This window comes from Rhodococcus sp. OK302 (assembly GCF_002245895.1).
Lineage (GTDB): Bacteria > Actinomycetota > Actinomycetes > Mycobacteriales > Mycobacteriaceae > Rhodococcus_F.
The window spans coordinates 227,234-457,919 of record NZ_NPJZ01000001.1 but is presented as its reverse complement, the minus strand read 5'-3'; the positions used below and the strand labels follow the sequence as shown (position 1 = coordinate 457,919).

Annotated in this window: 190 protein-coding genes, 3 pseudogenes and 1 riboswitch (2 of these 194 cut by a window edge); of the genes and pseudogenes, 103 read left to right on the top strand and 90 right to left on the bottom strand. The window is 61.7% G+C overall.

Annotated elements, in window-relative coordinates; all coding sequences use genetic code 11:
* Positions 1-352, bottom strand: the 5' end (the start) of a protein-coding gene (locus tag BDB13_RS02010; protein ID WP_094274605.1) for a 3-oxoacyl-ACP reductase. It extends 587 nt beyond the left edge of the window; 352 of the gene's 939 nt are visible here — the first part of the coding sequence; it begins with the start codon at positions 350-352; its stop codon lies off the left edge, out of view.
* Positions 353-645: 293 nt separating this feature from the next.
* On the opposite strand from BDB13_RS02010, the gene BDB13_RS32030 reads away from it, so the two are divergent.
* Positions 646-786, top strand: coding sequence for a hypothetical protein (locus tag BDB13_RS32030; protein ID WP_169637185.1), 141 nt, complete (start codon positions 646-648; stop codon positions 784-786).
* A 100-nt stretch (positions 787-886) separates the two neighbouring features.
* Positions 887-2,482 carry an acyl-CoA synthetase gene (locus BDB13_RS02005; protein WP_094274604.1) on the top strand — a complete coding sequence of 532 codons (1,596 nt, stop codon included), beginning with the start codon at positions 887-889 and terminating at the stop codon, positions 2,480-2,482.
* Positions 2,483-2,553: 71 nt separating this feature from the next.
* Here the strand turns inward: BDB13_RS02005 and BDB13_RS02000 are convergent, their stop codons facing one another.
* The 3 genes from BDB13_RS02000 to BDB13_RS01990 form a co-directional block, all read right to left on the bottom strand.
* The gene (locus BDB13_RS02000; RefSeq protein WP_094270179.1) at positions 2,554-3,810 is read right to left on the bottom strand and encodes an Nramp family divalent metal transporter; all 1,257 of its coding nucleotides are present in this window, start codon (positions 3,808-3,810) and stop codon (positions 2,554-2,556) included.
* A gap of 141 nt (positions 3,811-3,951) precedes the next feature.
* Positions 3,952-4,443 carry a nuclear transport factor 2 family protein gene (locus BDB13_RS01995; protein WP_094270178.1) on the bottom strand — a complete coding sequence of 164 codons (492 nt, stop codon included), beginning with the start codon at positions 4,441-4,443 and terminating at the stop codon, positions 3,952-3,954.
* Between the two features lie 29 nt (positions 4,444-4,472).
* Positions 4,473-5,348, bottom strand: coding sequence for a TIGR03619 family F420-dependent LLM class oxidoreductase (locus tag BDB13_RS01990; RefSeq protein WP_094270177.1), 876 nt, complete (start codon positions 5,346-5,348; stop codon positions 4,473-4,475).
* Positions 5,349-5,486: 138 nt separating this feature from the next.
* Between BDB13_RS01990 and BDB13_RS01985 the strand changes: the two genes are divergently transcribed.
* The 9 genes from BDB13_RS01985 to bphC all read left to right on the top strand — a co-directional run bounded on the left by BDB13_RS01985 (position 5,487) and on the right by bphC (position 16,178).
* Complete coding sequence (locus tag BDB13_RS01985) at positions 5,487-6,395, top strand: IclR family transcriptional regulator (protein WP_094270176.1); 909 nt, start codon at positions 5,487-5,489, stop codon at positions 6,393-6,395.
* Positions 6,396-6,778: 383 nt separating this feature from the next.
* Complete coding sequence (locus BDB13_RS01980) at positions 6,779-8,395, top strand: ABC transporter substrate-binding protein (protein ID WP_094270175.1); 1,617 nt, start codon at positions 6,779-6,781, stop codon at positions 8,393-8,395.
* A gap of 151 nt (positions 8,396-8,546) precedes the next feature.
* Entirely contained in the window at positions 8,547-9,419 is an 873-nt protein-coding gene (locus BDB13_RS01975; protein ID WP_094270174.1) for an alpha/beta fold hydrolase, read from the top strand.
* Positions 9,419-11,077: an FAD-binding protein gene (locus BDB13_RS01970; RefSeq protein WP_094270173.1), complete on the top strand. Its 1,659-nt coding sequence runs from the start codon at positions 9,419-9,421 to the stop codon at positions 11,075-11,077. The genes BDB13_RS01975 and BDB13_RS01970 overlap by 1 nt, the downstream gene beginning before the upstream one ends.
* 162 nt (positions 11,078-11,239) lie before the next feature.
* The gene (locus BDB13_RS01965) at positions 11,240-12,025 is read left to right on the top strand and encodes a 2-keto-4-pentenoate hydratase (RefSeq protein ID WP_094270172.1); all 786 of its coding nucleotides are present in this window, start codon (positions 11,240-11,242) and stop codon (positions 12,023-12,025) included.
* A gap of 11 nt (positions 12,026-12,036) precedes the next feature.
* Positions 12,037-12,939 carry an acetaldehyde dehydrogenase (acetylating) gene (locus BDB13_RS01960; RefSeq protein ID WP_094270171.1) on the top strand — a complete coding sequence of 301 codons (903 nt, stop codon included), beginning with the start codon at positions 12,037-12,039 and terminating at the stop codon, positions 12,937-12,939.
* A 37-nt stretch (positions 12,940-12,976) separates the two neighbouring features.
* Entirely contained in the window at positions 12,977-14,005 is a 1,029-nt protein-coding gene (dmpG, locus tag BDB13_RS01955; RefSeq protein ID WP_094270170.1) for a 4-hydroxy-2-oxovalerate aldolase, read from the top strand.
* A 39-nt stretch (positions 14,006-14,044) separates the two neighbouring features.
* Complete coding sequence (locus tag BDB13_RS01950) at positions 14,045-15,223, top strand: acyl-CoA dehydrogenase family protein (protein WP_094270169.1); 1,179 nt, start codon at positions 14,045-14,047, stop codon at positions 15,221-15,223.
* Positions 15,224-15,257: 34 nt separating this feature from the next.
* A complete protein-coding gene (bphC, locus tag BDB13_RS01945; protein ID WP_094270168.1) occupies positions 15,258-16,178 on the top strand; it encodes a biphenyl-2,3-diol 1,2-dioxygenase in 921 nt (306 codons plus the stop codon).
* Between the two features lie 64 nt (positions 16,179-16,242).
* On the opposite strand, the gene BDB13_RS01940 is transcribed toward bphC, so the two are convergent.
* The 3 genes from BDB13_RS01940 to BDB13_RS01930 form a co-directional block, all read right to left on the bottom strand.
* Positions 16,243-17,526, bottom strand: coding sequence for a bifunctional o-acetylhomoserine/o-acetylserine sulfhydrylase (locus BDB13_RS01940; protein WP_094270167.1), 1,284 nt, complete (start codon positions 17,524-17,526; stop codon positions 16,243-16,245).
* A gap of 37 nt (positions 17,527-17,563) precedes the next feature.
* On the bottom strand, positions 17,564-17,734 hold the full coding sequence (locus tag BDB13_RS32025; protein WP_176459505.1) for a hypothetical protein: 171 nt from the start codon (positions 17,732-17,734) through the stop codon (positions 17,564-17,566).
* 243 nt (positions 17,735-17,977) lie between these two features.
* On the bottom strand, positions 17,978-18,739 hold the full coding sequence (locus BDB13_RS01930; RefSeq protein WP_176459504.1) for an enoyl-CoA hydratase-related protein: 762 nt from the start codon (positions 18,737-18,739) through the stop codon (positions 17,978-17,980).
* Positions 18,740-18,812: 73 nt separating this feature from the next.
* On the opposite strand from BDB13_RS01930, the gene BDB13_RS01925 reads away from it, so the two are divergent.
* Positions 18,813-19,418, top strand: a complete 606-nt coding sequence (locus tag BDB13_RS01925; RefSeq protein WP_094270165.1) for a TetR/AcrR family transcriptional regulator — start codon at positions 18,813-18,815, stop codon at positions 19,416-19,418.
* On the opposite strand, the gene BDB13_RS01920 is transcribed toward BDB13_RS01925, so the two are convergent.
* On the bottom strand, positions 19,402-20,076 hold the full coding sequence (locus tag BDB13_RS01920) for a TetR/AcrR family transcriptional regulator (protein WP_254922673.1): 675 nt from the start codon (positions 20,074-20,076) through the stop codon (positions 19,402-19,404). The two genes, BDB13_RS01925 and BDB13_RS01920, sit on opposite strands and share 17 nt — an antisense overlap.
* Before the next feature lie 231 nt (positions 20,077-20,307).
* On the opposite strand from BDB13_RS01920, the gene BDB13_RS01915 reads away from it, so the two are divergent.
* The 5 genes from BDB13_RS01915 (at position 20,308) to BDB13_RS01895 (ending at position 25,866) form a co-directional block, all read left to right on the top strand.
* Positions 20,308-21,111 (top strand): SDR family NAD(P)-dependent oxidoreductase, encoded by an 804-nt coding sequence (locus BDB13_RS01915; RefSeq protein WP_094270164.1) that lies wholly within the window; start codon positions 20,308-20,310, stop codon positions 21,109-21,111.
* 51 nt (positions 21,112-21,162) lie between these two features.
* Entirely contained in the window at positions 21,163-22,284 is a 1,122-nt protein-coding gene (locus tag BDB13_RS01910; RefSeq protein ID WP_094270163.1) for a DUF5938 domain-containing protein, read from the top strand.
* Positions 22,285-22,323: 39 nt separating this feature from the next.
* Entirely contained in the window at positions 22,324-23,847 is a 1,524-nt protein-coding gene (locus BDB13_RS01905; protein ID WP_094270162.1) for an AMP-binding protein, read from the top strand.
* A 59-nt stretch (positions 23,848-23,906) separates the two neighbouring features.
* Positions 23,907-24,851, top strand: coding sequence for a TauD/TfdA dioxygenase family protein (locus BDB13_RS01900; protein WP_094270161.1), 945 nt, complete (start codon positions 23,907-23,909; stop codon positions 24,849-24,851).
* A 121-nt stretch (positions 24,852-24,972) separates the two neighbouring features.
* On the top strand, positions 24,973-25,866 hold the full coding sequence (locus tag BDB13_RS01895) for a tyrosine-protein phosphatase (protein ID WP_169635949.1): 894 nt from the start codon (positions 24,973-24,975) through the stop codon (positions 25,864-25,866).
* 12 nt (positions 25,867-25,878) lie between these two features.
* On the opposite strand, the gene hutG is transcribed toward BDB13_RS01895, so the two are convergent.
* Genes hutG through hutU form a run of 3 tightly spaced genes read right to left on the bottom strand, consistent with a single transcriptional unit; the run spans position 25,879 to position 29,788 of the window.
* On the bottom strand, positions 25,879-26,862 hold the full coding sequence (gene hutG, locus BDB13_RS01890) for a formimidoylglutamase (RefSeq protein WP_094270159.1): 984 nt from the start codon (positions 26,860-26,862) through the stop codon (positions 25,879-25,881).
* A gap of 26 nt (positions 26,863-26,888) precedes the next feature.
* Entirely contained in the window at positions 26,889-28,079 is a 1,191-nt protein-coding gene (gene hutI, locus BDB13_RS01885; protein ID WP_094270158.1) for an imidazolonepropionase, read from the bottom strand.
* A gap of 32 nt (positions 28,080-28,111) precedes the next feature.
* Positions 28,112-29,788 carry a urocanate hydratase gene (gene hutU, locus BDB13_RS01880; RefSeq protein WP_094270157.1) on the bottom strand — a complete coding sequence of 559 codons (1,677 nt, stop codon included), beginning with the start codon at positions 29,786-29,788 and terminating at the stop codon, positions 28,112-28,114.
* A 436-nt stretch (positions 29,789-30,224) separates the two neighbouring features.
* Here hutU and BDB13_RS01870 point away from each other — a divergent pair, with 436 nt between their 5' ends.
* From BDB13_RS01870 to hutC, 4 genes are all read left to right on the top strand, one after another.
* Positions 30,225-34,751 (top strand): NAD-glutamate dehydrogenase, encoded by a 4,527-nt coding sequence (locus BDB13_RS01870; RefSeq protein ID WP_094270155.1) that lies wholly within the window; start codon positions 30,225-30,227, stop codon positions 34,749-34,751.
* A 154-nt stretch (positions 34,752-34,905) separates the two neighbouring features.
* Positions 34,906-36,327, top strand: a complete 1,422-nt coding sequence (locus BDB13_RS01865; protein WP_094270154.1) for an amino acid permease — start codon at positions 34,906-34,908, stop codon at positions 36,325-36,327.
* Between the two features lie 50 nt (positions 36,328-36,377).
* A complete protein-coding gene (gene hutH, locus BDB13_RS01860) occupies positions 36,378-37,958 on the top strand; it encodes a histidine ammonia-lyase (protein ID WP_094274602.1) in 1,581 nt (526 codons plus the stop codon).
* A 121-nt stretch (positions 37,959-38,079) separates the two neighbouring features.
* Positions 38,080-38,853 (top strand): histidine utilization repressor, encoded by a 774-nt coding sequence (gene hutC, locus BDB13_RS01855; RefSeq protein WP_441347172.1) that lies wholly within the window; start codon positions 38,080-38,082, stop codon positions 38,851-38,853.
* Positions 38,854-38,950: 97 nt separating this feature from the next.
* On the opposite strand, the gene BDB13_RS01850 is transcribed toward hutC, so the two are convergent.
* Positions 38,951-39,529: a GNAT family N-acetyltransferase gene (locus BDB13_RS01850; protein WP_094270152.1), complete on the bottom strand. Its 579-nt coding sequence runs from the start codon at positions 39,527-39,529 to the stop codon at positions 38,951-38,953.
* Positions 39,530-39,594: 65 nt separating this feature from the next.
* Between BDB13_RS01850 and BDB13_RS01845 the strand changes: the two genes are divergently transcribed.
* Positions 39,595-40,251: a GDSL-type esterase/lipase family protein gene (locus BDB13_RS01845; RefSeq protein ID WP_094270151.1), complete on the top strand. Its 657-nt coding sequence runs from the start codon at positions 39,595-39,597 to the stop codon at positions 40,249-40,251.
* Here the strand turns inward: BDB13_RS01845 and BDB13_RS01840 are convergent.
* The 4 genes from BDB13_RS01840 to BDB13_RS01825 all read right to left on the bottom strand — a co-directional run bounded on the left by BDB13_RS01840 (position 40,189) and on the right by BDB13_RS01825 (position 42,965).
* Positions 40,189-40,647, bottom strand: coding sequence for a nuclear transport factor 2 family protein (locus BDB13_RS01840; protein ID WP_094270150.1), 459 nt, complete (start codon positions 40,645-40,647; stop codon positions 40,189-40,191). The two genes, BDB13_RS01845 and BDB13_RS01840, sit on opposite strands and share 63 nt — an antisense overlap.
* Positions 40,648-40,708: 61 nt before the next feature.
* The gene (locus BDB13_RS01835; RefSeq protein ID WP_094270149.1) at positions 40,709-41,497 is read right to left on the bottom strand and encodes an SDR family NAD(P)-dependent oxidoreductase; all 789 of its coding nucleotides are present in this window, start codon (positions 41,495-41,497) and stop codon (positions 40,709-40,711) included.
* Between the two features lie 30 nt (positions 41,498-41,527).
* Positions 41,528-41,824 (bottom strand): hypothetical protein, encoded by a 297-nt coding sequence (locus tag BDB13_RS01830; RefSeq protein ID WP_094270148.1) that lies wholly within the window; start codon positions 41,822-41,824, stop codon positions 41,528-41,530.
* Positions 41,802-42,965: a Rieske 2Fe-2S domain-containing protein gene (locus BDB13_RS01825; RefSeq protein ID WP_094270147.1), complete on the bottom strand. Its 1,164-nt coding sequence runs from the start codon at positions 42,963-42,965 to the stop codon at positions 41,802-41,804. The genes BDB13_RS01830 and BDB13_RS01825 overlap by 23 nt, the downstream gene beginning before the upstream one ends.
* Positions 42,966-43,203: 238 nt before the next feature.
* On the opposite strand from BDB13_RS01825, the gene hsaA reads away from it, so the two are divergent.
* The 8 genes from hsaA (at position 43,204) to BDB13_RS01790 (ending at position 52,384) form a co-directional block, all read left to right on the top strand.
* A complete protein-coding gene (hsaA, locus tag BDB13_RS01820) occupies positions 43,204-44,370 on the top strand; it encodes a 3-hydroxy-9,10-secoandrosta-1,3,5(10)-triene-9,17-dione monooxygenase oxygenase subunit (RefSeq protein WP_094270146.1) in 1,167 nt (388 codons plus the stop codon).
* A 45-nt stretch (positions 44,371-44,415) separates the two neighbouring features.
* Positions 44,416-45,690, top strand: coding sequence for a glutamine synthetase family protein (locus BDB13_RS01815; RefSeq protein ID WP_094274601.1), 1,275 nt, complete (start codon positions 44,416-44,418; stop codon positions 45,688-45,690).
* Positions 45,691-45,772: 82 nt separating this feature from the next.
* The gene (locus BDB13_RS01810; protein WP_094270145.1) at positions 45,773-46,660 is read left to right on the top strand and encodes an SMP-30/gluconolactonase/LRE family protein; all 888 of its coding nucleotides are present in this window, start codon (positions 45,773-45,775) and stop codon (positions 46,658-46,660) included.
* Position 46,661: 1 nt separating this feature from the next.
* Positions 46,662-47,675, top strand: a complete 1,014-nt coding sequence (locus tag BDB13_RS01805) for a TIGR03617 family F420-dependent LLM class oxidoreductase (protein WP_094270144.1) — start codon at positions 46,662-46,664, stop codon at positions 47,673-47,675.
* Positions 47,676-48,300: 625 nt separating this feature from the next.
* Positions 48,301-49,701: a WS/DGAT/MGAT family O-acyltransferase gene (locus BDB13_RS01800; protein WP_094270143.1), complete on the top strand. Its 1,401-nt coding sequence runs from the start codon at positions 48,301-48,303 to the stop codon at positions 49,699-49,701.
* Positions 49,702-49,811: 110 nt separating this feature from the next.
* Positions 49,812-50,006 (top strand): hypothetical protein, encoded by a 195-nt coding sequence (locus BDB13_RS01795; RefSeq protein WP_094270142.1) that lies wholly within the window; start codon positions 49,812-49,814, stop codon positions 50,004-50,006.
* A 63-nt stretch (positions 50,007-50,069) separates the two neighbouring features.
* Complete coding sequence (locus BDB13_RS32020; protein ID WP_169635935.1) at positions 50,070-50,219, top strand: hypothetical protein; 150 nt, start codon at positions 50,070-50,072, stop codon at positions 50,217-50,219.
* A gap of 254 nt (positions 50,220-50,473) precedes the next feature.
* Entirely contained in the window at positions 50,474-52,384 is a 1,911-nt protein-coding gene (locus tag BDB13_RS01790) for an alkyl/aryl-sulfatase (protein ID WP_094270141.1), read from the top strand.
* Positions 52,385-52,437: 53 nt separating this feature from the next.
* On the opposite strand, the gene BDB13_RS01785 is transcribed toward BDB13_RS01790, so the two are convergent.
* On the bottom strand, positions 52,438-53,970 hold the full coding sequence (locus tag BDB13_RS01785) for an FAD-dependent oxidoreductase (protein ID WP_176459688.1): 1,533 nt from the start codon (positions 53,968-53,970) through the stop codon (positions 52,438-52,440).
* Between the two features lie 153 nt (positions 53,971-54,123).
* Between BDB13_RS01785 and BDB13_RS01780 the strand changes: the two genes are divergently transcribed.
* The 7 genes from BDB13_RS01780 to BDB13_RS01750 all read left to right on the top strand — a co-directional run bounded on the left by BDB13_RS01780 (position 54,124) and on the right by BDB13_RS01750 (position 61,916).
* Positions 54,124-54,750: a TetR family transcriptional regulator gene (locus BDB13_RS01780; RefSeq protein ID WP_094270139.1), complete on the top strand. Its 627-nt coding sequence runs from the start codon at positions 54,124-54,126 to the stop codon at positions 54,748-54,750.
* Positions 54,751-54,940: 190 nt separating this feature from the next.
* Entirely contained in the window at positions 54,941-56,104 is a 1,164-nt protein-coding gene (locus BDB13_RS01775; RefSeq protein WP_094274600.1) for a steroid 3-ketoacyl-CoA thiolase, read from the top strand.
* 34 nt (positions 56,105-56,138) lie between these two features.
* The gene (locus BDB13_RS01770) at positions 56,139-58,319 is read left to right on the top strand and encodes an acyl-CoA dehydrogenase (RefSeq protein ID WP_094270138.1); all 2,181 of its coding nucleotides are present in this window, start codon (positions 56,139-56,141) and stop codon (positions 58,317-58,319) included.
* A gap of 7 nt (positions 58,320-58,326) precedes the next feature.
* Complete coding sequence (locus BDB13_RS01765) at positions 58,327-59,529, top strand: lipid-transfer protein (protein WP_094270137.1); 1,203 nt, start codon at positions 58,327-58,329, stop codon at positions 59,527-59,529.
* The gene (locus BDB13_RS01760; RefSeq protein WP_094270136.1) at positions 59,529-60,398 is read left to right on the top strand and encodes a MaoC/PaaZ C-terminal domain-containing protein; all 870 of its coding nucleotides are present in this window, start codon (positions 59,529-59,531) and stop codon (positions 60,396-60,398) included. The genes BDB13_RS01765 and BDB13_RS01760 overlap by 1 nt, the downstream gene beginning before the upstream one ends.
* On the top strand, positions 60,398-61,048 hold the full coding sequence (locus BDB13_RS01755; RefSeq protein WP_094270135.1) for a PaaI family thioesterase: 651 nt from the start codon (positions 60,398-60,400) through the stop codon (positions 61,046-61,048). The genes BDB13_RS01760 and BDB13_RS01755 overlap by 1 nt, the downstream gene beginning before the upstream one ends.
* A 79-nt stretch (positions 61,049-61,127) precedes the next feature.
* Entirely contained in the window at positions 61,128-61,916 is a 789-nt protein-coding gene (locus BDB13_RS01750) for an SDR family NAD(P)-dependent oxidoreductase (protein ID WP_094270134.1), read from the top strand.
* Between the two features lie 82 nt (positions 61,917-61,998).
* On the opposite strand, the gene BDB13_RS01745 is transcribed toward BDB13_RS01750, so the two are convergent.
* Complete coding sequence (locus BDB13_RS01745; RefSeq protein WP_094270133.1) at positions 61,999-63,621, bottom strand: hypothetical protein; 1,623 nt, start codon at positions 63,619-63,621, stop codon at positions 61,999-62,001.
* 236 nt (positions 63,622-63,857) lie between these two features.
* Here BDB13_RS01745 and BDB13_RS01740 point away from each other — a divergent pair, with 236 nt between their 5' ends.
* Positions 63,858-64,715, top strand: coding sequence for a LysR family transcriptional regulator (locus BDB13_RS01740; protein WP_094270132.1), 858 nt, complete (start codon positions 63,858-63,860; stop codon positions 64,713-64,715).
* On the opposite strand, the gene BDB13_RS01735 is transcribed toward BDB13_RS01740, so the two are convergent.
* Positions 64,684-65,574 carry a LysR family transcriptional regulator gene (locus BDB13_RS01735; protein WP_094270131.1) on the bottom strand — a complete coding sequence of 297 codons (891 nt, stop codon included), beginning with the start codon at positions 65,572-65,574 and terminating at the stop codon, positions 64,684-64,686. The genes BDB13_RS01740 and BDB13_RS01735 overlap by 32 nt on opposite strands.
* A 102-nt stretch (positions 65,575-65,676) precedes the next feature.
* Here BDB13_RS01735 and BDB13_RS31595 point away from each other — a divergent pair, with 102 nt between their 5' ends.
* The 3 genes from BDB13_RS31595 (at position 65,677) to BDB13_RS01725 (ending at position 68,298) form a co-directional block, all read left to right on the top strand.
* A complete protein-coding gene (locus BDB13_RS31595) occupies positions 65,677-65,865 on the top strand; it encodes a hypothetical protein (protein ID WP_141210600.1) in 189 nt (62 codons plus the stop codon).
* A 269-nt stretch (positions 65,866-66,134) separates the two neighbouring features.
* The gene (locus BDB13_RS01730) at positions 66,135-67,703 is read left to right on the top strand and encodes an endoglycoceramidase I (protein ID WP_094270130.1); all 1,569 of its coding nucleotides are present in this window, start codon (positions 66,135-66,137) and stop codon (positions 67,701-67,703) included.
* Between the two features lie 202 nt (positions 67,704-67,905).
* The gene (locus BDB13_RS01725) at positions 67,906-68,298 is read left to right on the top strand and encodes a YdeI/OmpD-associated family protein (RefSeq protein WP_254922672.1); all 393 of its coding nucleotides are present in this window, start codon (positions 67,906-67,908) and stop codon (positions 68,296-68,298) included.
* A gap of 179 nt (positions 68,299-68,477) precedes the next feature.
* Here the strand turns inward: BDB13_RS01725 and BDB13_RS33485 are convergent, their stop codons facing one another.
* From BDB13_RS33485 to BDB13_RS01650, 14 genes are all read right to left on the bottom strand, one after another.
* A complete protein-coding gene (locus BDB13_RS33485; RefSeq protein WP_176459503.1) occupies positions 68,478-73,931 on the bottom strand; it encodes a beta strand repeat-containing protein in 5,454 nt (1,817 codons plus the stop codon).
* Positions 73,932-74,384: 453 nt separating this feature from the next.
* Positions 74,385-77,024, bottom strand: coding sequence for an Ig-like domain-containing protein (locus tag BDB13_RS01715; RefSeq protein ID WP_094270128.1), 2,640 nt, complete (start codon positions 77,022-77,024; stop codon positions 74,385-74,387).
* Between the two features lie 280 nt (positions 77,025-77,304).
* The gene (locus BDB13_RS01710) at positions 77,305-78,219 is read right to left on the bottom strand and encodes an Ig-like domain-containing protein (RefSeq protein WP_094270127.1); all 915 of its coding nucleotides are present in this window, start codon (positions 78,217-78,219) and stop codon (positions 77,305-77,307) included.
* Between the two features lie 280 nt (positions 78,220-78,499).
* Positions 78,500-80,254, bottom strand: coding sequence for an Ig-like domain-containing protein (locus BDB13_RS01705; RefSeq protein ID WP_094270126.1), 1,755 nt, complete (start codon positions 80,252-80,254; stop codon positions 78,500-78,502).
* Between the two features lie 234 nt (positions 80,255-80,488).
* Positions 80,489-81,676 (bottom strand): Ig-like domain-containing protein, encoded by a 1,188-nt coding sequence (locus BDB13_RS01700; protein WP_094270125.1) that lies wholly within the window; start codon positions 81,674-81,676, stop codon positions 80,489-80,491.
* 164 nt (positions 81,677-81,840) lie between these two features.
* Positions 81,841-83,547, bottom strand: a complete 1,707-nt coding sequence (locus tag BDB13_RS32725) for an Ig-like domain repeat protein (RefSeq protein WP_254922671.1) — start codon at positions 83,545-83,547, stop codon at positions 81,841-81,843.
* Between the two features lie 31 nt (positions 83,548-83,578).
* A complete protein-coding gene (locus BDB13_RS32720; RefSeq protein ID WP_254922670.1) occupies positions 83,579-85,867 on the bottom strand; it encodes an Ig-like domain repeat protein in 2,289 nt (762 codons plus the stop codon).
* 219 nt (positions 85,868-86,086) lie between these two features.
* A complete protein-coding gene (locus tag BDB13_RS01680) occupies positions 86,087-87,790 on the bottom strand; it encodes an Ig-like domain-containing protein (protein WP_254922669.1) in 1,704 nt (567 codons plus the stop codon).
* Positions 87,791-87,883: 93 nt separating this feature from the next.
* The gene (locus BDB13_RS01675) at positions 87,884-89,620 is read right to left on the bottom strand and encodes an Ig-like domain-containing protein (RefSeq protein WP_094270124.1); all 1,737 of its coding nucleotides are present in this window, start codon (positions 89,618-89,620) and stop codon (positions 87,884-87,886) included.
* Positions 89,621-89,797: 177 nt separating this feature from the next.
* A complete protein-coding gene (locus BDB13_RS01670; protein ID WP_094270123.1) occupies positions 89,798-90,313 on the bottom strand; it encodes a nuclear transport factor 2 family protein in 516 nt (171 codons plus the stop codon).
* 1 nt (position 90,314) lies between these two features.
* Entirely contained in the window at positions 90,315-91,211 is an 897-nt protein-coding gene (locus tag BDB13_RS01665; protein WP_094270122.1) for a TIGR03619 family F420-dependent LLM class oxidoreductase, read from the bottom strand.
* Positions 91,212-91,247: 36 nt separating this feature from the next.
* Positions 91,248-91,604, bottom strand: a complete 357-nt coding sequence (locus BDB13_RS01660) for an EthD domain-containing protein (RefSeq protein ID WP_094270121.1) — start codon at positions 91,602-91,604, stop codon at positions 91,248-91,250.
* A gap of 35 nt (positions 91,605-91,639) precedes the next feature.
* Positions 91,640-92,110 carry a nuclear transport factor 2 family protein gene (locus BDB13_RS01655; RefSeq protein WP_094270120.1) on the bottom strand — a complete coding sequence of 157 codons (471 nt, stop codon included), beginning with the start codon at positions 92,108-92,110 and terminating at the stop codon, positions 91,640-91,642.
* The gene (locus BDB13_RS01650) at positions 92,107-93,768 is read right to left on the bottom strand and encodes a class I adenylate-forming enzyme family protein (protein ID WP_094270119.1); all 1,662 of its coding nucleotides are present in this window, start codon (positions 93,766-93,768) and stop codon (positions 92,107-92,109) included. The genes BDB13_RS01655 and BDB13_RS01650 overlap by 4 nt, the downstream gene beginning before the upstream one ends.
* 283 nt (positions 93,769-94,051) lie before the next feature.
* Here BDB13_RS01650 and BDB13_RS01645 point away from each other — a divergent pair, with 283 nt between their 5' ends.
* Genes BDB13_RS01645 through BDB13_RS01635 form a run of 3 tightly spaced genes read left to right on the top strand, consistent with a single transcriptional unit; the run spans position 94,052 to position 97,388 of the window.
* Positions 94,052-95,683: an AMP-binding protein gene (locus BDB13_RS01645; RefSeq protein WP_441347222.1), complete on the top strand. Its 1,632-nt coding sequence runs from the start codon at positions 94,052-94,054 to the stop codon at positions 95,681-95,683.
* Positions 95,680-96,510: an SDR family NAD(P)-dependent oxidoreductase gene (locus tag BDB13_RS01640; protein WP_094270117.1), complete on the top strand. Its 831-nt coding sequence runs from the start codon at positions 95,680-95,682 to the stop codon at positions 96,508-96,510. Before BDB13_RS01645 ends, BDB13_RS01640 begins: the two co-directional genes overlap by 4 nt.
* Positions 96,507-97,388, top strand: coding sequence for an LLM class F420-dependent oxidoreductase (locus BDB13_RS01635; protein WP_094270116.1), 882 nt, complete (start codon positions 96,507-96,509; stop codon positions 97,386-97,388). The genes BDB13_RS01640 and BDB13_RS01635 overlap by 4 nt, the downstream gene beginning before the upstream one ends.
* A 60-nt stretch (positions 97,389-97,448) precedes the next feature.
* On the opposite strand, the gene BDB13_RS01630 is transcribed toward BDB13_RS01635, so the two are convergent.
* The 3 genes from BDB13_RS01630 to BDB13_RS01620 all read right to left on the bottom strand — a co-directional run bounded on the left by BDB13_RS01630 (position 97,449) and on the right by BDB13_RS01620 (position 99,760).
* Entirely contained in the window at positions 97,449-97,994 is a 546-nt protein-coding gene (locus BDB13_RS01630) for a GtrA family protein (RefSeq protein ID WP_094270115.1), read from the bottom strand.
* Between the two features lie 66 nt (positions 97,995-98,060).
* Positions 98,061-99,266 (bottom strand): enhanced intracellular survival protein Eis, encoded by a 1,206-nt coding sequence (locus tag BDB13_RS01625; RefSeq protein ID WP_094270114.1) that lies wholly within the window; start codon positions 99,264-99,266, stop codon positions 98,061-98,063.
* A 41-nt stretch (positions 99,267-99,307) separates the two neighbouring features.
* Positions 99,308-99,760, bottom strand: coding sequence for a nuclear transport factor 2 family protein (locus tag BDB13_RS01620; protein ID WP_094270113.1), 453 nt, complete (start codon positions 99,758-99,760; stop codon positions 99,308-99,310).
* Between the two features lie 134 nt (positions 99,761-99,894).
* Between BDB13_RS01620 and BDB13_RS01615 the strand changes: the two genes are divergently transcribed.
* From BDB13_RS01615 to BDB13_RS01590, 6 genes are read left to right on the top strand one after another with little or no spacing between them, the layout of a single operon-like run.
* Positions 99,895-101,061 (top strand): acyl-CoA dehydrogenase family protein, encoded by a 1,167-nt coding sequence (locus BDB13_RS01615; RefSeq protein WP_094270112.1) that lies wholly within the window; start codon positions 99,895-99,897, stop codon positions 101,059-101,061.
* Positions 101,058-102,005, top strand: coding sequence for a bifunctional MaoC family dehydratase N-terminal/OB-fold nucleic acid binding domain-containing protein (locus tag BDB13_RS01610; RefSeq protein ID WP_094270111.1), 948 nt, complete (start codon positions 101,058-101,060; stop codon positions 102,003-102,005). Before BDB13_RS01615 ends, BDB13_RS01610 begins: the two co-directional genes overlap by 4 nt.
* Positions 102,005-103,120 carry an acyl-CoA dehydrogenase family protein gene (locus BDB13_RS01605; RefSeq protein WP_094270110.1) on the top strand — a complete coding sequence of 372 codons (1,116 nt, stop codon included), beginning with the start codon at positions 102,005-102,007 and terminating at the stop codon, positions 103,118-103,120. Before BDB13_RS01610 ends, BDB13_RS01605 begins: the two co-directional genes overlap by 1 nt.
* Positions 103,117-103,545, top strand: a complete 429-nt coding sequence (locus tag BDB13_RS01600) for a MaoC family dehydratase (protein ID WP_094270109.1) — start codon at positions 103,117-103,119, stop codon at positions 103,543-103,545. Before BDB13_RS01605 ends, BDB13_RS01600 begins: the two co-directional genes overlap by 4 nt.
* The gene (locus BDB13_RS01595) at positions 103,545-104,723 is read left to right on the top strand and encodes a lipid-transfer protein (protein WP_094270108.1); all 1,179 of its coding nucleotides are present in this window, start codon (positions 103,545-103,547) and stop codon (positions 104,721-104,723) included. Before BDB13_RS01600 ends, BDB13_RS01595 begins: the two co-directional genes overlap by 1 nt.
* A 14-nt stretch (positions 104,724-104,737) precedes the next feature.
* Complete coding sequence (locus tag BDB13_RS01590) at positions 104,738-105,559, top strand: MaoC/PaaZ C-terminal domain-containing protein (RefSeq protein WP_094270107.1); 822 nt, start codon at positions 104,738-104,740, stop codon at positions 105,557-105,559.
* A gap of 109 nt (positions 105,560-105,668) precedes the next feature.
* Here the strand turns inward: BDB13_RS01590 and BDB13_RS01585 are convergent, their stop codons facing one another.
* Positions 105,669-106,439 (bottom strand): SDR family oxidoreductase, encoded by a 771-nt coding sequence (locus BDB13_RS01585; protein WP_094274595.1) that lies wholly within the window; start codon positions 106,437-106,439, stop codon positions 105,669-105,671.
* A gap of 181 nt (positions 106,440-106,620) precedes the next feature.
* Between BDB13_RS01585 and BDB13_RS01580 the strand changes: the two genes are divergently transcribed.
* The 5 genes from BDB13_RS01580 to BDB13_RS01560 all read left to right on the top strand — a co-directional run bounded on the left by BDB13_RS01580 (position 106,621) and on the right by BDB13_RS01560 (position 111,564).
* Positions 106,621-107,382, top strand: a complete 762-nt coding sequence (locus BDB13_RS01580; protein ID WP_094270106.1) for an SDR family NAD(P)-dependent oxidoreductase — start codon at positions 106,621-106,623, stop codon at positions 107,380-107,382.
* A 190-nt stretch (positions 107,383-107,572) separates the two neighbouring features.
* Positions 107,573-108,613 (top strand): hypothetical protein, encoded by a 1,041-nt coding sequence (locus tag BDB13_RS01575; protein ID WP_094270105.1) that lies wholly within the window; start codon positions 107,573-107,575, stop codon positions 108,611-108,613.
* 9 nt (positions 108,614-108,622) lie between these two features.
* A complete protein-coding gene (locus BDB13_RS01570; RefSeq protein ID WP_094270104.1) occupies positions 108,623-109,609 on the top strand; it encodes a hypothetical protein in 987 nt (328 codons plus the stop codon).
* A gap of 12 nt (positions 109,610-109,621) precedes the next feature.
* Complete coding sequence (locus tag BDB13_RS01565) at positions 109,622-110,908, top strand: adenylosuccinate synthetase (RefSeq protein ID WP_094270103.1); 1,287 nt, start codon at positions 109,622-109,624, stop codon at positions 110,906-110,908.
* Positions 110,905-111,564 carry an NUDIX hydrolase gene (locus tag BDB13_RS01560; protein WP_094270102.1) on the top strand — a complete coding sequence of 220 codons (660 nt, stop codon included), beginning with the start codon at positions 110,905-110,907 and terminating at the stop codon, positions 111,562-111,564. The genes BDB13_RS01565 and BDB13_RS01560 overlap by 4 nt, the downstream gene beginning before the upstream one ends.
* Positions 111,565-111,570: 6 nt before the next feature.
* Here the strand turns inward: BDB13_RS01560 and hppD are convergent, their stop codons facing one another.
* Complete coding sequence (gene hppD, locus BDB13_RS01555) at positions 111,571-112,761, bottom strand: 4-hydroxyphenylpyruvate dioxygenase (RefSeq protein WP_094270101.1); 1,191 nt, start codon at positions 112,759-112,761, stop codon at positions 111,571-111,573.
* 167 nt (positions 112,762-112,928) lie between these two features.
* Between hppD and BDB13_RS01550 the strand changes: the two genes are divergently transcribed.
* Positions 112,929-113,459 (top strand): Lrp/AsnC family transcriptional regulator, encoded by a 531-nt coding sequence (locus BDB13_RS01550; RefSeq protein WP_441347171.1) that lies wholly within the window; start codon positions 112,929-112,931, stop codon positions 113,457-113,459.
* A gap of 1 nt (position 113,460) precedes the next feature.
* Here the strand turns inward: BDB13_RS01550 and BDB13_RS01545 are convergent, their stop codons facing one another.
* Positions 113,461-114,975 (bottom strand): MFS transporter, encoded by a 1,515-nt coding sequence (locus tag BDB13_RS01545; RefSeq protein ID WP_094270100.1) that lies wholly within the window; start codon positions 114,973-114,975, stop codon positions 113,461-113,463.
* A gap of 86 nt (positions 114,976-115,061) precedes the next feature.
* Between BDB13_RS01545 and BDB13_RS01540 the strand changes: the two genes are divergently transcribed.
* Positions 115,062-115,694, top strand: a complete 633-nt coding sequence (locus BDB13_RS01540) for a TetR/AcrR family transcriptional regulator (protein ID WP_094270099.1) — start codon at positions 115,062-115,064, stop codon at positions 115,692-115,694.
* Between the two features lies 1 nt (position 115,695).
* Here BDB13_RS01540 and BDB13_RS01535 read toward each other — a convergent pair whose 3' ends face one another.
* Positions 115,696-116,766 carry an adenylate/guanylate cyclase domain-containing protein gene (locus BDB13_RS01535; RefSeq protein WP_441347170.1) on the bottom strand — a complete coding sequence of 357 codons (1,071 nt, stop codon included), beginning with the start codon at positions 116,764-116,766 and terminating at the stop codon, positions 115,696-115,698.
* Between the two features lie 270 nt (positions 116,767-117,036).
* Between BDB13_RS01535 and BDB13_RS01530 the strand changes: the two genes are divergently transcribed.
* The 3 genes from BDB13_RS01530 (at position 117,037) to BDB13_RS01520 (ending at position 122,395) form a co-directional block, all read left to right on the top strand.
* The gene (locus BDB13_RS01530) at positions 117,037-120,723 is read left to right on the top strand and encodes a DUF4365 domain-containing protein (protein ID WP_176459502.1); all 3,687 of its coding nucleotides are present in this window, start codon (positions 117,037-117,039) and stop codon (positions 120,721-120,723) included.
* 198 nt (positions 120,724-120,921) lie between these two features.
* The gene (locus BDB13_RS01525) at positions 120,922-121,647 is read left to right on the top strand and encodes a DUF6319 family protein (RefSeq protein WP_094270096.1); all 726 of its coding nucleotides are present in this window, start codon (positions 120,922-120,924) and stop codon (positions 121,645-121,647) included.
* Between the two features lie 91 nt (positions 121,648-121,738).
* Positions 121,739-122,395 carry a S1 family peptidase gene (locus BDB13_RS01520; protein ID WP_094274593.1) on the top strand — a complete coding sequence of 219 codons (657 nt, stop codon included), beginning with the start codon at positions 121,739-121,741 and terminating at the stop codon, positions 122,393-122,395.
* A 22-nt stretch (positions 122,396-122,417) separates the two neighbouring features.
* On the opposite strand, the gene ilvD is transcribed toward BDB13_RS01520, so the two are convergent.
* Together ilvD and BDB13_RS01510 are read right to left on the bottom strand one after the other, a co-directional pair.
* Positions 122,418-124,112 (bottom strand): dihydroxy-acid dehydratase, encoded by a 1,695-nt coding sequence (gene ilvD / locus BDB13_RS01515; protein ID WP_094270095.1) that lies wholly within the window; start codon positions 124,110-124,112, stop codon positions 122,418-122,420.
* A 45-nt stretch (positions 124,113-124,157) separates the two neighbouring features.
* Positions 124,158-125,114 (bottom strand): helix-turn-helix transcriptional regulator, encoded by a 957-nt coding sequence (locus tag BDB13_RS01510; protein ID WP_094270094.1) that lies wholly within the window; start codon positions 125,112-125,114, stop codon positions 124,158-124,160.
* 105 nt (positions 125,115-125,219) lie between these two features.
* On the opposite strand from BDB13_RS01510, the gene BDB13_RS01505 reads away from it, so the two are divergent.
* Complete coding sequence (locus BDB13_RS01505) at positions 125,220-125,804, top strand: TIGR03086 family metal-binding protein (RefSeq protein WP_094274592.1); 585 nt, start codon at positions 125,220-125,222, stop codon at positions 125,802-125,804.
* Between the two features lie 57 nt (positions 125,805-125,861).
* On the opposite strand, the gene BDB13_RS01500 is transcribed toward BDB13_RS01505, so the two are convergent.
* Both BDB13_RS01500 and BDB13_RS01495 read right to left on the bottom strand, forming a co-directional pair.
* The gene (locus tag BDB13_RS01500; protein ID WP_094274591.1) at positions 125,862-126,677 is read right to left on the bottom strand and encodes an Abi-alpha family protein; all 816 of its coding nucleotides are present in this window, start codon (positions 126,675-126,677) and stop codon (positions 125,862-125,864) included.
* Positions 126,678-126,679: 2 nt separating this feature from the next.
* A complete protein-coding gene (locus tag BDB13_RS01495) occupies positions 126,680-127,954 on the bottom strand; it encodes a DUF445 domain-containing protein (RefSeq protein ID WP_094274590.1) in 1,275 nt (424 codons plus the stop codon).
* Between the two features lie 318 nt (positions 127,955-128,272).
* On the opposite strand from BDB13_RS01495, the gene thrS reads away from it, so the two are divergent.
* Positions 128,273-129,493 (top strand): threonine--tRNA ligase, encoded by a 1,221-nt coding sequence (gene thrS / locus BDB13_RS01490; RefSeq protein ID WP_094270093.1) that lies wholly within the window; start codon positions 128,273-128,275, stop codon positions 129,491-129,493.
* Here thrS and BDB13_RS01485 read toward each other — a convergent pair.
* Positions 129,490-129,939 carry a MarR family winged helix-turn-helix transcriptional regulator gene (locus BDB13_RS01485; RefSeq protein ID WP_094270092.1) on the bottom strand — a complete coding sequence of 150 codons (450 nt, stop codon included), beginning with the start codon at positions 129,937-129,939 and terminating at the stop codon, positions 129,490-129,492. The genes thrS and BDB13_RS01485 overlap by 4 nt on opposite strands.
* Before the next feature lie 143 nt (positions 129,940-130,082).
* Between BDB13_RS01485 and BDB13_RS01480 the strand changes: the two genes are divergently transcribed.
* Positions 130,083-131,300 (top strand): MFS transporter, encoded by a 1,218-nt coding sequence (locus BDB13_RS01480; RefSeq protein ID WP_094270091.1) that lies wholly within the window; start codon positions 130,083-130,085, stop codon positions 131,298-131,300.
* A 48-nt stretch (positions 131,301-131,348) separates the two neighbouring features.
* Here the strand turns inward: BDB13_RS01480 and BDB13_RS01475 are convergent, their stop codons facing one another.
* The 4 genes from BDB13_RS01475 to BDB13_RS01460 all read right to left on the bottom strand — a co-directional run bounded on the left by BDB13_RS01475 (position 131,349) and on the right by BDB13_RS01460 (position 136,073).
* A complete protein-coding gene (locus BDB13_RS01475; RefSeq protein WP_094270090.1) occupies positions 131,349-133,376 on the bottom strand; it encodes a neutral/alkaline ceramidase in 2,028 nt (675 codons plus the stop codon).
* An 87-nt stretch (positions 133,377-133,463) separates the two neighbouring features.
* Positions 133,464-134,216, bottom strand: coding sequence for an acetoacetate decarboxylase family protein (locus BDB13_RS01470; protein WP_176459501.1), 753 nt, complete (start codon positions 134,214-134,216; stop codon positions 133,464-133,466).
* Positions 134,217-134,317: 101 nt separating this feature from the next.
* Entirely contained in the window at positions 134,318-134,752 is a 435-nt protein-coding gene (locus BDB13_RS01465; RefSeq protein ID WP_094270089.1) for a cupin, read from the bottom strand.
* 79 nt (positions 134,753-134,831) lie between these two features.
* Complete coding sequence (locus tag BDB13_RS01460) at positions 134,832-136,073, bottom strand: DUF2254 family protein (protein ID WP_254922668.1); 1,242 nt, start codon at positions 136,071-136,073, stop codon at positions 134,832-134,834.
* Between the two features lie 119 nt (positions 136,074-136,192).
* On the opposite strand from BDB13_RS01460, the gene BDB13_RS01455 reads away from it, so the two are divergent.
* The 6 genes from BDB13_RS01455 (at position 136,193) to BDB13_RS01425 (ending at position 149,677) form a co-directional block, all read left to right on the top strand.
* The gene (locus BDB13_RS01455) at positions 136,193-138,547 is read left to right on the top strand and encodes an arylsulfatase (RefSeq protein ID WP_441347221.1); all 2,355 of its coding nucleotides are present in this window, start codon (positions 136,193-136,195) and stop codon (positions 138,545-138,547) included.
* A gap of 638 nt (positions 138,548-139,185) precedes the next feature.
* Positions 139,186-142,455, top strand: coding sequence for an exodeoxyribonuclease V subunit gamma (gene recC / locus BDB13_RS01445; RefSeq protein WP_094270087.1), 3,270 nt, complete (start codon positions 139,186-139,188; stop codon positions 142,453-142,455).
* Between the two features lie 2 nt (positions 142,456-142,457).
* A complete protein-coding gene (locus BDB13_RS01440; RefSeq protein WP_094270086.1) occupies positions 142,458-145,772 on the top strand; it encodes a UvrD-helicase domain-containing protein in 3,315 nt (1,104 codons plus the stop codon).
* The gene (gene recD, locus BDB13_RS01435) at positions 145,769-147,634 is read left to right on the top strand and encodes an exodeoxyribonuclease V subunit alpha (protein WP_094270085.1); all 1,866 of its coding nucleotides are present in this window, start codon (positions 145,769-145,771) and stop codon (positions 147,632-147,634) included. Before BDB13_RS01440 ends, recD begins: the two co-directional genes overlap by 4 nt.
* 76 nt (positions 147,635-147,710) lie before the next feature.
* The gene (locus BDB13_RS01430) at positions 147,711-149,051 is read left to right on the top strand and encodes a hypothetical protein (protein WP_094270084.1); all 1,341 of its coding nucleotides are present in this window, start codon (positions 147,711-147,713) and stop codon (positions 149,049-149,051) included.
* A 32-nt stretch (positions 149,052-149,083) separates the two neighbouring features.
* Positions 149,084-149,197, top strand: a riboswitch (SAM riboswitch).
* Positions 149,198-149,230: 33 nt separating this feature from the next.
* The gene (locus BDB13_RS01425) at positions 149,231-149,677 is read left to right on the top strand and encodes a hypothetical protein (protein WP_094270083.1); all 447 of its coding nucleotides are present in this window, start codon (positions 149,231-149,233) and stop codon (positions 149,675-149,677) included.
* 49 nt (positions 149,678-149,726) lie between these two features.
* On the opposite strand, the gene BDB13_RS01420 is transcribed toward BDB13_RS01425, so the two are convergent.
* Positions 149,727-151,028 (bottom strand): TrpB-like pyridoxal phosphate-dependent enzyme, encoded by a 1,302-nt coding sequence (locus BDB13_RS01420; protein WP_094270082.1) that lies wholly within the window; start codon positions 151,026-151,028, stop codon positions 149,727-149,729.
* Positions 151,029-151,403: 375 nt separating this feature from the next.
* On the opposite strand from BDB13_RS01420, the gene BDB13_RS01415 reads away from it, so the two are divergent.
* The gene (locus BDB13_RS01415; protein ID WP_094274586.1) at positions 151,404-151,982 is read left to right on the top strand and encodes a TetR/AcrR family transcriptional regulator; all 579 of its coding nucleotides are present in this window, start codon (positions 151,404-151,406) and stop codon (positions 151,980-151,982) included.
* Here BDB13_RS01415 and BDB13_RS01410 read toward each other — a convergent pair.
* Positions 151,960-152,835 carry an aldo/keto reductase gene (locus tag BDB13_RS01410; RefSeq protein WP_094270081.1) on the bottom strand — a complete coding sequence of 292 codons (876 nt, stop codon included), beginning with the start codon at positions 152,833-152,835 and terminating at the stop codon, positions 151,960-151,962. The genes BDB13_RS01415 and BDB13_RS01410 overlap by 23 nt on opposite strands.
* 66 nt (positions 152,836-152,901) lie before the next feature.
* Here BDB13_RS01410 and BDB13_RS01405 point away from each other — a divergent pair, with 66 nt between their 5' ends.
* Positions 152,902-153,705, top strand: a complete 804-nt coding sequence (locus tag BDB13_RS01405; RefSeq protein WP_254922667.1) for an HAD family hydrolase — start codon at positions 152,902-152,904, stop codon at positions 153,703-153,705.
* Between the two features lie 2 nt (positions 153,706-153,707).
* Here the strand turns inward: BDB13_RS01405 and BDB13_RS01400 are convergent, their stop codons facing one another.
* From BDB13_RS01400 to BDB13_RS01390, 3 genes are all read right to left on the bottom strand, one after another.
* A complete protein-coding gene (locus BDB13_RS01400) occupies positions 153,708-154,589 on the bottom strand; it encodes an alpha/beta fold hydrolase (protein WP_094270079.1) in 882 nt (293 codons plus the stop codon).
* A 233-nt stretch (positions 154,590-154,822) separates the two neighbouring features.
* Positions 154,823-156,460 carry an AMP-dependent synthetase/ligase gene (locus BDB13_RS01395; protein WP_176459500.1) on the bottom strand — a complete coding sequence of 546 codons (1,638 nt, stop codon included), beginning with the start codon at positions 156,458-156,460 and terminating at the stop codon, positions 154,823-154,825.
* Complete coding sequence (locus BDB13_RS01390) at positions 156,457-158,232, bottom strand: acyl-CoA dehydrogenase family protein (RefSeq protein WP_094270077.1); 1,776 nt, start codon at positions 158,230-158,232, stop codon at positions 156,457-156,459. Before BDB13_RS01390 ends, BDB13_RS01395 begins: the two co-directional genes overlap by 4 nt.
* A 39-nt stretch (positions 158,233-158,271) precedes the next feature.
* On the opposite strand from BDB13_RS01390, the gene BDB13_RS01385 reads away from it, so the two are divergent.
* A complete protein-coding gene (locus BDB13_RS01385; RefSeq protein ID WP_169634671.1) occupies positions 158,272-159,267 on the top strand; it encodes a GlxA family transcriptional regulator in 996 nt (331 codons plus the stop codon).
* Between the two features lie 34 nt (positions 159,268-159,301).
* Here BDB13_RS01385 and BDB13_RS01380 read toward each other — a convergent pair whose 3' ends face one another.
* The 7 genes from BDB13_RS01380 to BDB13_RS01350 all read right to left on the bottom strand — a co-directional run bounded on the left by BDB13_RS01380 (position 159,302) and on the right by BDB13_RS01350 (position 166,686).
* The gene (locus BDB13_RS01380; protein WP_094270075.1) at positions 159,302-159,967 is read right to left on the bottom strand and encodes a hypothetical protein; all 666 of its coding nucleotides are present in this window, start codon (positions 159,965-159,967) and stop codon (positions 159,302-159,304) included.
* Between the two features lie 89 nt (positions 159,968-160,056).
* The gene (locus BDB13_RS01375; protein WP_094270074.1) at positions 160,057-160,821 is read right to left on the bottom strand and encodes an SDR family NAD(P)-dependent oxidoreductase; all 765 of its coding nucleotides are present in this window, start codon (positions 160,819-160,821) and stop codon (positions 160,057-160,059) included.
* Between the two features lie 280 nt (positions 160,822-161,101).
* Entirely contained in the window at positions 161,102-162,154 is a 1,053-nt protein-coding gene (locus BDB13_RS01370) for an acyl-CoA dehydrogenase family protein (RefSeq protein ID WP_094270073.1), read from the bottom strand.
* Positions 162,151-163,119 (bottom strand): acyl-CoA dehydrogenase family protein, encoded by a 969-nt coding sequence (locus BDB13_RS01365; RefSeq protein ID WP_094270072.1) that lies wholly within the window; start codon positions 163,117-163,119, stop codon positions 162,151-162,153. The genes BDB13_RS01370 and BDB13_RS01365 overlap by 4 nt, the downstream gene beginning before the upstream one ends.
* Positions 163,116-164,276 (bottom strand): acyl-CoA dehydrogenase family protein, encoded by a 1,161-nt coding sequence (locus BDB13_RS01360; RefSeq protein WP_094270071.1) that lies wholly within the window; start codon positions 164,274-164,276, stop codon positions 163,116-163,118. Before BDB13_RS01360 ends, BDB13_RS01365 begins: the two co-directional genes overlap by 4 nt.
* A complete protein-coding gene (locus BDB13_RS01355) occupies positions 164,276-165,148 on the bottom strand; it encodes an enoyl-CoA hydratase (RefSeq protein ID WP_094270070.1) in 873 nt (290 codons plus the stop codon). The genes BDB13_RS01360 and BDB13_RS01355 overlap by 1 nt, the downstream gene beginning before the upstream one ends.
* Entirely contained in the window at positions 165,145-166,686 is a 1,542-nt protein-coding gene (locus BDB13_RS01350; protein WP_094270069.1) for a FadD3 family acyl-CoA ligase, read from the bottom strand. The genes BDB13_RS01355 and BDB13_RS01350 overlap by 4 nt, the downstream gene beginning before the upstream one ends.
* A 55-nt stretch (positions 166,687-166,741) precedes the next feature.
* Between BDB13_RS01350 and BDB13_RS01345 the strand changes: the two genes are divergently transcribed.
* The 4 genes from BDB13_RS01345 to BDB13_RS01330 all read left to right on the top strand — a co-directional run bounded on the left by BDB13_RS01345 (position 166,742) and on the right by BDB13_RS01330 (position 170,668).
* Positions 166,742-167,971, top strand: a complete 1,230-nt coding sequence (locus BDB13_RS01345) for an acyl-CoA dehydrogenase family protein (RefSeq protein WP_094270068.1) — start codon at positions 166,742-166,744, stop codon at positions 167,969-167,971.
* The gene (locus BDB13_RS01340; protein ID WP_094270067.1) at positions 167,972-168,784 is read left to right on the top strand and encodes an SDR family oxidoreductase; all 813 of its coding nucleotides are present in this window, start codon (positions 167,972-167,974) and stop codon (positions 168,782-168,784) included. It begins immediately after the preceding gene.
* 76 nt (positions 168,785-168,860) lie between these two features.
* Positions 168,861-169,508 (top strand): TetR/AcrR family transcriptional regulator, encoded by a 648-nt coding sequence (locus tag BDB13_RS01335; RefSeq protein WP_094274585.1) that lies wholly within the window; start codon positions 168,861-168,863, stop codon positions 169,506-169,508.
* 11 nt (positions 169,509-169,519) lie between these two features.
* Positions 169,520-170,668, top strand: coding sequence for an acetyl-CoA C-acetyltransferase (locus BDB13_RS01330; protein ID WP_094270066.1), 1,149 nt, complete (start codon positions 169,520-169,522; stop codon positions 170,666-170,668).
* A gap of 56 nt (positions 170,669-170,724) precedes the next feature.
* Here BDB13_RS01330 and BDB13_RS01325 read toward each other — a convergent pair whose 3' ends face one another.
* Together BDB13_RS01325 and BDB13_RS01320 are read right to left on the bottom strand one after the other, a co-directional pair.
* Positions 170,725-171,048 carry a DUF4333 domain-containing protein gene (locus tag BDB13_RS01325; protein WP_094270065.1) on the bottom strand — a complete coding sequence of 108 codons (324 nt, stop codon included), beginning with the start codon at positions 171,046-171,048 and terminating at the stop codon, positions 170,725-170,727.
* A gap of 116 nt (positions 171,049-171,164) precedes the next feature.
* Positions 171,165-172,562 (bottom strand): cytochrome P450, encoded by a 1,398-nt coding sequence (locus BDB13_RS01320; RefSeq protein WP_094270064.1) that lies wholly within the window; start codon positions 172,560-172,562, stop codon positions 171,165-171,167.
* A gap of 95 nt (positions 172,563-172,657) precedes the next feature.
* Here BDB13_RS01320 and BDB13_RS01315 point away from each other — a divergent pair, with 95 nt between their 5' ends.
* The gene (locus BDB13_RS01315; protein ID WP_094270063.1) at positions 172,658-173,233 is read left to right on the top strand and encodes a TetR/AcrR family transcriptional regulator; all 576 of its coding nucleotides are present in this window, start codon (positions 172,658-172,660) and stop codon (positions 173,231-173,233) included.
* Here the strand turns inward: BDB13_RS01315 and BDB13_RS01310 are convergent.
* Positions 173,230-174,192, bottom strand: coding sequence for a bile acid:sodium symporter family protein (locus BDB13_RS01310; protein ID WP_369597442.1), 963 nt, complete (start codon positions 174,190-174,192; stop codon positions 173,230-173,232). The two genes, BDB13_RS01315 and BDB13_RS01310, sit on opposite strands and share 4 nt — an antisense overlap.
* A gap of 49 nt (positions 174,193-174,241) precedes the next feature.
* On the opposite strand from BDB13_RS01310, the gene BDB13_RS01305 reads away from it, so the two are divergent.
* Both BDB13_RS01305 and BDB13_RS01300 read left to right on the top strand, forming a co-directional pair.
* A complete protein-coding gene (locus tag BDB13_RS01305) occupies positions 174,242-174,514 on the top strand; it encodes a DUF2277 domain-containing protein (RefSeq protein ID WP_094270061.1) in 273 nt (90 codons plus the stop codon).
* Positions 174,515-174,518: 4 nt separating this feature from the next.
* Entirely contained in the window at positions 174,519-175,946 is a 1,428-nt protein-coding gene (locus BDB13_RS01300) for an alpha/beta hydrolase (RefSeq protein WP_094270060.1), read from the top strand.
* Positions 175,947-176,002: 56 nt separating this feature from the next.
* Here BDB13_RS01300 and BDB13_RS33760 read toward each other — a convergent pair.
* From BDB13_RS33760 to BDB13_RS01290, 3 genes and pseudogenes are all read right to left on the bottom strand, one after another.
* A pseudogene (locus BDB13_RS33760) lies at positions 176,003-176,359 on the bottom strand (IS6 family transposase); the annotation flags it as partial.
* Positions 176,360-176,551: 192 nt separating this feature from the next.
* Positions 176,552-177,349: pseudogene (locus BDB13_RS33755) on the bottom strand (HpcH/HpaI aldolase/citrate lyase family protein); the annotation flags it as partial.
* A gap of 536 nt (positions 177,350-177,885) precedes the next feature.
* Positions 177,886-178,857, bottom strand: coding sequence for a LysR substrate-binding domain-containing protein (locus tag BDB13_RS01290; RefSeq protein ID WP_094270058.1), 972 nt, complete (start codon positions 178,855-178,857; stop codon positions 177,886-177,888).
* A 975-nt stretch (positions 178,858-179,832) separates the two neighbouring features.
* Here BDB13_RS01290 and BDB13_RS01285 point away from each other — a divergent pair.
* The 4 genes from BDB13_RS01285 to BDB13_RS01270 all read left to right on the top strand — a co-directional run bounded on the left by BDB13_RS01285 (position 179,833) and on the right by BDB13_RS01270 (position 186,451).
* Entirely contained in the window at positions 179,833-181,575 is a 1,743-nt protein-coding gene (locus tag BDB13_RS01285; protein ID WP_094270057.1) for an Ig-like domain-containing protein, read from the top strand.
* Between the two features lie 36 nt (positions 181,576-181,611).
* Positions 181,612-183,321: an Ig-like domain-containing protein gene (locus BDB13_RS01280; RefSeq protein ID WP_254922666.1), complete on the top strand. Its 1,710-nt coding sequence runs from the start codon at positions 181,612-181,614 to the stop codon at positions 183,319-183,321.
* A 236-nt stretch (positions 183,322-183,557) separates the two neighbouring features.
* Positions 183,558-184,685, top strand: a complete 1,128-nt coding sequence (locus tag BDB13_RS01275) for an Ig-like domain-containing protein (protein WP_094270056.1) — start codon at positions 183,558-183,560, stop codon at positions 184,683-184,685.
* 29 nt (positions 184,686-184,714) lie between these two features.
* Positions 184,715-186,451: an Ig-like domain-containing protein gene (locus BDB13_RS01270; RefSeq protein WP_254922665.1), complete on the top strand. Its 1,737-nt coding sequence runs from the start codon at positions 184,715-184,717 to the stop codon at positions 186,449-186,451.
* A 77-nt stretch (positions 186,452-186,528) separates the two neighbouring features.
* Here BDB13_RS01270 and BDB13_RS01265 read toward each other — a convergent pair whose 3' ends face one another.
* Positions 186,529-187,242, bottom strand: a complete 714-nt coding sequence (locus BDB13_RS01265; protein ID WP_254922664.1) for a hypothetical protein — start codon at positions 187,240-187,242, stop codon at positions 186,529-186,531.
* A 480-nt stretch (positions 187,243-187,722) separates the two neighbouring features.
* Between BDB13_RS01265 and BDB13_RS01260 the strand changes: the two genes are divergently transcribed.
* The 8 genes and pseudogenes from BDB13_RS01260 to BDB13_RS32705 all read left to right on the top strand — a co-directional run.
* Positions 187,723-188,631: an Ig-like domain-containing protein gene (locus BDB13_RS01260; protein WP_254922663.1), complete on the top strand. Its 909-nt coding sequence runs from the start codon at positions 187,723-187,725 to the stop codon at positions 188,629-188,631.
* A 211-nt stretch (positions 188,632-188,842) separates the two neighbouring features.
* The gene (locus tag BDB13_RS01255) at positions 188,843-189,343 is read left to right on the top strand and encodes an alternate-type signal peptide domain-containing protein (RefSeq protein ID WP_094270052.1); all 501 of its coding nucleotides are present in this window, start codon (positions 188,843-188,845) and stop codon (positions 189,341-189,343) included.
* 25 nt (positions 189,344-189,368) lie between these two features.
* Positions 189,369-189,914, top strand: a complete 546-nt coding sequence (locus BDB13_RS01250) for a hypothetical protein (protein WP_094270051.1) — start codon at positions 189,369-189,371, stop codon at positions 189,912-189,914.
* 26 nt (positions 189,915-189,940) lie between these two features.
* The gene (locus BDB13_RS01245) at positions 189,941-190,663 is read left to right on the top strand and encodes a signal peptidase I (protein ID WP_254922662.1); all 723 of its coding nucleotides are present in this window, start codon (positions 189,941-189,943) and stop codon (positions 190,661-190,663) included.
* The gene (locus BDB13_RS01240) at positions 190,656-191,273 is read left to right on the top strand and encodes a SipW-dependent-type signal peptide-containing protein (protein ID WP_094270049.1); all 618 of its coding nucleotides are present in this window, start codon (positions 190,656-190,658) and stop codon (positions 191,271-191,273) included. The genes BDB13_RS01245 and BDB13_RS01240 overlap by 8 nt, the downstream gene beginning before the upstream one ends.
* The gene (locus tag BDB13_RS01235) at positions 191,270-191,869 is read left to right on the top strand and encodes a signal peptidase I (protein WP_094270048.1); all 600 of its coding nucleotides are present in this window, start codon (positions 191,270-191,272) and stop codon (positions 191,867-191,869) included. The genes BDB13_RS01240 and BDB13_RS01235 overlap by 4 nt, the downstream gene beginning before the upstream one ends.
* Positions 191,862-192,914, top strand: coding sequence for a hypothetical protein (locus tag BDB13_RS01230; RefSeq protein WP_254922661.1), 1,053 nt, complete (start codon positions 191,862-191,864; stop codon positions 192,912-192,914). Before BDB13_RS01235 ends, BDB13_RS01230 begins: the two co-directional genes overlap by 8 nt.
* A 72-nt stretch (positions 192,915-192,986) precedes the next feature.
* Positions 192,987-193,129 (top strand): annotated as a pseudogene (locus tag BDB13_RS32705) (IS6 family transposase); the annotation flags it as partial.
* Positions 193,130-193,223: 94 nt separating this feature from the next.
* On the opposite strand, the gene BDB13_RS01225 reads toward BDB13_RS32705, so the two are convergent.
* Positions 193,224-195,539, bottom strand: coding sequence for an Ig-like domain-containing protein (locus BDB13_RS01225; protein WP_094270047.1), 2,316 nt, complete (start codon positions 195,537-195,539; stop codon positions 193,224-193,226).
* Between the two features lie 662 nt (positions 195,540-196,201).
* Between BDB13_RS01225 and BDB13_RS01220 the strand changes: the two genes are divergently transcribed.
* From BDB13_RS01220 to BDB13_RS01210, 3 genes are all read left to right on the top strand, one after another.
* The gene (locus tag BDB13_RS01220; RefSeq protein ID WP_094270046.1) at positions 196,202-198,334 is read left to right on the top strand and encodes a phosphocholine-specific phospholipase C; all 2,133 of its coding nucleotides are present in this window, start codon (positions 196,202-196,204) and stop codon (positions 198,332-198,334) included.
* A gap of 110 nt (positions 198,335-198,444) precedes the next feature.
* Positions 198,445-199,875, top strand: coding sequence for a cellulase family glycosylhydrolase (locus tag BDB13_RS01215; RefSeq protein ID WP_254922660.1), 1,431 nt, complete (start codon positions 198,445-198,447; stop codon positions 199,873-199,875).
* Positions 199,876-200,084: 209 nt separating this feature from the next.
* Positions 200,085-200,399 (top strand): BldC family transcriptional regulator, encoded by a 315-nt coding sequence (locus BDB13_RS01210; RefSeq protein WP_441347169.1) that lies wholly within the window; start codon positions 200,085-200,087, stop codon positions 200,397-200,399.
* Positions 200,400-200,413: 14 nt separating this feature from the next.
* Here the strand turns inward: BDB13_RS01210 and BDB13_RS01205 are convergent, their stop codons facing one another.
* From BDB13_RS01205 to BDB13_RS01160, 10 genes are read right to left on the bottom strand one after another with little or no spacing between them, the layout of a single operon-like run.
* On the bottom strand, positions 200,414-201,319 hold the full coding sequence (locus tag BDB13_RS01205; RefSeq protein ID WP_094270043.1) for an oxygenase MpaB family protein: 906 nt from the start codon (positions 201,317-201,319) through the stop codon (positions 200,414-200,416).
* Between the two features lie 21 nt (positions 201,320-201,340).
* Complete coding sequence (locus tag BDB13_RS01200; RefSeq protein ID WP_094270042.1) at positions 201,341-201,868, bottom strand: mce associated protein mas1a; 528 nt, start codon at positions 201,866-201,868, stop codon at positions 201,341-201,343.
* Positions 201,855-203,075, bottom strand: a complete 1,221-nt coding sequence (locus BDB13_RS01195; RefSeq protein ID WP_094270041.1) for an MlaD family protein — start codon at positions 203,073-203,075, stop codon at positions 201,855-201,857. The genes BDB13_RS01200 and BDB13_RS01195 overlap by 14 nt, the downstream gene beginning before the upstream one ends.
* Entirely contained in the window at positions 203,072-204,118 is a 1,047-nt protein-coding gene (locus BDB13_RS01190) for an MCE family protein (protein ID WP_254922659.1), read from the bottom strand. Before BDB13_RS01190 ends, BDB13_RS01195 begins: the two co-directional genes overlap by 4 nt.
* Positions 204,119-204,138: 20 nt before the next feature.
* Positions 204,139-205,215, bottom strand: coding sequence for an MCE family protein (locus BDB13_RS01185; protein ID WP_094270039.1), 1,077 nt, complete (start codon positions 205,213-205,215; stop codon positions 204,139-204,141).
* A complete protein-coding gene (locus tag BDB13_RS01180; RefSeq protein ID WP_094270038.1) occupies positions 205,212-206,228 on the bottom strand; it encodes an MCE family protein in 1,017 nt (338 codons plus the stop codon). Before BDB13_RS01180 ends, BDB13_RS01185 begins: the two co-directional genes overlap by 4 nt.
* Entirely contained in the window at positions 206,225-207,244 is a 1,020-nt protein-coding gene (locus BDB13_RS01175; protein ID WP_094270037.1) for an MCE family protein, read from the bottom strand. Before BDB13_RS01175 ends, BDB13_RS01180 begins: the two co-directional genes overlap by 4 nt.
* A complete protein-coding gene (locus BDB13_RS01170) occupies positions 207,241-208,467 on the bottom strand; it encodes an MCE family protein (protein ID WP_094270036.1) in 1,227 nt (408 codons plus the stop codon). The genes BDB13_RS01175 and BDB13_RS01170 overlap by 4 nt, the downstream gene beginning before the upstream one ends.
* A gap of 4 nt (positions 208,468-208,471) precedes the next feature.
* Entirely contained in the window at positions 208,472-209,329 is an 858-nt protein-coding gene (locus tag BDB13_RS01165; protein WP_094270035.1) for an MlaE family ABC transporter permease, read from the bottom strand.
* Positions 209,329-210,138 (bottom strand): MlaE family ABC transporter permease, encoded by an 810-nt coding sequence (locus BDB13_RS01160; protein ID WP_094270034.1) that lies wholly within the window; start codon positions 210,136-210,138, stop codon positions 209,329-209,331. Before BDB13_RS01160 ends, BDB13_RS01165 begins: the two co-directional genes overlap by 1 nt.
* 297 nt (positions 210,139-210,435) lie before the next feature.
* Between BDB13_RS01160 and BDB13_RS01155 the strand changes: the two genes are divergently transcribed.
* Entirely contained in the window at positions 210,436-211,710 is a 1,275-nt protein-coding gene (locus BDB13_RS01155) for a TetR/AcrR family transcriptional regulator (RefSeq protein WP_094270033.1), read from the top strand.
* Positions 211,711-211,879: 169 nt separating this feature from the next.
* Here the strand turns inward: BDB13_RS01155 and BDB13_RS01150 are convergent, their stop codons facing one another.
* Complete coding sequence (locus BDB13_RS01150) at positions 211,880-212,086, bottom strand: heavy-metal-associated domain-containing protein (RefSeq protein ID WP_094270032.1); 207 nt, start codon at positions 212,084-212,086, stop codon at positions 211,880-211,882.
* Between the two features lie 290 nt (positions 212,087-212,376).
* On the opposite strand from BDB13_RS01150, the gene BDB13_RS01145 reads away from it, so the two are divergent.
* Complete coding sequence (locus BDB13_RS01145) at positions 212,377-213,795, top strand: MFS transporter (protein WP_094270031.1); 1,419 nt, start codon at positions 212,377-212,379, stop codon at positions 213,793-213,795.
* A gap of 80 nt (positions 213,796-213,875) precedes the next feature.
* On the opposite strand, the gene BDB13_RS01140 is transcribed toward BDB13_RS01145, so the two are convergent.
* The 4 genes from BDB13_RS01140 to echA20 are packed head-to-tail and all read right to left on the bottom strand — an operon-like array spanning position 213,876 to position 217,362.
* Complete coding sequence (locus BDB13_RS01140; RefSeq protein WP_094270030.1) at positions 213,876-214,937, bottom strand: NAD(P)H-dependent flavin oxidoreductase; 1,062 nt, start codon at positions 214,935-214,937, stop codon at positions 213,876-213,878.
* The gene (locus BDB13_RS01135) at positions 214,934-215,689 is read right to left on the bottom strand and encodes a CoA-transferase subunit beta (protein ID WP_094270029.1); all 756 of its coding nucleotides are present in this window, start codon (positions 215,687-215,689) and stop codon (positions 214,934-214,936) included. Before BDB13_RS01135 ends, BDB13_RS01140 begins: the two co-directional genes overlap by 4 nt.
* Positions 215,686-216,579 carry a cholesterol ring-cleaving hydrolase subunit IpdA gene (gene ipdA / locus BDB13_RS01130; protein ID WP_094270028.1) on the bottom strand — a complete coding sequence of 298 codons (894 nt, stop codon included), beginning with the start codon at positions 216,577-216,579 and terminating at the stop codon, positions 215,686-215,688. Before ipdA ends, BDB13_RS01135 begins: the two co-directional genes overlap by 4 nt.
* Before the next feature lie 6 nt (positions 216,580-216,585).
* Positions 216,586-217,362, bottom strand: a complete 777-nt coding sequence (gene echA20 / locus BDB13_RS01125) for a (7aS)-7a-methyl-1,5-dioxo-2,3,5,6,7,7a-hexahydro-1H-indene-carboxyl-CoA hydrolase (protein WP_094270027.1) — start codon at positions 217,360-217,362, stop codon at positions 216,586-216,588.
* Positions 217,363-217,464: 102 nt separating this feature from the next.
* Between echA20 and BDB13_RS01120 the strand changes: the two genes are divergently transcribed.
* A complete protein-coding gene (locus BDB13_RS01120; RefSeq protein ID WP_094270026.1) occupies positions 217,465-218,379 on the top strand; it encodes an SDR family oxidoreductase in 915 nt (304 codons plus the stop codon).
* Positions 218,380-218,438: 59 nt separating this feature from the next.
* Here BDB13_RS01120 and BDB13_RS01115 read toward each other — a convergent pair whose 3' ends face one another.
* From BDB13_RS01115 to BDB13_RS01090, 6 genes are all read right to left on the bottom strand, one after another.
* Entirely contained in the window at positions 218,439-220,397 is a 1,959-nt protein-coding gene (locus BDB13_RS01115) for a M13 family metallopeptidase (RefSeq protein WP_094270025.1), read from the bottom strand.
* A 38-nt stretch (positions 220,398-220,435) separates the two neighbouring features.
* Positions 220,436-221,296, bottom strand: coding sequence for a type IV toxin-antitoxin system AbiEi family antitoxin domain-containing protein (locus BDB13_RS01110; RefSeq protein WP_094274582.1), 861 nt, complete (start codon positions 221,294-221,296; stop codon positions 220,436-220,438).
* Positions 221,297-221,391: 95 nt separating this feature from the next.
* Positions 221,392-221,865 carry a hypothetical protein gene (locus tag BDB13_RS01105; RefSeq protein ID WP_254922658.1) on the bottom strand — a complete coding sequence of 158 codons (474 nt, stop codon included), beginning with the start codon at positions 221,863-221,865 and terminating at the stop codon, positions 221,392-221,394.
* A gap of 124 nt (positions 221,866-221,989) precedes the next feature.
* On the bottom strand, positions 221,990-222,922 hold the full coding sequence (locus BDB13_RS01100; RefSeq protein ID WP_094270024.1) for an intradiol ring-cleavage dioxygenase: 933 nt from the start codon (positions 222,920-222,922) through the stop codon (positions 221,990-221,992).
* 76 nt (positions 222,923-222,998) lie between these two features.
* Positions 222,999-223,910 carry a PaaI family thioesterase gene (locus BDB13_RS01095; RefSeq protein ID WP_094270023.1) on the bottom strand — a complete coding sequence of 304 codons (912 nt, stop codon included), beginning with the start codon at positions 223,908-223,910 and terminating at the stop codon, positions 222,999-223,001.
* 45 nt (positions 223,911-223,955) lie between these two features.
* Positions 223,956-224,720 carry a pirin family protein gene (locus tag BDB13_RS01090; protein ID WP_094270022.1) on the bottom strand — a complete coding sequence of 255 codons (765 nt, stop codon included), beginning with the start codon at positions 224,718-224,720 and terminating at the stop codon, positions 223,956-223,958.
* 69 nt (positions 224,721-224,789) lie between these two features.
* On the opposite strand from BDB13_RS01090, the gene BDB13_RS01085 reads away from it, so the two are divergent.
* The 6 genes from BDB13_RS01085 to BDB13_RS01060 all read left to right on the top strand — a co-directional run.
* Positions 224,790-225,677, top strand: coding sequence for a MurR/RpiR family transcriptional regulator (locus tag BDB13_RS01085; protein WP_094270021.1), 888 nt, complete (start codon positions 224,790-224,792; stop codon positions 225,675-225,677).
* Between the two features lie 126 nt (positions 225,678-225,803).
* Positions 225,804-226,943 (top strand): ABC transporter ATP-binding protein, encoded by a 1,140-nt coding sequence (locus tag BDB13_RS01080; protein ID WP_094274581.1) that lies wholly within the window; start codon positions 225,804-225,806, stop codon positions 226,941-226,943.
* Positions 226,944-226,984: 41 nt separating this feature from the next.
* Positions 226,985-228,337: an ABC transporter substrate-binding protein gene (locus BDB13_RS01075; RefSeq protein ID WP_094270020.1), complete on the top strand. Its 1,353-nt coding sequence runs from the start codon at positions 226,985-226,987 to the stop codon at positions 228,335-228,337.
* Between the two features lie 31 nt (positions 228,338-228,368).
* Positions 228,369-229,118 carry a tyrosine-protein phosphatase gene (locus tag BDB13_RS01070; protein WP_094270019.1) on the top strand — a complete coding sequence of 250 codons (750 nt, stop codon included), beginning with the start codon at positions 228,369-228,371 and terminating at the stop codon, positions 229,116-229,118.
* Between the two features lie 41 nt (positions 229,119-229,159).
* Positions 229,160-230,050, top strand: a complete 891-nt coding sequence (locus BDB13_RS01065; protein ID WP_094270018.1) for a phosphodiesterase — start codon at positions 229,160-229,162, stop codon at positions 230,048-230,050.
* Between the two features lie 23 nt (positions 230,051-230,073).
* On the top strand, positions 230,074-230,686 hold the 5' portion of the coding sequence (locus BDB13_RS01060) for a carbohydrate ABC transporter permease (protein WP_094270017.1). 353 nt of this gene lie beyond the right edge of the window; the window shows 613 of its 966 coding nt (coding positions 1-613); the start codon lies at positions 230,074-230,076; its stop codon lies off the right edge, out of view.

Genomic DNA, 230,686 nt, shown 5'->3' with positions numbered 1-230,686 from the left:
TGAGGTGCACGCGGATGACGTCGTCCCAGTCGGACTCGGTCAGGTTGAAGATCATCTTGTCGCGCAGGATGCCCGCGTTGTTGACGAGGATGTCGAAGGAGCCGAAGTTCTTGACGGCTTCTTCGATGATGCGACCGCCGAGCGACCAGTCGGAGACGTCGCCGGTGATGGCGAGCGCCTGTCCGCCGGCTGCCTTGATCTCGTCGACGACGTCGTTGGCTGCGGAGCCCATGTCATTGACGATGACGGCTGCGCCTGCGGCTGCGAGGCCGAGTGCTTCCGCGCGGCCCAGGCCTGCGCCTGCGCCGGTGACTGCGGCAACTTTGCCTTCCAAGCTCAGTGATTGCGTCATGTCGTGCTCCTTCGATCCTGTGCCAGTGACACTGATGTCCGCTGGAACGATGTCCACTGAAAATTAGTATTCATTCTAATTTGCCGACGCTGTTTTGGGCGGGGTTCCGTAAAACTACCCAAGTCAAAATCAGAATTAGTTCTAGTTTTGAACAGATGGTGCACGGGAAATGCGAAAGTCCCGGTCAGTGGGAGCGGTGATGTAGGTCACGGGTGGGTCATGCCACCTTGGGGTTACGCGCCGACTAGGCACGTACGCACCCGCGTCACCACCGATTTTGCCCCGGAGCGCCCATGTTCACCGACTCGCCTGCACACAAGCATCCACGCCCCAGTCAGTCGCTGGAGATCCTCAGCGCAGGATCTGCGCTGGCGGCTTCGGGTGGGTCGACAGGCGGATCTGCCGCGCTCCTGGCAGCAATGCTCAAGACCTAGATACGGCGGCAATGCGCCGGATCAGGCAGTAGTACCGAAACAGACAGCGCGGTCAGGGCGGCCGATTGTGCCGGACCTGAAATCACGGAAGGCACCATCAGTGTCACTGAATTTGGCAGATCTGTACGAGGGCGTAGCGGACTTGATTCCGGATCGCGAAGCACTTGTTTGCGACGGACGTCGCCGCACCTACGTCGAACTCGACGAGGGATCCAACCGCATCGCGCACCACCTGGCGAACGCTGGAGTCGGACCGGGCGATCACGTCGCGCTTCACATGCGCAACAGCGTCGAGTACGTCGAAAGTTTGTTGGGCTGCCTCAAGATTCGTGCAGTTCCGATCAACGTGAACTACCGCTACGTCGATGCCGAGCTGACGTACCTGTACAACGATTCCAAGTCGGTAGCCCTGATCGTCGACGAAGAATTTGCGGGCACAGTCGCGACGGTTCTCCCGGGAACGCCCGACGTGAAGCACGTTGTTGTCGTAGGCAACCCGGATTCACTCGTTGTCGACGGCGTCGACACCGTCGGTTACGAAGCTGCCGCGCAGGCACAGCCGTCTTCACGTGGCTTCGGAGCGCGCAGTGAAGACGATCTGTTCATCATCTACACCGGCGGAACCACGGGTATGCCCAAGGGCGTCATGTGGCGCCACGAGGACTTCTACTTTGCCGCGCTGACCGGTGGCAACCCGTTCGGACCGCCGCACCGTACCGCGCAAGAGCTGTACACCGCCGTGCCGAACGTCTTCGCGATGAACATGCTCAGCACCGCACCGCTCATGCACGGCGCTGCGTCGTACTCGCTGTTCACCGGATTCTTCATGGGCGCCAACGCTATTCTGATGGCAAAGTTCGACGCCAAGACGACGCTCGAACTCGCCGGAACGGAGAAGGCCATCTCCATCACCGTCGTCGGCGACGCGATGGCACGTCCGATCGCGGACGAATTGGCAGCCAACGGTGCGGATTACGATCTCAGCTCGGTAGCCATGGTGACATCCGGCGGGGCACTGTTCTCCCTGTCCCTGCGTGATCAGTTGAAGTCGCTCGTTCCGAACCTGAACATCCGCGACGGCTTCGGCTCCTCGGAGTCGGGTGTCGACGGCAACATCGAGATCGGCGAAGACGGCTTGATGCGTATCGCTGCTCGTGACGAGACCCGCGTGGTCGACGAGCGGATGCGTCCGCTCGAGCCCGGATCACCCGACACCGGATACATCGCCCGCTCAGGTCACGTCCCGGTCGGGTACTTCAACGACCCGGTCAAGACTGCCGCGACGTTCCCGATCGTCGACGGAGTCCGTATGTCGGTGCTCGGCGACGTCGGACGCGTCGAAGCTGACGGTTCGATCGTGTTGCTGGGACGCGGATCTCAGTGCATCAACACCGGCGGTGAGAAGGTGTACCCCGAAGAGATCGAGCAGGCCATCAAGAGTCACCCGGCCGTTCTCGACGCTCTGGTTGCCGGAGTTCCGGACGAGAAGTTCGGCGAGCGCGTCGCCGCTGTCATCACCACCCGCGAGGGTTTTGATGTTCCCGATGCTGCAGAAATCGGTGAGCATTGCGCGACGCAGGTAGCTCGGTACAAGATCCCGCGCACCGTCGTCAGCGTTCCGACGATCATGCGTTCCCCGAGCGGCAAGGCCGACTACCGCTGGGCCAAGGCAACTCTGGTGGAGCAAGCAAACTAATACGTCGAATACCTGAAGTCATCCAGCGCGTTTTGTGAGGGGCGCGCTGGGTGACTTTTGTGTTTGCGCGGTCAGCCGGTTCCGGTGACCGTCAAATACAGCAGTGCAACGTTGAGCGTGACGATCAGCCCAGCGGCGAGCCAGGCCGCGACGGTGGTCAGTGGGGCATTGCGGGCATCGCCCATGAGTTCGCGATCCGAGGTCATTCGGACGAGGGGGATGATCGCGAACGGTATGCACAAGCTCAGCACAACTTGGCTCAGCACGAGTGCCAATGTCGGGTCGACGCCCAGTCCGAGGACGATCAGGGCGGGGATGAGGGTGACGATCCGCCGAGTGATCACCGGAATGCGAATGGCGAGAAGGCCGTGCATGATTTCGGCGCCGGCGGCGCAACCGACGGATGTGGACGCCAGTCCCGATGCGAGCAGGCCGATCGCGAACACCACGGCAACTCCGGGGCCGAGGGAGTTTTCGATTGCCGCATGGGCTCCGTCGATCGTGTCCGTTCCGGGAACTCCGCGCAGCGCCGAGGCTGCCAGGAGCAGCATTCCGATGTTCACCGTGCCGGCGATGATGAGCGCGACGACGACATCCCAGCGAGTGATCTTCAGGAGTCGCTGCAAGCGGGGCCCGGGTTCGATGTGGCCGTGACGATCTCGTGCCAATGCGGAATGCAGGTAGATCGCATGGGGCATGACTGTTGCCCCGAGCATGCTTGCTGCGAGTAGCACTGTTTCGGTGCCTTCGAATCGCGGAACCAAGCCGGCGACGGCGTCGGCGCCCGATACATCCGTGAAGGCGAGGCCGGTGAGGAAGCCGATCGTGATAATCGCGAGAAGCCCGATGACAACGAACTCGAAAGTCCTTTGACCACGCCTACTTTGAATCATCAGAATGACCATCGACACGCAACCGGTGATGAGTCCGCCGACAAAGAGTGGGATGTTGAACAGCAGGTTGAGCGCGATGGCGCCGCCGATGACCTCGGCGACATCCGTTGCGATTGCCATCGTTTCGGCTTGCAGCCAGAATGCGCGACGGTTGTTCTTGCGTAGACGCTGACCGAGCATCTCCGGCAAGGATTTTCCGGAGACCAGGCCGAGCTTCGCGGAAAGGTACTGCACCAGGACGGCCATTGCATTGGCGAGAACCAGCACCCAGATCAGGAGATAGCCGTACTTGGCGCCGGCAGTGAGGTTGGCGGCAACGTTTCCGGGATCGACATACGCGATGGCAGCTACGAATGCCGGGCCGAGCAGTGCGATGGATCTGCCACTCGGTCGCCGGCGTGGGCGCTGTGCCAATTCTCGCGTACGGGTGCTCATCGGACTCCTGTTTGCGCATTCGCCAAACCGAATGATTCGACTATATGAACTATAGAGTTCGGGAGGCCGAACTTTCAAGGCGAGTCCTGTGCTGTGCGCCTTTATTACCCCCGGCGGTTAATAAAGGCGCACAGCTGGGAGCTAGCTCGTCACCCCGGCAGCGAGGAGTGCGCGAGCCTCGGGGCGTCCGTCGAGGATGCTGTTGGTGCGGAGCTTGACCTTCCACTCACCGTCGTTCTTGACCAGTTCCCAGCGGTTGGCGGTGATCCGCAGGACCTTGAAGCCCTTGGGGTTCTCGGGATCCTTGATGATCAACTGTGAATGGCAGGTCGCGACGGCCGTGTTGCCGTCGATACGAATGTGAGCCGGCGTCATCATGTGCGCGGCGCCGTTCATGATCCAGTTCTGATGTGCGTCGCTCTTCACCATTGCGCGCAGTTCGCCGCGGCCATGCATCGCTCCCGTGTCGACGTCGTAGACGCCGTCTTCGAGCCACAGGTTCGCGACCTCGTCAGCGCACCCGCTGTCGACGGCCGGGCTGTAGGCAGTCAGGAGTTCGGTGATGGCGAGCTTGTCTTCGAGAAGTTCAACGCGTGCGAGCAGGGATTCGATCAGTGCTGTGGAGTCGGTCATCGGTTGTCCTTACATGCGGAATGGATAAATCAGGAAGCGGTGAATTCGATGCCCTCGGCGAGGGCGATGCGGTGAAGTTCTTCGAGCTGATCACTGAAATGAGCGGCGCTTGTCGCGGTGATCGAGGAGCTTGCGATAGTCGCTCCGGCGTCACGAACGCGTGTCAGCGCGCGGACGGTCTGCTCGGCGTCGCCAAGTGGGTCGAGGGGAGCACCGGTGGACAGGATGACGTCGAAGCGTTCGGGGAGCGGCGCTGCGGCGAGCATGTCCTTCAATTCCGAGAGGCGCAATCCGAACGGCACCCAGCCGTCGCCGTGGGCTACTGCTCGGCGCAGGGACCGCTTTGTCCGGCCGCCGATCCACAGCGGCACCCGGGTCTGAACTGCGTGCGGTTCCACGACGAAGTCCGAGTAGTCGTAGAACTCGCCGTGGTACTCCGGGCGGGGATTCGACAGTGACACCCGCAGCGCGGCGAGGGCGTCGTCGGCGCGTGCTCCACGGTCGGCGAACGGCGCATTTATGAGATCGAATTCTTCTTTTAGCGTGCCGACTCCGAGGCCCAGAACGAGTCGGCCGTTGCTGACGCGATCCAGGGTTCCGTAGCGCTTCGCGATCTCGAGGGGGTGGTGATATCCCAGGACGAGCACCTGTGTGGCAAGGCGGATGTTGCGTGTCCGAGCGGCGAGATACCCGAGTGTTGCTAGTGGATCCCAGTAGGTTCCGCCACGTTCTTCGGCGATCTCGGCCGGCACTGCTACGTGTTCGCTGCAGGTCAAGTGGTGAAAACCGAGTCGGTCGGCCGTTTCGGCGATCTGCGCAACCTCTTCGATGTCGGCAGTGGCCTCCCATTCGGAGCGGGTGCTGGGGTGCTGGATCAGGACCGGTGTGACGATTCCCAGGTGCATCGGGCGTTTATAGCCGTGACGGCGTTCGCGAGGGGGCGACTTTCCGGTGATCGGGACTGGTTTGTGTGGCTCGACTTCCCAGATGCTGTGACCTGGGTTATAGTCACTAGAATCAATTCCAGTTTCCGGGAGGCGTCAATGACCATCGTTGATATCGACGACACAATGACCACGGTTCAGCCGACCAACACTGCGGCCAAGAAGGATCTGCCGCCGTCGATGGTCGAGCGGATGACGCTCATTCTCGATGCCTTCGACGGTCGAGCTGCCCGGCTCACGCTGGAAGAGGTTGCGTGCCGCACGCAGCTTCCGCGTTCCACTGTTCACCGCATCCTCGATCAGCTGGTCAAACTCGACTGGGTCGATCATGCATCATTCGGCTACTGCTTGGGTCGACGCGCGCTCGGATTGGGTGGCGGCGACGGCGGCCACAGCCAGATTCGTGAAGCTGCGGCGCCGCTTCTGCATGAACTGCACTTGCAGACCGGAATGGTTGTGCACCTCTCTGTCCTCGACGGCCGTGAAACGGTGTACCTCGACAAGGTCGGCGGACGTTTTGCCGCAGCACTCCCGTCGCGAGTCGGTGGCCGTGCCCTTGCGCACTCCACGGCCGGCGGCAAGGCGATGCTGGCGTGGATCGACCCGGAGCGCGTCGACGCACTTTTTGGTACCACCCTCCCGCGGTGTACCGAGAACACCATCTCGGAGATCGGCGTTCTGCATCAGGAACTCAACCGCATCCGTCAGCGTCGCGGTCTTGCGTTCGAGCGCGGCGAATCGGCTCGCGGAGTGGCCTGTGTCGCCGCTGCGATTCGTGGGCACGAAGGCCCCGTCGGCAGCATCGCGCTGTGCGGCGACATGCGGACGGCTCAGCTCGAGCGAGTCGCACCGTTGGTTGTCGACGCGGCCCGTGAGGTCTCGCGGTCGCTGTACCCCGAGCTGGGTGCCCCGCGTCGTGGACGCAAGGCGCCGCCCGTTCCCGTCAATACTTTCTCGGCCGACACGATGGACCGTCTCCTCGCCGTTTCCACTCAGCACTGGATCTGAGTTTCCGGTAGTTGAAGGTGATATCGCTGTAGCGGTATCACCTTCAGCTGTGTCATCTGAGCACGGTAGGAAATTCGTAGATTCGGATAATTGCCGCAAATTCATTCACGTTTCGGCGTGCCTGTGCCGCAACCACATTGGCAGGCTCACGAAGATCTCCTGTCGGTGATCCCGATCACCGGTAGTGACGCGACGGTGCGGCGGCGAGTGCGTTAGACAGTCAGTGGATCGTTATCGCATCACGATGTCGGCTGAGTCGACCGAGGCGCCCGGTAGAACACACATTCTTCGGCGCATAAGCCAAACCTGTGTTGTCCAACAGCTTTGTTGCGCAACACCTTGTGATTGACAGTCGAATCACATCACCTTCTGGAGGAATTCGAATGAATCGTAGTTCCCTTCGTTACCGCCGCGGGTTTACCGCGGTCACCCTGGCAGTTACTGCCGGCATGTTCCTGGCGTCCTGCGCCGACAACGGGTCGAGCGGCGGCGGTGAAACCGTCGAATCGGGTTCCGCGCTCAAGATCGGCATGGTCAACGAACAGGCTGATTCCGGCACCCCCACCAAGGGTGGCACGCTGACATTCAGCGGCTATGCGGCAGTGACGACGCTCGATCCTGCCAAGGGGCAGGTTGCCGGTTCTACCGGTGGCAGTGAACTCGGCGCGATCTACGACGTCGTGATGCGCTACGACCCCATCAAGCAGGAGTTCGTGCCGCAGCTGGCGAAGTCGCTCGAGGCGAGCAGCGACAGCAAGACGTGGACATTAAAGCTTCGTGACGGCGTGACATTCAGCGACGGAACACCTTTGGACTCCAAGGCAGTCACCGACAGCATCACCCGCTACGTCACCAACAAGGGACCGCAGTCCAGCCTCTGGGCCGCCAAGGTCGCCTCGATGGACACCCCGGACGCGACGACGGTTGTCTTCAACCTCGTCGATCCGTGGACTGGCATTCAGTCGATGCTGGCCACCGGACCGGGCATGATCGTCGCCCCGACAGCTCAGAAGGGTGACCAGTTCACCCCGATCGGTGCCGGCGCGTTCACGCTCGAGAATTTCTCCCCCAACGTGGAACTCGTCCTGGCAGCTCGTCCCGACTACTACGGCGGAGCGCCGAACGTCGACAAGCTCAAGCTGATCAGCATCGTCGGCGCTCAGCCGACTGCTGAAGCTCTCAAGACCGGCGGCATCGACGCTGCGTATATGCGTACGCTCGCGCCGATCCTCGATCTGATCGACAGCGGCAACCCGGGCTTCATCGACATCCCGTCGCTCGGTTACATCTCGAACGTGAACATGGCTCCGGGTCGCCCCGGCTCCGATGTGCGAGTCCGTCAGGCAATGGCGTTGGCCATCGACCCGGAAACGCTGAACACCCGCGTCAACAACGGCAAGGGCCTGCCCGGTCAGGTGATCTTCCAGGACACTTCACGCTGGCACAACGACGTCGCGCCGATCGGCATCGACACGGCCAAAGCGAAGGACCTGCTCTCGCAGGCCAAGGCTGACGGCTTCGACGGCAAGATCACCTTCCTCTCCATCCAGGAGCCGTCGGCGCAGGCAACTGCTCTGGGCGTGCAGGCCATGCTCAATGCAGTCGGCTTCGACGCACAGATCGAGTACGTCACCGGTGCCGGCGATCTGGTCAAGCGTATGTACGTCGACCACGATTACGACATGAGTACGGGTGCCCTCAGCCTTCCGGAAGCGGATCCGTTCGAGCGCCTCTACACGGGCATCAAGACCGGCGGCCGCAACAACGCCACCGGCTACTCGGATGCTCAGATGGACGTTCTGCTCGATCAGCTCGGCGTCGCCACCACTGACGAGGACAAGAAGGCCGTCCTCGCCAAGATTCAGGAGCGCGCCAACGAGACCGTGCCGTGGCAGGTCTGGGGCAACGTCCCGAACTTCGATGTCTGGAACAAGAACGTTCACGGACTGCAGCAGAGCATCGACAGCATCATGCTGTTCGACGAGGTTTGGAAGAACTGAATCACCTAGTCAGAGTGGGTGTCGGCGGCGTTGGAAGTCCTGCGCCGCCGATACCCGTTTGTCGCGTGGGCGCCTAGAATTTACCCCTTGCTGTCTCGCTGATCGGGACGGTTAGTACCAGCTCAGCGGCGGTGATGGCAACGTTTGCAGCATGACGACTGAACTGAGCTACGAGGACACTCTGAAAGAGCTGCAGACCGATCTCGGTGTACTTCGCTACCACGAGGCCGGCGACGGCCCGCCGTTGCTGCTGCTGCACGGATCGGGCCCCGGCGTGACCGGTTGGCGCAATTACCGCGGTGTTCTCGCGGAATTCGCCCAGCACTTCCATTGCTACGTTCTCGAGTTCCCCGGGTTCGGTGTCAGCGATCCCGGCGAAGGCCATCCGATGATGATGGCCCAGGCTTCGGTCGGACTGTTCCTCGACGGTCTCGGGCTCGGCCCCGTCCACATGATCGGCAACTCCATGGGCGGCATCGTTGCCACCAAGGTTGCGATCGACGAACCGCACCGAGTGAGCAAGCTCGTCACCATCGGCGGCATGGGCAAGAACACCTTCTCGCCCGGACCCGGTGAAGGCATCAAGCTCCTCATGGAGTTCACGGACAACCCTTCCCGTGAGTCTCTCGTTCGCTGGTTGAAGTCGATGGTCTTCGACCCCGCTGTCGTGACCGAGCAGCTCATCGAAGAGCGCTGGGCATTGGCAACCGAGCCGAAGACGCTCGAGATCGCGCGCCGCATGTACAGCAGCAAGGCCATGGCCGCCATGGGCGCCGCAGCAGCTGCATCGACCGCAGTTCCGTACTGGGCGCAGCTCAACAAGATCAAGGCTCCGACGCTTCTCACCTGGGGACGCGACGACCGCGTCAGCCCCGTCGACTTGGCGATTCTGCCGATGCGCGACATCCCCAACGGTGAAGTTCACATCTTCCCCAACTGTGGCCACTGGACGATGATCGAGGCCCGCGACGCCTGGGTCGCAACCGTTCTGGCCTTCCTCACCCGCTCCGAAGGCAACAAGTAATGACGGACAGCACAGTGAAGTTCGACCACGAGGTCGACTTCCTGGTGGTCGGCAGTGGCGGCGGCGGTATGTCTGCAGCCATCACGGCGGCTGATCGTGGGCTTGACACCCTCATCATCGACAAGGGCAAGACGTACGGCGGTTCGACGGCGATTTCCGGCGGCGGTATCTGGATTCCCAACGCTCCGACGCTGATCGAGAAGGGCGCCGGCGATTCACGTGAGTCGATCCGTCGCTACCTCGACATCATCACCGAGGGCAAGATCTCGGCGGACCGTCTCGACGCCTACGTCGACCAGGGCCCCGAGTTGATGAAGTTGCTCGACAAGAGCCCCCACATGAAGCTGTACTGGGTCAAGGGCTACTCGGATTACCACCCGGAGTACGACGGTGGACGTCCGCTCGGTCGCACCATCGAATGCAAGCCGTTCGATACGCGTGCACTGAAGGAAGACGAGAAGTATCAGCGCCCCAACTCCATGAAGGGCCCGTTGGGCCTGTGGGTCACGTCCAAGGACTACCACGATCTGGCGATGGTCAAGCGAACCTGGAAGGGCCGCAAGGCTTCTCTGGTTGCAGCGTGGCGCGTTGCGTCCAACATGGTTCTTCGTCGCCACATGTCCACGGGTGGCCGCGCTCTGGTTGCTCGTATGCGCATGGTCCTCAAGGACGCCGGAGTTCCGTTGTGGCTCAAGACATCCATGACCGAAATGATCGTCGACGACCACGGAACCGTGGTTGGTGTGTTGGCTGAGCGTGACGGCAAGACCGTTCGCATCGGTGCCCGCAAGGGCGTGCTGCTGGCTACCGGCGGCTTCGACCATAACAACGAGATGCGCGCGCAGTACCTGCCCGAGAACGGCGTCGCGAACATCAGCGCCGGTGCACGCGAGAACACCGGCGACGGTATTCGTGCGGGCCAGAAGCTCGGCGCTGCAGTCGATCTCATGGATGATGCTTGGTGGATGCCGTCTGTGTTCCACCCGATGGGCGCAGTCATCCCGTTGGTCTCGGAGCGTTGCATCCCGCCGTCCATCATCATCAACGCCAAGGGTGAGCGCTTCACCAACGAGTCGTCGCCGTACGTCAACTTCGTGCACGACCAGCTCGAAGGTGGACACGTTCCGGCGTGGTTTGTCATGGATACCAAGGCGAAGAACCGCTACCCGTTCGCTCAGGTTCTGCCGAACATGCCCTTCCCTCAGGGCTTCTACGACTCGGGTGTCATTCACAAGGCGGACTCGCTGCGTGAGCTCGCCGAGAAGATCGGTGTTCCGGCCGACAAGATGCTCGGCACCGTCGACCGGTTCAACGGCTTTGCCCGCAGTGGCAAGGACGAGGACTTCGGTCGCGGCGACAGCGCCTACGACCAGTACTACGGCGACCCGACGATGAAGAACCCGAACCTCGACGAAATCGTCAAGGGACCGTTCTACGCGATCCGCTGTGAAGCCGGCGACCTCGGCACCAAGGGTGGCCTCGTCACCGACGCCACCGCCCGTGTCATCCGCGAAGACGGCTCGATCATCGACGGTCTCTACGCAACCGGTAACACTTCTGCGTCCGTCATGGGCAACGAGTACGCCGGCGCCGGCGCGACCATCGGTCCCGCCATGGTCTTCGGTTACATCGCTGCGAACCACGTAGCAGCAAAGTAGGGGCCTGCGGCCCCTGTGTGCCTTTCTGGTAGTACCCACTACCGAAAAGGCGCACAGGGGCCGCTCCCACTCACTGGGAAGGATTTCTGCACTTCGGCGCAGTTCCTGCCACCGTTTGACCAACAGATTTTCATCACCCCCACATTTTTTCAGGAGGACGCGATGCTCAGCGATTCGCAGCGAGTTTCCGCCGCAAATCTTCTGTGGGCCGCCGAGCGTGATCGCGCCCCGATCGACCCGCTGATCAGTACTTTCCCGGATATCGACGTCGTCGATTCCTACGAGATTGCACTGCTCAACATTCGCAAGCGCATCGAATCCGGTGAGACCGTCTACGGTCACAAGGTCGGACTGTCTTCCGAGGTCATGCAGAAGATGATGGGCGTCGACGAGCCCGACTACGGTCACCTGCTGTCGAGCATGGTCTACAACGAGGGCACCCCGATCGATACGGCAGCGTTCTGCTACCCGCGCATCGAGGTCGAGATCGGCTACGTGCTCGGCAAGACGCTCCCCGGCGAGGATTGCACCGAGGAAGACGTCCTGGCGGCGACGGACTACATCGTGCCGAGTATCGAACTCATCGATTCGCGTATCAAGGACTGGAAGATCGGTCTCGCTGACACGATCGCGGACAATGCTTCCTCGGCCGGTGTCATTCTCGGCCAGGGACGTATCGCTCCTTCGCAGGTCGATATCGGTTCCATCTCCGCAGTCCTGTTCCAGGGTGACGAGGAAATCGCGCGTGGCGACGCCTCCGCCGTTCTGGGCAACCCGACCAAGGCGGTTGCTTGGTTGGCGCGCAAGGTTGCAAGTTTCGGTGTGCGCCTCGAAGCGGGACACGTGATCCTTCCCGGATCGTGCACTCGCGCGATCGATGCCCGCCCCGGCGATGTCTTCCGTGCTGACTTCAGTGAAATCGGCTCCGTAACAGTAGAATTCAAGTAAGGACTGAACCTGTGACCAAGGTTTCCGCTGCGATCATCGGCCCGGGCAACATCGGCACCGATCTCATGTACAAGCTGCTTCGCTCCGAGCTCATCGAGCCCAAGTGGATGATCGGCGTCGATCCCACCAGCGAAGGCCTGCGCCGCGCTGCCGATCACGGCATTGTCGCCAGCGGTGACGGTGTTGATTGGCTGCTCGCTCAGGACGAGCTCCCCGACATCATCTTCGAGGCAACGTCCGCGTACGTGCACCGCGCCAACGCGCCGCGCTACCAGGCTCTGGGCATCCAGGCCGTCGACCTCACCCCGGCAGCGATCGGACCTGCAGTGGTCCCGGCCGTGAACATGGGTGCGCACCTCGACGCTCACAACGTCAACCTCATCACCTGTGGCGGACAGGCGACCATCCCGATGGTCTACGCCGTCTCCCGCGTCGTCGAGGTTGCCTACGCCGAGATCGTGGCCAGCGTTGCTTCGCCGTCGGCGGGCCCCGGCACGCGCGCCAACATCGACGAGTTCACGATCACCACGAGTCGTGGAATCGAGACCATCGGTGGCGCCAAGAAGGGCAAGGCGATCATCATCCTGAACCCGGCCGAGCCGCCGATGTTCATGAAGGACACCGTCTTCTGCTCCATCCCCGCAGACGCTGATCGTGACGCGATCACCAAGTCGATCCATGAGATCGCCGCCGCAGTTCAGTCCTACGTACCGGGATACCGGTTGCGCGCAGAACCGCAGTACGACGACCCGACACCGATCAGCGGCGGCCTCGCACGCGTCGGCATCTTCCTCGAGGTCGAGGGCGCGGGCGACTTCCTGCCGCCGTACTCGGGCAACCTCGACATCATGACGGCCGCGGCGACAAAGGTCGGCGAAAGTTTCGCCACAGCCTTGCTCGCTTCCCGCGTCTGACCCGAATACTCATCTCTCTCTAAAGGAAATCAAGACGATGCCCTACAGTGCAGACCTCGATATCCGGGTCACCGATTCGTCCCTGCGCGATGGTTCCCACGCCAAGCGCCACCAGTTCACCGTTGACCACGTTCGCTCGATCGTCGGCGCCCTCGACGAGGCCGGCGTGCCGGTCATCGAGGTCACCCACGGCGACGGCCTCGGCGGCTCGTCCTTCAACTACGGGTTCAGCCACACCCCGGAGCAGGAACTGATCAAGGCTGCGGTCGCCACGGCGAAGCAAGCCAAGATCGCTTTCCTCATGCTTCCGGGTCTGGGCGTGCAGTCCGACATCCGCGAGGCTGCGGACAACGGCGCATCCATCTGCCGTATCGCCACGCACTGCACCGAAGCTGACATCTCCATCCAGCACTTCGGTCTGGCCCGCGACCTCGGTCTGGAAACCGTTGGCTTCCTGATGATGTCGCACAGCACCACACCGGAGAAGCTGGCCGCGCAGGCTCGCATCATGGCCGACGCCGGTTGCCAGTGCGTCTACGTCGTCGACTCCGCCGGCGCCTTGATCATGAACGACGTCAGTGACCGCGTCTCCGCGCTCGTCGCGGAACTCGGCAGCGACGCACAGGTCGGCTTCCACGGACACGAGAACCTGGGCCTCGGCGTCGCAAACTCCGTGCTCGCCGTTCAGGCCGGCGCACTGCAGATCGACGGCTCGACACGTCGTTTCGGTGCCGGTGCCGGTAACACCCCGGTTGAGGCGTTTGTCGCCGTCGCCGAAAAGCTCGGTATCCGTACGGGTATCGACACTCTCAAGATCATCGACGCCGCCGAAGACGTCGTTCGTCCCATCATGGACGGTGAATGCCAGCTGGATCGCCTCTCGCTGACCATGGGTTACGCGGGCGTCTACTCCAGCTTCCTCAAGCACGCCGACGCGCACGCAAAGCGCTACGGAGTTTCCGGTGCGGCCATCCTTATCGAGGCCGGTCGTCGCAAGCTTGTGGGTGGGCAGGAAGATCAGTTGATCGAAATCGCGCTTGGACTTGCCGCGAAGACTTCTGCCTAGGCATTTGCCGGGTACCGATACCAGAAAGCGAAGAAAATCATGGGACAGGTTCTAGACAATATTGTTCAGTTCGCCGACGAGATCCGCGCAGGCGGCATCGAGGGCGACAAGCTCATGCAGCTGACGGACGGCAACGCGAAGCGCCTTCGCGATTCCGGCGTCATCCGTATGTTCCAGCCCAAGGAATACGGTGGGCTCGAAGCTCACCCCCGCGAGTTTGCCGAGACGGCAATGGCTATCGGTGCGATGGATGGTGCAACCGGCTGGGTCAGCGGCATCGTCGGCGTCCACCCGTGGGAGCTTGCCTTCTTCGACAAGAAGGCACAGGAAGAGGTTTGGGGCGAAAACCCTGACACCTGGATGGCTTCCCCGTACGCACCGATGGGCGTCGCAAAGCCCGTCGACGGTGGTTACATCCTCAACGGCCGCTGGTCCTTCTCTTCGGGAACGGATCACTGTGACTGGGTCATGATCGGCGCCATGATCGGCGACGAGAACGGCCGTCCCCTCATGCCGCCGAAGCACCTGCACGTGCTTCTCCCGCGCAGCGATTACGAGATCGACCAGGAAAGCTGGAACGTCGTCGGCCTGCGTGGAACCGGCTCCAAGGACCTCATTGTCAAGGACGCTTTCCTTCCCACCTACCGCACCATCGACGCCGGCAAGGTGTACGACGGCACGGCCTGGAAGGAAGCGGGTCGCACGGAGACCCTGTACAAGTTCCCGTTCTCCTGCATCTTCCCGCTCGGTATCACCTCCTCGCTGATCGGTATCGCCGAAGGTGCACTCGCGTGCAACATGGCTGCGCAGCGTGAGCGCGTGACGGTCAGCGGTGTTCCGATCAAGGAAGATCCGTACGTACTCTTCGCCATCGGTGAGGCTGCTGCCGAGATCGCCGCTTCGCGTGCAGCGATCCTGGAAACGGTCGACCGCTTCTGGGACATGACCGAGAAGGGCCAGGAAGTCTCCTTCGAGCTCCGCGCCATCGGTCGACGCACCCAGACGGCTGCCGCGTGGCGTGCAGTGCGCGCCGTGGATGAGATCTTCGCTCGCTCCGGCGGCGGCGCATTGCAGCTCAACACCCCGATGCAGCGCTTCTGGCGTGACGCGCACGCCGGCCTGGCTCACGCCATCCACGTGCCCGGATCGATCTTCCACTCGTCGACGCTCTCGCAGCTCGGTGGCGAGCCGCAGGGCATCCACCGCTCGATGATCTGATTCACTCCCTTTTACCAACTTAGGACGGTTAGGCATGACTGAAATTCGGGGCCTGGGATATCTCAGGATCCAAACGCAGGACGTGGCTCGCTGGCGCGAGCTCGTGGTCGACGGACTCGGCCTCGCAGTAGGCAGTGGCCCGGAAGAGGACGGACTTTACCTCCGCCTCGACGAGCGTCGTAGCCGCCTGATCGTCCTGCCGGGTGAGTCGGACAAGGCACTCGCCGTTGGCTGGGAGGTGCGAGATCAGTTCGCACTCCAGCGTGTTCGCGAAGCAGTCGAGAAGGCCGGCGTCGTCGTCGACGTTCTCTCCGACGTCGACGCCAGCTACCGCGACGCCGAAGAGGTCATCGCGTTCAACGATCCCAACGGCAACCGCGTCGAGATCTTCTTCGGACCGGTTCTCGATCACAGCCCGCTGGTCACCCCGCACGGTGGACGTTTTGTCACCGGCGATCAGGGCCTCGGTCACGTGGTTCTTCCGGTTACGAAGTTCGACGAGGCCTACGCCTTCTACACCGAGGTGCTCGGCTTCCTGCCGCGTGGCTCCATCCGCCTCGGTGGCATCGATGCACCGATGCCGGCTCGCCGCGTCCGGTTCATGGGTGTCAACACTCGCCACCACAGCCTGGCTCTGTGCCCGGCGCCTCCGGTCGAAGAGCCCGGTCTGGTGCACCTGATGATGGAGGCCGAGACTCTCGACGCCGTCGGTCAGGCACTCGATCGCGTTTCCAAGCTCGGTTTCTCGATCTCCTCCACATTGGGCCGCCACACGAACGACAAGATGGTCTCGTTCTACGTGCGGGCCCCGGGTGGCTGGGACCTCGAGTTCGGTTGCGAGGGCATGGCAGTCGACGAAACGTATTACACCGCTGAGGAAATCACGGCGGACAGCTACTGGGGCCACGACTGGACCGGTACCGAACCGCTTGCGGCGTTCACGCCCAAGAGCTAGTTTTCACAGACAAAAAGCTCGGCCCTGACTTTCGAGTCGGGGCCGAGCTTTTTGTTGTAGCTGATCAGGAAGCTGCTGCAGCCAAACCGGTTTCGAGGTCGGCGAGGATGTCGTCGATACCTTCGATACCGACAGCGAGACGTACCAGGCCGGGGGTGACGCCGGCGGCGAGCTGCTCTTCGGGGGTGAGCTGCGAGTGCGTCGTCGACGCGGGGTGGATGACGAGGGAGCGGACGTCGCCGATGTTGGCGACGTGACTGTGCAGGGTGAGGGCGTTGACGAACTTCTTGCCGGCGTCGACGCCGCCGGGCAGCTCGAAGGTGACGATGGCACCGGTGCCCTTGGGGGCCAAGGTCTTTCCGCGTTCGTACCACGGTGAGGAGGGCAGTCCGGCGTAGGAGACGGACGCGACGGTGGGGTGGTTTTCGAGGAAGCCGGCGACTTGTTGGGCGTTGGCGACGTGGCGTTCGATGCGCAGGGACAGGGTTTCGATGCCTTGGGCGATGAGGAACGCGTTGAACGGGGCGACGGCGGTGCCGAGGTCGCGGAGTAGTTGGACGCGGGCTTTGAGGGCGTAGGCGGGTGCGCCGAGGTCGGCGAATGTGACGCCGTGGTAGCTGGGGTCGGGGGTGGTGAAGTTGGTGTGTCGGCCTTGGGTCCAGTCGAAGGTGCCGCTGTCGACGATGACGCCGGCGATGGCGGTGCCGTGTCCGCCGAGGTATTTGGTGGCGGAGTGGACGACGATGTCGGCGCCGTGTTCGAAGGGGCGTAGGAGGTAGGGGGTGGCGACGGTGTTGTCGACGATGAGGGGGAGGCCGTGGTTGTGGGCTACGGCGCTGATGCCGGGGATGTCGAGGATGTGGTTTTTGGGGTTGGCGATGGTTTCGCCGAAGAATGCTTTGGTGTTGGGGCGGATGGCGTCGGCCCAGTGGTCGAGGTTGTCGGGGTTTTCGACGAAGGTGGTTTCGATGCCGAGTTTGCGCAGGGTGTAGTGCAGGAGGTTGTAGGTGCCGCCGTAGAGGTAGGGGGAGGCGACGATGTGGTCGCCGGCTTCGGCGACGTTGAGGATGGCGAGGGTTTCGGCGGCTTGGCCGGAGGAGAGGAGGAGGGCGGCGACTCCGCCTTCGAGGGCGGCGATGCGTTGTTCGACGGCGTCTTGGGTGGGGTTCATGATGCGGGTGTAGATGTTGCCGGGTTCGGTGAGGCCGAAGAGGGCTGCTGCGTGGTCGGTGTTGTCGAAGACGTAGCTGGTGGTTTGGTAGATGGGCAGTGCGCGCGCGTTGGTGGCGGTGTCTGCGGTTTGGCCGGCGTGGACCTGTTTGGTTTCGAAGGACCAGTTTTCGCTCATGATTATTTGCTCCGTAGTGAAGTTGGGTTGTTGCGACTTAGGCAGTTTCGACGACTGTAGGCACGGGAACGGGATTGCGGGTCAGATCGAGTACCGGGCAATGCGCGGCCGCCTTGAATGCGACGTGAGCTTTACTCTCGTCCTTGCCGATGGCGTCGGAATTGGCAGCGACGACGGAACTCAAGTGCGAAATGGAAGCGGTGGTCATGACAGAAATGGCCCCTGATCTGGGTATACATACGAATATCTCCCGTGAGCGGCGCTTACGGAAGTAGGTCCGATCAGAAGATCGGACACCCGGATGTACAGACGTGCGCAAAATCGACATGGCGACGCCGCGTCAGCAGCGTGCCTGTCTGAAATGCGTCGATTCCCGTCACAGAAGTGACTGTAGCTGGAGCGAACCCTTTCCGACCAGACTTATAGGGAACCTGTCTCGAATCGTGGTCGACTACTGCGGGGACAATCCGCTCCAGTTGGGTGTTCGGCGATTGGCGAAGGCCTCGAGTCCTTCGGCGATATCGGGTGACTGCAGAATCGCATCCCGGGCAGTGTCGGTGACAGCCCAACCCAGAGTGTCGTCTTCGGTGTACAGAGCATTGACGGACTTCAAGCTCAGACTCACTGAGGTGGGGGAGGATTCGCAGATTTCCGACGCCATAACCAGTGCTTCGTCGAGCGCCTTGCCTGGTTCGGTGAGGGCATTGACGACGCCGAGATTCAAGGCGCGCTCGGGATCGAGTGTGCGGCCGGTGATCAGGAGTTCACGAGCAACGTTGACGGGCAGTGCCCGTGGTGCACGGAAGAGTGCGCCGGAGGTGGCAACCAATCCGCGACGAGTTTCCGGGAGGCCGAATTGTGCTGTGCGAGAGGCGACAATGAGGTCGCACGCCAAGGCGATCTCGAATCCGCCGCCGAGTGCGTACCCCTCGACAGCAGCGATCAGAGGCTTGTTGCGTTGCCGGCGGATGACGCCGTACTCGCCGCCGCGGGGCATGCGGAGGTCGGCGCGCTCGCGAATATCGGTGCCGGCGCAGAATACCGTCGGTGTGCCGGTGATGATGCCGACCCACAGTTCGGGATCATCCTCGAGGAGATCAAGCGCGGTCTCGATGCCTTCGGCGGTTTCGCGGTTGATCGCATTGCGTCGTTCTTCGCGTTCGATCCGGACGATGAGAACGCGACCCTGGCGTTCGGAGGTAACAGTCGACATAATTGGACTGTAGTTCATCTATGGCCTTCAGTACGCTGAAGACTCGGCCTGAGAACGGGGAGGGGGAGTCGACATGATTTCCAAACGTGAACAGAACAAGCGGGATACCAACGAAAGACTGCTGGCTGCTGCCCGGATGCTCTTCTCCGCAAAGGGGTTTGCGAATACCACCATCGAAGATATCGTCGTGCGCGCCGAGGTCTCGCGGGCGACATTCTTCAACTATTTTCAAGGGAAAGACGCCGTGCTCGAAGCACTGCACAGTGATCATCTGGATCAGTTTGCAGCGCTGGTGGATCGGCTGATGGAGACGCCGATGCCTACCGTCGACCGGATTGCCGCGATCTTCGAGGATTTTGCCGTCCAGGCCGTCAAGCATCCGCGCTACCAGCGAATGGTGACAACGGAATTGGAACGAGATTTTGTCGCATCCTCTGCGGGGGCATCACATGACAAGCGGTTCAACCTGGAACTGCTGCGCATCGTAACCGCGGGGCTCGGGGCCGATGAAGTTCGAACCGACTATCCGCCGTTGTTTCTGGCGCAGATGATCGGCGGCGTCTATGCCACGCTGGTGCGATTCTGGCGCCAAGACGCAGACTATGACGTGGTGGTCGAATTCGGCCGTGGCGCAAAGTACGTCGCCGAAAGTATCTCGGCCACTAAGGGTTCGGCGTAGGCACCACCAACAGCATCATCGCTTGGACGCTCTCGGACAGGTATGTCGACGCGTTGTCGTCGCCGGAAAGGTGGCGCAGCAAACTCTGCTGGAACAGGCCGTCGAAAATTCCGTACATCGCCGACGAAGTGATTGCAGGTTCGGTACCCAGTAGTTCCGCATAGCGAATCACGATGCGCCAGATCATGTTTTCGAGACTGGTGTCGATTGCGGCGACATCTGCCCGGAATGATTCCTCGAACAGGGATTGTGCGCGCAGGTCATACCAGAGTCGATGCATGGTCGGTTCGTCGATCATCGTCTCCGCGAGCAACGTGCCGAAACCGGACCTCAGTTGGTCGGGAGTTTGCGCCGTGGCGACGATGCCGTCGTAGCGGTTGACGCAGCGCGCCTTGTAGTGACGTACGCAGTGCGTGATCAGGTCGACTTTGTCGCTGAAATAATAGTGCAGGACGCCGTGTGAAAACTCGGAGTTCTGTGCGATTTCGCGCAGGCTGGTGCGTGCATACCCGAGCTCGGCAAGGGTCTGCAGCGCCGCCTCGGCCAACTGATCGCGTCGTTCCGAGAACTTGTCCACCTGCCGGCGCGAGACTTTGTCGGCATTGCTCGGGGAAGCATTTTTTGTTGTCCCGCTTGCATTTTCGATGGTCGTGGTCACGGCGGTATGTCCTGTTCCCTGCGGATACTGCAACGGTGCTTTGTGCTCTCGCCACAGTGTAACCCTTGCGTTTTGACGGCCGGGTACAAAATCTTGACAATTGTCAAGATTTTCTTGACACTCGTCCAAAGTTGAATACTCTGTGACTCACGCCACTTGGCAGTGCTGACGTAAACGGTTGCTGTGGACGGTGGTTTCGCGAGTTGGTCGAATTCATGGAGGCGGTCGAAGATGAGCGTGTTTGATCTCGAAGGACGTAAAGCGCTGGTCACCGGAGGTGCAAAAGGTCTGGGCGCCGGCATGGCGGCGGCCTTGGCCAGGGCGGGAGCGTCGGTGATGATCGGCGACGTTCTCGAAGACGAAGGGCGAGCAACCGCCGAATCTGTCGGCACCAGTGGTGTGAAGACGGGCTTCGTGAAGCTCGACGTCACCGACGACGCGAACTGGGCGGAAGCAGTTGCGGCCACGACGGAAACCCTCGGCGGCTTCGACATTCTGGTCAACAACGCAGGCATCGAAATTTCGTCGCTGGTGGTGGACCTGGATCCCGCCGATATTCGCCGCATGTGCGAAGTGAATGTTCTCGGAACAGCTCTCGGCACCAAGCACGGATTGCGCAGCATGCGCCCCGGTGGGATCGCCGGAAGCGGCGGATCGATTATCAACGTCTCGTCGGTGGCGGCCACCATCCCGTTTCCCGGAATCAGTGGGTATTCCGCAACAAAGTCCGCGGTGGACCGGTTCACGCGGGTGGCGGCCACAGAATCCGGAAAACTCGGGTATGGCGTCCGAGTCAACTGCATCTATCCCGGACTCGTCGCGACGGAGATGGGTCTCGGTCTCGCCTCCGACATGGCAAAGCTCGGCCTCTGGCCCAGCGCCGAAGCTGCGGTGGGCGACGTCATCGGACTTACCCCCCTCGGACGTCTCGGTGAAGTGAACGACATGGCCGACGCAGTGGTGTTCTTGGCCTCGGACGCAGCACGTTTCATTACCGGGATCGGTCTGCCTGTCGACGGCGGCATGGGCATGTAACTCGCACAGTCTTTTTCGGTTCGGCACTCAACTTCGAAAGGTTCCACGAACATGTCCGACAAGAAGCCAGTCATCGTCTACGGCGTTTCCGGATACACCGGACGTCTGGTGTGTGAATACCTGCGTGAGTTCAACATTCCGTTCATCGCGGCCGGCCGTGACGCGGCGCGAATCCAGGAAGTGCTCGACAAGATTCCCGGGCTCGACACAGTTGACCATGAGGTTGTCGAGGTCGAGCACACCGTTGAGGCGCTCACCGAGTTGTTTACCGGCGCACAGGTTGTCAGCAACATGGTCGGCCCGTTCATCAAGCTCGGTGCCGTTGTTGTCGAAGCTGCTCTCAATGCCGGCTGCCACTACATGGACACCACCGGCGAGCAGGATTGGGTGCTCGACGTCCAGGAGAAGTTCAGTGACAAATTCCAGGAGAAGGGCTTGCTGCTCTCTCCGGGGATAGCGCAGATGTATACCACCGGTGAGATTGCCGCCAACATCGCGTTGGAGAATCCCGGGCTCGATACTCTCGATATTCTGGTGCTGTGGAAGGGTTTTCCCACCTACGCGTCGACGCAGACAATCTTCACGATCCTCAAGGCCAATTGGTACTACCTCGAGCAGAACAAGTACGTGCAGTGGGCGCCCGGTCAGACGTTCGACGTCGTAGTGCCCGGTCAACACGAAACGGCGCTCGCGCTGCCGTGGGGCGGCACCAGTCACCCGGTGTGGTTCAAGAACGATCCCCGGGTTTCCAACGTCAAGGCTGCGGGCGGAGTATTCGATCGCGCGGTGATGGAAGGTGTTGTCGCGACCCAGAAGATGGTGGAAGAGCAGATCAAGACTCTCCCTGCCGATCAGCAGGAAGCAGCGCTGGCGGAAATCGCCGGCTCGGTGCAGGCGGGTATGCCGCCGCGTGAGAACCCCCGGATCAACACATCTTTGGACTCGGTTTACGCGTCCGGTCCGCTCGGTCGTGCACACGTCGTGATCCATGGCAACTGCAATTACAAGCAGACAGGGTTGTTGCAGGCCTATGCGGCGCACTCGCTGTTGCAGCAGGCCCCCAAGCGCACTGGGTTGGCGTCGGCGTGTCAGGCGTTCGGGCACCGTGAATTGTTGGGTGCACTACGTAGTTTCGGTTTGGCGCTCGAGCCGGAAGTGACGATCAATACCTAGCCAGTTTCTATTTCGTTCACGACCCGAGGGGCTCCCGTCATGCGTTTGACCGATTATCTCGACAAGGGAGCCTCTCTGGGTTCCGCCGCTCCCTGTTTGACGATGGGAGAGCGCACGCTCTCCTATTGCGATGTCCAGCAGTTCAGTAGCCGTTTTGCTGCGTCGCTCGCGGCCTCCGGAATTGGGCCTGGGGACAAGGTTGCCATCCTGTCCGGAAACGATCCGGTCTCCTTCTCCTGTGTCTTCGGGATCAGCCGGGCAGGCGCAGTGTGGTGTCCGATCAATCCGCGCAACGAAGCCGCGGAGAACCGGGACTTGTTGGATCTCTTCGATACTCGAGCACTGTTCTTCCAGAAGTCGTATGCGTCGTTGGTGGAACAGATCAAGGATGCGCTGCCGAAGTTGGTCACGCTTGTCTGCATTGACGGTGACACCGATTTTGCCCAGTCGCTCGAAAGCTGGATGGGCGTCGATGAACTCGACGTCGATCCGCCTGATGATGTGACCATGCTCGTCGGAACCGGCGGTACAACTGGTCGACCCAAAGGTGTCATGCTGACCGGGCACAACATCGAGACGATGACAGCGATCACCCTCATGAGCTATCCGTTCGAGGGGCGCCCGGTGTATCTGGCGCTGGCACCGTTGACTCACGCGGCGGGGGTGTTGTGCTTTCCCATCATGGCGCTGGGCGGGGAAGTGGTGATCATGCCGAAACCGGATCTGGGTGCTTTCCTGGAAAATGTGCAAACCCACAAGGTCACGCATACCTTCCTGCCGCCGACGCTCATCTACATGCTGCTCGAGCACCCCGATCTGGGAGACGCGGATCTTGGTTCACTGCAATGCTTCTGGTATGGAGCGGCGCCGATCTCACCGACCCGGCTGGGCGAGGCGATCGGCAAGATCGGGCCGGTCATGGCGCAACTGTTCGGACAAAGCGAAGCTCCGATGATGATTTCGACGATGGCACCGAAAGATCACTTCGGTCCGGACGGAGCTATTGCGACGGAGAGGCTGTCATCTGCTGGTCGGCCGTCGCCGTTGGTGACGGTGGGGATCATGGACGACAAGGGGAACCTGCTGGGGCGGGGCGCTCGAGGCGAGGTGGTTATCCGAAGTTCCCTCGTGATGGCCGGCTATTTCAAGAATCCTGAAGCCACAGCTGAAGCGTCGGCACACGGTTGGCATCACACCGGCGATATCGGGTATCTGGACGAGGACAATTTTCTGTTCATCGTCGATCGGGCCAAGGACATGATCATCACCGGAGGCTTCAACGTGTATTCGGTTGAAGTGGAACAGGCACTCATGGCGTATCCGGGAATTCAGGATTGCGGGGTGATCGGCTTGCCGGACGACAAGTGGGGTGAACGGGTTGTGGCGGTGGTTCAACCGCATTCAGGCGTCGTAATCGACGACGCCGAGGTCATGGCTTTCGTGAAGGCGCGCATCGGAAGTGTGAAGACTCCCAAGCAGGTAATCGTCTGGGAAGACTTGCCGCGATCGAAGGTAGGAAAGGTGCTCAAGAACGAGATCAAGGGGACACTGTTGACAGATTAAGGAAAGCTCCTTAACCTAATGTGATCTGGTTCACTAGGGTTGCATTTGAGGAGTGTTCGATGGCAGTTCTGTTTCCCACCACGATCCACCCGATTCCCACCGATCCGCTTGCTGCCTATGGCCCGTTGGTCGCCCGGCGAAACCCGGAATCTGTAGAGCCTGAGCCATATACAAATTTCTCCGTCAAGAAGATCGCACCAACTATCGGTGCCGAAATCTCCGGACTTCGTCTGGGCGGCGACCTGTCGGACGAGGTCATGCATGATCTGCGTCGGGCGCTTCTCGAGTGGAAGGTGTTGTTCTTTCGGGATCAGGACATCGACCGCGCTGAGCATCGGGCGTTCGCGGAACGATGGGGAGCGCTGGAACAGCATCCGTTTTTCAAGTTCTTCCAACCCGGACAGACGGACGCCGACGTCACGACCCTGGCGAAAGATGCGATGGTCGGTGGTGTCGAAAACAACTGGCACAACGACGTGACATGGCATGAGTTCCCCTCGTTTGCGGCGGTGCTTCGAGCCGTCGAGGTTCCCGAAGTCGGCGGTGACACACTCTGGGCAGACACGGCTGCGGCGTATGAGCTCCTTCCGCAAGAAATCAAGGATCGAATCGATCCTCTTGTTGCCGAGCATGATTGGATCAATTCCTTCGGCAAGTCCATGCCGGCGGAATCGGTAGAGGCGCTACGCCCGCAGTTTCCGGCCGTGCAGCACCCGGTTGTTCGAGTCATCCCGGAGAGTGGTCGACGAGTTCTGTTCGTCAACATGACATTTACGCAGCGAATCGTGGGAGTGTCGGAGGACGAATCGAATGAACTCCTCACGTTGCTCTACCGTCACATCAACCGTCCGGAATTTCAGGTGCGGTTGAAGTGGGAGCCGAACACCGTTGCCTTCTGGGATAACCGGGCGTGCCAGCACTACGCGGCCAGTGACTATTTTCCGGAGCGTCGGGTGATGGATCGGATCTCTATCGTCGGTGATCGGCCCGTGGGAATCGTGTAGCGGTGCCGGGGTCCGGAGACGTCAGTTTCCGGACACCGACCGTTGGCCAGGCAGTCACAATCGCGACACCTTCTCCGCACACGATGCAGTAGTTGCACTTGTGAACCTTTGAAGGAGAATTGTGAATTCCCGTCTTATCATTGTCGGTATTGCCGCAGCGCTAACAGTTGGGCTCTCCGGATGCGGACAGTCGGCAAGTAACGAATCGGCAGCCACCACGTCGTCGCAGTCGTCGCAGGCAACGGTCGCGGCAGTGACACCAAGGCTGGTTTCCGCCAACAACTTCCGGGACCTGGCGGGGCCCGACGGCGGATACACCACATCTGATGGACGCCGTGTTCGTGAAGGCGTTCTCTACCGCTCCAATGCTCTGATCACGAACGATGCCGACGCTGCAACGTTGGATGCCCTTGGGCTGAAGGCAGTTTACGATCTGCGAACCGAGGCGGAAATCGCCAAGGGGCCGGACCGCGTTCCAGCCGGGGCGAACTACACGAACGTGAACATCATCGGTGTCACTCCGAGCGCATCTGTCGCGTCGTCGGTGGATCTTTCCACGCCGGAAGGCGCTGGGGCGCTGCTGACCGGCATGAATCGACAGTTTGTGACCGACGCGGCGATGCGTGTGCAGTTCGGCAAGTTACTGACCGAGATTGCCGCGACCGATGGGCCGCAGCTCTTTCACTGCACGGCAGGCAAGGATCGTGCCGGCTGGACGAGCGCAATGCTCCTGAAGATCGCGGGCGTCGACGACGCGACAGTCATGAGCAATTACCTACTCACCAACGAGTATTCGAAGGATTCGATCGCGGCCACCGCAGCTCAGGTGACCGCGGCGAAGGGTGAGCAGGCTGGTGCCGCGATGAAGGTAATCGCGGGAGTTTCTCCTGAGTTCCTGCAGGCCGGACTCGACGAGATCTCCACCAATTTCGGCACGTTCGACAACTACCTGACATCCGGCCTCGGACTCTCGACGGACACAATCTCGACGTTGAAGACCAAGCTCACCGTCTAGCGGGGAGTGGAGTCAGGATTCCGTTGGCGGATTGTTCCTTCGCACGTGTTTCGTGACGATACGGTGAATCAGCCGAGCGGCGGTACGGGCTGTGCGGTTGTCGATATCGAGTGACGGATTCAGTTCGGCTACATCGAGAACCGTCAGCTTGCCACTGGCTGCGATGCGATCGCACACGTATTGAACAGTCTCCAACGGCACTCCGTAGGCGGCAGGTGCGCTGACGCCGGGTGCTACTGACGCAGCCAGAACATCCAGATCGATAGTGAGATAGACGATGTCGACGTCATCGAGGAAATCGGTGACAAAACTGTCGACTCGCTCTCGATCGCCGATCCCGCATTCGTCGTCGAGCAGATACGCCACATCCAGTTCACGAGCGGTGTCGAAGAGCGCAGTGGTGTTGCTCGGCTGGCTGATGCCGATGACGCTGTAGCGGTGTGTGGTTTCCGCAGCGAGTTCGGCGTCCGCGATTTGACGGAACGGTGTGCCGGAGCTCGGGGTCGGATCGCCACGAAGGTCAAAGTGTGCATCGAGATTCAAAATTCCGAGACGTGTGTCGGGTGTTCGCAGTACGGAATCTGCCACCCCGAGATACGTCCCGTAGGCGATCTCGTGCCCACCGCCGAGGACTACGGGAAAATGTCCGGAGTCGAGTGCTGCGCTGACAGCGGCGCCGAGGGCAGCTTGGCCGACTTCGAGTTCCTCTCCCCGCACGGCGACGGTACCGGCGTCTTGAATTCTCAGGGGCTCTGTCAGCGCCATCGACGCCAGGGCGCCGCGCAGAGCGTCCGGTCCGTCGGCAGCGCCGCGGCGGCCCTTGTTGCGTCGTACGCCTTCATCGCTGGAAAACCCGACGATCACGCAGCCGCCGGCAGGGGCTTGTTCCGAATACGGCTGCACCGCATGGTGCCAGCGAAGGTGTTCGGCGGTGGTTCCGTCAGAGCGGCCGGTCCAGGGTTTCGGTGCGATATCGACAACGATGGTGTGTGCCACGACAGCCTCCGGGGTAGGTAGGAACTTCAGTAGGTGGTGGTGAGTTGTCCGTGCTTCCACACTTGTCGGACCAGTTGTACTCCGGGGCGGTAGGCGAGGTGCAGATAGGAAGGTGCGTCGAGTGACAGCGCGTCGGCACGCATTCCGATGCTCAAACGTCCGATGTCGTTGCGCAGCAATGCCTGAGCGCCACCAGCAGTTGCCGACCACACCGCTTCTGCGGGCGTCATGTGCATTTCGCGTACGGCAAGGGCGATACAGAACGGCAGGCTGGTCGTGTAGCAGGTGCCAGGGTTGCAGTCTGCGCCCAGTGCGACAGTCACGCCGGCGTCGAGCAGTGCTCGCGCGTCGGGATAACTGTTGCGAGTGGAGAAATCAGCACCCGGCAGTAGCGTCGCGACAGTCGAACTTTGCGCCAGGGCGTCGATGTCTTCGGCGGTCACGTAGGTGACGTGGTCTACCGATGCAGCGCCCATCTCGACAGCCAACTGAACTCCGGGTCCTTCGCCGAGTTGGTTGCCGTGAACGCGGGGAATCAATCCAGCTTTGACTCCCGCGCTCAGAACGGCGTGCGCCTGTTCACGATTGAAAGCACCGCGTTCGCAGAAGACGTCGATCCACTTCGCGTGCGGAGCGCACGCCGGAATCATCTCGTCACAGGCCATGGCTACGTAATCATCTACGCGAGACGAGTATTCCGGTGGCGGAACATGCGCCGCCAACAATGTGACCTCATCCGTGAACTGGCCGGCGATCAGTGTGCTGCGAAGTTCGCTCTCGGTGTTCTGCCCGTATCCGGTTTTGCATTCGACGGTGGTGCTGCCCGAACGTAAGGCTTCGTCGAGCAACCGACGGACGTTGGCCTGTAACTGCTCGTCGGTTGCCGCGCGAGTGGCCTCGATGGTGGTGCGAATGCCACCAGCCGCGTATTCTTCTCCGGCCATTCGAGCGGCGAATTCCTCGGCGCGTTCGCCACCGAATACCAGGTGCGAGTGGCTCTCCACGAAGCCGGGTAGGACCGCCCGGCCGCCCATATCCTGACCGATATCGGCGGCCGGAGCGTCGGTAGAGTTACCGACCCACGCCACGACACCCTCCTCGAAGGCAATTGCCGCGTCGTGGCGTAGGCCGAGTTTGCCCTCACCCAGGGTCGGGTCATTGGTAACGAGGGTCCCGATATTGGTCAGTACCGTGGTTCGAGAACCGTTCGTGGTCAATGTTTTTCCTCACTCGGGGTGGTGGTACGGGTTTAGTTCTCGTTCATCGGGATGCGTACGCCGCGGGTGGCCGCGGTGTCGATGGCGTGGTCGTATCCGGCGTCGGCGTGACGAATGACGCCCATTCCGGGGTCATTGGTGAGAACGGCTTCGAGTTTTTTGGCTGCCATTTCGGTGCCGTCGGCGATGCACACCTGTCCGGCATGGATGGATCGACCCATCCCGACGCCGCCACCCTGGTGCAGCGATACCCAGGACGCGCCGGATGCGGTGTTGACCAGTGCATTGAGCAGTGGCCAGTCAGCAATAGCGTCGGATCCGTCGATCATCGATTCCGTTTCGCGGTACGGGGAGGCAACGGATCCCGAGTCGAGGTGATCGCGTCCGATGACAATTGGCGCAGACAGCTCTCCCGAGGCGACCATCTCGTTGAACTTCAGGCCGGCAAGATGGCGCTCGCCGTATCCGAGCCAGCAGATGCGTGCCGGAAGTCCTTCGAACGCAACCTTTTCGCCGGCCATCTTGATCCACCGGTGCAGGTGCTCGTTGTCGGGGAAAAGTTCGAGGATGGCTTTGTCGGTGGCCTCGATGTCCTTGGGGTCGCCGGAGAGTGCGGCCCAACGGAAGGGGCCGAGACCTTCTTCGAAGAGTGGACGGATGTAGGCGGGGACAAATCCGGGGAAGTCGAATGCACGGTCGTAGCCGGCCTTTCGGGCTTCGTCGCGGATGGAGTTGCCGTAGTCGAATACCTCGGCGCCGGCATCCATGAATCCGACCATCGCTTTGACGTGCACTGCCATCGCCTGGCGGGAGTCCTCGGTGAACTTCTGCGGATCCTTCTCGGACATCGTCTTCATATCCGCGAAGGCGATTCCGAGGGGGAGATAGGCGAGAGGGTCGTGTGCGGAGGTTTGATCGGTGACAATGTCGATCGGTGCGTTCATGGCAAGCATGGTCGGAAAGACCTCTGCCGCATTGCCTTCGAGGCCGATAGACAGTGGCTGCTTGGCGTCGCGCGCCGCGACGGCAAGTTCGAGTGCATGCTCGATGCTGTCGGCCTTGGTGTCGAGGTACTTGTGCGCGATCCGACGGTCGATTCGGGTGACATCGCAGTCGACGCAGATTGCGACACCGTCGTTCATGGTGACGGCGAGCGGTTGAGCTCCGCCCATGCCGCCGAGACCGGCTGTGAGGGTGATGGTTCCGGCGAGGGAACCGTCGTAGCGCTTCTTGGCGATCGCGCCGAAGGTTTCGTACGTTCCCTGGAGGATGCCCTGGGTTCCGATGTAGATCCACGAGCCGGCCGTCATCTGGCCGTACATGGTCAGTCCAAGATCTTCGAGGCGCCGGAATTCTTCCCAGTTGGCCCAGTCTCCGACAAGGTTGGAGTTGGCGATGAGCACACGGGGCGCCCACTCGTTGGTGCGGAAGACGCCGACGGGTTTGCCGGATTGAACGAGCATCGTCTCGTCGTTCTTCAGTGTCTTCAAGGTGGCGATCATGGCGTCGAACGCTGCCCAACTACGGGCTGCGCGGCCGGTGCCGCCGTAGACCACGAGGCTGTCGGGGTGCTCGGCAACCTCGGGATCAAGGTTGTTCATCAGCATGCGCATCGCGCCTTCTTGTTGCCATCCCAAGCAGGTCAGCTGGTTGCCTCGGGGCGCGCGGACGGGCCGGGGACCGTGTCCGGGTGTCGAGATGTTCGCCATGATGTTGTCCTTCGCTTCGTGGTGATCGCCGTGGCTGGTGTTGATAGCCGTGGTCGCGGTCCGTCCGTGTAGTCGGCGTACTTCCTTCTTACCGCAGTTGTGTGCTGGCTCACGTTCGAACTCGATTAAATGTATAGTCCTGTATAGACAACCCGCTGTCAAGACGGCGCCCGATCGGGCCGCCCAGGCATCGCAATTTGTCGGGGGGTCTATCCACAACATCTACGGAAGCGAAATCGCGTCCGATGGAAGGTGCCGATATGAAAGCTGTTCCCGCCCAGATGATCACTAAGCCCACAGTCGACCTCGGGGTGAGGAGTTCGACGACGAGACGGGATTCCCAGCCTTCAGACGCCAGTATTTCGGTGAGTTGGGTCGTCGAGTAGCGGATGCCGACGAAGTGCTCAGATGCCACTTTGCGCTCGCGAAGGAACGAATGACTGGCCAGTGTCGGATTCACGTTCTCGGCCAGGAGTCGTCGATCGGCCATGCCGTCCAGATCGTGACCGATGATATGCCGGGCATAGTGGATTCAGTGCTGCTCGCGATCTCCCGCGTCCATGCCATCGCAGCTGTCGTCCTACATCCGGTCCTGAATGTCGAACGGGACGCTGACGGCGTGTTGGCTTCGGTACCGGGAGCGGCGGAGAAGAGTGATGCGGCGACGTCGGAGTCGTGGATTCACGTCTCGCTCCGGGGGGATATCTCGCCGGAGGCCGGCCGAGAACTGCATGTCTGCATCGAAACTGCTCTCGCGCAGATGCGAGTGGTGAATCAGTCTGTCGGCCCGTTGAGTGCGGTTCGCGTCGACGTGGAAGCTGAACTGGGAGGCGAAGACTCGCCGTACGATGAGCGAGTTCGCGATGCGGTGGACTTTCTTCGATGGTGTGGCAGAGGCAATTTCACTGTCATCGGATACCAACTTCGCGACGGACTCGAACTACGACGGTCGTTGGGGCTGCTCGAAGGACATCCGTGGATCGGTGCTTTCGCTGCAACGCTTCCGGGAACCCCTGTACTTCGAGTGACGTCGATGCCCTTTGTCTCAGGGATCGAGAAGTCGGAGTACACCGCGGTCGTGACCGTCGATTGGGGTGGGCGGGAACACGCGTTCATCGGTTCGTTCACGTCGGCCGGCCGCAACGCACACGTCTTCGATATTCCGGCAATCGGTCGCCGGGTGCGTGACGTACTCACGCGTAGTGGGCATTCCGTCGATTCCTTTGCGGGGAGGGCCATGACCGAGATGGTGCAGGCATTGCCGCTCACCGAACTTTTCACAGCAGATCCGGACCTGCTGTATCGATCATTGACCGAAGTCTCGGGCGTCGACGGCCGCAACAACGTGCATGTGTACGTGCGCCCCCTGCCGTCCGGGAACAGTGTGTCAGCGCTCGTATTCGTCCCGCGGGAGCGCTACAGCACCACCATCCGCACTGCGATCGAAGGAGTGCTGAAATCCGAATTGGGTGCATATGCACTCGAATTTTCCAGTCGAATATCCGAGTTTCCGCTTGCTGTAGTGCACTTCACGATGTCGGTCGACTCCTTGGGTGGGGTGGGGGTCCCGTCCGCGGTTGCAGATCGGATTCGGGAGCGCGTGGTGGAGGCATGCCGGACGTGGGAGGACGCCTTGTCGGCTGCCGATCCCGAGCATCTTCGGTGCGACTCGTCAGCTTTGGCGCACTACTGCGCCGCGCTACCAGCCGGGTACAAGCACGACTGGAATATCGATCGTGCCCTGCGTGACCTCGTCGTACTCGAGCGTCTTTTCGTCGACGGGGTTGAACTGGCATTCTCCGGACGGGCAGGTCTGACCCTGTATGTGGGCGGACGATCGGTGTCTCTCGGCGAAGTGTTGCCCATCCTGCAGAGTTTCGGCGTCGACGTACTCGACGAGCGTCCGTACCGCGTCGTCAATACTCGGGAAATAGATTGTCGAATCTATGAATTCGGCATTCGCTATCCGGCCTTACCGGAAGCGATCTGTCCCGAGGACGCCGAATTCAGTCACCGGTTTTCGGAAGCGTTCCGGGCGATGTGGACCGGCACGGCCGAAGTGGATGCGCTGAACGAACTGATTTCCCGAACCGGATCGACGTGGCGCGAAGTTGTGATGCTGCGGGCGTATGTGGAGTTCTTGCAACAGACAGGTTTCTCGTACAGTGCGGGCCACATAGCGACGGTACTGTGCGGACATCCGGAGATATCGGTGTTGCTCACCGAACTGTTCGCCGTCCGCTTCGACCCAGAGGGGGGAGGGGAAGGGGCCGAGATAGTCACTGCGGCGGTGGAATCGGCTATCGCAGAGGTATCGGGAATGGATGCGGATCGCATTCTCCGTGCAATGTTCGGGCTGATTCGCTCGACTCTGCGGACCAATTTCTACGTGCGGGGTGACCGCTTCGGCAGCGTGGGTGAAGGCTGCGTGTCGTTCAAGTTCGATTCGGAATCCATCGACGAACTTCCCTCTCCTCGACCGAAATTCGAAATCTTTGTCTACGGCGCGCAGGTAGCCGGCGTGCACATGCGATGGGGTGCTGTTGCCCGCGGAGGGCTTCGATGGTCGGATCGTCGCGAGGATTTCCGTACCGAAGTACTCGGTCTGGTCAAGGCGCAGGCAGTCAAGAATGCCGTCATTGTTCCGGCGGGCGCCAAGGGTGGATTTGTAGTCAAGAATCCGCCAACTCCTACGGGCGTAGGCGACCTCGATCGAGAAGCTTTGTCAGCTGAGGGGATTCGCTGCTACAAATCCTTCATCAGTGCGATGCTCGACGTCACCGACAATGTTGATTCCCGGAGCGGCGATGTGGTGCCGGCCGCGAGAGTGGTGCGGTGGGACGGCGACGACACCTATCTGGTGGTGGCGGCAGACAAGGGCACAGCCAAGTTCTCCGATATCGCCAATGCTGTAGCTGCGCAGTACAACTTCTGGCTCGGTGACGCCTTTGCATCGGGTGGGTCCGTCGGCTACGACCACAAGGCATTGGGGATCACCGCGAAGGGCGCGTGGTCCAGCGTCACAAGGCATTTCCGTGAGCTGGGTATCGACACTGCGCGTGACGACTTCACGGCGGTGGGAATCGGCGATATGAGCGGCGACGTTTTCGGAAACGGAATGCTCTGCAGCTCGCACATTCGTCTGATAGCAGCCTTCGACCATCGACACATATTCCTGGATCCGAATCCAGCGGCCGCGTCCTCGTTTGCGGAACGACAGCGACTGTTCAGTCTGTCCCGCTCGTCCTGGGCCGACTACGACCCGTCGACAATCAGTGCCGGTGGAGGTGTGTACGCGCGTTCGGTGAAATCGGTGCCGATCGGTGAGCCGGTGCGTCGGGCATTGGGTTTGAGTGAGGCGGTGACGGAACTGTCGCCGCCGGAGCTGGTGCATGCCATTCTGAGAGCGCCGGTCGATCTGATGTGGAACGGTGGGATCGGTACCTATGTCAAGGCTGCATCAGAGACCGATTTGTCGGTGGGCGACAAAGGAAATGACGCGGTGCGGATCGACGCGGCTACAGTGCGCGCCCGGGTGGTCGGTGAGGGTGGAAACCTGGGATTTACCCAGGCCGGGCGTATCGAGTTCGCTCGAGCTGGTGGAAAAATCAACACCGATGCGGTCGACAATTCGGCCGGAGTGGATTGTTCCGACCACGAAGTGAATATCAAGATTCTGCTCGACGGTCTGGTCGGCGCGAATGTGTTGGCCTCTGCGGACCGTGATCCGCTGCTGGCCTCGATGGCAGCTGAAGTATCAGCATTGGTATTGGCAGACAACGAATCTCAGAACGAGGTTTTGGGGATTGCTCGGTCGGAGTCCGCCGCACTACTCGGTGTGAACGGCCGACTTATCTCTCGGTTGGAGAAGTCGGGAGCATTGGATCGGGCATTGGAAGGGTTGCCGAGCAAAGTATCGATGGGGGCGCTTGCAAAATCCGAATCCGGGCTTTCCTCGCCGGAGTTGGCAGTGGTGATGGCGTATGTGAAACTCGATCTGAAACGAAAGTTGTTGGCGGGGAGCCTCCTCGACGACGTGGCATTTGTTCCGACGCTGATCGGCTACTTTCCTCAGCCGTTGCAACAGAACTACGCAGAGTCGATCGGGAGGCATCCATTGCGTCGCGACATCGTTGCGACGGTATTGACCAACGAAGTTGTCGACCACGGTGGACTGTCGTACGTCTTCCGGATCGCTGACGAGGTCGGAGCCGACGAAGAAGACGCAGTGCGCGCCTTTGTCCTAGCCTGTGCAGTGTTCGACCTGCCGAGGTTGTGGCGGGATATTCGTACGGCTGACGTTGGTCCGGCGGTATCCGACCAGTTGACGCTGGTGACGCGCAGACTGTTGGACAGGGCCTCACGCTGGATGCTCACGCGGAGGCCCCAACCGTTGGATCTGGGGGCCGAGACGGCACGTTTCCGGGACCGGGTGGCTGCGGTGGCTGATGTGGTGCCCCACTGGTTGGTCGGGTCCGAGGCCGAGCGTCTACGTGATCGTGTCGAGGACTCGATGGAACGCGGCGCTCCGGAGGCCCTGGCCCATCGTGTGCAGAGTCTGCTCGATCAGTTCGGGCTTCTCGACGTCGTAGAGATTGCGGAAACGTCGGGACGAAATGTGCCGGAGGTCGGCGAACTCTACTTCCGGTTGGTGGAGCATGTCGGTCTGGGGCGACTGCTCTCCGGCGTCTCGGGCCTGGCGCGAGATAATCGGTGGAATACTCTGGCGCGCTTGTCATTACGTGACGAATTGTATGCGGCCGTTCGGACTTTGTGCTTGAACGTGCTCAGCGACGGACTTCCGGAGGATTCGGCAGAGTTGATGATTGCGGAATGGGAGGCCCGGAACAGTTCGAAGGTTGTTCGGGCGCGTGCCGCATTTGCGGAGTTCGACGCGTCGGGGCATCGGGACCTTGCGGCACTGTCCGTAGCGACTGGACTCCTGCGGCGCATGGTGGCGTAACCCGTCTCCGGTCCGTCCACCGAAAATTGGTGGGCGGAAGCCATTGACGAACTTGTATATACACGACTATACATATAGTCATCGATTGTGACTCACCACACATCAGGGCGTGCGGTTGTCACCCAGGGAACCACTCACGCAGGGGGATTCGATTGTGAAAGCCAGTACAGATGTTCTGACCAGGGGGCTGACGGCTCGACATATTCGGTTTATCGCATTGGGTTCGGCTATCGGGACCGGACTCTTCTACGGCTCCGCTGCCGCCATTCAGCAAGCCGGACCGTCGGTCTTGCTGGCCTACCTCATCGGTGGCCTGGTGATCTACATCGTTCTGCGGGCGCTCGGGGAAATGTCGGTGAGCAACCCCGTCTCCGGATCTTTCGGTGAATATGCGCACCGGTATCTCGGACCCTTCGCCGGTTTCGTGACCGGGTGGACGTATACGTTCGAAATGATCATCGTGGCACTCGCGGACGTCACCGCGTTCGGCGTCTACATGGGGTTCTGGTTTCCGGAAGTGCCACGGTGGATCTGGGTTTTGGCAATCGTGTTCTTCATCGGTGCCATTAACCTGCTGAGCGTCAAGGTCTTCGGTGAAGTGGAGTTCTGGTTCACCTTGATCAAGGTCACTGCCATCGTGGCGATGATCGTCGGCGGCATCGCCATCATCATCTTCGGTTTCGGTATCCATGACACCAGCCAGGGCGTGAGTAACCTGTGGTCGGGCGGAGGATTCTTCGCGACGGGGTTCGGCGGATTCATCGGGTGTTTCGCGATCGTGATGTTCGCTTTCGGCGGCGCCGAGATTATCGGCGTTACAGCCGGTGAAGCAGAAAACCCGGAGACGACCATCCCGCGTGCCATCAACACCGTGCCGGTCCGCATCATCCTGTTCTACGTGTTGACGCTGGCAGTGATCATGGTGATCAACCCGTGGCAGTCGATCGGTTCGTCCGGAAGTCCCTTTGTGCAGATTTTCCAAGGTCTGGGTATTGCACCTGCCGCTACTGTTCTGAACGTCGTCGTTATCACTGCAGCGCTGTCCGCGATCAACAGTGACATCTTCGGCGCCGGCCGAATGATGTTCGGTTTGGCGCAAGCAGGACATGCCCCGAAGGTTATGGGTCAGGTCTCACGCAACGGAGTCCCCTGGATGACCGTCGTGATCATGACCGTCGCATTGTTGCTCGGCGTTGTGCTGAACTACTTGATTCCGGACGACGTGTTCCTGGTTATCGCATCGATCGCTACCTTTGCCACCGTCTTCGTTTGGCTGATGATTCTGTTGTCCCAGTTGCGTTCTCGACGGGAATTGACTGCCGATGAGACCGCTGACCTGAAGTTCAAAGTCCCGTTCTGGCCGTATGCGCAATTCTTTGCAATCGGGTTCCTCGTCTTCGTTATCGGAGTGCTGGCGTTCATGGAAGACACGCGGATCGCGCTTGTCGTGGGCGTGATCTGGCTGGTGTTGCTCGGTGCGGCGTATCGACTGTGGGTGACTCCGAAGCTTGGCAACGCGGCGGCGGGAGACAAGACGGTTGACGATCAGGCGACGGTGGTTGCTGAAGTGAAATAACAGCTACGAATGTTGAAACGAGTTGTACCGATATGAATATGGAGAAGAATATGGCTACAGATACCCTTCGAAACCACGAGGAGCTGACCGTGAACGGCAAAGTTGTGGTCGGAACCGGACCAGTCCTGCCCGAAGACGTAGTCAACGTCGCACGCCACGGCTTCAGCGTGGAACTCTCAGCAGATTCGCTGGCGATCATCGGTGAGACGCGGTTGAGGATCGAAGCTCTCGCCCAGGCACCCGAACCGGTCTACGGAGTATCCACAGGGTTCGGCGCCCTTGCGACGCGTCACATTCCGGTCGAGTTGCGAGCGCAACTGCAGCGCAGCCTCGTTCGCTCTCACGCGGCAGGTTCAGGCCCTGAGGTGGAGCGCGAAGTCGTTCGTGCGCTGATGTTGCTCAGGTTGTCGACCTTGGCGACCGGCCGCACCGGAGTTCGTCCGGTCGTCGCGCAAGCGTATGCCGGAATGCTCTCTGCCGGAATCACTCCGGTGGTGTACGAGTACGGAAGCCTCGGATGTTCCGGAGACCTGGCGCCGTTGTCGCACGTCGCCCTCGCGGTCATCGGAGAAGGCACGGTACGTGACGCGAACGGCCAGTTGATGCCGGCGGCAGACGCGCTGGCCAAAGCGGGTTTGCAACCGGTGGTGTTGGAGGAGAAGGAGGGATTGGCTCTCATCAACGGCACCGACGGCATGCTCGGCATGCTTGTTCTCGCCTGCCATGATCTCGACAAGCTCCTCCGGCTGTGCGACATCACTGCGGCCATGAGCGTCGAAGGATTGCTCGGAACGGACAAGGTCTTCGCTGCGGACCTGCAGGCCCTCCGTCCGCAAACCGGACAAGCTGTATCGGCCGGGAACATGCGTCGTGTACTTGCGAACTCGGGTATCGTCGCCAGCCATGCAAACGACGATTGCACCGTTGTGCAGGATGCCTACTCGCTGCGCTGCGCTCCCCAGGTTGCGGGAGGGGCCCGCGACACATTGGATCACGCCCGTCGCGTCGCTGAGTGCGAATTAGCAAGTGCTGTAGATAATCCCGTCGTTACGCTCGACGGCCGCGTCGAGTCCAACGGCAATTTTCACGGTGCACCGGTTGCCTATGTATTGGATTTCCTGGCCATCGTGACGGCAGATGTTGCGAGTATGAGCGAGCGGCGCACGGATCGCTTTCTCGACAAGTCTCGCAGTCACGGTCTGCCTCCGTTCCTGGCGGCGGACCCGGGCGTGGACAGCGGACACATGATCGCTCAGTACACACAGGCTGCGATCGTCTCCGAACTCAAGCGGTTGGCGGCTCCGGCGAGTGTCGACTCCATCCCGTCGTCGGCGATGCAGGAAGATCACGTGTCGATGGGTTGGTCTTCGGCACGCAAGTTGCGCAAATCGGTCGACGGGCTCACCCGAGTGCTGGCAATCGAGGCGCTCACAGCAGCGCGAGCTCTCGATTTCCGTAAACCGCTGGAGCCGTCTCCGGCAACAGGCGCTGTGCATGCACTTATTCGTGAGCATGTAGAAGGCCCCGGCCCGGACAGGTACCTTGCGCCGGAAATCGAGGCCGTCGTGGTTCTCGCCGAAACGGGCGCACTGCTCCAGTGCGTGGAAGAAGTCATCGGCGTACTGGACTGACACGACAGAAGAATGCGGCGAACGGACGACATCGGCGTCGTCCGTTCGCCGCATCTGCCTTATTCTCCGTACTCGAGCCGATAGACTGTGCCCACTGGCGACGCACTCGTCGAGGTATTCGATGGACAGGTACGTGAAGATGGCGATGGCAGAGGTGGACGCGCAGCTTGCTGTGTTGTACCGCAATAGCAGTGCTGATTCGGCGCCGGCGTACGAGCGTGTGAAGAACCTGGTTGTGTCGCAGATTAATTCAGGTCAGTGGCCCGAGGGGTATCAGCTACCTTCGGAAAATCAACTGGTCGGTGCGCTCGGGCTTTCCCGGATGACTATCAACCGTGCACTACGTGAGCTCACCACCGACGGGCTGATCGTCCGAATGATGGGCGTCGGAACATTTGTTGCTGCGGCCAAAGCGGCTTCCCCGCTATTCGAGGTGAAGAACATCGCCGACGAAATTCAGGAGCGTGGTCACCGGCACCGAACCGAAGTGGTGTTCATTCGCGAGGAGACCACGGACGGCAAGGACTCGTTCATCCGCGATTCGTTGGGGCGAAAGGTTTTCCACTCGCTTTTGGTTCACTTCGAAGACAACGTCCCCATTCAGGTGGAGGAACGTTTCGTGAACCCAGTCGAGGCACCCGGTTATCTCACACAAGATTTCACGGCAATAACACCCAACAACTACCTCAGCGAAGTGGCTCCGTTGGTTCGAGGTGAACACGTGGTCGAAGCAGTGCTGGGTAGTGCAGAAGAGTGCAAGTTGCTGGGCATCGCCAAGTCGGAACCTTGCCTGCTGATTCGCCGCCGAACCTGGTCGGCCACAGGATTGGTGAGCGCAGCCAGGCTCATACATCCGGGATCGCGCAACCGGCTCGAAGGCACCTTCGAGCGTTGACGGGCTGATCTCAGACGGGCGTTTCGCGGAACTTCCGGGAAGACGTTGTGGTAGAACGCTCTTGATGTCTACAAGATGTGGTTCGGTGATGGCGAGACTAATACCGGCGTCTGTGCATGCGCCAGACTTCAGGCCCGTCACCGAGCGTCAGGTGCCCAACGGCAGTGAAACCGAATCGCTGATACAACGGCAGGTTCCGTTCGGTGGATGTGTCGAGCCAGCAGGATTGCCCGGTCCGATCAAGTTCTGCCAAACCATGTTTCAGGAGCGCTGTACCCAGTCCCGTCCCACGCGAGGACGGTGTCGTGCCGATTGTGGCCAACGACCAGGCATTCTCGAGGACCGGAAGGTCTGCCAACTGCTCCTCGGCGGCGACGATCCGTTCGAGCCTGTCGCCGTGTAGTTCCATGATCTTTGCCAGTACGTCTCCGGCGGGCTCCGGCACATCCGGAGGAAGGAATGCCGCGACGCCGTTGCCGCCCGCGTCGATGTAGGCCTTCCCGTGCGGCAGCGCCATGTGCTCGAGATAGATGCGCTGCAACGAGGTGACTCGTTCGACGTGAGAGTCCTCCGCTACACACCAGTTGGTCCAGGGATAGTCGGCAAAGGCCTCGCCGAGCACCTCCGACGCACGGTCGAGGTCATCGGTAGACAACGGGCGAACAGAGATCTGCATCGTGCCATCTCATCACGGCGGTACGTGGTTCTGCGACTGATTTTTCGGGGTGAGAGCATCGGTAGGTGCAAAAAGATACTCGTGTGTGTTTCATCGGCGACTCGTTTGTCGCGGGTGTGGGTGACCCTGACCACCGAGGCTGGGCCGGTCGGCTTGCGTCGGCTGTGCCGGGTGGTCCGATTACCAGCTACAACCTCGGAGTGCGTCGGCAGACAACGCGGGACATCGAAGCCCGCTGGTTTGTGGAAGCGCAAGCCCGGCTGCCTCGCGGTTGCGACGCCCGGGTGGTGTTCTCGTGCGGAGTTAACGATACGACGGAAGAGGGCGGCGAGACTCGGGTCGAACGTGCGGAGTCGGTATCCAATCTCCGCTCGATGACGGAATTGGCGAAACGACAGGGCTGGCAGTTGTGGGTAGTTGGTCCACCACCGGTCTTCGATGAATTACAGAACGAACGTACGCGAATGCTGGACGAGGACTTCGCCGCGATGTGCGAACAGCAGAATATTCAGTACTGCAGTGTTTTCGACGATCTTCGGGCGAACGAGCTCTGGATGCGGCAGGTGGCCGAGGGCGACGGAGCGCATCCGGGACGCGGCGGCTACGAGGTGTTCACGCAGTTGCTGACGCCGACCTGGTTGGCCTGGATCGAGGGAAGCTCAGCGACGCCAGCCGCTGGGTCCGGCGCCCAAAACCTCGATGGAGCCGCGGATTCCGTGTGAATGCTTGGTGCGGTGCGTCATTCGCCACGTGCCGTCGACCCGGGCCCAGGAATCGTGATAATCGCCGAGGGTGGCGAAGTTCAGATGCGCTTTGCTGCCGGTGCCCAAGTGCATGTCGCTGACATAGGCACGGCTGGTGGCGCGGTCACCGTCGACGTCGACAAGCACGTTTCCGATCAAATGCTGGGTGGGACCGCACTCGTCGAGGAATGATCGGATGGCGGTCACAACTTCGGCAGGACCGCTCAGAGTTCCGGTACCGAGTTCGGCGGTGGCGTCCGGCGTCATGATCCGGTGAAGTTCGTCCCAATCGCGAGCGTCCATGGCTCGAGCGAATTGGGAAATGGAGCGGGTGATCTCGCGTTCGGCGAGAAGAGTGTTGATATCGACGCTCATCTGCTGTGCGCCTTTCTTAACGTAGGAGGGTTAATAAAGGCGCACAGCAGCGAGTCGAAAATCAGCGGTTGAGCAGCTTGCGCATAGCCTCGGCAGCGCCCTTGACCATCTTGTCGCGGGGGAAACCGTTGCGCTTCTTGACGGCCTCGTAGTTGCCACCGGCAACCCACAGCGGACCGTCAGCCAAGTGCTCGAGGCCTTCGCGGGCAACATCTTCGGGCTCGGACACATTCATGCCCGGGATGTCGAAGTTGAGGCCCATGCGAGCCATGGCAGGGGTGCGGGTGACGCCCAGAACGAATTCGAGGACGTGCACGCCGAACGGCTCGAGTTCGATCCACAGGCTCTCGGCGAAGATGCGTCCGAACGCCTTCGATGCCGAGTAGATGCTCTGTGTTTCGGAGCCCATGTAGCCGGACATCGAACCGAGCAGCATGATGCCGCCGCGTCCGCGTTCCTTCATCAATGCGCCGAAGTGGTGCGAGAGTTCGAGCTGCTTGTGGACATTGAGCTCGATGACGCCGCGGAAGCCGTCCATCTCGCCGGAAACGAACTCGTGGCCGTAGCTGTTTGCGCCGGCGTTGAAGATGAGCAAGCCCACCTCGACGTCGTCGGTGACAGCCTTGATCTGGTCGAGCGCGTCGGGGACGAGCAAATCCAGTGCAAGAGTGCGTACTTCGACGCCGTTGGCGCGAGCCTTCGACGCGGTCTCCTCGAGCGGGCCCGGCTTGCGGGCGATGAGCACGAGGTTGATGCCGATCTTGCTGAGCTCGTCAGCGAAGGATGAGCCCACACCTTCGGAACCGCCGGCGATGACTGCCCAAGGGCCGTAGTACTGAGGATCGATCATTACTACCTTCTTCGAAAGATGTTGGCTTCTCTAGTGGAATGGAGCGGGTGCAGGTTCGCTGTCGTCGACGATCGGCTTCGGCACCGGAGCGTCGTCGAGTACCTCGATCTCGCCGGCCTTGGCCGCCGCGACGATGGACGCGATCAATGCGCCGCACTGCTTGCGAGGGGCGCCGGGGCGTCCCTCGCGTCGGCCGAATTCACGTTCGTCGGCGATTTCGAGGCAAGTGGCGCGGGCCTGGTCATTCCACTGAACAGTGGTGTGTTCCCAGCTGTTCTTCTGGACCAGGACCTGCGCTTTGCACTCAGCGCACTGCAGCTGCTGCATCTGCTTCGGCCTTCTTTGCCGCGAGGTTGTCTTCGACTTCCTGCTTCCAGGCTGCGACGGGACGCGCGGTGTCGAGTTCGAACTCGAAACGCTCGGTCATCTCGGGAGCGACATCGGCGACGTCGACGTAGAACTGCTCGTACCAGCGACGCAGCTGGTAGACAGGGCCGTCTTCTTCGCAGAGGAGCGGGTTTTCGATGCGAGTCTTGTTCTTCCAGATCTCGACGTCCTGCTCGAAGCCCTTGGCGATGAACGTGCCGAAGTTCTTGGCCATCGCGTCGGCAGCTTCACCCTGGAAACGGTCCGACTTCTTGACGATGATGCCGTACTGGAGCACGAACTTGTCCGCACTGACCGGGTAGTGGCAGTTGATGAGTACGGAATCGATGTTGTAGTCCTCGTACTGGTAGATCAGGTCGTCGACCATGAAGGACGGACCGAAGTACGAAGCTGTGGAGTCGCTGCCCAACATCTGCGGAGTGCCGGCGGCATGCGGACGCATGTCGGTACGGGCGGTGCCCTTCATGTACTGCGTCGCCACGTGGCCTTCGAAGACGTTCTTGAAGTACGTCGGGAAGGAGTAGTGAACGTAGAAGAAGTGCGCCATGTCGACGATGTTGTCGACGATTTCGCGGCAGTTGGTGTCGACGGTCGTGGTGAACCAGACCCAGTCGCTCCACTCGTCGGAGAGTGCGCCTTCGATACGAGGGATGGTCACCTCGGCCGGCGGCGGGTTGCCCTCGGGGTCGTTCCAGACGAAGAGCATTCCGTCCTGGTCGAGGGTGTGCCAGGCGCGAGTCTTCGCGAGAGGAGGCACGCGGCGTGCGTACGGGATCTTCTGGCACTTGCCGTTGCCGCCCCAACGCCAGTCGTGGAACGGACACGCGATGGCGTCGCCCTTGATGGTGCCCTGGCTCAGGTCGCCACCCATGTGACGGCAATACGCGTCGAGAATCTTGACGCTGCCCTCACTGTCGGCGAACACGACGAGCTTGGTGCCGAAGGCTTCGATGGAGTGCGGCTCTCCATCTTTGAAGGACTCCGTGAGTCCAATGCAGTGCCATCCACGTGCGAAGCGAGTAGGTGCGGTTCCGGCTTGGATCTCGCGAACCTCGTCGCGGTCGGACTGATTGATCGTCACGATGAGTCCCGTCCTTTCACGGTCAGTATCTTGAAAAGTGACGCTAGGGGAGCTGTAGTGGCGAACCCCTAGGTCGTCTCACTGGGCGGGACCGCCGGGGCAAGAGTTCGCGGAGTGCAGCCGTCCCGGCCTCCGGGACGTCCGGTCACCGGAACAGCGGTTCAAGATATGGTTTCAGGGCAGCCGTTATGTCTATCTGATCAGGCCTCCCCGATCGGTGCAAGGAGTGTGTCTTCCCATGGTCAACAAGGTTCTGAGCGCTGTTCGCGATCTGCTACCCAAGATCGCCGAGCGTGCCCAGAAAGTGGACGACTCCAGGAAGATATCCGACCGGACGATTCGTGAGCTCGGTGACGCCGGGGTGTTCAAGATGCTGCAACCGAAGCGCTACGGCGGAGCCGAAGGCGATCCCGTTCAGTTCTTCGAAGTTATCCGCGCGATTTCCGCTGCGTGTGGTTCGACGGGGTGGGTTGCGTCGGTGGTGGGAGTGCATCCGTGGCACCTGGCCTTGTTCGACGATCGAGCTCAAGCAGACGTGTGGGGCGATGACCCGACGACGCTCATCTCTTCGGCGTACGCGCCGGTCGGTCGATTGACGGCAGTGGAGGGCGGCTATGAACTGACCGGCAGTTGGGGATTCTCTTCGGGTTGTGAACATGCGACCTGGGCATTGCTGGGCGCGATGGTCGTGGGCATGGACGGGCGTCCCGTCGATTTCATGACGGTGCTGGTACCCCGAGCTGATTACGAGATTCGCGACGTCTGGGACGTCGTGGGTATGCGCGGAACGGCGAGCAACGAGATTGTCGTCAAGAAGGCATTTGTTCCGGATCATCGGTTGAAGCGCAATTACGAGACGGCTCAATTGGAAGGGCCAGGCCAGCTCGTGAACCCCGGTCCGCTCTACAAATTGCCTTTCGGAAGCATCTTCACGTCGGCGGTAGCGGCGCCTTCTGTGGGCATCGTCGCAGGTTGTTACGAGGGCTACCTCGAAGTGATGCGTGAACGTGTTCGCCTCAGCTTGGGCGGTGGACGGTTCAGCGAGGATCAGTTCGCTCAGGTGGCGGTGGCTCGTGCGTCGTCGGAAATCGATGCCGCGATTTTGCAGATGGATCGCAATATTCGTGAGATGTACGAACTCGCCGTGGCCGGCCAGGAGTTGCCGTTGTCGATGCGACTGCGCGCTCGACGCGACCAGGTTCGTGCGACGGAGCGTTCGGTGGAAGCGATCGACATGTTGTTCAAGACGGCCGGTGGAAACTCACTTTCGCGCGGTAACCCCATCGAGCGGGCATGGCGCGACGTTCATGCGGGCAGCGTGCATGTCGCGAACGAACCGGAACGCGCGTTGGCGTTGTACGGGCGGGCCGCTTTCGGTTTGCCGGTGGAAGACAACTTGATCTGACGCTTTCGGGGGTTTCCTCCCCTTCGGGTGGGTAATCTCCGGCAGGTGACGCAAACCCCGGCACTGGTTATCGGCTCGATCGTCGATCTCGCGGGCGTGGCGCGGGCGAAAGTAGTGCCGGCCAATAGAGTTGATGCCTTTGTTTCCAGCGGTATGGGGGCGTCGCCGAGTTGGAGCGTTTTCTGCGCCGACGATGCCCTCGCATTCACCGATGACCTTTCGGTAGTAGGCGATCTGCGGCTGAGGATCGTGGAATCAGACCTCCGCGATCTGGGGAATGGCGTGTGCTGGGCGCCGGCGACTCTGTATGAGTTGGACGGATCGGTTTCGCCAGTATGCAGTCGTGAGGCTTTGCGACGCACAACCTCGGTGCTGGCGAGCAACGATCTCGAGGCGCGAGTGGGGCACGAAATCGAGTTCACGCTTTTCGGCGGCGTACCCGACGAGCAGTGGTCGGCCTACGGACTCTCTGCCGTGCTTGCACAGGAGGGCTTCATTCGGGAGCTGTTTGCGAATGCTCAACGCGCCCAACTGGATATCGAACAATTTCATGCGGAATACGGTCCGGGTCAATTCGAGATCTCGCTTGCGCCGGCATCGCCGGTCGAATCCGCTGACAACGTGATCTTGGCTCGAATTCTGATCGGTCGCACGGCGCGATCCCATGGAATGACGGTGTCCTTCTCTCCGATGCCTACCGTCGGAGGTTCGGGAAACGGTGCGCATCAACATTTTTCGTTGACTCGGGCTGGTGTGCCGATCTTCTCCGGAGGGCAGCAGGCTTACGGGATGACTGACGACGGAGCCTGCGCGTTGGGTGGCTTGGTAGCTCATCTCGGTGATCTGACGGCGGTCTTGGCGTCCTCGCCATTGTCCGGAATGCGATTGCAGCCCAACACCTGGTCTGGTGCCTACATCTGTTGGGGCCACGAAAACCGTGAGGCGGCAGTAAGATTCTGCAGCGAATCCTCGGGAAATCCGCACGGCGCCAACATCGAAGTCAAGGTTGTGGACGGGTCGGCAAATCCGTATCTCGCCACGGCGACAATTCTCGCAGCAGCTCACGCCGGAATCATTGACCAGACCCCGCTGCCCCGGGAAGTGACTGTCAATCCATCTATATTGGTGGAGAGCGAGCGTGTGCCCACCGATATTGGTGAGATTCTGCAGCGACTGCGTGCGTCCGGGGTTGCGCGAAGTGCCCTCGGAAATCCGATCATCGAAGCGATGGTCGCAGTGAAAGAGCTCGAGCATTCGAGATGCGCAGAGCTGGATGCGTCCGCGGTTATCGAGCGGCTTCGATATGCCTGGAGCGCTTGAAGATTGCGAATCGGGCACCGACGGAAGGTGTCGATGATTGAATGACGGACACGCTCGTTCTTCACCGACGCAGGAGAATTCGATGGCACCAGAAATTACGGTAGTTCTCGAGGGATACACGTACTTCGAGTGCCCGCGTTGGCATGACGACCGCATCTGGGTCTCGGATTTCTACAGTTATCAGGTCGTGTCGGCGCGCGAGGACGGAACAGACGTACGCGTCGAGGCCAAGGTTCCCGGTCAACCGTCGGGGCTGGGCTGGCTTCCGGACGGCAGGTTGCTGGTTGTCTCCATGCGCGATCAGAAGATCCTGCGCCGCGAACCGGACGGTGAGCTGGTTGTACACGCAGACCTGTCGAATCTTGTGGGCGCAGACGTCAATGTCAACGACATGCTCGTCGATGCGCAGGGTCGTGCGTACGTCGGCAATTTCGGCTTCGATCTGATGAACCTGGCTCAGGTCGAGACAGCCGATCTGCTTCGCGTCGACCCCGACGGCAGTGTTCATGTCGTGGCTCGCGACCTGCATTTTCCCAACGGAATGGCGCTGACCACCACCGGTGAACTGCTCGTCGACGAAACTCTCGGCAATAGGATCAGTGCGTTCTCGATCGACGCGGACGGGTCGCTGGGGGAGCGTCGCGATTGGGCGAAGTTCGGCGAGGTCCCGGGTGGACCGGCAATGGAGACCACGCTGGCGGAGATAGTGCTCGCGCCCGACGGGTGCTGCATCGACGGTGACGATTCGATGTGGGTAGCCGACGCTCTCGGCGGGCGAATTGTGCATGTGGCCGAAGGCGTTGGGGTGATCGGCGAGATCGCTTTCGGCAGCGGTGTTTTCGCTTGTGGTCTCGGCGGATCCGATGGCCGAACCTTGTTTGTCTGTGCGGCACCGGATTTCAATGAGCATGCACGTAAGGTTGCTACCGAAGGCAAGTTGCTGTCGATTCGTTTGGAGCCGTTGGACTGATATGGAATTAGTGACGTCGCTACCGGCCGATACCCCATTGCGGCTGGTAGCGGAACGTGTCAGAAGGATAGAGGCCCTCGGCTTCGATACCGTGCACATCTCGGAGACCGTTCGGGATCCGTTTGCCGTCGCTGCATTAGCCGTGGAGCACAGTTCCACGCTGACGGTTCGGACGTCGATGGTGGTGGCGTTTGCGCGCAGTCCCATGGTGACGGCGTTGGCGGCCTGGGATTTGGCCGACTTTTCCGGTGGACGGTTTCAGCTCGGGCTCGCGACTCAGGTGCGGGGCAATATAGTCGGACGGTATTCGATGCCGTGGACGGATCCCGTTGCGCAACTGCGTGATTACGTAGGCGCTGTGCGAGCGATCTTTGCCGCGTTTCAATCCGGCAGTGCGCTCGATTACGAGGGTACGCATTACACATTCAACCGTCTGCAACCGTATTTCAATCCGGGGCCGCTCGACGTTAAACCGCCGGAAATCTGGACCGGGGGAGTGAACGCACGTATGTGCGCGCTGGCGGGCGAGGTTGCCGACGGTTTTGTCGCCCATCCCACGAGTTCGCACCCGAAAGTGCTCGCGGAGAAGATAATTCCGGCTCTCGAGCAGGGTGGTCGCAAGCCCCGACTGATCGGGGTGCCGAAAATCGTCAGCGGCCGGGATGAAGCAGCACTCGCATCAGCCCGTGAACCAGTGAGGAAAGAGCTTGCGTTCCTCTACTCCACACCGGCCTACCGCGTTGCCCTGGACGTTCTCGGTTTCACGGAGGTCGGCGAGAGATTGACCGCAATGGCGCGAACCGGTGATTGGGCAGATCTGGAATCTGTTCTCGCTGACGACGTGCTGGACGTGCTGGTCACACAATGCACCTACGCCGAACTGCCGGCAATGTTGAATGTGAAGTACGGCGAGCTTTGTGACGGTATTGCGCTGGCAGTGCCGACTGATCCCGCCGACGACAACGACTTCCGAACGATGTGTGGGCAACTCCGAGCCGGCTCGTCGGCGAGGTAACTGCCATGCGAATCTCGGAACGAAAAATGATCTCAGCTCTCGTTGCAAGACTGGGGACTTTAGTCCTCAATTCGAAGGGTTTCTTCTTCCACCCGACCTTCTGCCTCCGACATGCCTACGGTGAACCTGTGGGGCCGGATGTGGGGGTCGGCTCGCGCGGTTAGAGGGTCTCCGTGTTGTGTGCTCAATACGGATGACGTTGGACATCCCCCGGTCACTGATTTTCTCGGCCGGGGGTTTCAACTGTCCTGGGAGCGGCCATCTTCCGCGTATTCCAGGCGGTCATTGTGAGCGGCGTGAAGCACCGGCGGAATCCTCGTCGGCACCCATGCCTCGGGCGGCGTTCGGGAAGCGTCAATGGCCCAGCGAAAGCCTCGGTGTTGCGGGCGGGCGCGCCCCAACACAAGATGTCCAGGGTTGACAACTGTCAAGTATCAAGTGCCACTTGAACCTTTGCCCAAGTGGCGCCAAGTCCTGCTCGTGATGTAAAACATCACAAGTGGTCATTTTGTGATCTGTCCCACATCTGACTGTGACTGCTGATAACACCTAGAACGCGCCTTAAGCCACAGGGCCTCCGAGGACCATGCCGTAGGTCCGAAACGCCAATGGAAAGGGCTCAATCTTGCTGCTCCCGATGTCACCGACCGACTCGATGTTCCTGGTCGGCGAGTCCCGCGATCATCCGATGCACGTCGGAGGCCTGGCCCTGTTCGAACCGCCGGACGGTGCCGACGCACAGGCTATGCGCGCGATGCTCGACGCCTCGCTCACCGGCGGCGCAGTATCTTCGTTGCTGTCCAAACGGGCCCGCCGATCGGTGACCACACTGGGTCAGTGGGGCTGGGAGGAAGATGTCGACGTCGACCTCGATCACCACATCCGCCACGACGCACTGCCGGCGCCCGGCGGGATCACCGAACTGATGGAACTCGTCGCCCGACTGCACTCCGGATTGCTTGACCGCAGTCGCCCGCTGTGGGAGGTGCACCTGATCGAGGGCCTCTCCGACGGCCGTTTCGCGGTGTACATGAAGATTCACCACGCCCTCGCCGATGGCGTGTCCGCGCTGAAGTTGCTGCGTAGCGCACTCAGTGAAGACGTGGATGCGACGGGCATGCCCGCTCCGTGGGAACCGCTGGTCCGCGAGCGCCCCTCCCTCCATCTGGTCCCGGACGCGCCCACCACAAGCTCTGGCCGTCTCGACCTGTCCGCAGCGGTACTGCGCGCCGCCCGCGGCGCCGCTGGTGAGGCAGCAGGGATGCTGCCCGCGATCGTCGGCACCATCGACCGGGCCCGCCGCGGACATGGCGGCCCGCTCACACTCTCCGCACCCAAATCCATGCTCAACGTGCCGATCGGCGGGGCGCGCCGGTTTGCGGCCCGCGCCTGGCCGCTCGAACGCCTCCGCCTGGTTGCCAAGTGTGCCGACTCCACCATCAATGACGTGGTGCTCGCGATGTGCTCCGGCGCCCTGCGCACCTTTATGGGCGATCTCGACGCACTGCCCGAAGATCCGCTTGTCGCGATGGTGCCCGTCTCACTGCGTGGAGAACGGCAGGATGGCAAGGCCGGCAACGAGATCGGAGTGCTGATGTGCAACCTCGCGACCCACCTCACCGATCCGGCAGAGCGGTTCGACGCGGTGCGTGTCTCCATGCGCGAGGGCAAGGACGCGATGCGCACCCGCAGTTCGGCGCAGATTCTGGCGATGAGCGCGCTGGGCACCGTTCCGCTGGCGTTGGGCATGTTCGGACTCGGCGGGCCGATCCGCCCACCGAACGTGATGATCTCCAACGTGCCCGGACCGCGAAAGGCACTGTACTGGAACGGCGCCCGGATGAGTGCGCTGTACCCGCTGTCCATCCCGGTGGACGGACAGGCCTTGAATATCACCTGCACCAGCACCGACGACGAGATTGCGTTCGGGCTGACCGGTTGCCGGCGCAGCCTGCCGCCGCTGGCGCCTCTGCTCGATCACCTCGATAACGAACTCGGCGCTCTCGAGCAATCCGTCGGACTGTAGGACCGCTCGGCCGTCGACATGATTCACTCCCCGCACGTCAGGGTCGAGGAAAATGCCCTGAACATGCAGTGCTCCAGAGAGATTCAATGAAGTAGGGAAGAGGGCATCACATGGACAACCCCGCGCCCGACCGGAACCCGACAGAACCGTATACCTCCCGCTTTCGATCGACCTCGGCCATTGCCCTCGGTTCCGCAGCGACGGCCTCGGCGCCGGCACTGGCGGTAACAGGGTCCCTCGCACTGTGCGCACTCGTCGCGGCTCTCGTCGTCGCGTGCGTCGGTGTCGCCGCCCTCATGATCTGACGCTGGAAACGGCAGTTCATTCAGCACATCCGAATTCACAACCGCAGCAAAGGAAATCCACGCATGAACGTATCGAACCCGCCGGCAATTCCGAGGTACATCGCACCTGGTGGTTCGATGAGTACCGCCGAGATCAAGACCCGGATCGAAGCGATGTTCGCGGACCGTCCGACGCTGGTGCCGAACGAATCCGGCCGGCGGAAGTCGGTATAGGTGCCAACGTGGCCGCGTCGCTGCTGGTGCTCCAGGCAGTCCTTCGGCGCCGAGCCGGCTCGCGTTGGTCATCATGGCCAACTGCCCCTTTGCTTCTGAAGTCTTCGCTATGTTCGGGGCTGCCGGGTACGAGAAGACATGGCCGTGCCCAGTAGATCCGATCGATCTCATCTGTCATGGGTGATGCGCGGACACCGATGCGCTGGCAATTTGTACTCGTGTGGGGCACTGGGACCGAGTGGAGGAGAAGTTTCATGGGTGCTGAGACAAATCCGGCAACACCGTTTACGGCGGAGATCAACCGCGCGGCGGTAGCCGACTATCCGATGTCGGACCGGCAGGACTTCGGGGACATTGATCGCGGCTTCATTGCCGGTTGGGAGAACGATCAGGTCTTCAACGACAAGGGCGACCTGATCCATGACGGCCAACCGTTTACCTACATCAGCGACGACAAGGACGCACCTGAGTCCGTTAATCCCAGTCTGTGGCGCCAATCGCAGCTGGTCCGGCGATGCGGTCTCTACAAGGTGGTGGACGGGCTCTACCAAGTTCGATTTGCGGTGAATCTCACCATCGTCGATGCCCCGGACGGGCTGGTCATCATAGACACGACCACCAGCGCAGACCTGGCGAAAGCGGGACTCGAGTTGTTCCGTCGCGAACTGGGCAACAACAAGCCGATCGCCGCAATCATTTACACCCACACGCATTTCGACCACTACGCCGGAGTCAAAGGACTAGTCGACGAAGCCGACGTCGTGGCGGGGAGGATCCCCATCGTCGCGCCGGGAACCATCGAGTCGTTCAACAAACACGCCATCGGCGAGAATGTCATCACCGGGAATGCAATGTCACGCCGGATGGGGTACACGTTCGGTCTTCTTCTTCCACATTGTGATTGCGGCCTGGTGACGATCGGGCTGGGATCCGGTGCCGACAACATGAACATCCACATGACCTATATCCCGCCGACCGACGGCATCACCAAGACCGGAGAGGTACGCAACCTTGGGGGCTGGGACTTCGAGTTCCTCTACGCACCCGATACCGAGGCGCCGGAAGAGATGCACATCTGGATCCCCGCCATCAAAGCGCTCACCTGCGCGGAAAACGCGAACCACTCGATGCACAACATTCAAACTATCCGTGGTGCGCGCACGCGTGATGCCCGTAATTTTGCCCGGTATCTGGACGAGACTTTGGTGAGATGGGGAGACGAGGTGGAGGTGCATCACGGGCCACACACCTGGCCGGTTTGGGGAAATGAAACTGTCGTGGAATTCCTTGAATCGCAACGCGATATGTACAAGTTCATTCACGATCAGGCGCTACGATTTGCGAATCAGGGGTACACGCCACTGGAAGCGGCTGAGGTTGTCCGACTTCCGGAGGAGATCGGCCAGAAGTGGTACAACCGCTACTACCACGGCGGATTGCACCACAATGTTCGTGCGGTGTTCCACAAAGAACTCGGGTTCTGGGACGGTGACCCTGCGACGATTCTGCCGCTCCTGCCGGAAGAGCACGCGAAGCGGCACGTCGAGTTGATCGGGCGGGAGAAGATACTTGCCGAGGGCCGCAACGCTTTCGAGGCAGGGGACTACCGGTGGGCGGTGCAACTCCTGCATCACCTAGTCTTTGCCGATCCTGATGATGTGGAGGCGAAGAATCTTCAAGCCGATGCCTACGAGCAACTTGGCTACCAACAGGAAGTGCCGCAGTATCGGGCAATCTTCCTCACTGCTGCAATGGAATTGCGCAGCGGTGTCACCGGTGCTGGTCAAGTCAACACCGACAGTACCGACACGATCCTCGCGATGCCGGTCGATCTCCTCTTCGACTATGCCGGAGTTCACCTGATCGGCGAAAAGGCTGACGGCGTAGATATTTCGATCAACTTTACCTTTGTCGATACCAGCCAGGAATGGAACATGTGGGTGCGTCGAGCAGTCCTGAATGCTCGCGCCGGCCATGTCCCGGATGCGCAACTCACACTGGTAGGTCCGAAACGGTTGTTGGCGGGAATTTTGCTGCAACCTGGCAAAGCATCGGCGATTCTTGACAGCGGCAAGGTCCAGGCACAAGGCGATCAGTCGGTGCTGGACACGCTGGCAAAGATTACGGATACCTTCGATCCGAATTTCAATATCGTCACGCCGTGAAACAGCAAGGGGCGGTTGGTCACTGTGACCAACCGCCCCTTAGCTGTGAGGTTTTACTTCGCCATGTCCTGGGCTGCTCGGTACGAGAAGACCATGGCCGTGCCCAGTGGAACACCGGGGCCGGGGTAGAAGTTGCCGCTCAGGGACGCGCTCGTGTTACCGGCGGCGTACAGGCCGTCGATCACGGTGCCGTCGGCGCGCAGGACGCGTCCGTCGACGTCGGTGACAAGACCGCCCTTGGTGCCGAGGTCACTGAGGACGATGCGTGCCGCGTAGAACGGGCCGTTCTCGATTGCGGTCAAGGCAGCGTTTGCGCCGCCGTTGGGCGGGCAGAAGAATGCGTCGTAAGGATCTTCGCCGCGGTGGAACTGATCGTCGACACCCAATTTAGCTGCGTCGTTGAACTTTTCGACGGAACTACGCAAGGCGTCGGCCGGCAGTCCGGTCTTTGCAGCGAGCTCTTCGAGAGTGTCGGCAGCTACCCAGGTGCCGGCCTCGAGGTGCTTGGCGGGCGCAGTGTTCGGGATGCTGATGGCAGGCAGGCCGCCACCTTCGCGAGAATCGAAGATCATGAACGACGGGATGGCTGAGGCGATGTCGTTCTGCTTCGCCATTGCCCGACCGAACTGGTCGTAGGGCAGCGACTCGTTGAGGTAACGCTCGCCCTTCGAGTCGACGACGATGCCGCCGCGCACGCCGACCATGAATGCTGCCGAGCCGTCGGGCTGTTCGACGCCGGGGCAGAACCATGCCTGATCGAGCAATGCCGTTGCGCCGCCGACGGCAACGCCGGCCGAGATAGCGTCGCCGGTGTTGGCTCCGAAGGGGCCCATGCTCCAGAGAGCCTTGCCGGGCGTGCCGGCCTGCTCGCGCATGTCGGCGTTGCCTTCGATGCCGCCGGCTGCCATGAGCACGCCGCGGTTTGCCTTGATGCGCAAGGTTTCACCGCCGGACTCGACCTCGGCGCCGACAACGCGGCCGTCTTCGACGATCAGTGACGTGAGGGTGGTGTCGGTGCGGAGATCAGCCTTGCCGGTGCTTGCGACGGCTGCGAGAAGGCGACCGATCAGGGCGCGTCCGCCGATCATCTTGCCGGGCGCATGATCCTGGCCGGTGCGGTCCTGATCCAGTTCGGGGCGGACCTTGCCGACGAGATCGCCGATATCGGCGGGATCCAGATCGAGCGGGTTGATGGAGCGTCCCGTATCCATCCGGCCTTCGGCCTTGTAGTAATCGGGGAAGGCGCGGAACTCGAATTCGATATTCGGGTTCTGCTCCAGCAATGCGACGACGGCCGGCGCGGTGTCGACGTAGGCGTCCTGGCGTTCCGTTTCGGAATCGCCGAGCAGCGAGCGCAGGTAGGTGCGAGCGTTCTCGGTTGAGTCGGGGAGGCCGGCGCGCTCCTGGACCTGGGTGCCGGGCAGCCAGATGGAGGCGCCCGAGTATGCGGAAGTGCCGCCGAAACGGTCGGTCTTCTCGATGACGATCGTGGTCAATCCGGCAGCGGCAGCGGTGTATGCGCCGGTCAGCGCACCGCCGCCGGAGCCGACAACCAATACGTCGCACTCGGTGGTCCAGTCCTGCATCATTGCGTCCTAACTCGAAGAGGGTGGGGCCTACACGCAATACCGAGTGGCGTGCGTTGGCTACGACAAGTCCCACTGAGCGGGCAATATCCCGGCTTCAATGGGTGAAGTGCGAGAATTAGATCGGCCGCGATCGGCCGCGACACACTATCGATGATGGGGACGACGTTGCCGAGAATTGCCGAGGTCAGGGACGCTGCCGAGCCCAGTTCGGACGAGCAGCGCGCGCGCCACGTCCGAATGTTGCAAGCGGCGGAGGAGTTGGCGACTGAGAAGGAGCTTGCTCGCGTCCAGATGCACGAGGTCGCGAAGCGTGCCGGTGTCGCTATCGGGACGCTGTACCGCTATTTCCCGTCGAAGACGCACCTGTTTGTTGCGGTGATGGTCGAGCAGATCGATCAGATCGGCGACAACTTCACCAAACAGCAGGTGAACTCGGGAAATCCACAAGACGCGGTCTACGAAGTCCTGGTGCGCGCCACCCGCGGATTACTGCGTCGGCCGGCCCTCTCGACAGCGATGCTGCAATCGACCAGCACCGCCAACGTCGCAACAGTCCCCGACGCCGGAAAGATCGATCGCGGTTTTCGTCAGATCGTCTTGGATGCGGCGGGCATCGAGAACCCCACCGAAGACGACAACACCGCGTTGCGTTTGCTGATGCAACTGTGGTTCGGCGTGATCCAGTCCTGCCTCAACGGTCGCATCTCGATTCCCGACGCGGAGTACGACATTCGTAAGGGCTGCGACTTACTTCTGGTGAATCTCTCGCAGCACTGACGTAGTTCGCCCGGGTTCGGGTGAGTTCGTTACGACGTCAAAATTGAAATCAATTCTAATTTCTTGAACGCTGTGATCGACACTCGACTTGCGTCGTAACGTTGCTCGGCGTACATAAATAGAATACATTGCAGAAAAGTAGTTGGTGAGCCAGCTCACCAATCAATATCTCCACGAAGGAGTGCTCATCATGGGCCATGCAGTCATCGTCGAAGCCGCGCGTACACCGATCGGTCGCCGCCGCGGCGCCCTGGCGGGACTGCACCCCGCCACGCTCCTGGGAGCAGCGCAGCGTGGCGTCCTCGAGCGGGCAGGCGTCGCCCCCGAAGACATCGGACAGATCATCGGTGGTTGCGTTACGCAGGCCGGCGAGCAGTCCAACAATGTCACCCGTCAGGCATGGCTGCATGCAGGTTTCCCGTACTCGACGGCAGCGACGTCCATCGACTGTGCTTGCGGATCTGCACAGCAGGCAGTGCATTTGATTTCCGGCCTGATCTCGTCGGGTCAGATCTCGGCAGGCATCGGCTGTGGTGTCGAGTCCATGAGCCGTGTATTCCTCGGCCAGGCAAATACTCCCGAAACCGGCAACCCGTACCCGGACGACTGGACCGTCGACATGGGTGACCAGTTCACCTCCGCACAGCGCATCGCCGACAAGCGTGGAATCACGCGTGCCGACGTCGACGCCTTCGGTCTCGAATCGCAGCGTCGTGCCGCTCAGGCTTGGGCGGAAGGTCGCTTCGACCGCGAAATCGTCCCCGTCACAGCTCCCGTCGTCGACAAGCAGGGCGTACCGACCGGCGAGATCGCCACGGTCACCCGTGACGGAGGCTTGCGTGAGACCACGGCTGAAGCCCTCGCCGGTCTCAATCCCGTCATCGAAGGCCACATCCACACCGCCGGCAACTCGTCGCAGATCAGCGACGGCGCTGCAGCCGTACTCCTGATGAGCGAAGAGCGCGCCCAGCAGTTGGGCCTCAAGCCCCGTGCGCGCATCATCGCGTCCGGCATGGTCGGCTCCGATCCCTTCTACCACCTCGACGGACCCATCGAGTCCACCCAGTTGGTGCTCGACAAGGCCGGAATGACGCTCGACAACATCGATCTGGTCGAGATCAACGAAGCCTTCGCCTCGGTCGTTCTCTCCTGGGCGCAGGTCCATGGCGCCGACATGTCCAAGGTCAACGTCAACGGCGGCGCAATCGCCCTCGGTCACCCCGTCGGCTCGACCGGTGCTCGTCTGATCACCACCGCCCTGCACGAGCTCGAGCGTTCCGACAAGTCCACTGCCCTGATCACGATGTGCGCCGGCGGAGCTCTTTCCACCGCCACCATCATCGAACGCATCTGACCCGCACCCGTACTTTCGAATTGATTAGGTAGATATGACTATTGGATTGAGTGAAGAAGATCGCGACCTCCGCGATTCCGTTCGAGGCTGGGCTGCGCGCCACGCAACGCCGACCGTCATCCGCGAAGCTGTCGAGGCCAAGGTCGAGACCCGCCCGCAGTTCTGGGACGGTCTCGCCGAGCAGGGCCTCCTCGGTCTGCACATCGCCGAGGAATTCGGTGGAGCAGGCTACGGCTTGGTCGAGCTCGCGATCGTCGTCGAGGAACTGGGACGCTCCATGGTTCCCGGCTCGTTCCTGCCCACCGTTGTGGTCAGTGCGGTCCTCAGTGACGCCGGTGTCACCGATCGTCTGTCCGGTCTTGCCGACGGCAGCACTCTCGGAGCTGTTGCCTTGCAGCCCGGTTCGCTGAAGATCACCCGCGACGGTGGCACTGCCACTCTCAGTGGAACGTCCAGCCATATCCTCGGCGGCCACGTCGGCGACGTGTTCCTCCTCGCGACGGACAGCGGCTACGTTCTGATCAACCGTGACCGCCTCGATGTCACGGACCTGGCCAGCTACGACGTTGTGCGTCGTAGCTCCGAGGTCACTGTCGACGGACTGGTTCTCACGGACTCCGAGATCCTCGCAGTCGACACGCAGCGCGTACTCGACATTGCTGCAACACTTTTTGCTGCCGAGGCCTCCGGTCTGGCTGACTGGGCAGTGACCACCTCGACTGACTACGCCAAGGTGCGTCAGCAGTTCGGTCGCGTCATCGGGCAGTTCCAGGGCGTCAAGCACAAGGTTGCGCGGATGCTCACGCTCTCCGAGCAGGCCCGCGTCTGCGCGTGGGACGCTGCCCGTGCCCTGACACCCGCCAACGGTGTCGGCGCCGAAGAGGCTTCTCTCGCTGCCGCTGTCGCCGGAGCAACCGCCCTCGAAGCTGGTTTCTCGGTTACCCGCGATTGCATCCAGGTTCTCGGTGGCATCGGCTTCACGTGGGAGCACGACGCGCACCTGTACATGCGCCGCGCGCAGTCGCTGCGAATCCTGCTGGGCTCCACGGCTTCCTGGCGTCGCCGGGTTGCCGAGCTGACGATCGCCGGCACCCGTCGCGTACTCAGCATCGAACTCCCGCCCGAGGCTGAGGCAATTCGCGCCGACGTTCGCGCGGAACTCGCTCCCGCCCTCGCCCTCGAGGGCGCTGAGCGAAAGACGTACCTCGCGGAAAAGGGTTACACCGCACCGCACTTCACCGCTCCCTGGGGTAAGTCCGCAGATGCGGTCAGCCAGCTCGTGATCGCCGAAGAACTCCGTGAGGCACAGCTCGAGCCGCACGACATGATCATCGGAAACTGGGTCATCCCGACCCTCATCGAGCACGGCAACGAAGAGCAGCTCGCCAAGTTCGTTCCGCCGTCACTGCGCGGCGACATCGTCTGGTGCCAGCTGTTCTCCGAGCCGGGCGCCGGTTCCGACCTTGCCGCCCTGAGCACCAAGGCCACCAAGGTCGACGGTGGCTGGAAGCTGCAGGGCCAGAAGGTCTGGACGTCCATGGCACGCGAAGCGCACTGGGGCATCTGCCTCGCGCGCACCGACGCCGACGTGCCCAAGCACAAGGGCCTGTCCTACTTCCTCATCGACATCAAGAACAGTGGCCTCGACATCCGCCCGCTGCGCGAGATCACCGGTGAAGCACTGTTCAACGAGGTGTTCTTCGACGATGTCTTCGTTCCCGACGAGTGCTTGGTTGCAGGCCCGGGCGACGGCTGGAAGCTGGCCCGCACGACCCTCGCCAACGAGCGGGTTTCTCTGTCCAACGACTCGTCCTTGGGTTCGGGCGGCGAAGCTCTGCTGAGCTTGGTCGACGGACTGCCTGGCGGTATCGACGACGAGCAGCTCACGGTTCTCGGAAAGGTGCTGTGCGACGCACAATCCGGCGGATTGCTGGGTCTGCGCACCACACTGCGTTCGCTGTCGGGTGCTCAGCCGGGTGCCGAGTCTTCGGTCTCCAAGCTGATCGGCGTCGAGCACATCCAGCAGGTCTGGGATCTGGCAATGGAATGGGCCGGCCCCAGTTCGCTTCTGGGCGACCAGCATCGCCAGTCGCCCACGCAGATGTTCCTGAACGTGCAGTGCATGTCCATCGCCGGTGGTACAACCAACGTTCAGCTGAACATCATCGGCGAACGCATCCTGGGTCTGCCCCGCGACCCCGAACCGGGAAAGTGATACGCGCATGAGCAATCGCACCTTTGTTGTCGGTGTCGGCATGACCAAGTTCGAGAAGATCGAGACCCGCGACTGGGAATACCCGGACATGGTGACCGAAGCTGTCTCGAACGCACTCGCCGATGCAGGCGTCAGCTACGACCAGATCCAGCGCGCCGCAGTCGGTTACGTGTTCAATGCGTCCACCGCCGGTCAGCGCGCCCTGTACGAGACTGGCCTTTCCGGTATCCCGATCTTCAACGTCAACAACAACTGCGCCACGGGTTCGACGGCGCTGATGATGGCGCGCGAGTGGGTTCAGGCGGGTCAGGCTGACTGCGCTCTGGCTGTGGGCTTCGAGAAGATGACCAAGACGGCTCTGACCGGCAACGGTGAGATGCCCAAGATCACCACCTTGGACTCGCAGCTCAAGATCATGGTCGAGGACTATGGTTTTGCTCGTTCGCCCATGACAGCTCAGCTGTTCGGCAACGCTGCCACCGAGCACATGGCGAAGTACGGCACCACTGTCGAGCAGATCGCTGCCGTTGCGGTCAAGAACCACAAGCATTCGGTCAACAACCCGTACGCACAGTTCCGTGACGAGTACACACTCGAACAGGTTCTCGGCGACAAGATGATTCACGCACCGCTGACGCGTTCGCAGTGCTCACCGACTTCGGACGGCGCCGGCGCCGCCATCGTCGTGAGCGAGAAGTTCGTCCGCGAGCACGGTCTCGAAGACCGTGCAATCGAAATCGTTGCCCAGGCGATGACCACCGACACCGAAGCAGCGTTTGCCGAGAAGTCGATGATCGACGTGGTCGGTGCACCGATGACAGCTGCAGCGGCAGAACAGGTCTTCGCAGAAGCCGGCATCACCATCGACGATGTCGATGTCATCGAACTGCATGACTGCTTCGCGATCAACGAGATCATCACCTACGAAGGCCTCGGTATGTGTGCGGCCGGCGACGGCGGAAAGCTCGTCGAATCCGGAGCGACCACCTACGGCGGACAGTGGGTCGTGAACCCGTCCGGCGGCCTGATCTCCAAGGGTCACCCGCTCGGTGCCACAGGTTTGGCGCAGTGCGCCGAGCTGACCTGGCAGCTCCGCGGCCAGGCCGACGCCCGTCAGGTCGAGGGCGCTCGAATCGGATTGCAGCACAACCTCGGACTGGGCGGCGCGTGCGTCGTCACTGTCTACCGCGCCGGAACTCTGGAGAACTGATGGCTATCGATCTCGCGGTGGCATTGGCCGCCGAACCGACTGTGCGCGAAGCGTCGTGGACCGAGCGCGACGTCATGCTCTACCACCTTGGCCTCGGAGCCGGAGTGAACGCTCTGGATCCGGCCGAGCTGGGTTGGGTCTACGAAAAGGGCCTGAAGGTTCTTCCGACCTTCGCAATGGTTGCAGGTCAGGGTGTTTCGGCTGGCGTTCTGCCGCCGGCGTCCATGAACATGCCCGGAATCGACATCGACCTCCGCAAGATTCTGCACGGTGGACAGTCACTGACCCTGCATGCGCCTATCCCGACCTCCGGCACTGCACGTATCTCTTCGCGAGTTGCCGATGTGTGGGACAAGGGCAAAGCCGCCATCATCGTGCTCGAGACTTCAGCCGAAAGTCTTGACGGTAACCCGTTGTGGACCACCGGAATGCAGATCTGGGCTCGCGGAGAAGGCGGATTCGGCGGAGGCGCCGGGCCCGAAGTTGTTGCCGGTGTACCGGATCGGGCGCCCGACAAGGTGCTCACCTCTGCAACGAGTGCATCGCAGGCGTTGCTGTACCGCCTCAGCGCAGACATGAACCCGCTCCATGCCGATCCCGCCTTTGCCAAGATGGCCGGCTTCGACGCCCCCATCCTGCACGGCCTCGCGTCGTACGGCGTTGTCTGCAAGGCCGTCGTCGACGGTGTTCTCGACGGCGATCCTTCGCGGGTGAAGAATTTCTCGGTGCGTTTTGCCGGCTCGCTGTTCCCGGGCGAAAGCATCACCACGTCGGTGTGGCAGGACGGCAACACCCTGACATTGATGGCCACCTGCCCCGAGCGTGAGAACTCCCCGGTTCTCACTCAAGCCACGATGGAGATCAACTGATGGACGTCGGAACGCACCCCACGGCCGCAACGCATCCAGGCGGCACGGTTCTGACCTCGGCGCCGCAGGACGTCCCCGTCGATCGGGCCACCTTGGCTGCTCGACGCGTCGTCGACGCCTTGCTGCGCACAGACCGCAACAATGCAAACCTCGACCGAGTTGCCGAGGAACTCAACAGCATTGCCGATCACCTCGAAGAGCACGCACCCGAGGTCGCCGAGCGGTTGATCGACATGTGGAACGGTGAAGGCGTCACTCGCCACGATCCCGTCACCGGACCGGAGAATGCCATCGCGCCGCCGCTGGTACTCGAGGGTCTCGCAGACGGTTCCGTTCAGGGCGTCGTCACCTTGACTCTGCCGTACCAGGGCCCTCCCGGCCACGTTCACGGCGGAGTGTCCGCGTTGATCCTCGACCATGTACTCGGCGTAGCCAATGCTTGGGGTGGAACTTCCGGAATGACAGCACAATTGAGCACGCGCTACCACCGCCCGACGCCGTTGTTCGTGCCGCTCACCATCTCCGGCAAGTTCATCTCGAAAGACGGCCGCAAGATCAAGACCGTCGGCGAGATTAAAACCGCTGACGGTGAAGTATGTGTCTCGGTTGAAGGATTGTTCATCGACAAGACGGTTCCGCGCCCCCGCTAGGGGCTCCGCCCCTGTGCGCCTTTTTGGTAGCTGTGACTACCAAATTGGCGCACAGGGCCCGACGAAGGAGGGCCCTGCTATGGGCAAGCTCGACGGACGTGTAGCAGTGGTAACCGGTGCCGGAATGGGTATCGGACGCGGTGTGGCCGGCGCTTTCGCTCGAGAAGGTGCCTCGGTGCTCGTTGCCGAGATCGACGAGCAGGCGGGCCTCGAGGCAGTCCAGTGGCTGCGCGATGAATGGGGCGCGGAGGCGGAGTTCATCCGTACCGATGTGACCGACAAAGCGCAGGTTGTTGCCATGGTCAACAAGGCTGTCGAGCGATTCGGACGTCTCGACATTCTGGTCAACAATGCCTGGCGAGGTTCAGGTTTCGCACGATTCGAGAAGATGACCGACGAGCAGTTGCGCGGCGGTTTCGACATGGCCGTGATGGCCGCGTTCTGGGCCATGCAAGCCGCGTTGCCGGAACTCGAGCGTCACGGTACGGGGCGGGTGATCAACATGTGCAGTCTCAACGGTGTGAACGCGCACATGTACTCGGTGCAGTACAACGCGGCCAAGGAAGCGCTTCGAACGCTCACCCGTACCGCTGCGCGGGAGTGGGCGCACAAGCAGGTGACCTGCAACGTCATCTGTCCGGGTGCGCAGAGCGCGGCGTACAAGCGTGTCGCCGAAGCTAATCCGGAGAACGTCGCCGCGATGGCTGCTGCAAATCCCATGGGCCGTATCGGAGATCCGCTCGACGACATCGGGCCTGTGGCTGCCTTCTTGGCGAGTGACGACAGCCGCTACGTCACGGGTAACACTCTCTTCGTCGACGGTGGTGGGCACATCAACGGCGTGCAGTGGGCGCCGACGGTCGACTGAACTATTCTGCACTGCAACAAAAAGTGGCTCGACGCATTTCTTGCGTCGAGCCACTTCTCATATTGACATTGGCGTCAGAGTTTCAGTTGCTGCTTCCGAAACCGCTGCTTCCGAGACCGATGCTGCCATTTGCCGAGCAGCCGAGCTTCTCGAACTCTTCCGTCGACATGTACTCGACGTTCGGTAGGTACTCGCCCATGACTGCGAGTTCGTCTCCCGGAGTGGAGGTGTTTTGCACTGCCTGACGGAAATTGTTATCGGGGAGCATGTTCCGAACCTGGAACCAGCCGAAATTGCTGTCGTCGCCGCCATCGCCCTTGGGGGACCATTCGACCCATCCGTTGCCGCACGCTTCGTTCGCGTTGACGGGCCGTTCGCCCGCAAGGCTGACGACAATGGTGTAGTCGCCGTTGCTGTCCGTCGGTACGTTCTCGTCGTAGGCGCAGTTCATCACACGAGTGGTGAGAACAGATTCGTTCATGCAGAAGGATGTGTACCGAACCTGTCCGGTCTCCATGACCGGGTTGCCATTTGATGTCTTCGGCGACGTGGCGAGCTTTCCGCGGACCACGGCAACTTGACCGTACTCGCGGCTGAGAGCTGCTCGCATGTAGTTGTTGTGAATGTTCGGGTAGAAGCCGCCGCCGGTGCGTGGGGGTGTCAAGGATGCACCGGGAGCGTCGTCGCCGGTGTACATCTGGAGTAGGTAGCGGCGATCGTACTGGCCGCGCCAGTCGACGGTGCGTTCTGCACCGGGGTTGTACTCGGCGGGGAAGGTTGCCGGATTTTCGACGGGGCGGCCGATCTGGAACAGGGGCTTACCGGGCTGACCTGGGGCCGGGAACACCTGGACCTGCTGACCTGGTGCCAGCGTTTCGGGGTGGCGTAGGGCGTCGTACGTCTTGCGGTCGAGATTGAGTGCGGTGGGGTCGGGAAGTCGAATCGCGTCGGCGTTGCCGGTGGTCTTCTTCAAGTCCTTGGATTCGGAATCTGTAGCATCGCAGACGGATTGGCCGGTGAGTCGGTCTCCGTTCGCGAGAGTAAGTACGGGTTCCGGCATGGGGACATTGCCGGTGATGGTGCCGTTGTTGTCGGGAACATACACGCGGTAGAGATATTGCTCCAGTTCGTATGTGACTCCGTCGCTACCGATTTCGGTTCCGAGTGAGATGCCGGTACCGCCCTGTGCGGCGGCAGTCGGAACTGTCAGGAGATTGTTGCGCTCGGGCTCGTTGTTGCGCGGATCTCGGACGGTGAAGAGCGGTTGCTTTGTCGCACTGTCGAAGTTCTGGGCATGGTCGACATCGAGTGTGTACGTCGACGCAGCGTCCGGGCCGTCCCTGCGAGCGCCGGGTTGGAACGGATTCGACGACCCGGGGTCGGGTGCGATCTGGTAGTCGGCGACGCCGTCGATGGGCTGGCCAACTCGGTCGTACGAGATGAAGGAGAAGTATCGCGCATTCGGATACGTTCCGGTCAGGCTGAGTGTGGACCCGGCCGGGCGCCGAATGTAGGCGGCCCAATAGGTGGCCCCGGCGTCAGGATAGGCGTTGTTGAAGTTCGGATCTGCGCCGAATGCTCCGTAGTTCCAGAAACACGTGCTGGAAGCGCCTCCGACGAGATTGCCGGGAACGTCTCCAGGTGCCGGTTGAGATGTAGCGGGTACTGCGAGAGCAACTGTCGACAGAATTGCTGCAGCAGTCACGTGAGGTAGTGCTCGAGCGGAAAATCGCACTTCCAGGGGTCCTTTCGTCGTGGTGCCGGAATGGTCGGGCGAGGACGGGACGCTCACGTGGCTCGGCGATCATGTGGGCAGGTAGTGGCCGAGTACGTGAAGTACACGGATCTCATCCATTAGATGCAATACGTATCGCCAGGTCCAAGACTATTTCTCATAGCCCTGACAGGCTCTGCCTATGTAGGCGGCAGTAGCATCGCTACGTGCAGGTTCGGCAGGTGGGTTATTTCCTGGCAGTGGTCGATCACGGCAATATTCGCCGGGCCTCGGCCGCACTGGGTCTTGCACAACCGTCGGTCTCGCAGGCGATCGCAGTTCTCGAGCAGGAATTGGGGGCGCAACTTTTCATCCGGACCGGGCAAGGCGGTGTGTCGCTGAGTTCGGCGGGAATGGCGTTCCTCGGACCTGCTCGACGGTTGGTGAGGATCTCCCAGTCCGCGAACAAGCCGGATACCGCCGTGAGTTTGGATATTGCGACGTGGGGAAACTTGGCGCTTGATCCCACGGCCCGTGTGATTGCCCGATTGCGAACCGAGAATCCGGCACTTTCAGTTCGTATCGAATACGGTGACGACGAGGCGGCGGTGTGCGAACTGGTCAGGGGTGGGCACTGCGAAGTCGGAACGGTTTATCTGCCGGCAGACGAAGGGGACTTGGATGTGAAACCGATCGGCTTTGTCGAATTGCAGTTGATCTCCCCGCCGGGAACGGATCTTGAACCGAATCCGCTTCCGCTGAAGTCGATTTCGAACTATCCGATGATACGAGTTGCTGGTGGTTCCCAGAATGTTCTGCTGGATCGAATGTTTGCCGACGCTGGTGTTTCGGTCAGTTATGGCGTAATCAGTACGCACAGACAGGCTTTGGTCAATTTGGTCCTCACAGGAGCCGGATCTGTGATTGCCGGCAGCACCCATGCGAGACAGGCGGCAGCCAGAGGTGCCGAAATTCGCAGCTTCGATCCGCCGATCGTTCGTCCCTACGGGTTGGTTTATCGAGCCGAATCGTTGTCGGTGGCAGCGCGTGACTTCATCGAGTGCGCATCACTATTGACTCCTTGACTAGCGTCAGAAAGCACTCGAATGCGGTTGAATTGGGGCCTTTTCGGCTGAGTAGTAGGACTGGTCGGCTGATGGATGGATCGGTGGATCGGACCTGTGCGCCTAGTGGCCCCGCTGCCGCGGCCATCGCGGGGAGGAAGAACGAAGCGCCCGCACCTGCCATCGTGAGAGTCCAGATTGCCTCTCGTGGAGCGCATTCCACCATTGCATTAACAGGTGTACCGGCTTTGGCGAATACGCTCTCGATCAAAGCGCGGCCGGAGGTTGTCGGCGGTGTGAGTATCAACGGAACATCTGCCAGATATTTCAGCGGCAGCGGATCGCCTTCGGGTAGGGGGAACGACGGCGCCGCCACCAACGACAGCGTCTGCGTGCCGAGGTTGAAAGAGGATAGCGCCGGGCCGGGATCTTCGATTGTCGTCACGGCCGCATCACACTCACCATTTTGAAGCATACGAATTGCAGCATTGTTCGAGTTCGGATCGATCAGTTCGACCAGCACGCCGGGATACCTTCGACGGAATTCTCCGACGAGCGGGGCCAGGGGATCGACAATCAACTCCGCGTGAACCGCGATTGTCAGCGTTCCCCGAGTCATTGTGAGGACATCGTTCACGGCCGCGCGAGCGGTTGCAGCTTCGGTGAGCAGGCGACGTGCCTGGGGAACCAGTGCAAGACCCGCCTCGGATGGCGTCAGGCGGCGTCCGACGCGGTCGAACAACTGCGTCGCCAACTGTTTTTCCAAAGTCCGGATGGATTGTGAAAGTGATGGTTGGGCGACCCGGAGTACTGCCGCTGCGCGAGTTATCGTGCCGTGCTCGATGACGGCAAGAAAATATTCGGCCTGGCGCAGTTCCACGAGTCGACACTAGCGGGCGAGTTCGGCGTCTTGTTCCGGTCAGGCAAGTCTGTGTTTCGGGGGTCCGGTTGGAAAGTGCAGGTACAGGCGAATTTCTGTCCGATGCGACGTAGGATTATCTCGCGAGTAGTGCGGATTCGGATCGACGAGAAGAGGCTCGGGATGTCCGATTGGGTGAAGAAGGTCGAGGCTGAGGCCAAAGTGCTTATCGCCGAGGCCGAAGAGGAACTGACGGTGTTGGAAGGCGTCGACACCATCGATCCGCTTGCCGATGAGGACAAGACCACCTAGTCCGGTAAGCGATGGGCATACCTGATCCATTCAGCGCGGTGGGTTTGTCCCCGCGAATGCCCCGCAGCCACCCGTCGAGTGCGGGTGGCCCTCTGCGTTGCGTCATCGAAGATGCGACGGACGGATACTGTGACGTGAATTAATTTTAATGATCAAAGTGATGCAAAACACACAAATCGGCCGCTAAGCTTCGGCGAACTATACAGGCGTCCAATTCCTGACGGAGTTGCTCGTACTGTCCGCAGGAAGTTGAAACCCCGAGGAATCTGATGCGTAGGTTGCTTTCGCTAGGACTCGCCGCCGCGGTGATCTGCGGCATCGTCGCCGCCACTCCGGTTGGCGCCCAGGAACTCCCGATCGCCCCAGCCGGAAAACTTCACACCGAAGGTTCCGCGCTGGTCGACGAGTTCGGTCGCACCGTTCTCCTACACGGCGTCAACAACGTCGACAAGGAGGCGCCATACCTCAAGGCCGGCGATGGCCTCACCGTCACGCCGGAGGATGCCGAACTGCTCACCCAACACGGGTTCAACACCGTCCGGCTCGGGGTCTCGTTCGACGCGATAATGCCCGAGCGGGGAAAGGTCGACGACGCCTACCTCGGCCGCGTGGCCGCCACTGTTGACATGCTCGGCGCCCATGGCATCCACGTCCTGCTCGACAACCACCAGGACGGACTCTCGTCGCCCTGGGCGGGCAACGGCTTCCCCGCTTGGTCGATCGTGGCCCGGCCCTCGCCAAACGAGCCGAATCCAGGCTTCCCGCTGTACTACCTGATGCCAAGCGCAAATAGGGGCTGGGACGAAGTCTGGAACAACACGTACGGCGTCCTCGACTACCTCGGCGATGCGCTTGCCGCCCTCGCCACGAAGCTGCAGGGCAAGCCCGCCGTGCAGGGCATCGAGCTGCTGAACGAGCCGTGGCCGGGTACTCCCTTCCTCGGCTGCTTCCCAAGTGGCTGCCCGGATTTCGACCGGAAATACCAGGCCGCGATGCAGAAGCTCACCGATGCCGTCCGCGTCGCCGACCCGACGGTCCCGGTGTACTGGGAGCCGAACGTCACCTGGAACCAGTTGATGCCGTCGAATCTGGCCAATCCGCCGAAGACGCCGGCGATTGCCGACGACAACATCGTCTTCGCGCCGCACGACTACTGCATCCCCAGCCAGCTCGCGATCTACCTGGGGCTGCCGAAGGAACTGAAAGCCTTGTGCTCCGTGACGCAGGGCAACACCTGGGGCAACATCGACGCGTTCACCCAGCGCGCCAACCTTCCGACCGTCGTGACCGAGTTCGGTGACGGTGACCCGAGCGTTCTGGGCAATACTCTGAATCAAGCAGACGAACGCTTCATCGGCTGGCAGTACTGGCATTACAGCAGCATCTTCGGACCCAAGGGAGGCACCGACCCCTTCCTCAAAGCGATCGGCGACGAATTGGTGCGCACCTACCCGCAGGCCACCGCCGGCACGCCCGAGGGGATGAACTTCGACACCGCCAACGGTGACTTCATCTACAAGTACAGCCCGAAGGTATCCGCGAAGCCCACCGAGATCTATGTTTCCGACCGGCATTACCCCGAGGGCTACGTCGCCGAAGTCACGGGCGGCGCCATCACCTCGGAACCCGGCGCCCGGATGGTCACCGTCGAGGCAGATGGCACCGACCCGGTGATCGTCAAGATCAACAGGCCAGGCTCTGACGGTGCAAAACTGCCCACCAGTTCGATCGGCACGGGTTCCTTGGGTCCTATCAGCTCCTCGGGTAGCTCGGGAAGCGCTGAGGGCTTCTTGAGTCCATTGGGTACTTTGAGCTCCTCCGGTTCCGCGGGCTCGTAGCAGTACGACTCCACCTTGCCGCCCTCAACCTCGCTGCCAGCGCAGCGGGGTTGAGGGCGGCTTTGTCATCACGATATGCGTGCTATCCAGACTGAGAGCGGACGCTCGAACTTTCAGTGGCAGTTCGGCATTCGCCTCTGTGCAGTGACTTGCCGCAGGATCGGGTAATGCGCCTACGGCGGTCCCTCGTCTATCGAGACACGTGTCCGTTTCGTTCTGGGCTCGGAGGATAAATGACCGCTTCAAAGTCGCGCCACCGGCCTGTGCCCACCCGCCAACGTGGAAGTTCGACTACCCGATCATCCACGCCCAGACTCGGACACAGTGGCGCAGTTGGCTGACGCACAACACCATTAGCCGACCACGGTGTCCGTACCCCGAGTCGGTCGAGGAAGCTATCTGCTTTGGTTGGATCGACTCCACCAACACCATCCTCGACGAAGAGCCATCTGACTTGAAGGCGGCGCTGGGCCGAGACCCGCGAGCTCGAAGCAACTGGGACGGTTTTCCGACCCAGGGCCGAAAACTGATGCTGTGGTGGATCATCAGTGCAGCTCGAGATGTAACACGGGCAGATCAACGTGCCCACGGCTGATCCGCAATTCGATCGCGCCCGGTATGAAAGCCGTAGCGAGCTTCGGCTCGGTCTGACGTCGTCCAGTGTGGCAAGTCCGTCAGAGAAATCCTCGTCCGTTGATACGGGTGTGGCCCCGCCGGAATTCCGGCGGGGCCACACTCATGTTGCTGGTATTGCTAGTTTCAGCGGACAGTTATTCAGGATCCGAAGATGTTTCCCAAGGATCCGAAGATGTTCCCCAGCGAACCGCCGGTGTCGGGTGCGTCAGTGACTGCGACCGTGCGGATCTCGGAGGTTGAGATGACGTCACCTGTGGCGTCACTGTGAACCGCGGTGATATTGCTGGTGCCGGCGCTCTGGAAGGTGTGCTTGAGCGTCGCCTTGCCGTTGACCACTGTGACCGGACTACCGATCTTGTTGGCGCCGTCCATGAACTGGATGGTGTCACCGGCCGAGGCCTCGGAGACGTTCGCGACCAGTTCTACTTCGACTCCCGTTGTTGCGGTGGCCGGAGCTGTCACTGTGGTGGTGTTGCCGGCGTTGGGCGGGGTGACCATCACGTTGTGTGCGACCGAGGTGGACGCCTGGTGCTCACCGAGACCGGCGAACACGGCGGTGATGTTGTGGTTGCCGGCAGCCAACGGTGCGGTGATGGAGGCGTTGCCCTGGGTGTCGAGGTCGACGAGGCCACCGAGGTTGGTGGTGCCGTCCTTGAACTGCACCTTGGCTCCGAGGGCCGGAGCGGGTGAAACATTAGCGTGCAGTACGACATTCGAACCGACGACGCCGGTGGTGTCACCGGTGACCGTTGTGGTGGTGGTGACGTTAGCCGCGGTGACCGTCACGTTGTGTGCCGTCGAGGTGGAGGTTACGAAGCCGGGTGCGCCGGAGTAGACGGCGGTGATGCTCTGGCCGCCGGCCGTGGTGAACTTCGTGGTGAGCGTGCCCTTGCCGTCGGTGCCGAGGGTGACCGGGGTGCCGATGTCGGTGGTGCCGTTCTTGAACTGGACGGTGCCGCCGGTCGGGGTCGGGGAGACCGTAGCTTCGAGAAGCACATCCGCGTTTGCGACGGCGGTTGCCGGTCCGGTCACGACGGTGGTGGTGTTGACGTTGGCCGGGGACATCGTGACGGTGTGTGCGATCGAGGTCGAGCCCTGGTATTCGCCGACGCCGGAGTAGGCGGCGGTGATGGTGCGGGTGCCGACAGCGAGCGGGGTGGTGAGGGTGACTTCGCCGGTCGGGCCGACTGGGAGGGCTGCGCCGAGGTTGGTGGCGCCGTCCTTGAACTGGACGGTGCCGCCGCCGGCGGTGGGGCCGTCGGTGACGTTGGCGGTCAGGGTGACGTCGGTGCCGACGGTTCCGGTGGTGTCACCGGTGATGGTGGTGGTGGTGTCGATGTTGGCCGGGGACATTTCGACGGTGTGTGCGATCGAGGTCGAGCCCTGGTATTCGCCGACGCCGGAGTAGGCGGCGGTGATGGTGCGGGTGCCGACAGCGAGCGGGGTGGTGAGGGTGACTTCGCCGGTCGGGCCGACTGGGAGGGCTGCGCCGAGGTTGGTGGCGCCGTCCTTGAACTGGACGGTGCCGCCGCCGGCGGTGGGGCCGTCGGTGACGTTGGCGGTCAGGGTGACGTCGGTGCCGACGGTTCCGGTTGCCGGTCCGGTGACGGTGATGCTGGTGTCGATGTTGGCCGGGGACATTTCGACGGTGTGTGCGATCGAGGTCGAGCCCTGGTATTCGCCGACGCCGGAGTAGGCGGCGGTGATGGTGCGGGTGCCGACAGCGAGCGGGGTGGTGAGGGTGACTTCGCCGGTCGGGCCGACTGGGAGGGCTGCGCCGAGGTTGGTGGCGCCGTCCTTGAACTGGACGGTGCCGCCGCCGGCGGCGGGGCCGTCGGTGACGTTGGCGGTCAGGGTGACGTCGGTGCCGACGGTTCCGGTTGCCGGTCCGGTGACGGTGATGCTGGTGTCGATGTTGGCCGGGGACATTTCGACGGTGTGTGCGATCGAGGTCGAGCCCTGGTATTCGCCGACGCCGGAGTAGGCGGCGGTGATGGTGCGGGTGCCGACAGCGAGCGGGGTGGTGAGGGTGACTTCGCCGGTCGGGCCGACTAGGAGGGCTGCGCCGAGGTTGGTGGCGCCGTCCTTGAACTGGACGGTGCCGCCGCCGGCGGCGGGGCCGTCGGTGACGTTGGCGGTCAGGGTGACGTCGGTGCCGACGGTTCCGGTTGCCGGTCCGGTGACGGTGATGCTGGTGGCGACGTTCGCCGGGGTGACCGTCACGTTGTGCGCGGCCGAGGTCGAGCCCTGGTGCTCGTTGAATCCGGCGAACACTGCGGTGATGGCGTGGTCGCCGGCCGCCAGCGGTGCGGTGATGGAGGCGTTGCCCTGGGCGTCGAGGTCGACGAGGCCACCGATGTTGGTGGCGCCGTCCTTGAACTGCACCTTCGCGCCGAGAGCCGGAGCCGGTGAAACATGTGCGCTCAGTGCCACATCCGAACCGACGACGCCGGTGGCGTCACCGGTGACCGTGGTGTCGGTGGCGACGTTCGCCGGGGTGACCGTCACGTTGTGCGCGGCCGAGGTCGAGCCCTGGTGCTCGTTGAATCCGGCGAACACTGCGGTGATGGCGTGGTCGCCGGCCGCCAGCGGTGCGGTGATGGAGGCGTTGCCCTGGGCGTCGAGGTCGACGAGGCCACCGATGTTGGTGGCGCCGTCCTTGAACTGCACCTTCGCGCCGAGAGCCGGAGCCGGTGAAACATGTGCGCTCAGTGCCACATCCGAACCGACGACGCCGGTGGCGTCACCGGTGACCGTGGTGTCGGTGGCGACGTTCGCCGGGGTGACCGTCACGTTGTGCGCGGCCGAGGTCGAGCCCTGGTGCTCGTTGAATCCGGCGAACACTGCGGTGATGGCGTGGTCGCCGGCCGCCAGCGGTGCGGTGATGGAGGCGTTGCCCTGGGCGTCGAGGTCGACGAGGCCACCGATGTTGGTGGCGCCGTCCTTGAACTGCACCTTCGCGCCGAGAGCCGGAGCCGGTGAAACATGTGCGCTCAGTGCCACATCCGAACCGACGACGCCGGTGGCGTCACCGGTGACCGTGGTGTCGGTGGCGACGTTCGCCGGGGTGACCGTCACGTTGTGCGCGGCCGAGGTCGAGCCCTGGTGCTCGTTGAATCCGGCGAACACTGCGGTGATGGCGTGGTCGCCGGCCGCCAGCGGTGCGGTGATGGAGGCGTTGCCCTGGGCGTCGAGGTCGACGAGGCCACCGATGTTGGTGGCGCCGTCCTTGAACTGCACCTTCGCGCCGAGAGCCGGAGCCGGTGAAACATGTGCGCTCAGTGCCACATCCGAACCGACGACGCCGGTGGCGTCACCGGTGACCGTGGTGTCGGTGGCGACGTTCGCCGGGGTGACCGTCACGTTGTGCGCGGCCGAGGTCGAGCCCTGGTGCTCGTTGAATCCGGCGAACACTGCGGTGATGGCGTGGTCGCCGGCCGCCAGCGGTGCGGTGATGGAGGCGTTGCCCTGGGCGTCGAGGTCGACGAGGCCGCCGATGTTGGTGGCGCCGTCCTTGAACTGCACCTTCGCGCCGAGAGCCGGAGCCGGTGAAACATGTGCGCTCAGTGCCACATCCGAACCGACGACGCCGGTGGCGTCACCGGTGACCGTGGTGTCGGTGGCGACGTTCGCCGGGGACATCTCGACTGTGTGTGTGCCCGTGGACGTCTGGTATTCGCCGACGCCGGAGTAGACGGCGGTGATGTTGCGGGTGCCGACAGCGAGCGGGGTGGTGATGGAGACCTCGCCGGTCGGGCCGACGGGGAGGGCTGCGCCGAGGAGGGTGGCGCCGTCCTTGAACTGGACGCTGCCGCCGCCGGCGGTGGGGCCGCCGGTGACGTGTGCGGTCAGGGTGACGTCGGTGCCGACGGTTCCGGTGGTGTCACCGGTGATGGTGGTGGTGGTGTCGACGTTGGCCGGGGACATCTCGACTGTGTGTGTGCCCGTGGACGTCTGGTATTCGCCGACGCCGGAGTAGACGGCGGTGATGGTGCGGGTGCCGACAGCGAGCGGGGTGGTGATGGAGACCTCGCCGGTCGGGCCGACGGGGAGGGCTGCGCCGAGGAGGGTGGCGCCGTCCTTGAACTGGACGCTGCCGCCGCCGGCGGTGGGGCCGCCGGTGACGTGTGCGGTCAGGGTGACGTCGGTGCCGACGGTTCCGGTGGTGTCACCGGTGATGGTGGTGGTGGTGTCGACGTTGGCCGGGGACATCTCGACTGTGTGTGTGCCCGTGGACGTCTGGTATTCGCCGACGCCGGAGTAGACGGCGGTGATGGTGCGGGTGCCGACAGCGAGCGGGGTGGTGATGGAGACCTCGCCGGTCGGGCCGACGGGGAGGGCTGCGCCGAGGAGGGTGGCGCCGTCCTTGAACTGGACGCTGCCGCCGCCGGCGGTGGGGCCGCCGGTGACGTGTGCGGTCAGGGTGACGTCGGTGCCGACGGTTCCGGTGGTGTCACCGGTGATGGTGGTGGTGGTGTCGACGTTGGCCGGGGACACCGTGATGCTGCTTGGGTTCGACGTCGAGGTCAGGAACTGAGCCGAACCGGCGTAGACCGCGGTGATGTTGCGGGTGCCCGTCGCGAACTGCTGGGTGAGGGAGCCCTTGCCCTGGGCGTCGAGGGTGACGGGGCCACCGATGTTGGTGCCGCCGTCCTTGAACTGGACGGTTCCGCCGGTCGGAATCGGTGAAACCTGCACGCCGAGAGTGACATCGGTGCCGGCGACGGCGTCGGCCGGGCCGGTCACCGTGGTTGTGGTGGTGACGTCAGCCGGGGTGACCGTGACGTTCTGCACTGCCGAGACCGACTGGTTCGCGAGCGCCGTACCGAGGAACCTCGCGGTCAGGGCATGCGCGCCCGCAGTGGTCGGGGTCCAGGCGGTGGTGACGTTGCCGGCGGCGCCGAGGTTGCCCTGGCCGATCTTGGTGGCGCCGTCGTAGAACTCGACGGGGTTGCCCGTTGCGCTGCCGCCGCCGGTGACGTTGGCGGTTAGGGTAGTCGACTGGCCGATCTTGGCGCCGGTGACGGGGGAGAGGGTGGTGGTGGGGTTGCCTTTGCCGGCGGTGATGTTGGGGCCGCCGAACCCGTAGTAGCCGGCGCCGCGGTCGCCGCCGTAGTCCATGCCGGTCTGCAAGGTGGTGCCGAGGGCGCAGTTGGCGCCGACTATGTAGTCCACGCTGTAGGAGGGGTTGTTGGTGCCCGGTGCGTTGACCAAGGTGAGCCCGCTGACGGCGACGGTGCCGGAGGGCGGTGTGCCACCGCGGTTGGGGTTGACTGCGGGAGTGACCGGGTTGCCGTTGATCTTGGCGGAGCCGGGGACATAGGTCAGGCAGGGCGGGTTCACATCCGTGGCCCAGTTGATGGTTTCTGTGACGTTGTCGGTGCGTCGCCATTTGGTGGTGACGTTGATGGTTTCGCCGACGCCAGGGGTGCCGTTGCTGATGGTGCGGTTGAAGCTGGTTTTTCCGTCGGCCCAGTCGCGCACGATGGGGGCGGCGTCGGCGACGCTGGTGCCGAAGACGGTCAGTGTGCCTATCGCAAGCGCGGTGGCCGCGCCGGCGGCGACGCCGCGTCGTGATACTCGATACATCATGGACGTTCCTCTGATCCTGTGAACTTGTGGGCGGTGCTCTGGGCCATGCTTCCCTCTCATCGAAGGTTTCGGACGTTTGTCCAACTTGACAACACGGACAAAAGTAACGCATTGCGGCGTTGATATCAGGGGAATTGTCAGATACGGAAGTATTTGAAGTAATTTCCCCGATCCGGGGGCTGATTTACCGCGCTCAGAGCGCACCGTAATCCCGTCTGAGCTGCGTTCCTGTCCTGTCAGTGGAGCCTTTGCGCGACGGGGAGGGTGATCACGAAATGATTCCTGGGCTTCATTTCATTTGCCTTGACAACGAAATTTTTTGGATCCGAATAATTCTTGCTTCCCGAATTACCTGACAAACGAATATGAATTCGCTTTACGACAAATTCGGGTGTGGCCCCTGCCGATGTTCGGCAGGGGCCACACCCGGAGTGCGTCAGGTGGTACGTGGGATCAGGATCCGAAGATGTTTCCCAGGGATCCGAAGATGTTCCCCAGCGAACCGAGGCTGCCTGTGTTACCGCCGCCGGGGGTGTCGGTGACTGTGACCGTGCGGATCTCGGAGGTCGAGATGGCCTGACCTGTGGCGTCGCTGTAGATCGCGGTGATGTTGTGGGTGTCGGCGCTCGTGAAGATGTGCTTGAGCGTTGCCTTGCCGTTGACCACTGCGACCGGATCACCGATCTTCTTGTTGCCGTCCATGAACTGGACGGTTCCTCCGGTCGAGGCCGGGGAGATGGTCGCGTCGAGATTTACTTCGACTCCTGTTGTTGCCGTGGCCGGAACCTTGATGACCGTGGTGGTGGTTTCGGCCGGAGTCGCGGTCACGGTGATGGTGTGCGGTGTGGAGGTGGAGGTGAGGAAGCCGGTGGTGCCTTCGTAGACGGCGGTGATGCTTTGGGCGCCGGTGGTGGCGAACTTGGTAGTGAGCGTGCCCTTGCCCTGGCCGTCGAGGGTGACGGGGTTACCGATGTTGGTGGTGCCGTTCTTGAACTGGACGGTGCCGCCGGTGGGGACGGGTGAAACCTGCACGCCGAGAGTGACATCCGTGTTTTCGACTGCGGTGGCCGGTCCGGTCACGGTCGTGGTGGTGTCCTGGTCGGTGGCGACGGGGGCCGAGACCTCGACGCTATGCGCGACCGAGGTAGAGGTCAGGAAGCCGGTGGTGCCTTCGTAGACCGCGGTGATGCTTTGGGCGCCGGTGGTGGCGAACTTGGTAGTGATCGAACCCTTGCCCTGGCCGTCGAGGGTGACGGGGTTACCGATGTTGGTGGTGCCGTTCTTGAACTGGACGGTGCCGCCGGTGGGGACGGGCGAAACCTGCACGCCGAGAGTGACATCCGTGTTTTCGACTGCGGTGGCCGGTCCGGTCACGGTCGTGGTGGTGTCCTGGTCGGTGGCGACGGGGGCCGAGACCTCGACGCTATGCGCGACCGAGGTAGAGGTCAGGAAGCCTGTGGTGCCTTCGTAGACGGCGGTGATGCTTTGGGCGCCGGTGGTGGCGAACTTGGTGGTGAGCGTGCCCTTGCCCTGGCCGTCGAGGGTGACGGGGTTACCGATGTTGGTGGTGCCGTTCTTGAACTGGACGGTGCCGCCGGTGGGGACGGGTGAAACCTGCACGCCGAGAGTGACATCCGTGTTTTCGACTGCGGTGGCCGGTCCAGTCACGGTCGTGGTGGTGTCCTGGTCGGTGGCGACGGGGGCCGAGACCTCGACGCTATGCGCGACCGAGGTAGAGGTCAGGAAGCCGGTGGTGCCTTCGTAGACCGCGGTGATGCTTTGGGCGCCGGTGGTGGCGAACTTGGTGGTGAGCGTGCCCTTGCCCTGGCCGTCGAGGGTGACGGGGTTACCGATGTTGGTGGTGCCGTTCTTGAACTGGACGGTGCCGCCGGTGGGGACGGGTGAAACCTGCACGTTCAGAACAGCATCCGTGTCGGTGACTGCGGTGGTGTCACCGGTGATTGTGGTGATGGTGGCGACGTTGGCGGGGGTGACCGTCACGTTGTGCGGTGCTGTGGAGGTCGAGGGCTGGTATTCACCGACACCGGTGAACACTGCGGTGATGGCGTGGGTGCCGGCAGCGAGCGGCACCGTGGTGGCGGCGTTGCCGTGGGCGTCGAGGTCGACGAGGCCACCGATGTTAGTAGCGCCGTCCTTGAACTGGACGGTACCGCCCAGTGAGGGAGCGGGTGAAACCTTCGCGCTCAGTGCGACGTTGGTGCCGACGACACCGGTCGCGTCACCGGAGACGGTGGTGGTGGTGGTGACATCAGCGGGGGATACGGTCACGTTCTGCGCTGCCGAGACGGATTCGGTGGCTTTGGTGGTGCCGAGGAACTTCGCGGTCACGCTGTGTGCGCCCAGTGCCGGCGACCAGGCGAACGTCGCCTTGCCGGCGGCCAGTGTGCCCTGGCCGAGTTTGGTTGTACCGTCGTAGAATTCGACGATGTCTCCGTCAATGCCGCCGGTGACGGTTGCGTTCAGCGGCACAGTTTGGTCCACCTTTACGCCGGCGGGGACTGTGGCTAAGACGGTGGTTGAGGTGTTCTTGGCGACCTTGATCGACGGGCCTTTGGTGGGGTAGCTGCCGGGTCCGCGTGAGCCGCTGTAGGACATGCCGGTAGCCAGGGTGGTGTCGCGGTCGCAGTTGTAGCCGACCTTGTACTGGATGCTCAGGATCGGGGTTTCGACGCCCTTCTTGGCGGTCGGCTGGTAGCCGAGGCCGACGAAGTCGACGGCAGTGAAGTCTGCGGCGGTTTGGACGTAGGGCTCGATGGTGTGGACGCCGGCGTTGTCGGTGACTTTGGCGGAGCCCGGGACGTAGGCCAGGCAGGTCGAGTGGTAGTCCTTCACCGAATTGAGCTTTTCCCAGTTGGCGTCGGTGCGGGTCCACTTGGTGGTGACGGTGATGGTGTCGTCGCCGGTGGGGGTGACGTTGTCGATGGTGCGGGTGAAGGTGCTGTATTGGTCGGACCAGGTGAGTTCGCCTGGTGCCGCAGCTGCCATTCCGGTGCCGATGGTGACTGCGAATCCGGCGGCCACGGCGAATGCCGCCAGGCTTCCGATTGTGCGACGGGTGTTGCTCTGCGTCATGGTTCCCTTTCTTGGGACGCCTCGGCAACAGCCCTGAAAGAGCGGTCTAGACGAGCGTCCAGTTCCATTTATTGGATTAAGGTAGCGCAATCGGTCAGCTAATGCGGTCGAATTGCGGTAATTGGGGTGAGTGGGGCATTTGCGATGGGGTATGAGCTCGGCCGGGGTTGGGTGAAGTTTGGTCGTCTTCGTTGGCGTGTAGACGGGTGTGGCCCCTGCTGAAATTCGGCAGGGGCCACACGCGTTAGTGCGTCATATCGCTGGTTCAGCGGAGGGGTATTCAGGATCCGAAGATGTTTCCCAGGGATCCGAGGATAGTCCCCAGCGAACCGCCGGCACTGCCGGTATCGCCGCCGCCGCCGGTGCCGTCCTCCCTTGTCACGGATACTTTCTGTGCTGTCGAGACCGACTCGTTGACCTTCGTCGTGCTCAGGAACTTCGCGGTCAGGCTGTGCACACCGTTGGTGGTAGGTGTCCACGAGAACGTCGCCTTGCCGGCGGCCAGTGCGCCTTGGCCGAGTTTGGTTGTGCCGTCGTAGAATTCGACGATGTCGCCGTCGGTGCCGCCGGTCACGGTGGCGTTCAGCGGAACCGTTTGGTCCACCTTTGTGCCCGCAGGAACCGTATCCAGCGTCGTGGTCGAGGTGTTCTTTGCGACCGTGATCGACGGGCCCTTGTTCAGGTAGGTGCCGGGGCCGCGTGAGCCGCTGTAGGACATTCCGGTGTTCTGGGTGACGTCGCGGGCACAGTCGTTCCCGACCTTGTACTGGATGCTCAGGATCGGGGTTTCGACGCCCTTCTTGGCGGTTGGCTGGTAGCCGAGGGTGACGAAGTCGACGGCAGTGAAGTCTGCGGCTGTCTGGACGTAGGGCTCGATGGCGTGGACGCCGGCGTTGTCGGTGACTTTGGCGGAGCCCGGGACGTAGGTCAGGCAGGTCGGGTGAAAATCCTTCACCGAATTGAGCTTTTCCCAGTTGGCGTCGGTGCGGGTCCATTTGGTGGTGACGGTGATGGTGTCGTCGCCGGTGGGGGTGACGTTGTCGATGGTGCGGGTGAAGGTGCTGTATTGGTCGGACCAGGTGAGTTCGCCTGGTGCCGCAGCTGCAATTCCGCTGCCGATCGTGACTGCGAATCCGGCGGCCACGGCAAATGCGCTGAGGCTTCCGATTGTGCGAAGGGTGGTGCTCTTCTTCATGGTTCCCTTTCTTGGGGCGCCTCGGCAACGGCCTACGCGAGCGCCTTAGACGAGCGTCCAGTTAATCGATCGGGATCACGGTAGCGCAATCGATCAGCAATTACGGTCGAATTGCGACAATTGGGGTGAGCGGGGCATTGGCGATGGGGTATGTGCCCGGCCGGGGTTGGGTGAAGCTTGGTCGTCTTCGTTGGCGTGTAGACGGGTGTGGCCCCTGCTGAAATTCGGCAGGGGCCACACGCGTTAGTGCGTCATATCGCTGGTTTCAGCGGAGGGATATTCAGGATCCGAAGATGTTTCCAAGTGATCCCAGGCTGCCGCCACCGGTGCCGGGGGTGTCGGTGACTGTGACCGTGCGTGATTCTGCGGTCGAGCCCAGGTGTCCCGTCTCACCGCTGTAGACCGCGGTGATGTGGCGGTCGCCGACGTTCGGGAAGGCGTACGAGAGGGTTGCTTTTCCGTCGACCACGGTGACTGGCACACCGATCGCCGTGGCGCCGTCCATGAACTGCACTGTGCCGCCGGCCAGGGTCGGAGAAACGATCGCGACCAGGTCTACTGCCGTTCCCTTCGTTGCGGTGGAGGGCACGGTCAGTGCAGTGGTGGTGGCCTCGTCGGTGGAGGATGGATCCGTCACCACGAGCGCGCCGGACTGCGAGACCGACGTCAGGTATCCGGCTGCGCCGGTGAACTCGGCGGTGATGTTGTGCGTTCCTGCGCTGGCGAAGGTGTGGAGTACGTTCGCCTCACCGCCGATCACGTTCGCGGTGCCGATCGACGTGCTGCCGTCTTTGAAGGTGACCTGTCCACCCGACGGAATCAGGTCACCGTTCGGCGCCTTCACTGCAGCCCATAGATTAACGGCCACACCGGTTTTCACGTTGTTTGGAAGGGTCAGGGTCGTGGTCGTCACGGAATCGGCCTGAGCCGGCGTTGTCACAGTTACGGTGTGCGCCGCGGAGGTGGAGGTAAGGAACTGGGCTGAACCGGCGTATACCGCGGTGATGCTGTGAGTGCCCGCCGCCAACTTCTGTGTGATGGAGCCCTGGCCGGCGGAGTCAAGGGCGACGGCGGTGCCGAGATCAGTGGCGCCGTCCTTGAACTGGACGGTTCCACCGGTCGGAGCCGGTGACACCTGCACGTTCAGAGTGATATCCGTGCCTGCGACCGCGTCGGCCGGGCCGGTCACTGACGTGGTGGTGGTGACGTCGGCAGGGGCGACCGGGACGTTCTGTGCTGTCGAGACCGACTCGTTGGCCTTCGTCGTGCCCAGGAACTTCGCTGTCAGGCTGTGCACACCGTTGGTGGTGGGCGTCCACGAGAACGTCGTCTTGCCGGCGGCCAATGCGCCCTGGCCGATCTTCGTTGTGCCGTCGTAGAATTCGACGATGTCGCCGTCGGCGCCGCCGGTCACGGTGGCGTTCAGCGGAACCGTTTGGTCCACCTTTGTGTCCGCAGGAACCGTATCCAGCGTCGTGGTCGAGGTGTTCTTTGCGACCGTGATCGACGGGCCCTTGTTCAAGTAGGTGCCGGGGCCGCGGGAGCCGTTGTAGGCCATTCCGGTGTTCTGGGCAACGTCGCGGTCGCAGTCGTAGCCGACCTTGTACTGGATGCTCAGGATCGGGGTCTCGACGCCCTTCTTGGCGGTCGGCTGGTAGCCGAGGCTGGTGAAGTCGACGGCTGTGAAGTCGGCAGCGGGCTGGACGTAGGGCTCGATGGTGTGGACGCCGGCGTTGTCGGTGACCTTGGCGGAGCCGGGGACGTAGGTCAGGCAGGTCGGGTGGAAGTCCTTCACCCAATTGAGCTTTTCCCAGTTGGCGTCGGTGCGGGTCCATTTGGTGGTGACGGTGACGGTGTCGTCGCCGGTGGGAGCGGCGTTGTCGATGGTGCGGGTGAAGGTGCTGTATTGGTCGGTCCAGGTGATTTCGCCCGGTGCGGCACTTGCCATTCCGGTGCCGATGGTGACCGCGAATCCGGCGGCCACGGCGAATGCGCTCAGGCTTCCGATTGTGCGAAGGGTGTTGCTCTGCGTCATGGTTCCCTCTCTTGCGACGTCCAGGCAACAGCCCTCAAAGAGCGGTCTAGACGAGCGTCCAGTTAATCGATCGGGCTCACGGTAGCGCAATCGGTCAGCAATGTCGGTCGAATTGCGGTAATTGGGGCTTACGGTGAAGTTTGATCAACCTCATTGCCGTGTAGATCGAGTGTGGCCTCCGCCGGAATTCCGGCGGAGGCCACACTCAGATCGCTGGTTTCAGCGGATAGTTCTTCAGGATCCGAAGATGCTTCCCAAGGAGCCGAAAATGTTCCCCAGCGAACCGCCGGTGTCTCCGCCACCGGTTCCGGGGGCGTCGACGACTGTGACGGTGCTGACCTCGGAGGTCGAGGTGAGGTGGCCCGTGATGCCGCTGTAGATCGCGGTGACATGGCTGGTGCCGGCATTCGGGAAGGCGTAATTGAGTGTTGCCTTGCCGTCGACCACTGAGGCCGGTTGGCCGAGCTTTGTGTTGCCGTCCATGAACTGGACGGTTCCACCAGTCGGGGTCGGGGAGATGGTCGCGACGAGGTTCACCGCGACGCCTGTCGTTGCAGTTGCGGGCACGGTCAACACTGCGGTGGTGGCCACGTCGATGTCGGAGGCCACGAGGACGTTCTGTGCTGTCGAGACCGACTCGTTGGCCTTCGTCGTGCCCAGGAACTTCGCTGTCAGGCTGTGCACACCGTTGGTGGTGGGCGTCCACGAGAACGTCGTCTTGCCGGCGGCCAATGCGCCCTGTCCGATCTTCGTTGTGCCGTCGTAGAATTCGACGATGTCGCCGTCGGCGCCGCCGGTCACGGTGGCGTTCAGCGGAACCGTTTGGTCCACCTTTGTGTCCGCAGGAACCGTATCCAGCGTCGTGGTCGAGGTGTTCTTTGCGACCGTGATCGACGGGCCCTTGTTCAGGTAGGTGCCGGGGCCGCGGGAGCCGTTGTAGGCCATTCCGGTGTTCTGGGCAACGTCGCGGTCGCAGTCGTAGCCGACCTTGTACTGGATGCTCAGGATCGGGGTCTCGACGCCCTTCTTGGCGGTCGGCTGGTAGCCGAGGCTGGTGAAGTCCACGGCAGTGTAGTCGGCGGCCTGCTCGACGTAGGGCTCGATGGTGTGGACGCCGGCGTTGTCGGTGACCTTGGCGGAGCCGGGGACGTAGGTCAGGCAGGTCGGGTGGAAGTCCTTCACCCAATTGAGCTTTTCCCAGTTGGCGTCGGTGCGGGTCCACTTGGTGGTGACGGTGACGGTGTCGTCGCCGGTGGGAGTGGCGTTGTCGATGGTGCGGGTGAAGGTGCTGTATTGGTCGGTCCAGGTGATTTCGCCCGGTGCGGCACTTGCCATTCCGGTGCCGATGGTGACCGCGAATCCGGCGGCCACGGCGAATGCGCTCAGGCTTCCGATTGTGCGAAGGGTGTTGCTCTGCGTCATGGTTCCCTCTCTTGCGACGTCCAGGCAACAGCCCTCAAAGAGCGGTCTAGACGAGCGTCCAGTTAATCGATCGGGCTCACGGTAGCGCAATCGGTCAGCAATGTCGGTCGAATTGCGGTAATTAGGCGAATGGGGCGGTTTGGGCGTGACGGGTGGTGCGGATGTCAAGACCCGAAGATATTGCCGAACAGGCTGCCGACGTTCCCGACGCTGCCACCCGAATTACCCGGATCGGGGTCGCCGGGGACGGTCAGTGTCTGTGGCGCCGATGCAGAGTCGATGAAGCCGTTTCCCCCAACGAACTCCGCCGTAACACTGAATGTGCCCGAGGCTGCGAACATGGTTGCCAGCGTTGCGATTCCGTTCAGGACGGTGACCGGACCGCTGAGCGGGGTGTCGCCGAGCTTGAATTGGATCGCGCCGATTGCGGTGGCCGGATCGACCGTTGCCTTCAATGTTGCAGCGGCATCCTTGGCGATGGTGCCGACCGGGTCGAGCGTGGTGGTGGTCCGGGCGTCGGTCGGGGACGAGGTGGTGACGTTGACCGGGAAGGCCGGTGCGACTGAGGATTCGGCACCGGTGGCACCGGAGTAGCGGGCGACCACGTTGTGGGCGCCGGCAGTGGTGAAGGTGTACGACGCGACTGCGACACCGTCGGTGCCCACGGTGCCGGTCACCGAGGCGCCCCCGTCGATGGTGAATTCGACGGAGCCACCCCGAACTGCAGGCGAGACTTTCGCGTGCAGGTTGACGTTCTGACCGGCGAACGCACTGCCCGGCGATGTCATTGCGGTGGTGGTGTTTACGGTGCCCAGTTGGTAGACCGCGAGAACCGCCTTGTGGTCGGTCGGCCATGGCGTCGGCGAGGCGATGAAGTTGTCCTGGCTGGTCTCGGCTACTCGCTGGTTGCGCACGATGGTCGAGCGTGGCCCGACGACGCCGGTTTCCGTCAGTGAAAGTTTCGAAGTGCTGTCGGTAAAGATGTAGTCGATGCGGTCGCGCTCGTCAGCGTCTGGTGCCCAGGTGAGTTGCGACGTTGGTTTGGCCGGGTTGTCCGAGGGCCAGGTGAAGCCCGGGTGGGTCACCGGATCCGGGTACTGGCTGCGGTAGGCGTCGAGGAAACCGGCCGCTTCGAGCCGCCGGGTGGTCTCCCAGGGAAGAACGACTCCGTTGTGGTCGAACAGGTTCTTGGCGGCGTCGGTCCAGTCGAGGTGTGACGGTTCGTTGAAGTCGCCGCCCAGGATGATCGATCGTCCCTTGGCCTGTTCGAGTGCCGCGTCGTTGATGAAATTCGTAATAGCTTCCGGGCGGCCGGAATTCATGTTGTTAAGCTGAATCTTTTCGACGTCGGTGACGGGTGCCGGCATCTTCTTGAAGCCGTATTGGGAGAATTCGCCCGAGTCGTTGCCCGCTCCGTATCCGCGGGGGAGATAGGTGGCATAGTACTTGTAGTTCAAATGCGCTGCATACGTGGCAATTTGGGTGCTGTCGACGGTGATGACGGTCTTGGTCATCGAGTTCAGGCTGGAAGATTCGGAGATCGGGAACTGCGAGAGGATACCGGTGTCGGACGTGGACGTCGCATAGAACTTCGTTCCGGCGTTGGTCAGTCTGTTCGCGATGGAGTTTGTTGCACTGCTGTTTGATTCCAGGAGCAGTACCACGTTGGCGCGGGTGGCGGTGATGACATCGGCGACCATCTGCAAGCCGCCCGATACACCAGTTCCGTTGAGCCAGGTGTTGATCGAGAGCACGCGAATCTCGGTGCCGGGGGCTGCCCCGGCGATGTGCGCTGTAGTGGTGCCCAGTGTCACTGCGCCCGCCGTGACCGCCATGGCCTTGAACATCTGTCGGCGAGTCAAACCCTTCATTGAAAAACCAACTTTCATTGCGCTGTGTGGATCAGGAGCCGAAGAGGTTGCCGAGGTTACCCAGATTGCCGAGGCTGCCGAAGATGCCGCCGGTGCCTGGGTTGGTACCCGGATCGGGGTCGCCCGGGACGGTGAGCGTTTGCGGCGTGGATGACGAGTCGACAAACCCTGCCGCGCCGATGAATTCCGCCGTCACGCTGAACGTGCCCGAGGCCGCGAACGTTGCGGGCAGCGTAGCGACGCCGTTCGAGACCGTCACCCGACCGCCCAGCGGAGTGTCGCCGATCTTGAACTGGACCTTGCCGTTGGCGTTGGCCGGGTTGACGGTGGCCTTCAGCGTGACCGGGGCGCCCTTGGCGACGGTGCCGATAGGGGCGAGCGTGGTCGTGGTCTGCACGTTCGCCGGCTGCACGACTGCGACGCTGATCGGGAACGTCGGCGCGAGCGAACCCGCAACGCCCTGGGTGCCGGAGTAGCGGGCGACCACACTGTGGGGGCCGGCGGTGGTGAACGTGTACGACGCGACCGCAGTGCCGTCGGTGCCCAATGGGCCGGTCACCTTGTCGTTGCCGTCGACGGTGAATTCGACAGTGCCGCCAAGAACTGCAGGGGAGACCGTTGCGTGCAGGTTGACGGCCTGGCCCACGAACGCGCTATCAGGCGCAGTCATCGTGGTAGTGGTGACGATGTTGTCGGTGCTTACGGTGATGGTCTTGATCTCGGAAGTGGATCCGAGGATGCCGGTCGTACCGGAGAACACGGCGGTGATTGTGTGGTCTCCGTTGGTGTCGAAGGTGTGCGTGATCGAGGCGGTGCCGTTCTCGACGGTTGCCGGGGCTCCGAGAGGTGTTGCGCCGTCGAGGAACTGGACGGTTCCGCCCGGTGCGGCGGGGGCGATGTTCGCGGTCAGGGTGACTGCGGCGCCTTTCTTGGCCGAGTCGGGAGCTTCGACGGTCGTGGTGGTGACGATGTTGTCGGTGCTTACGGTGATGGTCTTGATCTCGGAGGTGGATTCGAGGAAGCCTGTTGTGCCGGAGAACACGGCGGTGATCGCATGATCTCCGTTGGTGTCGAAGGTGCGCGTGATCGAGGCGGTGCCGTTCGTGACAGTCGCGGGGTCGCCGAGAGGTGTTGCGCCGTCGAGGAACTGGACTGTGCCGCCTGGTGCGGCGGGGGTGACGTTCGCGGTCAGGGTGACTGCGGCGCCCTTCTTGGCCGAGTCGGGAGCTTCGACGGTGGTGGTGGTCGTCGCGGCTCCGGTGTTGATCTGGTAGACCGAGAGCATTGCCTTGTGGTCGGTCGGCCACTGAGCCGGGGAGTAGATGAAGTTGTCCTGGCTGGTCTCGGCCACCCGCTGGTTGCGCACGATGGTCGAGCGCGGCCCGACGATGCCGGTTTCCGTCAGTGAAAGCTTGGAGGCGCTGTCGGTGAAGATGTAGTCGATGCGGTCGCGCTCGTCAGCGGCTGGTGCCCAACTGATATCCGATGGCGATTTGGCCGGGTTGTCCGAGGGCCAGGTGGCACCCGGGTGGGTCACCGGGTTCGGGTATTTGCTGCGGTAGGAGTCGATGAAGCCGGCCGCTTGGAGGCGTCGTGTGGTTTCCCAGGGGATGACGACGCCGTTGTGGTCGAACATGTTCTTGGTGCCGTCGGTCCAGTCCAGGGCTGACGGTTCGTTGAAGTCTCCGCCCAGGAGAATCGAGCGACCCTTGGATTGTTCTACTGCTGCATCGTTGATGAAACTCGTGATGGTTGCCGGTCGACCGGAATTGTTGTTGTTGAGCTGGATCTTTGCAAGGTCGGTGACGGGCCCTCCCGGCAACTTGTTCCAGCCGGAGAACTCGCCCGAGTCATTGCCTGCTCCGTATCCGCGGGGGAGATAGGTGGCGTAATACTTGTAGTTCAAATGCGCTGCATACGTGGCAATTTCAATGCCGCCGACGGTGATGATCGCCTTGGTCATCCAGCTCAGGCTAGTCGCCCCGGAGATTGGGAACTGCGAGATGATTCCGGTATCGGAGGTGGATGCCGCATAGAATTTTGTGCCGGCGTTGGTCAGTCTGGTCGCCACCGAGTTTGTTGCACTGTTGTTTGATTCCGTGAGGATTACGACGTTGGCGCGCGTGGCCGTGACGATATCGGCGACCATTTGCAAGCCGCCCGATACGCTTGTTCCGTTGAGCCAGGTGTTGATGGCGAGTACGCGAATCTCCGTGCCGGGGGCCGCTCCGGCGAGTTGTGCGGTGGTGGTACCCACTGTCACCGCGCCCGCCGCAGTTGCCATGGCCTTCAACATCTGTCGGCGTGTCAAAACATTCATCGAGAAACCAGCTTCCATCGTTTGCGCGAGAGTTACGGGGCGCGGGGCCGCGTTTACGGTCGGGTGTGGAGGTGCGGCGGACGGGAAGCTGGCGCCCAGGTTATTGCCGGCTGTCGCTGTTCCGCAGGGTGCGCCGTCGGCCTGGGCCGACGGCGCACCGTTGCTACTGAGGTTGTTGCTCTGGCCCGTGACTATTGAAGCGGCACGTGCCCGTGTTGATCAGGACCCGAAGATCCCTGACAGGCTGCCGAAGTCGATGCCCGGGCCCGGATCGGTACCGGCGGGAACCGTCAGTGTCTGCGGAGCAGACGCCGAGTCGATAAACCCTGCAGCGCCGATGAATTCAGCGGTGATGCTGAACTCACCCGAAGCCGCGAACGTGGTGGGCAGTGTCGCAACACCGTTCACCACGGCGACGGGAGCGCCGAGATTGACGTCACCCATCTTGAACTGGATCTTGCCGTTGGCGGTGGTCGGATCGACCGTCGCCTTCAGTGTGACCGAGCTGCCCTTGGTGATCGTGCCGACCGGGGCGAGCGTGGTGCTGGTCTGGACAGCTGCCGCCGGAGCGGTGGTGACGCTGACCGGGAACATCGGTGCGACAGAACCCCCGACGCCCTGGGTGCCGGAGTAGCGGGCGAGGACGCGGTGGGTGCCGGTGGTGGTGAACTTGTACGGCGCGACCGCGACGCCGTCCGTGCCGACCGTGCCGGAGACCGGGGTACCGCCGTCGACGGTGAACTCCACCGTGCCACCCTGGACTGCCGGGGTGACCTGGGCGTGCAGGTTGACTTCCTGGTCGACGAAGGCCAGTTCCGGGCTGGTCATCGCGAGCGTGGTGACGGTGTCCGCGGTGCTCACGTTGATGGTCTTGACCGCGGAGGTCGAGGTGATGAAGCCGGTGGTTCCGGAGAACGCGGCGGTGATGTCGTGGTTGCCGTCGGTGGTGAAGGTGTGCGTGATCGACGCGGTGCCGTTCGCTACGTCCACCGGTGCGCCGAGAGAGGTTGCGCCGTCGAAGAACTCGACGGTGCCGCCGGGTGCGGCCGGGGCGACGTTCGCGGTCAAGGTGACCTCGGCGCCGTTCTTGACTGCGCCGGGAGCGACGACGGTGGTGGTGGTCTGCGCATCGGCCGCGATGATGTTGGTCGTAACCAGTGCGCCTGCGCCGTTGTTGAGCGGTGCGCTTTCGGCATCACGTGGGGTGCACTGGGTCGGGGCCCACGCGGTGATGACCAGGGTTGCCTTCGGCAGGAACGTCAAGAAGTTCTTGTCGTTGGCCCAATTCCCGGCCTCGCCGCCGGTGCGCAACTTCATCTCGATCTTGCCCGACGCGCCGGCCTTGAGTCGTGCCTTGACCTGTGGCAACTGGAAGACGGTGTTCGTGCCGCTGGTGGCCACCGCCACGATGCCGCCCTCGGAGCTCTTACTGGTCTTGGGTCCGTTGCCGATAGTGTTGTTGTCGCCCGAGAGACGGATAATCTTGCCGGCAGGGTCGATATTGCCGTTTTCGTTGACACGCAGCACATTTGGCTTCACACCGCTGAGTCCGACGCCGGTGCCGTCCACGATCGCCCCGCTGATGAACTCAGCGTTCGCCGGGACGTCGACGTCGATCTTGACGCGCGAGATGCTCTTCACACTCGCGCCCGAGACCGAGTTGGGGACGGAGATCGGCGGCGGTGTGATGATGACGTCGAACTCCTCTCCGGCGTTGACCGACGCCGGGGCGTCCGCGACCACGGTGGCTTCCTGGCTCATGGCGGTCGGTCCGGCCACCGCGGACGGTGTTGCCAGACAGGAAGACAGGAATGTGTTGGAGACGGTTTCGGCCTGGGCGGGTACCCCGGCGAACATGGTGACGCAGGCGAGCGCTCCCACACCGATCGGTGTGACGAGTCGTTGAATCCTCTTCTTCTGCACGAATTCTCCTACAAATGAATGGAAAGTGTCGGGGTGCCCTTCCGGGATCCGGGGCGCAGCGTGCGCGCTCCGAATCTGGCTTCGGGCATGGAATTAGCTACCGAAAATGCCGGAAAGTGAACCCAAGCTGCCGGTTTCGGGACCGGGGGTGGTGGCGGTGGTGATGCCCACGACGGTGGGACCGGACACGGAGTCGTTCCAGCCGTCGCCGCCGACGAAGACTGCCGTGACGGTGTAGGTGCCTTCGGAGTCGAAGGTGTGGGTGCCGGTGGCGACACCGTTGACGACGGTGACGGGTGCGCCGATGAGGGTGTTGCCAACCTTGAACTGGATCGTTCCGTTGGCGGTCGACGGAGCGACGGTTGCCGTAAACGTCATCGGGGTACCGATATTGGAGTTCCCGGTGACGCTGAGGGCGGTGGTGGTGTCTTCTCGGTTGGGTTCGACTGCTTTGACGGTGACCGAGAATCCGGCCGAGGTGGAGTCGGTGAATCCGGGGGTTCCGAGGAACTTCGCGACCACGTTGGAGGTTCCGACAGTGTTGAAGGTGTGCGGAAGAACTGCGACTCCGTCGCCGGTGCCCACGTTGACCTTGCCGACGGAGATGTCGTCGACGATGAATTCGACCTCACCGGCGCTCGGGAACGGCATGACGGAGGCCGAGAGGTTGGTTGCGACGCCGACGGTTGCGGTGACCGGTTGGAGAACCGTTGTGGTGGTGCTGAAGTCGGCGTCGGTGATGGTCAGTGTGGTCGCTGCCGAGTCGGAGTTCTGGTAGAGACCGGTGCCGGTGAAGTGCGCGGTGAATGTGTGCGTGCTGGCCTCATCGAACTTGCGGGTGATCGAGGCCTGGCCGTTGACGACGGTGACAGGGTCCCCGACGTTGACGTCGCCGTCCTTGAACTGGACCTGGCCGGTTGCGGTGGCCGGGGTGACGTTGGTGGTGAGGGTGACGTCTGCGCCGACCACTGCGGTGGTGGGAGCGGTCAGTGCGGTCTGGGTGTCGATATTGGCCGGGGTTACCGAGACGGTCTGTGCAACCGAGGTCGACTCGTTGGCCGCCGTCGTTCCCAGGAACTTCGCGGTCAGGTCGTGCTGTCCCTCAGTGGGCGGGGTCCACGCGTATGTCGCTACACCCGCGGCGAGGTGGCCCTCACCGACTTTGTTTGCGCCCTCGTAGAATTCGACGGTGTTGCCGTCAGCGCCGCCGGCCACCGTCGCGCTCAGCGACACCGATTGGCCCAGCTGCACGGAGGACGGAGTCGCTGCGAGCGTCGTCGTCGTGTTGTTCTTGCCCACCGTGATGTTCGGACCCTTGCCGGGGTACGAACCTGCGCCGCGGCTACCGTCGTAGTTCATTCCCGTTGTCAGCGCGACGCCCTGCGCACAATCGAAGCCGACCTTGTAGGAAATACTGAACGTGGGCCAGACCGCCGGGGGGAGGAAGGGGTTTGTCGAGGTCGCCATGGGATTTCCCGTAAGCGTGACCGAGTCCGCGCCCGGCGTCACGCTGGACACAGTGCCGCCGTTATCGACGGACGCCGAGTCCGTGACATAGGTCAGGCATGCTGGATGTTGGTCTCGGAGCAGCGTGATCTTCTCTTCGCCCGAGAGATACTTCCGCTGGAACTGGATCGAAACAGTGATGGTCTCCCCGCCGGCGGGATTTACATTGCTGATGGTGCGGACGTAGGTACTGTTGCCGTCGGACCACGTCTGCGATCCCGCTGCTGCGCTTGCGATTCCGCCGCCTATCGTGACTGCCAATCCGGCGGCCAGTGCTATCGCGCTCAAGCCTCCGACTGCGCGAAGGGTGTTGCTCTGCATCATGGTTCCCTCTCTTCAGACGTCCAGGCAACAGCCCCAAAACGAGCACCCTAGACGAGCGTCCAGTTACATCGATCCGGCCCAAGGTAGCGCAGTCGAAATGGAATTACAGGCGAATTGCGGTAATTAGGGTGATCGGGGCCACAGTGGCGACGCCAGGCAGAAGTGGAGGGTTGAAACTTACCGAGATTGAATAGTTTTCCTCAGTAACGTCAACGGATCAGTCTCGTCACGTCGACCTCGGGGGCCGGCGCCCTCAGGGTTTACGAAGCGGCCTTCGTCCGAGCGGGTCCATTCGCGCACAGCCCAACGCTCTTTGATCGCCCAACGCCCGTTACGACGCTCCATGTGGTCGACGAACCGTGCGCCGCTGGTGAAGTTGATCATCCCGACACCTTCGGGGCCGCCCCAATGTGTGGACATCGAGTACGCCTCGCTGATCGCGAAGTCGCCGTGCAGTTCGACGAGATGATTTCCGATGTGGTGCATGGTGCCGCCGATGGCAGAGAGCTTCGGCGTCACCCACGCGATGTATTCGTCTACGTTGCCGTCGAATCCGGTGTGATGATCGATGGCGTCAGGGTGGTACGCGCTGCGGACGAGGGTGAAGTCGAGACGGTCGATGCCTCGGGCGTAGGTCAGGACTACTTCGCGGATTGCCTGCTTGTCCAGCAGATCTTGCACGGCCTGATCCATTTCACATCTCCTTGACGCTGATCATCCATTCGAGCAGTTCCGGTAATTCTTCAGCAGCACAGTCGAATACGGCAGGTCGGAAGACAACTACGGACGCGCCGCGGTCGGACCAATCGTGGGCTTTTTCCGCGGTGGCTGCGAGATCGATAGTTCCGCTATCGCGTCGAACCGGGCCGGCAGAAACCTGGATGCGGACACTCTGGGGATCGCGTCCGTGGGCTTCGAATGTAGTGCGCAGCAGCGCAACACTGTCCGTGAATGTCGGTAGGTCGGTGGGGTTGACGGTCCAACCGTCGGCGACGCGTGCGATGCGGTCGAAGTTCCGTTGACTGGGAGCGAATCCGAAGAGAACAGGCACGCGATCCTGCGTCGACAGCGGAATGCTGTGGTAGTTCTCGAAGGAGAAATCGCGACCCTGGAAGTTGGCGGGTGCCTGCGTCCAGAGTTCGCGGCAGGCCTCGACGGTTTCTTCCATGCGCCCGAACCTGGCGTCGAAAGGCATATTGGTGGCGGTGTATTCGGCCTCTTGCCAGCCGACTCCGAAGCCCATCGTCACGCGTCCGTCGGATAATGCGTCGAGGGTGGCGACCTGTTTTGCGAGCAGCGCCGGTGGCCGAACCGTTGCGATCAGGACCGATACTCCGAGTCGAGACCGTTCGGTGACTGCTGCGATCGAGGAAAGCAGTGAAATCGGCTCGTACCAAGGATGATCCAAGGGAAATGCGAAGCCGTGCTCGTCTACCCGTTCCGCATGAGCATCGCCATTGAATCCGATGTGATCACCCGTGCAGATCAAGTCGACGCCGACTTGATCTGCACGGGCGGCGAAGTCGAGAACCGGCCGGATCTTGCCGTCGAAGTGCGCTTCGAGGCCTAATATGTTGACGCCGATCTCCACGGTGAACCCTTTTCTGCCGAAGTTTGTTACCGAATTTCAGATCCGAGGCAATTCACACTCGTCGACGACGAACTGAATGATCTTGGTCTGATCCAGGAAGTTGGATTCGTCGGCCCGGATCAGGTTGCCTATCTCCGGTCGGGCGTGGGTTGCCAGCATGTCGCCGTATCCCGCCTTGTCGTGGAACCACATTTCGGTGATGACATCGAATTGTGGGTCGGGAGTGCCCTCGGCACGCAGAACCTGAGTCAGATCAGGGAAATTCCGTCGGTATTCGATGATCTGAGGAAAGGTTTTCGCAATCAGGGGAGCATGGTTGTTCTCGTAGTAGTCGATGAACTCTTCCCGTGTCAGTCCAGGCTTACGGGTGAGTAGCGCGATTGCTTTGAACATTGCCAGTCTCCTGATTCAGGTGCAGCGAGATGGATTCAGAGTGAGCGTTTCGCGTGAGCAGACATATTGCCGAGATGATCCAGGCAGAAGAGTCGCTGCGTGAACTGCCACTTTCCGTCGACGTGTGTGAAGCGATCGAAGTAGCGTCCCGACAGAATCGGTTGCAGCGCAAGTTCTTCGGTTCCCTGGATTACTGTGATGTACGACAGTGCGGAGGCCTCGTCGCCGTCCATGAAAATCCGGGTATTGGTCAACAGGTGTTTGGTGCGTGGGACCGGGGGAGTGCCGTACATCCGAATGAAACCACTGCACGCGGCGAACACGGCGTCGGCGTCGGATGAAATGACGGTTGTGGCAACGCCGTCCGGCCCGCACTGGCCGTAATCGGACTGCGCGAACAATGCAGCGACTTCGTGCAACCTGCCCTGATCGATCAGGTGCGTGTACTCGCAGAGCAGGTCGCGGATCGCCGACTCGGCGACGATCCGCGACAACTCTTCGGTCATACCGTGATCTCGCGCCGAACCATCTTGCCGGTTGCATTGCGGGGCAGTAGATCCCGTGTGATGCGCCACTTGGACGGCACCTTGAAGTAGGACAAACGCTCGGCGGCGTACTCGCGGAGTTCGTCCTCGGTGGTGGTCGAACCCGGGCGAAGGACGACGACAGCCGAAACTTCCTGGCCGAGGTCCGCATGCGGCATACCGATGACGGCGCACTCGATCACGTCGGGATGCTCGTCGAGGGTCTGCTCGATCTCGGTGGGGTAGACGTTCTCGCCGCCGCGCAGGATCAGGTCGGAACGACGCCCGGTCAGACGTAGGCGACCATTCTCGATGACGCCGAAATCGCCTGTGCGGAGCCAGCGTCCGGGTGCGATCGTCGACTCCGTTGCTTCCGGGTTCTCCCAGTAACCGAGCATCACGAACGGGCTGCGGACGCAGACCTCGCCCTCGATGCCGTCAGGAAGCCACTCGCCGAAGGGATCGCGGATTTCCATCGAGACCGTGATGATGGGGCGTCCGAGAGTGCCCGGGAACTCTTCGAGTTCGGCTCCGATAGCCACCGCGATTGCTGTGCTGCATTCGGTGAGGCCGTAGCTGTCGACCAGTGCGTTGCGCGCGAAAGGCACCTGCTCTTTGAGTCGTTCCTTGAACGCCGGCGACGACGGTGCGGACGCCAGCGAGAAGGCTGTCAGCGAGGACACGTCGTACTTGTCGATGTTGCCGTGCTCGATCAATCGCGACGCCATGGTGGGAACCGCGCCCCAGTTGGTGATGCGTTCGCGCTCGACGAGTCCGAGAACCTTGTCGACGTCGAAGCCGCCCTCGTTGAGGATGACGGCGCTGCCGGTGGCCAGGCGGGGGACAACCAAGTTGTGCAGGCTGGCGATGTGGAACAGCGGAGACGTCAGGAGGTAGCGCAGCGGGCTGGGCTTGGTGGCGTCGTACTCGCGACCCATGAACGCAGCGCCGATGGCGTCGCTGTACTTGTGGTAATCGACGGTGGCCATCACGTTGCGGTGCGAATGCAGCGCGCCCTTGGGGCGGCCGCTGGTTCCACTCGTGAAGAGGATGACGGCAGGGTCGTCCTCGTCGATGTCGGTGGTAGGAACATCTGCGCCGGCGTACTCGGCGATGAGGGCGGGCAGATCCTCTTCCATAGTCAGAACGGTCAGGTCGGACGGCAGTTCGGGGAGCGCAGCGCCGCGCTTTGCGTCGACCACGAGAACCTTCGGACGGGACAGTTCGATACCGTGCGTCACCTCGCGCGGAACCCACCAGCCATTGAGACCGACAGCGATGGCGCCCAGCGCCTGCGTCGCGAAGAAGGTCATGACCCACTCGGGGGTGTTTGCGGCGAGGATTCCCACACGATCGCCCTTGCGGACGCCGTACTTGTCTCGCAGCGCAGTCGCCAGTGCGGCTACGGCGTCGGCATGCTCGGTGAACGAGATACGACGGTCGCTCGTGACCAGGTAATCACCGTCTCCCCAGGTACGGGATGCGGAGATGAGGTCACCGATGGCATGTCCGCGATTCTTCATCACGGGCATGACGGTGCCGAGAACCTCTTCTTCGACGATCTCGAACGGCCCACCGGGACCGGTGAGGCGTGAGACCGCCTGGTCCAGGAGCAACTGCGGATCTGCGGGGGCAGTCATTGATTGGCCTTTCGGTTTGTGGCGCTTTTCACGACACAAAATCTCACGTCCAATGATATCTGCGGGGACTGTTACCACTGAGCGAGACTGGTCGCGTTCCGCGCCTCGGTGCGCCGATAGCGTTTCGAAGCGAATCGCACTCTGCGCAACCACTCAATGCGTACTGCGCGCACAAGAGTTTCTTCCCATCTCGAGTAGGACACAGGACACGATGACGAACACCGCTACCGAAGCATCTACGAGCACGTCCGTTGCGACGCCGCAGCGTGAGGACGTCGCGCAGATGTTGATCGACCGCATCGGTGATCAACATCTGGGACTGCGGACTCGCACCCAGGACTGGACGTGGGATCAGGTCGTGCATGAAAGCGCGGCCCGTGGTTCTTACGCGAAGTCACTTCGTGCGCCCGGCCAGTTCCATATCGGTGTTCTCCTCGAGAACGAGCCCGAGTTCCTGTTCTGGCTCGGCGGCGCGGCACTCACGGGCGCCACGATCGTCGGTATCAACCCGACGCGGCGTGGAGCTGAACTCGAAGCCGAGGTTCGGTACGTCGATTGCCAGATGATCGTCACTGACAAGGCCGGCCGCGAGAAGCTCGCCGGTCTGGATCTCGGCCTGACGGATGATCGCTTCATTCTCGTCGACGACGCGTCCTACGCGGAAACCATTGCCGCGCATCAGGTGGAGACGCCGCAGATCGATCTCGGTGTCGACGCGACGACGCTCTTCCTTCTTCTCTTCACCTCCGGCACCACAGGAATGTCGAAGGCCGTGCGCTGCAGCCAGGGCCGTCTGACCCGCTTGGCTTACGCGAACTGCGCTAAGTACGACATCGACCGCGACGACGTCTGCTACTGCTGCATGCCTCTCTTCCACGGCAATGCGCTGATGGCACTGTGGGCACCCGCGCTTTCGCAGGGCGCCACAATCTGCCTCGTGCGTAAGTTCACCGCCTCGGGTTTCATGCCCGATGTACGTTTCTACGGCGCAACGTATTTCACGTACGTCGGCAAGGCGCTCGGTTACCTGATGGCGACGGCGGAGCAGCCTGAAGACAACAAGAACACCCTTACTCACGGCTTTGGCACCGAGGCATCTCCCGGTGACAAGGCCGAGTTCATCCGTCGGTTCGACGCGCAGCTTTTCGAGGGCTACGGATCGAGTGAGGGTGCCGGTTCGGTGACACTCGATCCGAACCAGCCGGCCGGAGCATTGGGCCGTCCCGCCAGCGAGAACATCGTCATCGTCAACCCGGAAACTCGCGAAGAGCGTCCGCGCGCGTTGCTCGACGAGCACGGTCGCGTCCTCAATCCGGACGAGGCGATCGGCGAAATGGTCGACAAGGCCGGCTCGCAGAAGTTCGAGGGCTACTACAAGAACGAAGATGCCATTGCGGAGAAGATTCGCCACGGTTGGTACTGGACAGGCGATCTCGGCTACGTCGACGAAGCTGGATTCATTTACTTCGCCGGTCGTAAGGGTGACTGGATCCGCGTCGACGGTGAGAACACGTCGGCCCTGATGATCGAGCACATTCTGCGTCGCCACCCCAAGGTCATTGCGACGGGTGTCTTTGCTGTGCCGGATCCGCGATCGGGTGACCAGGTCATGGCGGGCATAGAGGTTGCCGACCTTGCCGACTTCGATCCGGCCGAGTTCGCGGCTTACCTTGCAGCGCAGGCAGATTTGGGAACCAAGGCGGCGCCGCGGTTCATCCGGGTGTCGACGCACCTGCCCACCACCGGTTCCAACAAGGTACTCAAGCGTGAACTGCAGATCGATCGCTGGCGCACCGAAGAGCCTGTGTACCACTGGGTCGGACGCGGAAACCCGGAGTACAAGCTCATGTCCGACGCTGATTGCGATGCACTCGAGCAGGAGTTCCACACGCACGGGCGTTCACGGTTCCTGTGAACCGCGTCGCGCTCGTGACCGGCGCCTCTCGCGGGATCGGTCGCGAGTGCGCCCTGGCTTTTGCTCGCGCCGGGTTCGACGTCGCGATTACGGCCCGCACCGTTCATGAAGGTGAGGGCCGCGCGGCGCCGAGAACTCGTGCGGGAGAGCAGGTTATCCCAGTCCCGGGCAGTCTCGAGACGACGGTAGCCGAGATCGAAGCGTGCGGTGTGCGGGCGTTGGCTGTGCCGATGGACCTGCTCGATCGAGCGTCGGTCATCGCGGCCGGTGAGCGCGTCCTGAACGAGTGGGGCCACGTCGACGTTCTGGTCAACAACGCCTATGCGCAGACTGTCGGCAACATGGACCGAATTCTCGATATCGAGATCGACGACGCTCAGGCGATGGTTGTCGGAAACTACCTGCATCAGCTTGCCTTGGTGCAGGTAGTTCTTCCGTCGATGGTGGAGCGCGGTAACGGCGTTGTCATCGGACTTGCCTCGGGCTCGGCTACTTTGGACCCGCCGGCGCCTCCCGGTGAAGGTGGGTGGGGATTGTCCTACGCCGCGTCCAAGGCAGCGTTCGGACGCATTGCCGGTGCGATCAACTCGGAGTACCGCGGAGCAGGCATCAAGGCTTTCAATCTCAGTCCGGGATTTGTCATCACGGAGTCGGGTAAGGCTCGCGGCGGCGCAAACGCAATCGTGGATGCAGGATTTGCCGCCACACCGGCGTCGGTCCCTGCGGCAGCTGCAGTGTGGCTCGCAACAGAGCCCGACGCCGAGCGCTTCCTCGGCAGAGTGGTAGACGGTCCGAAATTGATGGCGACTCTGGAGGAAACAGCATGAAGCTCGGCATTGTTGTCCCGGTAGAACTGGGACGTAGTGGGGATCCGGATTGGATTCTGCAGTTCGCAAAGGCTGCGGAGTCGCTCGGTTTCGATGAGATCTCGGCAGTCGAGCATTCGGTTGTCATTGCCGATACCGAAAGTGAGTACCCGTACTCGCCGACCGGAAAATCTCATCTCCCCGACGACTGCGACATTCCGGATCCGCTGGAACTTCTCTCGTTTGTTGCCGGTGCAACAACCACTTTGGGCTTGTCCACCGGAGTGTTGGTGCTGCCCAACCACAACCCCGTAGTTCTCGCCAAGCGTCTGGCGACGCTGGATCGACTCTCCGGTGGACGCCTGCGCATCTGCCTGGGGTTGGGCTGGATGAAAGAGGAAATCGAAGCCTGCGGTGGCGATTTCGAGCGTCGTGGCAAGACTGCCGACGAGGCAATCGCGGTGATGCGCGCACTCTGGGCCGGTAAGGAAGCCGTCGATTTCGACGGCGAGTATTACTCGTTCAAGGGTGCGTACAGCTGGCCGAAGCCGCACAGCGAATCCGGTGTGCCGCTGTACATCGGTGGACACAGTCTGGCGGCAGCCCGCCGCGCCGGCCGGTTGGGCAACGGATTCCAGCCTCTCGGTTTGGCCGGCGAAGAACTCGACAAGGCCATCGCGGCTATGAAAGCTGCTGCCGTCAAGGCCGATCGCGATCCGGCTGAGGTTTCCGTGGTTCTCGGTGCAACGCTGCCGCGGTTGGACGAAGCGAAACTTGATTGGGCACGGGGCTTGGGAGCCGACCGAATCGTGCTGTCCGCGAGTCGCCGCGGCACGTCGTTGGAGCTCATCATCGACGAGATGACGGAATGCTCGAAGAGGCTGGGTCTGACCAACTGACCTAACAAAAAGCGGTCTGCAGCATCAATGCTGCAGACCGCTTTTGTGTATTTCCGAGCGTCAGCTCTCGGAGGAGGTGACCGGAGGCGTTGCTTCGATATCGCGAATCATCTCGCCGTCGATGGACTCTTCCGGGAAGACGAATTTGCGCATCGCCCACCACCGGAAGACTGTTGCCAGCAAGGTGCCGATGATGGATCCGCTGATGAAGTCGGAGAAGTTCTCCATCAACACGGAGACGTTGGGCTGGCGGAGATCGAACACGTAGCTCGAGATCCAGAGCGGGACCTGATTGATGGCCAGGCCGATGCCGGCGACGATGAAGAAGAGTGCAGCTTCATGGTGTCGTTGCCGTCCGCCTCGCTCGGCGAAGGACCATTCACGGTTCAGGACATACGACAGAACCGTCGCGACCAAGACCGCGATGATGTTGGCCGTGACTGGATGCTGAGGTAGAACCGTCCACTTGATGCCGAAGAACAAGACGGTCGTGACGACGAAGGCGATGCCTCCGACCACCAGGAACTTGAGCATCTCGGCGTGCGGGAGAACCCGCACGAGAACCTTCTCCGGAAGGCTGTTGACCAGTTTTCCTACAAACGCCATGGTTCGAGGCTAACCGGGTGGACGCCGGACAGCATAAATATCCGTTTCCCCGATGTTCATCGAAAGTTAGAACCCGTACCCCAGCACAGCCGGACGCGCGGTGCCGAAGGCGACGTCGAAGCGGTGAATCTCGAGATCGTCGGAGGCTTGGATTCGGCCCGCTGCCGCAAAGGTTCTGGCCTGGTGTGCGCCCAGGTACACACTGCTCAGAACGTCGGACGGCATGGTGATCCGGGCATCGGCGTCGGTGGGCGTGCAGGTGGCCTTGCCGCCGCGAATTGTCAGCGCGAAGCTGCCACCGGCATCGAGGAACGGATCTTCGATCGTGATGACGGTGTCGAGGTCAGCGGCATATTCGCGGGCCTCGAGGGCTGCCGGAACGTCCATGATCCGCAGCCACAGCCGGTCGGATCGGCGGGTGGTCCGCACCAACCGGTAGTCCGTCAGCATCAGCCGCAACGGATCTTCCGGATGCTGCCGAGCCTCGATACGGGTCACGAGATCGAGCCCGCACAACGTCCGCCACAAGGCCGCGTACACATCCGTCGTAAGTGCGACGAACTCGTCGACCTCGACGATGCTGTCGTGCCCTTCATTGCGGTGGCGGTAGGAAACGTAGCCGTCGGCATGTGTCAGAAAGAACAGTCCGGAAGCGCCCGCTCGATGCTCGGACGGGTCCGCGAGAGTGTGGTCCCAGTGAGCTTGCGGACGCTTTTGCACGCCGGGAGTCGCGAGGCGCCAGCGATCGTAGATGCCCGGAAGTAGCGTCGCCGCGGTCGGTGCGTCGGTGATGGACACACCACTCGCGTCGGGAGCCTCGGCGCGAAATTCGGCGAATCGACGGTCCAGCGAGATCCCTTCGCTGACGGTTGCGGGTCCGTAGCCGAAGCGGTTGTAGATGCGGGCGTCGCTGGCTGTCAGCGCGACCAGGGGAGCGCCGCTCGACGCGATGTGCTGGTGCAGCCGAGTGAACATCGAGCGCAAGATCCCACGACGACGGTGTGTCGGGGCGACGGACACCCAGGTGATGCCTCGGCTGGGTACTTGGTGACCGCCGGGCACCGTGAACTCCATGTCGAACTCGATGGCCAGGCCGACAACCTGGTCGCCATCCGTCGCGACGACGATGTCCTCGGGCTTGTAGAGCGCCCGGGTGAGCGTCTTGTCGGCTGCCGACGGGTGGAATCCGAACCCGGTGGAGTCGAGCAACTGGATCGCCGGCCAATCGGCTTCGGTGGCGGTTCGGATTGCGATCTTGCTGTCAGTGCTCACGCTTATCGATGCTGGCACAGATCCGCGATGTGCGCACAGCGTTACCGGCCGAGCAGAATGACCGGCGCATCCTCGGCGAAGTCGACGATCAACTCTCGTCGAGAGAACAGCCAGGTGCCGTCGACCTTCTCGAAACTGTCCTGGTAGCGCAGTTCGATCAGGTTGTCCCGGAAACCCTCGCCACGCGGGTAGATGTGGTGAGCAGAGCAGTAGGCCTCACCGTGGGCGGTGGTCGGAGTGTCTAGATCGAGGACCTGCTGCTGGACGATGTGCCGCGTGGAATGCAGGTGAGCGACGGCGTCGACTATTGAGGTGGACAGCGTCGCGTTGCCCGCGATCTCCGTCGGCGCGTCGGTTCCGTTCAAGGCCGGCGGCAAGACGAACGCGGCTTTTTCGGTGAACAGAGCGGCAAGAGCGGTGGGATTTCGGCGGTCGACGGCCTGTGCGTACCTGGCGGCCAAGTCGGTGAGCGCGATCCGATCCGAGGGTTCCATCGACCCATTTCAGCCTATGTGACGGGTCTCATGCGGAGTTTTCCCATTCATCGAGACATTTTCAGCGCCCGCGAGGACACGTGGTTAGCGTCCAGACCAATAGTGCTAGCCATGAATGCCATAGGAGAACCGCGATGGATCTGAGGGAATCGCCCGAGCAGCAGGAGCTCCGCAAGGAGTTGCGCGCGTACTTCGCAGCGCTGCTGCCGGAAGAGAAGCGCCGCGCTGCCGGTGAACAAGGTGTGGGCGGCGAGTACTTCCGCGAGATCGTGAAGTTGCTCGGCAAGGACGGCTGGCTCGGTATCGGCTGGCCTGTGGAGTTCGGTGGCCAGGGCCGCTCCATCGAAGAGCAGTTCGTGTTCTTCGACGAGGTTCAGCGCGCCGGTCTGCCTTTCCCCTTCGTGACCGTCAATACCGTCGGCCCGACGTTGATGAAGTACGGCACCGAGGAGCAGAAGGAACGTTTCCTTCCGGGCATCCTCGCCGGTGACATCGTCTTCGCTATCGGTTACACCGAGCCCGAGGCCGGAACCGACTTGGCTTCGCTCAAGACTCGCGCAGTGCTCGACGGTGAAGAGTGGGTTGTCGACGGCAACAAGATCTTCACCAGTGGTGCCAATACTGCTGACTACGTCTGGCTCGCGGCTCGCACGGACGCCGACGCTCCCAAGCACAAGGGCATCTCGATCCTGATCGTGCCGACGGCTGACCCCGGCTTCGAGTGGTCGCCGATCAACACTGTCGGCGGTCTGATGGTGACGTCGACGTACTACGCCGGCATCCGCGTCCCCGCAAAGGACGTTGTCGGTGAGGTCAACGGCGGCTGGAAGCTGATCACCGCGCAGCTCAACCACGAGCGAGTTGGCTTGGCCGCCATCGGTGGTCGTACGTACGGCCTGTGGAACCTGGTCCTGGACTGGGCCAAGGAAAACGGCACCATCGACATCCCTTGGGTCCAGCAGGATTTCGCTCGCACGCATGCGAAGCTCGAAGCGATGCGTCTGCTGAACTGGAAGATGACGGCTGCCGTCGCCCAGGACACGCTCTCAGGAGCCGACGCCGGTGCCACCAAGACGTACGGCACCGAAACTCACGTCGACGTGTACCGCACACTCCTCGGAATCCTCGGCTCCGCGGGACGTATCCGTCCCGAGTCGCCGGGCGCGATCCTCGCCGGTCAGATCGAGCAGATCTCCCGTCAGGGCGTCGTGAACACCTTCGGTGGCGGCGTCAACGAGGTTCTGCGTGACATGGTCGGCACCATCGGCCTCGGCTTGGTCCGCGAAAAGAGGGTCAAGTGAGCGACTTTCAGACGCAACTCGAAGCCTTTGTAGGCCAGACGCTCGTTCCCACCACGTGGGGACCTGACGAGGTCAACATCCCCATGATCCGGCATTGGGTCGAGACCATGGGCGACGCAAACCCCGTTTACCTCGACGACGAAGCTGCGCGCGCCACCGGCCGCGACGGCGTCGTTGCTCCCGCGCAGATGCTCCAGGTCTGGATCATGCGCACCTTCACCGACAAGATGGCCGGCAACGACCCGTCGCAGGTGTGGACCGATCTGATCGCCACTCTCGACGCCGCCGGATACAGCTCCGTCGTGGCCACCGATTCCGATCAGGAGTTCTTCACCGAACTGCGCCCCGGCGATCGGATCAATTACACCGAGGTCATCGAGTCGATTTCCCCGGAGAAGAAGACCGGCCTCGGCGTCGGCCACTTCGTGACGACGCTCAAGACCTACCGCAACGGTGACGACCAGGTTGTCGGCACGCAGCGTTGGCGGACCTTGCGGTTCAAGCCGCAGGAAGCCAAGGCTCCGGAGGCTCCGCGCGAGCTGCGTCCGCGTCCGGCGCTCAACGCGGACAACGCTTTCTGGTTCGAAGCTGCCAAGGAACACCGCCTGGTGATCCAGCGCTGCACCGACTGCAAGACCCTTCGTCATCCCACCGGACCGATGTGCGGCGAATGCCAGTCACTCGCGTGGGACACGATCGACTCGACCGGTCGCGGCACGGTGTACAGCTTCGTGGTCAATCACCACCCCAAGATCGGTGCTTTCGATTACCCGCTCATCGTTGCGGTCATCGAACTCGAAGAGGGAACCCGATTGATCGCCAACATGGTGGGTATTGCGCCCGAAGATGTCGTGGTCGACATGCCCGTGGAACTTGACTGGATCGACGCCGACCCGGATCTGACGCTTCCCGCGTTCCGGCCGGCCGCACGCGAGGAGCACTGATGGACTTCAATTTCAGCGAAGAGCAGGAAGCTATTCGCGAACTGGCCGACGAGGTTTTCACCAGCAAGGCCACGATCGAGCGCACCAAGGAGATCGAACTCTCCGCCGAGCGCGTCGACCGTGAACTGTGGCGTGAACTCGCGACCACCGGTCTGCTCGGCATTGCATTGCCGGAGGAGTTCGGCGGCGGCGGGCTCGGCTTGGGAGAGCTGTACGCACTGCTCGAGCAGCAGGGTCGCCACGTTGCGGCTGTCCCCATCTGGGAGACTGCGCTCGCAGCCTTCGCGATCAACGAGTTCGGATCGGATTCGCTTCGCGCAGAGTTCCTTCCGGGTGTTGCCGACGGTAGCCGTTTCCTGACCATCGGTCTCGAAGAGTTCGGCCCGTACACGGGCGGCGACCCGCTGACGACGGCATCGCAGGATGCCGACGGCAACTGGACGCTCACGGGCGAAAAGGCCGTAGTGCCGATCACGCATATCGCCGACCGCGCACTGGTTTCCGCGACGACGGCTACCGGTGCGGCGCTCTTCCTGGTTGATCTGGCTGCCGACGGCGTCACGGTCGAGCAGACGCAGTCCACCAACCACGAGATCTGTGCCAACGTCACCTTCGCCGGTGCGTCGGCGCAGCTGATCGGCCCCGCCGACGGCACCACCGTTTCGTGGCTGATCGATCGAGTTGAACTGGCATTGGCTGCAATTCAGTGGGGCGTCGGCTCGGGCGCAGTCGCTCAGGCTGTCACCTACCTGAACGGCCGCATGCAGTTCGGCCGTCCGCTCGCGACCTTCCAGGCCGTGAACCACCAGCTCGCAGACTGCTACATCGATCTCGAAGCGATGCGCGTGACACTGTGGCAGGCCGCTTGGCGCATCACCGAGGGCCTGGACCTCGGCACCTCGGTGCTCGTCGCCAAGTGGTGGGCCACCGACGGCGGACAGCGTGTTGTCCACCGCACCACGCACGTTCACGGCGGCATGGGCGTCGATACCGACTACCCCGTCCACCGTCACCTCCTGTGGGGCAAGCAGATTGCCGCCACTCTCGGTGGTGCCAGCTCGGACCTCGCGCGTCTGGGTGCTCAGCTCGCGTCCGGCGTCGAGGTGGTCGCATGACCGTCCTGACCGGTCGCAACTACGCCGACATCGCGGTGGGAGAGGTATTGCCAGAGTTGGCAATTCCGCTCACCCGCACACTGATCGTCGCCACGGCAATCGCCACCCGCGATTTCCAGGACGTCCACCACGATCCGAGCCTGGCTCAGGAACGTGGCTCCAAGGATGTCTTCATGAACATCCTGACCAGCAACGGCCTTGTCGGCCGCTACGTCACCGATTGGGCAGGTTCGGCGTCGACATTGCGCCGCATCGCTATTCGTCTGGGTGCACCCAACTACCCGGGCGACACCATGACGATGACCGGTGAGGTCGTGTCCAAGGAAGACGGCGTCGTCGTGGTCAAGGTGCAGGGCGCTAACAGCCTCGGCAATCACGCATCCGGAACCGTCACAGTCGCTTTCAAGGAAGAGGGGAACGCCTGATGGCGATCAGCCCACTCTCGGGTGCCGCTGCCATCGTCGGCATCGGTTCCACCGAGTTCTCCAAGAACTCCGGCCGCACCGAACTGCAGTTGGCGTGCGAGGCAATCGTCGCCGCGCTCAAGGACGCCGGGATCGATCCGTCCGAGGTCGACGGTCTGTCGACTTACACGTCGGAGACCAACGGCGAAGCTATCGTCGCCCGCAACTGTGGCCTCGGTGAGCTGAAGTTCTTCTCCCGCATCCACTACGGCGGCGGCGCAGCCTGTGCGACGGTTCAGCAGGCAGCGATGGCTGTTGCCACCGGTGTTGCCGACGTCGTGGTCTGCTACCGCGCATTCAACGAACGCTCCGGCGTGCGTTACGGATTGGGTCAGCACGATCGCCCCATGGACAGCACGGCTGACCGCGCTGCCTACGCGTGGATGACCCCGCAGGGATTGTCCACTCCGGCGCAGTGGGTTGCGATGTTCGCCCGTCGCTACATGCATCAGTACGGTGCAACCAGTGAGGACTTCGGCCGCGTTGCCGTCGTGGCGCGTAAGCACGCTGCCAATAATCCGGCGGCATGGTTCTACGAGCGTCCGATCACGCTCGAAGACCATCAGAACTCCCGCTGGATCGCCGAGCCGCTCCACTTGCTCGACTGCTGCCAGGAAACCGACGGCGGCCAAGCACTGGTCATCGTCTCTGCCGAGCGCGCAAAGACTCTGGCCAACAAGCCGGTCATCATCAAGGGCGCCGCTCAGGGCAGCGCCAAGGATCAGCACATGATGACCAGCTACTACCGCCCCGACATCTCCGGTATTCCGGAGATGGGCTTGGTTGCCCGTCAGCTGTACGGCCAGAGCGGCCTGACTCCGGACGACATCAACGCCGCGATCCTCTACGACCACTTCACCCCGCTGGTGCTTCCGCAGCTCGAAGAACTGGGCTTCTGCAAGCCTGGTGAGGCCAAGGACTTCATCCGCGAAGGCAACCTCGAGCTCGGTGGACGCTTGCCGTCCAACACTCACGGTGGCCAGGTCGGCGAGGCATACCTGCACGGCGTCAACGGCATTGCCGAAGGCGTCCGCCTGGTTCGTGGTACGTCGACCAATCAGCCCGATGGTGTCGAGAACGTGTTGGTCACTGCCGGAACAGCAGTGCCCACCAGTGGTCTCATCCTCGGCGCGGTGTGAGAGAGGAATTGCACATGACTGCTTCGGAAACTGTGAAGACCGCCGGCGATTGGCGCGGAGCCGATCTCGGTACGCGCGCCGTCTCGTACACCGAGCGCGACGCGATCCTCTATGCACTCGCCGTGGGCGCCAAGGCAACCGAACTGGACCTCGTTTTCGAGGATCAGCTTCGGGTGCTGCCGACGTTCGCGCTGACGCTTGCGCAGTGGGCTCCGGACGCACTCGGCTCAGCCGGCGCGTTCGACACATCGACCGCGCTTCACGGCTCGCAGGAACTGAAAGTTCTTGCCCCGCTGCCCCGCAGCGGTGAGCTGACGCTGAAGGCTTCTGTCGGCGAGGTGTGGGACAAGGGTGCTGCCGCAGTGTTCGAGGTGAAGGTGGAGTGCGAGTACTTCGTCGCAACCTGGTCGCTGTTCGCTCCCGGCGCCGGCGGATTCGGTGGAGAACGCGGACCGTCGCGTCCGGCCGAGCCCACGGGTGACCCATCGCTGACCGGTGTCCTGACCACCGCCGAGAACCAGACGGCGATGTACCGACTCCTCGGCGACATGCACCACATCCACATCGATCCCGAGGCCGCGGCGCGTATCAACCAGCCGCGTCCGATCATGCACGGCCTGTGCACCTTGGCGGCCAGCACGCTCGAACTCGCTCGGGTCACCGGAGTTCATCCGGCTGATCTCGTGAGCCTCGAGGGTCGTTTCGCGGCTGCCATCCATCCGGGTGAGACTCCGTCCATCGCGGCGTGGGGAACTCCGGAGGATCTGGCTTTCCAGGTCTACAAGGACGGGCAGCTGGCGATTTCCGGTGCGCGAGTGAGCTTCTCCGCTTCGTAGTACCCACAGTCGCAACTGCGGGGCGCTTGATCCCCTTCGCGCCCCGCAGTTGTTCACACAAACAAGGAAGCCCCTGAGCATTCGCTCAGGGGCTTCCTTGTGGACTGGTTCAGTTGTCGCGCATCGCCATGTAGCGGGCCGGGTACTCACCGCCGCCGTGAACGGCAATGTCGGCGCCGTTGACGTACGAGGAAAGCGGGCTGGCCAGGAACAGGCAGGAATTTGCGATATCCGAAGGCACAGCCATGCGCTCCATCGGAAGTGTCGCCGTGATAGCAGCGCCGTCGCCGTAGACCGAAGCTGCAGCCTCGGTGCGGATGAGGCCGGTGGTGATGTGGTTGATGCGAACCTTGGGGGCCCACTCGAGCGCCAAAGCCTTTGTCAGGACCAGTAGTCCGGCCTTGGCGGCACTGTAGGCGGCGGTACCGGGCTGCGGGTCGATGGCCGAGACGCTGCCGATATTGATGATGGCGCCGCCGTCGTCCTGCGTCTGCATCACAGCGTTGGCTGCCTGCGCAACGTTGAAGGGAGCCAACAGGTTCAACGCCACGATCTTCTCGACGAAACGCGGTGAGACGGTGGCGGCGTCGGCGTCGGGGGAGCCGCCGGCGTTGTTGACCAGGACGTCGAGGCGGCCGTAGAGGTCGACGGCTTCCTGGACGAGGGCTGCGGCGTCTGCGGGATCACGGACGTCGGTAGCTTTGAAGGCTGCAGTGCGGCCGTCGGCCGAGGGGAGCGTTTCTGGCTCGTTTCGGCCACAGACCAGCACGTTTGCGCCGGCGGCCAGGAAGGTTTCGGCGATGACGAAGCCGATGCCCTTGGTACCGCCGGTGACGATCACCGAACGTCCGCTGAAATCGACAGGGTTGGGGAGTGACACGGTGGAGCCTTCCTGATGCCGGGACCGAGCTGAATTGCCGCCCACTATGATTGACGCGGCATGGCCGCACACTTTAGGGTCAAGCAAGTGCTTGGTTGTTTAGTAAGTCGAGTGTAGACGACAAACACCGGCAGTCACCAGAATCGACCAGTCCCCGCGTCAAGGACATTGGAGTAATCACATGGGCAAGCTCGACGGCAAAGTTGCACTGATCACCGGTGCCGGCCAGGGAATCGGACAGGGAATCGCCCTTGCATTGGCCAAGGAAGGTGCCGTCATCGCGGTTGCCGGGCGCACCGAATCCAAGCTCCACACCACCTGCGGACTGCTCGCCGACATCGGCGCCCGCGGCGAGGCTGTTGTCTGCAACGTCAGCAACAAGGACGACATCACCGCTGCCGTGGATCGTACGGTCGAACTGTTCGGTGGAATCGACATCTTGGTCAACAACGCCAACGACTGCAAGCCCGGCCCGCTGCTCAGCGTCCTCGACGAAGATTTCGAGCGCTCCTTTGCAACCGGTCCGCTCGCGACTCTGCGCATGATGCGTGCCGCGCATCCGCACATGGATGCCCGCGGCGGCGGCGTCATCATCAACATGGTCACCTCTGCAGCCGTCCGTTGGGACGCCAGCAATTACGGTGCCTACGGCTCCATCAAGGAAGGCATGCGCGCGCTCACCCGCGCCGCAGCCTGCGAGTGGGGCAAGGACAACATTCGCGTCCTCAATGTCGCGCCGCACGCCCAGACCCCCGCTCTGCAGTGGTGGATGGACAAGAACCCTGAAGAGGCTGCTGCCTTTGTCGCCGGCATTCCTCTCGGTCGCGTCGGCGATCCCGAAGCGGATATCGGACGCGCAATCGTCTTCCTCGTCGGCGAAGATGCCAGCTACCTGACGGGTGCGACCATTCCGCTCGACGGTGGCCAGTCGCGCTGGGGCTGATCTATTGCCGTGCGCCCTTCTTAACCGCGGGTGGTTAAGAAAGGCGCACAGCGAGGGTAGTGTTGACCCTGCCCCTGGTTTTCCCCTGTGTTTGGATGCGTCGCAACATCCGGATTCATGAGGCCAGGGGCTTTGTCGTGTCCGGAGGGCATCTCTTGCGCGATCTGTTTTAGTCATCTAGACTAAAACTATGAACACGGTGACGAGCACAATGGAGATGATCGAGGCGGTGCGAGCGTCGAGTGAATTATTCGGTTGTCCGACAGCTGATTTCGATACTCAACGTGCTGCGAGACGCCGATTTCATCGGATGGCAGCGGAGGTGCATCCGGATCGTGTGGATCCGGCCTACGAGGTCCGGGCTACTGCAGCAACAGCCCGTCTCAACGAACTGTTTCGGACCTGGAAAGCGGAAGCGGATACGCAGGAACTCACGTATCGCGGGGATAGTGGCACCTACACCCTGGGTTCTCACTGTGGGCGAGGTTCGATCGCTGATCTGTACCGCACAGCCGGAACTCAGCAGGTGGTCGTCAAAATCCCGCGAAGTCCGCGGGCAAACCCGCTGATGGAGGCAGAACGCGCAGCGCTCACCGACATTGCGAGTTCAGCTCAGGGCGAGGGCGGGTGGATATCGGCCTACTTCCCGCAGTTCGTCGACCGCATCACGCAGAGTGATCCGGTGACGGGGGAGGTTCGCCAGATCAATGTGCTCAATGATCTGTCCACCGGATTCATCACCCTGGCTGATGTTCACCGTGCCTACCCGGACGGTCTCGATCCTCGGGACTGGGCGTGGATGCACCGGCGTCTACTGCGGGCACTTGCGGCTGCTCACCAAGCAGGTTGGGTGCACACCGCAGTGACGGCGGACAACGTGCTGATTCATCCGGTTCTGCACGGGGTGGTCTTGGTGGGTTGGTCGTTTGCAACCAGACCGGGGGATCGGCCGGCGGCGAAGATCAGTTCCCACCTCGATTCCTACCCTCCCGAACTCGAAGAATCTGTCTCACCAGCTTGGGATGTCTACATGGCGCACCAACTGATGTCGACCATGCTCGGCGATCGAATCCCTAGTCGTATGAAAGCTTTTGCTCTCGGCTGCATGCAGCCGAATCCGAGGCTGCGTCCCGACGCAGTCGATCTACTGGGCGAGTTCGACGAACTCCTCGATCTTCTCTACGGCGAACGCACGTTTCGGGCGTTCACCGTTCCCTCCACGAAAGGGTAGTGATCCATCATGGGATACGGATATTGGGACGACAACACTTACAAGGCGGGCAAGACATTTCGTGCCGCCCGCGGAGTCGACGATTTCGGCTACACCGATTCGCTTCGAGCACGTCCGCGCGATACCTGGAAAGCTGATCCGACGCTCGATCCCTTCCGCGTCGACAAGCGTGAATGTCGAGACTCGGACGGGCACCCTGATTCCTTGCCGATAGCAGTACTTTTCGACGTAACAGGATCGATGGGTGCTGTTCCGCGCATCATGCAGGACAAGCTCGGAAAGCTGCACGGACTGCTGCAACGTAAGGGGTATGCGGATGATCCGCAGATCCTGTTCGGCGGTATCGGCGACGCTGACAGCGATCGGGTTCCCCTGCAGGTAGGGCAATTCGAATCGGGAAATGCGATGGACGAACAGCTTCGGACCATCTTCCTGGAAGGAAACGGTGGCGGTCAGAAATCGGAAAGTTATGAATTGGCAGCCTATTTCATGGCGCGCCACACCAGTACGGATGCGTGGGACAAGCGGGGCCGTAAGGGCTACCTTTTCATCATCGGTGACGAGTTGAACAAGCCCAGACTCTCGGCTCGCCACATTCGCAGCGTGATCGGTGACAAGGTCCGGTTGGATGTTTCCGTTCCCTCGATCTATCGCGAGTTGGAGAAGCGTTGGAACGTCTACTTCGTTCTGCCTGACCAGTCGTCGTATTACAACGATCCGGAGATTGCGGATCACTGGACGAAGCTGCTCGGCGAGCGTTTCGTCAAACTCGACGACCCCGCTGCGGTGTGCGAACTGATCGCACTCACGGTTGGTATCGGCGAAGACCGCATCGATTTACGTGACGGACTGGCCGATCTCCGCGACATCGGTTCGGTGGCCGAAGCCGCGACGGTCGGAAAGGCACTTGCGCTGGTCGGTGAACATGCCCCTGCCACAGTGGCGGGATTGCCTCGCGATCTCGGAACCGGCACGGACGACGTTGATTTCAGATAGAAGGGGACTGAAATGAATGCTTTTGGCAGTCGTGACATCGTCGTCGTGGACCTCGGTTTCGGCGACGCCGGCAAGGGTGCCACGGTTGACTGGTTGTGTTCGCCGCAGGCAGGCCTGGACGTCGCTGCGGTAGTTCGATTCAACGGCGGGGCACAGGCTGCCCACAATGTTGTGAACGGAGAACGCCACCACACCTTTTCGCAGTTCGGGGCCGGTACCTTGTCGGGTGTGCCGACCTTTCTCTCGAAGTTCATGTTGGTCGAGCCGATTGCTCTCGCGACAGAAGCGCGGGCATTGGAAGCGATCGGAGTGCACAATCCGTTCGACCTGTTGACCATTGACGGGCGGGCCCTGCTGACGACGCCGATTCACGTCGCCGCCAACAGGGCTCGCGAAGATGCCCGCGGGGGCAACCGGCACGGTTCGTGTGGCAAAGGGATCGGCGAGACTGCAGCGTATGCACTTGAGCATGTCGATGCGCCAACCGTAGGCGACTGCCTACGTCCGGACGTGCTCCGTCGAAAGTTGGTGGAGATGACGAGGTACTACGGCCGGTTGATCACCGAAAGTCGACATGGCTTCCCGTCGATCAACGACATGACCGAGATGTACGGGGAATTTGCTGCAGCAGTGAACATAGTCGGACCCGGTGCGTTGCAAGCGATCGGTGCCGGCGGGCGACTGATTTTCGAAGGCGCCCAGGGAGTTCTTCTCGACGAGTGGCGCGGATTTCACCCGCACACCACGTGGTCGACAGTCGAACCGTCCAACGCACGAGCAATGATCGGCCAGATGGGTAGGGAGAGTTACGTACTCGGCGTTACCCGGACGTACATGACACGCCACGGCGCTGGGCCTTTTCCGATGGAAGACGGTGCTCTCGGGCTGGCTCTTCCGGAATCCCACAACGGCGTCGGCGAGTATCAGGGGTCGTTTCGGGTCGGACACCTCGACGAGATGCTGCTGCGGTACGCGATCGAGGTCAGCGACGGCGTCGACGGGGTGGCACTGACGCACCTCGATGCCCTTGGCCTCGCGGCGGCAGCAAATACCCCGATCCACGGGGTGGAGAGGTACGAAGAGTGGGCGTCGATACCCGTCGGGAAGTGGAAGGACCTTGATCATCAACAAGTGTTGACGGACACTCTTCGGACGGTAGAGGTTGCGGCGAAACAAGTTCCGTCCGAACCAGAGGAGTTTGTCGACTATCTGAGCGGCGCACTCGGAGTTCCGGTTGTACTGACCGCCGACGGACCGGATCGGGCCGATCGTCGGCTACGCACCACCGTGCCTGCATGATGGAGAACGTGGAACAGTCACTTGTCTCGATCGACGTCATGGCTCTGCGATTCGGCAATCCGGAACCGGGGCACTTGCGGTTTGCCGTCGCGCAGCGGCAAGCCGAGCCGTACACCGGGCAGCGTGCGCTGCCCGGTGTACTCCTCGGCGCTGGTGAGCGGTTGCAGGACGCGGCCCGGCGCGCAGTGACCACCAAGCTCGGATTTCCCGACGAGGCGATTCTTGCGACCGGGCAGTTGGCCGTATTCGACGAACCCAACCGCGACCCGCGTGGTCCGACATTGTCGGTTGCCATGTGGGCCGTGATCTCTCCGGCTGAGGTGCCCACCGGCGACATCACGCCCGAGTGGGTGAGTTGGGACAAGCCGGGTCATCTTGCCTTCGACCACAATCGGATTGTCGCGGACACGCGGCCGATCCTTGCAGACACCTTGTTATGGCGGGACGAATCCTTCACGCGGGCGCTGTCCGGGCCGTCGTTTCCGGCGTCGTACGCACTGGCCGTCGCCGCAGAACTGTCCGGTGAGCGACCCGACGCCGGCAACCTCAATCGCACCCTCAAAGCATTACCGGGCCTCGAACGTACCGATGAACGAGTGCGGGTCAGCGCGACGGGTCGTCCGTCGGTTGTGTGGCGGTGGACCGAAAACGACTGAGCTGCATCAGAAGTTTCCGCGCGCTTCCTGTTCCCGCTCGATTGCCTCGAACAGTGCCTTGAAATTTCCCAGTCCGAAACCGAGTGAGCCGTGGCGTTCGATGAGTTCGAAGAACACGGTGGGCCGGTCGCCGATCGGCTTGGTGAAGATCTGCAGGAGGTAACCGTCTTCGTCGCGGTCGACGAGAACTCCACGCTTCTGCAATTCCTCGATCGGAACTCGGACGTTTCCGATCCGCGCGCGCAGTTCGGGATCTTCGTAGTACGACGCCGGGGTGGACAGAAACTCGATGCCCTCGGCGACCAAAGCGTCGACCGCGCCCAAGATGTCGGCTGTGGCAAGTGCCAGATGTTGGGCACCGGGTCCTTGATAGAACTCCAGATACTCGTCGATCTGTGATCGCTTCTTGGCAATCGCCGGTTCGTTGAGCGGGAACTTGACGCGATGGTCGCCGCTCGAGACCACTTTGCTCATCAGTGCCGAGTAGTCGGTGGCGATGTCGCCGCCGACAAATTCGGCCATGTTCGTGAACCCCATGACCCGGTGGTAAAAATCGACCCACTGATCCATTCTTCCGAGTTCGACATTGCCGACGACATGGTCGAGGGCCTGGAAAATGGGCGTCTTGCTACATGACGAAGTGCGAGTGACGTATCCCGGTAGATAGGGGCCCGTGTACCGCGACCTGTCGACCAGGGTGTGCCGAGTTTCTCCGTAGGTGGCGATGGTTGCGAGACGAACCGTGCCGTGCTCGTCACTGATGTCGTGTGGTTCCGCAATTACCTTCGCGCCCTGAGAGAGCGCGTGCGCAATGCACTTGTCGACGTCGGGAACATTCAAGGTGATGTCGCGGATTCCGTCACCGTGCTTGCCGTGGTGCTCGATCAGCGGGCTCGCCGGATCTACTGCACCTTTGACGATGAAACGCACTGCGCCGCTTTCGAGTACGTACGCATGATGGTCGCGGTTGCCGGTGGACGGTCCCGAATACGCAATGAGCGTCATTCCGAAGGCCGACTGGAAGAAATGGGCGCTCTGCGTGGCATTTCCGACGATCCATTCGAGTCCGTCCCAGCCGTGAACTGGGAACGGGTCGGCGCTGTCGTCGTACTCGATCAGTCCGACCAGTTGGCGCAGTTGTTCGAGGTCGAGTCCGGCCAGTCGTTCTTCGTCGGTAAGAATCTGATCGATGGTCATGCTCGGCACCCTTCCGTGAGCGAGTGCGAAGAAGCGCACTGCGCGATACAAAGAGCTAAGTCCGCCGCGATACTGCTAGTCAACGAGCGTGCTTTCAGCTAGGCAATTCGACGGAATGGCACGGTTGTCAGGGGACTATTCCAGTCATTATGTATAGGTTGAGGGGTATGGCGGAATCGGTGCGGAATTCAGTGTCACTCGACGGTCTGGATTTGGCCTTACTCGAAGCGATGCACGCGCATCCGCGAGCCGGGGCGCTGGAATTGTCGAGATTGACCAAGGTTGCACGCGCGACAGTGCAGGCCAGACTGCGCAGGCTCGAAGACGGCGGAATCATCGCCGGGTATGCGCCGCACATCGACTTGGCGGCAGCAGGTTTCGGTGTCCAAGCGTTTGTCACCTTGGAGATCGCCCAGGGTGCCCTCGATACCGTCACGATCAAGCTCGAGGCCATCCCCGGTGTGATCGAAGCATTCGCGACAACTGGCACCGGTGACGTGTTGTGCCGAGTGGCGGCAGCGTCGCATCAAGGTTTGCAGCAGACGCTGCTTGATCTGAACCGTTCCGGCGTGGCCACCCGCTCGACGAGTGTGATGGTTCTGTCGGTGGTGGTGCCCTTCCGGGCTTTGCCGTTGCTCGAGACACTCGATACTCGCGGCGCGGTCAAAGCGCCGGCCTACCGGGAGCATCGAAGCTGATTTATCCCTTGCGTCCGGGAGCCCAGAACCCGAGAGCAACAGCGGACACCCACATGATTGAGGCCAACGTCCAGGCGCCCTGATCCATGCCGCGCATGAAGGCTTCTTTGGCGAAGTCGGCCAGTTGATCACCTTGCGGTCCGGCGATTTCCGCGACGTGGAGAGCTGCTGCCAGCGAGCCGGATACAGCGTCCTTCGCTGATTCCGGCAGCATGTCGACTGCCGGTTGCACGTGCAGTCCGTAGCCCGCAGCGAGGATGCTTCCGGCCAAGGCAACACCGATCGCAGAACCGATTTCGCGGGTGGCGTCGTTGACTGCCGACGCGACGCCCTGCTTGGCGTCGGGCGCGTTGGACACTATGGCGGCGGTGGCAGGGGTTGTCGAGAGGCCGAGTCCGATGGCAGCCACGATCAGTGGGATGGACACTTCCGCATAGGTCGAACCGGAGTCCAGTGTGGTCATCAATGCGATACCCGTTCCCAGTAGTGCAACCCCGGAAGCGGTGAGAATACGTAGTCCGACAAGCGGAATCAGGAGAGGGGAAACCACCGAAAGCAGCATCACGGGAACCGCGATCGGGAACAGTGCGAGTGCTGATTGCAGGGGAGAGTAGTCGAGGACTAGTTGCAGGTACTGCACGATCAGGAAGAACAGGCCGAAGGTGGCCAGGAATTGCAGTGTGAGTGATGCCGCGCCGCTTCCGAATGCGCGATTGGCAAACAGTCTGACGTCGAGAAGTGGATGGGCGGTGCGCAATTCCACAACACTGAATATTGCTGCCAGGGCGATTCCACTGATCAGAAGAGCAAGGACCACGGGGTCCAGCCAGCCTCGCGCCGGTGCCTCGATCATGCCGAGAACAAACAGTCCGATCGAAGCGGCAATGAGCGCGGTGCCGGGCAGATCGAGCGGAGTTGTCTCCGCGTCTTTCGAGGACGAGATCGTGAACGAAAGCACCAGGATCACAGCGGAAACCACAGCCAGGCTGATGAAAATCGAATGCCAGGACCACTTTTCGAGCAGTAGGCCTGAGATGATGAGTCCGGCGATGGCTCCGGAGCCCGCTACGCCGGACCAGATGCCGACGGCGCGGCCGCGTTGCGCGGTGGGAAATCCTGCGGTCAGCAGCGACAGGGTTGCGGGCATGACAAACGCCGCACCCACGCCGGCAACTACTCGGGACGCGATGATCCACGCGGGTTCGTCGGCAAAGGCCGGAATGGCGCAACCGGCGGCGAAGACGAGCAGACCGAACATGAGCAATTCGCGTCGGCCGTAGCGATCACCGAGTGCTCCGGCCGGAAGTAGCAGGCAGGCGAGAACGAGGGTGTACCCGTCGACGATCCATGTCAGTTGGGTCTGGGTGGCGCCGGTGTCTCGGGCGAGGTCGGGGAGTGCGGTGTTCAAGGACGCCATCGCGGCGACGACCAGTGCGACAGCACAGCATGAGACCGTCAGCATCCAGATTTGCCGGGCGGTCCAGGTCGGCTGTTCGATGTCCGTATCGGTTCTCATCTAATCCCTCTCGATAGAAACGAGACCATCAGTATCGTTACAAGAACGTCAGTTCCACAAGGCCGGGGTAGGTATAACTTGAACTTGTGACGACGGTGAGAACGGATCAGCAGCCCATCGACGAGGATCCGCGCAAACAGCGATCCAGAACCAGACTGCTCGACGCAGCGACGACGCTCCTCTCCAAGGGCGGTGTCGACGCCGTGACGATCGACGCCGTCACCAAGCTCGCCAACGTGGCCCGCGCGACTCTGTATCGGCACTTCGACAGCGGCACCGAACTGTTGGCCGCAGCATTTGCACGGCTACTGCCGTCAGTTCCGGCGATTTCGGGAGAGGGTGACCTCCGGACTCAGCTTCTCGAACTGTTGACCAGCCAGGCCAAGGTCATCGAGAGTGCGCCGGTGCAGGTCACCGCGATGTGCTGGCTCGGCTTGGGTCCGGACCTGGCCGGTTATTCGAGCGCCGAATCCCTCTCGGCCGACAAACCGGAGATGCGGTCATTGCGGCAAACGATCATGGAGCAGTACCGGGAGGCGTTCGATCGCGTCTTACGGACACCGGAGGCGATCGAGGAGTTGGGGGAGTACGACTACGACGTCGCCCTGGCGCAGTTGGTCGGTCCGTTGGTGCTCACCAGGTTGGCCACACTCACCCCACTCGGCGAATCGGCCTGTGAGCAGATCGTTGACGACTTCCTGGCAGCGCGTCGCGCCTGATTCAGGACTCGAGATTGCGTCGTAGGACGTACTGCTCGAGACGGTCGATGCCGCGCACCCGTCGTGGCCTCAGATGTCGGAGCTTGAAATTCGCGTCCATGTCCACCGCGCCGGCTAATTCCGAATCGATCAGTACTGTGCCGGGGCGAGCAGAACTGGTGAGCCGCGCTGCCTTGTTGACCACGGAACCGTAGAGATCGCCGAATCGAACCAAGGTAGGCCCCATTGCCAGGCCCACCCGCAATTGGGGGTCGTCATGGTCGGCTAGAACCGATTCCTGGATCTGCATCGCGATTTCAGCGGCATGATGCGGACTCTCGGCGGCAAACATCACCTCGTCGCCGACGGTTTTGACGATCCAACCGAAATTTCGGCCGACGATTTCGGCGGAGGCGGATTCGAAACGTTCGAGCAGATCGCTCAACTCGGCGGGATCGAGGCCGCGGGTCAACGACGTGTACCCGACAATGTCGGCGAACCCCACGATCAAAATTCGGCTGGCAACTTCTTCACCGGGGTTGCCGACATTGCGTCCGGTTGACGACGCGACATGCCTCTTCCACACGTAGGTCTGGAGCGATTCGACGGCCGGGATGATCTCGGCTCCCAGACGCAAGATCAGTTTCCGGATCGACTCCGGGTCCTGATCGCCGGACTCGGTCAACTGATCGACGATGTGCGTGCCGATGAGCGAAACCTGCCACTCGGCGAGCCTTGACATCGACTGTCCCAGTGAACGTGCCGCGGCGACTTCGCTACTGCGCGAAATGATTCCGCGATCAACCATGCTGGTGAGGCTCTTCAGTGCGTCGGCATCTTGTTGGGTGAACATGACGGCATCCGGATCTTCGTCGACGGCAAAGCCCATCGCGACCCACAGGCGATCCGCACGATCTCGCGAGACTCCGGCGAACTCGGCGATCTGGGCTTGAGTGAAGCATCGGGAACCGCCGAGGAGATATTCTTCGATGTCGGCCTGAATGCTGCTGAGCATATTCGCGTCGAACGGGTTTTGCGGAGTAGCACCTGGTTCGGTGCCCTCGTTCATGCCCGACGGCTCCGAACTGCTCACTGTGCTCCTCGTCCTTGCTGTGACTTGCGCCGACCTGAAGCGTATGCGATGGGTTGGCAATGACAGGCTTCAGTGCAACCGCTTTGGAGGACGGGTGCTGGCGTCGTTCCGTGTCAATTAGCGTCGCAAATAGTAGGTGTTCGTAGTGCTCAACCTAATGTGAACATTGGAACTCAGTCGTGACTTTAGGTGCGACATCCAACTATTGATAAGGGGCGTTGACGCTTGAACGGACAGTCGCTTGAAACTGACCTTACCAATCATGCGGGTGTGGCAATTGTCAAGCTGACTGTGAGTCAGAACCTTCGGTGGCTATTTCGAGAGCAGCATGAGTCCGACCAGGGCATCGATGGTCAGATCGAAACTGCTTTCGGGGGAGTCGGATCTGGGCGACTAATTGCTGTTCAGATCAAATCTGGACCAAGCTACTTCAGAGAGTCCACTGACGAAGGTTGGATCTTTCGGTTCGGTGAAAACAAGGCCAGGCTGTGGCTGGGTCATGCACTGCCGGTGATGGTCCTTCTCATTGATACCAACAGCCACACGGTGTTTTGGCAGCGGATAGCACTGACTACCGTTGAATCGACAGGAAAAGGCTACAAGGTTCTCGTCCCACGTGCGAACAATTTGAAATATGCGTCGGATGAATGGGAACACATCGCGAGTGGTCTTGAGTTCCGGGCGCATGAACGTTACGAATTTGTCCTTGCCCAAGTTCCGCCGTCAACTCGCGAAGCGTTGGTAGGTTTGCACGGCATCGAACCAGAGCATGCTGAGGTGCTTGCACTACATCTAGCTGAAGGACGAGACAACGCGGTTGGAACCTGTCAGGCATTAATCAGCGCAAAGCCACATTGGATCACAAAACACAGTTCATTTGCGTGGCTGGTGGTCGCCTCGTACGCTGCGGAGCACGACGCAAATATTGAAAGCGCCATAGCATTTGAGCTGGCCGCTGACGCTGACGCACGTCGCCGGGGCAAGATGTTGGCTTCGGGTGGGCTCAACATGATCTCCGTGGACCGTGACCGTGCGTGCAAGCTTCTTAGGCGTGCCGAATTCGAAGGCGGAGCGAAAGCTCTCGTAGCAATTGGGAACACGCTCCTAGCGCATCCGCTAGATGACGCTAGGCCATTTGAACTCGATGGATACCTTTTGGGCGACTCGCAAGAGGTTCATAGTAGTGCTGTCGTGCAGCAATTCTTGAGTGAACAGTCGGTTCGAATAGGAGATATCGAGGCAGCGTGCACCTACGCTGAGCGGGCTCTAGAACTTGACCCAGAGGATGCGTCATCGATGGACCGCGTCGCGCGTGCTCTTAGTGTGCGCGCCTCGAACGCGGGTGCTCAGTCGGACGATCTCGAACGGGCGAAGGCGCTACTAGGGCTTGCTATCGATCAACGCCACTCATGGGGAGGTCCGACCAAGGAATTGCTACCTTCCCTGCTTCGGATTTTGATGATTCGAGGAGAGTTCGCTCAAGTTTTGCGGCGATGCCTCCCACCTCCTGAGGGTGATGCGCTGCCAAATGAAGCCCGCATACCAGAGGTGCTTCGCACGGCGTTGCGTGCTGCAAATATGGCGGGCAGGAGGGATCTCGTGGCCCAGATTGATCGAATGATGGGAGATACATCTGCGGACCTTGCAGCTCGGTTCGATGCCGGTGTTGTTCAACTTTCTGACTATCAGCATTGTGCGATGCTGACTGAAATTTTGGATGAATCCCACCGAAACCTCGACTACGAGAAGATTGCTGCAACCACAATTCGACTTGCGTGCTTGGGCTCTGATGAGTCGTCAAGAATGGTCGAATATGTTGAGAAGGGCATTATTCCAGAGTATTTGGCCGATTTAGCCGCAACGGTAGCGAAAGCAAACACGAACTTGGACGCGGAGTTGCCTAGCCTCCGTGCGCTCGCAAGACACAACGCAATCGCGGCCGAACATCTGATTGAATTGCTTCGGCGAGCTGGGCGGCTTGGCGAATCTGCCGATGTATGTGTCGATGCCTATGAAACGCATCAGATTCCGATGTTCTTGATCCAACACGCTGGTTTGTTGATCGAGGCTGAAGATTGGGTCGCTGCAGAGGCCGCAGCTCAAAGGGTTTTGTCCTCGACAACAGGATACGTTTTCGAACGGCGCCGTCTATTGATCTTTCTGGCAGCACAATCGGGGGATCGTGGCGAGTGGAGTACCGCGGAACAGCATATTGCGGAAGCTATTACGTCAACGGGGCAGTCGGACGATCGCGATGTTTGGAAGCTTGTTGCGATCCAATTGGAACGTGGATCGGGGGATCGAGCAGCAGCGACGGTGCGTAGATACCGTCCTGTCGTTCGATGTGATTCGGAGGCACGTATGTGGTTGTCCGCCATGTCTGTGTTGGCATGGGATGCTCATATTGTCTCGGAAGCGCTTAGCCTGTCGGCCAGATTTGAGAAGGATCCGGCGCTTGCGGTTGCGATACTCGGTCAGATCATCACGGCAACACAATGTGACGATGAACCTGATTCAGAAGATCACTCACCAATTGAGCAAGGCGGCGGGTACGGGTTGCCGAGAGTTCCGGGGGATCTCCACCGTCAAGCTTTTGCAGCGTTGGATCGTCTCGTTGACCGGCACGGTGAGGTCAGCGGTGTGCGCGTATTGAAGGGGGATTCGGATCAACTCGTAGAGCGTATGCAAGAGTTGGTCCGACAGCAATCGGGGGAGCTCCCTGCTGAATTCCTCAATATGCTGCAACATAATCGACTTCCCATCGGGATTCTCGCGACGCTACGTCGTGGTAGCTACGCTTTGGCTCTTGTTAAGCGTGCAACGGGTCCACTTGTTGCGGCATCTACGGACGAAGACGAACACGATATTGAAGTCGCAGTAGCGAAGTCGGCGCTTGGATGCAAGGTCTCTGTTGACGCGACGTCCTTGGTGGTTGTCAGTCGGCTTCAGGACTGCGATGTGCTGATGGGGCAATTTTCGACGGTTCTACTAGCAGCCATTTCGCGTCGAGACATCACGAGGGCTGTGGGTGAAGTGAGCATGCTCGCGGCCAGTCCTGGAGTCGTAGGTTGGGATCCACGGGCAGATTCAATGGTGTTCTATGAACAGACGGTCGAGGAATTCCGCGAATACAAGGACCGTGTGGGTGGCCTGGACCGCGCAGCGCGTGCCGCCACTATTCGCTCAGTTAACCTGCTACCGCTATTCGCAAGGCTATCGTTCGCTTCTGATGCTCCTTGGTTGGCGCCGATTCAGCTAGCTGCGGACGAAAACATTCCCTTGTGGTGCGACGATTTGGGGACGAGACGTCTGGCGAGGGCAGTCGGGGTTGAGGCCTTCGGAACACCCGCACTGATCGATGCAATTGCGAAAACGGCTGTTGAGAGTTCGATAACCGATGCCGAGATAGACACTGCCGCTGCAGAACTGGCGAATCGTATGCGAACGTTGGCGAGTGAGCGCATAGTCGATGTGCCCGTCTCATTGAACGACCTATTGGAGTTGGCGGCCGCCGACGACTGGAAGCCAAAGGCGGCGGCACTCGTCATCTCCAGAGGGTCGTGGTGGCTTTGGCAGGATGACCCCATCGCCGACATGATTGTGTTGTACAAAGAAATCGGAAAGCGCGACGCGGAGGCGCTAGTCGATTGGCAGGTGGCAGCTATGCTGGGGGCCGCTCGGAGTCGGACGGTTGCCGATGATGCATCGACGGTATTAGCCATCGTCGCACTTGTTGGTTTTGATCTCTCACCTTCAGTCGAGAAGCAGGTAGCAGGATTGTGTCGGGCGCGAGAATTGGCGGGTGAATTGGACTGTCCAGATCCTCTGACGATGGTCCCCGTCGCTGCTCGTTTCGTGGCTCGAATGGGTCAGTCTGAGTACTCGGAGCAATACGTCGCAGATTTGATGGCAAACTTTGCAGACGAGGACTATGACAGTTCTGCCCACTCGGATTGAGATGGACCTCGCTGTGCGGCGGAGTGCATGCCTACTCGTTGATTATGCGGCGGGGGTCGGACATGTGTGGGAGCACCGCACGCTGTTCTGGACCTTGACGTCTTGGATCAATCGGGGCGGTGTGCGGGAACACGTCGGTGGCTTGTGCAAGAGTTGCCCCGAGAAAAGCACTACCGAAACTCTCGAAAGGATTTGCGAATGCCACCCCGTAGACGTTCCGGCGCTACCGCATCAACGCCGGATCACCTCACTGCGGAAAACTTGGCGACTCTCGCCTCGGCAGTCGCCGAAGGTAAACGCGCCACCGTATACCTGCGCGAGGCAACCCCCAGCCTCGGCATCGAGGCAGGCACTTCCGCCAAAGTGGTGTCGGTGGACGGAACTACCGTGCTGATCCGACCCAAGGGCGTCAATGACGAATTGCCTTTCGAGGCAGAGGAATTGCGCATCAACCGCGTGGCATCGACGCCGCCGAAACCGGCGCCGCGCCCCAAACCAGTTGTGGAGTCCGAACCGCTCATGGAACCACTCGTCGAAACGCGACCCAAGCCGCGGCCCGCACCGGCAGCAGCCCCCGTCCCGGCAGTCATTGCGCCGACGCCGGCGCCGGCGCCGGCGCCTCGCCCAGCCGTCAAGCGTGCCAAGAAACTTCCGGCCGGAGTCAGCGTCACCATTCACGCCGGTGCCGACAACGACTGGAGCGTCACCGTCACTCTGGGCGCCAAGCGTCCGGGCAAAGCGGTTCCGGTAGCTCCCGACGCAGTCGAGCGAGCCATCCGCGAATTGGGTGAGCCGACGGCAATCGAGGCAGTCGAATCGATCATCGTGGAAGCCCGTGACGCGGCGGTTGCGCGCGTCGACGAACTGAGCCGCCAACTCGAAGAGGCACGCAAGATGCTGGAGGCACTCGGCACCACCGAGTAATTCCGGACCACCGCGTAACTCTCTTGCGTAGCTGCAAACTTTCCGGGGTATGCGTTTTGTGCAGCGGGGGTCTACCAGCGGAGAAAATATGATGTTACGAAAAATCGTATCTGTACTGGCAGCGTTGGTTCTTGCATTGGGGCTCGGGTTCGTCGCCAGTGGAACGGCGATTGCTGCGGCCACGCCGATGGGTGGCGGCTCGGGCATCATCATCAACGACGAAGTCATTTGCACTTTGACAACGATTGGACATGACAGCGGAGGCAGGCTGGTTGGTATCACCGCAGGCCACTGCGGTGAACCTGGTGCGACGGTGGTGCCCGAGGACAATCAGGGGGCGGGCGTCGTCGGGACGTTCGTCAAATCCAACCCTGACCTCGATTACGCAGTCATTGCGTTCGATCCCGGCAAAGTCACCCCCGTTCGGACCATCCGCGGTGCCACCATCACGGCAATCGGCACGCCCGCCAGTTTCCCGGCAGTTGCATGCAAGGAAGGCCGGACCACCGGTAATACCTGCGGAATTGTGTGGGGAGATGTGAGTGCCGATGCATCAACGTGGACGCAAGTATGTGTCGACCACGGTGATTCCGGGGCGCCCGTCACTGTCGGAACCACACTGGTCGCGATGGTGAATGCGTACGTGTTCGTTCCCTGCTTGGGGCCGGAACTCGGCACCAACATGTCATCGATCCTCGAGAGTATGAACTCGCAGGGCGGTGTCGGTGCCGGGTACCAGCCTATCTAGCGCCATTCAGGTGGGTTCGGCCTCAGCCGCAGACAGCTCCGCCTGAGGCTGAACCCACAAGCTTGGTGTACTTGGCCAGCACGCCGCGGGTGTACCGCGGGGGCAACGGCTCCCAATCTTGTTTGCGCGCAGCCAGTTCAGAGTCGTCGACCAGCAATTCCAGCAATCCGGTACTGACGTCGAGTCGGATCTGATCACCGTCACGAACAAATGCGATCGGTCCGCCGTCTACAGCTTCCGGCGCCACGTGCCCGACGCAGAGGCCGGTGGTGCCACCGGAGAAACGTCCGTCGGTCAGCAACAGGACGTCCTTGCCCAGCCCGGCTCCCTTGATTGCGCCGGTGATGGCGAGCATTTCACGCATTCCGGGGCCGCCCTTGGGGCCTTCGTAGCGGATCACCACGACGTCGCCACTGGTGATGGTTCCGTCTTCGAGAGCGTCCATGGCGGCGCGCTCACGTTCGAATACCCGTGCCGTGCCGGTGAATACGTCGGACTCGAAGCCGGCGGATTTCACGACAGCCCCGCCGGGTGCCAGAGAGCCCTTGAGAATCGTGATGCCGCCGGTGGGATGGATCGGCTCACTCATCGCCCGCAGAACCTTGCCGTCCGGATCGGGCGGGGTGATGTCTGCGAGATTCTCGGCGATGGTTCGGCCGGTGACTGTCATGCAGTCACCGTGCAGGAGGCCGGCGTCGAGCAATGCCTTCATGATGACGGGAACGCCGCCGATCCGGTCGACGTCGGTCATGACGTGACGACCGAAAGGCTTGACGTCCGCGAGGTGCGGAACCTTGGCGCCGACGCGAGCAAAATCGTCGAGAGTCAGAGGTACGTACGCCTCATGCGCGATGGCGAGGAGGTGGAGCACCGCATTGGTGGAACCACCGAAAGCCATGACGACGGCGATGGCATTTTCGAAGGCTTCCTTGGTGAGGATGTCGCGGGTGGTGATGCCCCGACGCAGGAGTTCGACGACGGCCTTGCCGCTCTCACGAGCGAATCCGTCGCGTCGACGGTCCGGTGCCGGCGGAGACGCACTGCCGGGGAGCGACATACCCATCGCCTCGGCCGCGCTGGCCATGGTGTTTGCCGTATACATGCCGCCGCAGGCACCTTCACCCGGGCAGATTGCGCGTTCGATGATGTCGACGTCCGCGCGGCTCATCAGCCCACGTGAGCACGCGCCCACGGCCTCGAAAGCGTCGATCACGGTGACTTCGCGTTCACTGCCGTCGGACAGTTTTGCCACTCCCGGCAAGGTGGAACCGGCGTAGAGGAACACGCTGGCGAGGTCGAGGCGGGCAGCAGCCATCAGCATCCCGGGGAGCGACTTGTCGCAGCCGGCGAGCAGGACCGAACCGTCGAGGCGCTCGGCCTGCATGACGGTTTCGACGCTGTCCGCGATCACCTCACGGGAGACGAGGGAGAAGTGCATGCCCTCGTGGCCCATCGAAATGCCGTCGGAGACGGAGATGGTGCCGAATTCGAGAGGGAATCCGCCACCTTCACGGACACCCTCCTTGACGGCTTTGGCGAGCCGATCCAGGGAGAGGTTGCAGGGGGTGATCTCGTTCCAGGACGAGGCGACGCCGATCTGCGACTTGACCCAGTCGTCGTCGCCCATTCCTACTGCGCGCAACATGCCTCGCGCTGCGGTCTTTTCGAGTCCGTCGGTGACGTCACGACTTCTAGGTTTGATGTCGGGTTCGGTCATTGCCTCAGCATAGGCTCCGCCTCTGCGTCTTTTTGGTAGTTGGCGCTACCAAAAAGGCGCACAGGCGGAGCCTATGTAGCCGGCAGCGGTTTCTGCAGCCCGCGTGGCGAGTTCGTCCCGGATCGGCTGTGGTGCGAGGGCGATGACGCCCGGTCCGACGGCCCACAGGGCGCGGATTGCGCTGGACTCTTCTGCGAACTCCAACTCCGCTCTGGACCAACCGTCGGGCTCGACCTCGTGCTCGAGGATGCGAAGTGACTTGCCGGATAACGTTTCCCAGGCGTCGTCGCGGATCATGCAGGCAACGATCACCTTGGGCAGGGAACTCCGAAAGGAGTTCCAATGCACCAGGAATGCTGATTCCAGATCAACTTCCGAGGCGCGGGTGGCAGGTTCTGTGAGAACGGTCAGCTCCTCGATGCGGGAGACTCGGTACGTTCTCTCCGTGCCGTCGCGCTCGGCTAACAGATACCAGTGGGCACCTGCGTAGACGAGGCCGATGGGGTCGAGGATTCGCTCGTGTGCGTCAGCATTTCGGCTGTTGTACAACACACGCACTCGTAGTCCTTCGATCACCGCTCGCTGAAGCTCGACAAGGTGCGGCTCGGGCGGACTCGGCCAGGCAAATCCGTCGGGGCGAATCAGTATTCGTTGAGAAGCCCGACTGGCTTCGGCGCGGTGCCGCTCCGGCAGAGCCGCGGCGACCTTGCGCATAGCGCTCGCGAAATTCGGGGACGCTATGCGGCCCGTGCCGGAGGAGAGAAGAGCTTTGGTTTCTTCGAGGGTGAGGCCGGTGAGGTCGGTGCGATACCCGGGAATCAAGCTGATGCCGCCGCCGCGTCCACGATCGGTGTAGACGGGGACGCCAGAGGTGGACAGGGCTTCGATATCGCGGAGAACGGTTCGCTTGGACACTTCCAACTCCGTCGCGATCTCCGCGGCGGTCAGTCTGCCGCGATGTTGCAGCAGCATGAGGATGGAGAGCAGTCGATCGGCGCGCATGTTCTTCAATCTTGCCAGCAGAACATGACAGAAGGTGACATCTTTGGCCGGTTTACTCGACTTCAGTGGCGCCGCATCCTGCGGCGCCGACGAGAGGATCTCGCCATGACTGCTCCCGATCAGATCGACCCGCGTCCTATCTACCGCGGCGCCACGGACTGGGTGACAACCTTGCTCCGCGCTGTCCGCGAAGATCAACACGCCTTGCCCACTCCGTGCGACGAGTTCGACGTGCTCGCACTGGCGTCGCACCTCGTCGGGACCGGTGGTCGAATCATCGCCATCGCAGAGTTGGGAAGCCCCGATTCCGTACCGGCGATTTCGCCTGACCATGACGAAGATACGTATGCACGACTCGCCGAACGTGCCCAGCAGACATGGGCCGACGACGCGCTCCTCGACAAACCGATCGCTGGACCGTGGGGCGAGTCGACGGGCCGCTTCGCGCTGTGGGCCTATGCCAATGAAGCGTTGGTGCACGGCTGGGACCTTGCAGTAGCGATCGGGCAGCCATCGGAGGCCGACTCGGCGCTCGTCGAGCCGACAGCGGCAGTGTTCCGGCAATTCCTTCCCGCTGCCGCTCGTGTGCCCGGGGTGCCTTTCTCCGCGGTGGTGGAGCCTCGCGCCGAGGCCGGCCCTACGGAACGTCTCGCCAATTGGTCGGGACGATCCTCGCGCGACTGGGTCTGACGGCTCCGCCTGTGCGCCTTTTTGGTAGTTGGCGCTAGGCGCACGGGGGCGTAGCCCCTACAGCGAGAAGCAGGTGTGGCAGAAGTCCTCACCGAATGCCGTCAGCACGATGCTGCGACGCACGATCTTGTTGGAACGCCCCGCGCGGCGGACGGCGTCGAGCACTGCGGGTTGCACCTCGATCACCTGGTAACGATTGGCTTCGACAGGTTCGCGGGAGAATGACACCAGCCCCAGCCGATGCAGGTTGTTGAGATAGGCATTGGTGCGATCCAGGTGCCGGCAGCCGGCCAGTTCGCCGATCATCGACAGTCCTTCCTCGATCATTTCCGATCCCACGCCAAAGGGCCGAGCAGTGCGCACATCGACGCTCGGTTGTGCACCGGAGATGGCGAGCAGCCTCAGGATTCGCGCTTCGTCGGGTGCTGTTTCGTCGAGGATCCGGTCGTAGGCCGGGTGGAGATCGTCGCTCTCGGTGACGTCGGCGGAGCGGTCGAGCAGGTTGTCGCCGCGCAGGCGCAGGGCAGCGAGGGCTGATTCGGCGCTTTGCTTGCGAGAGGGCCGCGCCATCATCGCTGACCGTAGGTTCTCGGATCGGGAAGGTGTTTCGCCGGTGGGACGCGGCTGGATATTGGCGGATTGGGCAGCCTCTGCGGCCGCTTCCGTCGCAGCTTGAACGATCTGCCGGGTGGCCTCTCGCGCTGTGCCGAAGGCCCAGCCCGTCAGCTTCAGCGACGTGAGCGTGGTGGTGGCGGTCAAGCCGACAAGGCTGCGGATGAGTCGCTTCTCGACGGACTCTTCTGATGCCATGTCGGTATCCCATTCGTCGGTGGGTTCGTCGAGTATGAATCGATGATCGTGTTGTTCAGTCATGGTCATACTCCGAATATCGCGAGGTGCAGGAAACCGGCCAATGAGCCGAGTACGGCTCCGTGCACGAACAGCAGCCATTCATCTTGTTTGACGGCTGATCGCAGTAGTTCGCTGAAATCTTCGGGCGACAGTTTGTTCATCTGGACCGTGACAAAGACCCGGATTTTCTCGGACTGGCTTTCGGCGAATGCGGCGTCTTCGAAAACGCGGGGGACAAGGTCGAGGACTTCGGTAGTCGCCAGGCTCGGAAGACGGTTGTAGCTTTGTGAGCCCACAGTCATTTTGACGACGGATCGTGCCCAGCCGACGGCGTCGTCGACGGATTCTCGTAGTACCTGGTCGAGCATTCTCCGAGTGCGGTCCGAACGTGGGCCTTCGAGTAGTTCGGTGCCGATGTTCTCGAGGGTGACAACGTGATCGGCCAGTGTCTTTGCATAGCCGGCAATGATTTCCGTACGACGCTTGAGGAAGAGTCCCTGCCGCCACGGCACCCAGATACTAGGTGTGATGGGTTCGAAGATCATTTTGATGCCGAGGTAGTTCACGATGTAGCCGATGATGACACCGCCGATGGGCAGCACCCACCAGAACGGCAGGAAGTGGAGCACGGCTACCAGTACGAAGCCCATCGGGAAACCGAAGTAGAAACCGAAGTTCTGCATGAAACGCAGTTCTTTGTTTCCCATGGTTCGGAAGATGTCGTTGAGAAGTTTCGGGTGCGAAGACAGGTATCGGATCACCATGAGTTTGGCATCGATGAACTCGTCGATGTTCTCTTCGATGCGGGCCGTGATGGTGCGGACGCTGGCCGGTAGGTCATCTTCGACCTTGCGGAAGACGGCTTCCTTCACAGGGTTCGGGAGATTATGCCAGAGCTGAGGATTCTCGGCTGTCATGATTCGGGTGACAACGCCGCGGACTTCGCTCCGCGAGATGGTGACCAGATGTTCAGCGATGCTGTCGGGATCGAGTTCACGATAGAAGTCGGCGATACTGCCGACTTTTGCCAGTGACTTGTCCACCGCGATCGACGCCATTTTCTCGGCGCGAGAAGGAACAATGCCTTGCCAACCGAAACGGCCGTCACTGGTAATTGCCGGGATCACTTGAACTCGGCGCGGCAACAGCGGGAACAGGAACTTGAGCCCCGGAACTTTGATTCCGTGGAAGTTGATCGGCGCGAACAACATCAGCACACCAGACCAATTGGTGATGTACCCGATGATTCCGGTGAATAACGGGATGGTGATCAACTGTTCGAGCAAGTGGTCCGGCACCGTTGCCAATCCTCCTCATGTCCGAGAATCTCACGTTCGGACATGATCGCCGAAGTTGTGTGTCACTGGCCCGAGAACTGCCATCCCGGTTGCGTCAGCATAGAGTGCCGGCAAATTGGGGCTGGGATCGGTTCCGAAGTTAATGTAACCTGGCGTCCATGGTCAGCTTTATGCAGTACACGACGACGCCGGTTTTCTTCCGGCGCATCGATTAGCTACTGCTGACCGAACCCAATACCAGCCCCGGGAGTTATCGCCCGGGGCATTGTTATTTCTTGGGCGTGCGGCTCCCGGTTCATCCGAAACGGAGCACCCGTCATGAGCATCGACCACCGCGTACTGGGACGCGAATTAGAACTGTTTGCCACCACTCCTGTCGTCGGCGCAGGCCTGCCGTTGTGGCTGCCCGACGGTGCAGTCATCAGAGCTGAACTCGAAAAGCTCGCTACCGAGGAGGCGACTAGGTCCGGTTGCCGGGCCGTCTACACACCTGTCCTTGCCAAGAAGGAGTTGTACGAGCGTTCCGGCCATTGGTCCAAGTTTTCCGAAGACATGTTTCCGGAGATGAAGATCGGCGGTGAGTCGTTCCTGTTGAGGCCTGCCAACTGTCCGCATCACGCGCAGATATTCGCTGCGCGTGGACGCAGTTATCGAGAGTTGCCTTTTCGAGTCCGCGAACTCGGCTCGATGTTCCGAAGCGAACTGTCCGGGGTTCTCGGCGGGCTGAGCCGGGTCAGGCAGATCAATCTTGACGACGCACATGTCTTCTGCAGTCCCGCGCAGGTACAGGCGGAGGTGATGGTGGCTCTCGACGCGATCGAGCGGTGCTACTCGATTCTAGGGATTTCGGACCGCGAGTATCGACTCTCGATTCGTGGGGCGGAGGGTCAGTACCTGGGCAGCGACAACCAATGGGTGGACGCGGAGGACCAACTGCGTCGCGCCTTGGCGGAGCGGTCGATCACCTACGTCGAAGCAAAGGGTGAAGCTGCTTTCTACGGCCCCAAGATCGACGTCCAGGTACGCGACGCACAGGGCCGGGACGAAACTCTCTCGACCGTTCAACTCGACTTCAATCAACCGGAGCGATTCGAGTTGGAGTACACCGCCGAGGACGGATCCAAGGCGCGCCCGATCATGATTCACCGTGGGCTGCTGGGTTCCATGGAGCGGATGACCGCGCTGTTGATCGAACGATTCGAGGGCCGGATGCCGCCGTGGTTGGCGCCCAATCAGGTGTCGGTCCTACCGATCGGCGACGAGCATGTAGTCGCTGCTGAAGAACTTCGATGCCGTCTCGCGGATCGTGGCGTCCGGGTTGTCGTTGCGTCGGGCGGATCGTTGGGGCGACGTATTCGTGAAGCACGAACCCATCGGGATCCTTATATCGCGGTGATCGGGGACAGTGAAATGCGTGACGCGGTAGTCAATGTTCTGGTTCCAGCTCTGGAACAGAAGTCAGTAGTTGATGCGGGAGTCTTTGTGGATCAGGTTGTTTCGGATATCTCGCGCCGATCGCTGACCCCGAGTATGTACTAGCTACCCGCCGGGAGCTCATGGAGAGCGCGAACCAAAGGTGCGAGTTCCGGTGTCTTGCAGGCCTCTTCGAGCGCGGCTTCGAGGGTCGCGTCGTGCGTCGGTCGGGCGCTGTCGACCAGTTCCCGGCCGGCCGGGGTGAGTTCGGTGTAGATGCCGCGGCGGTCGTCGGCGCACAGAATGCGGGTGAGGAGGCCGCGGTCTTCGAGGCGATTGACCAAGCGGGTGGTGGCGCTGCTGCTCAGCGCGGCGGCACGAGCCAGCTGAGCCATGCGCATGTGCCAGCCGTCCTGGCGGCTCAAGGCGTCGAGAACGGTGTATTCGACGACGGACAGTTTGTGCTCACGCTGCAGAGCGCGTTCGAGTTCGGTATCGAGAGCGCCGTGGAGAGCGGCGAGAGTGCGCCACCCCTGCGAGCGGATTTCGACAGCGTCGTCGGCGATCCCCATGTGATTCTCCTTGTCCGTTTCCTACGGCCTCAGGTTACCAGCTTGCGCATGTAGCGCGCGCGTGCAACTATTTATAGCGCGCCTGCAACTACTGCACACGCCTGCTACAGGCTGACGCGTAAATCTGTGAAAGGAACATCGAGATGCCATTGGGTCTCATTGCCCTCGCCATGGGCGGGTTCGGGATCGGCCTCACCGAATTTGTCATCATGGGCCTCTTACCCGAGGTCTCGGCTGACTTCGAGGTGACCGAATCCGTCGCCGGCTACCTGATCTCGGGCTATGCACTATCTGTGGCGATCGGTGCAATCCTGCTGACCGCGGCCGTCATCCGATTCGAGCGCAAGAAGGTGCTGCTCTCGCTGATGGTGCTGTTCATCATCGGAAACCTGATGTCGGCACTCGCGCCCTCGTACGAGGTGATGATGGGTGGACGCGTCATCGCAGCCCTGTGCCACGGAGCGTTCTTCGGAATCGGATCCGTCGTGGCAGCAGACATGGTTGCGCCCAACAAGCGCGCCGGAGCCATCGCGATGATGTTTGCCGGTCTCACCGTCGCCAATGTTCTCGGTGTGCCGTTCGGAACCCTGCTCGGCCAGCAACTCGGATGGCGCTCGACGTTCTGGGCCATCACGGTCATCGGCATCATCGCAATGATCGGAATTGCCGCACTGGTTCCGACGACGCCCGCAAATGCGTCCAACGGCGGACTGCGCAGTGAATTGGGCGCATTCCGCAACAAACAGGTCTGGTTCTCGATCGCCATCACGATCCTCGGCTACGGCGGAATGTTCGGCGCCTTCACCTACATTGCTTTTACCCTCACCGAGGTAAGTGGCTTCGCGACGTCCAGCGTTCCGTGGCTGCTCATCCTCTTCGGCTCGGGCTTGTTCGTCGGAAACTTCTTGGGCGCCAAGGCAGCTGATCGTGCGCTGACGAAGTCACTCGTGTGGACTCTGGCAATTCTGACCGTCGTACTGATCGTGTTCGCAGCTACTGCGGAGAGCAAGATCATGACCGTCATCTCGCTGTTCCTGATGGGCGCCTTCGGCTTTGCGACGGTACCCGGCTTGCAGATGCGGATCATGAACTACGCGTCGGAGGCGCCGACCATGGCGTCGGGCGCGAATATCGCGGCCTTCAACGTCGGCAATGCATTGGGTGCGTGGCTGGGCGGAATCACCATCGCTGCCGGATTCGGGTTCACGTCACCGATCTGGATGGGAGCGGTAGTCACTGTTGTCGGCTTGCTGGTGCTGCTGGTCGCGTCGTCGGCGGATCGTTCGCCGAAGGCGCCGGATCGGGATGCAGCGGGGGCGGGTTCGGCTCCGGCTCCAACTCCCGCCCCAATCACCGCGTGAACGTATCGCTTCCCTTATCTAACAAGGGGAGCGATACGTTCACGTGATTCAGGAAACCTGGAATTCCGTCGTCATGCCGCTGAAAGGCATGATCTGCCCGGTGCCGCGAGCCTTCGACGCACCGAAATGCTGGATCCGGTAGGTGCCGGCTTTGGTTCCGGCGGGTACATCCCAGGTAATGCGGGCGACGGAACCGTTGCTGCCCACGCGGCGCCAATGGAGCTTGGTGGACCAATCGGCGTCGTCGGCAACGCGAGTCCACTGTCCACCGGTGTTGCGCTGGATCTCGTAGAACGTTCCGTTGCGCTGGGTGTCGTTCTTGGGGTGGCCGGTGACAAATTCGACGGCAACCTGCTGACCGGCGGTGCTGTCGGTGGGCTGGATGGTCGCAGTGCCGAATTGTGTTCCGGGCAAGGGCTCGTCGAAGTCGACGCCAGGGCCGAAGCTGGGTTGGAAGCCGGAGAGGTCAGCGGGTGCCGGACCGCGCGGCGGTTCGACGCCGTCCCGCATGGAGGCTGCGAGCGCGGCGTATCCCTGCTGGTAGGCGGGGAGGGTGTAGCGGCCGAACATCGTCGAACCGCCCTCGTACTGCTGGGAATCGTATTCCTGGGGAGTGGTGCAGTAACTCGAGTAGGAGTTGGCGTAGCCCTGGAAGATGACGTTTTCGAGGGGGACACCCAACTCTGCGGCCACGGTTCGACGCACCCGCAGGCCGGAGACGATGGTGAATTCTGCTGGGCCACCGACGATGTAGAACTGGCCGATGCGCAGGATCTGAATCTTCAGAACGTTGGGGACCCAGCCGCCGGGTGGGAGCAGGCCGACCGGAACTACGACGAGTTTGGGTGCCTGTGCATCCTGAAGCCACTGGGGGACAGGTGCATCCATGCCGCCGAGGGCGTCGATCATGGGGTTGCGAGTGCCCTCGGGGAAGATCGGGATTGCCGGACCGTCTTCGACGCTGCCGGCGCTCATAGCGGCACCGATTGCCGCGGGAGCCGTGCGATGTTCGCGTCCGTCCGGGGTGAACTTTCCACTGACGATCTGATTTGCCATGTCCAGGTACATGATTCGGCTGTCGACGCCACCGGTGAGAGTTTCCGACGCGGAGTCGTAGGCAACCTGAGCGGCGGCGACCTGGCGTTGCCCGATGATGCGGGCGTTTTCGAACTCGTCTTCGGTGGGGCCACGTCCCGGCTCGAGGAACAGGTTCGGGGACATGTCGCCACTGTTGGTCTGGGGGAATGCAGCCACAAAGTTGGGAGTGCCGTCGAGGTAGCGGACGCCCTTGTCGTCGTGCTCCCAGAAGTAGGCGGCTGCGCCCTTGTTGTCGCCGGAGATCAGATGGTTCTCGTTGGTGAGGGACGCACAGTGGGTCGCGAACCAGTTGATCGAGCCGATGTCCGTCCCACTCTGGCTGATTCGCATAACGCGCATGTGATGGTCGTTGCCACCGGGGTAGTAGGCCTTGTCCTCTGCGGGGTTGAGGTCGAAGGCAACTCGGGAGCGGTTGACGCTGGCATCGGTCAAGTCGGAGCGTCCGAACCGCACGGTGCCCGGCGCAAGGTCGGCGTGCGCGGCGCTGATCGCTTCGACCATGCCGTTCACTTCGGCTTCGAACACCTGAAGTTCGAAGCCGAGAACCGCGAGGTTGTAGGCGTAGTTGTGGGAGGCTCCGCCACAGGCCGCATGGGAGTGGATGGCAGTCAGCATGACGTTGCGTTCGGTGTACAGGTCACCGAACTTCTGGCCGAGTCGACGCAGTACCTCGTCGTGAACGGACTGGAAGATCATGCAGTTGTCGACGCAGACGTACATCACGCGCGCGTTGCCGTCGCCGAAAGCGAAGGCACGGGCACGCATTCGCTGATGTAGACCTTCGGCGCGCTGCTCGAAGCTCGAGTAGCCCATCATCCCGACCTCGGCGACGGGGCCGGTGACGTCGGAGATTCCGACGCCGACCTGCATGGATCCTGATGGTGCCGAGGGTTCGGCATAAGCATGCGTCGAGCCCAGTACTGCGAGCGCTGGAGCAACGGCGGCACCTGCCAAGACGGTGCGTCGAGTGATGTTCACGGGTGTCCTTTCCGGCGGCCGACGCCAGTTGGTCAACCGTCCAGCAGTGTAGCCCGTGTCACATATGTGTGGAAAGGGTAGTCGCTCTTAGATTTCTGTCGCCTCTCCGAACGTCATGGAGAGATTTGAAATCGTGGTGGTCATCAGGGCGCGCCGAGGCAATCCGAGGCGTCGTAGTTCGGCCGCCATCGGATGGCTGCCGAGTTGAAGTTCTGCGCCGCCGGGGCGTGACTTCACGCCCGTCGGTGCCATGTCCCACGACGTGCACCGGGTGACGCCGTCGAGGTGCGAGTAGGCGGCCAGTGACATGTTCGCCCCGGATCCGGGAACGCTCAGCCCGGACTTCACGCTCAACTGTGTGATGAGTTTTCCGTCCAGGGACACTGAACCGCGCTTGACGGACCCGGTGTGCTCGGTATCGAACTCTGCCAACACTTTCGGGAATCCCCAGATCCCGCGGCCCGCGGCCTTGGTGAATTCGCCGTCGACGGGAAGTTTGTGAATGAGTGCGCCTGCGGTGCCGGAAGCCAGCGACCGTAGATCGCCCAGCACCGATGTCTCCGGTGGGGCGGTATGGCTTCGCACCATGTACGTCACACCGAATTCGTTGTACGGACCCAGATCTCCGTCCACGTAGTCGACGAACACCAACCCGCACAGGGCGCGTCCGGGTCGATACTGAAGCACCGTTAAACCGGTGTAGTCGATGATCGACTGTGCGGTCACGCTGGGCACGGAATACATGGCCATGAAGGCAGACGCGGTCCGAACCTCGACGGGCATTTCGACGGTCTTGCCCAGGATGCTGTAACTCACGACGCCACCCCGCTGATCGCACATGATCTTCCGGTCATCGATATCTCCTGCTCCTAAGGTGCGCTCGCGCAGTCTTGCGCTCTATAGGAACAGGTTCTACTTACTGAGGCAAGGGGGTGGAGCTGTCAGCCGGGTAATTGGCAGTTGGGCGGTGCCGCGTCCTCTGAGAGGGGACTACCGGTGGGATTCACGTAGACGACCATGAGGACCATCGGGGTGGTCTGCGAATTGTTGCCGATATGGATATTTCCGGATCCGCTCGGCTCGATGAGGGTGTTTCCCGTTTGGTAGATCCCGTCGACGGTGCAGTCGGAGCGGTAGTGACTCAGGGTGCCTGCGACAACCGCGGCGTACAGCGTTCCGTCGTGAAAGTGCCAGCCGGTGGATCCGCCTGGGTCGATGGTGATCTGACGCAGGACGTAGTCCTTGCCTCCGAATGCCACCTGTCCGAGAATTTCACCGTGTACGCCGGTGCTGGGAGTCGCCGACGCAGTCAGTGGCGTCAGAGACAGACCGATTGCGGCGGACAGTGCAAGCAGAACCTGATGTCGTTTACGCATGTGCGGCCTCTCAGAGGGATGTAGTCGACAGTTTCCTCCATTTACGTCCGAATTATCCGGGTTTGAACGATTGTTTCGACTACACCGGATGTTCGTCTCGATCCGCTGGAGGGTAGAGATAGCGATAACGCTCGATGAGTCCGTCGACCCAGTCCAATCGCGCCGTGAGCATTCGGTGGTGGCGGGGCTGGGATCGGGATCGGGTGCACTCGAGAACCGCTCGAATTCGATTGAGTGCCAACGGTGATTTCACGGCTGCGGCGATGAGGTCGTCGAGTCCGGCACGGACGAAGGAGTCCAAGCCGGGCAGTGGAATGACGACGCGCAGTGTGCCGGCATCGTCGGTGATACTCAGCGGAACGGTATTCAGGGATGACGCTCGAACAAGCAGATCCTCGATTTCGTCGAGAGCCTGAACGGCGGTCGCTGGATCGTTGACCGCCGGCGACAGTGCGCGCAACCCGATGTCGGCGAGCAATCGCAGTGCTAGCAGCGGATCCTGGGTGAAGGTTCTTTCTCGTCCGCCGACGAGGCAGTCCACGACGGTTGCGTCAGGGAGATAGCAATTGTGCACTTCAGCGATGGGAGTTCCGTATTGCAAGGTAGTGCCCGATATCTGGAGCAGGACAACCAACGCGCCGGCCTCGCCCGCTGCACCACGGAGTTGATTGACCAGAATTTGTTGGAGCACGGCCGGCGGGTGAGGCCAGATGATGGTCGAATGCACCGTCGATCCCGATAGTGTTGGGGCCGACCGATTTTCATCATTCGGTGGATAGACGGAGTCCAGGACGAGGCGTCCGCGATCTGCGATGGACGCCAGTGCCGGTGCCAACTGAATTGATGCAAAAGCTCTCAACTGGAGCACCCGCAAGAGCGACAACATCGCCAGCAACAGCAGAACTGCGACCGTCGGAACGATCACCGACACTTCGGTGTGGCCGCTGATCGCAAGGGCTGCGGTGAGGTCGAAGACCGACTGGCCGATGGCGAAGGCAAATGTTCGCCAGACAATCGGATCGTCGCGAAAAAGCGTCAACCGTGGTGTGAACGTGGTGGACGCCCACTGCACGACCAGGAAAAGGAGCGAGAAGATCACGGCGATCGTGCCCAGGAGGCCTAGCCCGATGGCCACCAGCATGTCGGACACTTGGCGAGCGGGCAGGACAGGTCCACGCTGAACCAGCGGAATCGCAAGTCCGGCCGCCAAACCCGCCAGCATCATGACAAGTTGGGCGAACCCAGCCCGCCACCGTCGACGACGGAGGAGGAAGGCCTTTCCGATCGGGGCCGAATAGCGCTGATCCACCTCTTCGAACATGGGTTATGTCGCGAACCGGGGCATCACCCGAAACGGATGATGTTGTTCCGTCAGCGTCCCTGCGACCCTGGAAAGGAGTGAATGCAAACGGACGGGGTGCAATTGCCATGACGGATCCGATGAGTCAGCGACGCGAGGTACTGCCGATCCCGGATCGCCAATATCTGGGGTTGGTGACCTACGACGCGAAGGACCCCGATACGACGTTCCCGCCCATCACTCCGCGGCTACCACCGGAGGACGCGCCGAACGTGCTCGTGATTCTGCTCGACGATGTGGGGTTCGGTGCGAGTAGCGCATTCGGTGGGCCGGCGAATACTCCGACGGCGGAGCGATTGCAGCAAAACGGGCTCACCTACAACCGTTTTCACACCACAGCTCTCTGTGCGCCGACGCGAGCTGCTCTTCTGAGCGGGCGCAACCATCACTCGGTCGGGATGGGCTCGATCACGGAGACTGCGACGTCGGCTCCGGGCCTGTCGGGTTTGAAGCCGAATACCAAAGCAGCACTGCCGATGACGCTGAAACTGAACGGATATTCGACGGCTCAGTTCGGCAAGTGCCATGAGGTGCCGCCTTGGCAGACATCGCCGGTCGGTCCGTTCACGGCTTGGCCTACCGGAGAGGGAGGGTTCGAGCACTTCTACGGTTTCATCGGCGGAGAGAACAATCAGTACTATCCCGCGCTGTACGAAGGAATCTCTCCGGTGGAACCGGAGAAGACGCCGGAGGAGGGTTATCACCTCACCGAAGACCTCGCGGACCATGCGATCGACTGGGTTCGGACGCAGAAGGCCTTGGCGCCGGAAAAGCCGTTCTTCATGTACTTTGCACCGGGTGCTACGCATGCGCCGCACCATGTTCCGCAAGAATGGGCGGATAGATATGCAGGCCAATTCGCGGGCGGGTGGGATGCGCAGCGAGAGACCATCCTGGAGCAGCAGAAGCAGCGAGGCGTCGTACCCGCGGATGCGGTATTGACCGCTCGCCCCGATGAGATTCCCTCGTGGGACGAGATGAGTGACGAACTGAAACCGGTACTCGAGCGTCAAATGGAGGTTTACGCAGGCTTTCTCGAACACACCGACTATCACGTGGGACGCGTGGTCGATGCCATCGAGGACCTCGGTGCGCTCGAAAATACGTTGGTGTACTACATCATCGGAGACAACGGCGCCTCGGCAGAAGGAACCATCAACGGTGCCTTCAACGAGATGGCCAATTTCAACGGGCTCGCGGCAATCGAGACGCCGGAGTTCATGGTGGAAGTCAAGGACCTATTTGGTACCAAGGATGCGTACAACCACTACTCGGTCGGGTGGGCGTGGGCGATGTGCACTCCGTTTCAATGGACCAAACAGGTTGCCTCGCATTGGGGTGGCACGCGTAACGGCACTATCGTGCATTGGCCGGCGGGGATCGAGAGCAAGGGTGAGACGCGTTCACAGTTCACTCACGTCATCGACGTCGCACCAACGATTTTGGAGGCTGCGCGACTACCGGAGCCTACCTTCGTGAACGGTGTGCAGCAGTCGCCCATCGAGGGCACGAGTATGACGTACTCCTTCGAAGACGCAGCGGCGCCGGAACGTCATGATCTGCAGTACTTCGAGATGGCCGGTAATCGCGGAATCTATTACAAGGGTTGGAGTGCCGTCACTCGGCACAGTATCCCGTGGCTCTTCAGCCAGGAGTTGCCGGCGCTCGACGACGACGTGTGGGAATTGTACGACGGAACAAAGGACTGGACGCAGGCGAACGACCTCGCTGCTGAGATGCCGGATCGGTTGGCGTCGTTGCAGCGACTGTGGCTGATCGAGGCCGTGAAGTACAACGTTCTTCCGATCGACGATCGCAGGTTCGAGCGGTTCGATCCGGCCATCGCGGGCCGGCCACAATTGATTTCAGGTAAACGTCAGGTCCTGCTTCCAGGCATGAAGCGACTGAGTGAGCACAGTGTGCTCAGCATCAAGAATAGATCGTTCAGTGTCACTGCGGCAGTAGATATTCGGGAGGGAATTACCGCGCACGGTGTAGTGATCGCGCAGGGTGGTCGATTTGGCGGGTGGGGTCTCTACGTCAAAGAAGGCCGCGCCAAGTTCGTGTACAACCTCCTCGGCATGACCGAGTTCATCATCGGAACCGATGAGGATCTCCCCTCGGGTAAGCATCAAGTTCGAGCAGAATTCGCTTACGACGGTGGTGGTGTCGCTAAAGGCGGAGATGTCACCTTGTTCTACGACGGAAAGCCGGTGGGAACCGGCCGCGTCGAGATGACTCAGCCGATGATCTTCTCCGCCGATGAAACAACCGATGTCGGAGACGATTACGGAATGCCGGTCACTACCGATTACGGCGATTCCACCAAGTTCAACGGGCGCATAGACGTCGTGCAGTTGGACGTCGGAGACGACGACCATTCCCACCTCATCGATCCGGAAGAAGTGGCACGGGTCGCGATTTCACGGCAATAACACCCCGTCGGAAAGGGCTGTCATGTCAAACGTCATTCGAAGTATTCACGACCTCGTTCGTCATGCTCGCGGTCCGACGCACCATCACCATCATCGATCACCGCATGCGTCACGGCGGCTGCGTGCGCATCACCTCTTGGAGACTCCGCACGCTTTCGACTGAAGGGCCTGTCCCGGCGCAGCAGCTAGGCACCTGGCATGTATCAGGTCGCTAGTCGACGCCGAAGCCAACCGCCTCCGGCGCGGTTCGTGTTCGAGGTGTTGGTCGAACCACACCGGGAGCCCGCCCGGCATTGGCTTGATCTGATGGAGGGCGAGACCGAACCCGAGATTGTCAGGACAGTCGATCCTGAGTTGATGATCTGGTCGTCGATCTGGCGGGATCGACCCGACGCGATTATTCGATTCGACATCGAATCAATCGGAAACAGCACGATGCTGTGTTGGACGCTGTTCGTGGATGACCCGATACCGTCAGACTCGGAGGTCGTCCTGATGCGCCGTCGGCTGAACGTACTGATTAACGCAAATCTACGATTCACATTTGGTCAGTAGTACTTCGCAGGGGTCCAGCAAGCGAGACGTGTCGGTGCGCCGTGGTGAGATAGAAACCTCATCGGGTGAAAAGGGGCGTTCGAGTGTTGACGTTTTATCGCGCAGAGCGCTCCGACACACTGGTCGCAGCTCTGACCACTCTCCTTCGTACGCCGCTATCGGACCCCTTTGCCCGGGAAATCATTGCCGTTCCCGCGAAAGGTGTGGAACGTTGGCTCAACCAGCAGCTTTCGGCACGCTTGGGCACCACGACGGCGTCGTCGCAGGACGGTATTTCTGCGAACATCAGCTTCCCGTCTCCCGCTCGTCTGGTCGACGAGGCCCTCGCTAGTGTCAGCGGCGTCAGCGCGGACAACGATCCTTGGGCGTCGAGGCGTCTGGTGTGGACTGTTCTTGATGCCATCGACGATTCCATCACTGAACCGTGGTGTGGAGTCTTGGCCAAGCACCTTCGGGGGCTCGGGGTGGGCCGACGGTTCGCGTCGGCGTCGCACGTCGCCGACTTGTTCCGCAGCTACGCGGCGCAGCGTCCGCAGATGCTGATCGACTGGGCAGCGGGACGGTTCACCGACGGCCAGGGTTCGCCGCTGGCCGAGGATTTCGAGTGGCAGGCCAGATTGTGGACCGTTGTTGCAGACCGAATTGATGCGCCTGGCCCAGCTGAGCGACTGATGACGGTGTGCCAGGCATTGCGCGAGGACGCATCGCTGGTTGATCTGCCCGAACGATTTTCGGTGTTCGGACCTACCCGACTTCCGGTCGATCAGCGTTTAGTTCTCGATGCATTGGCTGTTCACCGCGATGTGCATGTGTGGTTGCCACATCCCAGCCCGGCGCTGTGGGAGCAGCTCGGCAAGGAGTTGCCGACGGCTGCCCGTCGTTCGGCCGATACCTCTGCCCTGATCTCGCCGAATCCGTTGTTGTCCAGCCTGGCCCGCGATGTTCGAGAGATGCAGTCGAGTCTTTCAACCATCGATTTCAGATCGGTACATCTGCCCGCTGAGCCCAGAACTCAGACCCTGCTTGCGGAGGTGCAAGCAGACATCGTTGCAGACCGTGCGCCGATGTCCGGTGTGAAACCTGATGGGACAGTGCAGGTTCATGCCTGCCACGGTCCCGCTCGTCAGGTCGAGGTTCTGAGAGAATCGCTGTTGCGGTTGTTCGAGGACGATCCCACTCTCGAGCCTCGAGACGTTCTTGTCATGTGCCCGGACGTCGAAACATTCTCACCCTTGGTGCGCGCGGCATTCGGCCAGGGAATTCACGGCCACCCCGGACACCGGCTTCGGGTCCGCCTAGCCGATCGCGGTCTGCGCCAAACCAATCCGATGCTGGCTGTGCTGGCCACCCTGCTCGAGCTTGCCGACGGTCGTGCAACCGCCAGCCAGGTTCTCGATCTTGCCGCGAGTGAACCGGTACGCACACGTTTCTCGTTCTCCGACGACGAGTTGGAGCGGCTCCGTGAATGGGCCACCGCGGCCGGCGCACGGTGGGGAATCGACAGTCGGCAACGCGCAAACTTCGGTCTGAGAGGTTTTAAACAGAACACCTTCAACACAGCTGTCGACCGAATCTTGTTGGGCGCGAGTGCAGACGAATCGGAGAATGCCTGGCTGGATCTGGCGTTGCCACTCGACGACGTCGAGAGTACGGACATCGACCTCAGTGGACGTTTTGCCGAGTACATCGACCGAATGGCGGTATCGCTGCGCGATGTGGCCGGCCCTCATTCGCCGTCGGAGTGGCTTCGCGTACTCGTCCGAGCTCTCGATCTGCTCACCGATGCGGCCCCGGCCGACGCATGGCAGAGCGCGTCGGCGCACAGCGAACTCGCGAGTGCGCTCCAGTACGGTTCCGACACCACACTTGCGCTCTCCGATATCCGCGCGCTTCTCTCGAAAAGCTTGGCCGGCAAGCCGACTCGCGCCAACTTCCGTACCGGTGAATTGACTGTGTGCACCATGGTGCCGATGCGCTCGGTACCGCACCGCGTCGTTGTTCTCCTCGGTCTCGACGACGAGGTATTCCCGCGATCCGGGGGCGTCGACGGGGATGACATCCTGGCCCGCGATCCCATTGTCGGGGAAAGGGATCTGCGAAGCGAAGACAGGCAGCTTCTCCTCGACGCAGTCATGTCGGCCGGCGAGCATCTCCTTCTCCTGTACACCGGGGCAGATCCGGTCACTGGAGCAATCCGCCCGCCCGCAATTCCTCTGAGTGGACTGCTCGATGTCCTGAAATCGACGGTCGGGCAGGGAGGTATGGCGCAGGTACTTACGCGGCATCCGTTGCAGTCCTTCGATCGGCGGAACTTCCAACTCGATAGTCCGTTCAGCTTCGATGCCGCCGCGCTGGCAGGCGCACGGGCCATCGGGGGAACGCCGATCGAATTGCAGACGGTCCGCTCGGCGTCATTGCCCCCGATGCCTAACGATGATGTGGATCTGGCAGATCTGGTGTCTTTCCTGATCCATCCCGCGCGGGGTTTCCTCCGTCAACGGTTCGGTATCCGGGTTCCGGAAACGGGCGACGACATCGCAGATTCACTCGACGCGGAACTCGACGGCTTGGCAACCTGGGAGTTGGGAGACCGAATGCTCGCCTCCCGCTTGGTCGGTCGCAGTTCCGCAGACTTTCGGGCAGCCGAATGGCGCCGTGGAACCTTGCCCCCGTACTCACTCGGTAACACGGTGTTGGGCAACGTCGAGTGGGTAGTGGACCAGCTGGCTGGCCTCACCTTGCCGCATATGAACGGTGACGCGACCGCGGTCGACGTATCGGTCGAGATCGGTGACGGTCGACGACTTAACGGAACGGTTACGGGTGTCTATGGCAATTCGATTGTCCGGGCGCAGTATTCGTCGCTGGCGGCAAAACACAGGTTGACGGCGTGGGTTAATCTCTTGGCGCTGGCAGCGGCCGGTACTGACGGACAGATCAATGCGGTAACGGTGGGCCGCGGCGGGAACAGGCGCCCAGCCACCCGGTCGATTCTGGCTGCTCCGACCAACGCGCTGGACATACTGCGTCAGTTGGTCGATCTTCGCGATCGAGGTTTGCATGCGCCGATTCCGCTGTGGACCAATGCCACTGCCGAATACGCGAACCGGCGCTTTGGTGGTCAGTCGATCGACAACGCGATGAGTAGCGCCGAGGCAACTTGGGGACGCTCGTTCGGCGACGGAGTTGATCCGAGCAATGTCTACGTATTCGGAGAATCGAGCGCCTTTGCCGATCTCGCGGCAAGCGCACCCCTCGACGACGAATGTGTTTGGGCCGAAGAACCTACCCGGTTCGGGGTTCTGGCGAATCGACTCTGGCTACCGTTGTTGGCCAATGAAAGTGCGGAGTAGACATGGACTTCGATCTGTTGGGGAAACTTCCCACCGGAACAACGGTGCTGGAGGCGAGTGCCGGTACCGGCAAGACCTACGCCATTGTCGGACTGGCAACTCGGTGCGTAGCCGAGGGCGTTGCCGACATCTCGCAGGTACTGCTGGTGACATTCAGTCGGGCTGCCACACAAGAACTTCGGGAACGTACGCGTGAGCGGTTTGCCGGTGTTTCGGCAGCACTGGCCGATGTCGACAACGCTCGGTCATCCCAGGATGAGCTCATAAGCTACCTAGCTTCCGCCACTGATGACGAGGTGGCACTCCGTCGTCGTCGACTCCTCCGGGCTCTTGCCGAGTTCGATTCCGGAACCATGACCACGACGCACAGTTTCTGTCAGCGGATGCTCGACAGCCTGGGCATTGCGGGCGAACGGGAACCTGACGCGACGTTTGTCGAATCAGTTGACGACCTGATTGCCGAGGTCGTCACCGACCTCTATCTCATTCGGTACAGCGCTCTGGATACGTCGCCGCCGTTCTCGATGAACGATGCATTGGCAATTGCGCGCAGTGCGGTGGCAGATGGACAGGCAGTCCTCGAACCGGATGCCGATGAAGAAACCGTCCCCGGCCAGCGAGTATTGTTCGCGGCTGCGGCAAGAGTCGAGGTCGAACGACGTAAGCGGGCCAAAGGGATTCGCGACTTCAACGATCTCTTGACCCTCCTGCACGGTGTGCTCGCCGATCCGGACTACGGGCCCGAAGCATGCCGTCGAGTGCGCGAGAAGTTCCGGGTCGTGCTCATCGACGAGTTTCAGGACACCGACCCACTGCAGTGGGAAATCTTAAGGCTCGCGTTTCACGGACAGACTACGCTCGTCCTGGTCGGAGACCCCAAGCAGGCAATCTATGCGTTCCGCGGTGCCGAGGTGCTGAGTTACCTGGACGCAGTTCGGCAGGCCGATTCACATCAGGAACTCACTACCAACTGGCGCAGTGATCCGGGAGTTCTGACTGCGCTGCAACATCTGTACGGTGGCGCGGCGCTCGGTAACGAAGACATCGTGGCGCATCCGGTTGCGTCTTCGCACAAGGTTTCCCGGCTGTCCGGCCAGCCGCCCCTGCGATTGCGTTATCTCCCGCGAACGGGTGCGGGTCCGCTCAACCGGTCACAGTTCCCGGCGGTCGGTCGATTGCGTAGTCGAATCGCCGAGGATCTTGCCGCCGACGTAGTGCGGCTGTTGCACAGTGGTTCGAGTTTGGCTCTCGGTGGTTCCACACGGCCGGTAGTGCCCGGTGACGTCGCCGTCTTGGTGCGTAATCACAAGCAGGCCGAGATGATTCGCGGCACCCTCGAGCGCGTGGGTGTTCCGTCGGTGTTGGCGGGAGGCTCGAGCGTGTTCGCGACAGCGAGTGCCCAGCACTGGTTGTGGCTGTTGCAGGCTGTCGAGCAGCCGCATCGCAGCGACAGAGTGCGGTTGGCTGCACTGTCCCCGATCCTGGGGTATACGCCGGAGGCGGTGGATTCCGACGGCAACACCGTCGTGGCTGCGGTATCGGGTCAGTTGCGGGTGTTTGCCGAGCTGTTCGGGCGTATCGGTTTTGCCGCGGTGTTCGAACGTATCTCGTCTGAAACAAGCTTGGAGAGAAGGATATTGTCGGCGCCGGCGGGTGAGCGGCAGTTCACGGACCTGCGGCATATCGCGCAGATGCTGAGCCGAGTCGCGGCCGAAGAGTCCTTCGGGTTGAGTGCGCTGGTGCGTTGGCTCAGTGATCGAATCAAGGATCCTGCTTCGGGAAGCGTGACCGATCGCAGCCGACGTTTGGACAGTGACGCTGCGGCGGTGCAGATCGCGACGGTTCACGCCAGTAAGGGACTCGAGTTCCCGATTGTGTACGTGCCCTTCGGTTGGGACAGCGTCGGCGGATTCGCCGGCGCCACTCAGATGCTTCACGACGGGGACGGACGCCGACTGCTTGATGTCGGTGGCGAATACGGTCCGGGATACGGCGCTCGGAAGGTGACGGCTGAAACTGAAAGTGCGGGCGAGGAATTGCGTCTGCTGTACGTGGCACTCACCCGGGCGCAATGTCAGCTGGTCCTCTGGTGGGCACCGTCCTTCGGTACGTCGAGGTCCGCATTGCACAGGCTGCTACTCGGGCGCAGTCCCGGAATTTCCGAGCCGGCGCGAGTAGTGAAGGTGCTTGACGACGGCGTCATTGCGGCACGTTTGGAATCGTGGCCCGCCGAGAGGTCGGACGTGATTTCTGTTGAATCCGTGGGACCTCACCCGCCGTCCATCGAGCGATGGTCTGAATCCGGCACCAAGGCTTACACATTGGAAGCTGCAAGATTCGATCGTGATCTGGACACTCTCTGGCGTCGGACATCGTATTCGGCATTGACGGCGGGCGCTCACCACGCACCCACTGCTGACAGTGAGGCAGAGAATCCGGGGAAGGATGATGAACCGGAAGAATCCGTCGAGGCCGGTCCGGTAGTAGCGTCTCCGCTGGAAGCGCTACCGTCGCCAATGAACGGTTTGCCCGCCGGTGCAGCTTTCGGCACGTTGGTTCACGAAATCCTTGAAGTAGTGGACACGTCGGTGCAGGATTTGCGCAGCGAACTCGCTGATCGGTGCAGCGAGGCAGTATCCGCCCGCGCTGCGGATATCGACCCGAAAGCACTGGCCGATGCCTTGTTGCTGGTGATGCAGACGCCCTTGGGTTTCGGAACCTTGGCCACTATTGCACCGTCGAATCGACTGCCGGAGTTGGACTTCGAGCTGCCGCTGGCCGGTGGTGACGATCCGGTGTCCTTGAGTGTCACACTCCACCGGGTGGCGGACCTCCTCCGAAAGCACTTGCCGCACGGCGACATTCTTGTGGGTTACGCCGACCACCTCGACCGCGTCGAGACCATGCCCATGCGGGGATTTCTGACGGGAAGTATCGATGCGGTACTGCGGATCCCGGGTCCGTCGTTTGTGATCGTCGACTACAAGACCAACCGATTGGGTCGAGGCGATCTCACTGCGGCCCACTACACCCGGGACTTGATGGCAGCCGAAATGATCCGCTCGCACTACCCACTTCAAGCACTGTTGTATTCGGTTGCGCTGCACCGGTATTTGCGGTGGCGGCTCGCGGATTACGATCCGCATCGGCATCTCGGCGGCGCTCAGTACCAGTTCGTCCGCGGCATGCTCGGCCCCGGAAGCCCAGCAGACTGCGGCGTGTTCGAGTGGAAGCCGCCGGCCGCACTTGTAGTCGAGCTTTCGGATCTCCTTGCAGGCCATGTCCAGTCCGTCGATGCAGTGCAGGAGTCCCGATGACCGACGCGCAACTGGCCCAGCGAGCGCGGGGGATAGTGCGCACGTTCAACGAGGCTGGAGTTCTTGTGGCCGCCGACGTCCATGTGGCCGCCAGGCTGTGCGCCTTGGGCGGGGAACCGTCGCACGACGTCATGCTGGTTGCTGCCCTGGCTGTACGCGCGGTGCGCTCGGGATCGGTATGCCTGGATCTGCGACGCATGCATCTGGTCATCGTCGACGGCGCCACCGAAGCCGACCTCGCGGCGTTGCCGTGGCCGGAACCCGACGCGATTGTCAGTGCGTTGCGGCTCAGTCCACTGGTGATCGGTGGAACTGCCGGCCCGCTACGGCCACTGCGTCTGGTGGATACCGACGACGGCGAATTGTTGTACCTCGATCGGTACTTCTTGCAGGAGCAGACTATTCGCAGGGTACTCGACGAACGAGCCGCTACACATCCGGCAATCGACTCGGATGCGGTTCGTGCCGGGTTGGATAGATTCTTCGTTGACAATGCGGTGCCCACACCCAGTCCGGACCGCCAGCGGGTGGCGGCGGCGCTCGCGCTCACACACTGGACCACCGTCGTTGCCGGCGGGCCGGGAACCGGCAAGACTCACACGGTGGCACGTATTCTGGCGCTCCTCGTAGCCGAGCATGGTTCCACGGTCAGGATCGGACTTGCCGCGCCCACCGGTAAAGCCGCTGCGCGACTGCAGGAATCGGTACGTGAGCAAGCTGAGCTGTTGGGACTTCCATCCGAACTGACCGCGAAAACCTTGCACAGGTTGTTGGGATGGCAGCGCGGTAGTGCCAGTAGGTTCAAGTACAACGCGTCCAATCGACTGCCGTACGACGTGGTGGTGGTAGACGAGACCTCGATGGTGTCATTGACGTTGATGGCACGGTTGCTCGAGGCTGTGCGTCCTGATGCGAGGTTGCTCCTGGTCGGTGACCCGGATCAGCTGACCTCCGTCGACGCCGGCGCTGTTCTCGCCGACCTTGTTGCGCGGCCGTCACTAGCGCCGGGCAACCCGGTGCTCGACAGTGTGGTCGCTGAAGACCTTGCAGATCGCGATGCGGAAGAATCGCTCTCCGATCATGATCGAGATCGACTTCGAGCCGGTATCGTGCAGCTTTCCCGTGGCAGAAGATTCGACGGAACTATCGCGCGGTTGGCGCACGCGGTTCGAGAGGGCAAAGCTGCCGAGGTCATGGCGATCCTCCGCAGCGACGACCCTGCCGTGTCGTTCCACTCACCCGACGATCTGGACTCCTTGCGTGCAGACCTAGTCGGCAGTTCCGAAGCCGTGACCAGGTTCGCGGAATTGGGCGACGCATCGGGCGCCGTGAAAAGTATGGAAACGCATCGACTGCTGTGCGCTCACCGTGATGGCCCGTACGGAGTCAGTCGCTGGGCGCAGCAGGCCATGGACTGGGTTGGCAGCGCATCCGGGCAGTTCTTGAACCCCGCGCAGTGGTATCCCGGTCAGCCGTTGTTGGTGACAGCCAATGACTACGAGGTGGGTATCTACAACGGTGATACCGGGGTGATCGTCGATAGCGGCGATGGCGTACTCATGGCTGCGTTCCAACGCGGGAACGAGACCTTCGAGTTGCATCCGAGCTCGTTGTCGGCTGTGCAGACGGTGTACGCGATGACCATTCACCGAAGCCAGGGCAGCCAGTACGACACGGTCTCGGTGATGTTGCCGGCGGAGGCGTCGTCGCTACTGACCCGAGAGTTGTTGTACACCGCCATCACTCGCGCACGAACCCATGTACGGGTGATCGGAACGGAGGAATCCGTGCGGGCAGGAGTCGAGCGGCAGGTGCTTCGGGCCAGCGGATTGCGTCGCGAAATTCGGCCCTACTCGGGTTAAGAGTGCGGATGCCGGGTACTTATTGAGGGCATTGCCTCCGCTGTCGACGCTTGATCGAGCGATACCGAGACCCCATATGGAATCCGCAGATGCCCAACCGCTCAGCAATTCGGAGCGCGCTGAACTGGAGAAATTACGCGCCCAACTGGCGGCGACCAGCGGAGAGAAGCATGACGACGGGAAGCACGGTGGCCACTCGCGACTTCGGTGGACCGGCGTCGGGATCCTCCTCGTCTTGATTCTGGTGCTGTCGTTCTGCGGCGTTCTGGCTCGGTATGCGCGCAGCGAAGTGCTCGATACCGACCGCTATGTGCAGACCATCGCCCCGCTGGGGTCCAATCCGGTCCTGCAAGGCGAAATCACCGACCGAATCACCGATGAGATCGATTCCCAATTGGATATCGAAAAGGTGACCGCGGACGCGTTGACGTCTCTGACCGAGAATGCGGAGCGTGTGCCCCCGGTAGTTGTGGGGCTCGCGCCCGTGATTGCGGGTCAAGCGAAATCGTTCATCCATCAGACGGTGGGATCGTTGGTGGCCTCGGATCAGTTCGAAACGCTGTGGATCGAGGCGAACAAACAGGCCCACCAATCGTTGACGGCCGTGTTGACCGGCGATACAAGAGCTGGAATTCAGATCAATGATCAGGGCGAGGTCAGTATCTCGCTTGCACCGATCATCGAAAGGGCCAGCACGGTACTCACCGATCGTGGGTTTGCCTTTGCCGACAAGATTCCGGACGTGAACAAGACGTTCGTGATTTTCGAATCACCGAACCTGGTCAAGGCGCAGCGGGTGGTGTCAGCTCTGGACAAAGCGTCGGCTGTGTTGCCGTGGTTGATTCTGATTGCTGCCGCGGGGGCAATCTGGTGCGCACCGGCCGGGTCGCGTCGACGCGCTCTGGCCTTGGTCGGCGTCAGTATTGCCGTGGCGATGGCGCTCCTGGCGATAGCACTGAGCATCGGGCGGGCGGTGTATCTGGACGATATTCCGTCGGATGTCCTCTCACCTCAAGCGGCGGCGGTACTCATCGACACGCTTCTCTTGCCGCTCAAGACCAGCCTGCGCGCTGTATTCATTCTCGCCATTGTCATCGCGGTGGTCGGCTACCTCACCGGTCACTCGGCGTCGGCCAGTGCCGTGCGCCGCGGGTTCAGCAAGGCTGTCGACTCGGTAAGGTCTCCGAGTGCGGATCGTGAGCCCCGTGCCATCGAGGTGATGTGCGCTAAATACAGTGTGGCGCTTCGAGTTTTGTTTGTTGCGATTGCTGTAGCCGTATTGATTTTCTGGCGATATCCGTCCGGGGTCGTGGTGGCGGTGACAGTGCTCATTACCGTACTGGCCCTACTTGCTCTCGAGCTCATTGCGCGGCCGGCCCGCGCCCGCGGGAACTTGGTCGGTACTCAAAAGATGTGACATGTCGAAACTTTGATGTACCCTTGGGTCAGCTTCACGAGATGCGGTGCCAAGCTCCGACTGGCCGCACACCAACCCCACTGGCGTTCCGGGGTGGTTCGGATGACGAAGCGGTCCGCACCGACCGGTACGGGCAAGAGCGCCCCCGTCCGCGGCGGGCCAAGCCGCAGGAGTTCGTAATGAGCGAAAATGTGTTTGATCACGCTGAGTTGAGTCCCGAAGAGTTGCTCGATCCAGCAACCTTGGTCCCGGGTGACTTGATCGTTGCCGGGGGAGGGCGCGTCCTGGTAGTGGGATTTCCGCAGTCGCACAAGGATTCTCGGGGCAAAATTGTCTTCACCGTGGATACCGTTGCACGCGATGAAACGGCCGGCGTCACAGTCCTCGGAGAGGAAACCGTCTGGCACAGAGATCTTTTCGATCCCAGCAGGTACGAGTACGAGGTTGCCCCCACCCGCAGTGGTCTTCAGGAGATCCGGGCGCTCACGAGAAACGGTGTCAAGGTCGGCGCACTCAGAAGGTCGCTGTCGGACGGCTCGATCGTTGAAATCAGTCCGGCCAGTTCATTTCACCCGTTGCATGCGTTACTTCTCGATCAAGCTCGCAGAGTGCGTACTGCGGCGTGACCGGCGGTATCGGTACCTCCCGGGAACGGGAGGTACCGACACCGGTTCGTCAGACGTACTGCGAGTACGCGGGCAGATCCAGCTGACCGTTGCCGGACAACCCGATCACGATCACCTCCGGCTCGGTCGCGTTGCGTGCGTGGGCAATTGCCCCGGCGACGGCGTGAGTCGATTCCGGTGCGGGGATGATGCCTTCGGCGCGGGCAAATACCAGCCCGGCCTGCAGTGCCTCGTCCTGGCCAACTGCAATGGCGTCCATCAAACCGAGGTTGACAGCGTGCGAGACCATCGGCGACATGCCGTGGTACCGCAGGCCGCCGGCGTGGATGGCCGGGGGAACAAAATCCTTCCCCAACGTGTGCATCTTGAGCAGCGGCGTCAGACCGGCAACGTCACCGAAGTCGTAGCGGTACTCACCCTCGGTCAAGGACGGGCACGCTGACGGCTCGCAGGCGACCAGGCGAGTCTTGGTGCCCTCACGCAGATTGCGTCCGAGGAACGGGAATGTCAGACCAGCCAGGTTGGAACCTCCACCAGCGCAACCGAACACGATGTCCGGTACGGCGTCGCCGGCCTCTTCGAGCTGAACCATTGCTTCCTGGCCGATGACGGTCTGGTGCAGCATGACGTGGTTCAGAACGCTACCGAGGGAGTAGTGGGTATTGGGATCCTGAGCAGCAACCTCGACTGCCTCGCTGATCGCCATACCCAGTGAACCCGAGGTGCCGGGGTGCGACTTCAGCAGTGCGCGACCAGCTTCCGTCAGATCCGACGGCGACGGGTGGCAGATTCCGCCGTAGGCCTCCATCTGGATGCGACGGTACGGCTTCGAGTCGAAGGATGAGCGGACCTGCCAGACCTCGACCTCGAGTCCGAGAAGGGCGCCGGCGAAGGACAACGATGCGCCCCACTGGCCCGCGCCCGTTTCGGTGGTGAGCTTGGTCGTTCCTTCAAGTGCGTTGTAATACGCCTGAGCTACAGCGGTATTCGGCTTGTGTGAACCGACGGGGCTGACGCCTTCGTACTTGTAGTAGATACGCGCCGGCGTTCCCAGGGCGCGCTCGAGCCGGTGTGCCCGGACCAGCGGAGAGGGCCTCCACATGCCGTAGATCTCGCGGACGGTCTCCGGGATCTCGATGTATCGCTCCGTTGCCACTTCCTGCATGATGAGGCTCATCGGGAACAGCGGCGCCAGATCCTCGGGGCCCAGTGGCTCACGGGTACCGGGGTGCAGGTGCGGAGGGACGGGTTCGGGGAGGTCAGCCGCCAGGTTGTACCAATGCGTCGGAACCTTCGACGGGATGGATACGCCCAATGGCTCGAGCGAACGGTTGAGTGGTGTGGTGGTCAACTAACTCTCCTTCATGGATTCGAGTACCTGATACGAGTATCGGGGGATCCAATGCAGGAGCGTGCGGACCACCCGATCTGATTCGGGACAGCACGCAGTTGCGGCTGACCGTCAGCGGTCAAGCCACCAGGTGTGTGTAGGAAGCAAGGTCACGACGCGATGGTACATCGCGGGTTCGGAAGCGGTGTGTGTCGGCTCGGTGAACGGGCCGCAATTCGAGTGAGCACCGTTTGTCTCGAGCTAGCGCCCCTTTCAGCAGGCAAGAACGGGTGCTCACTACACACGGAGGGTGCTCACTCCCGGCCCGAATCACTGCTCCCATGACGTAGCGTGGTGGTGAATCCAGTCCACGAGGTGCGTGAAGGAGCTGCGGCGATGGCAGAGGTGAGTTCACGTGACCGGATGGTCCGCAGCGCAGTCGAGTTGATCAGCCGCAATGGCGTCGACGCGACCTCGTTCAACGACGTGATCAAGCACAGCGGGGCGCCGCGTGGTTCCATCTACCACCACTTTCCGGGCGGGAAGACTCAGCTGATGGTTGAGGCGGTGCAGGCTGCCGGCGCGATAATCACTCGCAGGATCAGTGCGGCAGCAGTCACGGGTTCGCCCGCCGACGTCATCGATGCCGTCGGCGATATCTGGCGTCGTAACCTCGCGCAGTCCGACTACGCGATCGGCTGCCCCGTCATCGCCGGCGGGCTGGCCAGAGCCAGTGAGCCCGAAGTCGCGGAGGCTGCTGCTGAGGTTCTCGCCGGTTGGCAGAAACTCGTCGAGGCTGCGCTGGAATCCGCAGGTTCACCGGCAGTGCAGGCTCAGTCGATGGCAAACCTGACTATCGCCTCGATCGAGGGGGCCGTTGCACTGTGTCAGACGACGCGGAGCATCGAACCCCTCGAACGAGTAATGGCGACCTTGCAGGAACTGTCGAAAATTACTGTGGCGCACCAATATTAAGTTCGTCCGGATGTGCGCCGACGCGGGTGCCGTCGTCGAGCGTCGCAATTTCGCTGAGGTCGAGTTCGGTCAATTCGAAGTCGAAGACGTCGATATTGGCGGCTATGCGGGCATCGTGAACGGACTTGGGAATCACGATCAAACCGTTCTGCAGATGCCAACGAATCAATACCTGCGCCGCCGACTTGCTGTGACGGTCACCGATGCGGGTGATGATCGGATCCGTCAGGAGCGTGTTCGGTTTGGACGCCGGACCCCAGCCGGCGTTGCTGGTGCCGCCGAGTGGGCTCCACGATTCGACGGCAATTCCATGCTCGGCGGCCTTCTCGCGAATCGCGTGCTGGGGGAGGTGTGGATGCAATTCCACCTGGTCCACCGCCGGGAGCAGCCCACCGCGGTCGACGAGAAGCTGCAGGTGGTGGGGTTCGAAATTACAAACACCGACGGCCTTCGCGCGGCCGGATTCTGCGATCTTCTCCATCGCGTCCCAGGTGCGGAGCAGACGTTCCTTGTCCTGGAGCGGCCAGTGAACGAGGTAGAGATCGACGTAATCGACGCCCAGTTTGTCGATGCTCGTATCAAATGCCTTCAGTGCAGGTTCGTAACCCTGATCCGAGTTCCACAGCTTGGTGGTCAGGAAGACGTCTTCGCGGGCAACTGATGAACGTGCAATGCCGCGTCCGACGCCTTCTTCGTTGCCATACGCCGAGGCCGTGTCGATGTGGCGGTATCCGGCCTCGTCGAGCGCAAATCGCACGACGTGTTCGGTTTCGTCATTGGTGGCCTGCCAGACGCCGAGGCCGAGTTGCGGGATGGTTGTTCCGGAATTCAGCGTGATGTCGGGGATGCTCATGCAACCAGGCTATCGAGGTCGTCTGAGGTTTTCCTGGCATCATTGACCTACGTGAATGGAATCCGAATGTTTGCCACCGATCTCGACGGCACTCTGCTGCGCTCCGATCGAACAATTTCGGAGCGTACCGCGCTGGCGATGGAGAATGCGCGGCTCGCCGGGATCGAAGTCGTGTGGGCCACGGCGCGTGCTCGCCATTCCGTACACACTCTCGCAAGTTCCTGCGGATTTCGCGGTAAAGCGGTGTGCGCCAACGGCGCCGTCATACTCGATCTTGCCGACGGTACCCCGAGGATCGTCGATACTGTCTCGATCGAAACGTCTTTGGCAGCAACGGCAATGGAGCAAATTCGAGCGTTGATTCCGGGTGTCGTGTTTGCAAACGTCGGGCCTACCCAATTCTTTGCGGAACCGGAATACGCTGCGCTGTGTGATTTCTCGGATCATCACCGACACCTCCACGAGATGGTTCTCGCGGACGCCTTGCCTCTGGAGATCGAACCGATGGTGAAGATCGTTGCTCGGCACCCGCACGTTCCGAGTGCTGACCTTTACCGGACTGCGGTGGCTGCCGGGATTGCCGGCGTCGAACTGACTCACTCGGGTGCCCCGTACATGGAAATGGCGGCGGCCGGTGTATCCAAAGCCAGTGCGCTGGCACAGTTGTGCGCGGCAGAAGGCATCGAACCTTCGGAGGTTGCAGCCGCGGGTGACGCCTTCAATGACATGGCGATGTTGATGTGGGCGGGCACCGCTCTGGCGCCGTCGAACGCTCTGCCCGAGATCCTCGAACTAGCCGATCGGGTATTGCCGAGCCACAATGACGACGGGGTGGCGAGTTATCTCGAGGAGTTGGTGGCAGGTCGGTAGTTTCAGCTGTTGACGGCTTTCGGTCCGAAACCCACGCCGCAGTCCGTCATGAACTCTGCGAATACTCGATCGAAGCGATCAGGATAGTCAAGATGCGGGAAATGCCCGGCGCGAGGGAAGATTTCGACGCGGCCGAGGGGGAGCTCTGCAACCGCATTCTGGGTGTGGGTGTTGGGGATGATGCTGTCTTCCGCACCCCAGACCAGTAGCGCCTGCAGGTTCTTGAACTTCTCGAAATGCGGTGTAGCCGTGACAGTCTGGCCTTGGTAGTTGATCACGGATCGGGCTGTCGCCAGAAATGCTTGGCGAGTGGACGCATCGGCAACGGAGGCAAAGCTTTTGCGCGCCTCGGTGGCGCTCGCACCCAATTTGAACAGGCCGATCTTGTTGAACTGTTCGAGCACCTTGTCCGTGGCGTCGGTCAGCGCCTTCGAAGCGAGGAGGGGAAGTACCAACTCGCTGCCCGGCAACGTTGCCGCGCGGAGGAGTGGGCTGACCTCCGGTCCCAAGCCGCCGCTGGCGACCAGGCACAGGCGCTCGACGCGGTCGGGGAACAAGTACAGCGTTTGCATGGCGACTCCGCCGCCGAGTGAATGGCCCACCAGCGTGGCGGACGGGATGTCGAGGGCTTCGAGTAGGTCACGCACGGTTGCTGCATGCGCGCTCAGTGAGTAATCGCCGGCAGGCTTGTCGGAGGCGCCATGGCCGAACAGATCGGGCGCGATGACGCGGTAGCGCCGGGAAAGTGTCTCGATCTGCGGTTCCCAGTTGGAGTGCGCTCCGAGAAGGCCGTGGATCAACACCACGACGGGCCCGTCGCCCTGATCGATGTATTTCAGCTGGTCACCGTGCAGTACAACGGTCTGCAGTTGGTCGGTTGCCATGATTGAACCTTCCAGAGTGAATCCAAAGTATCTGTTACCGGGGAGTGCCCAGTTCCCTCAGTATGCCCATCGGAAGGTCTGATGTCGTTGTCATCCGGGGTGTTGTGATGAACCGTGACCGGTGCCCAGCGTGGAGACGAAGGACTCACCTGATGCGCGGATCAGGTGAGTCCTTCGAGCTTTCCGAAGGTCAGGGGAATCCCTCTCCGGATATTTACGTGGTCATGCACTCACTAGTGCACTTCAACCGGTCTCCCGATGTTGGCGTACATCGTGTCGATCAGATCCGCGTAGCGTTCCAAAACCGCGCTGCGCCGGATCTTCTGTGTTGCGGTCAGCGTGCCCGCGTCGATCGACAGTTCCTCGGGAAGGATCTGCCATTTTCGGATCTGTGAGTAGCCCGGCAAGGTCTCGTTCACCGTTTCGATGATCTGCTCGATCTCGCGCGCAGGGTCCTCGTAGTGCTCGACCGCGGCCGGGGACAGTGTGAACAGCGCCGAGCAGAACGGTCGCCGGTCACCGACGACGAGTCCCTGCGAGACGAGCGGGTGCCGGGAGAGTTCGTGCTCGATCGGGGTCGGCGCGATGTTCTTCCCGCCGGAGGTGATGATGAGATCTTTGATCCGCCCCGTGATCGTGAGATACCCGTCCTCGTCGATCGAGCCCAGGTCGCCGGTGTGCAGCCACCCGTCACGCAGCGCCGCCGCGGTGGCCTCCGGGTTGTTCTGGTAGCCGGTGAACACGCCGACACCGCCGACCAGGAGCTCTCCTTCGGAGGAAATCTTGATCTCGAATCCGGGAAGGGCACGTCCGACAGAACCCAGCTTGAAGGCGTCGGTCGCGGAATTTGTCACCACACCACCACCTTCGGTGAGTCCGAAGCCTTCAAGGACCGGGACTCCAGCCTCATGGAAGAATTCCAGGATCTTCAAGTCGATCGGAGCTCCACCGGCGCTGAATTGCCGGACGCGCCCGCCCAGCATCGCCCGGGTCATGGCGAGGCGGTCCTGGTGGGATCGGGTCGGGTCGGCATGGACGGCGGAGTACAGCTTCTCGAAGATCCGGGGCACCGCCGGGATGTAATGCGGTTTGATCTCACCCAGGTCCGGCAGCATCTGCTGTGGATCTTTGGAGACGTAAGCGACGGTGCTGCCGTAGGCATAGCAGCACAGCACGACGACGCGGGCGAACAGGTGAGCCTGGGGGAGGAACACCGCAGCGGTCTCTCCGGGCAGGACCATCTTGTACGCGAGCAAACCGGCGTAGACACCCCGCAGGTTGTCGTGGGTGAGCGTGCAACCCTTCGACTTGCTGGTCGTTCCCGAGGTGTAGACGACGCTGGCGACGTCATTCGGTGTCACTGCCTTTGCGCGTGCCAGCAACTCCGCTCGGTGGGTGGCGTCGTCGCCGCGCGCAGCTACATCCTCGATTGACTCCGCGACTAATCCCGGGTGCAGGCCGATGACGGTCAGGCCCAAGCCGAGCGAGTCAACTATTTCCGCGGTGGTGGTGTTGTCGACGAACACCAGACTGGTCCCGCTGTCGCGCAGGACCCAATCCACCTCGGCCGCAGTGCTTGTCGAGAAGACGGGGACCGTCGCGGCCCCAGCCGCGAAGATCGCCATATCTGCTACGGTCCAAGCGGTTTGGGAATCCGCGAAGATTGCAATGCGGTCGCCGGGGGCGATCCCCATCGCGACCAACCCGGCCCCAGTGCGCTGGATCAGCTCGTCGGCCTCGAGGTAACTCACGTCGTGCCAGTCGCCGCCGAGACCATCCGGCCCACGGTGGCGGAACGCCGGGAAATCGCCGTGCCGCGCGCCGCTTACGGCGAGTGCGGCGAGTGTCGCCGGGATGTCGGGCATGGTCATCGGGTCCATTCGATTACCCCGTCGATTGCGATCCGCTCGGCTTGGGAGTAAGTGGGGCGACCTTCCTCGAGGTACCTCATCTGGAAGAGGTTCGCCGCATGACGCTTCACCGAGCCGCCGTCCTTGTCCTCCTGGTCACGGGCTTCGGAGAGCAGTGCCGCCCAGCCCGCGACATTGACCATGTCGCGGATCAGCCAGGTTACGAGCATGTGGCGCTCGTCGTCGTCCTCCGACGCCCTGATCACCTTTACTGCTTCTTCGATGCGGTCGAGACGGTCGGCCACCATCGATGCGTCCTCGAGCGACGCCATCTTGCCCGCGAAACGGCGCATGACGACGAGGTACGCGTCATCGACGTTGTAGCGCAGGATGTCTCGCATCACCTGGGCTCGGATCGCGTTGTGTGCGCCTTCCCAGTTTTCCTGAGTGATCGCGTCACGGAGCAAACGCGGGATGGGGGAGAAGGTCTCGATGGTGCCGTTCCCGGAGAACGTGTCGAGCGCATGGTGGCAATGATCGACGGCTGCCTCACCGGCGACAGCTTTGACCGCGCTCGACATCAGGCGGATGTAGCGAGTCGACTCGGTGTCGTTGACAATGCCGAGATCCACCTGGTCCTGCAGATCGATCAGCTGCCACAGCCCGGCCTGCATCGTGAGGGTGTGCGAGCGCATCAGGGCGAGATTCTCCCTGTTGACGGCATGGTCGATGACGGTCCGGCCGAAGACGGAGCGTTCCTGCGCGTACATCTTGGCGATGTCGTATGCCCGCGTCGACATTGCGATCACGGCGACGGACAGCGCCATCCGGGAGAGATGGATGAAATTGCTCATGACGATGTTGAAGCCGCGTTCGGCGTCGTCGCTCAGTGGAATGGCCCAGGCTCCGCGGTAGTCGATTTCCGCGGTGGCGAGCGCGCGCGTTCCGAGCTTGTCCTTCAGTCGGCGCAGCGTGTACGAGTTGTGCGAGCCGTCCGGCAATGTGCGGGGGACCAGGAACACCGACAAGCCCTTGGTCCCAAGGCGATCGATGTCATACCGGGCGGTGATGATGTTCAAGTCGGCATCGGCATTGGAGGTGAACCACTTCTCACCGGTGATCCGCCACTCGCCGTCCTCGTCGCGCTCCGCGATGGTCGCGTTGGCACCGACGTCGGATCCTCCGGTCACCTCGGTCAGGAACTGCGAGGCGGTGAGGTTGTCGCGGTAATTGGGAGTGAGGAGCTTCCCGATCCACTCCTGGGCGAAGGGGATCTCCGGGTGCTTCTCCAGCAGGCGAGCGGTCTCGAAGTTGCAGATGACCGGGCAATTGTGGCCGGCTTCGCCGAGCATGCTGGCGAGGAAGTAGAAGGCGAAACCTTCCTTGAGGCCACCGCGTTCGGTGAGCCGGCGCACGATGTCGGTGCCGTAGATGGCGTCGCCGACCTCCGCGTATCCGCCGTGATGGCGCACTTCGTCGATGCGACGCCCGATGCCGTCATACGGCTCATGGACGGGGTAGTTCATGCGCGAATCGTTGGCGTTCGCCGCCGGCTGCACTGCAGCGAGCGTAGCGCCGGCCTGATCGAGCTCGCTCGCGATGCTCTCCAACTGCTCCGCCGGGAAGTACTGGCGGAGTGTGTGCAGCATCTGGCCCTGGCGATCCCAGAAATTCTCTTCCACCTTTTCTTGGAAACGGGCATACTCGCCGCGGAATTTGTGGTGATTCGGCTGGGATGCCTCGCTACTGCCGCCGGCCTTGATGGAATTGGGTGTGATCCGCGTCGCTGTCATGTCAAGTACGTTACGAGGACTATGGAGCCAAATCTATCGGTGAAACAGACAGAACAATCGGCGCAAGAGACAACAGTGGTGATCCTCTGTCCGCCCCGAGCCGTCGCGATGAGCATCGCCTTGGCGAAGGATCTCTTCTGGGCCGCCACGCTCATCGCACCGGCCGGGCCACACCGAGTTCTCATCGCCTCCACGGACGGCGAACCAATTTGCTGCGGCGGCAACACCTACATCGACGCTGATTGCGGCATCGACGATCTGCAGGGCACGGTCGATCTGGTGTGGGTCGCCGGGGTGTGGGGCTGGCCCGGTCCTGGGACGGCGGCGATCGAGTCGTGGCTCGCCCGAGCGCACGACGCGGGGTCTTTGATCGGCGCAGCGGGCACCGCCACCACGTTGGTCGCGTCGGCGGGCATTCTGGATGGTCGCCTTGCGACTACGTATCCTCAGGCTGCCGCGGCTTTTGCCGAGCACTTCCCCGCGGTCAATCTGGAGCCGACGCGCGCGCTCACCGCCGCCGGAGGGGTGTTCTGCGCGCAGGGGATCAACTCGGGAGCTGACTTGGCCGTGTCCCTTATCGAGCGACTGCACGGGCCGCGTGTCGCGGCGTCCGTCGCGGACGACTACCTCGTCGATTTCCACCGGTCGTATCGAGTCACGCAAGTCGAATTCGACGCCGCCAAATATCACGGGCACGCCGACATTCTCGACGTCCAACTATGGCTCGAGACTCACTACGATCACCCCGTCCAGCTTTCCCGGCTCGCCACACACTTCTCGATGAGTCCGCGCACGCTGACGCGCAGATTCCTTTCTGCGACAGGGGAATTACCGACCGAATACCTCACTCGACTGAGAATGTCCGTCGCCGACGACTTGTTGCGCAACCACCGGCTCACAGTTTCAGAGGTTGCCCGGCGGGTCGGATACACCAATACCGGCGCGTTTTCGGATGCATATCTACGCACCTGGGGTCGACGGCCCAGCGCCATCCGTGCCACAGCCAAAGGCGGAACCCGCTCAGTCGAGCGGTGATTCGGGGCGGCGTGGGTTTACCGGGTGATAGGCGTCAGGCAAAATCCTCGAGTTTCCCGAACGTCAGGGCGACATCCCACGGATGGACGTTCCACGTTTGGATCGCTGCTGTGGCGAAGATGCCGGCGGCCTCGATGGTGTCCTGTGATGCCGGGGCGGCCACCGACACTCCGGGTTGATCGTTCGGAACGTCAGGCCAGACGCCGGTATCGGCGGGCGCCGGCGCTGCTTCCATGACGGCATTGGCCGTGCCGTCTTCGCTGATCACGGCAAACAGGCAATGTGGTTGCGGCGGAGCGTCCCATCCGCCGAGTTCGGCGAGCCAGAATTCACCGCGTCCGGCGGCCGAGAGTGCGACCGATGCGAGTACAAGTTCGAGATCGTCCCACGGATCTCCGACGACGGGAATCGCATCACCGAGTTGGAAAGGCTCGGCGAGGGCGGCGCTGTCGGGGGAGGCGAAACGCGGCTGAACAGTGAGTGTTCCCGCTTGCAGATCCAGCATGGCAACTTCACGAAATCTGTTGTCCGGCATCATAGTACGGGAGATTATTCCGCGTCCGAGAAGTTTGCCGAGGGCTTCGGGATTGTCGACGCTCCACAAGTGGGTCTCGTCCTCGGACCAGGTGCGGATCATGCCGCTGACGACGGGACTGATCAACACAGGCTCGAGTTGCGTGTTGCCTGTCGGTTCACTCATCGCTGGCTCCCGCCGAAGTTTGTGCCACCGGGCGCGTTCCGGGCGACACCATAAGTATGCCGCCCGGAACTGCCTGCGTAGTCACGCGGTCACATATGTGTGCCGCCGTCAATGCGGATTTCGGTTCCGGTGACGAAGGATCCGTCTTCGGATGCGAGCATCGCGATCACGCCGGCCACTGCGGACGGGGGAGCGAAGCCGTTGCCGATGGCCGGCAGCAACTTACTGATGAGGGAGTAGTCGATCTCTTCGGGGAATCCGGGGTTGGAGGTCATTCCCGACGCGATGCTGCCCGGTGCGACGGCAACAGCGCGCAGGCCCTGCTTGCTGTATTCGAGAGCGATTGCGTGCGTGAAGGACTGGATGGCACCCTTGGATGCGGCGTATGCAGCCATGTACGGGTGGGCGAATGTTGCGGACGTGGAGCTGAAGTTGACCACTACGCCGTTGCCGGTTTCGAGCAGCGCCGGGAGAGCCTCACGAGTCATGAGGAATGTGCCGGTGAGGTTGACACCGATGACGGTGTTCCAGAAGTCGAGTGACATCTCGTGGGTGTGTGCGGAGCGCAGAATTCCGGCCGCATTGACCAGCACGTCGAGTCCGCCGAGTGCGGTGATGGCAGAACCGATCTGCTCGTGCACGGAAGTCTCGTTGGAGATGTCGACGGTGACGATGCTGAGCCGGTCGCCGTCACCGGCAGCTACGGCTGCGGCCCGAGTGAGTTCCAGTCCGTCTTCCGAAATATCGGCTGCGACAACGGTGCCGCCTTCGGACAGGATCCGAGCAACTGTGGCCTGCCCGATGCCGGACCCTGCACCACTGATGAGGACACGTTTGTTGTCGAAGCGATTCATGAAGACTCTCCGGTCTGTCGAAGTGGATTGTGCCGTTTCCCATTCTGCGCGCTGAAGCACACCGAACCAGGGGGCGTTCCATTCAGTGAACGAAGACAGCTTGAATCTCGCGTGGCGCTGGTCGGGTTACGGCGAGAAGAAAGGCCTCCTCAGCTAGCCGGCCATGCATTCCCTTCCCGCAATGTCAGACGGTCCGGGTGAGTTTGACGCCAATGCCCCCTCAGCATATTTCGGCTGAGGGGGCATTCGGGCGGTTTTGCTCAGAGATCCAACTTAAGTACTAGAGCCCTGCGGCAGTTGCCAACTCGGGGAGGTAGGCACTTGGCTGCCCGAACAACTGTGCACTGCTGTGTGCACGTTTGAAGTACAGCTGAGCGTCGTGCTCCCACGTGATGGCGATTCCGCCGTGAAGCTGGACGGCCTCGGACGTGATCTCCTGCAGTGCTTCCGAGCAGTACACCTTGGCGATGGCGGCATCACCGGCAGACTGTGTTGCGACAGCCGCGTAGGTCATGGACCGGGCGGTCTCGACCAGTGTGTACATGTCGGCCATCCGGTGCTTGAGGGCCTGGAAGGAACCGATCGCGCGACCGAACTGCTTGCGGGACTTCGTGTATTCCACAGTCTGTTCGACGATGGCTGCGGCGGCGCCCACCTGTTCGGCGGACAGTGCGATCAAGACAACCGTTCGGATGCGATCGACCAGATCCTCGGACCACTGCAACGGGCGTCCGCGAACACCGGAGAACGTGACCTCGGCGAGGGTTCGCGTCGGATCCATGGTGGGAACCCGTCGCCGGGAGACACCTTCGGCTGCGGGATCCACTTCGTAGAAACCGTCGGCCGTCAGTACCAGCAGAGTGTCGGCGACATGCCCGTCGAGGACATACGCCGCTGTGCCGTTCAGTGCATCTTCGGTGGCTTCGACGCCGAAGGTGTTCCAGCCGGCAGCGCCGGCCCAGCACAGTGCGAGGATGCTTTCGCCGGCAGCGACACCGGGGAGCAGACGCGAGCACGCGTCGGCGTCACCGGAGAGCAGCAGTGCCTGCGCCGCGAGAATCGCGGAACCCAGCATCGGCGACGGCGTCAGTGTGCGGCCCAGTTCTTCCTGGACCACATGAACTTCAGCCAAGCTTGCTCCGACGCCGTCGAACTCCTCGGGGATCGCCAGTGCAGCGATGCCGATCTGTTCGCACAGCTTGTTCCACAGAGCGGCGTCGTAGCCGATGTCGGTGGTGATGGCTGCGCGGACGGCAGCGGAGTCGGAGTGCTTGCTCAGGAGGTCGCGTACCGACGCGCGCAGCGCCGCCTGATCCTCGGTGTCGATGCTCATGACGCCGAGACTAGCGATTCGACGACGCGTGCGCGGTGCATTGCCGGAGTACCCCAGGCGGTGAGCAGTGCTCGTACCTTGGTGAGCCACAGCGAGAGGTCATGTTCCATCGTGTAACCGATGGCACCGTGAACCTGGAGACCGACGCGAGCAGCCTTGTAGGCGGCATCGCCGCAGGCGACCTTGGCGGCGGAGATGTCACGCGAAGCATCAGCGGAGCCGTCGCGAACCGACAGTGCGGCACCGTGAAGCAGCGGGCGAGCCATTTCGAGGGAAACGGCAACCTCGGCGAGGTGATGCTTGATGGCCTGGAACTGTCCGATGACCTTGCCGAACTGCTTGCGCTGCTTCGCATATTCGGTGCTGATCTCGAGCAGGGTCTGTCCGAGGCCCAGGAGCTGAGCTGCCGTAGCCAGCGCGCCCATGTCGAAGGCTGCCGAGAAGTCGGCGTTGCCGAGCGAATCACCGGCGGTGACCTCGAAGAGCTTGCGGGAGAGGTCTACCGACGCCTTGGCTTCGCCGATGACACCCAGGTTGACTGCGCCACCCTGTGCGAGCAGAACCAGGTCCACGGAGTTGGCGTCGAGTGCGAACGGCGTGTTCGGGGGAGCGGCAACAGTCGCGAGGGAACCCTCGGCTAGAGCGGAGAGGCGTTCCGGTGCAACCGAAGCCAGAAGCGTCGGTACTACTGCGATGGTTTCGACAACCGGGCCGGGAACGGCATGGCGGCCGAGCTGTTCGATCGCGACAACGAGGTCGATGGCGTCGGCGCCCAGACCGTCGTGCTCTTCGGCGATGACGAGGCCGTTGACGCCGGTCTCGGCGAGGCGCTGCCACACCTTCTTGCCGGGTGCGGTGTCACCGTCGTTCCAGGCGCGGATGACGGCGGGCATATCGGACTTGGTGAGCAACGCATCGATGCTCGCAGCGAAGTCCTGGTGGGAGGAGTCGAGCGCGAATCTCATCGGTCCGCCTTAGGTAGGCCGAGCAGACGCTCAGCGATGACATTTTTCTGAATCTCGTTGGTGCCTGCGTAGATCGGGCCCGACAGGGAGAACAGGTATCCGTCCATCCAGTTGTCGGCCAGCTCGGCTTCGGGGCCCTGCAGGTCGAGGGCGGTCTCGTGGGTAGCGATGTCCCACTCGGACCAGAAGACCTTGTTGATCGAGGACTCGGCGCCGAGCTGTCCGCCGTCGGCGAGACGCGTCACGGTGCCGAAAGTGTTGAGCTGGTAGGCCCGAGCGCCGATCCAGGCGTCGGCAACCTTGTTGCGCAGTGCGCTGTCGTCGGTGCGTCCGCTGGCCTTGTACAGCTCGAGCAGACGGTCGACGGTGGCGAGGAAGCGGCCGGGGCTACGCAGCGACAGGCCGCGCTCGTTGCTGGCGGTGCTCATCGCGACGCGCCAGCCTTCGTTGACGCTACCGATCACACCGGACTCGCCGGGGTTGGCCGGGTCGTCCGGAACGAAGACGTCTTCGAGGAAGATCTCGGCAAAGCCGGGCTCTCCGTCGAGCTGATCGATGGGGCGTACGGTGACGCCCTTCGACCGGATGTCGAACATGAAGTACGTGATGCCCTTGTGGCGCTGCGCATCCGGATCGGAGCGGAACAGGCCGAAGCCCCAGTCAGCGAAGCTGGCACGCGAGCTCCACGTCTTCTGGCCGTTGAGCAGCCAACCGCCGTCGACCTTCGTGGCGCTCGAACGCAGGCTTGCGAGGTCGGAGCCGGACTCGGGCTCGGACCAGGCCTGGGCCCAGATGTCGTCGGCACGGGCCATGCGCGGCATGATGCGAGCGAGCTGCTCGGCATTTGCATGCTCGAAAAGCGTTGGAGCCAAGAGGAAGATGCCGTTCTGGCTCACACGTCCCGGTGCACCGGAGCGGTAGTACTCCTCCTCGAAGATGACCCACTCGAGCAGTGACGCGTCGCGTCCGCCGAGTTCCTTGGGCCACGAAACGACGGCGTAGCCGGCGTCGGCGAGAGTGTGCTCCCACTGACGGTGCTCTTCGAAGCCCTCGGCGGTATCCATCGATTTCAGGGGTGTGGCGGGCACATTCGCCTCCAGGAACGAGCGGACCTCGTCACGGAATGCGGTTGTGGCGTCGTCGAATACGAGATCCACTAGTTTGTTCCTTCCTGCGGCTTGCGAGCGCTGGCAGCCATTGCCTTGGCATCGAGACCGCCAAGTGAATCTTTGCCTACTTCGGCATTGTGGGCGTGAGCGAAATGATGGAGACCGAAGACGGAGTCGATGCCGTTGCGCATCCCCATCTGATCCTCACACTGGTTGACTGCTTTCTTGGTGAGCGCCAAGCCGAAGCGTGGCATCTCCGAGATACGTTCGGCGAGTGCGAACGTCTCCGTTTCGAGTTCGTCGCGAGCGACGACGCGGTTGACCATGCCGATTTCGTAGGCGCGTTGCGCCGTGAAGCGGTCTCCGGTGAACAGCATCTCCTTGGCGAAACGCGATCCGACCATCCACGGGTGCGCAAAGTACTCCACGCCGGGAATGCCCATGCGGACAACGGGATCGGAGAAGAATGCGTCGTCGGAGGCGACGATCATGTCGCAGACCCAGGCAAGCATGAGTCCACCGGCGATGCAGGCACCCTGCACCATGGCGATGGTGGGCTTGGGGATCTCCCGCCAGCGGCGGCACATTCCCAGGTACACCTCCATCTCGCGAGCGAAACGTTGGTCACCACCGGGCTTGTCGACATGGTCCCACCACATGGTGGCCTTGTTCTCGTACTCGACGTGATGGTCGCGGCCCGGAGTTCCCAGGTCGTGTCCGGCACTGAAGTGAGGTCCGTTGCCGGCCAAGACGATGACCTTGACGTCGTCGTCTTCGACAGCGCGCTGGAAGGCGGCGTCGAGGGCGTACGTCACTACCGAGTTCTGAGCGTTGCGGTAGTCGGGCCGGTTCAAGGACACAAGCGCGACGGACCCGCGAACCTCGTAGGTGACGACATCAACTTCGAAGGGAACGGTCATGACTGTTCCTCGCGCAGAACTGTTTTGAGAATCTTGCCCGAAGGGTTACGCGGGAGATGATCGACGAAGCGAACCTCGCGGGGAACCTTGAAGCCCGCGATCTTCTCCTTGAGGAAGGCGATCACCGACTCTTCGGTGAGACCGGCGCCGTCGAGCTGGGCGATGTAGACGCGTCCCACCTCGCCCATCCGGTGATCGGGGATGCCGATGGCAGCCGATTCGTGGACGCCAGGCAGACGAGCCAGCATTCCTTCGATTTCGGCGGGGTAGACGTTGAATCCGCCGCTGACGTACATGTCCTTGAGACGGTCGGTGATATCGAGATATCCACGCTCGTCGAGGGTTCCGATGTCACCGGTGTGCAGCCAGCCGTCGGCGTCGATGGCCTTGGCGGTTGATTCGGGATCGTCGAGGTATCCGAGCATTACGTTCGGTCCACGAAGCAGGATCTCGTTCTGATCGCCCAGCTTGACCTCGAAATCGGCTGTCGCACGGCCCGAAGACGTGGAGACGGTGACCGGATCGTCGTCGGTGCGGCACATGGTGGCGACGACTGCTTCGGTCAGCCCGTAGGCAGTGAGAACTGCGTCGAACAGTTCGCTCTGCATGCGTTCGACCAGCGCGACCGGTACCGGAGCGGCACCAGTGATTGCGATGCGCAGTGACGACAAGTCGTATTCGCCGCGACGGGGGTGATCGAGGATCGTCTGGTAGATCGTCGGAGCGCCGGGCAGAATGCTGACCTGCTCACTGTTGATCAGTGCAAGAGTCTCGTCGATGTTGAAGACGGATACCGGAACGATGGTCGCGCCGTTGATCAGGCACACCAGAATTCCGGCCTTGTAGCCGAAGGTGTGGAAGAACGGGCTGATGATGAGGAAGTTGTCCTTCTCCGTCACCTCGGCGCATTCACCCCAGGACTGAGCCACCGCCATGGACTGACGGTGCGCACTGATCGCGCCCTTGCTTCGTCCGGTGGTGCCGGAGGTGAAGAGGATGTCGCTGATGTCGTCGGGCTGTACTGCTGCTGCCCGCGCATCTGCTTCGGCGCGAGCGTCGTCGGTTGCGAGGGCAGTGAAGTCCTCGAACTCGATGACGCCGTCGCGTGCGTCGTCCCCGTCGACGGTGATCCGGATGACGGTGGGAATGGACAGCTCAGGATTCGCGTCGAGCAGCTGCTGGTAACGATCGGCCTTGAGGAACTTGCCGACGATGACCAGGGCAGCGGCGTCGACGCGCTCGATGATGTCGAGTGCCTCGGTACCGGTGTACCGGGTGTTGATCGGGATAATCGCTGCTCCGACGTACTGCGCGCCCAGCAGAGCGATCACCCAATGGTGGGTGTTGGGTGCCCAGATGACGACGCGGTCGCCGGCCTTCACGCCACGAGTGATCAGTGCGCCCGCGAAATCGCGGACACGCTGGTGCAACTCTGCAAAGGTCAGTCGGGTGTCGCCATCGGCGATTGCCGCGCGATCACCGAACTCCTCGGCGGCCCGGATGAGGGCTGATGGGATGGTTCTCGGTTGTTCGGTCACTGGACTCCTACCTGACACGCTACCTAGCAAGTGCTTGGTAGGTTATCTTACATATGTGGACCAGAGCGAGAGCCCGGACGGGCAGATGACGGACGACGAGTTTGCAGCGGAAGTTTCGCAGTGGCTGGCCGAGAACCTGACGGGCAAATTTGCCCAGCTCAAGGGCAAGGGCGGCCCAGGTAGCGAGCACGAGTTCTTCGAGCAGCGACTCGAATGGGACAAGCACCTTGCTGCCGCCGGATGGACGTGCCTGGGGTGGCCGAAGGAGTTCGGTGGCCGCGGAGCCACCATCGCCCAGCAGGTCATCTTCCATCAGGAGTACGCCAAGTCGGGTGCACCCGCACGCGTCAGCCACATCGGTGAAGAGCTACTCGGCCCGACGCTGATCGCCTACGGAACCGACGAACAGAAGCGTCGCTTCCTGCCGGGCATCAACACCGTCAGCGAACTCTGGTCGCAGGGATACTCCGAACCCGGAGCCGGTTCCGACCTCGCCAACGTCTCGACGACGGCTCGTCTCGAAGACGGCAAGTGGATCATCAACGGCCAGAAAGTCTGGACGTCGCTGGCTCACGTTGCCCAGTGGTGCTTCGTCGTCTGCCGCACCGAGGTGGGCTCCAAGCGCCACCAGGGCCTGAGCTTCCTGCTCGTTCCCCTGGACCAACCGGGTGTGACCGTGCGTCCCATCCAGCAGCTCACCGGCACCTCCGAATTCAACGAGGTCTTCTTCGACGACGCCGTCACCGAAGCCGAACTGGTTGTCGGTGAACCGGGCGAAGGCTGGAAGATCGCCATGGGCCTGCTCACCTTCGAGCGCGGTGTGTCCACCCTCGGTCAGCAGATCGGGTTCGCCCGCGAACTTCAGGGCGTCGTTGATCTGGCGAAAGCCAATGGCAGTGACCAAGATCCGCATATCCGCGAGAAGATCGCCCGCGCCTGGGTCGGCCTGCGTGTCATGCGCGCCCACGCGATGCGTACTCTCGACGCGGTCGACGCCGGAACGGGTGGCAGCGAAGCATCGGTCGCAAAACTGTTGTGGGCCAACTGGCATCGCGACCTCGGCCAGCTTTCGATGGACGTGCAAGGTGCGTCGTCGTTGGTTGCTCCGTGGGCCGATTCCGAGGGAAACCCTTCGGACATCACCGATCCCGAGCACCTCGAGCTGGACGAGTGGCAGCGACTCTTCCTCTTCACGCGCGCCGACACGATCTACGGCGGCTCCAACGAAATTCAACGCAACATCATTTCCGAGCGTGTGCTCGGTCTTCCCCGAGAGGCTCGTTAAATGTCTGACTCCACAGTAGTTTCGCCCCTGTCCGTCGTTCCGGAAGAAACCCCGGGCCACGGATTGCTCAAGGGCAAGAAGGCAATCATCACCGCCGCAGCCGGCACCGGCATCGGTTTCTCCACCGCGCGTCGCGTACTCCTCGAAGGTGGCGACGTCCTGGTCTCCGACTTCCACGAGCGTCGTCTCGGCGAGACGGTCGAAAAGCTGAAGGCTGAATTCCCGGGTCAGCAGGTCGAATCGATCATCTGCGACGTTTCCAGCACCGCACAGGTCGACGCATTGTTCGACGGCGCAGTCGAGAAGATGGGCCGCATCGACATCGTCGTCAACAACGCCGGCCTGGGCGGCGAAACCCCCGTCGTCGACATGACCGATGATCAGTGGGATCGCGTCCTCGACATCACGCTCAACAGCACATTCCGTGCGACGCGCGCTGCTCTGCGTTACTTCAAGAGCGTCGAACACGGCGGCGTTCTGGTCAACAACGCTTCGGTTCTCGGCTGGCGTGCACAGCATTCGCAGGCTCACTACGCAGCAGCCAAGGCCGGCGTCATGGCTCTGACCCGTTGCAGCGCCATCGAGGCAGCCGAGTACGGCGTCCGCATCAACGCCGTCTCGCCTTCCATTGCGCGCCATGCCTTCCTGGCCAAGGTCACCAGCGAAGAACTGCTGGATCAGCTGGCATCCGGCGAGGCTTACGGCCGCGCAGCCGAGGTCTGGGAAATCGCTTCGGTCATCGCGATGCTCGCGAGCGATTACACGACGTACATGACCGGCGAGATCGTTTCCGTTTCTTCGCAGCGGGCGTAGTTCTCCTGCTGTGCGCCTTTTTGGTAGTTGCGACTACCAGAAAGGCGCACAGCAAGCCCTGGATAGGATGAATTTCATGACTCCACCCCGTAATCCCGACGAGACGACAGGAAAATCCGGACGCCGCGACGAACTTCTCGCGATCGCAGCCGGCCTGTTCGCCGACCGCGGAGTACGTGCGACGACGGTACGAGATATCGCCGATGCTGCCGGAATTCTGTCCGGCAGTCTCTACCACCATTTTGATTCCAAGGAATCGATGGTCGACGAGATCCTGCACCAGTTCCTCGACGAATTGTTCGGCAAGTACCGCGAAATCGTCGCCGCCGGCCTTGACAGTCGCGCGACGATCGAAGCGTTGATCGTCACTTCGTACGAGGCGATCGACGCCTCCCACTCGGCCGTCGCGATCTACCAGGACGAAGTCAAGCATCTGGTCGCGAACGAACGATTCTCGTATCTGGTGGAACGTAACACCGAGTTCCGGGACCTGTGGGTGGGTGTGTTGGAGGCGGGTGTTGCCGACGGTAGCTTCCGCTCCGACATCGACGTGGAACTTGTTTTCCGTTTCATGCGCGACACCGTCTGGGTTGCCGTGCGCTGGTACCGCCCCGGTGGATCGTTGACTGCGCACACCGTGGCAGCTCAGTACCTGGCGATCGTGCTCGACGGGCTCTCTGATCCAGCTGCGTCATCTAAAACTATTGCTGCACAACAAAACTAGGAGTGAAGATAATGTCCGAGGTATACATCGTCGATGCAATCCGCACCCCGATCGGCAAGCGCGGCGGCGCGCTGTCGGCTGTGCACCCCATCGATTTGGGTGCTCACGTAGTCAAGGCCGTTGTCGAGCGCACCGGCATTGATCCCGCCGACGTCGACGACGTCATCTTCGGCTGCGTCGACGCCATCGGCGGCCAGGCCGGCAACATTGCCCGCATGGCTTGGCTCGCAGCGGGATACCCGCAGCACGTTCCCGGCGTGACGGTTGACCGTCAGTGTGGTTCCAGCCAGCAGGCCGTGCACTTCGGCGCGCAGGCCATCCTGTCCGGCACCGCAGATCTGATCGTTGCCGGCGGCGTCCAGAACATGAGCCAGATCCCGATCTCGGCAGCCATGATCGTCGGCCAGCAGTACGGATTCGAGACCCCGACCTCAGGTTCCGTGGGTTGGACCGAGCGTTACGGCAACCAGGAAGTCTCGCAGTTCAAGGGCGCCGAAATGATCGCCGAGAAGTGGGACGTCAGCCGCGAAGAGCTCGAGAAGTGGGCTCTGCAGAGCCATGAGCGCGCCAAGGCTGCTATCGCAGCCGGACGTTTCGACAACGAAATCGTCACCATGGGCGACGCGACAGTCGACGAAGGTCCGCGTGAGACCAGCCTCGAAAAGATGGCAACGCTCAAGGTTCTCGTCGAAGACGGCCGCCTGACCGCTGCTGTCGCAAGCCAGATCTCGGACGGTGCCAGCGCACTGCTGCTGGCGTCGGAAGAAGCAGTCAAGAAGCACGGCCTCAAGCCCCGCGCGCGCATCCATCACCTCAGTGCACGCGGCGACGACCCCATCTTCATGCTCAGCGCGCCGATTCCGGCAACGCAGCACGCATTGAAGAAGGCCGGCCTGACCATCGAAGACATCGACCTGGTCGAGATCAACGAGGCTTTCGCCCCCGTCGTCCTCGCCTGGATCAAGGAAATCGGCGCAGACCCGGCCAAGGTCAACGTCAACGGCGGCGCAATCGCACTCGGCCACCCGCTCGGCGCTACCGGCACCAAGCTGATGGCAACGCTCCTCAACGAGCTCGAGCGCACCGGCGGACGCTACGGACTGCTCACCATCTGTGAGGGTGGCGGAACCGCAAACGTGACGATTATCGAGCGTCTCTGACCTAATTGCTGTGCGCCTTTATTAACCGCGGGCGGGTAATAAAGGCGCACAGTGGGTTAGCTCTGAGGAGTATCCGCTACCTGGACGTCGAACTTCACGTTGTCACCGTCGACGCTGGTCACGGTTCCGGTGACGTCGTATTTGGTGCCCTGATCCGTCAGTGTGCAGGTGACGGTTGCATCTACCTCGGCGTCGAGACCTTCGGGGCAGGTGACGTCATCCGGTGCTTTTCCGACTGTCGCTGCGAGCTGGCTGGACATCTGGGCCGCAACCTTGTCGGCGGCAACCTGCTTCGAGCCCACGCTGACCGAGGCCGAGCATGCGCCGGTAGCCAATACGGCCGCTAGGGCGATGGTGGCGGCGAGGTATTTTCTCTTCATTTTTTCTCCAGAGTGAGCACGGGGCAGGCCTCGGACCGAAGGTCCTCGCTGATATTAGACCCAAATCCAACTTTTCGGACTCACCGGGTAGGCCATTTTTCTGGAGTTCTTCGAGGTCAGCGGCGTCGTACCGTCAGTTTGAACCCTTCGGGCATCAGCGTCAGTCGCTCGGCTACCTTCAGTTGATATTCGGGATCCGGTTCGATGGTGTACTTCTGCAGAATCGTGCCGAGAACAAGAACTGCCTCGTGAATCGCGAATTGTCTACCGATGCAAGCGCGTTCGCCGGTTCCGAATGGTTTGTACGTATGAGCGGGGCGGGCTTTCACCTGTGCCGGCAGAAACCGATCCGGGTCGAATGCTTCAGGATCGTTGCCCCACACGGGATCTCGATGCAATGACGGTATGAGTACCAGCATCCAATCGCCCTTCTTCATCGGATACTTGCCAACCAGGGTGGTGTCGTGCCGTGCTGCGCGGCCGTAGGCGGGGGCTGTCGGCCACAGGCGCAAGGCCTCGTCGAGGACGCGTCGTACGTACCGTAATTTGGCGATCTTCTCGAACGGCGGTTCTTCGTCGCCCCAAATTTGATCGACCTCGGCCTGAGCTTTGGCGAGAACATCCGGATTGTTTGCGAGGTAGTACAGGGCGAATGACAAAGCGCCGGAAGTTGTTTCATGTCCGGCAACCAGGAAGGTGACTACCTGGTGCCGAATGTTCAGTTCGTCGATTCGATTCGGGTCGTTCTCCCGAGCCGCGCGCAACATGAGTTCCAGGAGGTCCTCGTGCGCGCCGCCGGGATTGTCGCGCCGCGCACGAATCACCTCGTCCACCACCTCGGCCATGTATGCCTTGCGGACTTCGTCGCGTCGGTCGGCTCGGCGCGCGAGAAGGCGGCCGACCGCAGTCGATTTGATGAAGGTGGTCTGCTGTGAATGTGAAAGCGCACCGATCATCGCTTTGACAAACGGATGCGGTTCTTCACGATCGAATGAGTCGAAGGAGTAGCTGAACCCGGTTCGGCCGATAGTTTCGAGCGTCAATTTGGTCATGTCGGCGGAGACGTCGACGGGGGAGTTGCTGCCGTGTTTGTCCCAGTATCCGACGAGTTCGCTCGCCACATCGAGCATCGTGCGGTGATACGAGCGCATCGCGGCCTGGCTGAACGCCGGGGCCAGGAGGTTGTGGGCTTTGCCCCAGTTGGGTTCGTGATTGTAGGCGGTGAAGAGGCCGTCGCCGCCGATGCCGCGCAGAGCTTTCACGCCCGGGGCCAGGTGTTTTACAAATCGTGACTCGTCGGAGAGTTCCGCGACCATGTCTGCTCCCGACACGAACACGAATCGATTGCCGAGCACATATCTTTCGAAGATCGGACCCAGTTCGCGGCCGATACTCACGGAGTTCTGCAGTGGTGTCCGGATGTTGATGCCGAGGACGTCGCCGACGATGGGGAGTCGCCGCGCTGGGTGCGGAATGGTGGCTTCGCCGGTAGTCGGCGTTGCGTCGACGCTCATCGTTGTCCCCCGAGAAGAGTTCGCTTACTGAATTAGTGTCTAGTACGCAAAGTACGCCTTACTGAATCGGTGTCAAGTAGTAATCTGATTTTGTTATGGCCACTCCACGAAAACGTCTGGATCGCGAGCAACGCCGCACGCAGTTGCTCGATATCGGTATGCAACTTTTTGCCGACCGATCGTACGAGGACGTCTGGATCGAAGAGGTAGCCGAGATCGCCGGGGTGTCACGGGGTCTCATGTACCACTACTTCCCGACCAAACGGGATTTCTTTGCGGCGATCGTCGAGCGCGAATCGAAGCATCTCCTCGACGTGACCGCGCCCGACGCGTCGCTGCCGGTTCACGAGCAAATCGCCGCTGGGTTGGACGCCTACTTCGAGTACGTCAAAACCCATAGTCGTGGTGTCCGCGCGATCAACATCGGCACGTTGTCAGCGGAAGCCGCGATCCGCGAGATCGTCGAACACGAATTGGCGGAGCAGCAGACGCGCATTCTCGACGCGTGGGGATTCGAAGGTGAGCGTCGAGTACTTGCTGCCGTCGCTGTTCGTGGATGGATCGCCTTCGTTCGGGCAGTGTGCCTGGACTGGCTGGATCATCCGTCGATTCCGCAGGAGGAGTTGCGTGCGATCTGCTTGCGCACGTTGGCCGGAGCCCTCGGGAGTTAGTCGACTTCAACAAGCTTTTGTGACTTGTTGGTGATCAAAGCGCCGAATCCCGCTGCAAGAGGGAACATTACGACGCCGTAGACCGCGGCCGGAACCGCCAGTTGAACGTTGTCCATCAGGCTCACTGCGATGGTGATCGCCAAAGTGCTGTTGTGGATACCGATTTCCATGGAACTGGCGATGGCTTGACGATCCTCGAGACCGAAGATCTTGGGTACGACGTATCCGATGGAAAGGCTCAGTACGCAGAACAATGCTGCGACGATGCCGATGTCGAGAAGGTAGTCGGCGATGTTCGCGCGCTCCGAGATGACGGTTCCGACGATGACCAGTGCCAGCACCGCGGCAGATCCGATGCGAACCGGCTTGTCCATACGCTCGGCAAAGGCGCTCGACCGCAAGCGAACCCACATGCCGATGGCGACCGGGATCAGGACGACGGCAAAAACTTGCAGGACCTTCGTGAACTGGAGGCCGAGGGTGCCGTCGGCGTCGTCAGGTTCGAAGTAACCGAGCGCGAAGTTGGTGATCAGGGGAAGGGTGACGACGGCGATCACTGAATTGACTGCTGTGAGAGTCACATTGAGTGCGACGTCGCCGCGGAAGAGGTGACTGAAGAGATTGGCTGTTGTTCCGCCCGGTGACGCGGCGAGGAGCATCATGCCGACTGCCAACAGCGGATCGAGATCGAAGAGGGTGACCAGACCGAAGGCGGCGGCGGGCAGCAATATCAGTTGGCAGACGAGAGCGATGGAGACAGCTTTGGGTGCCTTCGCAACGCGGGCAAAATCACCGACGGTCAGTGAGAGTCCGAGGCCGAACATGATGATGGCGAGCGCGACCGGCAGGCCGATCGACGTGAGAGCTGAGTCCATGGGTAATGGCTTCTTCCAGTTACTTGGGGAGAATTTTACTGAAACTACCGCGGTGCCCGATTCTGCGTGGTCATTTGGATACATTGGTGTATCGGGCCGTGACGGAGTGCCCGGGCACGGTTATCGTCGAACTATGTGCCGAAACATCACCGAACTTCGTGGACTCGAACCGCCGGCCACACCGGAGGAGATCGAGGCAGCATCTCGCCAATACATACGTAAGGTGAGTGGAATCGCGAAAGTCTCCGACGCTAACCGTGACGCCTTCGAGCAAGCTGTCCGTGAGGTCACCGCGACTACGACGCGCCTGCTCAGTGAGCTCCCGGCGCGTAGGCAACCGCCGCAGACTGTTCCGCCGCTGCGTCGGCCAGAGGTAGTGGCGCGGATCGCGGCACGCGCCACCTAGTCCGGTGAACCTGACCGATATCGACGCGTGGGACGCCGATTCCCTCGCCGACCTTGCCAGTGGGCTCGAAGGGATGCTGGTCGCCCATCGCGTCCGCGACCTGCAACGCCGGTTGGCGGCACTGCGCGTTGCTGCTCGAGACGACGAACTGCAGGTGCGTGCCGACGGCGAGATACGAGCAGCAGTGGCCGTCGCCGACGGGCATCCGCTGCAGCGGCAGATTTCTGAACTGTCGGCGCAGGCGTCCGAGTTGATAGCCGAAGCGGTTCTGGTCGGGGCAGAATTCGACCATGCCCGAGCGTCGGTGACCGCGCATGTGAGTGCAGATTTTCGCGATAATGTCACTCGGGTCAACAAGGATTGGCGCAACCTCTGCTCGGGCGGTCAAGCAGAAATCGTCAAGAATGCTCCGGAATTGATCGCGAACCTGGACGGTATCCCCGCTGCCGTGCGCGATGTCGCGAATCGTGCACGAATCGACACGGAACGTCGTCGGCTGCAAGATGACTCGATCCGCATCCAACAGGAATTGCAGCGAGAGTTCTTCGGTGGACGACTCAGCAATACCGGCGCCGGATTGTGGTACGCCCAGCGCAAACTGGAAGATCTGGATGCACTCGAGGAGTTGCTGCGCGAAGATGCCGACTTCGTGTTGGTCATGATGGACATGCGTTCCGGCGAACGAGGCTTCGCGGCAGTTGCCGTGGGTGATCCTGGTACCGCAGATCATCTTTCGGTGACAGTGCCGGGCCTCAATACCAACGTCAAGGATTCCATGCGCGGTATGGCACTCGAGGCACGTCGGCTCCGGGACGAGGCCGGGCGCCAACTCCACACGGCGGGACGTGGACACGAAAAGGTGTGCACCATCGCCTGGATCGGCTACGACGCCCCGCAGATGACCGGCCCGGGCAAGTTCGACGTGGGCCGCGCCAGCCTCGACGTCAGCCGAGGCACCAAGGCGCGGATCGCCGCCGACGCACTCAGTAGCTTCTTCCACGGGCTGCGCGCATCGTCGGTGAAGGACAATCCGCACTTCACTGCTCTCGGCCACTCATACGGATCGCTCGCCACTTCCCTTGCCTTGCAACGGAATGGGTATGTGGGAGTCGCGGACGTGGTGTTCTACGGCTCGCCGGGGGTACGTGCGCGTGAAGAATCGCAGCTCGAAGTCGCGGCCGGTCACGTCTACGTCATGAAGGCAGAGGGCGACGCCATTGCCGGCTTCGGTCGCTTCGGCGGTGATCCGTCCGATCGGTCCTTCCAATGTCTTTCCACCAGAAGTGGTTACAGCCCTGACGGTATCTATCGTGAGCGTGCATTCGGTCATGCCGAATATGCCAGAACCGGCGACAACGGAGAGCTGAGAATGACCGGCTACAACTTGGCCGTCGTCATTGCCGGACTACCGGAACGGGCAGTGCTGGCCTGAACACGTGTCGTGGTTACTGCACCGCGCATCCGCGCGCTGCTTCTTCAACGACTGGCAAAGAACCTGGTTGCGGACTTTTCGTCCCGGTTGGTCTGCAGGAGGATGTCGAGAACGTTGCCGTGCTGGTCGACGGCCCGCCACAGGTATTGGCGTTTCCCGTTGATCTTCAGAGATACCTCGTCGAGGTGCCATCTGTCGTCAGGCCGGGGTGCACGTCGACGTAAGGCGGCGGCGTATTCGGGCCCGAACGCCGCGCACCATGTCCGGATCGTCTCGTAGGACACGTCGACGCCGCGAGCGCGCATGAGCACCTCGACCTCGCGGTAGGACAGCGGGAACCGGTGATACAACCACACACAATGGGCGATGATCTCCCGGGGAAACCGGTAGCCCTTGTATGTCGACGACATCATCGAATCTTGGCCGGCCGAAGCGATCTCACCAAGTTGAGAGTGCCTCATCTTCTTTTCGTGCTTGTACATGTCCGTTGTCGGCTGCTGGCTGGTGGACAAGGTGCGCCGGGCTGAGCGCACGACGGCCTCGTCGATTATCCGGCCGGACTTGTCCACGATGGCACCGCGACCTGCTGCCAATCCGGCTTCGAAGCGTTCGAGCATCTGCTGTGCCTCGTCGATCGCTCTAACGGACGGCGTAAACACCTTGTGCACCAAGGCAACCTGGCTCGGGTGAATACAGGCCCGGCCGAAGAACCCTTGTCGCCGCGCTCGCTCGGTGGACACCTGTAGAGCGTCGAGGTCGTGAATGTTGATCGATACCGGTGCGACGGGCGGCGTCGATCCGGCTCCGGCACAGGCGAATACGATCTGGTTGCGTGCCCAGGCAGTCTCCGACTCGTCGGGGCCGGGGTCCAGGCCCACTGCAGCACAGAGGTCGTACTCACCCAGTTGCACTCGCGCTACACGGGGAACGCGGAGCAGGTCATCGATCCGACGTACCGCTTCCGGTGTCTCGATCAACGGGGAAACCAGTAGAGAGTTGTTCAACTGTGTGTCGGCAACTCTCTCGAGGTCGGTCAGGCCGGCCTTGGCCAGGACGATTCCGGTGAGTGAGTAGCCGGTGCCGAGGGACGACAGGTCTTCTTCGCCGAGGTGGCCGGGGTTGATTCGTACCCACAGTTCGACGCCGGTGTCGGCCCTGTGTTGGCTGAGGAAGTCGACAACATTCTGGCGCGCTCGAGCCTTGGCTGCTAGGGGCACTGCGTCTTCCAGATCGAGGATGACTGCGTCGGCGCCCGATGCGATGGCCTTGTCGAATCGTTCCGGTGCGGTGCCCGGGACGTAGAGGTACGACCGCGGGAGCGGCCGGTTTTCCTCGTCGCGTACGGCGATGGTGTCCAGGGTTTCCTCGTACGCGCAGTCGGCTCGTGTACTGACCTGAATCATTTATCTCCTGTCTGGGACAGTCGCTAGGCAACCGTCCGACTGGACTAAGTCAAGGATGACCGTCCAACTTATGCAATTCGGATCAAGGTAACGCAGACCAGGCATTCACAGCGGATTTACCATAAAGAATATCGACGAATAATTCAACCGACTGATACGTATGATTATCGAGCGACCATACGACTCGACGGTCTAGAAAATCCTCCTGGCCTGCATCATTGACATATTAGTCAGGTTGTTGCCAGAAACGGAAGGGGGTTGGACGAACAATTCCCGGATCTCGCTGCATGTTCCTGTGCAGTAAATTCTCGACCATCCAGCGGTTTTTCGAATTCCCGATCTGATTAACAACCAATGCGACGGAATTAACAACAAACATGACGCCAATAACAATAAGGACGAGTCATTAACAACTAATTTGACGGCATTAACAACAAATACGGGTGTGATCCCCGCTGAGAGTTCAGCAGGGATCACACCCGTATCGCGTCACATCATGGTGTGCTGGATCAGGACGACTCGAACAGGTTCCGTTGTCAGTGGGGGATCGTGTCGGGCATGATCAAGTCGGGAACCACGCAATCGTCGAAGTCCGGCTCCTGCAGCATCGCGACCAGATCCGGCCGCGCGTTGCGCGCCGACCGTGCAGCGTCGACAAACGAGCGCACCAATTCTGAGTTGTTGTCGGAGCGCCACGCCACTGTGATCTCATTCGGTGTGGCGTCGGCGATCGGCACCACCTTGACTCCCGGATAGGGGATCCAGCGAGCGCACGCCCCCGTTACCACGACGCCGACGCCGGCAGCCACCTTCTGGAACTCCTCGAGCACCGAGGTCGAGCGGGACATCACCTTCGCCGGCACTCCGTTGCGATGGGCGTCGAGTTCCCAGTACGCATTCCACGTCGGGTCGGTGTTGGCAGCCCCGAGAAACGGCTCCTCAATCAGCTCGGCGGCAGCGACAGAGGTGCGGTCGGCGAGGGGATGGTCGGTGCGGAGCATCACCACGAGGGGTTCGGTGAACAACGGCTCGAACTCGACGCCCTCCGTCGTGAGCGGACGACGCAGGAACGCCACATCCACCGAGCGGTCGGCCAGTCCGGCCGAAGGATCGTCGTAATTGAACTGGCGCATCTCCACCGTCACATCGGGCTGGCGATCACGGAAGGCGGACAGGATCGGCTCGGTCAGCATCAGGGCTGCTCCGTCGAGGAATCCCAGGACCAACCGCTCGTGTTCGCTGCGCTGCGCTGCGCGGGCACGCTCGGCGGCGGCGTCGAGCGCGGCCAGTATCTTGCTGGTGTCCTCGAGGAACGCGGCACCGGCAGCGGTCAGGGTTATGCTGCGCGTGGTCCGGGTGAGTAGCGCTACGCCGAGGGTCCGTTCCAACTGCTTGATCTGCACACTCAGTGCCTGCTGCGCGATGTGCAGTCCTTGAGCGGCGCGCGTGAAGCTCAACTCTTCTGCCACCGCGACGAAGTAGCGTAGTTGACGCGTGTGGAGTTCCATAGCGGAAGTCTATGTCGGGGTTGTCCGGTGAATGGGATTCTAGGCGGTGAATGGGACTAGGTTCTGCCAGCGATCAGTGTCAACCAGGGCATCCCCAGCGGGTCGGCCGCGATCAACTCCTCTCGACCCCAGTGACGGATAGTCCGGTGTCTCGCGCGCCCTCGCGGACGTCTCCAGGCTTCCGGCCGCCGCGGATCTGGATTATCGCCACTCATGACCGAACCGAAGTGGTCATCCGATTCCCGGTCTGGGGTCAGGTCTCCAAACAGACCGCCTCTGCCCTCGGGGATGTTCTGCTGTGCCCGGAAACTGCTGCACTCCACTCAACTTGACAGACGCCGTCGCGACCCGGAAATCGGCCCATGGGCTGAAGCTCGACATCGTGGCTCCTGACGTGAGATTCGGCGACGTGATTGTCATGGTGTCGGTGGCCCCGAGGTTCGCCGTTCTGGGCAACTTTGACAGGGACGCCAATGGTCGAACTGCCCGAACGAGAGCAAATTACTTGGGCGAGAGTTATTTTGGGAAACTTGGCGGTTCGGTCTCTCGTTCTGCGGGATTGAGTTGCTGATCACTGACAAGCATTACAGTTACTCGTTAGCAAATTACATTGTGGTGTCGACGGTTGAACTTCAGAAGCCGAACCATTCGAATAATCGGCCGAGAAACCCCGGCGTCACCGACATTCGGAACTGTGCTGGTCTGGTGTCTGGTGATAGTGAAAACTGTTGCACTCCAAATAACTTGACAGTGTTTAACTTGACAATCCGGCTTCGATTTCGCGGCTGCATCGTCACTCGGTACGTCCGGCCTGCATGAACTATCACAATGCCCGATCGCCTAATTGCCGTAATTTTCGTGATTCGCCCTAATTGCTGATCGATTGCGCTACCTTGAGCCGGATCGATGTAACTGGACGCTCGTCTAGGCGCTCGTTTCAGGGCGGTTGCCGAGGCGCCCCAAAGAAAGGGAATCATGATGCAGAGCAACACCCTTCGTGCGGTCGGAGGCCTGAGCGTATTAGCTGTGGCCGCCGGATTCGCGGTAACGATAGGCGGCGGAATTGCAAGTGCGGCACCGGGATCGCTGAGCTGGGCCGACGGCAACACCAACTTGAGTCGCACCATCAGCAATGTAACCCCGATCGAGGGCGAGATCATCACCTCCTCGACCACCTTCAAGCGGGCTCAATTCAAGGAAGCCGAACTGCTCTGGATGGTCAAGGACTTCCACCCGACGTGTCTGACCTACGTGGAGGGTTCCGCCACGCTCAACGGCAGTGCGATCGCCTCGACATCGGAGGCAGGCTTCGCCATGGTCGGCAGCCCCACGGCCACCACGACCTTGGCTAGGGTGGTCGACAACCTCTTCAACGGCGGTACCACGCCGGCCACGTTCGTGTTCTCGTACAAGGTCGGTGCCGACTGCGCCCGGGGTGTCCCGCTGGTTACGGGGATGGACTACAACGGCGATCTCGGTTTCAGCACCTTCGCCACCAAAGGCCCGTCAGTCTCGGTAGCCAAGAATGTTTCGACAACTGCGCTCGCACCGGTCACCGGCGCAAAGGTAGGTCAGTCGACGACACTGAGCGCGACGGTCACCGGCGGCGCCGACGGCAACATCGTCGAGTTCTACGACGGCATCACAAAGCTCGGCGAAGGTGCTCTCAGTGCTGGTACGGCCACGTTGGCGTGGACCCCGGCCACGGATGGTCAGCACAGTCTGACCGCGAAGTTCCTGGGGACGACGGCGGCCATCGAGTCGACCTCGGCGCCGCAGAACGTCCAGGTCATTCCCGCTGATGTCGAGACGACGACCACGTTGACCGTCCCGGCCACCGTCGACGTCGGCGCGGACGTCACCTTTACTGCTGCCATCACCCCGGCCACCGCAACCGGCCAGGTGCAGTTCAAGGACGGCGACGTCAACGTCGGCAACCCCGTCACCGTTGTCAACGGACAGGCCTCGATCACCCGTCAGTTCCCGGAGGCCGGTACGCATAGCATCACCGCACACTTCGTCAGCTCCGGCGGCAGTCTCAATTCCGACTCTGCAGTGTCTTCATTGACCGTCAATGACGCCGACTTCGGTACCACCACAACGGTTCTCGAACCGCTCACCGCTACCGTCGGCGTCGAGACCAACCTCTCGGCCACCGTCATGCCGTTCCCGAGCGCCGGTGAGGTCGAATTCACCGTCGACGGCGTCCTCGCCGGCTCGGCAGAGGTCGGCACCGGCGACGGAGTTGCAGTTCTCCCGCACACCTTCGACACCGTCGGCACCTCGACAGTGGTTGCGAAGTTCCTGGGAACCCCCGGATTCACGGGTTCCACCTCGGTTGAATACTCGGTCACCGTCAAGGATGTCGAGCCCAACCGCGTAGACACCACCACCGCCCTCGGCGTCACCGGAAACTCCAATGTCGGTACCCCGATGACGTTTACGGCAACCGTCGCTCCGTCGACCGCCAACGGAACGATCCAGTTCAAGGTCGGCACCACCCTGATCGGCGCACCCGTCGCCGTCGTCAACGGTGTCGCCACCGGCACATACACCTTCGACGCCGAAGGCACCTATGCCGTCACGGCAGTCTTCGTCGGCGGCGACGGCTGGAAGGACTCCGTGTCCGGTCCCACCGTCGTGGGCATCACCACCGCCACCACCCCCGGTCCCGAAACCGGCAGCTTGGGTTCACTTTCCGGCATTTTCGGTAGCTAGTTCCACTCCCGCAGCCATTCATCCTTAGGAGAATTCGTGCAGAAGAAAAGGATTCAACGGCTCGTCACACCGATCGGTGTGGGAGCGCTCGCCTGCGTCACCATGCTGGGCGGTGTTCCGGCGCAGGCCGCGACCACCAGCACCACGTTCGTCGCTGCCTGCCTGGCCACACCCTCGGCAGTGGCCGGTCCGACCACCGAGGCCCAAAACGCCACGGTCGATGTCGACGCCCCCGAGTCGGTCAACGCCGGTGAGGAGTTCGAGGTCACCATCGTGCCGCCGCCGATCACCTACCCGAACAAGGTGTCCGTCGCGAACGTGCAGAACGTTTCGCGCATCAAGATCGACGTAGCGATTCCCTCGAACGCCGAGTTCCTCGGCGCGGAGATCGTGGTGGGCACGTCCTCGGGTCTCAGCGGTGTGACGCCAAATGTGCTGCGTGTCAACGAAGCCGGCAATATCGACCCCAACGGGACGATCATCCGCCTCTCGGGTGACAACGCCACGATCGGTAACAGCCCCAACTCGAGCACCAGCAACCAGGCCGGTATCGTCGCCAACGCCGCCAGCGGCGCGACCACCACCTTCCAGCTGCCGCAGGTCAAGGCACGCCTGAAAGCCGGCCCGTCCGGCGCCGTCGAAATGAAGCTTCGCACCGTCGGGGACGCCGCGAAGTGGAACCACGACAAGAACTTCCTGACCTTCCTCCCGAAGGCCAGCGCACCGATCGTCGGCACGGCGTGGGCCCCCACCCGATGCACCCCACGTGACAGTGAAACCGCAGCGCTCAACAACGGCGCCGGCCCGCTCGCCTCGACCAACATCATCGAAGCCGACAAGCAGACCACCACCACCGTGGTGGCTCCCGGCGCCGTCAAGAACGGCGCAGAGGTCACCTTGACCGCGAACGTCGCCCCGGCAGCACCCGGCGGCACCGTCGAGTTCTTCGACGGCGCAACCTCTCTCGGCGCACCGGTGGACGTAGCGAACGGCACTGCGTCGATCACGCACACCTTCACCACCGACGGCAACCACGAGATCACCGCCGCGTTCTCCGGAACCACCGGCTTCATCACCTCGACCTCCGCGGTCAAGACCATCAACGTGAGCACCGACGACACCGTCACTACGCTCGCGATGACCAGCCCGGAACTGGCCTTCGTCGACCAGGAAGTCAACCTGCACGCACAGGTCACCCCGGCAGTCCAGGGTGGCACGGTGGAGTTCACCGTCGACGGCGGTACCCCGGTCTCCGGCACGGTCGGCACGGACGGCGTCGCGGTCGCGCCGTACAAGTTCACCACCACCGGCACTCACCGCGTCCTCGCCCGCTACTCCGGCACCCAGGGCGTCGGGGGTTCTGTCGCACCGATGTTCCCGGTCAGCGTCACCACCGCTCCGGCGGCAGCTGTCCAGACCAGCACCACGCTCGCTCCGGTCGGCACGATCACCAAGGGCAGCTCGGTCACGCTGAAGGCGACGGTCGATCCGACTACCGCCAACGGCAAGGTCCAGTTCAAGATGGGTGACGTCAATCTCGGCGCTCCCGTCGCTGTGGTGAACGGTGTTGCGACACTGCCCACCACGTTCGCGGCTTCGGGTGAGTTCAGCATCACCGCTGAATTCATCGGCGCTGCAGGGTTTATCGACTCGGCGTCTGCTCCGCAGGCACTGACGGTTCCCGCCGACACCGATCCGGGCCCGGACGGCCCCTTCGGTAGCTTGTCAAGCATCTTCGGATCGTAGGATCCGAGTTGTAGGGCGAAGTGAAAGGCGCGTCACCGACATTGTTTCGGTGGCGCGCCTTTTCGGCCGACGAATTTCCTGGTGCCTCCGAAAATTGCTGCATCCCAAACAACTTGACAATCCCCTGTGGTCTACTGCTCGGGAGGTTTGGGCGTCACGTCCGCGCACGCCGTGGTCTCGGCATACAGCGTTTGTTTCGAGAGCTCGAATTATCGAGCTGATCAAGGAGAAGTTGAATGGTATCGACGTTGGTTCGCAAAGGGCTGGTAGCTGCCGTGTCCTTGACCGGTTGCATTGCCCTCGCAGTGGGCGGCAGCGGTATCGCGTCCGCAGCAGGAGTGGATCGTCCGTTCACCGCATCGTGCCACGGCTGGCAGTTTCCCGGGCCGATCACTCACAACGAGACGCGTGACTCCGGAGTCACGATCACGGCACCGGCAGCCGTTCCGCCGAATTCGACTTTCACGTATCGCATCGCACCCAAGCCGATGACGGTACCCAGCAGTGGCTACGACCTCAGAAACGTCGTGAACTGGACGCGCCTGAAATTCGATTTCGATATCCCCGTCGGCACCACGTATGTGGGGGCGCAGATCGTTTCCGGAACCAGTTCGAATCTGGGCGGCGTGGCACCCTCGGTTCTTCGGATCAACGACAACGGTTCTCCCGACTCCAACGGTGCACATCTCCGAATTTCGGGCAACAACGTCACAGCCGGCAACGGGCCGAACACCAGTAACAACAGCGGCGGCGGTATCGAGGTCGGTGCCGGGCAGACATTCCAACTCCCCGCCGTTGATGTCACCGTAGTGTCGGGCGTAGTCGGTACCCAGATCAAGCCGATGCTGCGTGTGACCGATACCAACTCCGGTTCCTACGACAGCGCGAACAATTACCTGACCTTCTTGCAACAGGAAACGTTGCTCGGTGGGGTGAGGTACTGGCTGACCACCAATTGCTCACCGCGCGACGATCGATCGGCTGCGCTGAACTCGGGCGGTCAGCCGCTGACAACAATCAGCGTTGATTCGAGTCTGGCCCAGACCGAGACGCGAATCAGCGCACCGGCAAGTGCAGTCGTCGGGGATTCGATCGAGTTGACGGCGACGGTGACTCCCATGCCGTCGGGCGGAACAGTGCAGTTCCGTGACGGCGGTACCGATCTCGGCGCTCCGGTACCTGTCGTCAACGGCGTTGCGAAGGCGAACCGCACGATGGACACGGCGGGCGACCGCAACATATCGGCGTACTACGCCGGTACTGCGGGATTCATGGAATCCATGTCCGGAGCCGTCACGGTCAATGTCACCGAACCAGTTGTCCCCGAACCCGGCAGTCTCGGTAGCCTCGGATTCGGGTCGTGAAAATTGTGAAGAGAGAACAGGATTCGTCGATGAAAACAGTGTTCCGTCGCGGCAGCGCGCTCACCGCCGCATCTGCGTTGGCCGGTGGCTTGTTCATGGTCGCCGGGGGTGCGATTGCTTCTGCTGCTCCCGAAGTTAAGAACGTGGGCTTCACAACCGCATGCCATGTCCGCGAGATGGACGGTGCCGCAAGCCCGATCACGTTCAACGAGACCGTCGGATCGGGGGTTACTGTCACCGCGCCCGCAACGGCTACCCCGGGAGAAACCCTTACCTATCGTCTGCAGCCGAATGAGATGAAGGCGAACAGCGGCGGCCACGCCAGCCGAGGGGTTGTGCATTGGGCGCGGATCAAATATGACTTCGATATCCCGGCGGGGGTGGAATTCGTGAAGTCCGAACTCGTGGCAAATAGTGCGTACGGTCTCGGATCCGACAGTGCCACTCCGACTGTCACCCAGATCGACGACAGCGGAAACCTGTCCGCGGCCGGTACACATCTGCGTATTTCCGGTCTGAATCGAACGACCGGGAACGGTCCGAACTCCGCCGTTCGATCCAGCGACGGAATCATCGTCGGCGCAAACACCAAGTTCCGGCTGCCGGCGATCGATGTGACGGTCAAGGCCGGTGCCGCCGGGACCGAGATCAACCCTTCGGTGCGCGTCTCCGATTCGGGTTCTGCAAATTACGATAACGACAAGAATGCTCTCACCTTCGTTCAACGTGAGAAGGACGTTTTCGGGGTGAACTACTGGGAGCGTTACAACTGCTCGCCTCGCGACAATAGTTCGTCCAGCCTCAATGCCGGTGGTAAAGCGCTCACTACGATTTACGTCAGTCAGCCGACCACGACGACGATGCAGATGCCGGAGTCGGTGCAGGCGAGTGCACCGACCGAACTCGTCGCGAATGTCGGTCCGGCCCCGGTAAGGGGCAATGTGCAGTTCCGAATTAATGGTGCTGACATTGGCTCACCGGTTGCTCCCGGCCCCGATGGTGTTGCGCGGCTACCCCATACGTTCTACACAGCCGGAACAGCACAAGTGTCCGCTGCATTTCAGGGAGTAAACGGATTTCTGAGCTCCAGCTCTACAGAGGCGACGGTGACGGTGACCGCGGCACCGGTAGTCAAGCAAACCGATACGGTAGTGACGGTGCCTGGCGATGCCAAGACAGGTACGTCGGTGACTCTGAAGGCACAGGTATCACCGCTACCCGCCGCCGGCACCCTCCAATTCAAGGACGGCGCTGCAAATATCGGTGATCCGATTACGGTGAGTGCCGACGGAAGTGCAACCCTCGAACACGTCTTCACCTCGGCGGGAACACACGCTGTGTCGGCCTATTACTCCGGCGCAACAGGATTCAAGCCGTCGATAGCACCAGCGCAATCGGTCATCGTGTCGGATCCGGCACCGTCGGACGTCACCACTTCGACTTCGCTGAATGTTCCAGGGTCGGCGAAACAGGCTGCCGCGGTTGAACTGTCGGTGACGGTCGCACCGAACCCGGGTGGGGGCTCCGTCCAGTTCTACGACGGTGACCAGCTCATCGGAGAATCCGTCGTCGTCGGGGCAGATGGCGTAGCTCGTATGACGCACACGTTTACCTCGATCGGCGATCATCGGATCACGGCTGTATTCAACGGGCGTGCTGGGTTTACGCAGTCGACGTCGGACGAATCGATCGTGAGTGTGTCGTCGACGCCGGGAGATGGCGGAACAGACGGCAACGGTTCATTGGGTGGCCTGTTCGGTTCCTGATTCAATCGATTCGAACGCTACTGCCCCCTACTCCGATCGGAGTAGGGGGCAGTAGCGTTCGGCCGACTTCTTACGAACTAGCTGCCGTTTTCCAAGATGCGGGAGATGGTGTCGCCGAGGACATCGCTGATAGATCCGGTTGAGGACATCTGACCGTCGGAGGATCCGAGACCGGCTCCGTCGAGGCTTCCGGTGGCCGATTCGCCGGCATTCTTGGCGCGAACAGTGAAGCACGAGTTCAAGTTCGGGAGCCACTCTTCGATACCTACGGTGCCTGCGACACCGATGCCGCCACTTGTGATCGTATCGCCGACCTTAACGCCGGCGGGGACCTTGTAAGTGATGTCGAGAGTCACCGGGTTGCCGGAGTTGACAAACCATCCGGTGCTGCGGACTGAGTAGCCGGTTCCGTTGGCTACCGGCGTGACCGCCTCGGATTTCTGGCCACCAATAGCGTGGTAAGCGGTCACGCTGGCGCTGACCGGTGCACCGAATCCGGCAGGCGGGTAATCGGTGATTGTGTTGACGTACGGATTGCCGATCGAGGTGGTGCCGACAACCGTCTTGTAGGTCACTTCGGTGCCCGCAGCTACCTCTTTTTCGGTGACCGTCTTGCTGTAGTTGTGCGTGATCCACACGGTGGAGGGATTGTTCTTGCTCGCATTCGAGGTCTGCTGGCAGACGGGGGCGGCGGAGGAAATTCCGGTGCCGATTCCGACGGTGACGCCGGCGGCAATGAGAGCCAAGGACGCAGTTGTGGCTACAGCCTGGCGCATTGAGGGACGAGACATTCTAGGGCTCCATTCGATTCATCAGGATTGCAGTTGCGTTCCGAATGCCCGTGCAGTTGGGCTGGGGGAGTGAGCGCCGTCGAAATGGTTCGGAACGCGCGAGCATGGCATCACCCTTTCTACTAGACCCTCGTCTAGTTTGCGGCGGAATGCGATAACTGCAACAGGCCGCGTAGTTAAGCTGACACTGTCAAGTTGTTTGGGATACAGCAGTTTTCGTGCATATCAGGGAATTTTGCGGAACGGTTGGTCGGGCCGCAGCGCTCTGTTGGGTGACCTGCACTTCACTGGCCGGAGAACGGAAAATCGTACTCGATTTCACGTATTGGATCAGGTCGTCGTGCGGGCCACTGCGGCCTGACAGGCGGCTCCGTGAGATGCCTTGTTTTATCGAAAGTGGTTGCACGACAAGTAACTTGACAGTGTCAACTTCAGTAGATCGCCAGACAAGACGGTTGTCCGACCTGGATGATGGCTGACATGCATCTGAACGATCGTGTTACTCGTCTCCCTCGGCGCAGCACTGCGGTGTTCGCGACTCTGTCGGCTGCACTGCTCCTCGCAGCCTCGAGTGCGCTGCTCGCTCCCGGCATCGCCTCGGCTGTCCCGGGTGACGACATCACCGACTCCTGCCTGGAAATGTCCCAGGGCGGTGGACTTTGGGTGTCGCCGGATGACTTCAACCCCACCAACACGGGCTATATCCCGATCCCCGGTGACTCCGGCACGGTGCTGACCTTCGATGTGCGCAACACCTGCGCCGTGCCCGCCACTCTCACCCTCTACAGCCAGAACTGGTCGGTTGCCGATGGCGGCACCGCGACAGTGCAGGGCCAGATCGGCAGCCAGAAGGGTCAGCAGGTTCAGATTGGTCCCGGTAAGGACTCGGAGACCCGCATCGAGCTGACGAAGAAGGCTGTCACTCCCAACGCCGGCGTGATGGTCGGGTTCATCCTCGGTATCCCCGGTGGTGAGGTTGTGCAGGGCAATCAGATCAATGGCGGCTGGGGTCTCATGCTTGTCGAGGACGAGGCCGCTGCAGTGGTTGCACCCGGCGCTCCCACCGGCCTGACTCTCGGCGCGGCTGAGGTCGAGGCGGGTACACCGGTCAAGGTTTCCGGCAAGGCCGAGCCCGGCAGCACCGTCACCGTCACGGGCGGTGGCGCGACGTGCACAGCTACTGCGGACACGAACGGCAACTTCAGCTGCGACCTGACAATCGCCACGGTCGGCGATCACTCGATCACCGCTACCGCGACGAACGCCTGCGGCACCAGCCCGGCCTCGACTGCAGTCACGGTGAAGGTGGCAGCGAAAACCACCGATCCCGGCGGCAGCAGCAGCGGTTCCCTCGGCAGCCTGGACCTGTTCGGCAGCCTCGGTAGCTAGCGCCCGGCCAATTCGGCCACACAATCCTCGCGATGCGCGGGGGACGGTATCCACCAGGCCCACGCATCGCCAGACTTCTCGGCTACGGATTTCGTTCGGCTGCTGAATCCCCACGCCCTTCCGGGCTGATCCACCGGCCTGCGCTTCCGCACAGCCGAGCTCAACCAAGCGCGTCGGATGTCCCGACGCGACAGCACAGGAGGAATACCAGATGAAGAAGACCACCAAGGCCGCCATCGCTGCTGGTGCAGCCGCACTGCTCCTCGCCGGCGGCGCGGGCACCATGGCCTCGTGGAACGCATCCACCAACGCGGGTGCGGCACAGACAGTCACGGCCGGTTCGATGGCGGTCGAGCAGACCGGTACCGGCACCTGGACGTGGGGAACTGGCGGAACGTTCAACCCCGCTTCGGACAAGATCGTGCCTGGCGACGTCGTCAAGTACACCGCAACCTACAAGATCGACCTCGTCGGCACGAACCTGAAGGCCACGCTGACGCCGTCGCTTTCGGGCGTCTCCGGAGACCTGGCGAGCCAGCTCACGACGGCCGCCTCCAGTAGCACCCAGACGGTGTACAGCGCGGGCCTGAACCAGGTGGCCACGTTCACCACCGAGATCACGTTCAACAACACGGGGATTGACAACACCGGCCAGACGAAGACCGCCAGCCTCTCCGGCGGCGCGGTCACCCTCGAGCAGACGCTCTCCTAGTAATCCGTAACCAGAAGAAGGTCACGTGAAAACCCAGTACAAATGGGCGATCGCAGCCTCGTCGGTTCTGCTCATCGGGTTCGTCTCGGTGCAGCAGACCGGCGCGCTGTGGCGCGATTCAGTTGAATCACCCGGCGCTACCATTACAGCCGGTCTGCTCGACATTTCCGCAGGCCAGGACGGCGTCAAGCAGTTCAACCTCGACGGCTTCAAGTTGGAGAACAAGGGCCCGGGTGACAGCATTCAGATGCCCTTGCCGGTGATCAACTCCGGCAATGTGCAGATGAGCTACACGCTGTCTGATGTGGTGCTCAACGGCGCCACACCTCCGCCGTTAACCCTGCGTGTGACCAAGGTGGCCAACGAGGCGGCCTGCACCACAACCAGCGATGGGGGCACTGACGTGCTCTACAGCGGTGCCATGGACGGGGCGGCCTTTGCTCAGCCCCAACTCGTCGCGGCCGGTCAGATGCAGGTGCTGTGCCTGCGGGCCACGCTGGGTTCGGGCGCTGCCGCCGCTCAGGCGAGCGACGCCACTTTCACCTTCGCGGCAAGCTCGGTTAGCCAGTAATGACTGTCACCGCGAGAAACCAGCGCGTGAGCGAAAGTGCCGAGTACCAACCTCGGCACGGCGCACACACGGAAATGTCTGATCCGCAACCTGATTCAGGGAACGGTGGAGGTGACAAGACCACCGTCTGGTGGTGGGTTCGCACCGTCGTCTCCTGGTTGCTGTTGCTGTTGATGGTCGGTTTTTTCGCGGTGATGGTCGTGATTCCACGGCTCACTGGCTCGACCGCGTACACGGTGCTCACCGGCTCGATGGAACCGACGATGCCCCCGGGCACGCTCATCGTCGTTAAGCCGACTGCCAACGAGGATCTGGCGACCGGTGATGTGATCACGTTCCAGCCGGTTTCCGGTGATCCCGCGGTGGTGACTCACCGCATCGAGGGCATCTATTACACCGGGGAAGGGGAGCGTCGCATCCACACTCGCGGCGACAACAACCCCATCGCTGATTCGTGGTCGCTTGTGCCCGAACAGATCCGGGGTCGGGTCATCTACTCGGTGCCGCAGCTCGGCCGGGTGAACACGGTGATCAACGGTCAATCGCGGTCGATCCTCATCACCGGCGTCGCAGTAGCCCTGGGCGGATACGCGGTGTGGATGGTGATCAGCGGATTGCTCGACAAACGCCGGGAGAACGGCGCGCACGGGGAATCGGTCGATGAAAAGGGTTCCGATGCAGACGACTTGCAGGCTCATGCCATGCCGGTATCAACCACTGAAACGAAAATAGGACACGAGAATGTCTAACAACCAGCAATCGCGCACTAGCGCGCGCTTCGGGTCGGGGATGCGCGGCAGTCTGGGCGACACCGGCTGGACCCGCACCCGGGCCGTCCTCTCCCTAGGCATGGTCTTAGGCCTCGGCGCGGTCGGAACGATGGCGGCGTGGTCCGACAGTGCCACCGCGACCACCGGCATGTTCAGCACGTCGTCGGTCCAGCTGCAGGTCGACAACCAGCGGCCCACGCACCAGTTCATCGCGCTCAAGCGCAACAGCATGCAGCCGGGACAAAGCGTGGCCGGGCCGGTCAAGGTCCAGAACACAGGAGCGGTTAATTTCAAGTGGGCTGTGGCCGCGAACGGTTCCGGATCATCGACACTGGTCGGCAAGTTGACAGTGAGTCTGCATGAAACTGCCGCCAACAATGGCAGCACGTGCTCTGGAACAATGATCGGTACCGCGAAAAGCGTGTCCACCAGTCCGACCCTTGTTACGGGAAGGACGTTGACCGCTGGCGCGACTGACAACGTGTGCATCCAGGTCAAGGTCGATTCGACCGCTGGAAAGACTGAGCAGTTCAAGATTGCCGACCTCGGCTTCAACTTCACGGCCGAAGGCGTTGTAGCAGCACCATGACATCCACCGATGAGATGGATTTGCCGGGCCGCAGCAGAGGCAAGGAGATCACGCTGAACGTCGCCGCGGTCGCCGGGCTGATCTGCATCGGCGCGACTCTCGCATCACTTCTCTTCGGCATCAAACCGCTCGTCTTCCGATCCGGTTCGATGGGACCGGAGATATCCACCGGCGCACTGGCATTCGCGAAGGCAGTGCCGGCGACTGAACTGGCCGTCGGCGATGTGATCAGCGTCGACAATGACCAGGACGTTCGCATCACCCACCGCGTTGTCGAACTCGAGCCAGCCGGCGCGAACACGGTGCTCGCCACTCTGAAGGGTGACGCTAACAACACGCCCGATCGGTTGCCGTACACGATCACCGAGGCTGACCGCGTGTTCTTCAGCATTAGAGGACTCGGATATGTCGTGGCTTGGCTTTCCAGCCCGCTCGCGACCTTCCTCGGCGGCGGATTGGTAGGCGCGGTGCTGGTCATCGCATTTGGACGAACGAAAGACCGGCGTCTGGAGAACAACGACGCCGCCACTACAAATGACGCCCGCGTCGATGCAGACGAAACGCGCGGGGAGTTTCAGGAGGCTCACAATGGTTGAAATTCGACGGGCACGCACCCGCCTGAGGTCGGTACGTTCGTTGATCGCGATTGGCGGCGCTGCTGCGATGGCCTTCGGTTTGGCCCAGACGACCGGGACGATGGCCAATCCAACTGACGCAGTCAATTCGACTGGCGCACAGGTGGCGACGGGCAACTTCTATCCGACACCGCTGACTGTTGGCGCGATCAATTGTTGGTATGACGCACCCTGGTACGACACCGTTACGGGGCGGCGAGTGTCGATTTCCTGGACACCAGTTCCAGGTGCCACCGGGTACAAGGTGGTCTTCGTTAGGCAATCCGACCCCAATTTTGTTGTCCGAGTGGATGATTTGGGCGCGAATCAGACCTCAATCAGCGGAATTTCCCATGGCAGCCGGAACGTAATGTATGCCCGGATTCACACGGTAAATGGTTCGGTGGTCTCGTCGGGATATAGGACCTCAGTGGAGATCACCCACAAGGACCTCGTTTCGAACAGGACCGAATGTCAGGGCGGTACTGGTCCGGAGTTGGCCAACCAGGCTTGGGAGAACACCAGGGATTGGGATCCGACGACTCCGGTTCCCAACGGACTCCAGGCACGTGGGATAGCACCCGAGGCGATGGAGATGGATTCGCAGCCGGGCGTGACCGAGGAAACGCAGGCCGGGCAGACCACCACGCCGGAGCCGACCTCGACGACGCAGGCTCCTGACTCAACTACGACCGAGGCTCCGACTAGCGCGACGACTACTCCGGCTCCGACTACCTCGCCGGAGACCACTCCGGCCGAGGATCCGAAGCCGCTGCTGACGGCTACTGTAGAGAGTGGCGGTCTCACCGCAGGCTGGACCGCGGGCGGAAACAAAGTCGCGGTCGTAGACGCAGACGGCAATGAACTCGCCAGCGGCCGCGCCGAATCGGGCTCGACCTTGCACTGGCTCGATGGCCAACTGTGGATCGTCGGAGACACTGAGGTGTACCGCATCATGGAGTCGCCGCAGGACGGCAAGTGGAAGTTTTACAAGGATAGCGGGCAGAACATGCCTGATTTCGAATAACTGTTGACCGCTGACCCCTCGACTGTGCCCCCGAGTCCCCGGACTCGGGGGCACAGTCGTCGCGCCCGATCATTCCCGCCCAGCTTCTGCGAAGTTGAGGAACTTATGCTCGAACGCGGTGTCGCGTGGTCAGCTACGAGACGATCCGGCGGTGGTGCGCCAAGTTCGGGCAGGCCTACGCAACCTACGTCGCCACCAATTCGGATAGTCCCGGTCGCACCGAAATTCCTTGCCGTGCAAACGAGTGTGGCCCCCGCCGAAACTTCCGGCGGGGGCCACACTCATATCGCTGGTACAGGAATCAGAGCCTCAGGATCCGAAGATGTTCCCGAAGATGTTGCCCAGCGATCCGAACATGCCGCCGTTGCCGGGGGCGTCGGTGACTACGACAGTGCTTTCCTCTGCGGTCGTAGAACCGAGGTGGCCCGGGGTGCCGCTGTAGACCGCGGTGATGTGGCTGGTGCCGGCAGTCAGGAAGGCGTGCGAGAGCGTTGCCTTGCCGTTCACGACCGCGACAGGATCACCGATCAGTGTGTCACCGTCCTTGAACTGGACGGTGCCACCGGCCGGGGTCGGGGAGATCGTGGCGACCAGGTCGACGGCGAGACCTGTTGTTGCGGTGGGGAGCAGGGTCAGCACCGTGGTGGTGGCGACGTCGGTGGCGGCCGGGGCGGTGACCTCGATGGTGTGTGCGGTCGAGGTGGAGGTGATGAAGCCGGTTGCGCCGGAATAGACGGCGGTGATGCTCGGAGCGCCGACGGTGAACTGCTGGGTGATGGACGCCTTGCCCTCGGAGTCGAGGGCGACCGGTGCACCGAGGTCGTCGGTGCCGTTCTTGAACTGGACGGTTCCACTGGTCGGAACGGGTGAAACCTGTACTTCCAGAGTCACGTCCGTGCCGGAGACTGCGGTAGCCGGGGCCGTCAGCACCGTGGTGGTGGCGACATCGGCTGCGGTCACCGCGACAGAATGTGGGGTGGAGGTGGAGGGCTGGAATTCTGCGGCGCCGGCGAATACGGCGGTGATGGAGTGGGTTCCGGCTGCCAGGGGTGCGGTGGTGGAGGCGTTGCCTTGGGCGTCGAGGGAGACCGGGGTTCCGAGGTCTTCGGTGCCGTTCTTGAACTGGACGGTGGAGCCGGCGGCGGGGGCGGGTGAAACGTTCACGGTCAGTGCGACATCGGTGCCGACGACGCCGGTGGTGTCGCCGGTGATGGTGGTGGTGGTTGCGACGTTGGCCGGGGTGACGGCGACGGTGTGTGGGGTGGAGGTGGAGGGCTGGAATTCTCCGGCGCCGGCGAATACGGCGGTGATGGAGTGGGTTCCGGCTGCCAGGGGTGCGGTGGTGGAGGCGTTGCCTTGGGCGTCGAGGGAGACCGGGGTTCCGAGGTCTTCGGTGCCGTTCTTGAACTGGACGGTGGAGCCGGCGGCGGGGGCGGGTGAAACGTTCACGGTCAGTGCGACATCGGTGCCGACGACGCCGGTGGTGTCACCGGTGACGGTGGTGGTGGTGGCGACGTTCGCGGGAGAGACCGTGATGTTGTGTGCATCCGAGGTGGAGGTGACGAATCCGGTTGCGCCGGAGTACACGGCGGTGATGCTCTGGGCACCGGTGGTGAACTGCTGGGTGATGGAGCCCTTGCCGTCAGCGTCCAGGGTGACGGCGGTACCGATGTCAGTAACGCCGTTCTTGAACTGGACGGTGCCGCCGACCGGGGCCGGGGAAACCTGCACGTTGAGAACAACATCCGCACCGGCAACAGCGGTGGCCGGGCCGGTCACGGCGGTCGTGGTCACGACGTCAGCTGCAGACACCGACACGTTCTGCGCAGTCGAGGTCGACTCGTTGGCTTGCGTCGTTCCCAGGAATTTCGCGGTCAGGCTGTGCGCATCCGTGGTGGCCGGTGCCCACGCGAAGGTGGCCGTACCGGCGGCCAGTGGGCCTTGGCCGAGCTTGGTTGTGCCGTCGTAGAACTCGACGATGTTGCCGTCGGCGCCGCCGGTGACTGTCGCGCTCAGTGTCGTCGACTGGCCTACCTTTGCGCCGGTGACCGGTGCGAGCGCAGTTGTCGAAACATTCTTGGCTACCGAGACTGACGGGCCTTTGGTGGCGAAGGTGCTGAAACCGAGATCGCCGTTGTAGTCCATCCCCGTAACCAGCGGGACACCACGGGCGCAGTCGGCACCGACCTTGTACGAGAACACGAACGTGGCCGGCGTAGTGCCGCCGTTCGCGAAGTTGTCGACCACCCTCGCCAAGGTCGTGGTGGCCGTGGGGCTGCCGACCATGGCGAAGCCCGCCTCCGACGTCGAGGCGATCGCGTTGCCGTTGAGCTTGGCGGAATTAGGCACGTAGGTCAGACACGTCTGGTGGAAGTCCTTGACCATCCAGAGTAATTCGGCTTCCTTGAATTGAGCCCGCTTGAAGGTGGTCGAGGAGGTGATGATTTCGCCCTCGACCGGGGTTACATTGCTGATGGTGCGGCTCAAGTTGGTGTTGCCGTCGGCCCAGCTAGTCGATCCTGCTGCTGCACTGGCGACTCCGCCGCCGATTGAGACCGCGAATCCGGCGGCCACAGCAAATGCGCTCAGGCCTCCGACCGCACGAAGGGTGTTGCTCTGCATCATGATTCCCTTTCTTCGGGTTCTGGGGGATCTGGGGGCGTCCAGGCAACAGCCCTGAAGCGGGCGGCTAGACGAGCGTCCAGTTAGTCGATCCGGCTCAAGGTAGCGCAATCGATCAGCAATTAGGGTGAATCGCGAGAATTGCCGTAATTGATGTGAGCAGGACAGTGCGGTGATTCGTGCTGCTTGGACGCCTAGGGTGGCTGATTCAGCTGCGGGTTCGAGACATGGATGTCAAGTTGTTCAATGTCAAGTTAATTGGAGTACAACTGTTTTCAGGTATTTCTGGGCGTCGGCGGAGCGGTGTTCGGGCTGCCGGGTGTTGTTGGAAGTTCTCGACCGACTGTCTTAATGGTGTAACTGTCGATGCTTGATCACGACAGGGAAATTTGGTGTGCCGCCTGATAGCTGTCGTGATTGTCGGTGGTCAGGCACCTGACTCGTCACCGGTCCTCGGCTGATATCGGCGCAACCGACGGGCGAAATCAAGCCCGGACCGGCAGAACTTGTACGTTGACGACGCATCAGATCGGGCGATCCCAACAACTTGACAGGGCCTCGGAGACTCACAGTGAAAACAGTGATTTCGCCACTCCTACTGGACGATTGGTCTACAGTTCCGAAATTGGAAGTCCTGCACTGATTGATCTGGCGATGGAGCCCACGTGCCTTTGAATTCTCTTTCTCGTCGAATGTTCTTGACCGCCGGCGCCGGCGCGGCAGCTGTCGCCGCCACCTCGATGCTGCCTCCGTCGCTGCAACGCGCAATGGCTTCGCCCGTACCTCCGGGAGGGCTCGACTCCATCGAGCACGTTGTCCTGGTCATGCAGGAGAACCGCTCGTTCGACCACTACTACGGAATGTTGCGCGGTGTAAGAGGTTTCGGTGACCCCAATTCGTTGACGTTGCGGGGCGGGGGCTCCGCGCTGGAGCAGCCGGGACCGAACGGCCCGGTGCTCCCGTTCCCGATCCGGGACTCTGCTGCCGCGCAGCAGATGGACACCCAGAACGTCACCGGCCTCGACCACAGTTGGGAGGGCGGCCACAACGCCCTGGCGGACGGCTGGCACGACGGCTGGATCGAAGCCAAGACTGCCTCAACGATGGCTTACTACGACCGCCAGGACATGCCGTTCCACTACGAGCTCGCGGATGCATTCACGATCTGCGACGCCTACCACTGCTCGGTGCCGACATCGACGAGCCCGAACCGCAACTATTGGGTGTCCGGGTACACCGGATTCGAACCAGCCGGCCTGAATCCGTTGGGTTCGATGGATTCGTTGGGTTCGGCGGGGTCGTCGGAATCCGGAGGTCCCGGGGGTCGTGCCGTCACCAACGCCGCGTACAACCCGTGGCACGCCGGCTACGACTGGAGCACCGTTCCGGAGCGGCTACAAGCCGCCGGCATCAGCTGGAAGACGTACCAGGAGTGGGACAACTTTCAGGACAACAACCTCGAGTACTTCACCACCTTCAAGAAGGTGGGGGCTCAGCTACTCAGCGTGATCCCCTTCCAAGTGCAGACACTGGCCGGGCTCTACCTGGCGCTGCCCGAGTTGCCTGCCGCGGCCCAGGACGCGGCGGTGCGAGCCCTCGAGAGAGCGGCGGACGGACTCTCTCCCGCTGATCGGCAGTTGTACGACCGCGCGCTGTACCGGTCACGGCCGGGCACGCTTGCCGCCGAGTTCCGTAAGGACGTCGAGTCTGGAACGCTGCCGCAGGTCAGTTATCTCGTTCCGTCCGAGGTTGATTCGGAGCATCCGTCCGGATCGTCGCCGGCGGCGAGCGCGACGCTGCTGTACCAGGTGCTCGACGCGATCGCTTCCGATCCGGCGCTCTGGGCGAAGACTGCCGTGATCGTCAACTTCGACGAGAACGACGGCTTCTTCGACCATGTGCCGCCGCCTCGTCCGCCCCTCTCGGTCGGTTCGGAGTGGGTGGGGGGTCAGCCGCTCGGGCTCGGTCCCCGGGTGCCGATGACGATCATCTCGCCGTGGACCGTCGGCGGGTTCGTGTGTTCGCAGGTCTTCGACCACACATCGGTGAACCAGTTCCTGGAGAAGCGATTCGGGATCACCCAACCGGAGATCGATCCGTGGCGGCGGACGGTCAGTGGGGACCTGACGTCGGCCTTCGACTTCGCGAACCCGCGAAGCCGGCCGAATGTCACTCGCCCGCAGCCCACCCCGCCGCTCGAGCCGCGGTGGACCCCGACCCCACCGGCCTTGCAGCACATGCCGGTGCAGGAGAGCGGTACCCGTCCCGCTCGGGCCTTGCCGTATCAGTCGGACGCGTCTGCGACCGTGGACCCCGGTGCGCGTTCTCTGACGGTGCACCTGGTCAACGCCGGTGCCGAGTCGGCGCACCTGGCTTTGTATCCCTATGCGGGGGAGTTCGACCTACCGCGGCACTACGACGTCCTCGGACAGACAGACGACACCGTTGCCCTCGAGGGGGCGAAGTACAGCCTGACCCTGTTGGGGCCCAACGGTTTCCGGCGTGAGTTTGTCGGGTCGATCGACGGCGCGGCAGCTGCGCTCGACGTGTCCACCCGGGTCGATGCGTCGGGGGGAGTGCTCGATGTGACTGCGGCGAATTCAGGGTCCCGCGCTCTGACCGTCGTGATCGACGGTCAGAGTCGTCTGATCGCGGCCGGCGGCAGTGCGTCGTGGACGGTGCCGTCGGTGGACGGCTGGTATGAGGCCACCGTGGCTGTCGACGAGGATCCGGACTTCCGTCGCAGGCTCGTCGGACATATCGAGAACGGCCTCAGCAGCGTCAGCCAACAGGCATGATGTGGCGACGAGCAATCAAGCCCAGATCTGAATCCCTAGTGGGACAAGTTGATCAATCACATCGTTTAGTAGGAGGTTCTGTGCGTCGAATACAGTTCGTATCACTGATTATGGCGGGTTCGCTCGCCCTCGGTGCCGGTGTTGCTGCGGCACAAGGTAGTTTGGCGTCATCAGGTGGAAGTGACGTTGCGCCGTCCTACATTACGGACGATGCTGGTCGATCCCTGATCCTGCGAGGGTTCAACACCGCCTCCAGCGCCAAGAGTGCGCCGGATGGCATGCCGGACTTCACCGAGGCGGACCTCGACCGCGAACAAGCCGACATGGGAACGAACTTCGTGCGTTTCCTGATCTCCTGGCGCTCCGTGGAACCCGCACCAGGACAGTACGACCAGGCATATCTGGACCGCGTCGAGGATCGGGTCAGCTGGTACGCCGAGCGCGGCTACAAGGTGATGCTCGACATGCACCAGGACGTGTACTCCGGTGCAATTACTCCGGCAGGCGACGGCGGCAACGGTGCCGGCAACATTGGCAACGGTGCACCGGCCTGGGCGACGTTTATGGACGGCCTCGCGGTGAAACCTCAGCCCCGCTGGGAGCTGTACTACATCCAGCCCGGCGTGATGCGTGCGTTCGACAACTTCTGGAACACCACCGGCAAGCACCCCGAGTTGGTCGAGCACTACGCGAACGCCTGGAAGGCCGTTGCCGAGCGCTTCGCCGGCAATGACACCGTTGTGGCGTACGACTTGATGAACGAGCCCTTCGGCGGTTCCATGCAGGGTCCGTCGTTCGAGGCAGGACCGCTCGCCGCGATGTATCAGCGGACCACCAATGCGATTCGTCAGGTCGACCAGGACAGCTGGGTATGTGTCGCCCCGCAGGCTATCGGTGTCAACCAGGGACTTTCCAGCGGGCTCACCAAGATCAACGATCCGCGCGCCGGCGAGCAGCGAATCGCCTACTGCCCGCACCTCTACCCGCTTCCCCTTGACCTCGGTGACGGGTACTCGGGTTTGTCACGCACCCTCACCGACGCGACTATCACCGCCTGGCGCGCCGACATCGAACACGTCGCCGGTGACGTACTCGGCGGCGTACCGATCATCATCGGAGAGATCGGGCTCGACACCACATTGCCCGGAGCCACTGACTACATCGATCGTGTGTATACGAACGCTCGAGAGATGGGCGCAGGTGTCGCGTACTGGTCCAGCGATCCCGGCCCCTGGGGTCCGTACCTGCCTGACGGATCGCAGACGCTGCTCGTCGACTCTCTGAACAAGCCGTACCCCCGCGCGGTGGCGGGCACGCCCACCGAATGGTCGTCGACTGTCGACCGCCTTCAGTTGACGTTGACTCCTGACCCCGCAGTCACGGCACCGACTGAGATCTACTTGCCGGAGAGTGGGTTCCCCGGTGGCGTCAATGTCGAGGGTGCCGACGTCGTGAACTGGGATCGCGAAAGCCGATTGCTTACTGTCCGGACGGCAACTGGCGCACCTACCGCGACTGTCACGGTAACCCCAGCAGGTTGATAGCCGGGGTTTGTCGCTTGACAATGTGACGCCCTTGTCACGTCAGCCAATTGGCAAGGGCGGCTGGACATCAATGGTTTACGGCTCGGCGCACGTGAGATTGATCAGAATCCGACTTTTGCGTGTGCCGAGCCGTCGCTGAGATTTGCTCGATTATCCAAAAATTACAACCAAGTACTGTGCTTTAGCGGCGAGGAGTTGTCATAACCATGCGAATTGATCTCGATGTGAGGGAAGTCGTCAGTGGGGTTGAACAGATGACGGTCGATGCGGCCTTGCCGGAAGCAGCGGCCGCAACCAGTCGACCGATTGAAGAGGAATTTCTCACCCCGAAAGAAGTCGCAGTTCTCTTTCACGTCAACTCCAAGACTGTCGGTCGGTGGGCGAGGACCGGAAAGATTCGATTCACGACCACCATCGGTGGACATCGTCGCTATCGGAGCGCGGAGGTGCATGCCCTTCTTCGTGCGCTCGCGCTTCTGCCTGAGGCGACGGATGCCCCGGCATCTGAAGTTCGCGATTGAACGTGTTGGGCTGCCTACACAAGATTCTTGCTTCCCTTGATCCGACGACGAATATCGCGCATCAGCATCGTATTGCCACCGTGACGAATGAACCTGGGAATGAACCGGTTTGCAAACGAGACGAAGATGAACAGATTCTCGAATCGGCGCCGATCACCTTCGGTCCAGTCGAGTTGGAGTTGACTGCGATAGATCGGCGGAAGAAATCCGATTGTCAGGAAGCGCAGTAGATTTCGGAACGGAAGTCGTAGAGGCCATGCAATCATGCGCAGGTCTATGAGGTCGTTGAGGAACTGTTTTGTCTTCTCGTCCATCACAACTCGTTCGCAGCCGATGTTCCAGTACCGCTCGAAATCTGCGCGCGTCGCCGGCCACATCTCTTCGGTCACCTGAAGGGTGGTCCCCAGCGTTGATGCCGACTGATAGAAGGCTTCGGCCTGTTCTTCGCTCATCTTGCCGTGCAGTAGTTGATGGCTGTCCTCGAATCCAATGAACAGGCAAGCGGCGACCCACATCTGGAGCTCGCGATTGAATGCGTTGTACTGCACCGCGCTGTTTTCGTCGGAATGAACATGACGATGGACGGAGTCCACAGCCTTGCGGTAAGCGATTCGCTCGGCCTCGGTGCCGAGAATGGCAACACTGAGATACTGCGTGGTGGTGCGGGCACGCTTCCAGGGATGGACCATCAAAGCACCCGACTCGACTTTGCTCTCCATCACGCCGTACGCAACTTCGGGCCATCCGAGTTGCTGTACGACGTTGGCAGCAGCGCCTGCGAAGGACCAGAAGTCGAGTGCATCGGTGATGTTTGCGGGGGTCCGGGTCCACCGCTTGCGTTGCGTTGTAATGGTTATGCGCGTCTGATCGGTCGACAGAGATGATTCGGTCTGTGCCGAATCCAGGTACTTCGCGGGCATCGGTCCTCCTGAGTCGGTGGGCTATTTGGTTACGACGTTGTCCACAAGCCACTGGTCATTCGAGCGGACGAGACTGAGGACCATTCGATACTTCTGTGAGTTTCCTTGCGGCGTAGCAATGTTCTTGGCTTCTTGGTCGACGAACACGAGAACTGTTGCCGAATTCGAGTCGACGCTTTCGATACCGACATTTGTTGCTGTTGCGGTCGCCTGCCCCTGACCGCCGGCAACGACGTCTCGAAGCGAGTCCACCATCGTCTTGTAGGTGCCTGCAAAGTCCGCTGTGGACATGGACGCGATCTTGTCCTTGTTGGCGTCCAGATTCTGATAGTCGAAGGAGGACATGATGATCGAGTACTCACGTGCGGTGTCCAGGGCTTCGCTTCGCAATGAGCTTTCGGTGCGAGCCGAGAACATCTGAAACGCCAGGGCCGCTAGTGCTCCGACGAGCGCGATTGCCAGGACTGCGGTGACGAAGGACCGTCGGCGTGGCTTCTCGGCAGTCTCGATGTCGACAATCTCGATCTGTGCAGTATCAACGGGGGCCATTTCCCAGTCCTTCCAACATCATTCTCCAGTAGTTCAGGGCGTCGACACCGGTCGGAATCAGGATCGGATCGGGCACGATCGGCGGTCCGATCGGGGTGCCGGGGATAGTCGAGTTCTGCAATCCCAGATTGTCGGGCCGCGGTGCATTCTGGGCCCCGCGTTGGACCAGATCGTTTCCGGGGGGACAGTACAGTGCGAGATTCGGACTGGTGGGGCTGAGATCACCGACCTCACGCCTCGGGGTGTCGTAATTGCAGACGGGGCCCTGAGTCGCGACCAACGCAAAGTCCGCACGGTCTCCGTTGACGATGGATGCCAGTTTGGCGAGGCCTTCCGGAATGGTCACAAGTCCGGTTTCGAGAGCGTCGGTTCGGTCGGAGATGATCGGGGCCACGGCAACGAGGTTGGCCAAGACTGCGCCAAAGGTGTTGTGGTACTTGTCGAAGAGTTGCTGGGCGCTAGTGAGAGCGGCCGGTGAGTGGTCGGCGAGGTAGATCAGCACCGGAGCGTTGGAATCGAGTTGCTGCGTAAAATTCTTGGCAGCTGACATACCGCGAACAAACGAATCCGATTGCCCGGCCATGGAATCCACCAGCGTGGAGGTGCGTGAGAGTAGCGCTGCCAATTCGGTGGACTGATCGTTCAACTGGGCCGAGAGTGTTCCACCGTTGTCGATCATGGTGCGCAGGCTGGGGCCGAGTCCGTTGAACGACTTACCCAGTTCAGTTCCGATGTCACTGATCGCCTGTGGGTCTATGCCCCCGAGTACGTCCGACGCCTGAAGCATCAACTGACTCATCTGGACTGGTTGCTGATCCGCCGGCATGGCTATCTCGTCGCCGTCTTCGAGATACGGTCCGTGATCTGTCCGAGGATAGATATCGACGTTCTGGATTCCGGCGGCACTTCCCATCGTTACCTTGGCGATGCTGTCGCTGGGTATCTCGGTGTCGCTGCCCAGAGAAAGCTCGATACGAGCTGAACGGGAATTCGGATCGAGCGCGACGGCGCTGACCTTTCCCACCTGCACGCCGCGATACGTGACGCCGGTTCCCTTGGTCAGCCCGAAAGCGTCGGACATGCTGGCGTACAGTCGAATATGATCGCCGAGACCCTGCGGGCCCACCACATAGACGATGCCGAAAGGGATCACCACCATAGCGGTGAGAGCGAACAAGACGAGTTGGACGAGAGCGAGGCGTTTCATCGGATGCCTCCCTGGAGTAGATCAGTGAGAGTTCCGACCGGACCGGTGCTTGCATCGTGCCCCGTGATGCCACCGGTCAGGAGCTTGTCGATGCTTCCCGGAACATCGAGCGCGCCGTCAAAAACCAGATAGTCGCCGCGGACTGCCCGCGTGAAATTCTCGAGCATCCCGTTCATGTTGGCCAGTGTCGTACCGATTTCGGAGTTGAACGAATCCAGTGTTCCCACAAGGGTAGCGGCATCCTGCAACGTACTGTCGAGACCTTGCGGCGACGAACCGAGAATCCGATTGGCATTGGTGGCAAGCTGCGCGGTCGAGTTCAACAGGCTCGAAATCTGGTTCTTCTGTCCCACGAGTATGGAGACAACTTCAGGCACGGAATCCAAGTAATTGTCGATAACCTCGCGTTGCCCGGCCATCTGAGACGAGACCCGTGCAGCGAGGTCGACAGCGTCGTTGAACTCGTCCTGATGGGTACTTGCGGTAGCTGTCAACGAGGTGAGAGTGTCAGTGAGCGAACGCACTTCGGCTGACTTGCCCGAGAATGCGATGTTCAGTTCGCGCACAACGGTATCGAGTTGGTCGATACCGCTGCCGGTGATAACGGTGCCGAGTGTGGCAAGCGCGCTCTCGACCTGCGGTCCAATCTCGGTGCGCGACTCGGGGATAGTCTCACCGTCGCTCAACCTTGCGTCCGAAGGCGCCTTCGGCACTCGAAGTCGAATGAACGGGTTGCCCAGTGCCGAAGGGAGTTCGACCGCGGCCTCGACGTTGTCCGGCAACTGCGTCGCCGTATCCAAACTCAGCGTGACCCGGGCTCCGGCGACATCGGTGGACAGTTCCGACACCCGTCCGATTACCTTCTGCCCGCTCCGGACGTCGGCTCCCAGCACCAGACCGTCGGCACCTGCGAGTTGTACGTCCACGCTGTAGGCCGCGCCGTCGGCGGACCGTCCCAGCGGAAGGTCTTGAATCCCGGCGCTACAGCCGCCGAATGCCATGATCGCTCCGACGCCGGTACCAACGGCGACTACACCGGCCACCCATCGAACCGTAGGTTTCATCACTTGCCACCAACGGCCGAAGCGATGCCCAACGGGTCGGAAGCACTGAGTGGGAAGGAAATCGGATTCGTGAAGCCGGCACCCGTGCAAATCGGTAGCTTGTACGTCTCGCACAGCGGCTTGGCCACAGCGAACTGGGTGAGGGCCGTCGAGACGTTGAGACGAATTCGTCCGCGCCCGTCGGGGCCGATGGTGTTCGAGAGATTCTGCATCATCAATGGCACAAGGTCCATGAACTCGGCGAGGCCGGGTTGTTTGGTGGCCAAGGTGTCACCAAGGATCCGAACATTGTCCGCGATGGAGCCGACGTCGTCGCCGTGGTTGGTCATGAAGGTATTCAGCTGATCGAATACGACCTGCAGATCCTGAAGCGGCTCGGAGATGTCCATGTTCTGGCTCGACCACTGATCGCCCAACTCCCCGAGACCGCTCACCAGTTCATCGAGACTGACTTGCCGTGAATCCAACGCTCCCATCAACGAGTTCAGGTTGTCGACGAGTGCTCCGATGTCTTCGGACCGGGCGCCGACAACTCCGCTGGCGGTACTCAGATTGCGGATCGCGGTGTTGAATTGATCGCCTTGGCCTTTCCATCCGGTCGCACTGCTTGCGACCAGTTCTCCGAGATTGCCGGCATCGGAGCCGAATACACTTGCCAAAGTGCTGACGCTGCCCATCAGTCCGTCGAAATCGATGGGGGCATGAGCGCGCTCGATCGGAATGATCGCGCCGTCCTCCAACGTGGCGCCCCCGGTATAGGCCGGGCCGAGTTCGACATGACGGTCGCTGATCACCGACGGATTGAGCACGTAGGCAGAAGCATTCGACGGCAGTTCGACGGATTTCGGCATGGACATGGCAACTCGAACCGACGTTCCACGAGGTTCCAGCGAAGTAACCGTTCCCACTCCGACACCCAAGACAGTGACCTTGCTGCCCTCGAAAATGCCGCCGACGTAGCTGAAGTCGGCATAGACGGTCTTGGACTGATCGGTGCGTCCGAAGATGTACCAGCCGGGGAGAGCAATCGCGAGAGTCACCACGAGGAACGCAGTGACAGCCTTGTGCGTATTCACTTGCAGCCCTCCATGATGCCCAATGCGCAGAGCAAGTTGTCGGGGATGACCGCTGCCGGCGCATTGACGTCAGTCCAGTTGCCGGTGCCGGTTGCATTGGTAACCGAGCGCAGTGCAGACGGCAGACGCGTCATCAGTAAGTCGATCTGATCTGCGTTGTCCTTCAGTGTTGCGGTGACCTGGACGAGGTTGTCCGTCATGACGCCGAATTCTTCTCCGCGATCGGCAAACGTGGTCGAGAGTGTGGAGATGATCACCGTGAGGTTGTCCACCAGTTGTGTCAGTGCGTCCTTGCGGACGGTGAGCGTGCGGATGATTGTTTGTGCACCGGCGGCGGTGTTGACGATCGAATCGCTCTGTTGCACAGCCATGTCCGACAGGTTGCGGGACATCGTGAGGATCTGGTCGATCTGCTCGCCGTTCTGCGCGAAGGCGGCGGATGCGCCGCTTATTCCGGCGAGGGCCCTACCGACCTGCTCAGGATCGGTCGGAATCACCTGTGCAAGAGTGTTCATCATCGATTCCATCGACTTCAGATCGACGTTTGCTGCTACATCGGTGGCATCGCTGCTGACGTCATCGAGGCTGTAGGGGGCCGTGGTTCGTGAGCGGGGGATGACGTGTCCGTCAGAGGTGTCGATGGCACCGGCCGGAACTATATCGAGGTATCGCTTGCCCAGAACTGTTTTGAGCCGGACCGACGCGGTGGTCTGATTGCCTAGCGGCTGGTCCTTGTCCAGGCGGAAGCTGACAACAACATGGTCACCCGCGAGCTCGATCGAATCGACACGCCCAGCGGGTACACCGGCCACGTAGACGGGATCGGTGTCCGAGAGCCCGCTGGCGTTGGCAAATTCTGCAGTGAATGCGGATGTGCGGACGTGGTACCAGACCTTCGGAAGGCCCAGCGCAGCAGCGAGTCCTACGACAAGTAGGAAGATGCCGAGGCTGCCCAGCGCTAACGCTGTGCTGTTCCCGCTGCGTCGACGGTCGCCTTTCGCCAGGAACATCATGAGCACACCGGCGAATGTGTTGTCCCGAAGATGTTGGCTTCCACGTCTCCTGCTTTCACGGTGAAGTTGCACAGGTACAGGTTGACGAAGCTTCCGTAACTGCCGATGCGATTGGCAGCATCGGCGAACTTGGGGAGATTGGCCACCAGTCGGTTGAACTCGTCGGTACTGGCTATCCAACTGGCCGTGACACTTTCGAGCTGATGGACTGATGTACCGAACGTGTCGTTGGTGTTGGAGATGATCTGGGCCAGCGATGCAACTGTGCTGTTTCCCTGATCGAGGAGCGTCGCAAGTTGATCGTTTTCGCCGACAACAGATGTGCTGAGTTGGCTCAATCCGTCAAGGAGACCGATCAACTCGGGTTGCCGGTTGTCGACGGAAGCCAGCAGTGTGTTCATATTCGTGAGTAATTGAGCGAACACATCCTTGCGTTCCGTCAGTCCGGAACTGAGGGAAGCGATCTGATCGAGCAGTGTCGTCAGCGCTTCGCCCTGCCCGTTGAACGTTTCCACGAAACTGCGTGTCAGACTATTGACCTGGTTGGGTTCCAGTGCAGCGAACAACGGTTTGAATCCGTTCATCAACGCCGTCAGATTGATAGGCGGTGTGGTTTGAGAGAGTGGGATGGTTCCGCCGGGCTCAACGCTCGAACCGGTTCCGGGGTTCTGGGTCAGTGCCAGGTAGCGGGCACCGAGCATGTCTCCGTAGCGAACGGCGGCATGGACGTCCGCTGCCAGGGAGTACTGCGATTCGATTTCGACGTCGACTATGGCCTTGCTGGTTCCCCCGCCGTTGGCGGCAAATTCCACGGCGTCGACGCGCCCGATTCTTACTCCGGACAGTGTGACGGGATTTCCCGGGTTGAGGCCCTCGACATCGGAGAACTCGAACTTATAGGTTTCGGTGCTTCCCCGAACCGGAACTGACAGAGTATTCGCGACGAACGAGGCGCAGGCAAGCCCGGCAGTGCAATAGACGGCCAGGCGAACCACCTGGGAAGGTTGGACTTTCACGGGACGGTCACCTCACTACCTCTGACCAGGGGCCCGAGCATCAACGTGGTGGCCACATTGGGGGAGGTCGACGGACCGGGTGTTCGGCCGAGAAGTTGATCCTCGAGGTAACCGAGCGCGGATGCTTCGTCGCGGCCGCCGACCACGGAGGGATTGGCCGACGCAAGGGAAGCTTCCTGGTTGGAGCCGAAACATTGTGCGCCCCGCTCATTTCCGTACTGCGGGCAATCTTCGGCGGTGTAGGGCAGTGGATCCGCGAACGTGGGAACGGCGGTGATGTTGAACTTTCCGGTCGAGAAGACGCGGGCACCGGCGGCGCCGAAGGTTCCGGCATTGGCGAGAGTGGAACGGAGGCCGTCAGGATTGGCTGCCGTCGTCGCGAGAATCTTTCCGGCACTGTCTATTACCGTGATGATGTTTCGGTTGTTCTCCGCCACGAAGTTGTTGACCGTTGCGGCGAAAACCGTCGACGCACCGATAGATGTTTCGAGGCTGGTCTTGTTTGCCACCATGGCATTCGAAACCGACGTTGCCGACGCCAAGGTATCGAGGATGTCGGGCGTGGCGCGATTCAGCGCATCGACGACGGACTTGAATTCCGGTGTCGAATCGAGGAATTGTTGCGCGGCGGGCGTCAGAACAACTGATGCCGCACTGAGATCGTCGATCATCGCGGCGATCTTCTCGCCCTTGCCGTCCAGTGCTTGGCTGAGTGCAGTGAGGGCAGTGTGCAGCTTCTCGGGTTGCATCGCAGTGAGTAGTCCGACCAGCTTGGTGTACACGTCGTACAGCGCAACAGCTTCGGGGCCACTGTCCAGGAGTATCTGGTCACCACTTGTCAGCGTTGCAGTCCCGGAAGGGTTCGGGCTGTCGACCAACTGGATGTAGATGTCTCCGAAAAACGTCCGGGGGACCACCCGTGCAATGACGTCGGCAGGGATCTCCGATGCGTTTGCTTCATCGATCTGCAACTGTACTGCTGATTCAGTTGTACCGGACTGTATTTCACCGATCCTGCCGATGTTTACCCCGTGATATCTCACGGGTGCTTCGCCGCTGATCAGTCCGGCAGTCGAGGGAACGGCGACAAAGACGTCGGTGGTCTGCTCGAGGGTGCCGGAGCCGCGTAGAACCATGGTGACGGACGCAGCGATTGCGATAGCGATTGCGAGCGCGCCACGGAGCGCGTAGACGCGCTTGTTTCTGGTCGTGAGATTGTCCATGCCGTCAGACCCCCATTCCCGGTATTTCGGGAACGAGCCCCCAGAGGCCGAAAGTCATCAGTACGTCCAGTATTCCGATCGCAAGGATTGCGGTACGGAGTGCACGGCCGGCTGCTTGTCCGACTCCCGCCGGTCCGCCGGAGGCGTAGAACCCGTAGGCGCAGTGAACCAGGGCGACAACGGCAGCGAACACAATTGCCTTCAGCCCCGAATACAGGAGATCCTGCGGAGAGATCGCGAGATGGAAGAAGTAGTCGTAGGTGCCGGCGGATGCGCCGTTGAAGAAGACCACCACCAACCGGGTGGAGAGGTAGCTCGCCAACAGTCCGATCATGTAGATCGGGATGACGCAGATCATCGCGGCAATCACGCGGGTGCCGGCAAGGAAGGGAATGGATCGGATGGCCATGGAATCCAGTGCGTCGATCTCGTCCGAAATACGCATGGCACCGATTTGTGCGGTGAATCCGGTTCCGACCTTGGCGGCCAGGGCAATTGCGACGACGACCGGCGCCAACTCGCGGGTATTGGCAACTGCCGACAGCATTCCCGACAGCGATGTCATTCCGACAAGTTCGAGTCCGCGGTGGGTCTCGACGCCGAGCATCATGGCCGCGGCCAGGGACATGGCGAAGACAATTCCGATGGTGCCGCCGCCGGACAGCAGCGAATTGGTGCCGAAGCTGACCTCGCTGATCTGACCGAGTACGTGCTTGCGGTATTTGGTGAGGGCAAAAGGAATTGAGGCGATAGTCCGCACGTAGAACGTGACATGTTGACCGAGCGAAACGAGATTGTCGCCGATATTGCGGATCGGTCGGGCAGCTCGGTGTGCACGAATCCGAAAATCGACGAGGGACATCAGAATTCACCCACAGCCGGAACAATGACCGTGTAGAGCGCGGACAACACTGTATTGGCGATGAAGACCAGCGCAAATGCCATGACAACTGCCTCATTGACCGCGTCGGCCACCCCGCGGGGCCCACCCTTGGCGTGCAGACCCTTGAACGTAGCGACCAACGTCGATGTCAGACCGAAGATCGAGGCCTTGACGAGAGCCATGAGGAAGTCGGACAACCGTCCGTACTGACTGAACGTGGCCATGAATGTGCCGGCCGGTAGGTGCTGGACGTAAATATGGTAGAGGTAGCAGGCGATTACGCCGCCGAATGTCACCATCGAACACAATGCGAGGGAAACGATCACTGCAGCAACCAATCGGGGTGCCACCAGGCGCTCGACCACGTCGATGCCCATTACTTCCATTGCATCGATTTCTTCGCGGATCTTCCGGGAACCGAGGTCTGTGCAGATTGCGGAACCCGCAACGCCGGCCATCATCAACGCACAGACCAGGGCGGCTGCCTGACCGACGATGATGAATGCGACAACGGCGCCGGAGTATCCGCCGGCGCCGATCCGACCGGCGAGTTCGCCGACCGATACGGCAATGAAGACGCCGATCGGGATCATCAGGAGCAATGACGGACCGGTGCTGACTCGGCCGATGAACAATGTCTGAGTGATTGTCTCGTGCACCGAGAGTCGCCGGCGTGCAATGGCAGTGAACAAGCCGAACAGTGCCTGAACCGAGAATCCGATCAGGTAGCCACCCTGTAACGCGACGTCCTTGACCGGGCCTTTCGACGCGGGGAGCTCGTACGTCATCTATGGATTCCTTTGCAGGTCAACGTTGTTCAGCGTAGGCATGAGCTGTCCGGAAGATGTCGGTGGAGCTAACTGCGAGTGAAGCATCTCACACATATATGTATGCGGCAAGCATTATGTGAACGGAAATTCTGATTTCTGACGAACAGCGTGTTCAACGAACCTTGGGCCGACAGTCGTTCAGAGCGCTGTCTATCTGCGAAAATAACGCGCAAGTGATGTGAGCTGGTGGAAAACCTGTGCGCTGATTCCCATTTATGCTTAGGCTGATTCTCACAGGCGGTTACGCATCGGAGAATGGGGCAGACGGTGGACCAGGGCGTGTCATCGATCTCGTCGCCCGTGGGCGTCAGTGCTCAACCTCAGCAGGCGGTAGTCCGGAGGCGGCCGAAGGATCGTCGCGAACATATTGCGGCAGCTGCTGCCATCGCGTTCAGCGAGCGTGGGTATCACGCAGTGAGCGTGGACGATATCGCGTCGTCAGTCGGGATCTCAGGTTCCGCCCTGTATCGACACTTCCCGAACAAGTACGCGCTGTTTTTGCATTCGGCGCTGGCACTAGCCGAGTCGCTGAACGTTGCTCTCGATTCAGTGGAGGTCAGCCCGATTGCAACCGATCACGATCGGTTGCGAGCCGATCTGTTGGCCGTGATCAGAGCGACGATTCGGAATCGGCGCACCGCTGGAATCTATCGGTGGGAAAGCCGGTACCTGGGCGCCGACGATCGAGCTGTCATCCGCGATCAGACGAGGGAGGCCAACCGCCGGGTCGGGGCGCATCTTTCGGCTACCGAGGTTGGTATTACTCTGCAGGACAAGAAGATTGTGGTTGCGGCCATGTTCAGTGCAATCGGCAGTATTACAGCGCACAATCGGGCACTGTCTCAGCGAGGAATCGAGAAGATCCTTCTCGATTCGTGTCTCTCGATCGATCGTGTCATTCTCGGTTCGGCAGTGGGACTGCCGGATCTGTTGTCATCACCACAGCTGCCGACAACCAATAAGCGGGAACTCCTCATGCAGGAAGCTGTGAGGCTCTTCAATTCTCGGGGATATCACGACGTCAGTATCGAAGATATTGCTGTCGCAGCCGGGTTCAATGCGTCGGGAATGTATCGATTTTTTCCCAGCAAAGCCGACCTCCTGGCCGCGGTGTTCTACCGGGCAGCCGACCGCCTGGACCTGGCGACGGCAGCAGTGCTGGCTTCCGTGCAGTCGGCTGGAGAAGTTCTCGACGCACTGTCCTCGATGTACGTGAATCTCTCGTTCGCGCAGCATGATTTGATGTCTGTCTACTTCTCGGAGATGAACAATTTGTTGCCCGCCCACCGTAGTGATCTGCGGAACCGGCAAAAGCTGTACGTCGCTCAGTGGGCGGGCTTGTTGTGTGAAGTCAGATCCGAATTATCAATGGTGGAAGCCGAATTCGTTGTTCATGCGGCTCTGAACGTAGTCCCGGATGTGGGACGAATTCTCGGGTTCGGTCCCGAACCTGAGGGCATGGGTAAGGTTCAACAACTGATGACGGCCGTTCTCTTCGGATTCCATTCGCCTTCCGTTGTCCTGCAGTGATATTAGCGCGCACCTAGCCGCGCAGAGCACTGCTGCGCGAACAGTAGGATGCATCGCTATCGCCCAGGTGCGTCTGGCTATCGATGGCATGCTGCCCTTCACTTTCTTACTTCGAGGGTTCTCGGCCGATCTTCAGGGATCGGCCGAGAAGCGTTGTCGGCGTGGGTAGTTAGACCGTCATCTGGAAACCGGCTCCTTCGACTGCATCTTTGATCGAGTTCGCATCGATGGGGTCGCTGCTGTCGATGGTGACCCGGCCGCTGGCCAGATCGACGTCGACGGAGATGACGCCGGCGATACCGCCGACAGCTTTTCGGACCGAGGCGGCGCAGGGGCCGCAGGTCATTCCGGAGACGGTGACGGTTGAGGTGCTCATGGAGTTCTCATTTCGTAGTTGCGAGTGTCGGGTTGCGTACGAAGTGTCGAACGCATTGCAATTTGTACCATACCCCCCTATGGTATCCAATGAAGGAGCGAAATCGCCCTGGCCCCGGCAGGGGAGACCGGATGTCCACGCATGGCGGGCGCCGGTCAATGAGATATGAAACCTGCTTTATAGCAAGATATTTCGCGTCCATCAGGACGTGTGACGGAGTGGCCGCACTACGTAGTCGCCACCGATCATCTCGCATGACCTCTACCCCGTACAGGTAAGGAACAGACAACATGTCCACACCGGCACAATCCACGAGAAAGTGGTGGGCGTTGGCGTTGATCGCCGCCGCTCAGTTCATGGTCATCATGGACACCTCCATCATCGGTGTCGCTCTTCCTCAAATGCAGAGCGATCTCGGCTTCTCCCAAGAGAACCTGACGTGGGTGTTCAATGCTTACGTCATCGCATTCGGTGGGCTGCTCCTGCTCGGTGGGCGCCTTTCCGATTTGTTCGGCGCACGCCGGGTGTTCTCCACCGGTTGGATAGTTTTGCTGGCCGGTTCCGTCGTTGCCGGTGCCGCCGGTAATGTCGCCGTTGAACTTGCCGGCCGCGCAGTCCAAGGGGCCGGCGCTGCACTGATCGCGCCGTCGGCACTCACCTTGCTGATGATGCTGTTCGGCAGCACGCAAAAAGAGATGACCAAAGCACTGTCCATCTATGGTGCCGCAGCCCCGGCCGGCGGTACCGCTGGCGTGTTCCTCGGCGGCGTTATCACCGAATGCGCCAGCTGGCCTTGGGTTTTCTATCTCAACATCCCCATCGCGATCATCGCATTGATCGCCACTCCCTTCCTGATGCCGAACGCACCGGCGCGCACAGGATCGATCGACTTCCTCGGCGCCATTGCGGTCACTGCAGGCCTCGCAATCGGAGTCTTCGGCATAGTTCGAGCACCGGACGTCGGCTGGGGATCCACGCAGACGTGGCTTACGCTCGCCGTCGCAGCGGCGCTGCTGGCGTCGTTTGTGTTGATTCAGTCCAAGCGTCGGGAACCACTGGTACGGCTCGGAATCTTCAAGGCCCCCAACCTTGCCGCCGCAAACATCGCGCAGCTGGTCCTCGGTGCAGCCTGGATTCCGATGTGGTTCTTCCTGAACCTGTACCTGCAGCAAGTGCTCGGATACAGTGCCTTCCCTGCCGGTGCGGCACTCCTGCCGATGACAATATTTGTCATGCTCGGCATGATCGTTGTCGCGCCCCGGGCCATGCAACGGTTCGGTGCCAAGACAATGATCGTGGCAGGTTTGCTGGTACTCGGAATCGGTTTGGGGTGGATGTCGTTGATCCGGCCGACCGGCAACTTCTGGGTTGATGTGCTGCCGGCGTCGCTCGTGGCAGCAGCGGGCATGACGCTGGCGTTCATTCCCTCACTGGGAACGGCGATTTCGGCGGCGCGCCCGGAAGAGGGCGGATTGGCGTCCGGCATAGTCAATGTGAGCTACCAGGTTGGCTCGGCCGTCGGACTGGCCGTGATGACGGCGATCGCAGCGGTGTTCGGCGCTGATCAGCTCGGTGACCTTACAGAGTTGACCAACGGGTTCTCTGCAGTCTTCCTCGGTGCGGCTGTCATCGCAGTGGTCGGCGCCGGTATCACTGCGGTATCGATGCGGACGAGGAAGGTAGTGGAACAACCAGTCGTCACTGCTTGACGCACGAGGGCTGAGCCGTCAACGCACTGAGTGCGCCTCTCCAGTAGGAGAAGCGCACTCAGTGTTTCCAAAAGAATCGATCAGCGAAGTGCAGTAAGCGCGTCGATACGCTTGGCTGCATCTTCCATGATGCTTTCGATCAGTTCCTTGCAGCTGGGCAGGTCGTTGATCATGCCGACAACCTGGCCCGAAGCGAGCACGCCGGCTTCGGTATTGCCTTCCACCAGACCGGCTTTGAGCAACATCGGAGTGTTGGCAGCCATGATGATCTGCATGACGGTGCGGTCGCCGGAACGCTTCATTGCGAGGCCGTCCTTAGCGAGGGTCGACCACTTCATGCCGGTCATCGCCTTGAACTTCATGGCGTTCTTGCCTGCAGCGACCAGGCCACGTGCGTAGCTGGAACCTTCGAGGCTGTTCACCAGTTCGGTGTTGAGCACGCGGTGCGGCATGCCGTCGACCTTGCGCGAGACGGTTGTATCCGTCAGACCGCGCTTGAGGTATTCCTGCTTGACGGAATCCGGTACCGAGGAATCGCTGGTGAGCAGGAAGCGAGTGCCCATTGCGACGCCGGCAGCGCCGTACGCGAGTGCCGCAGCGAGTCCGCGACCGTCGAAGAAGCCACCACCGGCGATAACCGGGATGTCAACGGCGTCGAGAACCGAGGGGAGCAGCAGAGTGGTTGCCACACCGCCGGTGTGACCGCCACCTTCGCCGCCCTGGACGACGACAGCGTCCGCGCCCCAGGAAGCGACCTTGACCGCATGCTTCGCAGCACCGATCGAGGGAACGACGACAATGCCGTTGTCCTTGAGCCTGGAAATCAGATCCTTCTTGGGAGCCAAGGCAAATGATGCAACCTTGACGCCTTCGCGGATCAGAAGGTCGATGCGCTCTTTTGCGTCCGTGGCGTCGGCGCGCATGTTGACGCCGAACGGCTTGTCCGTGAGAACCTTCGTCTTCTTGATTGCGTTCTCGAGCTCGTCGTACGTCATCGTTGCCGAAGCGAGGATGCCGAGACCGCCGGCGTTAGCCGTCGCCGAGGTGAGGGCGGGACCGGAAACCCAGCCCATGCCCGTCTGCACGATCGGGTAGTCGACGCCGACCAGTTCGGTCAGGGCAGTCTTGATCTTGGGGGTCATGCCGAGACCTCACGGTCACGCAGGTTACGCGGATCGAGGGTCTCGCGAATGAGGTGAATTTCCTCGACGGTGGGCTCACGGGTGACGCCGGCCTCGGCGAGTCCGGCAACCTCGAACGACGTGTTCTCGGCAACCTCTTCAGCCGTGACGCCGGGGTGAAGGGTCAACGCGCGGAACGTGTTTCCCGGTCCGCCGAAGTCGAAGACGCCCAGGTTGGTGACAACGCGGGGGATGTTGAGGTACTTGTATGCCGGGTTCTCGGGATCGATCTGGTCGTAGCCGACACCGCACACCACGTCGACCTTGTCCACGAACACTCGCTTGGAGTGCTTGGGGACGAAGTAGCTGGTGGCGTGGTTGATCGTGTTACCCGGAGCGCCGCGCACACCGAACATCTGACGCGACGGCTGCTGAAGCGGGCCGAAAGCGGAGAGGTTCTGGTTGCCGTGGCGATCGAGCTGGTTGGCGCCCATGACAACGTGGCGACGACCGGAAGCAACCACGTCGAACACCTTGCGGAAAGGCATCCATCCTTCGATCGGGCCCTTCGCTCCGACGCCCGGGGTGTCCTCGAAAATGAGGGCTTCACCGTCGGTGATCAGAAGGTCAGGTTCGGTGGTCAACCGAGCCAGGCGAGCACCGATGGTCGACGACGTCGACATCGGGCTGGCCATGATTTCGCCTGCACCGGAAAAGATTTCGGCGCATGCGATGACGACGTACTCTGCGCGGGTGACGGTTGATTCACTCATGACGCCTGCTCCTCTGCGAACTTCTTCACTGCTGCCTGGTAGTCCTCTTCGCTGCCGGAGAGGAAGGTATCGACAAATGCCTGCCACGACTCGGGGGTCTTGGCTGCCTCGGCGTAGTGGCGCTGGAACTTCTCGTCGCGGCCGTAGCTTTCGCCGGCCAGCGTGAAGTGAGCACCGTTGGGTGCCTCGACGACGCCGTCGACCATCATGCGGTTGAGCAGAAGGTTCTGCAGCGGAACGGTTTTGACCAGTTCCTCGGTCTCGACGATCTTCTCGACGGAGACGTAACGCTTCTCTGCTGCCATGCAGTACAGGTCGTCGAAGTACGGGTCGACGCCGTTGTAGGCGGCATTGCCGTGCTTGTCGCCGAGGTTGAGGTGAACGAACGATGCGTCGAGGTTGAGCGCGGGCATCGCGATCAGCGTCTCGGAGCGGCCGTCGGCCTCGGGGTACGGGGAGGTGACAGTCTTGAGCTCGTCGCCCCAGAAATTGCGGACGTCGGATCCCAGACCTGCACGGATCGGCAGGAAGGGGAGACGGGCAGCGGCGGCTTCGAGGCCGCACTTAACCATGCCCTCGTCCATTTCGCGGGATTCGATCTCACCATTGGTGCGAGCCTTGGCGAACCACGGATCGTAGAACGGAGCGGAGTCCAGGGACACGAAGCCGTAGTACGCCTTCTTGACCTTGCCGGCTGAGCACAGCAGGCCGAGGTCCGGTCCGCCGTACGTGACGACGGTCAGGTCCTTGATGTCCGAACGCAGGATTGCGCGCACGAAAGCCATCGGCTTACGGCGAGATCCCCAGCCGCCCAATCCGATTGTCATTCCACTACGGAGCTCGCCGACAACCTCGTCGAGCGACATTGTCTTGTCACGCTTGCTAGCCATGATGTCTCAGCCTTCCTTCTGGGTTGCGTTCTCACGCGGCTTGCCGGTTGCGACGAACTCGTCGCGATGCTCGTCGGATACACCGAGCAGGTTGAGCTCGAAGGTGTAGCCCTGCTCGAGGCGGTAGCTGCTCTTGACGTCGACGGGGTCGATGCCGTTGATGGCTTCCTTGGCGCAACGGATGATGCGCGTGTCCTTGGCAGCGATCTTGGCTGCGATCTCGCGGGCACAGTCGTCGAGCTTCTCGCGCGGGACCACGTCGTAGACCGAGCCGAACTGCTTGAGTGTGTGGGCGTCGACGCTCTGAGCCGTGTAGTACAGCGCGCGCATCATGTGCTGCGGTACCAGGCGAGCGAGGTGGGTGGCTGCGCCGAGTGCGCCGCGGTCGACCTCGGGGAGAGAGAAGATCGCGTCGTCGGAAGCGACGATGACGTCAGCGTTGCCGACCAGGCCGATGCCGCCGCCGACGCAGAAGCCGTTGACTGCCACGACGACCGGAACAGCGCAGTCGTAGACCGCGGCAAATGCAGCAGCGCAACCGCGGTTGGCGGCAACAAGTGCGTCGTAACCGTCGGTGGCCTGCATCTCCTTGATGTCGACGCCGGCGTTGAATCCGCGGCCTTCGGCACGCAGGATCACGACGTGGGTGTTGAGGTCCTTGCCCGCGTCGAGGATCGCGTCGGCCAGGTCGAACCATCCCTGCGAGGGGATTGCGTTGACCGGCGCGTAGTCGATGGTGACCGTGGTGATGCCGGTTCCGTCGGAGGAGGTGCTGATGCCCATATCGGGTTTCCTTACGTCTGTGTACCAAACCAAGCGATTGCTTGGTAAGTTAGCACACAAGCGGAGCCGACAAGCCCGAGCAGAGTGCAATAGGAGATAAAAATGAGTGGATTGGTCGACGGACGCGTAGTCATCATCACCGGGGCAGGCCGTGGTATCGGACGCGCACACGCACTGGCATTTGCTGCCGAGGGCGCCAAGGTAGTGGTCAACGACATCGGTGCCGGTGCCGACGGCTCCGCAACCGGTGAAAGCCCCGCCGAGCAGGTAGTTGCCGAGATCATCGCAGCCGGCGGCGAAGCTGTCGTCAACGGCGACGACGTCGCAGACTGGGCCGGCGCCGAGAACCTCATCAAGACCGCCATCGACAACTTCGGTCGCCTCGACGTGCTGGTCAACAACGCAGGCTTCCTGCGTGACCGCATGCTCGTCGGCATGAGCGAAGCCGAATGGGACGCCGTCACCCGCGTGCACCTCAAGGGCCACTTCGCGCCCCTGCGCCACGCTGCTGCTTACTGGCGCGCCCAGGCCAAGGCCGGCAACGTCATCGACGCACGCATCATCAACACCAGCTCGGGCGCAGGCCTGCAGGGCTCCATCGGCCAGGGCAACTACGCCGCCGCCAAGGCCGGCATCGCCGAGATGACCATCCAGGCAGCAGCCGAGTTCAAGAACTACGGCGTCAGCGTCAACGCGATCGCACCCTCGGCGCGCACCCGCATGACGGTCGGTGCCGGCGGCGCAATGGCCGAGGCAATGGCAGCTCCGGAAGAGGGCTTCGACGCCATGGCTCCCGAGAACGTCTCACCGCTCGTCGTGTGGCTCAGTAGCGCCGAGTCCAAGGACGTCACGGGTCGCGTCTTCGAGATCGAGGGCGGAAAGATCACCGTCGCCGAAGGATGGCGTCACGGACCGAGCGAAGACAAGGGCGATCGCTGGGATCCGAAGGAAATCGGACCCGTCATCGCTTCGCTGCTGGAGAAGGCCGAGACCCCGACGCCGGTGTACGGAGCGTAAATACCCACTGATTCTGAAGGATTTCGCTCGCTCAGCGAACGAAATCCTTCAGAATTGGGTCACCAGATCTTTACGCGCTTTTCCGGCTCCAAATACAGTGCATCGCCCGGCTTGACGTCGAACTCCTCGTGGAAGATGTCGAGGTTGCGGACTACGCCGTTGCAGCGGAATTCCGGCGGTGAATGCGGATCGACGGCGAGCCGACGCAAAGCCTCGGCTTCACGAGCCTTTGTCCGCCACACCTGAGCCCACCCGAAGAACACGCGCTGCAAACCGGTGAGGCCGTCGATGACGGGCGGTTCGGTGCCTTCGGTTGCAATCTTGTACGCCGCGATTGCAATGGAGAGCCCACCCAGATCGCCGATGTTCTCACCGATCGTGAACTCGCCGTTGACGGTGTGGCCCGGCAGTTCCTTGGGCTCGAACTCGTTGTACTGCTCGATCAAAGCCTTTGTGCGCTTGCCGAATTCGGTGCGATCATCGTCGGTCCACCAGTCGACCATGTTGCCGTCGCCGTCGTACTTGGCGCCCTGGTCATCGAAACCGTGCCCGATCTCGTGGCCGATGACCGCACCGATTCCGCCGTAGTTGGCGGCGTCGTCAGCGGCTGCGTCGAAGAACGGGGGCTGCAAAATCGCTGCGGGGAAAACGATTTCGTTCATTCCCGGGTTGTAGTACGCGTTGACCGTCTGGGGGGTCATGAACCACTCGTCGCGGTCGACGGGACCACCCAACTTGGCGAGGTCGCGATCGTATTCCGCGGCGTATCCGGCGCGGTAGTTTCCGACGACGTCGGTCGCTGAAATCTCCAGGCCGGAGTAGTCGCGCCACTTGTCGGGGTAGCCGATCTTGGGAGTGAACTTGTCGAGCTTGGCCAGTGCGGCCTTGCGGGTATCGGGGCTCATCCACTCGAGGTCGGAGATGTTGCGGCGGTAGGCTTCCTGGAGATTGCCGACCAACTCCAGCATCCGAACTTTGGCTTCGGCCGGGAAGTGGCGCTCCACGTAGATCTTGCCGACGGCCTCGCCGAGCAAGTCCTGGACCATGCCGACTCCGCGCTTCCAACGCTCACGGTTCTCTTCGGTACCGGAGAGCGTGGTGCCGTAGAACGCGAAGTTCTCATCCACCAGTGACGAATGCAAGTACGGGGCGCGTGAATGGATGACTTTCCAGGCAGCCCAGGCCTTCCAGTCGTCGAGTTCCTCCGACGCCCACAGTGCCGTGAAGTTGTGCAGGAAATCGGGCTGGCGAACAACGATCTCCGCGAACTTCTCGGAAGTCGTTCCCAGTCCGGACAGCCAAGCAGCCCAATCCAATCCGGGATTCTGCTCGGTCAGTTCCTCGAAGCCCATCAAGTTGTAACTCAGCTCGGCGTCACGACGCTTCACCACATCCCAGTGCCCCCCCGCGATCTTCTTCTCGAGATCGAACACACGCTGCGCTTCGTATCCGAGGCCGGCAAGGTTGAACATCTTCTCGACATGCGCGACAAACTTTTCGCGGATCTCGGCGTAGTTGTCTTCGCGGTAGTACGACTCATCCGGCAGGCTGATGCCCGCCTGACTGAAGTGAATGAGATAGCGCTCGGAGTTCTTGGCATCGGTGTCGACGTAGTGAGAGATAGCCCCGCCCACACCGGTCCTCTGATGGCGTCCGATCACCGTAGCGAGGGACGAGCGATCCGGAGCGTCCGCGATGGCGTCCAGTTCATCGTCGATCGGGGCGAGACCGGCAGCTTCGATCGCGTCGGCATCCATGAAACTGGAGTACAGGTCGCCGATGCGCTGCGCATCGGTTCCGGCCTCCGGTGAAGACTGCGAGGCCTCCGTGATGATGGTCTGAACGTCTTCCTCAGCCTTGTCGTACAGCGTGCGGAAGGCGCCGTCGACGGCGCGGTCCGCCGGAATCTCGTATTCGGCGAGCCATTTCCCGTTTACATGGACGAACAGATCGTCTTGCGCGCGGGTGTCGCTGTCGAGGTGGGTGAGGTCGATGCCTGAGCGATGAGCCGTGGTCATTTCTCCATCCTTACACGATCATCACATTCCGCTCAGTCTCACCGCGGTGATCCGTTCAGGGCTTGCGCGATCTGAGTCACCACTACCTCCGGGGTGAGCGTCAACTGGTGCCACGTGAAGCGCAGAACATGCCAGCCCGCGTTTACCAAAATGTTCTGGCGGTGCGCGTCGGAGTTGAACCGATCCACGTTGCCGTGCCAGGCCCAGCCGTCAACCTCGATTGCCAGACCGTGAGCGACAAATGCCACGTCGATGACGTAGCCGCAGCTGCGGTACTGGGGAGTCCACCCCGAAATCCGGTGAAGCCGCAAAAGTCGGTGCAGGATCCGTTCCGCTTCGGATTCACCGCCGTCACCGGCGGCCTTCAGCAATCGGGCCGCGGCGGAGCTTCCCGTGCGGCCGAGGTTGCGTCGGTGCGCTGCTTGGAGTGCCGGGAGCGAGGTGTGGCGCTGCAGGGCGCGGTCCATCAGCTCCGCTCCGCGTTCGATGGAAACCGCTGCTTCCAGCACAGACAGCGGCAGGCTGGTGACGAGGAGAGAGCGGCGGTTGTCGATGTCTCGCCGGTCGAGATCGCGTCGGCGCACCCGGACGCCGGCACAGGTAACGGACCGGGACAGCGGCACAGTCACCGAGTGCTGGCGCGGAGGCTTGTCGAGTAGTCCGTGCCACCAGGCCGCGGAGGGACCGTGCGCGCAACCGCCACTGCTGTACACGGCGCTGCGGAGCTCGACCTCGGGTGTTCGTTCGCGATCCTCGCGCAAGTAGATCCCGGCCCGGAGTGCCGTCCATTCGCCGGAGAGGAGGCGTCTCGAGACTGCCGAGGGACTGAGTCCAGCGGTTATTGCCTGCTCGCGGGTGATGACGCCGTCCTGGGCGGCCATGATTTTGTTCGTGCTCATGTCCACTTGGACGCGGCACAGCGCTGGAGGTTCCCCGGGTGCGCTGATCGTGAAGGATTTCGCTCGCTCAGCGAACGAAATCCTTCACAATCGGGTCAGCTTCCGGAGTAGACGAGCGCGGGGAGCAACGATGAACCCATCGATGAACCTACGGCCGCTGACCCAACGCCGAGCGGAACGAGTAGAGACATCATGTTCTGGTAGTCAACAGCCTCGATCGGCGGAAGTCCCGGGATCGGATTGGGAACCGGCGCGTGACGCTCCCAAGCTCCACAGCGGTTGGAGGTGAAGCTTGTGTCGCCCCACATCACTTGGATTGTTTGGGCGCCGTCGCCGAAGCTGTTTTCGATGATGCTGCGACCGGATCCCGTTCGCTCCCAGTAGCAGGTCCGGCCACCGGAAGTGCTCCACAGGCCGGGCAACATCTGGCCTTCCCCACCTCCGACACGGTAGACACCATCGGTGCCGCCGGGAATGTAGGTGCCTGCGTTGGCGACACCGCCACCCGCGAGTGCCAAACCGACAGCCGATGTGGCGCACAGCAGTGCCCCGACAAACTTCTTCTTCACTAATTCTCCCAATGCTCGCAAACTTGACTAGCGAACATTATCGGACCAGTTGGTCTAATTTTGCGAAGCCCTCTGATTGTGAAGGATTTCACTCGCTCAGCGAACGAAATCCTTCACAATCAGATCAGGTATCGATGCCCAGGTTGATGACTGCGAGGTAGGTACCGTCGGACTGCTTTTCGACGGTCATGATCCCGGTCTGGTCGAAGATGCCGTCACTGGCGTTCGTGGTGTTCTTCTCGCGGCCGGTGTGTTCGCTGTACGGACTGGTGGCATACACCTCGTTGAGGAGGGACTCGTCGAAAAACGTCTGTGAGGTGAGCACGGTCTTCTTGTCGATGTGCACCTTGACGTGAATGTGCGTGGTGCGGCCCATGTACCAGCCCGGGAAGATGGTAGTGAATTGGGCGATGCCGTTGGCGTCGGTGGTCTGGGCACCGCGCAAATAGGTGCCGTCGTCGGTGGCGGTGGCTTCGCTGTCACCGACGCTGTAGGAGCCGTCGGAGGTTTCGCCGGAGCCTCCCATACCTCCTCCTGATGGCGGCTGACCCATGCCACCGCCTGAAGGAGGCGCGCCCATCCCACCCGCTGGAGGCGCTCCGCCGCCGCCGTTTGCGCTCAGCGATCCGGATTCGAAGCCGGAATAGACGCCGCCGGCGTCGCAATGCCAGATTTCGACAACCGCATTGCTGACGGCACCGATACTGCCGTCGACGTTGCACTGGCTGTTGTCCTGCACACGCATGGCGACCTGCAGGGTGGTGCCGGGGCGGTCTTCGCGGATGTCACTGCGGATGGAATCGACGTCGAACCAGTAGGGGCCCTGAGTTTCTTCTTTACTCATGACGCACTGGGGTGCCTTGGCGAGCAGGGCTGTGACAGCGTCACCCGAGGTGGCGGTGGTGGTTGTCGTCGATGCCACCGCAGTGGTCGACGTGGTGGTGCCACTGTTGCCGCCGCAGGCGGCGATGAGTCCGCCCAAGCTGATGGTTCCGCCGAGCGCCAGGGCCCGCCGGCGGCTCACTCGGTGCCGACTGGCTTCGATGTCTTTGTTCACGCGTCTACCTCCATTGTGGCTGTTGGCTCAATGGTGGCCGGGCGGCCTGGCGTGAAGCTGGTTACTCGCTGTGAACTTACTGGGAGAGCATCTGAATGCTGGAGGTAGCGCGGACGTAGACCTGGCCCGTGTTGTCGACGATGCGCGATTCGATGAGGGCAAGTCTGCGACCGGCGCGGATCACGTCGGCTTCGGCGCGCATCACCGGCCCGTCGATGCTGGGGGAGCGCAGGAAGTCGATTTTGTGGTCGAGAACGCGGTAGTCCTGTTCGGTGCTGGTCAGCGTCTGGGCGGCGAGGCCGGTGATGGCGTCGACGACCGAGATGAGCACGCCGCCCTGTACTGCGCCGAGGGGGTTCGCCATCCACTCGACCGGCGAAACTTCGCCGATGACGGACCCGGGTGTCACCTCGACCACGGTGAGGTCGAGGAGTCCTGCGAGGGGTCCACGCTTGATTGTTCCGGCGAGGATTCCCTCGACGATGTCGGATCCACTGCGTCCGGTCAGGTCGCTGACACCCTCCGGGATCGGTACCTCGAAGGGCTGGGCTTCCATGTAGTCGTCGATCTTCACGACGGGTGGCCGCGTGACGATCATGGCGCGGCCGGCCATCACGGCGAGGAGGGTGTTGTTGCCGTCGCGTAGTTCGCCGGACGCCAGTCCGACACCGTCGTCGAGATGTACGAGTGTGCCTACGGCTCCGATACTTCCGGCCCGCGGGAAATCGGCAGCAGTGCTGACGGTGATCTGTGCGAGCACCGACTGATGATCGGAGGTGAGGCCGGAATACACGGCTCCGCCGGTGACTCCGTCGAGCATGACGCCGATGGATCCGAGCACGGTGCGGCCACGGTGATCCTGAAAGCGTTCGCCGGTTTCCTGGGCGAAGGTGAGACTGCCGGGCGCTACCGCGACCGCGCGAATGTCCATCAGAGTGTTGAGGGGATCAAGCTTCTTGACGGGCGCGGCGGAGTAGTCGATGCTCATGCCTCGAGTATTACCGGGGGCACCGGGCTCTCCGGAGACCGGGTCTCAACCACCGATACGGGCGTGCATTTCCCAGACGAGGACTTCTGCTCCGGCTTCGGACGTCAGTTGTTGTCCGCCGGACGAGGTCAGGCGTACTGCGTCACCTTGATGCAGCGTCCCGACGCCTTCCATTTCTACCGTGCCGTCGGCGACGAACACGTGCAGGAATGGTGCGCTCGGAAGGTTCACAGCCTTGCCGGGCTGCAAGCGGGCGACGTGCAGAGCCGCATGTTTGTTGTTGATGCGGATTGCCGAATGATCCTTGTACTGCGGCATTCCCGAAGCGACGGGGATCAGGCCGCCGCGGAGGAGTTCGTCGTCGATTTCGAGTTGTTCGTATCCGGGCGTGAGTCCAGCCTCGTCGGGGACTACCCACATCTGGACAAAATGCACGGGATCGGAATGCTGTTGGCCGCCGAGGCGCCAGGAGTCGTTCTTCTCGCTGTGCATGATTCCGCTGCCGGCGCTCATCCGTTGCGCGAGCCCGGGGTAGATGACGCCGGAGTGGCCGATGGAGTCCTGGTGGACCAGCGAACCGCGGAGCACCCACGTGACGATTTCCATGTCTTGGTGTGGGTGCGTGTCGAATCCGCTTCCGGCGCGCACGGTGTCGTCGTTGTTGACGAGGAGAAGCCCGTGGTGCGTGTTGTCGGGATCGTAGTGCTGACCGAAGGAGAAGGAATGCTTTGAATCAAGCCAGGAGATGCGAGATTTCAAGCGATCACCTGATCGGTGTACGTCGATGTGCGGGGTCATGAGCGCCGACATGGCGTTCCTCCTTCAGATCCGGTGGCACCAGCTTACGAGGTGAGCACGTTCACCTTGCTGTGCTAGTCAATGCACGTGAAACATTCACCGTCTGATCCGCCCGCCGGAACCACGATCGCAGCGATTCGTGCATGCGCGTCGTCGCTCGCGCCCAGTGAACGCAGAGTTGCGGACGTATGTGTAGAGCGACCAGCTGAGGTTGCCTGGTGGTCTGCCGCGGATCTCGCCGAACATGCCTCCACCTCGACAGCGACAGTGATACGGGCGTGCCAGAACCTTGGATTCAAAGGCTTTCAGCATCTGCGGATGCTGTTGCTGCGGGACCTGGGTGCCGCGACGTCGGCGGACGCGGGGGTGGGGGCCCAGGGCGCGACCGGGGTCGGTCTCATGCGGTCGGTATTCGACGAGGTGGCGCAAGACCTCGGTGCGGCGTTGGCGCCGCTGGACGCAGAGGCTTTTGACAAGGCAGTCCGCGAACTCGGGTCCTCGCGCCGATTGTTGATCGTGGCCAATGGCGGATCTGCACCTGCCGCCGCGGCGATCGCCTTCCGGTTCGTCACGAACGGCCGGTCGGCAGAGGCGCCGGCCGATGCCATTGTGCAGCAGTTGACGGCACGGCATCTTGGCAAGAGCGGCTTGTGCCTGGCCATCAGTGACAGTGGGATGAATGCGTATACGCTCCAATCCGTCTCCGCTGCAAAGGCTTCGGGGGCGACGGTCATCGCCGTCACGAGCTACGCGCGGTCCGCGCTCGTGGAGCAGGCGGACATTGCCCTGGTGATCGGTGGTGGAGTCGGTCCGTGGAGTGGTCATGGCGCATCGTCGCCGGTGGTGCAGTTGTCATTTCTAGTCGGGTTGCAGATTGCGGTCGCCGAGGCCGGCAGTGGATCTGCGCAGGCGGCAGCGCAAACATTGGAACAGGTTGTAGCGCTGCTCAATCCGTCATCCAAGGGTTGATCCAAGCATTGCCTGTGATTCTCGAGCCGTTGGGCTCTGGTTCACCTTCGGCTGGCTAACTATCTCGATGTAATGAGAATTCAGATCGTTACGGATTTCAGTAACGTCATTTCATCGGGAGAGAACATGGGCAGCATTCGGATCGAGGGTCTGAGCCGAAAGTTTCAGAATGTCACCGCCGTCGACAACATTTCGATGGATATTCTCGACGGCGACTTCCTCGTCCTCCTCGGTCCGAGCGGCTGCGGCAAGACCACTCTGCTGAGGATGCTTGCGGGACTGCTCGAGCCGAGTTCCGGTCGAATCGTGCTCGACGATGAGGACATCACCAACGTTCCTGCGAAACGTCGTGACGTTGCGATGGTGTTCCAGAACTACGCGCTGTATCCCCATCTGTCAGTAGCGAAGAACCTGGGCTTTCCGTTGCGGGTGCGCAAGGTTCCCAAGGCCGAGGCGCACGAGCGAATCGAGGAGGTTGCGCAGCAGTTGGACATTGCACACCTGCTCGAACGCAAGCCGAAGGAACTCTCGGGTGGGCAACGGCAGCGCGTTGCTGTCGGTCGCGCAATTGTGCGTAGTCCCAGGGCATTTCTGATGGACGAGCCCCTGAGTAACCTCGATGCGAAGCTCCGAACCGCGACTCGTCGTGAGCTCACCGCCCTCCATCGCCGACTCGGAGCAACGTTCGTCTACGTCACCCACGACCAGATCGAAGCCATGACTATGGCGACGCGTATCGCGCTGCTCAACAACGGTCAGGTAGAGCAGATCGGTACGCCGGAAGAGGTGTACGACAATCCGGCTTCGGTGTTCGTCGCAGGATTCCTGGGCAGCCCGCCGATGAACTTGATCGACGCGACCGTCGGCTCGGAGAAGGGGCGTGTCGTGGTCTCCAGTTCCGGCGTGCGGGCCCTCCTGTGGCCTGGAGAGTCGGATGAGCAGAAGGTGGTCCTCGGGGTACGTCCGGAGCATCTCACGGTGACCGCCGACACCGACACCGACGCGGCGGGTGCCCGATTCCAGGCGCGGGTGGAGTCCGTCGAAAACCTTGGTAGCGAACAGATTGCGTATTGCGCGGTGGGTTCGAATACGGTCTGCGTTCGCATGCCTCGTCCGGTCACGGTTCGATCCGGAGAATCCGTCGCTCTTGCAGCAAAACTCGAACATCTTCATCTCTTCGATGCGGAATCCGGACGCCGTCTCGAATGGGTCGGCGCCACGGACTTGACCGACTTCGATGCCCGCGTGTTGAGCGGGCAACTCTAGTTCCCCTTCATTCGATCCCCCTGTGTTCAAGGAGCTTGTTCATGCGTAAATCCAAGGCGTTGGCCGCTATTGCGATGGCGGCCGCCGCAACTATGAGTCTGGTCGGCTGTGCCACGGGCACGGTGGACGCCGCTGGGGCCGGCGACAGTGCGATAGTGCCGGAGCTTGATCCGAATCAGAAGGTCGACATCGTCTTCGAGACGTACAACCTTCAGCAAGCCGGTCCCTGGACGGATACCATCACCGGGCTGGTCAAGGACTTCGAGACGGCTCACCCGAACATCACCGTCAAGGCGCAACCTCCGCAGGGAAATGGTGCGACAGCGAGCAGTGTGCAGACGCAGATGCTTGCGGGAAGTTCACCCGACGTCGCCCAGTTGACCTTTGACACTGTCGATTTCGCGGTCGATCAATTGCGAGCCAAGTCGCTGGACAAGCTGGTGGGTCGTGAGGCCGTGCAGGAAAATTTCGAAGGTGAGCACCCGTATCACCCCCGGGCTGTGACTCTGGGTGATCGCAACGGCGACACCTACGGAATGCCGTACGTCTTCTCTACTCCGGTGCTCTTCTACAACGCGACGGCTTTTGCGAAGGCAGGATTGCCGGCCGACGTCGATTTGTCGACGTGGCCCAAGGTCGCCGACGCGGCAGAAAAGATCACCGCTGCGACGGGAAAACCCGCACTGTCCATTGCATGCGCGGTAAAGGGCGGGAACTGGTGTATGCAGGCGATGTTCCGCTCGGCCGGTGGCAACGTCCTCTCCGAGGACGGTTCCACCATCGAGTTCGGCAACCCCGATGCTGTCGAGGCCGTGAAGATGCTTCGGGGCCTGTATGAACGAGGTGTCCTTGCGAGCGAGGACACGAGCACGCAGTTCGAGTCTTTTGCCAAGGGCAACACGGCAATTCAGCTTCAATCTTCGGCCATTCAGGGAATGTTCATCCAGTCGGCAAAAGCTGGGGGATGGGATTTGCGCGCAGCAGCGATGCCCGGCTTCGACGGCCACACTGCGGTTCCGACGAACTCCGGTTCGGCACTGTTCGTGTTCTCCGACGATCCCGCCAAGCAACGAGCGTCGTGGGAGTTCATCAAGTTCATGACCAGCGATCACGCGTACACGGAGATTTCCAGCAAGATCGGTTACCTGCCGCTGCGTACATCCCTGACCGAGGACCCGGCGGGATTGAAGGCGTGGGCTGACGGAAATCCCTTGCTTGCACCGAATCTCGCTCAGCTCGACCGGCTCGAGCCGTGGCGGTCGTACCGGGGTAACAGTTACGTGCAGATCGATGACATCCTCGCAACGGCGGTCGAGGAGTCGGTCTTCTACGGCAAGGATCCGATTTCGACGATGAAGACCGCGCAGGAACGCGCACAGAAGCTTCTTCCGTAAGTACGGAACTCTCCCACAAAGGATTTCATTCATGACCACCACTTTTTCCACTCCGGTGGCGAGTCGCCGCCTCGACCTGTCCGGCACCTACAACTTGCGTGACGTAGGGGGATATCCACTCGGCGAAGGATCGACCAAGTGGCACAAGTTGTTTCGATCCGACGCCCTGCACAGCGTGGATCAGGACGGGCGTGATGCACTGCGCGAGTTGAATCTCGCTCTGGTGATCGACCTGCGCGAGAGCCACGAGGTGGAGTCGGCGCCCAACGCATTGCAGGGTGTCGGCCACCGAGAGGTCCACCTTCCGGTGTACGACGGTGCGATCAACGCCACCGGAACTGGATTCGATCTGGCTGCGCTCTACCTGCAGATGGTGACCGATCATGCGGAAGCGCTCACCCGCGCGGTTCGGCTCATCGCAGCATCGGGCCCCGGACCGGTACTGGTGCACTGCACCGCGGGCAAGGACCGAACGGGACTTGTCGTCGCACTCAGCCTGGCTGCAGTCGGGGTCAGTGAGCGAGACGTCATCGCCGATTACGCCGTGTCCGAAACCATGCTCGCCGGAGAATGGGCCGACCGGATGGTTGAGGCGTTCAAGGCGTACGACCTGCCCGACGGCTTCGATGTGGACGAGATGGTGTGCGCCAGTCCGGCAGCGCTGATGCGAGAGACCCTCGCATATATCACTGCCAACCACGGCGGCGTCCGACATTTCCTGCTTGCTCACGGTATGACCGAACTCGAACTTGCCGATCTGCGCGCCTGCCTCATCGGCTGACCAACACCCCATCGTTTATCGAATCACGAGGAGAATTTCTCATGTCTCAGTACGGCACACCCGAACATTTCATTCTGCACATCAGTGACACGCATTTCGTGGCCGACAACGAATTGCTGCACGGGGCAGTGGACAGCGACGCAAATCTTGCCGGCTTGTTCGAGCGACTCGAGCGGGCCGGTCAACGTCCCGAAGCGCTGGTCTTCACTGGCGACCTCGCCGATGCGGGCGATCCACAGGCCTACGCCCGCCTGCGCGCAATCGTGGAACCGGCTGCCGAAAAGATTGGTGCCGAGGTTATCTGGGTCATGGGTAACCATGACAACCGCGCGACATTTCGCAGTGGTTTGCTCGACGCCGAGCCGACGCAGGAGTCCGTGGACGCAGTCTACGACCTCGATGGTCTGCGTCTGATCGTGCTCGACAGTACTGTTCCGGGCCACCATCACGGCGAGATCACCGATGAGCAGTTGGTGTGGCTGCGCGAAGTATTGGCTGAGCCTGCTCCGCACGGCAGTCTGCTTGCACTGCATCATCCGCCGGTACCCAGTCCTCTCGAACTTCTCGAGCTCGTTGACCTCAAAGAGCAGCATCGTCTGGAAGAGGTGTTGCGGGGCAGTGATGTTCGCGGAATCCTCGGTGGTCACTTGCACTACTCGACGAGTTGCACCTTTGCCGACATCCCGGTCTCAGTGGCATCGGCCACTTGCTACAGCCAGGATCTGATCGGTGCGGACGGGGGACTGCGCGGCGAAAACGGTGGTCAGTCGTTCAACCTGGTTCACGTCTACGGAGATCGAGTGCTGCACAGCGTCGTTCCGCTTGCCGAGTCGCCGACGCTCTACGAAATGAGCATCGAGACGCTCCGGGCTTTCCAAGCGCTCGATCCCGAAGAGCAGCTTCGCGTCATGGCTGAATCCGCGAATCGCTGACCGACCACAAGGAAGAGAACACCATGTTTGTCGAAGTGCCGACATCGGTCGGCGGTCAGCCGGGCGCTGAGATCACGGACACGCGTTCGCGCGGACCGAAGTGGTCGGTGTTGCGAAGCCACCTCACTCCGCTGCTGTATTTGCTGCCTGCGGTGGCGCTCCTGGTGGTGTGGGTGTACAAGCCGCTCGCGGAGACAGTCGGACTCTCGTTCTACAAGTGGAACATGATTCCGACGACGCCGAAGATTCCTGTGGGGCTGGAGAACTACGCCACCGTGTTGTCTCTGCCGGAACTGCACCAGGCGCTGTGGAACACGGTGTTGTACATCGCGGCATTCATGGTGTTCTCTCTGGTTCTCCCGGTGGGGATCGCGCTGCTGTGCGGTCAGGTCACCGGTCGCTGGCGCACCTTCTACCAAGCGTTGATTTTTGTGCCCTTTCTGGTGACACCGGTTGCCAGTAGCGCGATCTGGCGGTGGATGTTCAACCCCGAGGGTGGCACCATTCCCCGGATCGCGGCTTCGCTCGGCTTCGAAATGGGAAACATCTTTCGTGACCCGAAACTAGCGCTACTCGGTGTAGTCGTGGTTGTCGGTTGGCAGATGCTGGGCTTCGGGGTGCTCGTGATTTCGGCGG

Coding starts and splice junctions, on each gene's coding strand:
- BDB13_RS01850 (WP_094270152.1), bottom strand. CDS start 39,529: ATGCAGATCTCTGTTCGCCCGTTGTCTACCGATGACCTCGACCGTGCG.
- BDB13_RS01200 (WP_094270042.1), bottom strand. CDS start 201,868: ATGGCCCCCGTTGATACTGCACAGATCGAGATTGTCGACATCGAGACT.
- BDB13_RS01325 (WP_094270065.1), bottom strand. CDS start 171,048: ATGAAGAGAAAATACCTCGCCGCCACCATCGCCCTAGCGGCCGTATTG.
- BDB13_RS01620 (WP_094270113.1), bottom strand. CDS start 99,760: ATGGAACCCTCGGATCGGATCGCGCTCACCGACTTGGCCGCCAGGTAC.
- BDB13_RS01340 (WP_094270067.1), top strand. CDS start 167,972: ATGTCTGACTCCACAGTAGTTTCGCCCCTGTCCGTCGTTCCGGAAGAA.
- BDB13_RS01520 (WP_094274593.1), top strand. CDS start 121,739: ATGTTACGAAAAATCGTATCTGTACTGGCAGCGTTGGTTCTTGCATTG.
- echA20 (WP_094270027.1), bottom strand. CDS start 217,362: ATGGGCATCAGCACCTCCTCCGACGGAACCGGCATCACCACGGTCACC.
- BDB13_RS01645 (WP_441347222.1), top strand. CDS start 94,052: ATGTTGATCGACCGCATCGGTGATCAACATCTGGGACTGCGGACTCGC.
- BDB13_RS01160 (WP_094270034.1), bottom strand. CDS start 210,138: ATGACGTACGAGCTCCCCGCGTCGAAAGGCCCGGTCAAGGACGTCGCG.
- BDB13_RS01310 (WP_369597442.1), bottom strand. CDS start 174,192: ATGTATCCAAATGACCACGCAGAATCGGGCACCGCGGTAGTTTCAGTA.
- hutU (WP_094270157.1), bottom strand. CDS start 29,788: ATGGCGAACATCTCGACACCCGGACACGGTCCCCGGCCCGTCCGCGCG.
- BDB13_RS01655 (WP_094270120.1), bottom strand. CDS start 92,110: ATGACCGAAGAGTTGTCGCGGATCGTCGCCGAGTCGGCGATCCGCGAC.
- BDB13_RS01255 (WP_094270052.1), top strand. CDS start 188,843: ATGAAGAAGACCACCAAGGCCGCCATCGCTGCTGGTGCAGCCGCACTG.
- BDB13_RS01155 (WP_094270033.1), top strand. CDS start 210,436: ATGGGGCAGACGGTGGACCAGGGCGTGTCATCGATCTCGTCGCCCGTG.
- BDB13_RS01335 (WP_094274585.1), top strand. CDS start 168,861: ATGACTCCACCCCGTAATCCCGACGAGACGACAGGAAAATCCGGACGC.
- BDB13_RS01065 (WP_094270018.1), top strand. CDS start 229,160: ATGTCTCAGTACGGCACACCCGAACATTTCATTCTGCACATCAGTGAC.
- BDB13_RS01095 (WP_094270023.1), bottom strand. CDS start 223,910: ATGAGCATCGACTACTCCGCCGCGCCCGTCAAGAAGCTTGATCCCCTC.
- BDB13_RS01285 (WP_094270057.1), top strand. CDS start 179,833: ATGATGCAGAGCAACACCCTTCGTGCGGTCGGAGGCCTGAGCGTATTA.
- BDB13_RS01315 (WP_094270063.1), top strand. CDS start 172,658: ATGGCCACTCCACGAAAACGTCTGGATCGCGAGCAACGCCGCACGCAG.
- BDB13_RS01390 (WP_094270077.1), bottom strand. CDS start 158,232: ATGACAGCGACGCGGATCACACCCAATTCCATCAAGGCCGGCGGCAGT.
- BDB13_RS01980 (WP_094270175.1), top strand. CDS start 6,779: ATGAATCGTAGTTCCCTTCGTTACCGCCGCGGGTTTACCGCGGTCACC.
- BDB13_RS01110 (WP_094274582.1), bottom strand. CDS start 221,296: ATGAGCACGAACAAAATCATGGCCGCCCAGGACGGCGTCATCACCCGC.
- BDB13_RS01915 (WP_094270164.1), top strand. CDS start 20,308: ATGAGCGTGTTTGATCTCGAAGGACGTAAAGCGCTGGTCACCGGAGGT.
- BDB13_RS01395 (WP_176459500.1), bottom strand. CDS start 156,460: ATGACCATGCCCGACATCCCGGCGACACTCGCCGCACTCGCCGTAAGC.
- BDB13_RS01910 (WP_094270163.1), top strand. CDS start 21,163: ATGTCCGACAAGAAGCCAGTCATCGTCTACGGCGTTTCCGGATACACC.
- hsaA (WP_094270146.1), top strand. CDS start 43,204: ATGGTCAACAAGGTTCTGAGCGCTGTTCGCGATCTGCTACCCAAGATC.
- BDB13_RS01265 (WP_254922664.1), bottom strand. CDS start 187,242: ATGTCTCGTCCCTCAATGCGCCAGGCTGTAGCCACAACTGCGTCCTTG.
- BDB13_RS01500 (WP_094274591.1), bottom strand. CDS start 126,677: ATGACTGAACAACACGATCATCGATTCATACTCGACGAACCCACCGAC.
- BDB13_RS01430 (WP_094270084.1), top strand. CDS start 147,711: ATGGAATCCGCAGATGCCCAACCGCTCAGCAATTCGGAGCGCGCTGAA.
- BDB13_RS01550 (WP_441347171.1), top strand. CDS start 112,929: ATGGCGGAATCGGTGCGGAATTCAGTGTCACTCGACGGTCTGGATTTG.
- BDB13_RS02000 (WP_094270179.1), bottom strand. CDS start 3,810: ATGAGCACCCGTACGCGAGAATTGGCACAGCGCCCACGCCGGCGACCG.
- BDB13_RS01485 (WP_094270092.1), bottom strand. CDS start 129,939: ATGGGGATCGCCGACGACGCTGTCGAAATCCGCTCGCAGGGGTGGCGC.
- BDB13_RS01660 (WP_094270121.1), bottom strand. CDS start 91,604: ATGTTCAAAGCAATCGCGCTACTCACCCGTAAGCCTGGACTGACACGG.
- BDB13_RS01425 (WP_094270083.1), top strand. CDS start 149,231: ATGAGCGAAAATGTGTTTGATCACGCTGAGTTGAGTCCCGAAGAGTTG.
- BDB13_RS01560 (WP_094270102.1), top strand. CDS start 110,905: ATGATGGAGAACGTGGAACAGTCACTTGTCTCGATCGACGTCATGGCT.
- BDB13_RS01215 (WP_254922660.1), top strand. CDS start 198,445: ATGGCGGGTTCGCTCGCCCTCGGTGCCGGTGTTGCTGCGGCACAAGGT.
- BDB13_RS01270 (WP_254922665.1), top strand. CDS start 184,715: ATGAAAACAGTGTTCCGTCGCGGCAGCGCGCTCACCGCCGCATCTGCG.
- BDB13_RS01070 (WP_094270019.1), top strand. CDS start 228,369: ATGACCACCACTTTTTCCACTCCGGTGGCGAGTCGCCGCCTCGACCTG.
- hutH (WP_094274602.1), top strand. CDS start 36,378: ATGGCTACAGATACCCTTCGAAACCACGAGGAGCTGACCGTGAACGGC.
- BDB13_RS01225 (WP_094270047.1), bottom strand. CDS start 195,539: ATGATGCAGAGCAACACCCTTCGTGCGGTCGGAGGCCTGAGCGCATTT.
- BDB13_RS32720 (WP_254922670.1), bottom strand. CDS start 85,867: ATGAATGTTTTGACACGCCGACAGATGTTGAAGGCCATGGCAACTGCG.
- BDB13_RS01730 (WP_094270130.1), top strand. CDS start 66,135: ATGCGTAGGTTGCTTTCGCTAGGACTCGCCGCCGCGGTGATCTGCGGC.
- BDB13_RS01805 (WP_094270144.1), top strand. CDS start 46,662: ATGGAATTAGTGACGTCGCTACCGGCCGATACCCCATTGCGGCTGGTA.
- BDB13_RS01400 (WP_094270079.1), bottom strand. CDS start 154,589: ATGGCAACCGACCAACTGCAGACCGTTGTACTGCACGGTGACCAGCTG.
- BDB13_RS01140 (WP_094270030.1), bottom strand. CDS start 214,937: ATGACCCCCAAGATCAAGACTGCCCTGACCGAACTGGTCGGCGTCGAC.
- BDB13_RS01320 (WP_094270064.1), bottom strand. CDS start 172,562: ATGAGCGTCGACGCAACGCCGACTACCGGCGAAGCCACCATTCCGCAC.
- BDB13_RS01830 (WP_094270148.1), bottom strand. CDS start 41,824: ATGCAGCAGCTGCAGTGCGCTGAGTGCAAAGCGCAGGTCCTGGTCCAG.
- ilvD (WP_094270095.1), bottom strand. CDS start 124,112: ATGACCGAACCCGACATCAAACCTAGAAGTCGTGACGTCACCGACGGA.
- BDB13_RS01470 (WP_176459501.1), bottom strand. CDS start 134,216: ATGTGCGATCAGCGGGGTGGCGTCGTGAGTTACAGCATCCTGGGCAAG.
- BDB13_RS01170 (WP_094270036.1), bottom strand. CDS start 208,467: ATGGACAATCTCACGACCAGAAACAAGCGCGTCTACGCGCTCCGTGGC.
- BDB13_RS01545 (WP_094270100.1), bottom strand. CDS start 114,975: ATGAGAACCGATACGGACATCGAACAGCCGACCTGGACCGCCCGGCAA.
- BDB13_RS01355 (WP_094270070.1), bottom strand. CDS start 165,148: ATGACCGTTCCCTTCGAAGTTGATGTCGTCACCTACGAGGTTCGCGGG.
- BDB13_RS32030 (WP_169637185.1), top strand. CDS start 646: ATGTTCACCGACTCGCCTGCACACAAGCATCCACGCCCCAGTCAGTCG.
- thrS (WP_094270093.1), top strand. CDS start 128,273: ATGAGCATCGACCACCGCGTACTGGGACGCGAATTAGAACTGTTTGCC.
- ipdA (WP_094270028.1), bottom strand. CDS start 216,579: ATGGCTAGCAAGCGTGACAAGACAATGTCGCTCGACGAGGTTGTCGGC.
- BDB13_RS01590 (WP_094270107.1), top strand. CDS start 104,738: ATGACTGCTTCGGAAACTGTGAAGACCGCCGGCGATTGGCGCGGAGCC.
- BDB13_RS01785 (WP_176459688.1), bottom strand. CDS start 53,970: ATGCAGGACTGGACCACCGAGTGCGACGTATTGGTTGTCGGCTCCGGC.
- BDB13_RS01290 (WP_094270058.1), bottom strand. CDS start 178,857: ATGGAACTCCACACGCGTCAACTACGCTACTTCGTCGCGGTGGCAGAA.
- BDB13_RS01975 (WP_094270174.1), top strand. CDS start 8,547: ATGACGACTGAACTGAGCTACGAGGACACTCTGAAAGAGCTGCAGACC.
- BDB13_RS01775 (WP_094274600.1), top strand. CDS start 54,941: ATGGGCCATGCAGTCATCGTCGAAGCCGCGCGTACACCGATCGGTCGC.
- BDB13_RS01415 (WP_094274586.1), top strand. CDS start 151,404: ATGGCAGAGGTGAGTTCACGTGACCGGATGGTCCGCAGCGCAGTCGAG.
- BDB13_RS01565 (WP_094270103.1), top strand. CDS start 109,622: ATGAATGCTTTTGGCAGTCGTGACATCGTCGTCGTGGACCTCGGTTTC.
- BDB13_RS32020 (WP_169635935.1), top strand. CDS start 50,070: ATGAACGTATCGAACCCGCCGGCAATTCCGAGGTACATCGCACCTGGT.
- BDB13_RS01150 (WP_094270032.1), bottom strand. CDS start 212,086: ATGAGCACCTCAACCGTCACCGTCTCCGGAATGACCTGCGGCCCCTGC.
- BDB13_RS01950 (WP_094270169.1), top strand. CDS start 14,045: ATGGGACAGGTTCTAGACAATATTGTTCAGTTCGCCGACGAGATCCGC.
- BDB13_RS01465 (WP_094270089.1), bottom strand. CDS start 134,752: ATGCGTAAACGACATCAGGTTCTGCTTGCACTGTCCGCCGCAATCGGT.
- BDB13_RS01755 (WP_094270135.1), top strand. CDS start 60,398: ATGGACGTCGGAACGCACCCCACGGCCGCAACGCATCCAGGCGGCACG.
- BDB13_RS01965 (WP_094270172.1), top strand. CDS start 11,240: ATGCTCAGCGATTCGCAGCGAGTTTCCGCCGCAAATCTTCTGTGGGCC.
- BDB13_RS01905 (WP_094270162.1), top strand. CDS start 22,324: ATGCGTTTGACCGATTATCTCGACAAGGGAGCCTCTCTGGGTTCCGCC.
- BDB13_RS01750 (WP_094270134.1), top strand. CDS start 61,128: ATGGGCAAGCTCGACGGACGTGTAGCAGTGGTAACCGGTGCCGGAATG.
- BDB13_RS01940 (WP_094270167.1), bottom strand. CDS start 17,526: ATGAGCGAAAACTGGTCCTTCGAAACCAAACAGGTCCACGCCGGCCAA.
- BDB13_RS01525 (WP_094270096.1), top strand. CDS start 120,922: ATGCCACCCCGTAGACGTTCCGGCGCTACCGCATCAACGCCGGATCAC.
- BDB13_RS01580 (WP_094270106.1), top strand. CDS start 106,621: ATGGGCAAGCTCGACGGCAAAGTTGCACTGATCACCGGTGCCGGCCAG.
- BDB13_RS01705 (WP_094270126.1), bottom strand. CDS start 80,254: ATGACGCAGAGCAACACCCTTCGCACAATCGGAAGCCTGAGCGCATTC.
- BDB13_RS01195 (WP_094270041.1), bottom strand. CDS start 203,075: ATGAAACGCCTCGCTCTCGTCCAACTCGTCTTGTTCGCTCTCACCGCT.
- BDB13_RS01790 (WP_094270141.1), top strand. CDS start 50,474: ATGGGTGCTGAGACAAATCCGGCAACACCGTTTACGGCGGAGATCAAC.
- BDB13_RS01275 (WP_094270056.1), top strand. CDS start 183,558: ATGGTATCGACGTTGGTTCGCAAAGGGCTGGTAGCTGCCGTGTCCTTG.
- BDB13_RS01760 (WP_094270136.1), top strand. CDS start 59,529: ATGGCTATCGATCTCGCGGTGGCATTGGCCGCCGAACCGACTGTGCGC.
- BDB13_RS01670 (WP_094270123.1), bottom strand. CDS start 90,313: ATGGATCAGGCCGTGCAAGATCTGCTGGACAAGCAGGCAATCCGCGAA.
- BDB13_RS01235 (WP_094270048.1), top strand. CDS start 191,270: ATGACATCCACCGATGAGATGGATTTGCCGGGCCGCAGCAGAGGCAAG.
- BDB13_RS01120 (WP_094270026.1), top strand. CDS start 217,465: ATGAGTGGATTGGTCGACGGACGCGTAGTCATCATCACCGGGGCAGGC.
- BDB13_RS01090 (WP_094270022.1), bottom strand. CDS start 224,720: ATGTCGGCGCTCATGACCCCGCACATCGACGTACACCGATCAGGTGAT.
- BDB13_RS01765 (WP_094270137.1), top strand. CDS start 58,327: ATGAGCAATCGCACCTTTGTTGTCGGTGTCGGCATGACCAAGTTCGAG.
- BDB13_RS01995 (WP_094270178.1), bottom strand. CDS start 4,443: ATGACCGACTCCACAGCACTGATCGAATCCCTGCTCGCACGCGTTGAA.
- hutC (WP_441347172.1), top strand. CDS start 38,080: ATGGACAGGTACGTGAAGATGGCGATGGCAGAGGTGGACGCGCAGCTT.
- BDB13_RS01230 (WP_254922661.1), top strand. CDS start 191,862: ATGGTTGAAATTCGACGGGCACGCACCCGCCTGAGGTCGGTACGTTCG.
- BDB13_RS32725 (WP_254922671.1), bottom strand. CDS start 83,547: ATGAAGGGTTTGACTCGCCGACAGATGTTCAAGGCCATGGCGGTCACG.
- BDB13_RS01480 (WP_094270091.1), top strand. CDS start 130,083: ATGCCATTGGGTCTCATTGCCCTCGCCATGGGCGGGTTCGGGATCGGC.
- BDB13_RS01570 (WP_094270104.1), top strand. CDS start 108,623: ATGGGATACGGATATTGGGACGACAACACTTACAAGGCGGGCAAGACA.
- BDB13_RS01165 (WP_094270035.1), bottom strand. CDS start 209,329: ATGTCCCTCGTCGATTTTCGGATTCGTGCACACCGAGCTGCCCGACCG.
- BDB13_RS01985 (WP_094270176.1), top strand. CDS start 5,487: ATGACCATCGTTGATATCGACGACACAATGACCACGGTTCAGCCGACC.
- BDB13_RS01075 (WP_094270020.1), top strand. CDS start 226,985: ATGCGTAAATCCAAGGCGTTGGCCGCTATTGCGATGGCGGCCGCCGCA.
- BDB13_RS01835 (WP_094270149.1), bottom strand. CDS start 41,497: ATGATCGATCCTCAGTACTACGGCCCTTGGGCAGTCATCGCCGGCGGT.
- BDB13_RS01180 (WP_094270038.1), bottom strand. CDS start 206,228: ATGATGTTCCTGGCGAAAGGCGACCGTCGACGCAGCGGGAACAGCACA.
- BDB13_RS01575 (WP_094270105.1), top strand. CDS start 107,573: ATGAACACGGTGACGAGCACAATGGAGATGATCGAGGCGGTGCGAGCG.
- BDB13_RS01650 (WP_094270119.1), bottom strand. CDS start 93,768: ATGACTGCCCCCGCAGATCCGCAGTTGCTCCTGGACCAGGCGGTCTCA.
- BDB13_RS01675 (WP_094270124.1), bottom strand. CDS start 89,620: ATGATGCAGAGCAACACCCTTCGCGCAGTCGGAGGCTTGAGCGCGATA.
- BDB13_RS01205 (WP_094270043.1), bottom strand. CDS start 201,319: ATGCCCGCGAAGTACCTGGATTCGGCACAGACCGAATCATCTCTGTCG.
- BDB13_RS01080 (WP_094274581.1), top strand. CDS start 225,804: ATGGGCAGCATTCGGATCGAGGGTCTGAGCCGAAAGTTTCAGAATGTC.
- BDB13_RS01595 (WP_094270108.1), top strand. CDS start 103,545: ATGGCGATCAGCCCACTCTCGGGTGCCGCTGCCATCGTCGGCATCGGT.
- BDB13_RS01715 (WP_094270128.1), bottom strand. CDS start 77,024: ATGACGCAGAGCAACACCCGTCGCACAATCGGAAGCCTGGCGGCATTC.
- BDB13_RS01505 (WP_094274592.1), top strand. CDS start 125,220: ATGACTGCTCCCGATCAGATCGACCCGCGTCCTATCTACCGCGGCGCC.
- BDB13_RS01870 (WP_094270155.1), top strand. CDS start 30,225: ATGACTGGCCAGTGTCGGATTCACGTTCTCGGCCAGGAGTCGTCGATC.
- BDB13_RS01510 (WP_094270094.1), bottom strand. CDS start 125,114: ATGCGCGCCGATCGACTGCTCTCCATCCTCATGCTGCTGCAACATCGC.
- BDB13_RS01970 (WP_094270173.1), top strand. CDS start 9,419: ATGACGGACAGCACAGTGAAGTTCGACCACGAGGTCGACTTCCTGGTG.
- BDB13_RS01455 (WP_441347221.1), top strand. CDS start 136,193: ATGAGTCAGCGACGCGAGGTACTGCCGATCCCGGATCGCCAATATCTG.
- BDB13_RS01365 (WP_094270072.1), bottom strand. CDS start 163,119: ATGAGATTCGCGCTCGACTCCTCCCACCAGGACTTCGCTGCGAGCATC.
- BDB13_RS01900 (WP_094270161.1), top strand. CDS start 23,907: ATGGCAGTTCTGTTTCCCACCACGATCCACCCGATTCCCACCGATCCG.
- BDB13_RS01460 (WP_254922668.1), bottom strand. CDS start 136,073: ATGTTCGAAGAGGTGGATCAGCGCTATTCGGCCCCGATCGGAAAGGCC.
- BDB13_RS01305 (WP_094270061.1), top strand. CDS start 174,242: ATGTGCCGAAACATCACCGAACTTCGTGGACTCGAACCGCCGGCCACA.
- BDB13_RS01210 (WP_441347169.1), top strand. CDS start 200,085: ATGCGAATTGATCTCGATGTGAGGGAAGTCGTCAGTGGGGTTGAACAG.
- BDB13_RS01635 (WP_094270116.1), top strand. CDS start 96,507: ATGAAGCTCGGCATTGTTGTCCCGGTAGAACTGGGACGTAGTGGGGAT.
- BDB13_RS01370 (WP_094270073.1), bottom strand. CDS start 162,154: ATGAGCATCGACACCGAGGATCAGGCGGCGCTGCGCGCGTCGGTACGC.
- BDB13_RS01710 (WP_094270127.1), bottom strand. CDS start 78,219: ATGAAGAAGAGCACCACCCTTCGCACAATCGGAAGCCTCAGCGCATTT.
- BDB13_RS01380 (WP_094270075.1), bottom strand. CDS start 159,967: ATGAGTGAACCGACAGGCAACACGCAACTCGAGCCTGTGTTGATCAGT.
- recD (WP_094270085.1), top strand. CDS start 145,769: ATGACCGACGCGCAACTGGCCCAGCGAGCGCGGGGGATAGTGCGCACG.
- BDB13_RS01700 (WP_094270125.1), bottom strand. CDS start 81,676: ATGACGCAGAGCAACACCCTTCGCACAATCGGAAGCCTGAGCGCATTC.
- BDB13_RS01145 (WP_094270031.1), top strand. CDS start 212,377: ATGTCCACACCGGCACAATCCACGAGAAAGTGGTGGGCGTTGGCGTTG.
- BDB13_RS01330 (WP_094270066.1), top strand. CDS start 169,520: ATGTCCGAGGTATACATCGTCGATGCAATCCGCACCCCGATCGGCAAG.
- BDB13_RS01600 (WP_094270109.1), top strand. CDS start 103,117: ATGACCGTCCTGACCGGTCGCAACTACGCCGACATCGCGGTGGGAGAG.
- BDB13_RS01260 (WP_254922663.1), top strand. CDS start 187,723: ATGCATCTGAACGATCGTGTTACTCGTCTCCCTCGGCGCAGCACTGCG.
- BDB13_RS01405 (WP_254922667.1), top strand. CDS start 152,902: ATGTTTGCCACCGATCTCGACGGCACTCTGCTGCGCTCCGATCGAACA.
- BDB13_RS33485 (WP_176459503.1), bottom strand. CDS start 73,931: ATGATGTATCGAGTATCACGACGCGGCGTCGCCGCCGGCGCGGCCACC.
- BDB13_RS01795 (WP_094270142.1), top strand. CDS start 49,812: ATGGACAACCCCGCGCCCGACCGGAACCCGACAGAACCGTATACCTCC.
- BDB13_RS01135 (WP_094270029.1), bottom strand. CDS start 215,689: ATGAGTGAATCAACCGTCACCCGCGCAGAGTACGTCGTCATCGCATGC.
- BDB13_RS01930 (WP_176459504.1), bottom strand. CDS start 18,739: ATGTCGACTGTTACCTCCGAACGCCAGGGTCGCGTTCTCATCGTCCGG.
- BDB13_RS01615 (WP_094270112.1), top strand. CDS start 99,895: ATGGATCTGAGGGAATCGCCCGAGCAGCAGGAGCTCCGCAAGGAGTTG.
- bphC (WP_094270168.1), top strand. CDS start 15,258: ATGACTGAAATTCGGGGCCTGGGATATCTCAGGATCCAAACGCAGGAC.
- BDB13_RS01630 (WP_094270115.1), bottom strand. CDS start 97,994: ATGGCGTTTGTAGGAAAACTGGTCAACAGCCTTCCGGAGAAGGTTCTC.
- BDB13_RS01780 (WP_094270139.1), top strand. CDS start 54,124: ATGATGGGGACGACGTTGCCGAGAATTGCCGAGGTCAGGGACGCTGCC.
- BDB13_RS01240 (WP_094270049.1), top strand. CDS start 190,656: ATGTCTAACAACCAGCAATCGCGCACTAGCGCGCGCTTCGGGTCGGGG.
- BDB13_RS01410 (WP_094270081.1), bottom strand. CDS start 152,835: ATGAGCATCCCCGACATCACGCTGAATTCCGGAACAACCATCCCGCAA.
- BDB13_RS01925 (WP_094270165.1), top strand. CDS start 18,813: ATGATTTCCAAACGTGAACAGAACAAGCGGGATACCAACGAAAGACTG.
- BDB13_RS32025 (WP_176459505.1), bottom strand. CDS start 17,734: ATGACCACCGCTTCCATTTCGCACTTGAGTTCCGTCGTCGCTGCCAAT.
- hppD (WP_094270101.1), bottom strand. CDS start 112,761: ATGACCATCGATCAGATTCTTACCGACGAAGAACGACTGGCCGGACTC.
- BDB13_RS01440 (WP_094270086.1), top strand. CDS start 142,458: ATGGACTTCGATCTGTTGGGGAAACTTCCCACCGGAACAACGGTGCTG.
- BDB13_RS01770 (WP_094270138.1), top strand. CDS start 56,139: ATGACTATTGGATTGAGTGAAGAAGATCGCGACCTCCGCGATTCCGTT.
- dmpG (WP_094270170.1), top strand. CDS start 12,977: ATGCCCTACAGTGCAGACCTCGATATCCGGGTCACCGATTCGTCCCTG.
- BDB13_RS31595 (WP_141210600.1), top strand. CDS start 65,677: ATGCGACGTAGGATTATCTCGCGAGTAGTGCGGATTCGGATCGACGAG.
- BDB13_RS01115 (WP_094270025.1), bottom strand. CDS start 220,397: ATGACCACGGCTCATCGCTCAGGCATCGACCTCACCCACCTCGACAGC.
- BDB13_RS01605 (WP_094270110.1), top strand. CDS start 102,005: ATGGACTTCAATTTCAGCGAAGAGCAGGAAGCTATTCGCGAACTGGCC.
- BDB13_RS01085 (WP_094270021.1), top strand. CDS start 224,790: ATGCACGTGAAACATTCACCGTCTGATCCGCCCGCCGGAACCACGATC.
- BDB13_RS01810 (WP_094270145.1), top strand. CDS start 45,773: ATGGCACCAGAAATTACGGTAGTTCTCGAGGGATACACGTACTTCGAG.
- BDB13_RS01840 (WP_094270150.1), bottom strand. CDS start 40,647: ATGAGCGTCGATATCAACACTCTTCTCGCCGAACGCGAGATCACCCGC.
- BDB13_RS01990 (WP_094270177.1), bottom strand. CDS start 5,348: ATGCACCTGGGAATCGTCACACCGGTCCTGATCCAGCACCCCAGCACC.
- BDB13_RS01375 (WP_094270074.1), bottom strand. CDS start 160,821: ATGAATCGCTTCGACAACAAACGTGTCCTCATCAGTGGTGCAGGGTCC.